This is a genomic window from Pseudoalteromonas pernae (assembly GCF_039831865.1).
GTDB classification, from domain to species: Bacteria; Pseudomonadota; Gammaproteobacteria; order Enterobacterales; family Alteromonadaceae; genus Pseudoalteromonas; species Pseudoalteromonas pernae.
The window spans coordinates 115,343-294,842 of the sequence record NZ_JBDODM010000002.1 but is presented as its reverse complement, the minus strand read 5'-3'; the positions used below and the strand labels follow the sequence as shown (position 1 = coordinate 294,842).

Sequence of the window (179,500 nt, the reverse complement as noted above, 5' to 3'; positions counted from 1 at the left end):
AGTGACACATTTTGTGTCCCCTTCGTCTAGAGGCCTAGGACACCGCCCTTTCACGGCGGTAACAGGGGTTCGAATCCCCTAGGGGACGCCACTTTAACTCGTATGGTAAGAGTCTAAATAACCAGTCCTAGTGACACACTTTGTGTCCCCTTCGTCTAGAGGCCTAGGACACCGCCCTTTCACGGCGGTAACAGGGGTTCGAATCCCCTAGGGGACGCCACTTTAACTCATATGGTAAGAGTCTAAATAACCAGTCCTAGTGACAAAAGCATGTGTTTTTGTAATTAGGCCGTTAAGCCTCGCTGGCTCGGCAGTCGCACTTACAAAAATTACTCGAAGCAGCGCTTCGAAATGCAAAATTTTTGTCCCCTTCGTCTAGAGGCCTAGGACACCGCCCTTTCACGGCGGTAACAGGGGTTCGAATCCCCTAGGGGACGCCACTTTCCATCTACACCCTCTTTAGTGCATCAACTGTTCAAATTAACTCTCTGTTTTTATTTAAAAACCTATTGTCTTTGCTCATCTGATTACTTTGCGTTAACTTAGTCGCTATCCACCTTTTAAGTTGTGCTTAATTAACTGGAATCAGCACTATGCAAGGAGTCTTTTCTGGCGCTTGGCATTATCTGACTTATTCTTAGTTTATAATTGGAAAAAGTTTGGTCTATTGTGATTTTTAAAGCATGTATTAATGCATTCATCCTCTTTATAGTCTCTAGTGTCTCTGCATACACTGATGCGGCTATTACCTTGACCTATTCAATTGAAAACCCCGACTTCACTGAATTACTGACTAAAGCGACCAAACAATCAAACATCGAGCTTGATGCCAAGTGGGTTGATCAGAAGATTTTAAAAGTAAGATTGATTCAAAGTGCAGAGTCGGGGGCAAAATCCGATGCCATAATAGTACCTTCCGACCATCTAGGCATGAATGAGTTTGTCCACTTTAGCGAAATTCCTGATAGCTTTGTGCCCATCCAGTTAACGCCTTTTTTTGCTAGCAGTGGTGAAGTAAACAACAAACGAATTGGTATCCCTATTGTGGGAGGAAATCATCTTGTGTTGTATTACAACAAGGAATTGGTAGATTCCCCGGCCCCAAGTTGGAAAGAAATTGAACGTCAGCAGGCAAAAGGCGATAAACCGATAATCGGTTGGAGCTTTATGGAAATGTTCTGGTTTATACCCTTTATTAATGCCTTTGGTGAATCCCCTGTAGTCGCAGAGCAACCGAATTTAAACACTAGTTCGATGCATCAAGCATTGGAGTTTGTTTGGAATTTAGCGAACAAGGGCATAGTGGATCCTAGCTGCGACTATGCCTGCAATGACCAGCGCTTTTTGTCCCAACAGACTACGTACAGTATCAACGGGATGTGGGCTTACAATCGCTACAAGCAAGGTCTCGGGGAAAAATTAGGGGTAGCACAGTTACCCTCAATCAATGGCAGACCGATGAAGCCTTACTCAACATCTTTTGTTTTAGCTTTTCCTAACAACTCTTTGGATTCAGATAAAAAAGCACAGTTGTATAAGCTTGCCCAATTGTTAATGCAACCAGATGTACAAAACGAGTTTTGGCAACAGCGAGTCGGTGTGCCAGTTCGAAAAGATGTATACGACAACATCTTAGATGATGCCGAACAGGATGCTAAAGTGTTTTTGCAAACTTTGGCTAATACACAAGCTATGCCTAATACGCGCAGTATGATGATCATCTGGGAAGTCATGTTAAAGGGATATACTCGCTTTGGAGCACAAGCTATGAGTGCACAACAAACAGGACAATTTATGCAGCGATTAGCTGAGCGCTCAATCGCTACACAGGAAGAGTAATGCCAACGCCTAAATTTAGTGCAGCGCTATTTAGAACCATCGTTTTTATCAGCATCTTACCCATGCTGATAGTCGTTGCCTTTTTCGCGAACCAGTTTTACAACAGTACACTTGATCAAGCACAACAAACGCTCACCTGGCGCGCTAAAAATGATGCATTGGCAATTCGGCAAATCTTATACAAAGCAACGATAGAAAATGAGCGTTTAGCAACCTCTAAAGCGATTGCACAGCTTCCTGTGCGAATTCTGTATTCCCAATTCGCACTGACTCAGTTACAAACTTACGTAAAAACCAATGCAAACACTGAAGCCGCGATGGTCATTGATAGTGATGGTTTTATCGTTGAAGGTTACCCGCTGTCGGCTTTAAATCTAAATCCAGACATAACGCAGCCTATTGCAGAACATGTAATGGCAAACAAAGCATCAATGTATTTTGCGTTGTCATTGCCAGATGTAAATAGCAATGAAAGCGAGCAGGTCGTTTATATTGGTTTGGCCACCATGTTGAGCTTGGAGCAAGAGTCGCTGAGTACGCCATTTGAAAATACAGGGGTGCTATTAACACTTAAGCCAGCGGCGGGCTTACTTAATGAAATTAAGCGTATAGAGCAAGAAGATACTGACTTCGGTGAGCGAAATTACTTTTTGCAGTATGGGGATCACATGCTCGGGCTTGCTCAACAATCAACGCATCAAGGTACTTTGGAGGTAGCAAGCCCTATCGTAGACATAGTGCATGGTGACACCAAAAAGAGTTTAAACTTGTTGATTAAAGAACGTCAGAGTCCTCACCTTCATGCTCTTAAAAACAGCTTAGCCTTCTCGGCAATATTACTTCTTTCTCTCGCTCTTTGCGCCATCTTGTTAGCTCGTTGGCTAGTGCATAAGTTAAATCAGCCACTCGATGATATTTCTGAGTTGAGCCAAGAGTATGCCAAAGGGAATTATGACTTTAATGTTCGTAAATTTAATTACAGTGAATTTCAGAGTCTCAGTAATAACTTGCAAAGCATGGCTGTGACGATAGAGCAACAAATAGAGTCATTGCAAGAGGAGAAGCATCGCGCGCAAGTATCTGAAAGGGCTAAGAGTTTGTTCTTGGCGAACATGAGTCATGAAATTCGCACGCCAATGAATGGTATTTTTGGCTATTTACAATTATTGCAAAGCTCGAGTCTTGAACCACAGCAGTCTGACTACATCCGACAAATACGTTTATGTACAGAAATGCTGCTTACAGTCATCAATGATGTCCTCGATTTTTCTAAAATCGAAGCCAACAAGATCATAATGGAAAAGCGCCCTTGTGATGTGAAGGTGATGATTCAAGATGTATTATCGCTGTTTCAACCTAGCTGTGAAAGTAAGGGCATTAGTTGCTCATTGAATGTTGACGATGACACGTCAGTGTATGTGCTATGTGACGAAATTCGCGTCAAACAAGTGCTTATTAATTTGGTATCTAATGCGGTTAAGTTTACCAGTAAAGGCGGAATCGAAATCGGACTTCACCACCGCATAGATAACAACACATGCTATTGTCAGTTTTATGTTAAAGACACAGGCGTGGGTATACCAAAGGACAAGCAATCACAATTATTTCAGCCCTTTGTGCAAGCGCAAGAGAGTACGACGCGAGAATTCGGCGGGACGGGGTTAGGTCTGACTATTTGCAAGCGACTTGTCGAGCTAATGGGAGGCTGTATCAATCTTGAAAGCGAGCAAGGCAAGGGCAGTAAATTTATTATTGAGCTCGATTTTGAGTTATCCGATACGGCGCCAGTGGTTGCTGATTTAACTGCCGACACCACACTAGCTGAATATTTTGACGGGACACATGTACTGGTTGCCGAAGACAATCCAATTAATCAGTGCGTGATAGAGCGATTCTTAACCGATCTAGGCATAAAAGTCACGACAGTCGAAAATGGCCAAGAAGCTGTTGACGCACAAGCCAAACAACGTTTTGATTTAATACTGATGGATATCCAAATGCCTGTGATGGATGGCCTTAGTGCAGCGAGACGAATATGTGAGTGCGACCCAAATCATGAACCCATTATTGCTGTAAGCGCCAATGCGATGAGTCAAGATGTGGATGAAGCATTGCGAGCAGGAATGCAAGATCACCTTGCGAAACCAATAGAACATCCAGTGCTGGTAGCTATGTTGTCGAAGTGGCTAGTGAAAAAAGAGGCTAACCAAGCCTAGGTTATCCTCTTTTCAAAGCTCAATAGGGTGAGTTTAAAAAGAGTTGTCACCCTTTTTCTGAATGAGCTCAATTGCGTAACCATCTGGGTCTTTCACAAAGGCAATCTCTGTGGTGCCACCTTTAACAGGGCCCGGCTCACGACTAATAACGCCGCCTGCTGCACGAATTTCATCACAGGCTTTGTAAATGTCATCATATTCGATGGCGATATGACCATAGGCTGTGCCTAAATCATAACTATCTTGGTCCCAGTTGTAGGTTAACTCCAACACAGTGTGGTCTTTCTCTTCACCGTAACCCACAAAAGCCAGCGTGTAACGGTATTGCTCGTTATCAGCTCGACGTAACTCTTTCATACCCAGTACTTGCGTGTAAAACGCGATAGAGCGCTCTAAATTGCCCACGCGCAACATGGTGTGTAATAAACGCATAATGCCCCCTAATTACTAAAACAAGCCGTAAAGCTTTACAACTAATGCTACTCGTAAAGATTAAACAGCCATAAAACGCCATACTCTATCGTTTCTAGTGCATAGCGACAACCTTGAATATAGACATGAAAAAAGCCGCTCATAAAGAGCGGCTTTGGCAGACACTAATAAGTATCGGGTTTATGAAGTTATGACTTTTGTCGGCGTAGCCATGCAAACGGTAGAAGTAGCATTAGCCAAGCGAACGAGCCGCTTGAGCTTTTCTTCTCTTCTTCAACAGCTTGTGCTGTTACATTCACAGTTACGTTCGACGTTACCTGCTCTGTACCATCAGATACGGTTACAGAGAATGTATGAGAGCCTACACCTAGGCCACTAACCGATGTGCTTGCAGCAGTTGCATCTGCGATTGAACCAGGGCCTTCCCAAGAGTAGGTTAGTTCATCACCATCAACATCTGCAGCACCCGCCGAAAGTGTCACACTCGTGCCTTCAACGATTTGTGTGCTGTTAGCGCTTGCCTGTACGGTTGGCGCATCGTTCACAGCTTCAACATTCAGCATGAAGGTTGTGCTCATCGCATCAGTAGGGTAGTTGTTATCACTTACTTTAACAGTCACTTGCGTTTGACCGCTGAAATCAGCATCAGGAGTGATATCAATTGTCGCACCACTGTGATGACCGTTCACTTTTGCAGTAAAACCTTCGCCACTAACAGAAATGGTATTCGACACATTGTCATTATCCATATAATCAACGCGGATACCTGTTACGGTTTGCTCTTCCATTGTCGTTACATCGTCAATCGAGAACATAGTGATGTTTGAAGGGAAACTAATGTTTTGGCTCATTACCATCATCGGTTCGCCTTCAATATCGGCGTTCACTGTTACGTCAAAATCTTGGCCAATTGAGTTAGCATTTGAGCTAGCAACAATATGTACTTTAAACGCAGTTACTTCAGGACCGTCGTAGTCTAGACAAACAACCATGTCGTCCTTTAAGTATTCGTCAAGAAGGCCGTAGTTATCGTCCCAAGGAACGATACTTTGGTTTGTCCAGCCATAGAATGGTGAGCGTTGGTCCATTGGGCCGCGGAAGCCTCGAACACCCGCTGATGCAAACTCCATAACACCCAAACCAGCCTGGATACCAGTACCATTACCGTTCCAGTCTTCAAAGTGTAGGTTGTCATAGGCGTAAACAATTTCATATGCACCAGGAGAGTGGTCGTAACCACGTGCGATGATAGCCTGAGTATCTACACGCATGTCATTACCTTCAAGCGGCTCATACTCGATATCAAGGCCACAACTCCAGTAATCACAGCCATTCTTACCTTGCATATGTTGAAGGTTATCCCATTCAACAACAACGTGCGTGCCAGAACCTGTTGCTGGGTCAATCAGGCGAGACACGGTAATACCCGCCACTTCACTTTCTGGCAACGCATTACCGTCAGCATCGTTCACTTGGTATGGCGCGCCCCAAGCCATTTCTTTTGCCATCACTGGGTGGAAGCGGTTATACCAGAACGCGCCCATTAGTTGTGGTGGACTGCTGAAGTTATCATTAGCAAAGCGATAGTTGTATGTAACAGCACCGTCGAAGTCTATGGCGCCAGTAGGGTGGATGTAGAGACTGTCAGAACCATTTCCGTATTCGTAATTGTGGAACAGCGTAAATTGTTCGCCATCTTCTTTATCATTGAACAGGGATGCAAAAGGAATTTGCCATGCACCATCGAGAGGGATTACCGGTGCGCTTGGTTCAGGTTGCAAACCGTATGACAACAGATCGATATAGCCGCCATTACCCACAGGTGTTTTACATGACTGGTCAGTGATTGAGTCGGTGATGTGATACATCGACTTACGTCCCTGACTGTTGTTTTGTACGCCTGAAACAACAAAGTTATTACCATCTACGGTTACTTCACCAGTAATGTAACCATTGTTTGATAGGTATACATCTTCGAGCGTAAGCCCTTCAGGAAGCGTACCACTGATATCAAATAAGCGGTCGCCACCTGATACGTTCGGCAATACATCTAGTTCAAATGCGATTTTATCTCCGGCGATGGCACGTGCTTTATCGCTGTGGAAGCTGACAACATCATCACCACGGTTAACATTGATAGACACTAGACCAATGTTATCTGGGTTTTGGCTATCGCTACCTAACTCAATAGCACTGTAATGACGCTCACCTGCACTTTGCTCTAGATTATTGAACTTAACAGTAATATCTGACAGCAACTCTGAGTCAGCTGAAGCAGTGACAGAACCATCGACGCTCTGTGCTTTTTCGCCCATAACAACGGCGGTAGCTACTTTATGCGGGAACCACGCATCTTCTTTGCCACGCCAATACATAGTGTTTTGGTTATTTTCTTCCCACACTACCCAGTATTTACCTGCGTCAGGATAAGGGATATTACAAAACTCAGTGACTTCAGTATTCTTCACCGTAGATTTACAAATAACTTCATCGTCATACTGAACTTGGTTATCGCCATTTGCATCAATACCAACATAAATACTGATATTACCTTTGTCGGCGTTGTATTCATCTTCTACTGTTGCAGGACCAGAGCTTACGTGTTCAGCGATGAATCGAACGGCATCTTCTGGCACATCAACCCACGAAACGTGCAGTGTTTCGCTAGTTGTATCTTGCTTAGCAGAAAACATTTCAGAACCATTACCATTAGGTAGCTCTTTGAGGAGTAGCTCTTCAACGTTGGCTTTTACTGGTTTATAGACAGTTACTTGTGGATCAGTCGCCTTGCCAATCGGTTGATTGTCAATTCGGAATGTTGGTGCATCTGTGTGGGATGTAAACTCAACAATCTCAGGTAGTTTTCCGCTGTCCAGCGACATTTCCACATTCATTTGAGACACAGGAACAGAAGGGTCTTGCGCGATAAGCTGAACCTTACCAAATACCGTTGCACCGCGGGCACTGTTGGTAATACTTTGAGCGTTTTGCCAGCTGCCTGTAATTGATAAGCGCTGCGTTTCGCCTTTCTTAAGCGTGAACTGCTTTGGCTCAACATCGACTTTGACACTGTACTCATCAGTCAGTGTTGTTACGTCCCAAGTACCATCTACTGTTGCGGTTACTTCGCGGATCCAGTTACAGCGGTAGAAGCAACGTTCATCTACCATGTTCGGCGTATTCAATGCGCCCAAGTTACCACCAGCATACGGGTTAGTGAGCTGATAGTGCTCAACTGGCACATGCATGACAAGACCAGCGTTAATGGCTTTATCAACTTGCGCGATGCCTGAACCATGCCACCATGGACCTACGTTATCATCACGGCCCATCGCATTTTTTACAGCATCATTTGCAGTCAGCTGAATTGCAGACATCACTTCAGATGGCGACCATTCAGGGTGTGCTTGGCGCACTAATGTCATTACCCCAGCGATGTGTGGACTCGCCATTGAAGTACCACTCTTGACGCCATAATCTGCTGGACCAATGCTACCAACGGCAACTTGAGCGCCATAAGTAAACGGTTGATCTGTGGTGTCTGCAGCAAAGATATCAGATCCCGGTGCTGCAATACCCGGTGCTGTTGCTTCACGATATTCAGGTACAGCTGCGTGGCCGATTGAACTGAATATTGACATAGCATCAACCATGTTTTGATTATGCTTGATTGTGTTGTTTGATTTAGGGATCGTTAAACGATGGTCAGCACCTTCGCTCAGCCAAGCCACAAATTCGTTTGCGTTATTCAGTGGTGTCATACCAAGTGGAATGTCACTTTCCAAGGTGTAATGCATGTTGGTGTTCGATGCTTCAGTATTGTAAACAACGACTGCTGCAGCACCTGCATCTTTAGCATGTTTAACTTTGGTAAGCAGCGCACCATTTTCGCTGCTGCTATCTGAGCGAGCACAGAACACAATTTCACCGTTAGTGAAGGTTGTGTTGAATGGTTCTTCACAGAATTCATTGCCATAATCTGATGCCAGTACCACTGGACCTGTAATATCACTGGTAAATGTTCCGTAGATGTCAGTGCGCCAGCTGCGTGGTGGTGTGACACCGCCCTCTAAGTTAATCGCGCGCGATGATTGAGCCGTTGAGAATGAGCGGCCTGTCTGCGTTGAACCAACAGATAATACCCAAGGGGAGATGTGCTGTACTGATTGGTAGGTACCTGCGTTACCCGCAGAAGCTGATACGTTAATACCTGCTTCATGAGCCGCTAGGAAAGCCAATTCTACATCGTCGTTATGTGGATCCCAACCACCCGAAATTGAGTAGTTGATAACATCAACACCATCGATGATCGCTTGTTCGATAGCGGCCACGAGTGGAATAGATGGACAACCAATATATTTATCGAGAGCGCCAACTTGGCCAGGCGAACAAGCTTGGTAAGAGATGATATTTGCGTGAGGTGCTACACCAGACACTTCATCCAGCATGATGCCTGTTTCAATACCTGTTGATGTAGCAGCAAGCGCAGGAAGTTTGTGCTTTACATTATAAACTATGTTACCTGCTGCCGTACTTGCGGTGTGCGTACCGTGGCCATTGTAGTCTAAACCGATAGCAGGGCGAGTTTCGCCGTATGGACCTGCTTCTGGATCGCTATACGCAGCAGTAATATCAGGGTGCGACCAGATGCCAATAAGCTTGTCATTACACAAGTCTTCGTAGCCTTCGATTTTACAATCATGTAAAAAGTTTCCTGTACCAAGCGGGTTTTCAATGGTGTAACCATCATCACCCGTTGCTTGGAACATAGGGTGGCTAGGGCTAATACCAGTGTCGATAACACCGACCAGCATACCTTCACCTTTTAAGCCGCTCGTTGAGCCATATTGTGTATTTTCCCACGCCATTTTTGTGCCAATGCGCTCATGGCTTGTGTCTGTCAGCAAATCATAAGTTTGCACCGCTCGAACACTGGCAACTTCAGGTAGTTTTGATAGGCGTTCAGCATCGTCTTTGCTTAGGTGTGACGCGATACCATTGATTGCAATTTGAAAGCTGTGTTCAACAGCAAGATCGATTCCTGTTTGGCGTTTTGCACTCGAAACAAAACTCTCTTGCTTTTGCTTTAGATTATCAATGTAGCTCACTACCTCAGGCTGTGAGAGAGGGCTATGCTGGCGTGCACCAAGAGTATTCGCCGATAACAAAGGCATTTGAGTGCCATCTTGTTGCATTGTTTTGTGCAACGCAGCGGGAGTGTCACGCAGACGAATAAGATAAGTGTGAGTGCGCGCATCATCAGGCCCAGCAACAAATTTTTTCGATGGTTTGATTAGCACATTTTGGCCATTGTTCTGAACCAAAGAAGGTTCTTCAAAACTCGCCTTTTGTGCATCCATTCGCGCTGCAATTGCTTGCGAATTGAACTGTATTTTTTCTACTTTGAGTGCTGGGTTATTTACTGTTTGAGATGTTGTAGCGCCAATGCTCGCCACATACATAGCAGTTAAGGTCGCTAATGCTGTTTTAGCAAAAACCTTGTTGTTGCGTTTCATGTTGACATCCTGTTGAGTGGATAATTGTTATTATGATTAGGTGAATAAATATTCACCTATATCTGTTATAACAACTTGACTCTCGCTGCGGTATTGGGGGAAACCCTAGTGTAATTTGTACCCAATCCAACGTCTTGACCGTCCATCCTGTGGCATTGTATTGTTTCGCGGTTGTTTATTTTGTAGAAATAATATTGAAATTTTTTGTATATTTTGTCATTGCTCTGAGCGTTCAATGTGCATTTGCTAACATAAGTTTTCATCACGTCGGCATTGATGTTGATTCAATTATTGATATTGAATTTGATAGCCATGGCGTGATGTGGTTAGCAACGCGTGAAGGTGTCTATCGTTATGATGGTAGCCGGTTGAAGCACATTTCGTCCCAACAAGGCTTGTCTGATGATGATATACGTTCTCTCACTATTGATAAGAATGACAATATTTGGATTGCGACCAATTCAGGTGGATTGAACATATTCGAGCCCCTGTCGGGGAAGGTCACAGCATATCGCCAGACCTCTTCCCTCGACTCTTTATCAAATGATTCTGTGTATGATGTTGCCTTTGTTGACAACAACAGCGCTTGGGTGAGCACCCAAAATGGTTTAAACCTCCTTGATGTTCAAAGTGGTACATTCACGCGATATTTTCATCGAGCCAATGATCCCAAAAGCCTTTCCTCTAATTATGGGTATTCGTTGTACCTAGACGATTCCCAGAGGTTATGGATAGCAACACTCGGTGGGGGGGTCTCAGTGTATAACTCTGAGCGTAACAACTTTGAACAAATTTGGTTGAGCGATTACACCGGGCTTAAAAGCAGCGACGGTGTGTTTGCTATTAGGCAAATAGCTTCAGATTCTTTCTTATTTGCAACGCGCACAGGCTTGTATCGTTATCACCACTCAAGCAAGCAATTGGAGTGGGTGACTCCGACACCCGAAACTAAGCGTGCGGTTGGTACGGTCACTGATTTGGCTTTAAGCAACAGCAAAGTCTTTGTGTCTACGTTGAATAATGGTGTTTTCGTTTACGATATTCCATCGGCTACATTGACCGTGGCAAATTCAAGTGATTTAGGTGCTCGTCTGCAAACGCCCGCAGTGCCCATATACAGTTTGGCTCTGTATCAATCTAAATTGTTTATCGCTACCTTGAGTAAGGGGCTATTCAGTGCGCGAATCAACTATAACGATCTAGAGGCTCGTCTCATGCGCACCGATGTTATGGGCGATTTAACCAACATTACCAGCGCAAACATCCTCGGTAATGGCGAAGCTGTGTTCGGCAGCTTTGGCGCTGGTTTAATGGTCAGTACGGGTGAATCCTCCTTGGTTCGGATTAACAAAGGCAAGCTTGGCGAAATACCACAAGAAAAGTTCCAACGTTTACAAGAACATTATCCAGAAATAGGAAAAGTTGGGATCCTTGCTGTTGACGTTGATCTTGAGCGCAACAAAATTTATCTGGGAACAACGTTTGGCTTATGGGTGATTGACTTAAACACCGAGCAGTTACTCAAACTCACTAGTTATAGACACACAGATATTGGCTACGTAAATGCTTTACACCTAGATGACAATGGGGATGTGTGGTTTGGCAGTGGCGGACAGGGGTTGATGTTGTGGTCAGGCAATTCCCAGTTACTGATCGGTTTTAATGAACATGAAGTGCCTAACTCTGGGCTGTTAGGTGATTATGTGACGACTTTGCTGCGCGATGGTCGTTATTTGTGGGTGGGGACACGCTCAAAAGGCCTGAGTCGATGCGAAATTAAGCCGCTAAAGTGCCAGCATATAGATGCACTGAGTAACAGCGAATCACATTTTAATGTCACTGCAATAACCAAACTTAGCAATGGCAATATCATGTTCGCAACTCGCGGTGGAGGTGTATTTGAAGCCGCTGAGTCGGGCGCTCGTGTAGAGAATTTTACACAGCAACATGGGCTTAATTCGAACATCATTTTAGCGGTTGAACAAGACAGTGATCAGAGTGTTTGGCTGGCCACAGCCAAAGGGTTATCTAGAATAAGTCGCACGCGTGAAGAGATTATAAACTACCCAATTGATGAGTTAGTCGGAACGCCACAATTTAACGCCCACGCCAGTGCACAAAACGACCATGTTTTGCTATTTGGTGGACTAGAGGGGGTGATACGCATAAATAAACACACAAGCATGCCCCGTGACGTTGAACGCTCGCTAATTCTTCATGCAAAAGTTAAGCAGCAGGATCACACTCTGATAGCTAGGACTGACAGCCCTCTGAGTGTGGGGCCTAAAAGTATCATCGAACTTGATTTTGCTTTATTAGATTATGGCGTGGGTACCAAAGACTATGAATATAGATTAAATGCACAAGAGCCTTGGCAGGCTATAGGGGCTACTCAGCAGTTTTTGTTACATCATTTGTCTTCGGGGCACTATCAAGTTCAAGTGCGAAGTCGTGATTACAGTGGGCAATGGCAATACAGTGAGGTTTTATTTATCACCGTAAATCCACATTGGTGGCAAACAGTGTGGTTTGCGTTGTTCATGAGTGTTTTCATAATGAGTCTCTTGAGTTATTGGCATAGATCTAGGACTCGGCGTTTACATCAGCGCAACCAAGATTTATTGCGACTTCAAGAGATTAAACATCAAGCAAAGGAACAAGAGCGACGACATCTCTCCCGCGAATTACACGATGAAATAGGCCAGAATCTTACCGCGTGTAAATTAGGGTTACAGATGCTCAATTTACAAGATGATGGCACCTTGATGTATCGCCAAGTCAGCGGAAGCGTCTCTTTATTAGATAAGATCATCAGCCAAACGCGTGATCTTTCCCAATCTTTGCGTCCTCCTATGCTCGATGAGCTGGGGTTATATGCAGCGCTAAACAAATACTTTAACGATTTACAAAAACGGACTTCGGTAGAGATACGTTTTTATTTACAACCCGATTTAGAACATCGAATCGCCGAGCAATCAGAATTGGCATTTCGCGTTATCCAAGAAGGGTTGAACAATGCCCTGAAACACGCGCAAGCAACTCACATCGATGTCACTGTAAGTGCGGTCAATGAGTATTTAACACTGTGCATTAGCGATAATGGTGTCGGTATAGAACTGCACAGTGTAGAGCAATGTATTCGTAGTGGAAAACACTTGGGTTTACTCGGTATGCGAGAGCGGCTATATCAAGTCAAAGGTGATTTACAGATAGGCGCTGGGCACAACAACGGATGCACAATCACTGCTAGGATCCCTCTGAAATGACAATCATAAACAGTCTTATAATGGCAGATGACCACGAGCTAGTGCGCTCGGGTTTAAAGAGTTTGATACAGCAACAGTTTCCAGACACGCCCATTTGCGAGACAGGGTGTGGAGCACAAGCGCTGGCGTTAATGTTGCAGCAACAACCAACGCTCACATTATTAGATGTGACATTGCCTAATATGAATGGCTTGGATGTAGTTGCAAGTGCTCGTAAATCTGGCTACAAGGGCAAAATCATTATGTTATCTATGCATCATTGGCCCAAGTATGTGGCGCGTGCGTGGCTCAATGGGGCGGATGGTTACGTGCTCAAAGATTCTGCATTCGAAGAGTTGCTGGTGGCTATTAATTCAGTGATGAAACACGAACGGTATTTATCAAAAGGTATTTGTTCTCAGGCAGTGAGTGATGTGCTGGAGCATATGGGTCCAAACCAAGACGATTTACTCACACCTCGGCAACGGCAAGTATTGCAGCTTGTTGCTGAGGGGCATTCTTCAAAATATATCGCAAATCAACTTAACGTGAGTTTGAAAACGGTAGAAGCACACCGGAGTTCGATCATGAATCGTTTGGGAATTCACGACTTTGCGGGATTGATCAAAGCGGCGATCAGTTTAGGTTTAACCCAAGTGAACTGATCGCTGAATAAGGCAACTTAGGACTGAGCCGCTACCGTATCTATCCATATGCATGATATCAGCCTTAGCGCTTAAACCGCCCCCGATACTCCCGGGGTGAAATCGACAGGTATTTTTTAAAGTTGTGCCTCAAGGTAACAGCTGACTCAAAACCGGATTGCTCAGCAATGTGTTCAATCGGGTGTTGTGTACTTTCTAAGAGGGTTTTTGCCACGTCTAACTTGCGCTGCATGAGCCAATGCAGCGGCGTTATCTTGTAGTGTTTTATGAACTGTCTATCAAAGGTACGGCGGGTCATATTTGCCTTGGCGGCGATGTCAGCAATACTAAGCTGGGGCGTTAAATTGAGTACCGCCCAGTCCAAGGTGTTGGATAACACAGATTTGGCAGTTTCTAGCGGCTTTTCGACAAACTGCGCTTGCCCTCCGCTTCTATGCGCCGGTAACACCAACCTGCGGGCGACACTATTAGCAATCTTGTGGCCGTAATCTTGGCGGATAACTTCAATGCCAAGGTCAATCCCTGCCGCGCTCCCCGCCGAGCAGCCAATCACGCCGTCGTAGGTGTATAAAATATCTTCTCGGTAAATAACACCAGGAAAACGCGCACGAAATTCATCGCTGTATCGCCAGTGTGTTGTCGCCTCGCGATTGTCCAATAAGCCCAAAGCGGCTAATAAAAATGAGCCTGAGCAAAAGCTAATAATGCGCCCGCCAGCGTTGAAGTGCTTCAGTATTTCTTGGCGAATTGTGTCATCAATTGTTTGCGCCTCTACAGGGAAGCTTGGAATAACTAACAAATCACATGGTTCTAATTGATTGACGTGCTCGCATGTAAAGTGCGAGCTGCACAAACCCTCAAACGTGCTGTTACTCAGTGACACTATCTTAGTTTGATACCAATCACTGATGTCTTCTCTTGGTAGGGCAAACAACTCAACGGCACAGGCAAGCTCGAACAAAGATAACTTTTCTAAAAGCAAAATGGTGACTTTCATTGCTCAGTACAGCCTATGGTTGATTTGTCTATATATTATCGATACTAGTCTAATTGGACGATTTAAAGAAGATTAGATGACGTCAATAATACAGGTGAGGAATCAAGCTGATGTATTAAACAAAGGAGTTATTATGAAATCGAACGTGATCAGACCTAGACCCGCCCAAAGTGACGAAGCATTAGCGTATTTTCAGTCGCAGCTAAGATTTGAAACGGATTGCTGGGATGTGCATTACGCATTGAATAACAACCTGTTTGATTTTGTGTTGTTGGATGTCAGAGGGTTAGAGGTCGCCAAAAAAGGTTACATCGAAGGCGCGACCTTGATGCCTCATCCCACCATTACCCAAGCGCGTTTAAAACATTACCCCGAAGACACCGTGTTTGTTGTGTACTGTGCGGGGCCACATTGCAACGCCACGGAAAAGGCGGCGATTAAGCTAGCTAGGTTGGGGCGCCCAGTCAAAAAAATGATAGGTGGGGTAACGGGTTGGCTTGATGAAGGATTTGAGCTCACCTGCGATTAAAAGTGAGCTTACAAAGGCTGTATAGAGGCGCGACTTAGCCAGTGTGTAGAACGCTTCTTGGGATATTTAACTGGGCATAACCATAGGTACTTGATAATGCCCAATTCGTGCTACTCGGTCTTTTCTTTAAACTCACACAAATCTTCGATGATGCACGAGCCGCATTTGGGTTTGCGGGCTACACAGGTGTAACGGCCATGGAGGATAAGCCAATGGTGTACATCGACTTTAAATTCTGCGGGTACCACTTTTTCTAGCTTTTGTTCAACCGCGACAACATCTTTACCCATGGCAAATTTAGTGCGGTTAGAAACGCGGAAGATGTGGGTGTCTACCGCAATGGTGGGCCAGCCAAAGGCAGTGTTAAGTACCACGTTTGCGGTTTTACGACCGACCCCAGGTAAGGCTTCTAGTGCCTCACGGTTTTCAGGGACTTCACCGCCGTGTTGCTCCACCAAAATCTGACACATTTTGTAGACATTATTGGCTTTTGAGTTGAATAGGCCAATGGTTTTGATAGCTTCTCGTAGCTCTTCGAGCCCTAAGTCGAGAATCGCTTGTGGGGTATTTGCACGGGGAAACAGTTTTCGAGTGGCTTTGTTAACGCCCACATCGGTTGCTTGAGCAGACAAGGTAACAGCGACCAAAAGTTCAAACGGCGAGCTGTATTCAAGCTCTGTTTCCGGATGCGGATTAGCTTCACGTAAACGTTCTAAAATGACACGTCGTTTTTCTTTGTTCATTACCTTGCCCCTGTTTTTATTCTATTTTTTCCTAGCTGAGTGCTTTAATCCAAGCTGGTGACTCGCGCTCGAGGTCCTTTTACTTGCTCTGCACTCGGTGCCAATTGTTTAGCCTTAATTTGGGCATCGATCACATTTTTAGCGGCAATCAATAACCCCAAACCAAGAAATGCGCCTGGCGGCAAAATAGCGAGTAAAAACTGATTGTCAAAATGAATGAGATCCATGCGTAAGCTTTGTGCCCATGGCCCAAGTAACAAATCAGCGCCGTCAAATAAGGTGCCTTGGCCAATTAGTTCGCGCATGGCGCCTAGGACACACAGAATAATTGCAAAGCCTAGTCCCATCATCAGTCCGTCCCACGCGCTTAAGATTGGATTGTTCTTGGACGCAAAAGCCTCAGCGCGGCCGATAATGGCGCAGTTAGTCACGATTAACGGAATGAAGATCCCTAAAGACTGATAAAGGCCAAAGGTGAAGGCGTTCATCAGCAACTGGATGATGGTTACAAACGCTGCAATGATCATGACAAACACCGGAATACGAATGTCTTTGGGCACCCAGTTACGTACCACGGATACCGTCACGTTAGAGCCCACTAACACAAGCAGTGTCGCAAGGCCTAAGCCTAACGCGTTAGTCACCGTGCTACTCACTGCAAGTAATGGACACAAGCCGAGCAGTTGTACAAGCGCAGGGTTGTTTACCCAGACACCATCTTTGAATAGGGTTTTATAATCACTCATTAGATTGTGCCACCTCACAACTGTTTGCAGCGTTTGCTAACTCAGAGAAATGCGCTTGGGCATAGATAACAGTATTTTTTACCGCACCGACAACAGCACGGGGCGTGATGGTTGCCCCCGTGAATTGGTCGAACATACCGCCGTCTTTTTTCACTGCCCAACGGTTATCGCCTGCGTTTAGGACTTGTTGTTGGCTAAAGCTATTGATCCAATCACTGCGTTTTGGTTCGACTTTATCGCCAAGACCCGGCGTTTCATTGTGTTTGGTCACTCGCACACCGGCAACGGTACCATCAGGGTAAATGGCGCTCAGTAATTCGATGTTGCCGCTGTAACCGTTTGGCGCCGTACTTTGCATAACCAGCGCAATGACCTCGCCTTGGTTACGGGCACGATACACCGTGTGTGGCTCGTTTGAACCCAGTTCCGGGTCGGTGACCACAGTGCAATCTAAGTAAAGTTCGTTGTCATAAGCTGGTTCTGGTAATACTTGATGCAATAAGCCTTGCAGTTGTTTCTTTTCTTGAACTGCAATGGTAGGTGCCGTGAACTGCTGAACTAGTGTAACCGCGCCTGTGGTAACCAGCGCAAATGCCGTTAAGATGGCACCGTTTTTTACCATCGAAGAAACAATCATGACTTCGCTCCATGGCCGTAAGTGCGAGGCTGGGTGTAATGGTCAATCAATGGCACTGCCATATTCATGAGCAGCACCGCGAACGCGACTGCATCAGGGTAACCGCCAAAACTACGAATGAGGTAAACCAACAAGCCAATGGCGGCGCCATAGATTAAGCGGCCGCGATTGGTGGTAGAGGCTGACACCGGATCGGTGGCGATGAAGAATGCTCCTAGCATAGTCGCACCGCTTAGCATATGAAACGCGAGACCCGGCTGGTTTCCTGAATCAAAGATGTAGCCAATACTTGCGCACAACCCGAGTGAAGCGAGCATTGACACTGGAATATGCCAATTAATCACACGTTGCTGCAGTAGCACTAAACCGCCCAACAAGTAAGCGGCATTGACCCATTGCCAACCTAGGCCAGCGCTCTGGCCAAAAATAGGTTTAGCCATGCTTTCAGCGACAGTCATGCCGTGGCTGACATCTGTTTTTAGCGTGTCTAACGGTGTTGCCATGGTGATGCCATCTACGCTCGTACGCAGTTGTTCAACACTGAAACCTGATTGAGTGTAATTGGTAAAGATCACCGATAACCCATCAACAAAACCAACAGGGCTACTAGCAAGTTCTGACACAGGCAGCCAAGCGGTCATTTGCACTGGAAAGGAAACCAGCAACAGCACGTAACCCGCCATCGCAGGGTTGAATAGGTTAAAGCCCAAACCGCCGTATAGCTGCTTTACAAAGACAATGGCAAAAAAACAGCCAATGACCACAATCCACCAAGGTGCCAGTGGTGGGATGCTTATTGCTAACAGCAAACCGGTTAGCCAAGCGCTGCCATCTTGAAGCGTTGGCCATACATTGCGGCCACGAATTAGGAGCATCGCACTTTCAAAAATAGTGACGCACACCAAGGCTAATACCAATTGAATCAGTACACCTGTGCCAAAAAAGTAGCACTGTGCCAAAATCCCAGGAATAGCAGCGATGGCCACCATAAACATAATACGAGTAACGGACTTTTGGCTGTGTTTGTATGGTGAACTCATCATATTGAGTTTCATGATGGATCCTCGTTATCTGAGTTGTCCTGCGCTTCGCGAGCGGCCTTTTTGGCTTTTACGCGGGCAATGGCTGCGGCAACGGCAGCTTTTTTCTTGTCTTGGTCCGATTGCGGCTGCTCAGCAAGGTTGTTTTCGCTGCTGGACTCGCTTTTAGCTTCGGCTTCTTGTTCCTTTGCCTGTTTCTTCGCCTTAGCACGCGCTATGGCTGCAGCGACAGCCGCCTTTTTCTTATCCTCTGCGGAGCTTGGCTGTTCGTCAGAGGTTTTGGCTTGTTCTGAACTAGCACTGGTATCGTCAGCCTGCAGCTGTTCTTGCTCTTTCGCGAGTTTCTTTGCTTTAGCACGGGCAATGGCGGCGGCAACAGCGGCCTTTTTATCGTCTTCTGGCGCTTGTGCAGGTTCTTCAGCACTTGGAGCATCCGCGTCTGGTGTGACTTCACCTTCTTGCTGATCTTGCGCTTTGGCTAGCTTTTTCGCTTTTGCACGAGCAATGGCGGCCGCAACCGCGGCTTTTTTGTCGTCTTGTGCTGGAGCATCTGTGTCACTTGTTTCAGATTGCGCAGCTTTCTTCGCTTTTGCACGAGCTATGGCGGCAGCAACGGCTGCTTTTTTATCGTCTTGTGCTGGAGCCTCAGTGTCTGTTGACTCTGATTGCTCAGCTTTCTTCGCTTTGGCGCGAGCGATGGCAGCGGCAACAGCTGCTTTTTTATCATCTTTCGCTGGCGCTTCTGCATCGTCAGATTGTTGCTTTTGTTCTTTATACAAACGTGCTTTTTCTTTGCGAGCTGCGCGTTCTAACGCGACTTCACTATTATCTGGCTCGAGCGCTTCGCCAGCCTTTTTCGCTTTTGCACGAGCAATAGCGGCGGCAACCTTATCCTTTTCTTCGCCCCCATCGGCTTTCTTCGCTTTGACACGGGCAAGTGCTTCAGCCACTTTTTCTTTGCTTTGGCTATTTTGTGCTGCACTTCTGCTTGGGCGCTTATGGCGATTGCGGCGTTCTTCTTGTTCACGCTCTAATCGCTCTTTGCGTGCTTCAAAACGCTCTTTAGCGCGGTCTGACTTAACCTGTTCGATTTGTTGCTCACGAATTTCCGCTTTGGCAACCCGATAGTATTGCACCAAAGGGATTTCACTTGGGCATACATAGGCGCAGGCGCCGCACTCGATACAATCAAATAACTGATGCTGTTCGAGTTTTTCGTATTCTTTGTTTTTAGCAAACCACTGTAATTGCTGCGGCAATAGTGTTGCTGGGCAGGCATCCGCACACGCACTGCAACGAATACAGGCGCGCTCGGCTCCGCTTTGCGGCATTTCTGCTTCTGTCGGAGCAAGGATACAGTTAGTGGTTTTTACTACTGGAATGCGCACACTCGGCAAAGTGAAGCCCATCATAGGGCCACCCATAATAACGCGTTGCATAGGTTCCGGGGTGAAACCTTGTTGTGTCAACAGGTGCTTCACTTCAGTGCCAAGTAATGCCCACACATTGCGCTTTTGCGCGAGGGTATCACCGGTTACTGTTACAACACGTTCGATCAGCGGTTTACCTAGCTCCACCGCTTGTTGAATGGCGTACATGGTACCCACGTTCTGAACCAGTACCCCGATATCAGCGGGGATACCGCCAGCGGGCACTTCCTTGGAAGTCAGAATTTGAATAAGTTGTTTTTCGCCACCTGATGGGTATTTTGTTGGGATTGCTCTTACCTGCATATCATCAAAGTGTTTACAGGCTTCTTCCATCGCTGTTATGGCTTTTGGCTTATCGTCTTCGATGCCGATAAGCGTAATTTTGGGTTGCAAAAGATGGCGTAGCACATCGATGCCGCGCACTATCTCATCACTATGAGCTTGCATCAATACATCGTCGGCAGTGATGTAGGGCTCACATTCCGCGCCATTGATAATCAGCACGTCAATGTTTTGCTTAGTTGCTGCTTTGATGTAGGTTGGAAACCCTGCGCCACCCATGCCTGATATGCCGGCAAAATGCAGTACATCAATAAGGCGCTCTGGAGTCATATCACGATAATTTGGATGTGGAACCAGCTGGCACCAAGTGTCTTCGCCATCAGGCTCAATCACTATGCTCAATTCCGGTAGCGCAGATGGATGCGCTGAAGGCATAGGCGTGATATCAATAACTCGCCCTGAAGTAGGCGCATGCACAGGCACTGACCAATTAGCCGTCGGCTTAGTCAGTGCTTGGCCTTTTAACACCGTATCCTGAATATTCACCAGCAATTGGCCTTGCGCACCGATGTGCTGTTTCACTGGCAAGACGATTTTATCTGGCAGCGGTAGTGTGTGGATGGGCAGCGAGTTTGACTGGCTTTTGTTCACAGGTGGGTGCACCCCACCTGGAATTTGCCATAATTCTCCGCGACTGATTCGTTCTAATAAAGAGTCCAACTCACACCTCTTAATCAATTTGCGTCACGGGGATAGCGTCTAATTGCCACTTCCACGTTTGTTTGGTTTGTGCCACTGGGACCATGTCGATGCAATCTACAGGGCAGGGGTCAACACATAAATCACAGCCAGTACATTCATCAATCAGTACAGTGTGCATTTGTCTTGTTGCACCAACGATGGCGTCAACTGGGCAAGCCTGAATGCATTTAGTACAGCCGATACATTCGTCTTCGCGAATGTAGGCAACTTTCTTTTCAGGTTCCGCTTGCTCGCCACCGGCAAGTGGTTTAGCTTCCACGCCCATTAAATCAGCAAGTTTTTTCACCGTGGCTTCGCCACCAGGGGGACACTTATTTACGTCATCGCCATTGGCTATGGCTTCGGCATAGGGCTTACACCCCGGGTAGCCGCATTGGCCACATTGGGTTTGCGGTAAAATTGCATCAATTTGTTCAACGATTGGGTCACCTTCGACGCGAAAGCGCACGGCTGCAAAGCCAAGAATGACACCAAATACAAGCGCTAAAATGCCCAGAGCAATGAGGGCGTAAAATAAAGTCATAATTAAAACTTAACCAATCCGCTAAAGCCCATGAATGCCATCGACATTAGGCCAGCTGTAATCATCGCAATGGCAGCGCCTTTAAACGGCGTAGGCACATCGGCGCCGGCCATACGTTCACGCATTGCGGCGAATAGCACCAACACCAAAGAAAAACCAACAGCTGCGCCAAATCCATAGACCGCAGATTCAACAAAGCTGTGCTGTTCTTTGATATTCAATAGGGCAACACCTAATACCGCACAGTTGGTGGTGATTAAAGGTAGAAAAATACCTAACAATCGATATAAGGTCGGTGACGTTTTTTGCACCACCATTTCGGTGAACTGCACCACTACCGCTATCACCAAGATAAAGCTCATGGTACGAAGAAATGTTAGTTCAAGGGGCAATAAAATATATTGATTGACCAAATAACTGGTTACCGATGCCAGCGTTAGTACAAAAGTGGTCGCCAAAGACATGCCCACAGCCGTGTCTAACTTGCTCGACACGCCCATAAACGGACACAGACCTAAGAATTGTACAAGAACGAAATTGTTAACCAACACGGTACTGACAAGCAGTAAGAGATATTCCGTCATAGGCACCCAAGAAACTGAAAAGAACTGCGGTATTATCCTTATTTCTCGTTCATTTCACAACAGTTACGACGGTTTTAAGGCTTGTTCAAAGAAGGGGAGTTGCGGCGAACTGTATCGCCGCGGGAGAACACTTAGGTTAACCTTGTATTTGCGAGCTATCGCGCACCACCAAAGAAGGCGTAAAAATTCGCTGAATGTCTTTATCCTGATTTCTCGCACCACGTGTTTTGCTAAACAACAAACGGGCAGCGTGTTGAGAAATTATATCGTTATCTTGATGCGCGGTAGTGAGCTTTGGCCAAGTTTGTTTTGAGAACGGAGAGTCTTCGAAACCTGTGATTGCTAACTCGTTTGGAATAGAAATATCCATCAAACGCGCTGCGAATAATGCACCAGCTGCAATTTCATCGTTGCCGCCCATCACTGCGGTGATCTGGAGCGCGTTGTTATCTTTAAGTAGCTCTTTGGCACCGCTAACACCAGATTCAAACGAGTACTCGCCACGGTAGACAAGCTCTTCACGGTTTTTAATGCCATTATCAGCAAGAGCTTGCTGATAACCCGCTAAACGCTCAGATGTGGATTTGTGCTCTTCATCGCCACAGATAAAAGCGATGTTTTTGTGGCCTAGGCTCAACAAGTGCTGAGTGATTTCGTAAGCAGCCGCATAGTCGTTCACGTAGATACAAGGGCTATTGTCGCTGTCATCTCCGCGGCCTGAGAGAATCCGCACATAATGCATGTTCATGCTATCGAGCTCGTCGATAAGTGCTTGTTGCTCAGAAAGTGGGGGGGTGAGCACTAATCCGGCGATACGTGAGCGCTGGATCATTGTTTTGAGCTCATTTTCCATTTCGCTATCGGCGTAACTGCAAGGGTGAATCACCAATTCGTAGCCTTCTTTGCGACAGCGTGACAGAACACCATTTTGCATATCGATGACGTAGTAGGCATTGGGGTTGTCGTATACCAAGCCTATGGCGTAAGACGAGGTGCCAGCAAGGTTACGTGCTGCAAGATTGGGTTGATAATTAAGCTCTTTTACAGCTGCCATAACGATGTCATGGGTTTTTTTGCGCACCGATGGCTCATTATTGATTACTCGCGAAACCGTTTTCATTGATACACCGGCGAGTTTCGCAACGTCATTAATAGTTACTTTCATGATCGTTTCTTATTATCTCAGCGCTAGTACACAGGTACGTAGCCCTTTGTTATGTAATCGTTTGAGCCAAATTAGCTCGCTATCATTTTTCAATCTTGATGCCATGAGAGTTTAACCGTCTAAAATTTATAATTAGCGGCCAAAAGCACAGTGAAAAACGCTGTTGAAATTTTAAGCCAACAGAAATGACTGTAAGACAAATTTTCATTGAGTGTATCTAAAGTTATAAAAAATTAGCAGAGAAAATTTCATTTTTTCCACATGATACCGGTGTCAAAGATGAAAATATGCGCTATCATTCCGCAAATAAAATCAAAAATAAGCCATTTGACAGCGTTGTCATTTTAACTTAACGTTTACGTCCCAATGGCAATATGCAGTATTTGATGCAAGTGGATACACACTCATTATTCGCGAATTTACACAAAAGTGTCGCGATAGTGAGGCAAAATGAATTCAAACGTCGCAGTACCCACTTAATCAGTTAGGAATTCGAGGAACAAAAAATGGTAGCAAGTCGTTCACAATTAACGAGTTGGCAAGCACTCGAGCAACAGGCTCAAGAGCTAAAAAGCGCACATCTAAAGCAATTATTTGCACAAGACGCAGACCGTTTTTCTACGTTTTCTTTAGAGATTCCTGGGGTATTGTTTGATTATTCAAAACAGTTAATCACCACAAGTGTTCGTGATTCACTGATTGCGCTTGCGGAGCAATGTGAGTTGGGCCAATGGCGTGACAAAATGTTCAGCGGTGAAAAAATTAATTTCACTGAAGATCGTGCAGTGTTGCATACGGCGCTCCGTAACCGTGCCAAAACAGCAGTAATGGTTGACGGTCAAAACGTGACTGAGCAAGTAGAAACCGAGCTTGCCAAGATTAAAGTGTTTGTCGAAAAAGTACGTTCAGGTGCTTGGCTTGGTTACACTGGCAAAGCAATCAGCGATGTTGTCAGCATTGGTGTCGGTGGTTCAAACCTTGGCCCGCAGATGGCGACCGAAGCTCTGGCAAGTTACGCTGACGACACATTAAACGTGCATTACGTTTCTAACGTAGACGGCGTGCAAATTGCCCACGTACTCAAAGAGTTAAACCCAGAAACAACATTGTTCGTAGTTTCTTCAAAGACTTTCACTACTTCTGAAACCATGACCAATGCTGGCACTGCGGTGCAGTGGCTAACGAACGCTTCGGGCGATGAAGCCGCAATAGCAAAGCATTTCGTAGCAGTAAGCACTAACTTAGAAAAAACAGCTGCGTTCGGTATTGCTGATGAAAACGTATTCACGATGTGGGACTGGGTTGGTGGTCGTTTTTCAATGTGGAGTGCGATAGGCTTACCGATTGCCTTGTACCTAGGCTACGACGCCTTTATCGATATGCTAGAAGGTGCATTTGAAATTGACCAGCATTTCCAGCAAGCGCCTTTGAGCGAAAACATTCCAGTATTGATGGGTTTACTCAGCATCTGGAATACAAGCTTTTTGGACCACCGTGCCCAAGCTATTTTGCCTTACGACCAAGCGCTGCACATGTTGCCTGCCTATCTTCAACAAGGTGAGATGGAAAGTAACGGCAAGTCGGTAAACTTTGCTGGTCAGGCAGTTAATTACACAACAGTACCATTGATTTGGGGAATGACTGGTATTAACGGCCAACATGCGTTCTACCAGTATCTGCACCAAGGCACAACGATAGTGCCAGCGGATTTCATTGGCTCGGTTCAACCGCAGCACGACGTTGACGACCATCATACCATTTTGATGTCGAACTTCTTTGCTCAAAGCGAAGCGATGATGAATGGCGTTGACGCTGATGAAGTGCGTGCAGATTTACAAGCCAAAGGCTTGAGCGAGCAACGAATTGAAGAACTTGTTGAGCATAAAGTTCACCAAGGTAATCGCCCGACAACGTCAATTATCCTAGATAAAGTGGATGCTAAAGCCGTGGGTCGCCTGATTGCGATGTACGAGCACAAAATTTTTGTACAAGGGATCATCCTAGAGATCTGCTCTTTCGATCAATGGGGCGTTGAACTGGGTAAAGGTCTTGCAAAGAATATTGAGTCCGAATTGCGTGACAATCGTGTAGGGGAGCACGATAGCTCGACGCGTGGACTTATGGCGTATTATCAAGCGAAACGCCAGTAACAATTTAGCTGCAACAGCAGCACAGCCGAGTAGCGCTGAGGGGCTTAGTGGAGCTGATGATATCAATCCGCTAAGGCTCTTATCCCAAACGGGACAGCACACAAGAATACCTTTGAACGGGTAGCGCTGGAGTCTTTAGGGCCTGTATGTTTGTGAGAGGATGTACAGACTCCCTAAGACTCATTTATTCCCAAGCTCCGACAGCTAAGCTCTTAGTGTCGGAGCTTTGCCTTTTTCGAATGTGAAAAAGCCACCTCAAGGTGTAACGAAATTATGCACCGCGAGGACAAATTCCAAGGGCGATAATGTAGAATATCAACCAGCCCTATAGTCACTAGTATTATGTTTTCTTGCCGTTTGAAGCAGGAAAACCAAGCAAACAGGTAGAGAGTAAATCATGCTAAATCCTTTTGATATTATCATTTTTGGTGGTGGCGGTGACCTTGCATTACGCAAGCTGTTGCCAGCTATGTATCGCGCTTATCAGGAAGGCAACTTACCTCAGGGAACGCGTATCTTGCCTACTGTACGTGGCGCAGATAAGCGAGACGAATACATCGACACTGCCCATGACGCACTGAAAGAGCACCTATCAAAAGGTGAATACAACGCTAAAGATTGGAAAGCGTTTGCTCAGTATTTAGTCCCCGTGGTTGTGAATGTAACCGAAGCGGATTCATTGTGGGATGAGCTTAAAGCGACGCTTGATGAGCACGAACAAGATAAGTCTCGCGTGTTCTATCTATCGCTTCCACCTGCTGTGTACGGCAAGTGTTGTGAAATTCTATCTACCAAAGGTCTTATCACAGAGACTTCTCGTGTCGTTGTTGAAAAGCCAATCGGTTACTGCGGCAAGTCAGCAGAAGAAATCAACGCAAAAATCGCCGAGTATTTTACCGAAGAGCAAGTGTTCCGTATTGACCATTACCTCGGTAAGGAAACTGTGCAAAACCTTATGGCACTGCGTTTCTCAAACTCGGTATTTGAAAACCTTTGGGATGCGAAGACCATCGATAATATTCAGATCAGTATTTCTGAAACTGTGGGTCTTGAAAGTCGTGCTGGATTTTACGACAAAGCCGGCGCTTTGCGTGACATGATTCAAAACCACTTGCTACAACTGCTGTGCTTAGTGGCAATGGAGTCACCGCACAAGCTGACAGCAAATTCAATCCGTACTGAAAAGCTCAAGGTTCTTGAAGCGCTTCGTCCACTGGTTGGTGAGCAAGTAGACCAAAATATCGTGCGTGGTCAGTATGTACCAGGCGACCTTGCTGGCAAACTCGTACCTGGTTACCTAGAGGAACTAGGCGAAGGTTCGAGTGCGACAGAAACGTTCGTGGCGATTAAAGCACATATTGATAACTGGCGTTGGGCTGGTGTGCCATTCTACCTTCGTACCGGTAAACGCATGAAGAAGCGTTGTGCGGAAATCGTAGTGGAATATAAGCCGGTTTCGCACAATGTGTATGAGCAAAGTGTGGGCCCAATCCAGCCAAACCGTTTGGTTATTCGTTTGCAACCAGAAGAAAGCATCAAGTTGACATTAATGTCAAAACGTCTTGATAACCTTGAAATGCAACTTGAGCCAGTGACGCTAAACATTGAACTGTCTGAGTCTTATTCAAATGGCTTCCATTCAGACGCATACAAGCGATTGATGCTTGATGCCGCGGCAAATAACCCATCACTGTTTATCCACCGTGATGAAGTGCGCCAAGCATGGCAGTGGATTGATCCAATCATCGAACGTTGGCAAGAAAAAGGCGTTCCAGCATTGTACCGCGCTGGTACGTGGGGCCCAGAAGATGCAGACGAGCTATTGGCTGAAACAAATCATCGTTGGTTCAACACAGGTGAGGGCGCATAATGGCGAATATTACGGAACGCTTTTTTGATTCGAAAGAGCAAATGACCGAAGCGTTGGCTGCGTCACTCGAGAGCCGCCTAACAGATGCATTAGCAACATCACAACGTGCTTCATTGATGGTATCTGGCGGTTCATCGCCAGCACCTGCTTATAAATACCTTTCAGGCTTAGATATCGCTTGGAGTAAGGTTGATGTGGCGATGGTCGATGAACGATGGGTTGATGCAGGGCACGAGAAGAGCAACGAACAGTTCATTAAAGGTACTTTGTTGCAAGACAAAGCAGCCGCAGCGAACTTCATCACCATGAAAAACGCAGCCGCAACTGCTCAGGAAGGTGTTGCTGAGTGTGAGCACGCGTATCAACAAATTCAGCGTCCTTTTGATGTAACAATTTTAGGTATGGGACCTGATGGTCACACGGCTTCATTGTTCCCGCATGCGGAGGGTTTAGAGGTAGGTCTTACATCTGAGCAATTGGTGTGCGCTATCAACGCGATTGAGAGCGAAGTGACAGGTTCTATCACTGAACGTATGACCTTAACACTTCATGCTATTGCTCAATCAAAAGTTGTAAAACTATTGATCAGCGGCGAAGAAAAGCTGGCTGTGTACAAGCAAGCCAGCACAGGTGGTGATGTTAATGAAATGCCACTTCGCGCTGTACTTCAGCACCCAGATATTGAACTTGAAGTATATTGGGCGCCATAAGGCGACATTGCTTTAGATTAAAAAACGCAGCCACGGCTGCGTTTTTTGTGCCCAAAATATATTAACTATTACAGTGTGTTAGCGCCGCTACGTAAAATAATGCGGACAGTATGTTGCACCAACAAAGCGCAAAATCCATTTTAACACTCGCCGCAGTCTTTACTTTTTAGTGACGTTTTGTGCTATATTCCTTCGCGTTTCAATCTGGCTAAACCGTTTTACACTTACTTATTATCCATAAATTTCAATTAGTTAAATATCGATTAGTGCTTTTTTTAAACTAAAAAGACAAAAAGATGTAGCGAAATTGTAATTTTGGGTGTATGGTTTGTTAGTAGATGACAGCGTTGTCATCATCACTGGGCAGAAGTGATTTGAAAATCAACAAAATGATTCAAGGGGAATCCTGTGTTAGCTAAAAATTTTAAGAAAAGCTTATTAGCAGTGAATGTTAGCCTTGCAGTAGGCGCTGGTTTTTCCGGCATTGCAGTGGCAGCAGACGCACAAACTCAAGCAAAAGAAGACGTAGAAGTAATCGAAGTACGTGGTATTCGCCGCTCTTTAGCAGCAGCAATGAACACCAAGCGCTTTGCAAATTCAGTAGTTGATGCGGTATCTGCAGAAGATATCGGTAAGTTCCCAGACAGCGATGTAGGTGAAGCACTTGGTCGTATCTCTGGTATCTCAGTAAACCGTCAATTCGGTCAAGGCCAGCAAGTATCAATCCGTGGCGCGTCAGCTCAGCTTACACGCACACTACTTAATGGTCACTCAGTTGCTTCAACAGGTTGGTACGACCAACAAGCAATCGACCGTAGCTTTAACTACACATTGCTTCCACCTGAGCTAGTAGGTGGTATTGAAGTATCTAAGTCTTCACAAGCGAACACAGTTGAAGGCGGTATCGGTGGTACTGTTAACGTTAAAACGCGTAAGCCTCTAGACCTAGATGCAAACACTATCTTCGGTGGTGTAAAAGCGGACTACGGTACAATTTCTGAAGAAACAGACCCAGATGTATCAGGTCTTTACTCTTGGAAAAACGATGACGAAAACTTCGGTTTCCTACTTGCTGGTGCATACTCAGAGACAAACTATCAACGTAACGGTATTGAGTCGTTAGTTGGATGGGGTGACATCGTTCCGACTACTTTCCAACAAGAACGTGAGCGCACAGCAATCAACGCTGCTTTCCAGTACCGTCCTACTGATAACCTTGAGCTTGGCTTAAATATCATGAGCCTTGAGCTTTCAGCTAACAATGCGAACACGTCATTGTTTGCTATCTTCCCAGATGACAAAGCAGCGGCGTGTGAGCAAACAAATGCCTCTGGCACATGTACTTTCTACCGCCGTACAGCGGGTGATGCGAACCCTGGTTGGGCGCAAACATGGGCACGTGCTGGTTCAATGACATCAGACACAGTTGATTTCGACTTCAAATACGTTGGCGATAACTTCGAAGTGTCAGGTCGCTTTGGTAACACGCAATCAGACGGTGGTACAGATCTAACAGCAAACTACGGTTTCTGGCTAGGTACTCCTGCTGATTTCGCGGGTACTTACGACGCAACAGGCGATGTGATCAAAATCGACATCGCAAACAAAGAATTTGACGCAAGTGACTTCACAGGTGAGCTTTCTCCAGCAGGTTGGTCACTTAAGAAACAACCGAACTCAGATGAAGAAACATACGCACAAGTAGATTTCACTTTCCCTGTGGACTTCGGTGCAATCACTGCAGTTAAAACGGGTTTCCGTTGGGCTGACCACGAAGTTACACAAGAAACGTGGGGCGCGAACCTAGTTGACTCACTACCTGTGAATAGTGCTGACAAGTATTTCTCAGGCACTATGTCTTCAGGTGCAGGTTTTACTCTTCCAGAGCCAAACCTAGATGCAATGATTAGCGATGGTTACGCGGCAATTGCAAGCTTCGATGACACATCAGCAGTTTACAAATCAGGTTACGGTACAATTCAAGAAGAAAACTTCGCATTATACGTAATGGCTGATTTCGAAGGTGAAGCGTTCCGCGGTAACGTGGGTCTACGTTATGTTTCTACAGATGCTGAGTCTGATTACTTCGACCTAGACGCAAACGGTAACTACGCAAACGCGCTTAGCACTGATAAAGCAGATTATGATGAAGTGCTTCCTAGCGTGAACATCGCATTTGACCTAGCTGAAGACGTAATCCTACGTGTATCTGCTGCACAAGTAATGTCACGCGCGAACTACGCTGACATGTTCTCAGCATCGACACTGGCTGGTTACAATGATGGTACAACAGGCAACGAAGTCCTGAAAAAAGGTAACATCGGTCTAGAGCCGTTCAAAGCAACGCAAGCCGACTTCGGTATCGAGTACTACTTCGATAACGATGCAATGTTCAGTGCAACTTACTTCATCAAAGATATCTCAAGCTTCACTAAGACTGACCAAGTTCTTAACCAAAGCATCGGTATCGTTGATAACGACTCAGGTGTAGATAGCTGGACTATCGCAACTATGGGTACGGGCAGTGGCGGTGAGATCCAAGGTATCGAACTACAGCTACAAGATGGTTTCGACAATGGTCTTGGTTACCAAGTGAACTACACGCTTGTTGATTCATCAGCACCAGAAGAGAACTTCCCAGATCGCGTATCACAGTTCACTGACTCATCAGATCACACAGTAAACCTTGTTGGTTACTACGAAACTGAAGACTTCAACATCCGTCTTGCGTATAACTGGCGTTCAGAATACATGATTCGTGAATTACCGGGTTTCTACGGTAACCGCGAGCATCAGGACTACGGCACACTTGATTTAAGTGCTAAGTACTCAATCACTGATAGCCTAGACGTAACATTTGAAGCTGTTAACTTAACTGAAGAAGACAGTGTTCAAATCGGTGTAGCTGAAGGTAATGTAGATGTTAAGCCTGAATTGAAAGATGGCTACCCTGCATGGTTCTTCGAAGGTGAAGCACGTTACAAACTCGGCTTACAATTCCGTTTCTAAGCCGTGCGCTGTGAAAAGCCAGAGACTTGTCTCTGGCTTTTTTTTGTCTGTTATTCACACAGTGAGCGCAGCTATTCCACACAAGTAAAAAAGCTCAGCAATGCTGAGCTTTTATAATTACATTTTGGCTAAGCCATTTTGCTTTATTTTTTGTAATAACTCGCGATTGGGTTGCAGTTGGCTGCGAACATGATTGGCCTTGGCGGCAATTGCACGGTGTAAGCCACTAAGGTTGTGACTACTGTGATTAAACACTGAGCCAGATAAGTGAGTTTCAAAGTCCATGCCGTACAGAACATAGAGGTAATTCTCAAGTCGAAACGCGTCAAACCCTTGCGGGAAGTCATAATGTGAGGGCAAGTGTGTGCGCCAGTGTTGGACGTTTTCTTGTAGCTGCTTTGGCCATGATTGTGGGTTGCGGTTATCCAGCCAAAACTGACTGTCATCGCGATTTGAGATGGCATAATGTAGTTTGATAAAGCTAATTACGCTCTCCCACATACCGCTTACATAGCTATTGAAGCGATTGCTTAGTTGTTCTAATTCATTTGTGCAGGTTGGGAATTGATGCGCCAGTAACTTCGCCGTGGCGTCAAACACCAATAAACCTGTTGCTTCGAGGGGCTCCACAAAGCCCTGCGCTAAGCCAATAGCGACACAGTTTTTATGCCAAAACCTCTCGCGATAGCCCACGGGCATATTGATTTCTCGAGCATTAACTTCGGATGCAGGTTTTTGCAGGTAGTTTGCCAATACTTGGTGCGCTTCATCCGTGCTCATGTGCTTGTCACTGAATACATGGCCGACACCGCGGCGGGTCGGCAGCGAAATATCCCAAATCCACCCCGCTTTTTGTGCGGTTGCTTTTGTGTAAGAGGGTATCAGCGTGTCGGGGTCGTCGTAAGGCACTTGAATTGCCAGTGCTTTATTGACGAACAAGACATCGCTTTTATCAATAAAAGGCACGTGTAACGCTTCGCCTAACAAACGGCTGCCAAAGCCAGAACAGTCAATGTATAAATCGCCTTGGTGCGCATGCCCTCTTGCATCTATCAGTTGATGAATTGCGCCATCGTCGCTGAGCGTGACCTCATTAATATGGGCAAATATCCGTTTAACGCCTAGTTTTTCAGTGGCATGTTCAGCCAGTAAGGCACCAAATTTACCCGCGTCAAGGTGATAACCATATGCGGCTAAGCCTTGATATTCTGGGCAGCATATAGTTTTCGGGGCAAGCTCTGCATCGCATAACTGCGCCTGAATACCGACTTGATGGCTAAAGCTTTTTTGTTGTTGTTCTAACCAAGCTGCGGCATTGTTGTCATCTAAAATAGGGTAGTCAAACGGATGATAATAATGATGTGGCTGCTCACCTCGCGGTTTCATCCAATTATCAAAGCGAATACCTTGTTTGAATGACACATCACAACGCGTGATAAAGTCTGTCTCGCTGATGCCAAACTCTCTGAGTGTATGCACCATCAAAGGTACTGTCCCTTCACCAACGCCGATAGTAGGCGTATCGGGAGACTCAATAACGGTGATCTCAACACCACCTTGGTGCGCAGGTTTGAGTTTCGTTGCTAGATGATTTGCGCTGAGCCAGCCAGCGGTGCCACCACCGAGAATTATCACTTTTTGAATCGGCTTATTGTTCATTGTCTGTTACCTGTAAATGACAGCGCTGTTATTGTATCTATTCTGCGCTGTTAATACAGCTTATTAACAAATAAAGTCTTTGCACTGCAGCAAAGATTTTTAACGAGCGGAATTGATCCTCTATCAGCGCTGATGTGTATTAATAAACCGAGCCTCATGATACGATTCTGAACACATATAAAAATATAGTAATATAAAATGGATTTGACACTTAACCCAGCGCTTCATATTCAATCGATAGATATTCCTGATACCCAAGAGCAGGTGTTTATCATAGATGATTTTTTGCTAGACCCGGAGCCGGTATTACATTTCGCCAAAAAGTATGCGTACTTTAACCCAGTGGGGGCGGACGGCACCTTCTACCCTGGTATTCGAGATCACATGCCTGCACCCTATACCCGTGTGTTAGCGCAACTTCTCAACCGAGATTTGTATCCTTTTACATGCGGCTACGGCCCACAGCGCGTTACCAAATCCATGCTGAGTTTAATCACCTTGGGTCAGTCACAATTGCATGATGTACAAAAGATGCCGCACATAGATAGCAGTAATGACAGAGCTTTCGCGAGTGTGCACTACCTTAGCTCGCAGCCAAGAGGCGGCACCGCAATCTACAAGTTTAAACCTACAGGCACGGTGCAGATTAACCAAAGCAATCAAGACATTGTGTTGAGTATGATTGAACAGGTTAAAGCGCATTCGCATGAGCACAGCGGCTACATAAACGGTGACACGTCTTTGTTTGAGAAAGTCGTGGATATCCCAGAGCGCTTTAACAGGTTGGTGATTTACAAAAGCAATTTGTTGCATAGTGCGCGGCTTACTCATGAACAAAGCATTAGTTCTTCTGTTGAGCACGGCAGGCTAACGGTTTCTTCATTTTTTAATGACCTTCAATAGTCGCATGACTAGGACACACGTTGGCTTTCTTGTAGACTAATCCTATTGCGTACAAACAATAAAAGAAATCGCGTGAACAACAAGATAAAAAGAATTGTCATCCTCGGTGGTGGCACAGCAGGTTGGCTTGCAGCCAGTCATTTAGGCGCTCATTACAAAAAGACTATCCAAGCTGGGCAATTAAGCGTGACCGTTGTTGAGTCTCCTGATGTGCCGAATGTGGGAGTGGGTGAGGGTACTGTGCCAATTATCCGCGACAGTATTCGTAGCTTTGGCATCTCTGAAACCGAGCTTATCAGTAAATGTGATACCAGCTTTAAACAAGGGATCAAATTTGTAGAGTGGACGCATAACCCTTCGCAAAAGCCCGGTAACTTCTATCACCATTTATTTGAGACTCCTCATGTTGCTCAAAGTGGTATTAATGCGCATTGGCTTCTAAACAATCAATCTATGAATAAACACTATGCTCAGTGCGTGTCTATTCAACACGATGTCTGTGAGGCTGGATTAGGGCCAAAAGATTTGTCGACGCCTGAATTTCAGGGCATCGTGAATTACGCGTATCACCTCGATGCAGGAAAATTCACCGAATTACTCTCACATAATGCGCAGCGAAACTTAGGTGTGCAGTACATAAGTGGGCATGTAGATACCGTTAATCTCACAGACGATGGAAACATCACATCGTTGCTCCTAACCGATGGCAATACGATTGCCGGCGATCTATTCGTAGATTGCAGTGGCTTCCAAGGTCGATTGATCAATGATGAACTGCAGGGGACATTCGTAGATAAATCAGATGTACTGCTGTGTGATAGCGCATTGGCTGTACAAGTGCCTTACACCGATCCGAATCATGACATCAAATCTTATACTATCGCCCACGCTCAACAGGCAGGATGGGTCTGGGATATAGGTCTCACTTCTAGGAGAGGAGTGGGTTTTGTATACTCAAGCGCTCATTTAAGTGAAGATGAAGCGTATCAAACCTTATTCAACTATCTCGGTACACAACCTGAGATGGTTAGAAAGATACCAATGCGCACAGGGTATCAAAGCCAGCCATGGCTAAAAAATTGTGTCGCTATGGGGTTGGCACAAGGATTCGTTGAACCACTTGAAGCAACAGGGTTGCTGGTGTTTGATATGTCAGCAAAATTGCTCGCGACAAAACTTCCTGTGACGCCAAATGAAGTGGCGATTGTTGCCAGCAAATTTAATAATCAAATGACCGCCATTTGGGAGGACATTGTGGACTTTATAAAGTTGCACTATTGTATTTCCAAGCGAGACGATACGGCATTTTGGCTAGATAACCGCGCACCAGAAACAATTCCGCAAAGTTTACGCGAACGTCTACAACTTTGGCGTACTCACATTCCTACTCATTTCGATTTTGAACGAACATTGGAGTTATTCAAACTCGAAAATTACCTCTATGTCCTCAATGGCATGGATTTCTGTGTTGATAAAGAGGCCATTGCGTCACGCTATATGCAGACCGAAGGTGCGCCGCAACACCTCGCAATGATTGAGCAAGCGGTTCGCCAAGTCACCAGTGCGTTACCCAAGCATCGTGCGCTGCTAGAGAGTATTAAGCAACGAGGACGTCATTAATACCTTTGTGGCGAACTTTGTTAATTGATTGTGCCACCGAATTCACTTTTGGTGGCACTGCTTTGCTACATAAAGCTACACAGCGCTTATTTTGTTTTAAACATTATCAAGGCCTTGGAATCACTCGTATAGCCTTCTATACAATGACTTTAAACTTTCACGTATTTTCTCTTCCTTTTTGTAAGCAAAACCGATAGCCTTAGGCCACAACAAGTAACAAATACGTAAATAGTATGGAGCAGTATTATGGCGGAGCAACAAGTGCAGCCTTTGCATAACGAGAAACATGCCAACACTAAAATCAAAAATGGCATCAATCTAGAATTCTTAAAAACTCAACACCTAGTACCAGTAGTTGCACACGAGTTCGGTCGTGTAGCAAATGAATTCCCAATGGCTTTCGTTAAAAACAACGAAACAGGTAAATTCCAAGCGGTAGCACTTTTCGGTCTTGAGCCAGGTGAAAACCTTTTCGTAGACGGTGACAAATGGAACGCTGGTTTCGCACCTCTTGCAGTTACTCGCTACCCTCTAGGTCTAGTTAAGCACCCAGAAGAAGAGCAGTACGGTGTAGTAATCGACGAAGCAAGCCCGCTAGTTGGTGAAGAAGAAGGCCAAGCCTTGTTCGAGAACGGCGAAGAAACTGATTACCTTAAGCGTCGTAAAGAAGCGCTTATCTCGTTCATCGAGTTCTCAGGTGTGACAGAAGTATTCACTGAATACCTAGCTGAAAAAGAGCTTTTAGCAGCACAAACGCTGACTGTTGATATCAAAGGTGAGAAAAAAGACATCACTGGTATCTACATGATCGATGAGAAGAAGTTGAATGAACTAAGCGACGAGGCTTTCCTAGAACTACGTAAGCGTGGTTACCTAGCGCCTATCTATTCATTCCTAACTGCTAGCCATCAAGTGGCTCGCCTTGCTCGCCTTAAAGCTGAGCGTAGCGCATAAGCGTGAATGAAATACGATAAAAGAACCCAGCTTAGCTGGGTTTTTTTATGTTGTTTGATTACAAAATCGGCTATTGGCCATCTTGGACGAAAGTTTTACCTTTTTATCCTTGAGTAACTTTCGCCCTTGTGAAAAAATTTAAGTTTACTTAATAACCCCAAACGCAGACACGAGGATTCGATTATGCGCATTATTTTATTAGGCGCACCAGGTGCGGGTAAAGGCACGCAAGCTCAGTTTTTAATGGACAAGTACAGCATTCCACAAATTTCTACAGGTGACATGCTACGTGCAGCTATCTCTGAGGGCACACCGCTTGGTCTAGAAGCAAAGAAAGTGATGGATGCGGGTCAACTTGTGTCTGACGATATTATCATTGGCCTAGTAAAAGAACGCGTAGCGAAAGCTGACTGTGAAAACGGTTTTCTACTAGATGGATTCCCACGCACTATCCCACAAGCGGACGCGATGAAAGAAAACGGCATCAGTGTTGATCACGTTATTGAGTTTGATGTTGCTGACGAAATCATTGTTGAGCGTATGGGCGGCCGTCGCGTACACCCAGGTTCAGGTCGTGTATACCACGTTGTTTACAACCCACCAAAAGTTGAAGGCAAAGACGATGTAACGGGCGAAGACCTTATCATCCGTGATGACGACACAGAAGAAACTGTACGCAAGCGTCTAGCTATCTACCACGAGCAAACAAAGCCGCTAGTAGATTACTACCAAGCCGAAGCGCAAGCTGGCAACACGCAGTACCACAAACTAGACGGTACCCAAGCTGTTGAAGCAGTAAGCAAGCAACTAGCAGACCTGCTAGGCTAAGCAATTTGCAAATTAAGAAACCGCCGCGAGGCGGTTTTTTGATCTAAGCACCACTTTTATAGGTATAATCAACGTCATATCAATAAAAGGAAAATGAATTTATGTCGTTAGCCCTGACGCAGCCGCCGAGTCGCTACGGTGTTTTATTGGTCAACTTAGGTACGCCTGATGCGCCAACAGCCAAAGCAGTACGTGCCTATCTGAAAGAGTTTTTATCTGACACTCGTGTGGTAGAGATTCCCCCTTTTCTTTGGTCCATCATTCTCAATGGCATCATCTTGCCCATTCGCTCTCCTAAAGTGGCCAAAGCCTATGCTGAGATTTGGGAAGACGGCGACTCGCCATTGCGTGCCATTACCCAACGTCAAAGTCTGGCATTAAAAGCCTCAATAGAGTCGCAACTTGGCGAAGATATCCACGTTGATTACGCCATGACTTATGGCAAGCCGAGTATTCAAAGCCGTATTGATGACATGATGGCGCGAGGCATAGATAAAATCGCGGTATTGCCGTTGTATCCGCAGTATTCTGCGACCACTACGGCCGCGGTGTTTGACAAACTAAATCGTCATTTAGCCACCATTCGCAATTTGCCAGAGATTCGTTTTTTGAAGCACTACTACGAGCGTGAGGATTATATCGCCGCACTAGCATCCTCAATTGCTAAATATCGTGAAGAGCATGGCACAGCGGACAAACTGATCTTCTCCTTCCACGGCATCCCGAAACGCTGTGTAAACAAGGGTGACCCATACTATGAACATTGTAAGGCGACGGCTCACAATACGGCGAAGAAGCTTGGTTTGAAAGATGAGCAGTGGATGATGACTTTCCAATCGCGTTTTGGCGCCGAGGAATGGCTACAACCTTATACCGACAAAACTCTTGAGAGCCTTGCTAAGTCTGGTGTGAAAACGATACAGGTCGTGTGTCCTGCGTTTGCAGCGGACTGTTTAGAAACCTTGGAAGAAATCTCTCAGGAAAACGCAGACATCTTCAAAGAAGCAGGCGGCGACCACTTGGGTTATATCCCCGCACTAAACGATTCTGCCGAGCATATCGCGGTATTGACTCAATTAGCTAAATCACAGTTGGTTAACTGGTAAATTAATTAACATAAAAGGGCGCATTGGCGCCCTTGTCATTACAATGCCTTTAACGCTGCAATAGCGTTGTCGTAATTAGGCTCTTTGGATAATTCACTTACTAATTCTTTGTACACAATCTTGTGGTTCTTATCTAACACAAACACTGCACGACTTAGAATGCCCATGTCTTGAATAAGTAGTCCGTAATTTTCAGCAAAGTTTCGCCATACTGCATCCGACAATGTTTCTAACTTATCAATGCCTTCCGCGGCGCAGTAACGTTTTTGCGCAAAGGGCAAGTCCGTACTGATGGTTAGCATGGCTACCTGCGGGTAGTTTGCTGCTACTTGTTCATTAAAGTGCTTTGTTTGAATACTGCATACGCCGGTGTCTAAACTTGGTACTACACTTAGTAACACAGGTTTTTGTTGGTAATCAGCTAATCCTTTGGCTTGGAATTTTGCGTCAACAACGCGAAAGTCCGGTGCAGCTTGGCCAACTTCAACGCCTGTGCCAAGCAAAACAACAGGCTTACCTTGCGCAGTCACCTTGCCAGCATCTAGGTTATTAATAGTGGTGCTTTGTTGCGCGACGGCACTTAAGCTAAATGTCATCACTGCAATTGAACTGACCAGAAGTTTTTTAATCATGTTGTAGCCTTATTATTTATTGATGTCCCATTAAAAGGAGTTTAATGAGCCTACTATATTTAAATTGAGTTTATAAAATTATTTCATTAACATTGTGTTTAGTTAGTTTTAAAAAAACATTAAAAATCATTAGCTCAGCTAACTATTCTACGACGTTTGTGCGAGGTGCGGTAAGTCATGAAAACCCCAGTGTTAATCTGTGACGATTCAACAGTTGCGCGCCGCCAACTTGCACGTTCATTTCCCGAGGACTGGGAAGTACAACTGAGCTATGCCACCAATGGCCAAGAGTGCCTCGCTGCGCTTGAAAGCGCAAAGCCCGAAGTCTTGTTTCTTGATTTAAACATGCCTGGTATGGATGGATATCAAGTATTACAAGCAATTCGCGAACGTCACATTCAAGTGATTGTTATCGTTGTTTCTGGCGATATCCAACCCAGTGCCCATGAACGCGTATTGGCACTAGGCGCGGTGGATTTCATCGCCAAACCCTGCGATGCAAACAAACTAGCTCAAATTATAGATCAGCATGGTATCAAAGATAGCGCGATGCGCCAGCGAATTGCGATGCAGCTAGGCGAGCAGTTAGATCCTGATATTCGTGATATTTATCAAGAAATAACCAACGTTGCCATGGGACAAGCAGGGGATTTGTTGGCACGCTTATTAAAAGTATTCGTGAAGTTGCCAATCCCTAACGTGAATGTGCTTGAGGTGAATGAATTGGCCATGGCGCTGCGCTCCATTGACCAAAATGCTGCGACCTCGGGTATTTGCCAAGGCTTCATCGGTGGTGGTATTTCTGGGGAAGCTTTGTTGTTATTGAATGACTCTAGCTTTAAAGAGATTGCATCGCTGATGAATTACGATGGTGATCTCACTGATAATGTTGAACTCGAATTATTAATGGACGTCAGTAATATCCTCATCGGGGCTGTGCTAACGGGGCTCGCAAAGCAATTGGATGTGAGCTTTTCCCAAGGCCATCCTGTGGTGCTAGGGCAGCACCGCGAAGTGGAAGAGCTGGTGGCCACCAATCGCACACGCTGGCAACGAACACTCGCCATCGAGATAAGTTATGGAATAGAAGATCACGATATTAACTGTGATCTGATGTTGTTATTCACGGAAGATTCGCTGCGTACGCTGAAGTACAAAGTCGAATATTTATTGGAAGACTGATTATGCCTGCTGCTGATTTCAATATGCATGAGATCCATTGGTTAATGGATATGTTTAACACCGTTGACGTAGGGCTGGTTGTGCTCGACAGGCAATATTGTGTATGCATTTGGAACGGCTTTATGGAAAACCACTCGGGTTTGTTACCCAGTGCCGTAAAAGATAAAGATATATTTGATTTATTCCCAAGCATTGATGAGCAATGGTTTCGTAAGAAAACAGATTCCGTATTTGTGCTCAAGAACCGGTCATTTACCATTTGGGAGCAAAAACCTTACATATTCCGCTTTAAGAATTACCGCCCCATCACTGGCAAAGCGCATCATATGTACCAAAACGCCACCTTTATTCCATTGACGAGTACGACCGGCGATGTCACTCATGTGTGTATTATCATTTACGATGTTACTGACGAAGCCGTGAACAAAATCGAGCTCGAAGAAGCAAACCGATTACTCGAGCAAGTCAGTAGAACAGACAGCCTGACGCAATTACCTAATCGTGGTTTCTGGGAAGAAACTCTGACTAAAGAGTTTAAGCGTTTGAATCGATCAAACGGGTGTGGTTCGTTATTGATTTTGGATATCGATCACTTCAAAAACATCAATGACACCTATGGACATGCCACAGGGGATGAAGCCTTAAGACACATTGCCGGCCTGCTCAAAACAACACTGCGTGAGAGTGATATGGCAGGGCGCTACGGCGGTGAAGAGTTTGTAGTGACCTTGTGCGACACCGATTTGGAAGGTGCGCAGGTGTTTGCAGAGCGCCTGCGCCAACGCGTTGAAAGTACAGAAGTCGTCGTTGGTGAGTTCAAACTAAAAATGACCATCAGTATCGGTATCGCCCAGTACCAAGACAGCTTCACACAATATGAGCAATGGATAGAAGCCGCAGATAAGGCGCTTTATCGCTCCAAAGAAAATGGCAGAAACCAAATTTCAGTGTCTGATATGAAATAACGCCCCGACTGCACTGCCACGGGTGAGAGATGACTGCGACGCAAACTTAGGTATTAAGAAATAAAAATCACGACAAAGCCTTCACATCCTATTTGATAACTTAGTTGTACTCTCCACAAACAAGTTATTTTATGAAAACCTTAATACTGGTCATTTTATCAATGCTACTGATGGGTGGCTGCAAACAACGCCACTTAGACATTTTTCCTGAACTTTCAGACGATCAATTAATGTTGCAAAAGCTCTCGGTCGTGCAGATGCGAGCTGATATAGATGCCTTACTTGAGGGAGCTATCCAGCGTCATCCCGACATTGAAGAATATGCAGACCTTGCTTTGCTGCGAGCAAAAGCACAAGAGCTTAAAGCGAGCCTGCACGAGCCACTTAATAGGGTAGAGTTTTATCGAGTCGTTGGCAGTTTGACATCATCTTTTCAAGACGGGCATTCATTCCTGATATGGCCATATCAGGAACTAAATAAAGCGCGTGAAGCAGGGCATCAGACGTTTCCACTTGCCGTAAGTGTCAATGATAAGGGCAAGTTACAGCTAAAACACGCTTACATTCTAGGTGATAAAGCAATCCCCATGTTGTCGGAGATAGTTTCGATAAATGATATAGAGGCTGACTTTCTTTTATCGCAGCTTACGCCCTATGCCGGTGGCGAAACTGCGTTACTGCGCGAGCATGCGGTGGTCATGAGGTTTGGTATTGCCTTGTGGGCGCGCTATGGATGGTTAGATAATTTTGACGTTAAAGTTTCTACTCCTGAGGGGGTTCAAGAGTTACAGCTTGGAGCGCATAAAAACTGGCCGATAGTGGATGAAAAAGCACAAGGTTTTGTAGCTAGCTACTCAGAAAAAGCTCATTACTACAAGCAGTTGTCTGATAGTGTTGGTTTTATTTATTTAGGTCATTTCGATATCGACCCAAATGAATTTGAACGCTTTGTCGATCAAACATTTGCCAACATTAAGCAGCAGAACATTAAGCAACTGATTATCGATATTCGCGACAATCCGGGTGGCAATACAGATACAGTGACCTATTTATCTCGGTACCTTGCTGATAAACCCTTTAGGTTAATTTCAAAACTTAAAGAAAAATTAAATGAAGAAAATAGAGGCTGGCTTAACTATAAAGGAGAGGTAGGTGATATTGTTGTAACAGATTGGGATGATTGGGAATCACCGATTCGTAAAGATCAGCGTTTTGACGGCGATACTTTTTTACTCATTGGGCCGGTAACTTATTCAGCATCGATTGTGCTTGCAACTACGTTGAAGGACAATGGAATTGCCACTTTGGTAGGTGAGGCAACGGGAGGGTATGCTAATCAGTCAGCTCAAGGTAATCTGTTCAACTTACCCAACTCTGAGCTACGCGCTTACGTAACAACACGAATGCTAGTGAGACCCAATGGTGAATTAGCGCGCCGTGGCGTTGCGCCGCATTACAATCTAAACGACTACAATTTAAATGCGTGCAAACATGTGCAAGCAAGTAACGCCTATGCATTTGCTAACAACAATCAAAAAGATAAATCGCTTAGATTAATCGGGTTGCTCCTAAGCGATGAGCTTAAACACTGCGAATAAGAAGTTGAGTAAAACAATGACACATCGCACTAGTTCAGTATTAGTCGTAGAAGACACACATGATATCGCAATCCAGCTATGCGATTTTCTTGAGCGCAAAGGCTTTTTGGTTGACTATGCATCGACAGGGAAGCAAGCGATTAGGCTAGCTACAGAGCATAATTATGATGTTATTGTGCTCGATTTAATGTTGCCAGATATAGACGGTACACAGGTATGCAAAGAAATTAAGCAAACGTGCGATACCCTAGTACCTGTTTTGATGTTGACCGCTCGAGACAGCATAGAGCACAAAGTTGAGGGATTTGGCGCCGGAGCTGATGATTACTTAACTAAGCCTTATGTGCTTGAGGAAGTTTATTTACGTTGCATAGCACTGGCTCGCCGCAACAAACTTCATCACACCAAAGTGACGGAAATAGGTGATCTAAAAATAAATATCAGCACTAAAGAAGTTGAGCGCCAAGGGCAGGTTATTAAACTATCAAGCAAAGACTTTGAAATATTATGCTTGATTGCCGAAGCATACCCCAATGCGGTCAGTAAACGTCAGATCGTTGAAAAAATTTGGGGCTCTGATGCACCAGAAACTGATGCGGTACGAAGTCATATGTACACATTGAGAAACGCCGTAGATAAGCCATTTGATGTGCCGATGATTGTGACTGTTCACGGTATTGGCTTCAGACTTATTGCTAAATAATCAGAACGACACGCCATGAAGCACACAGCAAACACTCACATCTCCAATGCGATTACTAAACTGGTGTTTGCGGTCACGCTGACATTGACGCTCCTGTACAGCATCTTTGTACTTGGGTACTCCTGGGTCATTGAAGATAATATCTTCAATCGTCTAGTATCGCAGCAAGCTAGCACCATCAAGCACAACTACCACACGACTGGAAAAATCGATGTATTAGATAAGCAGATATATCAACTCTTCGAAGGTTGGCAGCAAGTACCCACTGAAATAAGACAAGTAGTACAAGATGAGCCAAATCGCGTTGAGTTTCGCCTTGCAGATGGAAAAACTTACCACCTGAAGCGATTCTATTTAGGTAGTGAAGAGTACGTGTTGCTCGCGAATGTTGAAAGGTTTGAAGTAAGTCGAGATTACTTAAAAGGGGTGCTTGTTTGGTTAGTTGGGTTCAGCGTTATTTCGTGTACTTTGATAGCCTTTCTTGGCTGGCGTATGGGGCGTAAAATAGCAAAGCCGCTCGAGTTGTTAGCTTGCTCAGTGAAAAAGTTAGAAAAAGGAGGTGAGGAATCGTTTCAGCAGTCCCTCAAGTTGATGCCAAACAATGAAGTTGGGCAGTTAGCTCATGCTATTGACCATAGCTTCAAACAACTCAATGACGCTCTCACTAGAGAACTGCACTTTACTAAAGATATCAGTCACGAAATTAGAACACCGATCAGTGTGCTACAGAACGCCCTGAGCCTAGACTCTGACAGCATCGCCCCAGCCAATAAACAAACGAATGAAATCTGCTTTTCAGAGCAGGCTGTAAAACAAATGCGCAGTGCAACCCAAAAGCTAACCCAAACAACAGATGTGTTGTTAGCGCTTGCTCGAAATGAATCTTCTTTGGCGCAATCAGTGTCACTCAATCGACTTATCGAAAAATGCGTGTTGAACCATTTTGCATTAAACCACTCGCAAAAGGGCATGTCTCTTGAGCTTGATATTGATATGCCTGATGACGAGGTGATGATTATTGCCAATCGTAATTTGCTTGAGATCTTAGTGAACAACCTGCTATCAAATGTCGTTGCTCATGCAAGTGATAAAGATGTTCAACTGCTCGTAAGCAAATCAAGCATTCGATTCACTAACCAATTTGCTGAACCGCTGCCAGCGAATCTAACGTTAAGTGGCATAAAAGCATCGAGTAGTGAGGGTATTGGTCAAGGTTTAAGTTTGATAGAGCGTATTTGCACTGCATGTGGATGGACTATGCATGTCGAAATAGATGCTGCGCATCAACGTTTCTCGATCCTTATCGACTTCGGGTCGTAAGAAAGGCCCTTTTCTTCACAAAAGCGCGACACATCAGCACATAAAATATATCTCATCAACTAGGAGGTATGTTATGAAAAACGTTCTGACAATTACATTGTGCAGCATTCTCACACTGGCAAATGTGTTATTACCAACTCCGGCAGCAGCCACTGACATAAAGGCGCACCAGCCAAGCAAAAAAGTAGCTATGTTAATTTCTGGGTACGGCAATAGTGACCCTGACCTATCTTATGACCTAGAGGAGTTAGTGCAAAGCTACCTTATCTTTCATCGCAACAACGTTAAGGTAGATATTGTGACACCTAAGGGCGGTGCTGTTTTAGTCAAACCGAATAAGGATGACTTAGCTCATGTCGCTGACTTCAAAACAAAGACAACAGGCCTTGATAAGTTGGCCAACACCTTATCCGCAGAGCAAGCGGGCGAAAATGACTACGATGCGCTGTTTATTGTGGGTGGGGATGGGGCGGTGTTTGATTTGCCCTTCGATGCAAGTACTCAGCAATGGATCACTACCTTTGCCAAGTCAAATACACCGATAGCCGCGGTATGTCATGGCCCTGCCGCTCTGGTAAATATAAAGCTTGATGATGGCACTTACTATGTTGCGAATAAATACGTCAATAGCTTTACCTATGTAGAAGATAGCGCCTTTAAAAAAGAGCATCTAGATAAGTATCCGATGATAGTGCAAACCGAGCTTGAAGCGCGCGGTGCCCATTTTATTGCCAATAACCCAATGCTGCCCTTCGTTGCGCGTGACGGCAATTTGATTACTGCGCAAAACCCCACCTCGGTGGCGAAAGCCGCGGAAGCCCTTTTAATTGCAATGGGAACTACGCCAGCTGCACGTATCGCGTTTAAAGATGAAGCGACCATGGAGTTAATCGCAATGGCACGCTCAATGGGAGTCGCACAACTAGATATAGCGATGACCAAAAATCCAGAGCGCTACGACACCATGTACTTGGCGCTATATGGCTTATACGCATACAAGTTAGCGGATACAGCACCAGACAAAGCAATTACATTGCAGCTGATGGAAAAAATTAGCGAATACTTTAAGCATCCACAGTATGCGACCCATATGATCAATACTTATCTCGAAATGGGTGATCAGCAGCAAGCAAAGCATCATTTTGAAAACGCAAAACAACAATTCACAGACTTTACCTTACCTGTAAGTCTTGCTGAGAAACTAGGTATATAGCGGAAACACTAACTGGGTTTGAACTTAAAAAAATTCGCACGGTGGTTGGCAAACAGCTAGGCGCCCCAATGGTTAATCTATCTCTTCAACCTTGGGGCACTGGCCAATTTTAACGATGCCGCCATCGGCATTTTCTTGTTCCAGCTTCACAGTAAATCCCCATAAACGATGTAAGTGCTTTAACACCTCTTCACGTGAGTCAGCCAGTGGAATCGAGTTTTGCGGCACGTAGCGAAGAGTCAATGAGCGATCGCCGCGAATATCGATGTCATACACTTGGATATTGGGCTCGTGATTACTCAAGTTGTACTGCGCAGAAAGCGCTTGGCGAATTTTCTGATAGCCGAACTCATCGTGAATCGCAGAGACCTCTAGATTAGGAGCGGCACTGTCGTCAACAATCGAAAACAGCTTAAATTCTCGGATCATCCGTGGCGATAAAAACTGGCTGATAAAGCTCTCGTCTTTGAAGTTTTGCATCGCAAAATGCAATGTTTCTAGCCAATCACTGCCAGCATATTCGGGGAACCATCGTTTGTCTTCGTCCGTAGGGTTTTCACAAATACGGCGAATGTCCACCATCATGTTAAATCCCAACGCATAGGGATTAATGCCTGAGTAGTAATTGCTATTGTAGGGGGGCTGATACACCACATTAGTGTGGCTTTGCAGTACTTCAAGCATAAAGCCATCTGTGAGTTTACCTTCATCATAAAGGTGATTAAGTAATGTGTAATGCCAAAACGTCGCCCAGCCTTCGTTCATCACTTGTGTTTGCTTTTGCGGGTAAAAATACTGGGAAATTTTGCGTACGATGCGCACGATTTCACGCTGCCATGACTCTAACAGCGGAGCGTTTTTTTCAATGAAATATAGAATGTTTTCTTGTGGCTCCGATGGAAAACGCACACGCTTTTGTTTGGCTTCTTGTTCGCTATTGGGGATGGTGCGCCACAACTCATTGACTTGAGATTGTAGGTACTCTTCACGCTCCTGTTGGCGCTTTTGTTCCTCAAACATAGAAATTTGTTGTGGCCGTTTATAGCGGTCGACGCCGTAATTCATCAAGGCATGGCAGGAGTCGAGAATATCTTCAACCTCGTCAATGCCATACTTTTGCTCACACTTAGCAATGTAATTTTTGGCAAAGAGCAGGTAATCAATAATAGAACCTGCATCTGTCCAGGTTTTAAATAGATAATTGCCTTTGAAAAATGAGTTGTGGCCATAACAGGCGTGCGCCATCACCAGCGCTTGCATTGCCATGGTGTTTTCTTCCATTAAGTAGGCAATACAGGGGTTAGAGTTGATCACAATTTCATACGCTAAACCCATTTGTCCGCGGCGGTAGTTTTGCTCAGTTTGGATGAATTTCTTACCGTAGGACCAGTGGTTATAGCCAATGGGCATGCCGACGCTCGAATAGGCATCCATCATCTGTTCCGCAGTGATCACTTCAATCTGATTGGGGTAGGTGTCCAATTTATAATGCTCGGCAACGCGTTTGATTTCGTCGCGGTATTCTTCGAGCAATGCAAATGTCCAATCCGGACCGTCACTTAAAGGCTTACGTGTCATACTCGCCCTCCCAAGCTACGCGCTGCGCGCCGTTTTGTTCGCACTTTTTTTGAATAGCTCGCGGAAGATAGGGTAAATGTCTTCAACCGCGGTGATGTGCTCAATAGCAAAATTACCAAAATGGGCAGCCAGTTGTTCGTATTCACGCCATAAGCTTTGATGGGCGCGATTGGTGATCTCAACATAGGCGTAATAACGTACCTGAGGCAGAATTTTGGTGCTCAATAGTTCTGAGCATTGTGGTGAATCGTCTGCCCAATTATCACCATCGGACGCTTGCGCCGCATAGATATTCCATTCACTGGAGGAATATCTGTCAGCAATGATTTGGTGCATCAACTTCAATGCACTGGAAACAATCGTGCCGCCTGTTTCTTGGGAGTAGAAAAATTCCTGCTCATCCACTTCTTTGGCTTGGGTGTGATGACGGATGTACACAACATCAATGTCTTTGTAGGTTCGTGTGAGGAACAAATACAGCAAGATGTAAAAGCGTTTGGCCATGTCTTTGGTGGCTTGGTCCATCGAGCCTGACACATCCATCAAACAAAACATCACCGCTTTTGAGGTGGGGTGAGGGCGCTTTTCATAGTTTCTAAAGCGCAGATCATAGTTGTCGATAAAAGGCACCGCAGAGATCTTACGCTCAAGCGCTTCGATTTCCTCAAGCAGCGCATTTATCTTGGTTTGTTCTGGCACGGGTTGTTGCTCAAGCTCAATCAATTGCTGCTTAAGCGCTGCAAGCTCCTTTTTCTTGCCTGCGGTCATGGCCACGCGGCGAGCAAGAGAGCCTTGCAGTGAGCGCACCACATCGATGTTGCTCGGCATACCGTCATTACAAAATCCGGCTCGGTGCGTTTTCATTTGCACCAGCTTGTCGAGACTATTTTCCTGCAAATTAGGTAGCTCTAAATCTTCAAAGAGTAAATCAAGATATTCATCTTTGGAGATAGAAAATACGAAATCGTCTTGTCCTTCCCCTTGATCACTGGCTTCACCTTCACCGGCACCACCCCCTTGACCACCTTGCGGGCGTTTGATTTTATCGCCTGTGTTGAATTGATCATTACCTGGGTGCACCTGTTCACGGCGACCCCCTCGACCTTGGTGGAAAAAGGGCTCGGTGATGTCTTTTGCAGGTATAGAGATACTCTCGCCACTGGATACATCAGTGACACTGCGTTTGTTTATAGCGTCCGAAACGGCTTCTTTTATCTGCTTTTTGTAGCGACGAATAAAGCGTTGGCGGTTAAGCGTGCTTTTATTCTTGCCGTTTAGGCGCCTATCAATAAAGTGCGCCATATTATTCCCCTCAACCTACATCAAGGCGTTACTGTGACTTACGAACGCGTAAGTACCATTCAGATAACAACCTAACTTGTTTCTGGGTGTAGCCTTTGTCGACCATGCGATTAACAAAGTCTTCGTGCTTTTTCTGATCATCAGCAGATGTTTTGGTATTAAACGAGATGACCGGCAGCAAGTCCTCAGTATTAGAGAACATTTTCTTCTCGATAACGGTGCGCAGTTTCTCGTAACTGGTCCACAGCGGATTCTTACCATTGTTGTGTGCGCGTGCCCGCAGAACAAAGTTAACGATTTCGTTGCGGAAGTCTTTCGGATTTGAAATACCTGCTGGCTTTTCAATTTTCTCGAGTTCAGCATTAAGAGCCGAACGGTCAAAGAGTTGGCCCGTATCTGGATCGCGGTATTCTTGGTCTTGAATCCAGAAATCGGCGTAGGTTACATAACGGTCAAAGATATTTTGTCCGTATTCTGAGTATGACTCCAAGTAAGCGGTTTGTAGCTCTTTACCTATAAACTCAACATATTGTGGGATAAGGTAGCCTTTCAAGTGTGATAAGTAACGCTCTTGCACCTCCGCGCTATACTGTTCGCGTTCTATTTGCTGTTCTAACACATAGAATAGGTGTACTGGGTTAGCGGCCACTTCGCTGTGATCAAAGTTGAACACGCGAGAGAGGATTTTGAAGGAAAAGCGCGTCGATAGACCCGTCATGCCCTCATCAACACCAGCGTAGTCACGGTATTCTTGGTAGGACTTAGCTTTAGGGTCGGTGTCTTTGAGACTTTCGCCATCATAGACTCGCATTTTTGAATAAATACTTGAGTTTTCAGGTTCTTTAATACGTGATAACACCGAGAATTTGGCTAGGGTTTCTAATGTTCCTGGTGCGCACGGAGCGTCGCTGAGCTCACTGTTTTGTAGTAATTTATCGTAGATTTTGACTTCTTCAGAAACGCGTAGGCAATAAGGTACTTTAACTATGTATACACGGTCTAAGAAGGCTTCGTTATTCTTGTTATTCTTAAATGTTTGCCACTCAGATTCATTGGAGTGAGCGAGAATAATGCCACTGAAAGGTAAGGCTGAAATGCCCTCCGTGCCATTGTAGTTACCTTCTTGGGTTGCTGTAAGTAGTGGGTGCAGCACTTTGATAGGCGCTTTAAACATTTCCACAAATTCCATCAAACCTTGGTTCGCTAGACACAACGCGCCGGAGTAGGCATACGCATCTGGGTCATTTTGGGCAAAATGCTCTAGCTTACGAATATCCACTTTCCCGACGAGTGCTGAGATGTCTTGGTTGTTTTCATCTCCGGGTTCTGTTTTGGCAATAGCGATTTGATTCAATATGGAGGGGTAGCGTTTAACGACTTTAAACTGGCTGATGTCACCGTTGTATTCTTTTAGGCGTTTAGCTGCCCAAGGCGACATTATCGTTCTTAAGTAACGTTTTTTAATCCCGTACTCAGTTTCCAGCAACTCACCGTCTTCCACCGCATTAAATAAACTCAGTGGATGGTCATTAACTGGCGACCCTTTCAAACTGTAAATAGGCACTTGCTGCATCAAGTACTTGAGCTTCTCTGCGATGGAGGATTTACCACCACCAACAGGGCCCAGTAAGTAGAGGACTTGTTTACACTCTTCTAGGCCTTGTGCCGCATGTTTGAGGTAGGAAACAATTTGCTCAATGGCATCTTCCATCCCATAAAATTCGCTAAACGCGGGATATCGTGCGATGACACGGTTGGAGAACAACCGGCTCAGTATCGCGTCTTTGGAGGTGTCGACCATTTGCGGCTCACCAATGGCCGTGAGTAACCTCTCTGCTGCGGTTGCATAGGCGGTTTTGTCAGATTTGCACAGTTCTAGGAACTCGCTGACAGTGTATTCTTCTTCTTGGGATGCTTCAAACCGTGATTGATAATGCTCGAAAATTGTCATATCGACCTCCAAGTAACCTAAAGCGAAAATGAAAAGGTAAAGATGCCACTCGGTAATTAAAGCTTAGACAGTGATATGAAATTTTGCGAAATAAATTAGTTATTTACTGCGGTCCCAATATGGGTAATCGGGCATAAAAAAGCCGCAGTAACTCATGCTACTGCGGCTAAATATTTGGCAAATTAAGCGTGAAAAATTTTCACTTCACTTAATGCGTAGGAATTAAGCTGCGAAGTTTTGGTTCGCGAAATCCCAGTTAACTAGAGCCCAGAAACCTTTTAGGTAATCAGGACGCACGTTGCGGTAGTCGATGTAGTAAGCGTGTTCCCACAAGTCCACTGTAAGAAGTGGAGTTACACCCGCTTCAGTCAGAGGTGTAGCAGCATTTGATGTGTTAACGATGTCTAGTGAACCGTCAGCAGTTTTTACTAACCAAGTCCAGCTTGAACCGAAGTTGTTAACTGCTTTGTCGTTGAATGCTTCTTGGAACGCTTCGAAAGAACCCCATTTAGCGTTGATCGCGTCAGCAACCGCACCCGTTGCAACACCACCGCCATTTGGCGATAGGCTGTGCCAGTAGAACGTGTGGTTCCAGATTTGTGCAGCATTGTTAAAAACACCGCCTTCTGATGAACATACGATCTCTTCAAGTGATTTACCTTCGAAATCAGTACCTTCGATTAAGCCGTTAAGTTTAACTACGTAAGTGTTGTGGTGCTTACCGTGGTGGAACTCAAGTGTTTCCTGAGAAATGTGCGGCTCTAGTGCATTGATTTCATACGGTAGTGACGGTAGTTCAAATGCCATGTTTTTCTCCATCTGTCTTTATTTGAAAAAGGGCTGACAGGGTAGCTGCGACAGCAGCGTTTTATATACTGAAAGCCATTATAGTGTTACTATAATTCCTGAGTATTTTACTCAAGTTTAAACAAACAGCAACGCCTAACGACGGTGTCAATCACCCAATATCGCAAGTGAGCGTATAAGCATAGGTGTTTTTTAAGCTAATGCCTGTAGATTGCAACTGCATCATGTGCTTGTAACTTTCCCCTCACTGTGGCTATTAACCTAGTGCTGTTTGCTTTAACATTACACGCATTCATAGACATTGTGGTTACAGTGGTGGTTTTCAACTTAAACCATCGCTTAAAACAGAAATTGAGGTTGTTAATGGAAACCATCGATAAGATCAAACAGCAAATCGCTGAAAACCCTATTCTGCTATATATGAAGGGTTCGCCTAAATTACCAAGCTGCGGCTTTTCTTCGCAGGCTTCTCAAGCCTTGATGTCGTGTGGAGAGCAATTTGCTTATGTAGATATTCTACAAAACCCAGATATTCGTGCTGAGTTACCACAATACGCAAATTGGCCGACGTTCCCTCAGTTATGGGTTGAAGGTGAGTTGATTGGTGGTTGTGACATCATTATTGAAATGTTCCAGCGCGGCGAACTTCAGCCTTTGATTCAAGAAACTGCGGCAAAATACAAAGAAGCTGACGCAGACAGCGCAGAATAATAAAAAGCCGGCTAAGCCGGCTTTTCTTTTTCCTTTTCTTATTGTTAACTTCTATTACACTCAATACATAGTCCTTATGGAGGAGTGTGATGTCATCAGTTCAGCGTTTTTTTGCAGTGCTAACGATAGCGACACTATGTGCTTGCATGACCTTCACCTGTTTTGCTCAGCAGAGCAATCGTCTTATTCTCATTAACTACCAAGTTGATGAGCAGCAACATGATTATGTAGCTCGGTGGCAAGGGAAAACTTTGTCTGTAGCAGCAGGGCAGCCCAAGCGAGTGGTAATAGCAACTCTGGATTGGCCGCCTTATATAGGCTCTCAGCAGTGCCAAGGCGGGTGGTTGTTGCATTACATGAGTGCTGTACTTATTGAGGCAGGATATAACCCCGAATTTCGTTTCCTACCGTGGGCGCGCGCTGTACGCATGGTGGAGTTGGGTCATGCAGATATTCTTGCGCCCGAATATGAGATAGAAGCATCAGCGCCTTCCGATGTGGTAATTGGTGACACTCGATTACAGCATTTAGCGATGTCGGTGCCATTTTCTCACACACCTCTTCATTATTTCAGTGCGGCAAAGAGCCAGATAAAAAAGTCACCCACACCTGATGAGTTACCTAACTACTCCGTTGGCGTAGTGCGTGGGTATCAAAATGCACCGGATGTGGATAAGGTGCTCGACAGCGGGAAGGTGGTGGTACAACAGGCTATTGATGATGCCCAAAATTTGGATTTGCTTGTTAATAATCGAGTAAACCTAATAATCGGTGATCCTTTTGTGATCAACACCGTCGCCAAGCGTAAGGGCATCAGTACGAATCTATATTCACAACTTGAACCAAGCATCATCGAACAGCAACTTTATTTTGCGCTGTCCAAAGCGCGTCCTCAATGGCAAACGCTACAAAGCGATATAAATACAGCCATCGCTACCCTCAACAACGCCCAGGTAGACAAGCAAATCACGGCGAAAATCAAGCAACTATGCCATCAAGACTAGCCATAATTGGCAATGAATAGTTATTCTTGGTGTGAATAATTATTCATTTTGATTGTAGGTTTACGTTAACGTAAACTGCTGCTTTACCTTTGCGTGCATCGTCTATTTTTTGTTTTGACACTGGTGTCATTGTAAAAATAACGAAAATAAAGCAGCTAAATAGTGCAAAGTGTTTACTTTTACCCTGTGTTTACAAACAATGAAAAATATTCAAGAATGTGAATATGTATTCAATATTTCGTTGACACCCTGTGTGCAAAGGGTTAGCGTTGACGGTCCGTTAAGTCACTACTTTGTCTTTATCAGCACAGTGACAAGCGCGCAGTAGCAAGGGGGGAGGAGTCCACAATGTTATATGACTCAACGTTAGTAAAAGATAATTGCGGCTTTGGTTTGATCGCTCAGATAAACGGTCAGGCCAGCCATAAACTAATTCGAACAGCGATCACTGGTTTGGCTCGTATGGAGCACCGTGGCGGTATTTCTGCGGACGGTAAAACCGGTGATGGTTGTGGTTTGTTAATGCAGAAACCGGATAGCTTCTTTCGTGCAATCGCCAAAGAAAATGAGTGGTTATTGGGGAAAAACTATGCGGTCGGGATGATTTTCTTAAGCCAAGATCCCGTTAGAGCGCATGCAGCCAAACAGGTTATAAGTAAAGAACTAGAAAAAGAAACACTGACTTTGGTTGGTTGGCGTGATGTACCTACCGATAACAGCTACCTCGGTGAGATTGCCATTGAGCAACTACCTCAGTTTGTCCAAGTTTTTGTTAGCGCCCCTGAAGGCTGGCGTCCGAAAGACTTAGAGCGCCGATTGTATATAGCGCGTCGCCGCATTGAGCAACAGTTAGTTGACGACCAAGACTTTTATATCGCTAGTCTCTCTGGATTAGTGACGGTCTACAAAGGCTTGATGATGCCGGTAGATTTACCGAACTTTTATCTAGACCTTGCTGATATGCGCATGACGTCAGCGATTTGTGTGTTCCACCAACGTTTCTCAACAAACACGCAGCCGCGATGGCCATTGGCACAACCGTTTAGATATCTAGCGCACAATGGTGAGATTAATACCATCACGGGTAACCGTCAGTGGGCACGGGCTCGTGCATACAAATTCTCATCACCTTTGCTTCCTGATCTGCAAACGGCCGCACCATTTGTCAATGAAAGCGGTTCCGACTCATCGAGCCTAGATAACATGCTCGAACTGTTTCTTGCAGGTGGTATGGACTTATTCCGTGCGATGCGCATGCTTGTGCCGCCTGCGTGGCAGAAAAACAGAGCGATGGATGAGGACTTACGTGCATTCTACGACTTTAACTCTATGCACATGGAACCGTGGGACGGACCTGCGGGCATAGTTATGTCTGATGGCCGCTTTGCCGCGTGTAACCTTGATAGAAATGGTCTGCGTCCAGCACGTTATGTCGTTACCCAAGATGGTTTCATCACGCTTGCCTCTGAGGTCGGTATTTGGGATTACGCCGCGGACGAAGTCATTGAAAAAGGCCGTGTTGGTCCGGGCGAGTTGATGGTTGTTGACACGCTGCATGGTAAAATTTGGCACTCCGATGAGATTGACCAAGACCTTAAAGCGCGTCATCCATACAAACAGTGGCTCGAGCAAAACGTCAAGCGTCTAACGCCGTTCGAGCAACTCAGTGATAAAGAAGCCGGCAATCGCTCTTTTGATGATGACACATTGCTTATCTATCAAAAGATGTTTGCCTACACCAATGAAGAGCTCGACCAAGTTATTCGTGTAATGGGTGAAAATGGCCAAGAAGCCACAGGTTCAATGGGTGATGACACGCCCTTTGCTGTGCTATCCGAAGGACATCGCTCGCTGTACGACTATTTCCGACAGAAATTTGCTCAGGTAACGAACCCACCGATTGACCCCTTGCGTGAAAACCACGTGATGTCGTTGACTACGTGTATCGGCAGTGAGCAAAACGTATTTAATGAAACCACCGGTCATGCGAAACGTCTGCAATTCGACTCGCCTATTTTGATGTATTCAGACATGGTGCAGTTGCGCACAGCAAGTCATGAGTATTACTCGCACAGCCAAATTGATTTGAATTACACCAGTGATGAGACACTTGCTCAAGCGATTGAGCGCATTTGTGATGAAGCACAGCGCAAAGCAGAATCCGGCGTGGTTATGCTGATCCTTAGTGACCGTCAAATCACTCAAGACAGTTTACCAATCCCAGCGGCAATGGCTGTAGGGGCTGTGCAACAACGCTTAGTTAATAACAACTTGCGTTGTGACACAAACATCATTATTGAAACGGGCAGTGCGCGCGATCCACACCAATTTGCTGTGTTATTAGGTTTTGGTGCGACCGCTATCTATCCATATCTTGCTTATGAATCGCTGGTGGCGATGAGTGACAGCAAGATTATTGACAAAACATACCGTGAAGTAACCTTGTCTTATCGCAATGCGATCAACAAAGGGTTATTTAAAATCATGTCCAAGATGGGTATCAGTACTGTTGCTTCTTATCGTTGTTCAATGTTGTTTGAAGCGGTCGGTCTGTCAAATGATGTAGTGGAAATGTGTTTCAAAGGTGTGGCTAACCGAATCAATGGAGCCTGTTTTGAAGACTTTGAAAGTGACCAGTTGAGTTTGCGTAAACTGGCGTTTAGCTCACGTAAGTTATTGAGCCATGGTGGTCTATTGAAGTTTGTGCATGGCGGTGAATATCACGCGTACAATCCAGATGTAGTGCAAACGCTGCAAAAAGCCGTGCGATCAGGTCAGTATAGCGACTACCAAGAGTACGCTGATTTGGTAAACAATCGACCTATTACCACGTTACGGGATTTGCTTGCCCTCAAATCTGATACTCAGTCGATTTCTATTGATGAAGTTGAGCCGGCAACAGATTTATACAAGCGTTTTGACTCCGCAGCGATGAGTATCGGTGCGTTGTCACCAGAAGCACACGAAGCACTGGCGATTGCGATGAACCGCTTGGGTGGGTGTTCCAACTCCGGTGAAGGCGGGGAAGACAAGCTACGTTATGGCACAGAAAAGAACTCGCGTATTAAGCAGGTTGCTTCTGGGCGTTTTGGGGTAACTCCGCATTATTTACGCAGTGCAGATGTCATCCAAATCAAGGTGGCACAGGGCGCAAAACCGGGTGAAGGTGGCCAGCTTCCAGGTGAGAAGGTGACACCCTACATCGCTAAACTGCGCTATTCGGTTCCGGGCGTGACCTTGATTTCGCCTCCACCGCATCATGATATCTATTCTATTGAAGACTTAGCGCAGCTTATTTTTGACCTTAAGCAGGTTAACCCTGACGCCATGATTTCGGTGAAGTTAGTATCAGAGCCTGGGGTGGGCACAATCGCCACTGGTGTGGCTAAAGCCTATGCTGATTTGATCACGATTGCAGGCTATGACGGCGGTACAGGGGCGAGCCCATTATCGTCAGTGAAGTATGCAGGTAGCCCGTGGGAACTCGGACTTGCTGAGACCCAGCAAGCGCTGGTTGAGAATGGTCTGCGTCATCGCATTCGCCTACAAACAGACGGCGGATTAAAAACCGGTCTAGATATTATTAAAGCGGCTATTCTGGGTGCGGAAAGCTTTGGCTTTGGCACCGGACCCATGGTTGCTTTAGGTTGTAAATACCTGCGTATTTGTCACTTGAATAACTGTGCGACCGGTGTAGCAACGCAGGATGAAACCTTGCGTGCTAAGCATTATCACGGCCTGCCAGAAATGGCGATGAACTACTTCAAGTTTATCGCCCAAGAAGCGCGAGAGCTAATGGCAGCGCTGGGTGTTAAACGCTTAGTTGATTTGATCGGTCGAACTGACTTACTTGAGGTCATTGAAGGCAGAACGGCTAAACAGCAAAAACTCGATTTATCGAATCTGCTTGCACAACCAAACAATGTAAGCGGCCAATCGCTCTATTGTTCGACGCCGAACACCTCTCACTACACAGGTAGTTTGAATGAAGAGTTGTTAGACAAAGCCAAAGATGCAATCGACAAAATGTCGGGTACGAACCTTGTCAGCCGTATCTGTAATACAGACCGTTCGGTAGGTGGCATGCTCTCTGGTTATATCGCGTCAAAGTATGGCAATCAGGGCATGGCAGCAGATCCTGTGCGTATTGAGCTACACGGAACTGCAGGCCAATCATTCGGCGTGTTCAACGCTGGTGGTCTGGAAATGACCCTAATTGGTGATGCCAATGACTATGTCGGCAAAGGCATGGCGGGCGGTCGATTGGTAGTGCGTCCACCGTTAGGTTCGTGTTTCCAATCTCATCAAGCGGCCATTGTAGGTAACACCTGTTTGTACGGGGCGACCGGCGGCAAATTGTATGCTGCAGGCTGCGCAGGGGAGCGTTTTGCGGTTCGTAACTCGGGTGTGACAGCTGTGATTGAAGGTTTGGGTGACAACGGTTGTGAGTACATGACTGGTGGTGTTGTGTGTGTACTTGGCAAAGTAGGGATTAACTTCGGTGCTGGTATGACAGGCGGCTTTGCTTACGTGTTGGACGAGGGCAAGGACTTTGAAAAACGCATGAATCCTGAACTTGTGGAAACAGTTGAGCTTGATACCTTGGCGACGCACCAAGAGCACTTGCGTGGTTTGATTGCTGAGCACTTAGACTTGACCGGCTCTCAACGGGCCGAGGCTATTTTGGCTAACTTTGATTTGTATTTACCTTTGTTCAAATTAGTGAAGCCAAAATCCAGTGATGTGAATAGTTTATTGGGCCACCGTGCCCGCAGCAGCGCTGAATTGCGCGTGCAGGCACAGTAGGAGGAAGTATGAGCCAGAATGTTTATCAGTTCATCGATGTGCAACGTGTAGACCCGCGCAAAAAGCCGATTTCTGCACGTAAACAACAGTTTGTTGAGATATATGAACCTTTCTCGCAAAATCAGGTGGACTCACAGGCGGATCGTTGCCTTGATTGTGGTAACCCGTATTGCGAATGGAAATGCCCAGTACATAACTACATTCCGCAGTGGTTAAAGCTGATTCGTACGGGACGTATTCTCGAAGCCGCAGAGCTTTCACATCGCACCAACAGCTTACCGGAGGTGTGTGGCCGTGTTTGTCCACAAGACCGTTTATGCGAGGGTGCATGTACGCTAAATGAGGAGTTTGGTGCCGTAACTATAGGTAATATAGAGAAGTATATTACCGACACTGCATTTGCGATGGGGTGGAAGCCCGATATGAAGCACGTAGTATGGACCGACAAAAAAGTGGCTATCATCGGTGCTGGCCCAGCAGGTCTTGGCTGTGCGGATGTGCTAGTACGCAATGGTGTAAAACCAGTGGTGTTTGACCGCCACCCTGAAATAGGTGGCCTACTGACGTTTGGTATTCCTTCGTTCAAACTTGAAAAAGAAGTGATGCAGCGTCGCCGTGAAATATTCACGGAAATGGGCGTTGAGTTTAGGCTCAATACCGAAGTTGGCAAAGACATTGAACTACAGCAGATCATTGATCAATACGACGCAGTGTTCTTAGGTGTCGGTACCTATCAGAGTATGCGTGGTAACTTGGAAAATGAAGATGCTCAAGGTGTTTATGATGCCTTACCATTCTTGATTGGTAACACCAACAGAGTTATGGGCTATGATGAGAGCAACGATCCGTATCTAGATATGCAAGGTAAACGTGTTGTTGTGCTCGGTGGTGGTGATACTGCGATGGATTGTGTGCGCACCTCTGTACGTCAACAGGCACAGCATGTGATTTGTGCCTACCGTCGTGATGAAGAGAACATGCCGGGCTCAAAGCGTGAAGTTAAGAACGCTAAAGAGGAAGGTGTGGAGTTTGTCTTTAATGTTCAGCCAAAAGGTATTGAAGTGAACGAACAGGGCCAAGTCACAGGTGTTCGCATGGTCAAAACCCAACTCGCAGACCCGGACGCTAATGGTCGTCGTCGCGCTGAAGAGGTAGAAGGCTCAGAGCACGTTATCGCTGCCGATGCGGTGTTAATGGCGTTTGGTTTTCAGCCACATAAAATGCAGTGGTTAGAACCATTTGGCGTTGAAATCAACTCTTGGGGCGGTATCACGGCCCCTGAGCAAGGCGCCTACACGCATCAAACCACTAACCCGAAAATTTTCGCTGGCGGTGATGCAGTTCGCGGTTCAGACCTCGTTGTGACAGCCATTTTCGAGGGGCGTAATGCCGCTGAAGGCATTATGGATTATCTTGAAGTGTAAAACTCATCATGATGATGAAAAAAAGCAGGCTTAAAGCCTGCTTTTTTGTGTTCAGCCGTGTGCAGATATTAATTCTTGGGCATTTGCGAGCGTTGTTTTACTAATGTTATCGCCGCCTAATAAGCGTGCAATTTCATCAATACGGCCTTGCAAATTGAGCGACTTCATTTGTGTATAAGTCTCATCATTGGCGACCTCTTTGGCAACAAAGAATTGGTTCATGGCACTTGATGCAACTTGCGGTAAGTGAGTAACACAAATGACTTGGGTTGATTCGCCCAACCGACGCAGTAATTTACCAACGGCCGCCGCAGTAGGGCCTGAGATACCCACATCCACTTCGTCAAAAATCAATGTTGGGGTCGTAACTCGTTGCGCGATAATGACCTGAATTGCCAAACTAATACGCGACAATTCGCCGCCTGACGCCACTTTTGATAGAGCTTGCATCGGTTGACCTGGGTTGGTTGATACTAAAAACTCGATGCGGTCCTGACCCAGTCGCGATGGTACACGCTCTTTGTCAAAATCGAGCTCAATATTAAAGCGGCCATTCTCCATCGACAATTCATGCATGCTGGCACCAATTAGTGAACTCAACTGTGTCGCCGCCGCTTGGCGACTTTGTGATAGCAACTCACTATGATGTTGGTAATTTGCCAGAGCGTCGGCAATTTCTGCATCCAATTGTGATAGCCGCTCATCATCAACACAAATGGCTTGTAGACTCGCTTTAATCTCAAGGTGGTGATCAACTAGTGCACTTGGCTCCACCATGTGCTTACGCGCAAGACTGATAGCGTTGCCCAAGCGCTCATCTAACTGAGCAAGGCGCTCTGGGTCTAGTTCCGCACTGTCGCAGTAGCTACGTAATTCGCGACTTGCTTCTTCTACCTGCACACATGCATCATTAAGCATAGTAGCAATGCCTTCAAGCGATGAGTCAATAGCAGCGAGTTCGCAGATTGCTATGGCGCTATGTTGCAGGGCGCCATTAATAGTTTGTTCGTCCCCTTCGTACAGGGCGTAAAGTTGCTTTTGGGTGCCTTCTAGAAGGTGCTGAGAGTGACTTAGCTTATTGTGCTCAGCTTCGATTTGTTCGAACTCTCCTTCCTCTAGAGCAAACTCATCAAGTTCAGCAACTTGGTATTCTAGCAATTGCTTCTGAGCTTGCTGCTGTGCGTTTTTTGCTTCAAGCTCTTTGAGTTCTTTAAGTAAGGTTTGGTAGTGGGAATACGCAGCAGCAGTGTTATCGATTAGCGACTTATGACCCGCATATTCATCAACTAAGTGCAGTTGGTGATCGTTCTTTAGCAATAACTGGTGGGCATGTTGGCCATGAATAGAAATAAGGTATTGTCCCAACTCCTTAAGCTGGGCTGCGGTGACTGCAACGCCATTGATATAGCTTTTGCTGCGGCCATTTTTAGCAACGACACGGCGCAATAAACATTCATTTTCATCACCTTCAAGCATATGCTCTTGCAAATACTTTTGTGCTTTAGGCAAATTGCTGATATCAAAACGGGCGCTAATATCAGCTTGTTTCGCACTTGGCCTCACTGCTGCGGCATCTGCACGCTCACCAAGGCACAATGACAAAGCATCAATCGCAATTGACTTACCGGCACCTGTTTCTCCGGTAATCGCAGTCATACCTGCATGCCATTGGGTTTCAAGCTCGCTGACAATAGCAAAATTAGAAATGGTTAATCCCGAAAGCATACTGTTTATCCATCCAGTTATTATTAACTGTTAATTTATACAGTGTACTCGGAATTTGCAAACTAATTTTTAAGCGATGTGTGCTGTTTTTTCATCCTCTGCAGCATTGTCATCTGCACAGAGCGTGAGCTCCGCATGTTGAAGCTCTAGTAACTCTTGGGCGCTTAAATCGCGCGAGACCAATTGAGTGATGAGGCTAGGTAGAATTTCGTGATAAAAGGCGTAGTTAAACTCGATACCTCGACGCGGAATTTCGGCGATTAAAAGCTGCATTCTCTCACGCAGACCTTCAATGTCTTTACGGGCATCAGCTTTGGTTAGCTCTGATTGGAAGGTTTGTAAAATACGGTCACTGAGGTACTCAAGGTATTCGAGGTTCTCGTGATTTTTACTTTGTACCACAAAGAAGTTGCTGCAAATGCTGTTCAATGGGGTGGTGTTCTTTGGACGTAAGATCCGCGCTTCAACATATTCGTTCAACGCACTGCTGAATCGTTGTTGTACTTCTTTAATACGCGTGTTGAACAATCGTCTTTCTAGTTCACGCGCTTTTTGCCTATTACGCTCGATAATAATATACACCGCGAGCAGGGCAATCAGTAAAACAAGGGCAAGAACAACGACTAGGACCATGGTTATTACAGCAATTTTTATTGGTTATTTATGCCGTTATTCTTATTCAATTGGTGCCTGAATGCAATACAAAAAACAGTCAGAATTTAGGCGCCTTTTAGTACAGTCTCGAACCCCAATTTAGCTTTTGCCTCAATACGTTATAGTACGAATAGTCCGTTGGGTGGATAAGTCTTAATGGTCTTTCAGCCTTTTTTATTACCACTTCATCACCGGGTAAGGTTGCAAGCACCACATGACTATCGCAACTTACTTGCAAGCTGTCGGTATTGTCCAAGCTAAGCTGCAACCTCACAACGCTGTCCCCGTCCACAACCAAAGGTCTGCTCGATAAAGTATGCGGGAACATCGGCACAAGGGCCATGGCATTAAGGCCGGGCGTGAGAATTGGACCGCCACCCGATAGCGAATAGGCAGTGGAACCGGTCGGTGTGGAAACAATGAGTCCGTCAGATTTTTGTGAGAATACGAAGTCGTCGTTGATAAAGCATTCAAACTCAATCATGTGAGCGACTTTGTCCGCGTGCAGTACCGCTTCATTCATGGCCGAATTTGCGCTTTTGAGCTCAGCATGGCGGAACACTTCCACTTCAAGTAAGAAACGTTTCTCTTCGATGTACTTACCACTGAGCACTTGTTCGAGTGCAGCTTCGAAGCCATCAGGGTTAAGATCAGTCAAAAAGCCCAAGTTGCCGCGATTCACACCAATAACACCCACATCAAAGCGCGCTAACACACGGGCTGCGCCGAGCATGTTGCCATCGCCACCGACCACTACGGCTAAATCTGCACGCTCTCCGAGTTCGACTAAGTCTACCAAAGTTGCTTCTTGTGGGTTCGCAAGTTGGCCACCGTAGTGGCGTTCAACGAGCACCTCATAACCTAACGCTTGCAAAAAGGCATAAAGGCGTTGTAAGGTCAGCGCCGCGCCTTCGTGATTCGCTTTACCAATTAAGCCGATTGTTTTAAATGAAGCGCTCATATCTGTGCCACAAATGAAAAGTCCTTATAGATTAACGCAAAAGTGGTGGGGTTGAAACTGAGGCAAAGAGCCTAAATTATAACTATATGAAATTATCTCCACGTGATGAGCAGATTTTCTCTGCGGTAATGAGTTTATATTGTGATGGGCAAGGCTTGCCCGTTGCTTCGTCACGCATTGCTAAACAAAAGGGCATGGCAGTATGTAGCGCCACCGTTCGTAATGCTATGGCACGCCTCGAAAAGTTAGGTTTATTGTACTCTCCGCATACTTCTGCAGGGCGCATTCCTACCCAAGAAGGCTTTTCCTTGTGGTTTGACTCTTATTTTCAATTGCAGCAGCTAGGACAGTATTGGCAGCCACCACAGAGTAAGTTGGTTGAGTTTGCGCACCATTTGGCGCAGCGATACAAAGTGTGCTGCTGCGTAGGTTTGCCGCAAGTAACCACGCAAGTGGTGTTTCGCGTGGAAGTACTCGATTTTGATCGTAAGCACTGGCTTATCTTATTGCTTGATAGGCAAGGGCAAGGCCATAACATTTTGATCAGCAAGCCGCTCGAAGCCAATGATGAAATCCGCTACCAGTTCGCAACTTGGTTGAATTCGGTATTTGCCCAACAAAACCTGATGGAAGGTATTCATCGCATGCGAGCAATGAGTCGTACCGCGCCACATTATTGTCATGGTTCTTTGGCTCAGTGGACACGAGAGTTGGCGAATAAGCTAGGCAGTGACAACAGTATTGTTGTGGGTGAGAACAACCTCTATGCGCACGCGCAAACTAACCAAGAATACAATATCGGTGTGCGCTTCTTGCACGCGATTGAGGATAGGTTGGCGTTTAAAAATGGTGTCTCGGTATTGTTCGGTGAAGAATTATCCCAACCTGGTTTTGAGCCCTTCCTTATTTTCAGTTTGGCCTACTTTGCCAACCATGAATATCAGAGTCGATTTTGCGTTATTTTGCCGAAGTCCGCACCGATTGAGGCAATCATTCAAGAATTTGCGCAAATCAAAGACGTTGACTCTTGAAACCTATAAAACCATCCCCATAATGTTTCGCAGTTACGCAGTTTTTGGAGAGTAAATACATGTCTGAGCAACAACAGGCTAACGAACACGAGCAGGAATCAGTAGAAGCACAAGCTGAGCAAGTGCAAGAAGAACAAGCACCTGAGCAAGAGCAAAGTGTGGAAGCAGAATTAGCGGCACTTTATGCTGAGCTAGAAGATGCCAAGCAAACAATCGAAGCCCAAAAAGACAGCGTAGTGCGCGCTGCAGCTGAAGTTGAAAATATCCGTCGTCGTGCTGCACAAGATGTTGAAAAAGCACATAAATTTGCACTGGAAAAATTCGCAAACGAACTATTACCAGTGATCGATAACCTAGAGCGTGCAATTGAGTTCGCTGACAAGGAAAACGAAGCTATCGCACCTGTACTTGAAGGTGTTGAAATGACAGCGAAAAGCTTTGTTGAAGCGGTTGCTAAGTTCAATGTTGAGGTGGTAAACCCTCAAGGTGAGACTTTCAACCCTGACTTGCATCAAGCGATGGCTATGCAGCCAAGCGAGGATGTTGCACCAAACACAGTATTAGCGGTAATGCAAAAAGGTTACACCTTGAATGGCCGTTTACTGCGTCCAGCAATGGTGATGGTGTCTAAAGCACCTTAAGTAATAAATTAAGTTGTAAAAATGCCCGCTTACGAGTGGGCATTTTTTTTGCGATGCCAAACCTGAGTCACCACGATGAGCATTACGGCAGTGAACATCATCGCGGAGAATGCTAAGGCATTTTCTGGGTGCACCAAGGCTAAAATTGGCCCCACTAGTGCACCGCTACCAAAACGTAAGGTACCAATCACAGCCGTTGCTGTACCTGAGTTTCGTTCGAACTCCATTAAAATAAGCGCATCAGCGTTTGAGGCTATAATACCCAAACTCATCATCAGCGGAGCAATGCTCCACACCACGTAATAAAGTGACATCTCCATGGCGCTAACAACCAGCAAGGTGGTACCGCTAATGATGGCAAGTGTCAGCCCGTAATACAGCATCTTTCGTGAGCCGACTTTGGGCACGATGCGGGTATTAATGAAGTTACCTAGCATCAAGGCAATCACGTTCAATGCGAAGAGCACACCAAACAATTGCTCTGACACCGAGAAATAATCTAAGTAGATAAAAGGGACTGAAGTTAAAAAGCAAAAGAATGCAAACGATGCGAGCATGGAGCTCAAAATATCTGCACGTGCTTTTGCTTCGCCTAAAATCACCCCATAGCTCTCAAAAAACAGTTTCAAACCGCGTTTTTCGCTTCGATAGATTGGAATATCAATTAAGTGCATTTGCACCCAAGCTAAAGTCATCAACGCATAGCCGCCAAGTACTAAAAAGATCACTTGCCATTGGGCTAGACCCATAATCATCGAGCCAATGCTGGGGGCCGCTAATGGTGCAACCATCATGATCATCGACACATAACTCATGCCCTTAGCGGTATTCTTTTGATATATATGACGAATAATTCCGGGGACGACTACAGTCGCAGCCGCTCCCGTGAAAGCTTGTAACGCGCGCAGCAGCCAAAATAGATAAATATCGTCACAAAACGCCAGTGCAAATGAGGTGATAGCAAAAAGCCCAAGGCCAATTCGGGCGAGGCGACGTCGCCCCATTTGATCGGCAATAGGGCCGAAGAACAACATGCCCAACGCATAGCCTGCCAGATAAACGCTCAGTGAAATTTGTACCTGTGGCATGGTTGCGCCAAGATCACTGGCAATTTGTACCATAGCTGGTAAGTACATATCGACTGCCAACGGCGTGATGGCGACAATACTCGCCAACAACGGCAACAACAAACGCCGGCTAGGCGTTTTTCTATCTTCAGTGGACATAGATAAACTATCTTCTAAATTTGGTGATGTGGAGAAACTAAGTAGGCACAGAGAACTGTACGTAGAGTGAGCATCTTCTTAGTTTGAACACTATAGCACCAAGTATAAATGTAGAGTAGTGGGGCGATATTAACATTATGTTAATTATCAAGTTTTAACATGCGCTATGCGATACCTCTAGGGTTTGATATCCTAGATTCATCAAAATAATATCGGGACAAATAGAATGAAAAAAATGATGCTTGCGCTAGCAGCTGTAGCGGTAATTGCTGGTTGTAAAACTTCACCCACTGGTCGAACTCAAGTGACTTTGTATTCAGATACGCAAATGAGTCAACTTGGCGGTGCTAGTTTTGCGCAAATGAAAGAGCAGCAAAAGATTAACCGTGATCCTGCTACCAATGCCTACGTGCAATGTATTTCTGATGCGGTTGTTGCCGTGTTACCACAAAAATTTGCGCAACAAAAATGGGAAGTGGTCGTTTTTGAAGAAGATTCTGCAAACGCATTTGCGCTTCCTGGTGGTTACATCGGTGTTCACACCGGCCTATTAAAAGTCGCCAAGAATCAAGATCAGCTTGCAACGGTTATTGGCCATGAAGTAGGGCACGTGATTGCTGAGCACTCAAATGAGCGCGCGTCGCAAAGCCAAGTATTACAAACGGGTATGCAGTTAGGCTCGGTTGCACTTGAGGCAGGTGAGGTAGGCTATCGTAACGAAATCATGGGAGCGCTCGGTTTAGGCGCGCAATACGGCGTCGTTTTACCATTTAGCCGTACCCACGAAAGTGAAGCGGACGAAATTGGTTTAGAACTGATGGCAAAAGCGGGTTTCAAACCTGATCAATCAGTGGCGCTTTGGCAAAACATGGCGCAAAGTGGTGGTGCAACGCCTCCTGAGTTTTTATCGACTCACCCATCACCCGCTAGTCGCATTAACGACTTACAAAAGCGCATGCAAACTGCCAACGTGTTATACCAAGACGCTTATAACAAAGGTAAGCGTCCACAGTGCAAGTAAGGTAGAGCTTGTCTAGGTTGTTCTTATACATAGCGCTGCTAATTGCGGCAGCGCTCACACTAGATAGCCTTATATCTGTGCCCATGTATGGCCTGCAATGGCACAGCCCCGAATGGATGGCTCAGGCAATCACTGTTTTTAATGTTACAAAGCTATTGTTGATGGCAGTGATAACAGGTTATTTATGGTGGGCTATCCCCAAGTGCGAATTTTCTCCGTTAATGACCATGGCATTGCAATTTTTTATGCTGTTGTGCGCAGTTCATACACTTGTTTTGCTAGTAGGACGACAAAATTTGCTCAATGACGAGCAAAGCATCCACTCTGTTGGGCCTATCGCCGTTGTGACGGTTAATGAACAAGACAGTAGAGTTTCGAATCACGTCGTTTATCTTCGTTGTCAGCGCCCATTAGGTTTTTACTCGTTACACGAGTTGTTGTATTTGCCCAATCAAAACGCGGTAAGTGTCAGCAGCAAACAAGGAGGGTGGTATTTGTATGCCGATAGAGAATACAAACTTATAGACGACTCGGCTATCACGACTACCTGTAATTAAAAAAGGTGAGCACTTGCTCACCTTTTTTGTCTTTATATTAGCGCATCTGCTAAGCGCGGCTAATAAACTTGCTTTCAGCCGTGTTGATTTTGATCTTATCGCCCGCTGAAATATGTTCAGGCACTTGCACAACCAAACCTGTTGTTAAGGTTGCTGGTTTTGTGCGTGCACTTGCTGATGCTCCTTTGATAGAAGGAGAAGTATCTTCAATCACCAACTCAACACTGGTAGGTAGGTCAACAGACACAGGACGACCTTCTACAAGCACTGCTTGTACACCCTTGGTTGACTCATCGATGAACAACAGCTGCTCAGCAATGCTGTCTTTGTGCATGTGATACGGTGTGTAGTCTTCTTCATCCATAAAGATGTACTCGTCACCATCAACATACGAGAACATCACAGGACGACGCTGCAGATCAGCGAAGTTCAGCATATCTTCTGCTTTAAATGTTTCGTCTACCTTGCCACCATCAACCACATCGTACATACGCATACGGTAAAGGCTTCCGCCAGCGCGACCTTGTGGTACTGAGCGCTCGATATCGCGTACGATCATCACGCGACCATTGTATTCAATCGCGGCATGTTTTTTAATTTCGCTAGCCTTAGGCATAGTCTTACTTCCTAAATAATTTGACCGGGATAAGTTACCCGATTAGAACGTCCAAGCCAAGTGGATTTGCGGCACAGATTCAGTGGTATTTGTGCCTAGTTTGTTGTGCCAATACTGCCATTCAACACCAAGCATAAGAGTGCGCTCTTGCATTGATAACGCGTGGCCCATGTCCCACTCTACGATTGGCTGTGCCAGTATCCAGCTTTTTACTTTGCCACCAAATTCATTCTCACGCTCGTCGATGTATTCAACGTGCCCTGTGAAATAAAACTTTTGGTTTCCTAGGCTAAATGGTGCACCCCAGGCAAGATCGATCATCCAGCTGTCACTTTCAGTTGGCGCACCGCCTGAGCTGACACCATCGCTGTCATCAATGTAAGCAGTGACTAACGTTGATACGAAATCAAAACCGTCCACTTGCCAATCGAGTTTCACGCCCGGAAGGTACTTCATCACATTTGCATCGCCAGCCGCGTTAAAGCCCATCACAAAGCCTACGTCTTTGATAGGGCCTAGTTTTACTTCGTTACCGCTTATTTTGCCGTAGCTGAAGTTTGAGTACCACTCACCGTAGAAGTCGCTGTCTTGGTAACCATCTTCTACATCGTCGTTGATAATATCAATAAAGAAGAAGTTATCGCCTAGGCTGTAACCCGACGCATGCTGGAATGAAATAATACTGGTATTCGCTTCAGCCTTTGAGAAAGGGTTTTTAAATTCGCCATAGTTAACATGTAGTTGTGTTTGGCTCCAAGTAGCTGCATTAGCGCTACCTACAAACGTGCTTGCAGCTAATGTTGCTACAGCAAAAGCAGTGGGTGTAGTGATTTTCATAACAAGATGTTTAATAAAGGGAATGTCAGAATGGATTATAGCAGATGGCGACTCAGCGCCGCCACTGCCAGAGTATTTGTATCGAAATGAAGATAAAATTAGACCTTATTACGACGCAAAACAATGATGCAAAGAGCGGTGATAGCAAGGATAAAACAGTAAAACGCCGAAGTAGATACTTCCCACGGACTGATGCTAAATGTGGCGCCTAGCAACAGAGCTTGCGCACCATATGGTAATGAACCTTGCAGTACGCAGGCAAATATATCCAGTAGACTCGCAGAGCGCTTTGCAGAGATATTGCCATCTTCAGCTAGTTTCTTCGCCACAGGACCGGCAACGATAATCGACACTGTGTTGTTGGCAATACATAAGTTTGAAGTCATCACTAATAATGCAATACCAATTTGGTCTGCTACTTGGCGATTGAATTTGGCAATGACTTTTGTGAATGCTTGAATTTTTCCTGCCAAATAATCTAAGCCACCGCCACGGCGGATAAATTCGGACAAACCACCAATGAACATAGACAGCAAAAATATCTCCTGCATATCGCTGAAGCCTTTGTACACGTCTTTTACAAAAGCACTGCCTTCGTATGACCCGGTAAAGCCCATAAGCGCCGCAAACAAAATACCGCTAAAGAGCACAACGAATACATTTAAGCCCATCACTGCAAGGACCAAAATAAAGAAATAAGGTAATACTAATAACCAATCAAAATCACCCACTTCGACCGGTTGAGGTTCAGGTGTGAGATACACTAACAAAGCGATTGTAATCATTGCTGCTGGTAGGGCAATTTTTAGGTTTTCACGGAATTTATCTTTCATTTCACACCCTTGGGTGCGCGTAGCGGCAATGGTGGTATCTGAGATAATCGATAGGTTGTCACCAAACATGGCGCCGGACACAATTGTACCGGCCATCAGCGATGGGTCTATACCCGTTTTAGCAGACACGGCAAGAGCGATTGGGCCGATTGCACCTATGGTACCCATGGAGGTGCCCATCGCTGTAGACACGATAGCCGAAATCAGGAATAGCCCGGGTAACAACATGCTTGGCGGAATGAACGAAAGGCCAGCGTTAACAATAGCATCAACACCACCGGTTGCCCCCGCAACCGCTGAAAACGCGCCTGCAAGCAAATAAATCAAACACATGGTAATAATGTTGCTATGGCCTGCGCCACGAATAAAGGTTTCTACCGATTCATTGATGCTTTGTTTTGTGATCAAAAAGGCAATAAATATCGCCGGCAGAATAGCAACCGGTGCTGGCAATTGATAGAACGCGTAGTCAACGTTCTGAGATTGCAAATACAGACCAGTTCCGAGGAAAAGTGCAACAAAGGTTAATAGTGGGAGCAACGACAATTTTGCCGTTGTAGCGTTAAAGTTAGGCTGCATGAATACCTCAATTAAAATCACCAACAGCCAAAACCTTCTTTTAGCTGCATTTATTACGCTAACTAAGCAAAGCTAGAGTTAACACGCGCCCGCAAGCCAAAGACCAAATCGGCGCTAATTCGGGAAGTTTAAACGTGTGGATGGCTAAAGTCTATGGTGATACATTATTTGTTATTGTTTTTTGTCTTTTGTAGCACAAAAAAACAGCAATATCTAACACTCACGTTAACACATACAAAAGATGCAGTGCTAAGTATTAGTGCGTTTCATTACTCGCGCCATAGGTGCATCTGCGTTAGCATATGGGGTATCAGAATTAAAAATAATGTGGGGAATTGAATGAGCGTAGGTATAGGTATTCTCGGTGCAAATGGCCGAATGGGACAAGCACTTCTAGAAGCAAGCAGTGCAGACAAACAAGCCCATCTCGCTGGCGCATTTGTGCGTTCACAATCACCTTTATTAGGGCTACCCGTTAATACCTTAGTGAAAGGGTTAGCTGAGGATACGCAAGCGCTTGCTTTTACAAGCTTAGATGCACAGAGCAAGGTCGATGTGCTCATCGATTTTACTCTTCCAGAAGGTATGCTGGCGCACTTAGATGTTGCCGTAGCAACTAAAACGCCAATGGTTATCGGCACCACAGGTTTAACGGAATCGCAAATGCAGCGTCTGCATGAAGCAGCCAAAGAAATTCCCATTGTTTTTGCACGTAACTACAGTGTAGGTATTAATCTGTTACTTGACCTTGTACAAACCGCAGCAGCGAAATTAGGTGATGATGCGGATATTGAAATCTTTGAGGGGCATCACAGACATAAAATTGATGCGCCATCAGGTACTGCATTAGCCATTGGTGAAGCTATCGCCGAAGCTAAAGGTTGGGATCACGACGAAGTGGCTATTTATGATCGCTCACAAAGTGAACAGGCCAAAAGCCAAAAGGAAATTGGTTATTCGGTGCTCCGAGGTGGAGACATTGTTGGCGAACACACCGCTTATTTCGCATTAATGGGAGAAAGGCTTGAATTAACACATAAAGCGAGTTCGAGAATGACCTTCGCACTTGGTGCTGTTAGGGCTGCGAAGTGGCTGCAAAATAAACAAGCTGGCTTTTATTCTATGCGTGATGTTCTAGAATTAGGGTAGAAAATATATACTTTTAGCGGTTTGAGTATGATTTTTAGATAAAGGTGCTGTTTTACAGGTTTTTTGATTTTTAATTAGATCTTTTGCCAACTCTCGTGTAGAATATCGCCAATTTGCCAAAATTTCATAACGCTTGGAGACAAGCGCTCTAAACGGGTAGTAAATCAGTCGCATTTTTACTCCCGTTTTTTACTGTTAGGAGGTTAACTTGACTAAATCCGCTCTGTTAGTCCTAGAAGACGGCACAGTGTTTCGCGGTACTGCGATCGGCGCTGATGGTATGTCAGTCGGTGAGGTGGTATTCAACACGTCGATGACTGGTTATCAGGAGATTCTTACTGATCCGTCTTACGCGGAACAAATCGTAACCCTGACTTACCCACATATCGGTAACACGGGTACTAACAGCGAAGACGAAGAAGCGAGTCAAATCTGGGCGAAAGGCCTAGTGATCCGTGATTTGCCACTGCTAGCGAGTAATTTCCGTAATGAACAATCACTAAGTGATTACCTTAAGGAACGCAACATTTTAGGTATCGCAGATATCGATACTCGTAAATTAACGCGTATCCTTCGTGATAAAGGTGCACAAAACGGTTGTATCATTGCTGGTGATGATATTGACGAAAGCAAAGCGCTGGAAGCTGCAAAAGCATTCCCAGGCTTGAAAGGCATGGATTTAGCCAAAGTAGTTTGTACAGAGTCATCATATCAATGGTCTGAGACAAGCTGGACTCTGGGCGAAGGTTTTAAAACGCTTGCGCCAGAAGACGAAAAATTCCACGTTGTTGCCTATGACTTTGGTGTTAAACGCAACATCCTTCGTATGTTGGTAGACCGCGGTTGTAAGCTAACAGTGGTTCCTGCGCAAACGAGTGCAGAAGAAGTGCTGGCGCTAAACCCAGACGGCATCTTCCTATCAAACGGCCCTGGGGATCCAGAACCGTGTACATACGCGATTGAAGCAATCAAAACCTTCCTAGAAAAAGATATTCCTATTTTCGGCATCTGCCTTGGCCACCAGTTATTGGCGCTAGCTTCGGGTGCAAAAACAGTAAAAATGAAGTTTGGTCACCACGGTGGTAACCACCCGGTTAAAGACCTTGACCGTGACGTTGTTATGATCACTGCACAGAACCACGGTTTCGCTGCAGACGAGGCAAGCTTGCCTGATAACCTTCGTGCAACACACAAGTCATTATTTGATGGCACTTTGCAAGGTATTCATCGCACAGACAAGCCAGCGTTCAGCTTCCAGGGTCACCCAGAAGCAAGCCCAGGCCCACACGATGCAGCACCGTTGTTCGATCACTTTATCGAACTAATGCAAGCGCAATCTAACTAATTTGAGACCGGAGTAAAAATGCCAAAACGTACTGATATTAAAAGCATTCTTATCTTAGGCGCGGGCCCGATCGTAATCGGCCAGGCCTGTGAGTTTGACTACTCAGGTGCTCAAGCCTGTAAAGCGCTTAAAGAAGAAGGTTACCGAGTTATTCTAGTTAACTCTAACCCTGCGACTATCATGACTGACCCTGAAATGGCTGATGCGACATATATTGAGCCAATCCACTGGGAAGTTGTTGAAAAAATCATCGAAAAAGAAAAGCCAGATGCAGTACTACCAACAATGGGTGGTCAAACTGCATTGAACTGTGCACTTGACTTAGACAAGTACGGTGTACTGGCAAAGCACGGTGTAGAGCTAATCGGTGCAACGGCTGATGCTATCGATAAAGCCGAGAACCGTGAACGTTTCGACGCGGCGATGAAGAACATCGGCCTTGAGTGTCCGCGTGCAGAAATCGCACACTCGATGGAAGAAGCGCTAGACGTGCTTACGCGTATCGGTTTCCCTTGTATTATTCGTCCTTCTTTCACCATGGGTGGTACCGGTGGTGGTGTTGCTTACAACATGGAAGAGTTCGAAGAAATCTGTACTCGTGGTCTAGATTTATCACCAACGAATGAGCTACTAATCGACGAAAGCTTACTTGGTTGGAAAGAATATGAGATGGAAGTTGTCCGCGACAAAAACGACAACTGTATCATCGTGTGTTCGATTGAAAACTTTGACCCAATGGGTGTGCACACGGGTGACTCAATCACAGTAGCACCAGCGCAAACGCTTACAGACAAAGAATACCAAATCATGCGTAATGCCTCGATGGCAGTATTGCGTGAAATCGGTGTTGAAACTGGTGGTTCAAACGTACAGTTTGGTGTGTGTCCTAACACCGGCCGTATGGTTATCATCGAGATGAACCCACGTGTATCTCGTTCATCAGCACTTGCTTCAAAAGCAACGGGTTTCCCAATTGCGAAAATCGCGGCGAAACTTGCTGTAGGCTATACGCTTGACGAGTTGCAAAACGATATCACAGGTGGTGCAACTCCTGCGTCGTTCGAGCCGTCAATTGACTATGTTGTAACTAAGATCCCTCGCTTCAACTTTGAAAAGTTTGCGGGCGCAAATGACCGTCTAACGACGCAAATGAAGTCTGTAGGTGAGGTTATGGCTATTGGCCGTAACCAACAAGAATCACTACACAAAGCACTTCGCGGTCTAGAAGTGGGCGCGACAGGCTTCAACCCAATCTTGCCAGTAGGCGAGAAGGGTGCAATTGAAAAAATCACGCGTGAACTTCGCGAGCCGGGCGCTGAGCGTATCTGGTACATCGCAGATGCAATGCGCCACGGTATGAGCGTTGAAGACGTATTCAATTTAACTAAGGTTGACCGCTGGTACCTAGTTCAAATCGAAGACATCATCAAAGACGAACAGCAAATCGAAGAAGTTGGCTTTGCGGGTTTAACAGAAGAATTCTTGCGTCGCTTGAAGCGCAAAGGTTTTGCTGATGCGCGTATCGCAGAGCTTGCAGGTGTGTCTGAAGCGGAAATCCGCAAGAAGCGCCACCAGCTTGAAATCTTGCCTGTGTACAAGCGCGTAGATACGTGTGCGGCTGAATTCAGCTCAGACACAGCGTATATGTACTCAAGCTACGACGAAGAGTGTGAAGCTGCACCGTCAGACAAAGACAAAATCATGGTAATCGGCGGTGGTCCTAACCGTATCGGTCAAGGCATCGAGTTCGATTATTGCTGTGTTCACGCAGCTCTAGCTATGCGTGAAGACGGTTACGAAACAATCATGGTTAACTGTAACCCAGAAACTGTTTCTACCGACTACGACACATCAGACCGTCTATTCTTTGAACCAATCACGCTTGAAGACGTGCTTGAAATCGTGCGTGTTGAGAAGCCAAAAGGCGTTATCGTGCAGTACGGCGGTCAAACACCTCTTAAACTTGCGCGTGAGCTTGAAGCGAACGGTGTGCCAATCATTGGTACTTCACCAGATGCAATCGACCGCGCAGAAGACCGTGAGCGCTTCCAGCAAATGGTTGAGCGTTTGAACTTACTTCAGCCTGACAATGCGACGGTAACGTCACTTGAAGAAGCGGTAGCTAAGTCTAAAGAAATCGGCTTCCCATTGGTTGTACGCCCTTCGTACGTACTAGGTGGTCGCGCGATGGAAATCGTATACGATGAAGACGACCTACGTCGCTACATGACAGAAGCGGTATCGGCGTCTAACGAAGCGCCAGTATTGCTTGACCGTTTCCTAGATGACGCTATTGAAGTTGATGTTGACGCTATCTGTGACGGCACAGAGGTGATCATCGGCGGTATCATGGAGCACATCGAGCAAGCAGGTGTTCACTCAGGTGACTCAGCATGTTCATTACCTGCGCACAGCCTAAGCCAAGAAATCCAAGACGTAATGCGTGAGCAAGTACGTGCGATGGCACTAGAGCTAGGAGTGGTCGGTCTGATGAATACACAGTTTGCTGTGAAAGATGGCCAAGTTTACCTAATCGAAGTGAACCCACGTGCAGCGCGTACAGTACCGTTTGTTTCAAAAGCAACTGGTGTGGCCCTTGCTAAAGTAGCGGCACGTTGTATGGCTGGTCAGTCACTGGCAAGCCAAGGCGTAACCAAAGAAATCATCCCACCTTATTACAGTGTGAAAGAAGTGGTACTTCCTTTTGCTAAGTTCCAAGGTGTTGACCCAATCCGTGGTCCAGAGATGCGTTCAACGGGTGAAGTTATGGGTGTTGGTGATACTTTCGCCGAAGCATTCGCAAAAGCTCAGCTAGGTGCAGGTAATGCTTTACCACGTGGTGGTCGCGCGTTACTATCGGTTCGCAATGGTGACAAAGCTCGCATCGTTGAGCTTGCTAAGACCATGATCGAATTAGGTTTTGAACTAGACGCAACATCAGGTACCGCAGCGGCACTTGAAGATGCTGGCATGGCAGTTCGTCGCGTAAACAAGGTATTTGAAGGTCGTCCTCATATCCTTGACCGCATTAAAAACGGCGAATACAGCTACATCGTAAATACCACTGAAGGTCGTCAAGCGATTGAAGACTCGAAAGTGTTACGTCGTGGCGCGCTAATGCACAAGACCAACTACACAACTACACTTAATGCAGCATTTGCTAACTGTACAGCAAACGCAGCAGATGACCGTGGTAGTGTGTCGTCAGTTCAAGAGTTACACCAACGAGTTAACTAAGCGATTGAGCCGCAGCTAGCGCTGCGGCTTGCTGCTAATGGGAAAATTATGCAAAAGATTCCAATGACTACACGTGGTGCTGAATTACTACGTGAAGAGTTAAACGAATTAAAAACTGTCACTCGTCCGAAGATCATCGCGGATATTGCTGATGCGCGTGAGCATGGTGACCTAAAAGAAAATGCTGAGTATCATGCCGCCCGTGAGCAGCAAGGTTTCTGTGAGGGACGTATTCAAGAGATCGAAGCTAAGTTGTCTAATGTGCAGATCATTGACGTAACGAAAATGCCAAACAATGGTAAGGTTATTTTTGGCGCGACAGTGACTATTTTGAACGTAGATACAGATGCTGAAGTGACTTACCGTATCGTTGGTGACGACGAAGCGGATATTAAGAACAATTTAATCTCTGTGAATTCACCGATCGCTCGCGGCCTAATCGGTAAAGAAGTCGATGACAGTGTCAACATCGAGACACCTAACGGTGCCGTTGAATACGAAATTGTCGAAGTAGAATACATTTAATCGGTATTTTATACGTATTTAAAAACCCGCTATCAGCGGGTTTTTTTATGGCTGCAGATTAGCTGTTCTTTTGATTCGGGCCTGAGCACGAATTTCAGCTCAAATGAGGAGGCTTACCACCTCGCTTTAAAACCCCGATTATCGATATGGACAAAGCCACCGTGGTGAGATTTGGGGTAGTAGCGGCCAATGCCACCTATGTAGCGACTTTGTTTGTGGAATTTTTCGAATAGGGCATACAGGGTATCAACGTCTCGAGCGTCTTCTTTACCATCACCATTGAGGTCGTCCATACGCTTGTTACCGTTCTCATCAATGTATAAATCAAAGGCATCGCCGTACTGATGGCGGCTATGTCGTCCGTTACCTATGGATCGGTTATAAAATGGCGTACGATAGGCACTGATGAAAGCGAAACGAGTTACGTTGACACCTTCACCTTTTAAAAACTGCAGTAAGTCTTCGAGCATTGTTAAGCCATCATCATTGACGTACAAAAATTTAGGGTAACCACTGGTTTGTTTGCACAGTAGCTGTTTTATTTGTACGTTTTTTGTGATGTAGGTATCAAGGTCGGACTGCATCACACGGATAAAACCATCAGGCGCTTGGTATTGCTCAAGTCCTTTGTATGGCGAAGGGTAGGAACCAATTTCATAACCTTCAATCTTTTTAGAGGTTGCAGTAAAAGGTACTTTTACCGCCACTTGAATGGTGTGCTTTGTTCCTTGGTCATTTTGCAATTCTAACCGATACAAATCAGGTGTCATGGGCGCATTGAAATAAAGATGTTCGTCATCTTGGTTGTTGACGTTGATGTGCTCATGCTCGCCAACGGCATAGCCCTGGGGATACTCCACTTTGATAGTTTGATTTGGGTTCACCACTACCGTGCGTAGCGTATCAGCCACAGCATAATGAGAGAGCACTGCTAACAGCGCAGTGCTCAACAAGAAGATTGTTTTGTTTACTGCCATACAATTGGGCCTTTGTTATTGCGTCAGTTTAGCCAGTAAAGCAGGGTCACGGTTATAAACATCTGAATAGAAATGTAAGCCATCTTCATTGCCTGCAACCGTCCAGTACATCAACAATACATCCAGTGGTTTGTCGAGAGTGACACGGGTTGTTTCTTTACTCGCCAGTGTTTCGTCAATCTTATTTCGCGACCATGAATTGGTATTCGCCAATACGTGCTCTGCAAGATCAAATGGATTCTCTACTCGTACACAGCCATGACTGAAGGCACGTTGGTCTTCAGCAAACAAGGTTTTCGCTGGGGTGTCGTGCAAGTACACAGAGTATTTATTAGGGAACATAAACTTAACCTGACCAAGGGAGTTGTTCTCTGAAGGTCCCTGCACAAACCAATACGGGAATTTATTGCGATTTACTGAGTCCCAATCGATACTTTGTGCGTCAATCGGGTTTCGCTTGGCGTCGACTAGATAGAAGTTTTTCTCTTCAAGGTAGTTCGGGTTGGCTTTTACTTTGTCAACCAAGCCTTTGGTTATGCTTCGTGGCACAGTCCATGTTGGATTGATAACCACATAGCTAAGGCGACCTTTAAAAATCGGCGTTTTAGTGTAGTTACGACCCACAACCACATTACTTTCCCATTTTAACTTACCGTTTTTCATTAGAAACACTTTAAAACCGGCAATATTGACGATCAGGAAATCCTCGGTCAAATTGTTATCAACCCAGCGAGTGCGCTCTAGGTTGACGATGATATCGTTAATTTTCTCTTGGTAAGACTGGTTGAGTAGCTTAAGTGTGTCTTTACCTATCACGCCATCTGTCTTTACTTGATTAAAGTACTGCAGTTTTTCTACGGCTTCTTGCAGCGGTTTGTCATAGGTTAAATTTTCGTCGTTAAGTTCGCCTGTGTAATAGCCGAGGCGCTCGAGACGACGGCGTATCACCGGTATGCTCGGGTCCGTCTCTGTGGGTCTTATGACACCTTTGGCTAAGCTTGCTTGTGGCAAGGGCTTAAGTGTTTGTAGTTTCTTGTAAAACACTAAGCCGTCTTTGAGTCGTTTATAGTGTGGAATTTGTGGTTTGAGGTTCTCAAGACCTTCTGCAAGCGTTTGCGCTTTGACATGTTTTAGTAAAGCGGCAGCGGCCTGATCTGGCGTGACATCATGTTGATCATAATTCCAGGTTTTGGTTAACGACTTAGGGTTTACTTTGCCGCGAATAAGATGCGTTGCATAGGTCATGACTGCGTCCGTCATTAACACATCAAATTGCGCGGAGTCATCTTGTTGTAGCAACTCTTGCAATGCTTGCAAATGATAGTCTTGCGGGTTTAGCCCTTCGAGCTCAGCTTGTTTAAGTAATTCAATTGCTTGGAGTGCATAATCTTGATCTTGCCAGATTGCGTCAAAGTTATTGGCTTGATACGCCGCGATAACAAGATCCGGGGTGATAATGGTGTCACTGCCAATTGTTGGCTGCTCACCTATCATAATCGGGTCGAGGTATTGAGCGAGATTCGAGGTTGCGGCAAAAGCCAAGGTTGGAATACAAAGCGCAGAACACAAAGCAAGTACTGATACAAATCGCATAGTTATTATCCTTAAAGGTATGTCCGTTCACCACTGCAAGCTAGGGTGGTTAAATCCGTTTTAAGCGTAGCAGAGTGTAAAAATTATACGCAGTTGTTTGAAAATTTGTACCTATATTTCATTCGTTTGCATCCGCATTGGACGAGATCATAAAAAAGCCCCGCAGTGCGAGGCTTTTGGTTGGGATAACTTGGATAAAATCTTTGTTAGCTCTGAGGCGCAGTTTCTTGCTGTTTTGTAGTGATGGCACCGTCAACTTTTGGATTTCTGCCTAATAACTTACGTATTAGGCGTTTGAAATCTTCCAATGCCACATATTGGCAAGGAATGAGAATCAAGGTTATAACAGTCGCAAACAGCACACCGAAAGCCAGTGACACAGCCATAGGGATAACGATTTGTGCCTGTAAGCTGGTCTCCATAATAATGGGCACTAAGCCGATAAACGTGGTGATAGAGGTAAGTAGAATCGCTCGAAAACGCTTACAACCTGCTTCAACCACTGCGTCTTTAATTTTTATGCCTTCAGCACGCGCCTTATTCACATAATCAACCATGACTAGCGAGTCATTAACTACTACGCCGGCAACCGCAATGATCCCGAAGAAGGAAAGGCTGCTCATGGTCATGCCCATAATCACATGGCCATATATTGCACCAACGATACCGAACGGGATCACCGACATTATCAATAACGGTTGAGAATAAGAGCGTAAAGGAATTGCTAACAGAGCGAAGATAATCATCAGTGAAAGAGCCAAATCACGGCGCTGCTCTGCAACACTGTTCATTTCTTCTTGCACTCGGCCTGCGACACTACTTTGTACGCCTGGGTAACTTTTCAACAAAGATGGAAGGTATTCGTCACGAATTTCCTTCGCCACTTCAAACGGTTGTGCTTGGTTGGTATCTACGGCAGCCCACACATTGACGGTGCGCTTAGAGTTCTCGCGGCGAATGCGGTTTACCCCATCAACCAGACTAACTGTAGCAATTTCTGCTAATGGCACTTCCGCACCTGCTGGCGTAATGATACGGACGTCGTTGATTTCGCTGATCGAGTTACGTTCATTGATTGGGTATCGGATCATCACTTTAAGTTCTTCACCGTCACGTAAGATTCGCTGTGCTTCAAGACCATAGAAACTGAAGTTTACTTGCGAGGCTACGTCGGCCAATGTCAGGCCCATGCTGTAAGCGATTGGTTTCAAATCCAATTGCACTTCGTCAGTAGCGCTTTGCATTGAGTCATTAACGTCACCAACGCCCTTCATTGAAGCGAGTTTTTCTTTTAACTTACCCGCAACTTCTTTGAGTTGAGAAGCGTCATTACCTTCAAGACGGAAGCTAATATCGCCGTCGTCACGGCCACCACCGTTCATGATGCTGTCGTTAATCGTCATCGACTTCAGACCTGGTAATGGCGGCATGTTGTCGCGCCAAAGGGCACTTAACGCGAACGTATCGATGGGGCGTAGGTGCGGTTCAACTAATACCATCATCAGGCGGGCATTGGTGCGACCTTGCATGTTTAAAGAAATATCTTTAACCATGGGCATGCCATATTGTTGCTCAATGACTTTCTCAACATCCATAACCACCTGTTCAATTTTCTTCGCTGTTTCCAATGTTGCTTGCTCTGAAGAAGCAAGGTTCATTTCTATGCGGATACTAGGAAAATCATGAGGAATTTTTGGGTTGGCAATAAATTTAATTAAACCGCCAGCAAACAGGCCTGCACTGACAATCAAAATACCCAAGAAGCCCACAATAACGGTGTAACGATAATGAATGCAGCGGATCACCGCTGGGCGGTAGATAGACTCAATAAAGTATTTCAATCCAGAGTCGAACTTACTGCGCAATTTATGCAATGGATTACGTGGATTGGGCGGTGTATCTTTCATCGCCGCCAAATGAGCTGGCAGGATAAGCTTTGACTCGACCAACGAAAATAGTAGACACAAGATAATCACGCCACCAATCGCTTTGGAAAACGCAGCCCCCGGACCGGTTGCAAGCATTTGTGGAAGAAACGCAGCAACGGTTGTAAGTACGCCAAATGTGGCGGGTATGGCAACACGTTTCACGCCGCGAACAACGTTATCAAGGCTGTGCCCATGTTTCTCAATTTCTGCGTGCGCTGATTCGCCGACGACGATGGCATCATCAACAACAATCCCCAGTACGAGAATGAAAGCGAACAGTGAAGCGAGGTTAATAGTGATGTCTAAGAAGCCCAGAGGCATCATTAAAAATGCGCCAAGGAAAGAAACAGGCAGACCCATCATGACCCAAAATGCCAAGCGGATTCTCAAGAACATCGCCAGCATTAGCATCACCAAAATACCCCCCCAGAGCATATTCTCGATCATCATATCGAGACGGCCTTCAAGGTAGTAAGTGATGTCTATCATAGGGGCGAGCGTTACGCCCTGAGGTAGCTCAGATTTTTTACGCTCTAGATAGCCATCGATGATGTCTGCAACATGAGTAACATCTTGATCTTTCGATGCGCGAACTTCAAAAATGAGCGAGTTTTTACCGTTATATTTTGAATATTGTAAGCCCTCTTCAAAGCCATCGTTGATGGTAGCAACATCGCCAAGAAATACCTGTGCGCCGTCTTCGAGAGTGAGTAGGGGAAGGCGTTCAAATTCATCACCACGGTAGGCTTGTTTTTCGACACGCATGGAAATATAGCCATTGTCTGAACGAATTTGACCCGCTGACATATTGGCTGAGAAGTTGCGAACGGCGCTGGCAATATCGCGGAAGGTTAAGCCATACTCGCGTAGTTTATCTGGGCTGACTTCGATACTGATTTCGTAATCTAGGCCGGAATTGAACTCAACAAGGTTAACATTAGGTAAGGCACGCATTTCATCGTGAAGCTTGTTACCTAATTCTTTAAGCTCGTAATTGCTCATGTCTCCGTATAGCGCAAGGATCATCACCTCTTGGGTAAATTTCTCGCGGCGGATATTAGGACGCTCCATTTCCGCAGGGAAGCTTGATATTGAGTCGATTTGCATTTTGACTTCATCAAGCACTTCTTGAGCGTCATAGCTTTCTTCTACTTCAATCCAGCTTTGCGAAAAGCTTCTATTTGAATAAGTGATAAGTCGCTTTAGGCCTTCGAGACCTTGAAGAGATTCTTCTATCTTAATCGTTATGCCTTCTTCGACTTCCTGAGGCGCAGCCCCTGGGTAAACTGCTTGGACGCTTATCCAGTTACTTTCAAACTGAGGAAATGCTTGTTTGCGAATAGACATCGCACTGAGAATACCGCCGACGATGATGATAATCATCAGCAAGTTTGCTGCAACGGGGTTGCGAGCAAACCATGCGATAAGTCCTGTTTCTCTTGCCTGAGTCATGTTTAGTCCTCCTTAAGCGCAAGCTGCGTCATAGGAGTCTGTGCTGGCTCATCATCAAGGCGAAGCTGCATGCCTTGGGTCGGATAATCAAGTGCAGACGTGATGATTTGCTGGCCGTCATCAAGACCATGAGTCACATATGACATACCATCTTGCTCACGAATTACCTCCAGTGAGCTAAATGTGAGTTTTATTTCATCATCAATGAGGGCGATGCGATCATCACGAATAAGGTAGCTTGGTACAATAGCAGCATTAGTCACATGCTTACCTGTGATAGACGCATTGGTGTATGCGCCGAAGCGTAATGGCTCGCTTTGCTCGTAAGGCGAATCAACATAGGCAACGAGGTAAGTCATGCGTGAGCGTTTATCAACAACACCTTCATTGCGTACAATTTTGCCGTGCCATGTACGTACTTTGCCCGCAACTTCGCTGGTTAATGCTACGTCTGCACCGATACCGCCATCGACTAAATATTGTAGGTCATGGTTAGCAACGGGTAAGCGCACTTTAGCAATGCTGATGGCATCAATTTGACCAAGCATGTTGCCCGGATTCACCACACTACCCAAGCTGACTTTCTTCGCGGTAACGAGCGCATCATAGGGCGCTTTGATGTAGGTGCGCTCTAAATTGCGATTTGCTCTTTTAACCTGCGCTTGTGCGGCTTTAAATTTGGCGAGCTTTTCTGCGAGCTGTGGTTTGCGTAAGTAAAGTTCTGAAGGAATGACGGCATTGGCGTTATCTTTAATACGCTGCCATTCAGTTTTTGCTACATGTGCTTGGGCTTGTTCGATTTCCAATGCGGATTGCGCTTGGGCGAGTCCAGCTTGCGCTTCAATAAGTGCTGCTTCGTAATCATTTGGGTCGATGCGTACCAGTACGTCTCCCTCTTTGACGAAACCGCCTTTCACGAAGTGTTCTGAAATAGATACCACCTGTCCGGACACTTGAGCAACAAGTTCGGTTTGCTCTTGTGCCATGACTTCACCGTATGAGTTCACCTTCATTGTGACGTCAGTGAGTCTGACTGGCGTTACCTCCACGAGAGGAGCTACCGTTTCTTGTTGTTTTTGCTGTGGTGGTTTTTTCATTGCGCTTAAGGCCACAAATAGACCCCCAGCGATAACCAAAACACCTATTGGTAGAAATATTTGTTTTTTGCTAGCCACAATGTAGCTCCCTGTATATATCGATGACAGGCTAATACTAGCGACTATGATGTTTACAGGTATGTGCAACATGTAACAAAGGATGTAATGTGTTAAAATGCGCCTCTTATTTGATTTTGGGGTGGGTTTATGGATTGTCGTCTCGGTTGCGGCGCATGCTGCATTGCACCTAGTATTTCCAGTGCTATTCCAGGGATGCCAAATGGCAAAAAGGCGGGGGAGCGTTGCATTCAATTAGACACAAATAATTTATGTAAATTATTTGGAATGCCTTCAAGACCGGAGGTGTGTTCTCAATTTAGTGCCACAGAAGATGTGTGTGGCAGCAACGATGCCCAAGCAATGTGGCGCATAACTCAACTAGAGGCTCTTACTTAAGTGTTTCAATAAGAGCCTCAAAGTCGCTTGCTAATTATTGATTAGCTTGTGGCGGATAATGGCTCAGGATTTCAGCTACTGATTCACGAATTACAACTTCACGCTCTGTTGGCGATTGGTTCTTCTTCAAGCGACCTTCTTTAGCTCCACGCCACACAAGTTGGTTCGATTCTTTATCAATTACGTCCAACACCAAAGTACCCACTTCGTATTCGCGAGTCGTTGTTTGAACGTTGTAGCCAATACCCCAATAGTCCCAACGCGCGCTGTAGCCACTAGAAAAAGTATCAACATCGACCTTCGTTTCTACTGATGCATGGTAATTAATAAGTACATCCGCTTGTGCAGCATCAACCAGTTGCATACCTTTGGCTGCCAGTTCATCATTGACGGCTTGCTGTACACGGCGTTCCATCAGTTCACTAATTTGGTAATTTGCAGTGCCCTTCGTTAAGCTGGCATTTGGGAACCAAGCAAAGGTTTTGTATTCAGAGAAATTGACTGATTTGTCATAATCATAATCAGGGGTTGAGCTGCAAGCGCTCAACAGCATTAACATGCCTGCTGCAAGTAACTTTTTCATCGATTGCTCCTTAATGTGTAAGTGATAGCAAGTTTCTTGTACTGTCAATAACATACCATAGTTCCTCTAATTAGACAGACTAGTTCCTTTATACGCACTGAAAAAGTTATTTGGTCTGCTCAGTTGCTTAGAGAAAATAATTTAAAGCTAATTCCTATTTTCTATGTTAGTCTAGGATTGCTTTGAGTTAATGCGTTTAATGTGACGGTTTTGTGCGGCTTACGCTGTATGTGTGACTATTTTGCCGATGTGCCATTAGTCCTGTACCTGACCCTTGCGGCAGCGACACTGGCTCAGGGAGGATAGTGCCTAGTAATAGGCGAATGGTAAAATTGACTTACAGGAACAATTTAGTATGTCAGAACAAGTAAACGGTAAAGTAAAGTTTTTCAATGAATCAAAAGGCTTTGGCTTTATCGAGCAAGAAAATGGCCCAGACGTATTCGTACACTTCAGCGCGATCAATGGTTCAGGCTTCCGCACTCTAAGCGAAGGCCAACAGGTTTCTTTCGGCATCAAGCAAGGCCAGAAAGGACCAGAAGCGGAAAACGTAACTCCGGTTTAATTCCTTATTCATTCTCTTTAAGAGTGAATACGAGTGGAGCTGTTTAGGCTTCACTCTTTCCTTCCCCAAATATCTTCGATTTATTATTCTTTTTGTAAATGATTGTATAAAACAATTATTTTGATATATCTGCCAACATCATTTATTATTTTATCTCCACATTCGATATTATATAAGAGATCACAGTGAGAGAAATCAGAGCATTTGCCAAATCGGCAACTATTAATGAGTTAGAAAAAGCAATTAATATTCTGAACACTGCGCTCGATAATCAGCAACAGCAAGAAAAAGCGAAACAGGAAGTTCTCGATCTGATGAAGGAAAAAGGGCTCAGTGTGGATGATATTGTTGATGTGAAACAAGATAAACGTACGAAGGTTGAGCCTAAGTACCGCAGAGAATTTCAAGGTAAAGTTGTGGAGTGGTCAGGCCGTGGCAAACGCCCTAAAGCCTTCCAAGATGTCGACCTCACAAAGTTCCTTGCTAAGTAATCAAATGGTCCAGCAATGGACCATTATTATTTTGGGTGTCAGAAGTGTATACACTCAGAGACTATCAACAACAAGCCGTAGACAATACCCTCGCGCATTTTCGTAAATGCCAACGCTCAGCCGTGATTGTATTACCCACTGGTGCAGGCAAGAGTTTAGTGATTGCTGAGCTTGCACGGTTAGCAAGATTTCCCATATTAGTATTAACTCATGTTAAAGAGCTGGTGGAGCAAAATGCCGACAAGTTCAAAAATATGGGTCTAACTCCTGGAATATATTCCGCTGGTTTAAATGAAAAGAACCTTTTAGAGCAAGTCACCTTCGCAAGTATTCAATCACTTGCCCGTAATATAGATGGATTAGAGCGGGTTTATTCATTGATTATCATAGATGAGTGTCATCGTGTTAGTAATGAAAAAGACAGTCAATATGCTCAAGTAATCAAACAACTTCAAAAGAATAACCCCACTCTCAAAGTACTGGGGTTAACAGCGACGCCATACAGGTTGAATACGGGGTGGGTTTATCACCGGCATTATCATGGTTATGTGCGCGGCCAAGAAGATGCGCCTTTTAGTGATTGTATTTTTGAATTGCCGTTACGTTACCTAATCAATAAAGGTTTTCTGACGCCGCCAAAGATGGTGGATGCCGCGGTTGAGCACTATGATTTTTCTGCCTTGCTTGGCGGCGGTGGGCGTCCAACCGAAGGTGACTTAAATGCCTTGTTGACGAACTCCACCCGTGCGACAAAAGCCATTATTAACGATGTGGTTAGCCAAGCTCAGACCCGCAAAGGGGTGATGATATTCGCCGCAACGGTAGCGCACGCTCATGAGATTTATTCATATCTTCCAGAGGGCGACGCAGAGGTTATTATCGGCGACACCGCCAGTGCGCAACGCGATAAAATTATCAATGAGTTTAAACAGCGAGCATTTAAGTATTTAGTTAATGTTTCTGTTTTAACTACGGGTTTTGATGCTCCCCATGTTGATTTCATCGCTATATTACGCCCAACGGAATCGGTGAGTCTGTACCAACAGATAGTTGGAAGAGGGCTGCGCCTAGACAAAGGTAAGACAGATTGCTTGGTGGTCGACTACGCGGGTAATGGCTTCGATTTACACCATCCAGAAGTAGGCACTAAACGCCCAGATCCAAACAGCGAGCCTGTACAAGTAGAGTGTCCAGGATGTGGTTTTGCTAATCTGTTTTGGGGCAAAAAGGACGCACAAGGACAGGTCATTGAGCATTACGGCAGACGATGCCAAGGATTATTAGAGGATGATGAACAAAGCCAACAGTGTGATTTTCGTTTTAAATTCAAAGAATGCCCAAGTTGTTTTGAGGAAAATGATATCGCTGCGCGACAATGTCACCATTGCCATGTGCAACTTGTGGACCCCGATGATAAATTGCGCAAGGCACTGAATCTGAAAGAGGCGTTGGTGCTGAGGTGCAGTGGCCTTAGCTGTGATGTGACGGCAACGGGCAAACTTAAAATGACCTACCATGATGAAGATGGCGCGACAGTTGATGAATTTTTTGATTTAACAAACCCTAAAGTCAACGCGGTCTTTAACAAAATATATAGCAAGCGTCATACAGCGGCAGATATCAACCGATGGCACAGCGCTGAGCAAGTCATTGCACATCAGCATTTACTTAATTGGCCAGATTTTGTTATTGCAAAAAAGTCGAAAAAGTATGGTTGGCAAGTCAGTGATAAACTATTCGATTATCAGGGCAGTTATAGAAGGGCTAACACCGAATACTGACCAAAATAGGTGGGCGAGGTGAGACTTTCACATCAGCCTCACCGAGAGATTGTGCCTTGCGCTTAGTCTTGGGCGTTGTCGTCTAAAATGCCCCAGCCGTCACCATAGCCATTGTGTTTGTCGGCTAGGCTTTCTAAATAGGCTTCCATATTTCCTATCAATTCATACTCAGGCACCATGCTTAAGCTTGCCTTAACCTCAAATACGCCTGTGTCTGGACAAACATTTAATTCAGTTTGCGGTGACACTTCTGCACCATCGAGTGCTTTAATGTAGGATTGAGCATGCGCTTCTTGCTCGAAAAGTAAAAAGAAATCAACAGTATGGATAACCGTTAAGTCCACACCTTGGGCGTGCATTTCTTGCAGTATTTGACCTGTTTCGTCATCGGGGAATTGCATGGTTTATCTCTTAAATTCACTTGTAGTTGGATTGTCTAATATCTTGATACAAATAAAAAGTCACACAGTTGAAAAATTTCTCTCAGATTGGTGAATGGGTACGCTCAAGGGTGATAAACTTATTTAAGATGTTGCGTGTTTTGGAAATTTTCAGGGAGAGCCATAGTCAATTATGAGCGCTCATAAGCTAATAAGGAAATTCGTAAGTTGTCTTTAGCTTCTTCGTTAGGCATTGTTCTGGCCTTGTTTATGTATTCTGGCTCTGTTTTTGCGGCGTGGACCAGCACGACTGCAAATAGCCAGCAGCCTCGGGTTATTTCCGGTTATACAATTCAAGGGATTGACGGCGATGTCGAAAAAAATGTTGGTATCTACTTAAGTCAACTAACCGGTGAGCAACCGTCGAGGCAATTAAAGCGCTATGCCACAGAACAAGTTTTGTTGAGTCTCAGAGCACTTGGCTATTATCACGCTGACGTTGATTTATACCTTGAAGACAATACCCAGACTCCTCGGGTGGTGGCAAAAATCATCCCCGGAAAGCCAGTGCGCATTAATTCAATTAGTTACTCCCTTATCGGCGCGGGTGAGCAAGATGAGCAGCTTACTAGTGTGATAGAGCAATTACCTTTGAAGCAGGGCGACGTGCTCAATCATGGCAATTATGAAAAGGCGAAAAGTAAGCTCGACTCGCAACTCCTAGAGATGGGGTATTTTGATAGTAAATGGACTGCTTCAAGTTTGTCTGTCAATCGTGCACGCTATAGTGCCGATATCGTTATGCAAATAGAAACAGGGCAACGATACCACTTCGGGCCTTTGAATATCAGTACAGATACGCCAGCGTCTAATTACATCCATTCCTTGTCTCACTTCAAAACCGGGGAACCTTACAGTGCCACCAAAGTATCCGAGTTTAATCTAGCACTGACGCAAACACCTTACTTCTCCAGCGTCCGAGTTTATGCAGATATCGCACAACGGGGTAATTTGGAAGTCCCGATCCGTGTCGAAGTGCTACACAAGCCGACTAATAGTTATGAAGTTGGCGGTGGCTTTTCCACCGATTTGGGGCCAAAAGTCAGGTTTAAATGGTCTCGGCCATGGCTCGGAACGGATGGGCATTATATAGAAAGTAATTTCAATATCTCTGAACCACAGCAAGACATCAGTTTGTCTTACACAGTCCCTGTTGATGACCCAATTGATGATATTTGGCGATTTAGTGTGGGTTATAAGCTAGAGGACAATGAAGATACGGAAATTTATACAAAAACTTTAACAGGGCTATTAGAGCGCCAGTGGAAGGTTGGTGATGATTGGATCCGCACCGTGTTTCTGCGTCGAGAATTCGAAGAGTTCCGTATCGGTGAAGCCGAACAAAAGACTAAGATGTTGTTACCCGGAGTGAGCTTTGCTCGGCAATATTCAAAGGGCGGCACAACGCCTTATTGGGGCAAGCAGTGGCTGATCAGTGCGGAAGTCGGTGCTGACTCTGTGGCCTCATCGACCAATATTGTGCGCTTGCAAATGCAATACGCTTGGCTCGACACTTTCTTTGATAAGCATATGTTATTTAGCAAAATTAATCTCGGGGCAATGTACGTTGATAACATTAACGAAGTGCCTGTGTCTTTGCGTTTTTATGCAGGTGGGGATCAGAGTGTGCGTGGCTTCAAATATGAGTCTATCTCTCCAGAAGTGCAGGGGTTGAAGATTGGTGGTAAATATTTGGTTGCAGGCACAGTTGAATACAATTACCAATTCGCAACGAAGTGGCGCTCGGCGTTTTTTGTCGATGCTGGTACCGCAACCAATGATTTTTCTGAAGATCTCTCAGTAGGTGTAGGTGTGGGTATTCGTTACTTAACGCCGGTTGGGCCTATACGTTTAGATTGTGCTTGGGCTGTGTCTGAGTCAGATAACCCTGCCCGTTTGAGTATTACAGTGGGACCTGAAATATGAAAAGAGTCTTACTGCTGAGCATTAAAGTCTTGGTTGGCCTTGTTTTTACATTGGCAATCATAGTCAGTTTGCTGTTGTTTACTGCACCCGGAAATAAAGCAATTGCAGCATTAGCCAATAAATTTGTTGATGGATTAGAAATCGCGCTGCCCCAGGGGCGCTTTTTAAGCAACGATCCTTTCGATATTCGCTTTTCAAATCCTGCTATTAGCTTTCAGGCGCAGGCACTCCAGTTAGACTTTACTTACTTTGGCTGCGAAGGTTTTTGCTTTGACAACCTTGCTGCGCAAAAAATTGATATTGTTCTTGGTGCAAAAGAGCCTCAACAACGGCCAGAGCTTGCACAAAAGCAGCCCAAAAAGTCACTTACGTTGCCGGACATCCGTATACAGCAAATTTCAATAGCGCAGATAAACGCTGAAGTGGCAGGTAATAAGATTACAGTCATGCAGTTAGATACGGCCGCAGCGATTGAATCACAAACTATTAATATTGATAAGCTATCGGTGAATAGCGTGACTGCTCAGCTAGCGCAAAAAGTGAAGGAGAATACAAAGCTTGAAGCGCTACCTGTGCTGCCTTCTATTGAAATGGCGCTGGACATCAATGTACGTGCTCCTGACATTCATATTGCACAAATTCATGTGTTACAAGGACAGCAAAAGCAATTTATCGAAGGGCTACAACTGGGATTAACTTTCGCTGATAACGCGTTGGACATAGAGTCTCTCATGCTCGATTATCACCTGCCCAACTCTGATGAAACAGCTAAGCTTGATACCCGAGCCTATTTCGCGTTGTTCGACAATAACGAACTCGCTGTTGATGCAGACTTGCAAGCGTTAGGTGAGCATATGCAACTGCAACTCAGTGGTAGCTTAAGCAAACTTCAGTTTGAACTCGTTAATCAGGGGCAATTTTCAGGTGTACTCAGCGGTAATGTGCAACCGCGAACACAGGATTGGCCATTTACACTTCAGGCACAACAACAGTTGTGGCAATGGCAGGTGAATAATCGCACCATGACCCTGTCCAATATGACTTTAAGTGCATCGGGTAATACACAAGACTATGAGCTTGCATTGCAAGCACAGTCGCAATTAGGTGCGTTCCCGCAAGTTGATAGTTCGGTGCTTGCTAAGGGAGATTTACATCACATCAATATTGTCCCCGCGGCCATTAAAGCCCGAGATAGCAGTGCGCAAGTGAATGCCCAAATCAGTTGGCAAGAAGGCATTCATGCCGATTTTGACGCCAAACTAGCGCAATTACACAGTGAATACTTTACCGATAAGGTGACAAGTAATTTGTCTGGCAATATCACTGGTTCTTTTAGTGTCGATGCGCAAAAGCAATGGAAGGTGCTAATCACCCCATCCCATATTGACGGAACGCTCGATGGTATGGAGTTAGCTTTCGCTGCCGATCTCAAAATTGATAGTACACTTGAGACGCAGATCAACCAGTTGTTAATTAAGCAGGGTCTAAATGTCGTCAGTGTTCAAGGGCAAGTTAATGATAATTGGCAACTTGATGGCCAGGTAAACTTATCGAAAGAAACAGCGCTACTCGGAGCATTCAAAACGCAGGGTGAAGCGAGCTTTTCGGTACGTGGAGACAAGCGCGCGCCGAAATTGGTTCTAGATGCGCAATTAAATGATCTTTCCACTCAAGCAGCCACATTCAGTAGCGCCAATATCTCGTTGCAAGGCCAATACGGCGACACTATTGAGTATGATTTGTCGGCCCAAGTTTCTGGGGTGGAAGCAAAAGGTCAATATATTAAGGAACTTGTGTTTCAGTCTTATGGCTCAAATGAGGTCCAGCAAACTTCGGCCAAAATCGTTTCAGAACTCGGTGCAATCGAAACGGCGATGGTCAGTGAAATTTCACCAAACTCAAAGAACGTTAAATTACGCGTAGAGCAATTTGATGCCAGTATTCAAGAGCAAGAGATAACCTTGACTAACGCGACCACCTTTACGCTAGATCTTGCAAAACAAGTACTTGGCTTTGAACAAACGTGCTTACAAGGTGAGGCGATAGATTTTTGTGTCGCGCCAAGCCAGTTGAGTAAAGAAGCCGGCGAAATTAATGCGCAACTTAATCACCTCTATCTGGATGCCTTTTCGCCTTTGATTAAGGCCCCTTTGAAAGTCAAAGGCATGGCGGATGGCCATGCTAAGTTACATTGGCAAACCGGTACCAAATTGATCATTGATGCGGCTGTCAATACCAATGAACTCGAAGCAAGCCTGACTCAGGGTCAAAAGCAGCTGAGGTATCCTATTGAGAAGTTTTCAATTAAGTTGCTCAGTGATACTCAACTTGCCGATGCCAGCGTAGTGATGCGTTCTTCCACTTTGGGTAACTTAAATGCCAATGTCAAAGTGGACGACGTAATGGACCAGCAAACGATGCAAGGGCAGATCATCTTAGCGGATGTTCAACTAGCCAAGTATGGGAACCTGGCACCACAGTTGAAGGCGCTACAAGGCGAGCTTAAAGCAGACATTAAAATCAGTGGCAAACTACAGCAGCCTGATATTTCTGGGCAAATTTCCGCAACGGGAATAGCCTTAGAGGGGGAGGCGGTCCCTGTTTCACTAGCAAATACAAGTGTTGTGGCCACACTGGACGGTGACAGCGTTAAAGTCGAAGGCAATTTGTTTACCCCAGATGGTGGTGAGCTGTCTATTGACGGTTCTGGCGTTTGGTTGGGCGCTAACCCCACTCTGGAAATTGCATTAAAAGGCAATAAATTTACTGTGGTACCGCAGCAATCTATCACTGTCGCATTCTCCCCGGATATGCGTATTTCTCTTGATGCAAATAAGGTCGTCATTGATGGCGAAGTGGAAGTGCCGTACGCCCGAATTAAAATCAAAGAACTTCCTAAAGGTGCGGTCAAAGTGAGTGCCGATGAAATCATCGTAGATGCGCCCGCACGTGAAACCAAAGTGCCTTTCGCGTATAGCGCCAAAGTAAAAGTGAAAGTAACTGATGACGTCTATATTGACTCGTTTGGTTTACGTTCGCATGTGCAAGGGGATGTAATCATTACCGCCAGTAATGACAGCCACCCACTTGCTGTAGGTGAATTAAAGCTAGTGGATGGTAAATATCGCGCCTTCGGCCAAGATTTAATCATTCGCACAGGTCAAGTTGGCTTTAGCGGTATGCTGAAAAAACCTTATCTGAATGTTCGGGCGATCCGTAATCCGGACAATACTGCGAATGGGGTTATTGCAGGTATCGAATTAACTGGAAGTGTTGAACAGCCAGAATTGCACGTTTTTTCAGAGCCAGCAATGGATAAATCTCAGGCGCTTTCCTATGTGCTCAATGGGCAACCTTTGAGTGACGGTGATGGCAACAGTGATGCGTTACTTACTCAGATATTGCTGGCCCAGGGGATGAACCGCTCCGAGGGAGTGGTCTCTAAAGTCGGTGAGGCATTCGGTTTGAGTGATGTGGCCTTGAACTCAAGTGGTAGTGGAGATGATACAAAAGTGGAAATCTCTGGCTACATAGCACCTGGCATTCAAGTTAAATACAGCGTGGGTGTATTTGAGTCGTTCAGCGAAATTGCCGTGCGTTATCAAGTGTTGCAAAAGCTCTATATCGAGGTGACAAGTGGCCTGCATCAAACATTGGATGTTCTATATCGATTTGATGTTGATTAGTAAATGTTTATGGGCATGTGCCAGCTCCCTGCAAAGAAAAATAACGAGAACAATAATGGAATTAACAACATGATAAAAAAATCTATCGCACTCGCATTGGCCACCATGATCGCCTGTGCCCACGCTACTGACAGCAAGGTTGCAGCGTTATCTCCCACGCAAATAATAGATTCAGCGCCAGCTGAAGATTGGCGCTTTGTTGCGCCCGAGAATATGCTGGTACTGACGTTACCCACAGGGCAGGTATTGATGGAAATGAATACCCGATTGACTCCGGCACATCATCACAGATTGACTGAGCTCGCAGCTAAGCATTTCTACAAAGACCTCAGCATGTATCGCTTTGTTGAAGGCTTTGTTGCCCAAGGCGGCGCGGGTGAGGAGACAACTCAAGTGCCAACGTTACAGCAGGAATTTGTAAAGCATACAGATAAGCGGCTGGCGCTTGATATCGTGGTGAATGAGCAAGATGGTTATGCAGCTAGAAGCGGCTTTTTAGATGGCTTCGCCGTGGCGCAAAATGCGCAAGGCACGCAAACATGGCAAACGCATTGTATCGGCGCACTGGGAATGGCTCGAGGAAATGAAATTGACAGTGGTACTAGCGAGTTTTACGTCGTTATCGGTCACGCTCCTCGATATTTAGACCGTAACATTACTGTTTTTGGCCGAGTGTTAGCAGGGATGGAACATCTCCAACGCTTGCAACGCCCTGGCTCAACTGACAAACCTTTCAATAAGATCACTGACATGGTGCTGGCAAGTCAGTTACCAGTAGAACAACAACCGCAAGTGAAGGTGATGCGCACCGACTCTGATAGTTTTGCTGCACTTGTTGAAGCGCGTAAAAACCGCCCAGAGTCATGGTTTGTAACAACGCCCAATTACATCGACACCTGCGCTATGCAGGTGCCAACAATTACTGGCGGTTAATACGTACGTTAAATGAAATATGGTCGTTATGCGTTGAGCGGTATGGGTTAATGTCTAAGCCGCCTCGGCGCGTATAGCGCGCGTAAACGTCCAGCTCTTGCGGTTTGGCAAGAGCCATAATATCGCTAAAAATGCGCTCGACACACTGTTCATGAAACTCGTTGTGAGAACGAAATGAGATGACATAACGCAACAATGATTCATGGTCAATCTCAGGCCCTTTGTAGCGGATCACCACGCTAGCCCAATCAGGTTGAGAGGTGATCAAACAGTTCGACTTTAGTAAATGGCTGTAAAGCGTCTGTTCAACCACTTGCGCGTCATCAGTCGTTTTTAATAGTTGCGGCTGTAAGTCGTAATCTGACACTTCAATATCCAGCGTGTCGATGCAAGTGCCTGGTAGGGGAGTTGCAGCAAATAAAGCTACATCATCAGGCCCATAAAGTCTGACCACCACATTTGCCTTCACGGCCTCACTTAAATCGCGAGTGAGGATTTCACGCACTGATTCTGAGCTCTCAAAGCGCGACTGGTTAAAACTGTTGAGATAGAGCTTAAATGACTTTGACTCAATAATGCTTGGGCTTTGGCAAGGGAAGAGAAATTCAGCCACCGCAACTTGAGGCTTTCCTTTATTATTGAGCCAAGACAACTCGTAACCAGTCCATAAATCTTCGCCTTTAAAGGGAAGGTGTTGCTCATCAATGCCTAAATCATCGCGATTGAGTTTGCGAGCAATCGGATACAATAAGCTGGCGTCGTAATTGTCTTTGTATTCAGTTGTTTTGCCGAGCAAGCTGGCTTTCAACTCGGGCGCGTTACGGTAGTCTGTCATGATGCATCAAATCTAGTTACAATGGCGACATTATAACTAATTTCCTCAGGGCATGCATGAGTGTAAAGGCACAACTTCAAAGCGCATTACAAGCGCATATTGACCAGCATCGAGCGCAATTCAATACCAATCCAATGGCGTACATCGACCCAGAGTCACCTAGCCCAGCGGCGATTGCGGGCAGTGAAAATGATGAACAAGTGCAATGGCAGATTTATGAGCGCAGCGATGGCGCAACATTAACTGATTTAGCCACGGCGCTAGAGGTAACCTTTCCAGCGCAGTTAGATGAATTATTTTGTTCTTTTTACAGTGGTAATCTGCCAGCGAAAGTGGATGGACACGACATTGAGTTGCTATTGCCATGGAACCAAGACGACTTTGTACGCTTGCAGCAAAATATCACGGGTCATGTGTTGATGAAGCGTCGCCTAAAGCAGCAGGACACCGTGTTTATTGGTCTCACTGACCAAGATGATCTCCTACTCAGTGTTAGATTGAGTGATGGAGCAGTTTGTTTGGAATATGTCGGTAAAGAAACGCATCACGTGCTGGCACCGAGTATTTGTGCGTTATTTGATATCTTAGACGTGCAGTAAATACAAAAACGATAGCCTATTAATTCCGTGATAGGCTATCGACATTGGCTATGGATGGCACCAATGCCTAACTACTTATTGATGATCCCAAGAGATATTTGACACCAACTCACACGCATCACATTTGAAATCGAATAGCCCAAACCAAGGCTCATCGAGTAACCAATCTCCGCCACAGCTCGGACACGGGCGCAGTTTCTCCTGAGCCAAGCTCTCACCGCCAACGCGGTATAAATAATAATAAACAGGCTTTTTGGTAAGAAAGCGAATGCGTTTGCTTAAATCTAAACCCCTTCTCGTCAGTGAGCTATCGAGTAGACACAATTCGTCCAGCGCTGCAAACTCAGCCTTGGTAGCGCCATTAATTTGCAATTGATCGCAGGCTTGCCAATCTTCTTGCCACTTGATGAGCGTTTTATAATCACCATTAGCAATCGCAGGGATTTTATAAAGTGGGACGGGGAGGAAATCATCCCCGCAATACAAGGGACTACAGGTATGCAAATAGGTAGTGTATAGAATGTAGCTACTGGGCTCATGACAATTATCAGCGCTGTTGGCGTGAATATCTTGGCCGACAATTTTGACTTTTGGAGCTAACAACCCAGCCTCATTGAGTTTGTTAATTGCAAATTTAACGAAAGGGCTGTGATTTAGTGGGTGAAGAGAGTCCTCTTCAGGGCACATTATACGTGTAAGGAAGTACCCATCTTTGAGTACAGTAGGAAATTCGTCGCCGATAATCTGACCATTGGCTCGCAAGGCCACAACCATCTGGTTTATGGCCTGCTCAGCGGTATCTAATTGGGTGTCTTGGTAACAGTCAAAGGTTAAATCGGCAACAAACATTCTTAATTCTTGGCTTCGAGTAAAGCCAATAGTTTATCAAGTTTTTCTTCAATGCGGTCTAGTTGTGAAGACTTTTGTTCAACAGCAACTGTAGCAGGCTCCGCAACCATGTGTTTAAAAGCTTCAGGATTGGTTTTGTATTGGCTCACGGCAGCAATAATCATTGGCATAGGTACTGGTTCGCTGAGCATCGCTTTGGTTAGTGCAACTGTAGGGGTTTTGTTTTGAGCTAACAGAGCTTTTATTGCTTCAAACACCACGGAGTTCATTGTGCTAGGTCCTCTTTGAGAAAAATCGACGCATTATAAAGATGAGCTCGCAGCAGTGCGAGCAAAATAACGAACTTGGAGGCTAAGTTCTAATGCGCTCAGTTTAGATTAATCTAGCTGAACCCCAACTGTCCTGTGACGTCTCCGAGGCGTTGTCTTATAAGGGCTAAGGCCAACTTTGATGGACGATACCACTGGCCCCGAAGCAGGCCTAATGCAAGTTACCGCTAACAACTGTTTAAACAACAGAGGGTTAGTGTCTTAGTTGCGCATCGAGAATATCGATTAGCTCACACCAATCAGCATCTTCTGCGAGTGATTCTTGTATAAAATGTTTTTGAGACTCTGTCCAAAAAGGGGCGTCTGCCAGCTGCACCGATGCACTGAGTTTGTGATTACTTACAAACTGTTCAATTTGATTGTCACTGCTTGGTAATCCTAATTGTGCAAACAGGGTGTTTAAAGTGTGCTTTGAGGTATCCATAGTGTTTCTCAATTTTGCTGATAACAACTATGGTTAAATATAGAACAACAATGATAACAAGGAAATACTATGTCTTTAGCTGTTGATTACAGTGTGAAATACCTCTCTCCAGAAGATCTCAATGTAGCTGCTAGTCTAATTTATCAAGCCTATCACGATGACCCTTTGATGCAGGAGTTACTTAAAGCAGATAAAGACTCCCAACAACAATATGAGAAAAAATTAAGGGCTTTGATCCGCGAAGAGTTGCACACCTTCTGGCAAGCGAAGCAACCTTTGATTGGACTCTTTGACGGTGAGTCCTTACAGGCGATTGCCTGCGTTTTTTCTTCTGACGCATCAATGCAGGCGCAGCGCTATTGGCATTGGCGATTAAAACTTATGATGAGCGCAGGTTACCTTACGACTCAGCAACTTATCGATAAAGAACAGACTATACGTAATGCACTGCAAACTATGGGTCATTACCTTTTTGTGGCATTTATCGCTGTATCACCTCATCATCAGCGTAAAGGATTAGGGCACTACCTGCTCAATAGTTTGGATACCCTTGTAAAAGAAGACAATGAAGCATCGGGAATTGCGGTTTTCGTGACGCAAGCGACACATCAAGATTTCTTTGCCAGTCATGGATTTGAGGTTCTGCAAAGCCTGCAATTTAGCAAAGTCAGTGGTGAGCTTCTATTCAAACACAGGCCTGCAGCGAATATTCAAGAAGCAGGGAATGGCTAATAGGGAAATTCCCTTGTGAGATATATCGCACATTGTTGTGGGGTAATGTACCAATTTACTCGCGGTAAATTGATGTGCTTAAAGTCAACCTGATGTATTTAAAGGGTTTATTTTTATTACACCAGTATTACAGCAAAAAAGATTGAATTTTGATGGCTGCAAACACCGCTAATTTCCCTAATATATTAACTGTCAGGAAGACATTGATGCAGGATGCACATCGCCAAGGAAAGGAAGAAGGCGAAAACAGCAAGGCAATGCTGGAATAGGAAAGGAATAGACGGTAAAGGCATACCGTTCAGGGATTGGAGCACAGGAAGTGCAGGGAAGGCTGGAAGCCTAGGAATAGCCAAGGTGGCAAGAGGACACTTCAGGATGAAGCAGGACTTAGTGCAAGGAACGCAGTCGGTTAACTAGGGTAATCGAACCAGGATGGTATAAGGGAAGACGCAAGTCAGCGATTACGGATATCGCACAGGGATGGAATAGATTAGGGCGTGACTTGGTCACGCCTTAGTTTTATTCGTTACATTCTGTACGGTGGAATGTCTTTGCTGTACAAGCGCTCATTGTCCATATGCAGCAAGCCCTTATATAAGCTCTCACCATCACTCGAAAACTCGAACTGGTATGTGCTGCGAACACCAAGCTTACCATTTCGTAAGATACCCAAACGCCATTTCAGGCAGGCAACGCTTACTAATTGAACTCCCAACTGTTCACATTGGTGCTGTGCATGTATCTGCGCTCTCTCCGCAAGTTTACGACGGTACCAAAATAAGCTGATCACACCCGCGACCAGCATCAACATCCACAAAGTAACCACTACGAGAATAAGCTCCCAATTGCACGCGAAAGATGCTCTGAGCGCTCTTCGCTTCGTAACATACCCAAAACATGAGGGCGAAGTGTATCAATTGCAACTAAGTCTGCGAATATACTTGCGAAAATAGGCTGTTCATTGACCACGCGAGCACTATTTTCCATGAATGTGGCTAGGCGCTCAGGAGACTGTAAATGTTGCCACAGTCGCCCAGCAATGACTTGGCAAATATCGGCATCAATAGCCAGTGGTGAGGCAAGGACAGCATCGACTGCTTGAGCACCAATTCCTACAGCAGAAGTGCAGCTAAGAGCGCGAAGGTTATCAATTAATGATATTTTATCAGTCTGCGCGATACTGTTTTTAACTGCCTGCGCTAACTTTTCCGCGACAGCAGTGCTCACAGGAATATTTTCTAATTGAGCAGCAAGTGGCTGGCGAACTTGCGCAGGCAAGTTATCCCAAGCGTTAAGCAAAGCTACTTCATTATCGGCATGTTCAAGACGTGCAGCAAAGTCAGCTAAGCCCTGAACTGCAATGCTTTGCCACTGATGCCAACCTAGTTTGCCGCTCATGTATAGCTGCGTGTGCTCGTAATATTGCGAAGCACCTTGGTGCAATTCGACCTTAATCTGGGCGTTGAAGGCTGCCCTTTTGTTGGCATTAGGTGTAAACACGTAGGGGTTATTATCGAGTTTGCTTTGCTCTTCTTCGCTTCCCAATAATTGAGTTCCGATAGCTTCTAGCACCATGTTGGCAAAGTGATCTCGGCTAGCGGCTACCAATTTACTTTGCTCATCTAGTGGTAGCTTGAGAAACCATACATAGGGTTCGGTCGACGCTTTTGGATCCCAGAACTGGATAGCCAGTAAAGCATGCTGTGCCAATGGATAAGGGTAGGGGCGTGTGGTTGATTCGATGTCTGCGAAAGTGGCCTTATCAATTTTTTGCACGCGACGACCAATGTCGTAGACGCGCCAAGTCGTGCCAGCAGCATCAAGTAGCTCTGCTAATGTTGCAATATTTGCAGTCATGCACTGCTCCTTAAAATAAAATTCCGCAAATTATAGGCATATTGCGCTCTCAACCCAAGGGAAATGGTATTATGCACACAGGAAAATTACATCTATACCGCTATGTACGAGAACATCATTAATTTACTAGACGAACTGGAGTTGCAGTTAAAGGCGCATCAACTTTGGCAACACGAGCCTATTGATGCTGTGCTGTTGCTCTCACAGCAGCCATTTTGTATCGACACATTGCAATTTGAACAGTGGTTGCAATTCGTTTTTATCGTGAAAATGCATGAACTTATTAAGTCTCAACAGTCATTGCCCAGTAGTATAGCACTGACGCCTATGGCTGAAGTGACATGGAAAGATCGCTATCAAGATGTTCAAAGGGTGGTTTACTCGATAGACAAGCTACTTGCAGAGGACTCATGACGCAATTAGATAAAGAAGTCCCTGTACAAAAAGCTGAACTTCCAGAGTTAGAAATCTTATATCGCGATGAGCATTTTATTGCCATTAACAAGCCTTCGGGATTATTAGTGCATCGTTCTTTTTTGGATAAGCACGAAACTCAGTTTGCTGTGCAGATGCTCAGAGACCAAATAGGTCAGCATGTCTTTCCATTACATCGGTTGGACAGACCGACATCTGGTGTGTTGTTATTTGCGCTGAGCAGCGATGCAGCTCGTGATGCTGGGTCTTTATTTAGTGACAATAAAATCAGCAAACGCTATCTTGCATTAACTCGCGGTTTTGCTCCTGAACAGCTATTTATCGACAAGCCATTAAAAGAAAAGCACGATAAAATTGCGGATAAGTTTGCCGATAACAATAAACCGCCGCAAGAAGCACAAACTGACATTCGCTGCCTATTCCAAGCCAGCTTACCTATCGCCGTTGGAAAGTTTCCTAGCGTTCGCTATTCGTTGGTGGAATGTTGGCCAAAAACGGGGAGAAAGCACCAGATTAGGCGTCATCTCAATGGAATTAACCACCCCATACTCAATGATGTTAATCATGGTGACAATACCCAAAATCACTTCTTTGCTGAGCATTTTGCTTGTGCTCGGTTAATGCTGTTTGCATCAGATGTGTACTTTATGCATCCTTATACCAATCAAACTATTCATATCCACGCTTCGTTGGGTGAGCAAGCGTTGTCTATATTTGAGACTCTCGGTTGGCCCAATGAGGAAAGCGATTACTTTGCTAAGGAAGATTAATGCCTACAACGAGTATTTTTTATGGAAGCGTCTATGGCGCAGCAGAACGGCTTGCAGAAACTGTCTGTGAGAAGCTTACTGCTATGGGTCATAGCGCAAAGCTGATTGATAATCCGCAGGTTGAAGATGTCGCGACAGCAGAGCAAATCTTAGTGATCACCTCCACCACAGGGCAAGGTGACCTTCCTGATAATTTGTTACCTTTATTCCTTGGGTTACAAAATCAATTTCCTTTGTTAACAGGGAAGCCGTGTGCGGTGATTGCTATGGGCGACAGCAGTTATGGTGATACCTTCTGCGGTGCAGGCAAACAATTTGAAGAACTGTTAATTGAATTACAAGGGCGCATTGTACAACCGCGTTTAGATATTGATGCTATGGTTGATTTTGATCCCGAGCCGGTGGCTCTTCCTTGGGTAGAAAAGCTGGCCGAACAATTATAAGCAACAAAAAAGCGCTCCTAAGAGCGCTTTTTAATGATTCGATTTGTCACTAACCGCGTTTGACATCGACGATTAGCTTGAGCTTTTGACCCGGCTGCAAGTACTTTTTACTGTCGAGCTTATTCCACTTGCGAATATCACTGACTTTCAGGCCGAATTGTGACGCAATGCGTGATAATGAGTCACCTTTTCTCACTTTATAAGTAATCGTACGATTGACGTTTTGCACCACATTATTGGTGGTTGTTTGGCGAATTTTTAACTTTTGCCCCAAACGTAATACGGCGCTGTCTTTTAAGTTATTCCAGGCTTTAAGTTGCGCGACCGTGACATCGTACTCTCTACTCAAATCCCAAAGAGTATCTCCGGACTTTACCGTGTGGCTTCGCGTTACACTGGTTTTATCATTGAGTACCAAGCGAAGTTTATCTGGCAAATGCGCAGCTGCCTTGTCTGACAATGGCACCATCAAGGTTTGGCCAACACGAATGTTTGTCGAATCAAGCGTATTCAAACGTTTAATCGCGTCAATGCTAGTGTTGTGTTTACTGGCGATAACAGAAAGGCTATCTCCTGATTGCACTTTGTATTCTTTCCAGCGTAGGCGGTCTTTGAGTTGAGCATTTGCTAGCCGTTGCTCAAAGCGCTCAACACTGTCCAGCGGTAACAACAAATGATGCGGGCCATCAGGCGCACTGGCCCAGCGGTTGAATGCTGGGTTGAGGCGGTATAATTCAGCCAAGGAAATCCCAGCCATCTCAGCAGCAAGCTCTAAGTCGATTTGTGACCCTGCGTCGACACGCTCTATTACCTGCGCATTAACAATTTTATTCCACGTCACGCCAAATTCTTCGTGGCGTTTAAGTAAATCAGCTAGTGCCAGAAGCTTAGGCACATAGGCGGTGGTTTCTTTTGGTAAGTCCAAAGACCAAAAGTCGGTGGGCAGGTGCTTAGCTCGGTTTTTCTTGATCGCACGCATCACTCTGCCTTCACCCGAGTTATACGCTGCAATCGCGTTTAACCAATCACCGTCCAGAGTTTTGTGTAAGTATGACAAGTAATCCAGCGCTGCGCGCGTCGATTCACTGATATCTCGGCGACCGTCATACCACCAGTTTTGCTGCAAACCAAAACGCTTTCCTGTTTGCGGCATAAACTGCCAGATACCACTAGCGCTGCGATGTGAATAGCCGTAAGGGTCAAAAGCACTTTCGACGATAGGCAAAAGCGCTATTTCGATTGGGATTTGCCTTTTCTCCACTTCTTCAACGATGAAGTAAAGGTACGGCTCCGCACGCTTCGAAATACGATCCAAGTACGCTTGATGACGCGCATAATAATTGCGCTCAGTCACCACTGGGCGGTTTTGCGGTACTTTTATAGATAATTGATAACGGATGCGATCCCACACGTCGTCAAAGACTGGGATCTCATCGGTTTCTTCTACGACCTGCTCATCGGCTAAAAGGTCTAATGTCAGCGCATCATTTATTTCTTGCGGGCTCGCACTGTTGAGCACTAGCTCATTTGTTTGCTCAGTGGTGTTAGTTGTTGTTTGACAACCACTTAGAAGCACACAAAAAAGCGCAGCTAGGCAACTTAACTTGTTCATGAACCGTTAATCTTAAAAAAAACTGCGCGCATACTAGCAAAAATTTCTTAGCTTCGACAATTTTTGCTCAATTTTGTTGCTAAAAGTCGTCTTTCCACCTTCTTAAGGCTGCGAACTTTGACTCAGCTTCTTCGTCGTTCGGCCGCTGATGAGGAGGGAAGGTTTGCAGTGATATTTCTTGAGGGCGTAAAAATGGGTTTATACGCTTTTCCAGGCCAATCGTACTTGGTAGTGTGATAAGGTCCTGTGCCCTTAATTCATTCACTTTTTCGGTATAGGCTTGAACATCGTCGTTCGTTCGTTGGCAGGCACTGGCGAAGCGCATATTTGCTTGAGTGTATTCATGGGTGCAGTAGACCAAGGTGTTCTCGTCAAGCGAGCTGAGTTTTTGCAACGAGTGCCACATTTGTGTTGGGGTTCCTTCAAATAATCTCCCACAGCCGCCACTGAACAGAGTATCCCCGCAAAAAATGAAACCATCCCCCACGTAGCAAATGTGGTCCAGTGTGTGCCCTGGTGTTTCCAGAACAGTGAAGTCGTAACCTATGATATTGATTGAGTCGCCTTCACTGAGCGCTGATTCAATACCCTCAAACGGACAGTCTTTAGGCCCGAACACGGTGATATCTGGAAACTGCAGTTTTAACTGAGCCACGCCAGTTGTGTGATCCCAATGATGGTGGGTAATTAGAATGCCAGCGAGGGTTTTATTATTTTCTTGCAAATACGCTAGCACTGGCTCTGCTTGGCCCGGGTCGACTACCACAACGCGATTGTCATCTGCGCTGCTAAGTGCCCATATGTAATTATCTGAATATGCTTTGATAGGCTCTACTTGCGCCATAGTGATTTGCTCTATATCGTAATCATATGACTAGTATAACGGGCTAATTGTGTGAAACCAGCACTGAGCTTACAAAGACATCCGCCACCCCATACGTGGTCGCAATTCCCACATGGTGAGTATTTGCAAAGCGATATCGAGCGCAAATTACAGCCTTGGTTGGAACGTATGTTTGGCTATCACATGCTTAAAATAGGCGATTTGAGCGTGCAGCTGGATACCTCGGCAAGCCCCATTAAGCATCAAGTGGGAGTGGCAGCGGATACGCCGCAGGCGGGCGTCATAGCAGAAGTAGATGAACTACCGTTTTACGAGGGGTCTGTCGATGCCTGCATATTGAGTTTGTGCCTTGAGTACAACACTGACCCGCATCATATCTTGCGTGAAGCGCACCGTACATTAATCGCAGGTGGGTATATCGTTATCACGGGGTTCAATCCGTTTAGCTTTTGCGGATTAGCCAGCCTGATCCCTTTTAGTCGACAAAAACTGCCTTGGAGCGGGCGATTCTTTACGCCGTCGCGGGTAAAAGACTGGCTTGATTTGCTTGGATTTGAAGTGATTGCGGATGAGCGTTTCGTCTATGCGTCTTTGGCAAGGGGCGCGAGATTATCTCGGTTTGCTCGCTGGCGCCGCTTTTGTAAACACTATCTCAAGCCAATGGGCAGTGTTTACATGCTGGTGGCGCGTAAACGCGTAACACCATTGACGCCAATTAAGCCAAAGTGGCACGCAAGACCAAGCTTTAAGCCTGCGATAAAGGGAGTTGAAGTCAGTCGACGTCAGCAAAGGCGGCGTTAGTTATATAACTAACGCACCTTGAAGATTAAATGGTACCGCGACATCCATCAGCCTAGGTTTACTTAACATGGCATCGCGTTGTAAACGCTGCTCAACAAAGCCTGAGGGCGTTTGTTGCAGGTGCACGTTTGCTTCTTTTTGTTCAGCGATGGTGCTATGAAAATCAAGTGCTCGGCCATTGGGTTGATAGTCGTGACACACCCATACCTTGGTTTGTTCAGGTAAAGCCAATAGTCGCGTAATTGAATCATACAACTGTTGCGCACTGCCATTGGGGAAATCACAACGTGCACTGCCAGAATCAGGCATAAACAGGGTATCACCAATAAACACGTTGCCTTCACAGTAAAGGCTAATGCCATCTGGAGTGTGCCCCGGTGTGGCAATTACTTTGATTTGGTATTCACCTAACGGCAAATATTCACCGTCCTTTACATGCACATCAAACTGCGAGCCATCCGTTGCTAAATCCAGACCATACATGGGCTTTAGAGTTGTTTGTACCTCTACGATATGTTCACTGACTACCGACTTGGCGTTGGTTTTACTGCGCAGATACGAACAAGCACTTAAATGATCAGCATGCACATGGGTTTCAATGAGCCAGCGTAAATTTAACTGGTGCTTTTCTATATAGGCGAGCAGGATATTGGCACTCGAATAGGTGACTGCAGCGCTGAGAGCATCGTAATCAGCAACGCTGTCGATGATGGCAGCTTCTTTAGTGTGCTCACAAAAAAGAATGTAACTCAGGGTGTTACTGGCGTCATGGTAAAAAGGAATGACCTTGAGTGACATAGCTATTCCATATTTTGTTATATTTTATAGCTAAACGTTATATACCAATCGCGACACTGAGTAAAGCAAGGCTAGGCACACATCCGTAGCCTTTTGTATCGCTAACCTTCATACCCGGTATCAGGGAGAAGGTTGTCGGACATCGCCGCCTCGCGCGCCAAATCGTCAACGATTTCATTTTCGTCGTGGCCACTGTGACCTTTTACCCAGCGCCATTGCATTGTATGTGGCTTGCATGCTGCATCGAGACGTTGCCATAGATCGACGTTCTTAACGGGTTGCTTGTTGGCTGTGCGCCAATTACGCTTTTTCCAGTTTTCAATCCAGCTTTCAATGCCTTGTTTTACGTACTGGCTGTCGGTTGTGATGGTTACTGAGCACGGACGTTTTAGGGACTCAAGAGCAACGATAGCAGCGAGTAACTCCATGCGGTTGTTTGTTGTTTTTTGATACCCCTGACTTAGCGTCTTTTGATGCTCACCATAGCGTAAAAGGATGCCATAGCCACCAGGGCCCGGATTACCTAAACACGAGCCATCGGTATAAATTTCTACGCTTTTTTGCACGCTTTACCTTGTTATTATGTACAATGAACCAAGCAGCAAAGATAGCAAATATGAGCGTAAACTGATATGGCGCAACGACAAATAGTACTGGATACAGAAACCACAGGTATTAATCCCAAAGAAGGGCACCGCATAATCGAAATTGGTTGTGTGGAGTTGGTAAATCGTCGTTTAACGGGCAATAACTTTCATGTTTACATCAACCCGCAGCGTGGTATTGAAGACGAAGCAATCGACGTTCACGGTATCACCACCGAGTTCCTAAAAGATAAGCCGTTATATCATCAAATCGCGGACGAGTTTCTAGAATACATTCGTGGTGCTGAGCTAATCATCCATAACGCACCGTTCGACGTGGGCTTTATGGACCACGAATTTGCCATGCTTAATCGTTCAATGCCTAAGACTGAAGATGTTTGTCAGGTCCTTGACACTCTCGCGATGGCCCGAAATATGCACCCTGGTCAAAAGAACAGCCTAGATGCGTTATGTCGCCGATACGATATAGATAACTCAAAACGTACGCTGCACGGCGCACTGCTGGATTCCGAGATCCTTGCTGATGTGTATTTGGCGATGACTGGGGGACAGAAAAAGCTGAACTTGGCGCAGAATACGGATCAGCAAAATGATGCCAACAAAGGGGGCATCATTCGTTTGGCAGACAACAGACCGCCACTCAATGTCATAAGCGCAAGCAACGATGAACTTGCAGCGCATGAGCAGCGACTCGACTTGGTAGCGAAAGAGGGCGGCAGTTGTTTGTGGCGCGGCGAATAACAAAAACGAACTAATGTAAGCGGAATAGAAAGTATGAGAAGCATCATCGGAATTTGTTTAATTATCTTCTTTTTTGGCTCGCCAGTGATGGCCAGCGAACAGGATAAGCTGACTATATTAGAAGATAATAATGAAATTCCTTTGTTCAATAACCGCTTTCGAATAGATCACGATATCGACAAAATCACCTTGTTGTTTTTCCGTCGTCAAGGTTCTCCCGCTGTCGTTTTAGTTCGTCCCGATGGCAGTAAAGTGTACGCTACTCAAGCCCTAAAAGACGATAAATTACAATGGCATGATGAGTTAAGCTACGACCTAATCGTGATGGAAACACCGATGCCAGGGCCTTGGCAGGTGGTTGGGCAAATCTTACCTGAAAGCAAAATTATGGTTATAGGTGATATCAGCCTTGAGGTTGATACCCTGCCAGCGATGTTATTCAGAGGGGAGATTATCAAGCTCACAGGCCGCGTACTGAATGATGGGCAAGAAGTTAAGATTGGCCATTTTCGCGAAGTCATAAAGATGCAAGTGGACTTTGTGAGCACAAATAATAATGACTACACAAACTTCGGCGCGGGGACAGAGCACGTCGCTGATTTTAAAGATGACGGGCGAGGTTTCGATGAACGCCCCGGTGATGCCATTTTTACTGGTGAGTTTCGCTTGGACTTTGCCTCTGGTGAATGGCGACCCGAAATCTCACTGACGACGCCGCTAATTCAGCGTAAGGTCGTGCAAGAGCCTGTTGTGGTAAAAGACCCGCCGTTGCAGTTTGAAGTCGTAGAGGGCGCTAAAGATGAAAGTCATGAGTTAGTGATCTCGTTTGATACGAGTTTGGTCGACCCAAGCAGTGTGCTGCTTCAGGGGCGTATTTTTTATCCCAATAACGATGAACAGGCCTTTTCACTGCCAGCGCAAGAGGGTGCCCAGCGAATCTTGAAGATAAGCAACTACGACTGGGGTCATTATTCCGTTGAAATGGATGTATTTGGTACTAATACAAACGGTCGAGAGTTTATGGCTACTTTGCCAGCGTACGATTTTTCCATCGCCCGCCCGATAGAAAAAGTGGTTGAGCTACCAGTTGGACCGTCACCCGAGGAGTTAGCACGAATACAAGAAGAAGCGCAAAAGGCAAAAGCGATGAGCTCAGGTTTATTTTATACCTTGGTGGCTCTGGGAAATGTGCTGATTTTGCTCTTAGGATGGGGGTTAATTCGTGTTTTGGTTTTGAAAAAAACGCTGTTTGGGAAGTTTAATTTGCTGTTTTGGCGGAAAAAACAACAATCGAAAAATGAGTCATCTGAAGTTAACTCGGATGGAAATGGGTCAAAAAATGGTAAATCAGGTGAAATTTTAAACCTTTCGATGTCAGATGACTAAAAAAGCCCTAAAATTTCAAAAAAACTGTTGACTCACCAAGGGGTGATTCGTATCATTCACGCCGCTGTCAGGGCACAGGCCTTGAGAGTTTGGATAACGCGGAGTGGTAGTTCAGTTGGTTAGAATACCGGCCTGTCACGCCGGGGGTCGCGGGTTCGAGTCCCGTCCACTCCGCCAATTATCCCAGTTTGCTTACTCTGTGGAGTGGTAGTTCAGTTGGTTAGAATACCGGCCTGTCACGCCGGGGGTCGCGGGTTCGAGTCCCGTCCACTCCGCCAGTCAAGCAAACACAATATTCCGTCGCGGAGTGGTAGTTCAGTTGGTTAGAATACCGGCCTGTCACGCCGGGGGTCGCGGGTTCGAGTCCCGTCCACTCCGCCATTCGGAATAATTAAAGAATATAAATACTGCGGAGTGGTAGTTCAGTTGGTTAGAATACCGGCCTGTCACGCCGGGGGTCGCGGGTTCGAGTCCCGTCCACTCCGCCACATTTATATCCTTTAGTACATGCAATTCAGCGCTTTTGCGGAGTGGTAGTTCAGTTGGTTAGAATACCGGCCTGTCACGCCGGGGGTCGCGGGTTCGAGTCCCGTCCACTCCGCCATTTAGCCTGATACCATGTACACACATCATTACTGCGGAGTGGTAGTTCAGTTGGTTAGAATACCGGCCTGTCACGCCGGGGGTCGCGGGTTCGAGTCCCGTCCACTCCGCCATTTAATGATGTACAATGCATACCACTGCGGAGTGGTAGTTCAGTTGGTTAGAATACCGGCCTGTCACGCCGGGGGTCGCGGGTTCGAGTCCCGTCCACTCCGCCATTTCAAAGCCTTGTCGGCACACCAATCTCAATAAACTTTACATAACGCTCTTATTCAACAGATGTTGATGCGTTCATTTCTTTAGTGTTTGTCTATGCATGAAAGCAGGCAGCTGGCGTATTACACCAGCCACCTAAGGCATTTATTCTGTGCCTTTGAGGTATTTATCTAGGAAAGAAACATAGGCATTTGATGCCGTGATGCGATTGGCGCGTTTTGAGAAACCATGGCCTTCATCGTCAAATAATACGTATTCAACTGGCACACCATTGGCTTTTACCGCTGCTACTAGCTCATCACTTTCTACTTGTAGTACCCGAGGGTCGTTTGCCCCTTGCACGACAAGCAATGGCTTAGTGATATTGTGTGCATGGAATAAGGGCGAGATTCGGCGGTGGCGTTGCTCATCCGTCGCGGGGTCACCCATTTCATCGTACAGCGATTTTTTGAAGCTTTCCCACCAAGGTGGAATCGACGTTAACGTACGAACCCAGTTGGTGACGCCAAAAATATTGATGCCGACTTCAAACTCTTCTGGCTCAAAGGCAAGTGCTGCTGCGGTCATGTAACCACCGTAACTGCCCCCCATAATGCCAATTTTGTCAGCATCGACCCAATCTAGCGTTTGCAGATGTTTTTTACCGAAGACGATATCTTGCAAGTCATCTTCACCGTGCTTTTTGTCATCAAGGTGAAAGAAGGTTTTACCGTAACCTGAACTCCCGCGGTTGTTCACTGCAAAAATAGCGTAGCCGTGATTAACTAAGTGCTGTTGCATGGCGCTGTAACCTGTGCGGCTCTGGCCACCAGGACCACCGTGCACCCAAATAAGGGCAGGCACTTTGTTGGTTGCAGATGCTTGCTTCGGTTTGTATAACACGCCAGGAATGGTTAAACCATCGAAGCTTTTAAAGCGTACGATTTGGCTTTCGACTAAGTCATTTTCATTAATTTCTTTGCTGAGACTACTCGTTAGGCGTTTAGCGTTGTCAGCGCCAATTTCCCACACATAAAGATTACGAGGGCTGGTGTCTGAACTCAGATAAAAAGACATGCTTTTTTCATCTTTACTGAACTCAACACCGCTGAGCGTGCCTTTCGGCACATTACTTGGGAGCGTTAATTGTTTGTTTGTCGCAGTATCAATAATCGATACCTTGGTGCTGGCATCGGCATTAACGCCACTTACCTGATATCGCCCTGATTCGGAAAAGCGCATAAAACTGATGTCCCAGTCGTCGGCTAACGCTAATGAGTGCTCACCGCTATCAAGATCATAGCGCCATAGCTGGCGGAATTCGCCTTTGGCGTTGGTGGCGTAGTAGAGGGACTTACCATCAACACTGAAACTCCACGCATTATACTGGGCGGGTTCTTCATGACGGCTTAAAATAGTAGGTTTGGCGATACGCTTTAAGGTATCAAGCAAATAAAAGTCACTGTCTCGGTTGCTGTGCGTTTTATTCAATGCCACAAATCGTCCATCTGGGCTGATCGCTGCCACGTTGAAACCGAGTTCGTTTTTATAAACTAGCTCTTTGGCAAAGGTCTTACTGTCGTATTTGTAGAGGTCCATGAACTTAGGGTCGCGTTCATTTGTCAGCACGAACAGTGTGTTGCCGTCTTTGCTAAAGCCTGCGAAACTTGCCCGTGTTTTTTCCCCTGGGGTTAGGTCGGTGACTGTGCCGTCAAGATTACGGACGAAAAGGTGATAAAGCTCATTACCGCCATTGTCACGGGTAAATAAGATTCTATCGTCATTAGGGAAATAGCCAACGCTGTATGTGCTGTCTTGGGACTGTGTTAGCTGGGTGCGTTCACCGGTTTTTGGGTTGACTTCGAAAAGATTGTAAATTCCTGTCTCATCAGAGCTAATCAATAGCTTTGATCCGTCTTTGTTGAAACTACTGCCTGTTAAACTCACCGTGTCGAAGAAGGTTTCAGCACTGTATGTTTGTATGGCATTTTGAACTTGTGTGGCAGAAGTCGCTTGTGAATCCGAGCTAGATTGGCAAGCACTGAGTGACAAAGAAACTGCGATGGCGAGGGCTACCGCAGTAAGTGGCTTATGCATTATTCTCATCCTTAAAGTTGTTATTATTGCGAATACAGTGTTTGTCGTAAGTCGGTTAATTGCAAGTATTTAGAGAATGATAGCGAAGCCTAAATTGTTAGCAGATTTATCTGGGGAATAAAAAAGCCGGCATATTTGCCGGCTTTGCTGTTTTTAAAAGTAACGCTCAATTAAGCTGCGTTGGATTTTTTGCTTGGGCGCTTGCGTGCCGCTTTGCCGGCCAACAAATCTGCTGGGTCGAAGTCATCGACGTTAATCACATCTAAACGCTGTTGCTCGACATCACGCAGGCGTTGCGCTTCGTCTTCAGTGAGTACACCCGCTTCAAGACCTTGCTCAGCAATTTTATCGAGCTGCATAAACGCAAGCTTCTTGCCGGTGGCACGACACACTTTGTCAAACAGAGGCTCCACTGCCAAAATGTCGCGTAATGCTTTTTCTTGGTTACCTAGCAGGCTGTATGGGCCTTCTGTAAGATAAATATTTTGCGATAAACGCTCGCGTGTCTCGTTTGGTGTTTGCAACAACTGAGCAATAACATGCTCTTGCTTATCAGTAGGCTTACGCACAGGGCGTCCCCACGGGAACAACACAATCTTTAATAGCCCGCGTAGGAACACAGATGGCATATTATTGATTAAGTCCGCTAGGGCGCGTTGACAGCGATACAGGTATTCCTGACACGCCCAACGAACCAGTGGTAGGTCTTCTTTTTTACGACCATCATCGTTGTAACGTTTTAACGTTGCTGACACCAAGTACAGGTAGCTAAGCATGTCACCTAGACGTGCTGAGATACGCTCTTTGCGTTTAAGTGAACCACCGAACACTGCCATACATATATCTGACATGAGCGCTAAAGAGGCACTAAAACGGGCAGCATCGCGATAGAACTCTGCGGTTTCATCCTTAAATGGTACAGACGTAAAGCGCGCACCAGTTAATGCTAACCACTTAGTGCGAACGAGGTTCGAAATGGTATAACCAATGTGGCCCATTAGTGCGTTATCGAATACATCCAACGCTTCTGCTTTATCTTCAATTGTGCAGGCGTTGAGTTCGGTGAGAACAAATGGGTGACAACGGATCGCACCTTGACCGTAAATGATCATGTTACGGGTTAGAATGTTTGCACCTTCAACCGTGATGGCAATTGGTGCGCCCTGGTAGCCACGACCTAAGTAGTTGTTTGGACCCAAACAGATACCTTTACCACCGTGAACATCCATCGCATGCATCGTTGATTCGCGCATTTGCTCGGTCAGGTGATATTTTAAAATGGCAGACACAACAGATGGCTTCTCGCCCATGTCTACCGCACCTGTTGACATTGAAACCGCAGCATCACTGGCGTAGGCGTAGCCACCGAGTTTTGCCATCGCTTCTTCAACGCCTTCCATTTTACCGATAGGTAGACGGAATTGACGACGAATTCGGCTGTATGAGCCGGTAGCAAGCGCAAGTGATTTAATACCACCCGTTGAATTAGAAGGTAAGGTGATAGCTCGACCTACAGACAAACATTCAACAAGCATGCGCCAACCTTGTCCCGCCATCTTCGGGCCACCGATAATGTAATCAAGGGGCACGAAAACATCTTTACCTTTGGTTGGACCATTTTGGAAAGGTACGTTCAATGGGAAATGGCGACGACCAATTTCCACGCCTTCCATATCGGTTGGGATCAGTGCACAAGTAATGCCTAACTCTTTTTCATCACCCAGTAACCCATCAGGGTCTTGGAGTTTAAAGGCCAGACCCAAAACAGTCGCAACCGGCGCAAGCGTGATGTAACGCTTATTCCAAGTTAAGCGAATACCGGTGATTTCTTCGCCGTTGAATGTGCCTTTGCACACCACGCCATAATCAGGAATCGCACTGGCATCAGAGCCAGCTTCAGGTGAAGTAAGGGCAAAACACGGAATTTCTTCACCGCGTGCAAGGCGAGGAAGGTAATGATCTTTTTGCTCTTGCGTACCATAGTGTTGCAGTAATTCGCCAGGGCCTAAAGAGTTAGGTACCCCCACGATTGAAGACAACAATGTCGACTTACTCGTTAATTTTTGCAACACGCATGACTGCGCGTAAGCAGAGAATTCCAAACCACCGAATTCTTTTTTGATGATCATGGCAAAGAATTTATTATCTTTTAGATATTGCCACACATCTTGCGGTAAATCGGTCAGTTCGTGGGTTGCTTCCCAGTCGTCGAGCATGGCACAAACTTCTTCAACAGGGCCGTCAAGAAAGGCTTGCTCTTCTGCACTGAGTTTTGGTGCAGGAAACTGGTGTAGCTTTTTCCAATTTGGGTTACCACAGAATAAATCTGCTTCCCACCAAGTTGTGCCCGCATCAATAGCTGACTTTTCAGTGTCAGACATTGTTGGGGTTACTTTTTTGAATGCTTTAAATAGCGGTTGAGTGATATATTGTTGGCGCAGTGTCGAAACAGACAAAGGCACAGTAATAATTAAGAACAACACCCAGCTTATAAAGCCAAATGCGCCAGCAAAGGTGCCTATCACCATAGTTGCCACCGCAAGACCTAAACAGGTATTGTAACTAGCTCTGTTGTAGCTGGCGTATGACAGTACAACGATGAGCGCGAGTAAAAACAGAAGTGTCATAATCTTATTCCTTGTTAGAGGTCTGACCACTAGCGTGTAGATTAGCGTTACTCTTTTGGGGTTGCAAGCCCTTAACCTTAATTATAGGGTGCGAATTAAAGGTCTGTTTACCTTTGGAATTTTTTTTATTGTGGTTTAGGAGTCCTCGTGTGTGAACTGCTTGGCATGTCAGCCAATGTCCCCACTGATATTTGTTTTAGTTTTACCGGTTTATTAGAACGCGGCGGCAATACAGGTCCGCACCGAGATGGTTGGGGAATAACCTTCTATGAGGGCAAGGGATGTCGCTCATTTAAAGACCCTTTACCTAGTTGTGAATCGGAAATTGCGAAGCTAGTTAAAGCGTACCCAATAAAAAGTAAGTCGGTAATAAGCCATATTCGACAGGCAAATCGCGGTAAAACGTGTTTGGAGAACACACACCCATTCACGAGAGAATTGTGGGGTCGAGAGATCACGTATGCCCACAATGGTCAGTTGTCGAACTACAAAGATTTAAAGCCGAATTATTATCAGCCGGTAGGTAGCACTGACAGTGAACTGGCTTTTTGTTGGCTATTAGACAAAATTCGCGAGAAATACCCAAGTAAGCCTAGCAGTATGGCAGTTGTGTTTAGGTATGCCGCAAAACTCGCACACCAATTACGAGACAAAGGAGTTTTTAACATGCTCCTGACAGACGGCGTTTATGTCCTTGCCTATTGCACCAACAACTTACACTGGATCACTCGGCGAGCACCATTTGGTAAAGCAACGCTCATTGACGCGGATATGGTGATTAACTTTCAAGAAGAAACCACACCAAACGATGTGGTGACAGTGATTGCCACTCGTCCACTTACCAACGATGAACGTTGGAACAAAATGCTCCCTGGTGAATTTGCGTTATTTAAACTCGGTGAGAAACTGTAAAACTAATTCAGAATGTATCCTTAACAAACAAAAGTGTGAACTTACAAACAGATTCACTATATTTAGCGCTTAATGCTCTATACTTTATAACAACAATAATACAGGGGTGGGCTCATCAGCATGGGTCGTAAATTGCCATTAAACGTAGCGATACTTGCTGCGCTGAGTGTTTCTTCGGCGCATGTTTTTGCCGATCCTAAAAATGATGATTTAGAAGTTATCGAAGTCTACGCACAAAAAAGAGCGCAGCCGGCCGATGATGTGGGTATCGCTATTAGTGTGGTGTCCAGCGAGGATATAGAAAACCGCAATATTAAAGACACCACGGATATAGCGCGCTTTTCTGCTAACGTAAAAATGTCTAAAAACGCAGCCGAAGGGACGCCGCCAGCTATCAACATTCGCGGTGTGGGCTTATTAGATTATAACACCGCTAACACTTCCCCCGTCGCTGTCTATATCGATGGCGTAGCAAGTGGTTCAGCAAACCACCAAGTCGCCAATTTTTATGACATTGAACAAGTTGAAATCCTAAAGGGCCCGCAAGGCACCTTGTTCGGGCGCAATAGCACAGGTGGTGCGATATTAATTCGTAGTAAAAAGCCCCAATTTGAAGATTCAGGGACCCTTAGTGCAAGTTTGGGTTCTGACCAATGGCGTGGCCTTGAGTTTATTGGAAATAAGCAGTTAAGCGACGAACAAGCACTGCGCTTTGCGTTAAAACATCAAAAGTACGATTACACTACACACAACATCAATGACGCTTACCCCGAAGCAGGTATGGAGCAAAATGATCTGCGTGTCAGTTATTTAGGTTATTTTGATTCACTGCAATGGTATGTCAAAGGACAATATTCGCACTGGAATGGCTTGAGCCAGCCAGTGGGCAACATTGGGGTGATAAATCCACTAACGGGTGGCATGTGTACGCCATCTCAAGTCAATGCGGGGGATTGTACAGATGCGTTTGGGTTTAAAGCACAGTCTGACGATTTTTGGGCTGTTGAGGTTAACAATAACAATGAGCACGATACCGAAAGTTTCAACTTTAATAGTACGTTAGAGTGGGAATTAAGCTCCTTTAGCAGCCTCATTTGGGTGTTAGGTGCCGCCGACCTCAAACGCCAGCACGGTTTTAACTGTGATGGTTCTCCGTCACGCTTGTGTGAAGGAAACCTAGGGCTGGATACTCAGTCTTGGAGCAATGAATTTCGCTGGCAATATGAAACACAGAGCATGTTTACTACCTTGGGTGTATATCAGTTCTCTGAGCGAATTGAACAGCTCAATTACAATGACTTGCTGCGAGATTTCCGTGGAATTTTACCCGCTTCTGTTACCGCGCAATTTTTTTATGATAATGAAATCGATACGGATGCCTTAGCACTTTTCGCACATAGCCAATGGCAGATAAATGATCAATGGGCGCTATTAGGGGGGCTTCGCTTTGGTGATGAGGAGTTTGATTACACGACTCGTTCAACATTAAACGTCCCTATCCCTCAAGCGCCTAATGAAAGTGTTAACCTCCCTTACTATGATTTATCTGGGGTAGAATCAGACACCTCTGTATCAACAAGTGTGGGGGTGAATTACACGCCAAACGATGAGACTTTAATTTATTACCGATATGCGGATGGCTACAAAAGCGGTGGTTATAATGGCGGTTTCTTAACCAGTGAAGAGCAGGCCCGCAATGCCAGTTATGGTCCAGAGCAATTAAAAGCCCATGAAATTGGTGCGAAAGTTACCTTGCCAGAATTGAATTTGAACCTTGAAGCCGCTGTATTTCATTATCAGTATGACGACCAGCAAGTATTCATGAATCAACCGGCTGAAGATCCACAACAGCCACCGCTACAATTATTAGAGAATGTAGCGAGCTCTGAAATATCGGGTGCAGAATTCACTTTGGACCTGCGACCATCAGATGCATGGCATGCTCAGCTTGGTGTGGGCTATATTCCCAATGCCGAGTTTGATGAATACACCGACCCTTTGGGTAACACCTTAACCGACAATCGACTACCTTTTACTTCGAAATGGAATGTCAGTGGCTCATTGAGTTACCTAGTAAATATGGAACAATCGCGGTTCCAGGCTGGTATCGCGTTTGATTACCAATCTGACTATTACTTTGACCAAAACCAAAATCCTATTGCGAAACAAAGTGACTATACTTTGTGGGACACGTATGTTGTATATGATCGTGGTCCATGGCAAACCAGAGCCTGGGCAAATAATGTGTTTGACACTCAATACAGCAATTTGAAATTCGATTTGACTCAATTTTTAGGAATGCTCGAAGATTTTAAAGGAGAGGGTCGGCGTTTTGGTGTTGATGTGACTTATTCTTTTTAAACTACTGAGCGGTTTGCATTACAGTGATTTGGAATACTATAAAAACAAAAATACTGAGTCATCTGTTTCTTGTCTTCTTTTATCTAAGCAGCGCCCATTCTTATGCAATGGCGACGCTTACAGACGACTCTGAATCATTTGCCATACAAGAGCATCATGGCTTTTATCAAGCCTTGCAAAGTACGCGTTTCCCAGACAACAGAGACGATTTAGACAATTGGCTAAGAAGTCTAGATAAAAAGGACAAACCGTCTTTATTCGGCGGACGTTTTTTCACGTATTTTGAAGTTGAGAACAACAGTTCCACCCACCAATGGGTTTATTCACCATACAATATTGTTGCTTCGAGCATTGTCACACAAGTATACACCAGTGATGGAGTTGCGCGTTTTGAAGGAGGTGAGCAGCACCCGTCAGAATACCCATTTCACTATGGCCATGCTATTGAAATACCTGCTAACGAAAAAGTGCTGATCGTGAGTTTGTTTGTCAGTGATGCGTTTTACACACCGCCAAAACTTAAATTAGTAAAAGCAGCATCTTTTGATCAACAAGTTATTTGGGACAACCTTATCATCACCCTTTGTTTTGGCGTGGGCTTGGTTCTAGGGCTTTATAACCTACTGATATACATAGGGTCGAAAGACCGGACTCATTTATACTATGCCGTGTTCACTGTATGTTGGTTGTTTGCCTGGAGCCACTTCTTCCACATCCCAAGCCAACTGTTTCACGCTGATTTGTATACTTGGCATTGGATAGGGTTCATTTTAATCCCCTTAACCAATACTTTGTTTTACGTCCATCTTTTGCGCTTGTATGAGACCCATCCGCGCTTTGCTCATTTTGCCATCACTTACTCATGGTTAGCGCTCATTGGTATCCCTTTGAGTATGCTATCTCCCGGAGCTGGCTTTATTTGGGCGACTATTTCGACTGGCATAGCCTTGTGTTTGGGTGTGTATATCGGTGTTACCCGCCTTATTCAGGGGTTTAAACCTGCTCGTTATTTTGTTCTTGCCTATTTGGCTATGGCCTTACCCAATATGGTTGGCAACCTAACTAACTTAGGCTTACTGCCAACAGTTGAAGTGAACCTGTACAAATATGGACTGATTGGTATGGCTCTTGACGCCTTGTTACTTGCGTTTGCATTGGCTGATAAGTTTCGCCTAGTCAACCAAGCGAATGTCGAATTGACCAAGAACCTTGAAGTCAAAGTGCAAGAGCGCACCAAAGAGTTGGAAGTGTTAGCCACTGAGCTCAGAGATGCCAGTGAAGCGAAAAGTCGATTTCTTGCCAATATGAGTCATGAAATTCGCACCCCAATGACATCAATTATTGGTTATGCAGATGGCTTGATGTTGGGCGATATTAAACCAAATGAATACTTACAAGCTAATCGCATCATTGCTCAAAATGCTCGTCATGTATTAGGACTTATCAATGATATTCTTGATATGTCTAAAATTGAAGCAAATAAGCTAGAGGTTGATAAAAGCCCGATTAAGCTGTTTTCAATTATTAGTCAGGTCGAATCCTTGTTAGGGAAGCAAATCCGCGATAAAGGGTTGCAGTTTAACCTCAATTACCATTTTCCCTTGCCTGAAGTCATCATCACCGATGCTAATCGCTTACGACAAATTCTGCTGAATTTAACCGCAAACGCGCTGAAATTTACGACTGTGGGTCGGATCACCATTGATGTGCGTGTTCATAACGAACGCCTAAAAATTGATGTAAAGGACACAGGGATTGGTATGAGCGTGGATGAACAAGAGCAATTGTTTGAAGCTTTTTACCAAGCAGACTCAACCATTTCACGTAAATACGGTGGCACAGGCCTTGGCCTTAATATATCTAAAACGTTAGCGCAAAAGCTTGGTGGCACTATTACCGTAAAAAGCGCGATAGGGCACGGCACCATGTTTACCGTTGATCTGACCCTTGAAGTGCCCGAGCAAACGAAGTGGGTCGACAACTACAAGAACGCATTCGAGCCCGAGCAAGAGCCTCCCGCACCGGTACTTGACAACTCTTTGAATGGCAATGTGTTACTCGCTGAAGACCATCCCGACAATGCGGTATTACTCACTCGCATTCTGGAGCGTATGGGGTTACAGGTTACAGTGGTTGAAAATGGCCAAGAAGCAGTATCACAGGCGTTGAGCCAAGAGTTTGATTTAATCTTGATGGATATTCAAATGCCCATTATGGATGGTGAACAGGCATTGTCGTTTATTCAATCTATCGGCTGTGCTACGCCGGTTATTGCGCTCACTGCGAATACTATGAGCCATGAGGTCGAACGCTACAAGAAACTTGGTTTTTGTGATCACCTGAGCAAGCCCGTTGATAGACAACAATTTTGCTCGAAGATCGCACATTATTTGTCGCTTCCACCACAATTTGACATCGACCTACCTGCGGCCGATATGAAGGCGCTAAAAGAGCAGTACATCCGAGGCTTAGAACCACAGCGAATCAAGATGCAAAACCAGTTAAGTTATGGCGATGCGGATGGCATCCGAAAGTCGATACACGCTATCAAGGGCAGTGCTTCAATGTTTGGTTGTGAAACTTTACAAGAACTGGCGAACCAAGCAGATCAGGCAGTCAAAGAAGGAGATAAGGAGAGAACGAAGCGATTGGGTGAAGAAATGATAGAACACATGCTGTCGCTTTCACAACAATGTGATGCATGTTAATTAAGTCGATTCGATCCGATTCAATAAATCACGCTTCACTATCTCGATAGCGCTTAGAGCGATATGAGGGTCAATGTCATGCTGCTCTAAGAGCATTATGAGATCCACGGCCAACTTCACGTCTTCTGGTGCGCTATCTAGGGGTCTGTCGGTATTCTGCATCGGTTCCTCGTTGTGAAATTAAACTTCTTGCTACCTCGATTGCAGCGGCTGCTCTGTTTTGCATTTGCTCCGCTTCATTGATCGATAAGTAAAATGCCATATCCACATCAGAGCGAATATATCTAGGCGGAAGTTGATTTAATGCTGTGCAACACAAGTCTGCCAATAGGTTGCTATCGTACATCTGATGTAACTGTTGGCGGATGACTTCTTCTGTTACCAGCTTTTCGTAATAGTTATGAACATCATCATAGAATGACATAAGAATCGTCTACCTGAGCTATTGCCTACTTAATTATCATAGTTCACAGGGAGTTACTTTTCACCGTAGCATTGGTGGGCAGCACGTAAAAGTTGCCAATGAGCCTCGATTACACCATTAACGTTGCGTTGATAGCCACCTCCTAACACACAAGCCAACGGAATATGGTGTTGCAATGCGCTGTTCATAACCATTTTGTCACGCGCTAAGACGCCTTCTAAAGTGAGTGAGAGCACCCCTAATTCATCTTCGTGAACTACATCAGCGCCAGCATTGTAGATGATGAGATCTGGCGTATGCAGGCGAATAACCAAGTTCAAAGCTTGCGCTAGCGTTTCTAAGTAGTGTTCGTCCCCACAGCCCTTTTGCAGAGCGAAGTCATAGTCAGAGTGTTGTTTGAGGCGAGGGAAGTTCTGCTCAGCATGCAACGACAGCGTGATGATATCCTCATCGTGCGCCAAAATCGCCGCGCTGCCATCTCCTTGGTGTACGTCTAAATCGACTATCAGCACCTTATCGACACGCTGTTCATTGACTAAGCATCGAGCGGCGATTGCAGCATCATTGAAGATGCAGTAACCACTGCCATAATCGGCAAACGCATGGTGATAGCCACCGCCAAGATTTATGGCAAATCCTGAGCTTAAGGCTTCCTTTGCAGCGCCGATGGTATTGCCCACGGATTGCAAGGTTCGCTTGACCAGTTCTTCACTGTAAGGAAAACCTATGCGCTTTTGTGCTTTGCTCTCTAAACAGCCGTCTAGGAACTGTTGTACATATATTGGTTCATGGACCAAGTTAATCTGCTCTAACGAAGCGGGCGGGGCACAACAGGTTTCTAGGTAAGCACTTAGCTCGTCATTCGCACACACTTTGTCGTACAAACGTTGATATTTGCTAATGGGAAAGCGATGGTGTGCAGGAAGTGCTAATTGGGAATAGATTGGGTGGTAGAAAAGTTTCATCGGCCGTGATGTTTTTGCGCAAACTCAATACGTTCTTCGACTGCACCAATGGCTTTACGGCAGCGACCCAAGCGCGCATGCAACGCCAATATTTCTTTGTTTAGTAATGCTGCTTGTTCGGCATTGGCTTTATCTAGCTGTTGCTTACGCTCGTTTATCATTAATTCCAAGCGGCGCTCGAATTCATGATTTTGTGCTAACTCTTGATAAAGCTCATTGGCGGGTTTGATGATTTGTTGCACCGCTTTTTGATACTTTTTCGCGCGAGCGGTCGGAGTATTTTCTTTTTCCCAAACAGGGGTCGCTTTAAGCACTTTTACTATCGCTTCAATTTGTTCACTTAAATGCGTGACGGCAAACGTAAATTGGTGTCTAGCATCTTGAAATTTGCTGTTTGAGAGGCGAGCAAGTTGCTGTTGAGCTTCATCAACATAATCTACCAGTAGCATGCTCTTAGTGGTAAAAACAGAGCGTTCAAACAGTGAATGCTGAGCTTGCATATAACGGTTTTTCGCAAACCATTTGGCCTTATCAAATTGCTCTGCATCGGCGCGTAAGCGCGTCAACTGTTGCTGCAATTTGGCTAATGCGCGCTCACTGTTCATTAAAAGTATGCCTCATAAATAAGCTTGAGCGCGAGAATGATCACCACGGTATTAAATACTGGGCGTATCACTTTTGAACCAAAGCGAATTGCTGAATGTGCGCCAAGCCATGCACCCAACATCAAAAATACACCCATAGTGATACCCAAGAGAAAATTGACATGCCCTAGGGCTACAAAGGTAATCAGTGAAACGAAATTACTGACGAAGTTCATTGAGCGGGCTAACCCACAATTCAACAGTAAGTTCATTTTGTACAACACGCTGTTGGATGCTGTCCAAAATGTACCAGTCCCTGGGCCTGCAACGCCGTCAAAAAAGCCCAAGCCTAGCCCTTGAAGCCATTGCTTCAAGCGTAACATAGGCGTGAGTTGAGGCAGTGTGTCACTTTGTTCAGGGCTGAGTTTGCCAAACAATGAGTAAATGGCAACTGCGATGATGACGACAGGAATAAGTTTGTTAAGAAACTCGATACTAAGCTTATCAACGATTAATGTACCTATACCTGCACCAATGGCCGTTGCGATAATGGAACCCGCCCAAAATTTTGGGTCAAATAAGCGCTTGCGATAATACGTTACGCTGGCCGTCAGTGAGCCGAAGCTGGCTGCTAATTTGTTAGTACCAAGCGTCAAATGAGGCGGCAATCCCGCTGTGAGCAGGGCCGGAACTGTAAGCATGCCACCACCACCGGCGATTGCGTCAATGAAACCGGCTGCAAGTGCCACTGCACATAAGATTGCCCACGTTGAAGGGTCGATGGCTAATTCAAACATTAGTAGTCAATTTGTCTTTTAAAAGGGGGCAAGGTATCCAGCATCGCTTTACCATAACGCTTGGTGACTAATCGTCTGTCGTATATGGTAATGCGACCACTGTCGCGTTCTTTGCGCAGCAGTCTACCACAGCTTTGTACTAATTTCTTTGCTGCATCTGGCACTGTAATCGACAAAAAAGGATTGCCACCTTTGCTTTGTACAAACTCAGCCTGTGCCTCTTCAATCGGCGACGTGGGCACAGCAAACGGAATTTTTGTGATCACTAAGTTAGTTAAATAATCCCCCGGCAGGTCGAGACCTTCGGAAAGGCTTTGAGTACCAAATAAGATGCTACCTTGACCGTCATCGACGCGGCGTTTGTGTCTGCGGATCAGAGCATCTCGAGAAATTTCTCCTTGGATGAGCAGATCCCACCCCCGTGCTCGTAGGCGCTCCGCGACATGTTGCATTTGCCAATATGAAGCGAACAATACGAGATTAGCTTTGGATTTATCTAAACAGTCGGGCAGTGCCTTTACAAGAAAATCACTGAAGGCTTTGTCGGTCGGTTCACATTCGGTTTTTGGAATGTGTAACACCGCTTGATTAGGGTAATCAAACGGAGAAGGCACTTTAATAAACTTAACCCCTTCTTCACCGCGCAGACCGCTTTCGTGGGCGAAATGCTCAAACGAGCCTAGTGCAGTTAATGTGGCTGAACACAACACCGCTCCTGCACATTCACGCCACAGTTTATCTTTTAGATAAAAGCCCACTTCAATGGGACAATCACTAAGCAGATAATCGTGATGGTTTTTATATTCCATACGCTTTATCCACCGAGCATGGGGAACACTTTCGGTGTTGCGGCTATAGCTCGACCACAGCTTATATAATGTCTCCAGACGTGCGATGTACTGACCACTTTCGGCCAAGATTGGATCCGCTATAAAGGGTTTTACATCGCCATCATTCACATCGCTGCTAAGTGCTTCGTGCATTTTGTTCAACGTTCTCAGTGCTGTCTTAGCCGCTTCGCTGATGTCTTTCGCTTGAACCGTGAGTTGCTCTGGTAACAAACCATGCGAAAAGCGATAAGTCTGATCCTCACTGTATTGATAATCCGCGCCATCGAGCATGGTTAATACTGCTTTATGGCCACGAGCGACATCGTCCAGCGCATCATTGAGCTTGAACTGACTACCAGAGGCACTGGCACTGAAGATAGCTTGCGCCATTTTGCCGCTAAACTTTAACAGTTTTTCCAACCAGTCTTGGGTGCCTTTAATCGTTGCTGCTGCCGACGAAAAATCGCGAGTAATGTGTGCGAGGTGGTGCGCTTCGTCTATGACATAGATGCAGTTGTCAGGCTCTGGCAGGATTACGCCGCCACCGAGTTCTAAATCCGCTAGTAGCAAACTGTGGTTTGCTACTAATACGTCCATCTGCGCTATTTTTTGACGCGCTAGGTGGAACGGACATGTTTGGTGGGCCTTCATCTGGCGTTGGCAAGAATGTTTATCACAGGCGATGAGGTGCCATACTCTATCGGGGATCACATCGGCCCATGAGTCTCTATCACCATGCCACTTTTTCTCACTATAAGCTTGGTGCAATTGTTTCAGGCACTTTTGTTCCATGTCGCTAAGCGGAGAGGTCAGGGTAGGCATTAGCGCCATCTGCTGTTGGTCACCATTGACGGCATTTTCCAGCTTATGGGCGCAGATATAACGGCCTCGGCCTTTTACCAGGTCATAACTAAAGGTTAAACCACTGTGTTCGGCAAAGAAGGGCAACTCTTTATAAAGTAGCTGCTCTTGTAAGGCGACTGTCGCGGTTGAGATAACCAGTTTTTTGTTGGCTTTAAGCGCAACGGGCAGTGCACCTAAACAATAAGCAAGCGACTTACCTGTACCCGTACCCGCTTCAATCACGCAAATATGTTGCTTTTTGTGGTATTCGCCGCTGAGAGTTTTTGCAATCTCAGCCACTAGGTAGTTTTGGCTCGAGCGAGGCGTGTAATCATCTAAGCTTTCAGCGATCCGCTGATGGGCATTACGAATAGTCTTTTTTAACGGATCTGAAAGCATTTAATGACTTATGTATAAATTTACAGTGCCTTCATTTTAGGGGCACAGAGACTTAGACTCAAGCGCTTATGTTCAAGCGTATGCAAACTCAGCTTTAATTATCGCAGGGCTGCGGTAAACTGGCAGCATTAAATCGTATTAAGTGATTGTGTCGTGTCAGTATCCGCCGGATTTATTTTGTCTATGCAAACTCAGCAGCGCCGAGAAGGCATTTGCTTTGTAACTTGGCTGGCGACTGATAACGGGCCTTTAAAAGTGGTATCTGAACCGCAAAAAGGCGTGTTTTTCGTACCACAGTCGCAGAGTAGCCAGGCCAATTCGATACTATCTGGGCATGCCTTGGAGCCCTGCTCCCGATCCCTGCCTTTAAAAACATTCGCCGATGAGAACGTCACCGCACTGTATTTTAATAAGTTACATGACTATTACAGTGCTCGCGACTTGCTTAAAGAAGAAGGTCTTCGTTTATATGAAGACGACATCAGAATGCAAGAGCAGTATTTGATGGAGCGCTTTATTCGTGGTGGCGTATGGGTGAGAGGTACCCCCAGTGCTTTAGAGGCTAGTACGCTATTGGACGGCCAGTTTAAAGCGAATGATCTTTACACTCCTCGTTTATCCGTTTTATCACTTGATATCGAGTGCAGCGGTGACGGTATTCTTTATAGTGTCGCTCTAGCAAATGATGATGTTCACACGGTTATTATGATTGGTGAGCCAACACCAACCGCGGAGCCTTGGCTGGAGTTTGTTGAAGATGAGGTGGCGTTATTACGCAGACTTTGTGAATTAGTGACGCGATACGATCCGGATTTAATCATAGGTTGGAATGTCGTTGACTTTGACTTTCAACTTTTATGTTATCGCGCCCAGCAATTAAATATCCCCCTCATCTTGGGGCGAAATAACGAAGCTGTAAACTGGCGTGGAGGCAAAGTAAATAAGCTGTTGGTGCCTGGTCGAGCGGTGCTTGACGGCATAGATATGCTCAAAAATGCCACGTATCATTTTTCAAGTTACAGTTTGGATAACGTCGCGCAAGAAGTGCTAGGCGAAAAGAAACTCATCGATAATGATGACAAACTCGCCAAAATCGAACAGATGTTTTTGCAGGACAAAGAGCGTCTAGCGCAATACAACCTCAAAGATACGCAATTAGTTTTGGCTATCTTTAAAAAACTAGAGCTGGTTGAGTTCGCAATTGCAAGGACGAAGCTGACGGGATTACCGCTTGAAAGGCTAGGAGGCTCAGTCGCAGCATTTACAAATTTGTACTTACCGCATCTGCATCGTAGCGGATATGTCGCACCGAATATGGCGGAGCATGGATTAAGTTTTGATAGTCCAGGTGGCTACGTTATGGATTCAACCCCCGGCCTATACGAGAACGTAGCGGTGTTGGATTTTAAAAGTCTTTACCCCAGTATCATTCGTACTTTTTGTATCGACCCCCTAGGTCTTATTTTGGGTCTAAAAGACTCTGAAGCGAGCATCGAGGGCTTTAATGGCGGGCATTTTGCCCGCACTGGACACCATTTACCTCAGTTGGTGGGGGACTTAGCCTTGGCACGTCAACAGGCCAAAGATGTTGGCGACCACCATCTGCAACAAGCTATAAAAATTATCATGAATAGCTTGTATGGGGTGCTAGGTTCAAAAGGCTGTCGATTTTACGACCCTCGACTCTCTAGCTCGATCACCTTACGTGGTCACCAAATTATGCAAACCACGAAGCAGTGGCTGGAGGAAATGGGGGCGACAGTGATATACGGAGATACGGACTCAACCTTTGTTGCTCTGCCTAATGATTTAGATGAGCAACAAAGTCATGAAATGGCGTCTCAATTAGTCTCAGCTGTTAATAACAAATGGCAGCAAAAGATACATGACGAATACGGTGTTCAAAGTTACCTAGAACTGGAATATGAGAGTTTATATCGACCTTTTTTAATGCCTAAAGCACGGCACAAAGATATTGGCAGTAAAAAGCGCTATGCGGGTTTGCTAGTGCAAGCTGACCACAAGTTGATATTTAAAGGGATGGAGTCAGTGCGTTCAGACTGGACAGAATTGGCGCGAGAATTCCAGACTAAGCTGTTTTTAGCTTTGTTTACGCAACAGAACCTCAATGAAGTGGTTGAACAATATGTTAATGAATTGCAAGATTTGCATGATGTTAACCGTGTTACTTACCGCAAAAGACTCGGAAAAAACCCAGACCAATATATCAAAACAATTCCTCCGCATGTTAAAGCAGCTCAAAACTCACCAAAAAAGTTTACCAAAGGCGATTGGGTTGATTACGTTATAACTCTCAAAGGCCCAGAGCTCGTCCCACCTAAAACAGCGCTCGATCTTGAGCATTATCTTGAAAAGCAGCTGACTCCTATTGTTGAAGACTTAAGAAGCGTAGGCATCGCAATTGAACTTAGTAAGACTCACGGACAGTTTTCACTGATTTAACAAAAATATTGCGTTATTGATGACAATCGCCTTTTTTTGTACCTAAATATGGTCAAGTTATTGTTTTTAAAGGCTTAAAATTGATAGTAAATATAAACTTTATGTATTTTGTGTGTTTTTTTGTGCTCTCAATGTTAATTTGCTGTTGACCGTTATTTCGCAAATTGTTTAGTATCTTCCATAGAGACGTATTTTGTTACGTTTTTGAAATAGTTGTTCACAACAAAAAAATAATTAGTCACATTCAAAGTGACCCAGGGAGAATCCAATGTTAAACAGCAAAATCGCAAAATCAGTGCGCTTAGCACTTGCTTTTGGCGCTGCTTCTACAGCCGGTATTTCAGCAAATGCTATGGCTGCTGAAGAAGGTGCAGATGAAGTAGAGCGTATCGAAGTTACAGGTTCGCGTATCAAGCGTACAGACCTTGAAACTGCAAGCCCAGTACAAATCACTACTCAAGCTGACATCGAAGTAGCGGGTTTCACTCGCGTAGAAGACATGATGAACAGCTTGCCACAGATTGAAGCATCAAACACTGCGTTCCAGTCAAACGGTGCAACTGGTACAGCTACCCTTGACCTTCGTGGTATGGGTTCACAGCGTACACTTGTTCTTGTAAACGGTCGTCGTGTACAAGCTGGTGGTATCTACACTCAATCTGCTGATATTAACCAAATCCCAGCGGCACTAGTTCAACGTGTTGAAGTACTAACAGGTGGTGGTTCATCTACTTACGGTGCTGACGCAGTAGCTGGTGTTGTTAACTTTGTAATGGACGACAAATTTGAAGGTTTTGAAGTTGACTTCGGCGTGACTGCATTCCAGCACGACAACGACAACGGTTACATGCAAGACCTTATGGATCAGAAAAACTTTGAGTACCCAGATGGTAGCTCAGGTTTCGACGGTTCTTCATTTGACTTCAGCGCAACACTAGGTGGTTCGTTCGACGGCGGTAAAGGTCATGCTGTAGGTTATGTAACTTACAACCGTCAAAACGAACTTCGTCAAGAAGCCCGCGACTATTCATCATGTGCTCTAAACGGTGCGGGTACATCTTGTGGTGGTTCTGCGAACGCTGTAATTCCAAACTTCTTTATCGCGCCAATTGGTGCTGACGGTTACGACTACGACCAAGAGGTGTTCTGGTCACTTCAGCAAGACGGTTCTTTTGCTGATTACGATGGTACTAACATCTATAACTATGCGCCTATCAACCACTTCATGCGTCCTGATGAGCGTCACACATTTGGTTTCTTCGCTGATTATGAAATCAACGATCACTTCCGTCCTTACGCTGAAGCTATGTACATGCGTGACCGTACAACAGGTCAGATTGCTGAATCTGGTACTTTCTTCGACCAAATGTACATCCTTCCGCTAACAAGCGACTTGTTCTCTGATGCTCAGCGCCAACAGTTTATGGACGAGTTTGGCATCACTATGGATGACAGCATTGGTGCGTACGTTGGTAAACGTAACGTTGAAGGTGGTCCACGTGCTGCAAACCTTGAGCACAACTCATTCCGTATGGTTCTTGGTACAGAAGGTGAGCTAACTGACACTTGGACATATGACGCGTGGATGCAGTATGGTTCAACGTCTTCATCTGATGCATACATCAATGACTTCTTTGGTCCTCGTATCACAACTGCGCTTTCTGCAAATGGCGAAAGCTGTGCTGATACAGACGGCTGTATCCCTTACGAAGTGTTCACCCCAGGCGGTGTAACTGCAGAATCTGCTGCACTTCTAACTGGTACTGCGATTCTAACTGGTGTTACTGAACAGTTTATCATCGGTGGTTTCGTGACTGGTGAACTAGGCTTCGGTCTTCCTTCGTCAGACTTCCCACTAGCGGCAGTATTCGGTGCTGAATACCGTGAAGAAACTTTCGGTCGTACAGCGGATGAAGTATATGCTCAAGGTCTACTACTTGGCCAAGGTGGTCCAACTAAGAGCCTTAACGGTGAGTACGACGTAACTGAACTATATACAGAAATCAGCGTTCCACTAGTTGAGGACGTAGCGTTTGCTGAGAGCATGACTCTTGACTTAGGTTACCGTTGGTCTGACTACAGCACTTCAGGTTCAGAGCCTACTTACAAAGCAGCGCTTGACTGGAACGTAACTTCTGATTGGAAACTACGTACAAGCTACAACCGTGCTGTTCGTGCTGCGAACAACGGTGAGCTATTCGCTGCTCAAAGCGAAGGTCTATGGGGTGGTATCGACCCATGTGCTACAGCATCTCCTGAACTTTCAGCTTCAGCGTGTGCTAACACAGGTGTATCAAGCTCTCAGTACGGTAACATCGGCGCGAGCCCAGCTGACCAGTACAATGCGCTATACGGTGGTAACCCAAATCTTAGCCCAGAGATTGCTGATACAATCACTCTAGGTGTGGTTGCTAACCCGTTTGAAGGTTTCAACTTCTCTGTGGATTACTGGGATATCGAACTTGAGCAAGCTATCGGTAACATCGACCCTGAAGTTATCGTTCGCCAGTGTGCGACGACAGGTAAAGCTGAGTTCTGTAACCTAGTTAACCGTACTCCTGGTAATGGTAGCCTTTGGGTTGGTACTGGTCGCGTAACTGCAACTGACATCAACTTAGGTCAACTACACTGGGAAGGTGTGGACGTGAGTGCTAACTACAACGTTGATGTACTTGGCGGTTCACTATCTACTAACTTCATCGGTACTTACATGATGACTAAAGAAACAACTGATATCCCAGGTGTTTCTGACCCGTACGATTGTATCGATACGCTAGAGAATGGCTGTTTCGCACAACCTGAGTGGCGTCATGTTATGACTATGAACTATGACACTGGTAGCTTCTGGCGTGCGACTCTTAAATGGCGTTACTACGGTTCAGTAGGTGAGAAGAATGAAGGCCCAGTTGCTACAACTGGTATCAGCTCGCAAAGCTACTTGGATCTTAAAGGTAAGTTCACAATTAACGACTACACATCAGTGCTAATCGGTGTGAACAACATCCTAGATAAAGAGCCACCACTAGTTGGCGGTGCTATCTCTACTAACGCTAACGCGGTAGCTGGTTTCTACGACACATTAGGTCGTTACTTCCACGCTAACGTTACGTTCAAATTCTAAGATTATTTAGAGTAGAATAAAGCGAGCTTAGGCTCGCTTTTTTTATGGCTTGAATATAAGGGTGGATATGCCAAGTACAGAAGAAATTCAAAGGTTGTTGAAAGAACATGATTGGCAAACAGCTCAACACCTAGCAGATGCACTTGTTGAACAGGGACATGTGCGCATCGTCGCCCCCACTTTCGTTAGGGCCGCTATGACGAATAGGGATGAAACGGCGCTCATTAAATACTTGGACGTGTGGTTAGAGCTGCAACCTGATGCGGTTGATGCTTTAGACCTAAGAGTGAAGATTCACCTGCACAAGGGGGAACCTGAATTAGCTGCAATACTATATGAACATGCGGCGCGGCAGCATCGTAATCCCGCAGATTTGTGGTTTAACGCTGCATATTACAAAAAACAGGCGGGAAAGTATGAAGATGCTCTCGATTTATATCAGTTAGCCTTAGGTGCGAATGTGAGTGATGCCCACCAAGTTTACTTGAACATGGCTGTCATTCACAGCGACTACTTGTTAAATGACGAGCTGGCACAGCGCTATTTAGAAAAGGCAGTCGCACTAAAACCAAATTTTAGTGATGCTTGGTACAATTTAGGTAATCTTGCTGAACAGCAAGCTGATGCTGAAAAAGCGAGAGAAGCATTTTTGAATGCTTATCAAAATGACCCTCAATATTTCTCAGCGCTAGCGCGATTAGCTGATTTAAAAACGTTCACTGATGAGCAGGACACCGATATACAAACAATTCGCCAAGGTATTAACGACCCGCGTGCGTCATCTTCAGACCGTTGTTTTTTACTTTATGGTTTAGGCAAAATGCTTAACGATTGTAAAAATTACAATCAAGCGTGGAGAGCATATATGGACGCAAATAGGTTAAATCGAAGTAATCAAAAGCGCTATCACAGAGACGAGCATGAGAAGTTCGTAGACAGTATTATTGAGTCTTACCCTCAGGCACTTGATCAGCCTATGGCCGATGTAGACGGACCAGAGTTAATCTTCATTTGTGGCATGTTCCGCTCGGGCTCCACGCTCGCAGAGCAAGTTCTGGGTGTGCTACCCGAGATCTCTAATGGTGGGGAAATTGAACATTTACATCGCGTACTAACAAAAAAGCCGAAGTATTTCCCTGAGTATACTAGTGGGCTGAGTTCAGAGGGATTAAAAGAGATTAGGGATGCCTACCTACGAGAAGTGAGAACAGCTTTTCCTGAAGCTTTAAAACTCACTGATAAAAGACCCGAAAATTACCGTTACGTAGGCTTGATAAAACAAGTATTTCCAAAAGCTAAATTTATATGGACACAGCGAGACCCTCTCGACAATGCATTGTCAGCATATTTTCAATACTTGGGGCAGGGTATGTGTTACGCCACTAGCTTGGATGATACGTTGCATTATTATGATCAGATGCAGCGATTGAAACTTCATTGGCAAAGCTTGTACCCCGAATCAATTTTTACGTTAGATTACGACCAGTTCGTCAACGAGCCAAAAGCGGTAGCTAAAGAGTTGCTTTCGTTCTTAGAAATTGACTGGAATGGTGAGATATTAAACTTTCACACTCGCCGTAACTCTGTTAAAACAGCCAGCGTATGGCAGGTAAGAAAGCCTCTATATAAAACTTCTTCAGGGCGAACTCAGAAATACATAGAAGCGATTCGGGCAAGCTCACTGTATCCTGAATTTTGCGAACGGTTTAACCAAGAGGGCTAATATCGCACGGTAAGGTCATTCGTGGACTCTGTGCTGTAAATGGATACGTTCCATGCCACATGTAGCTTGGGAATAGGACGATTTGCCCCGCTTTGGGGCAAACAGCAAGAGCGATCTCTTCACGATCACCAAGCTCTAGACACGTTTCACCAAATTTTACCCAGCCTTGACGATTTGGGTCATCTTTATGGATTGTGGGTGGGACGCTCAAATATGTAGGCCCTGACAGCCAACCCTGAGAATGGATATGATTGGTATGGAACCCCTTGTTTACAAGGTTCACAGACCAACTTCCCGCAATTTTGAAGCGCGTAGTGTTGTGACGACACAAAGGGTGGTTGTCATCCTTTGGTAAGCTGGCTAAGTATTGTGTAATGACCTGCTCCAGAGAAGTTCGATATGCTTGGATAATTGGATTTTGTAAAAACAACAAATGCCCCTCGCTTTGGCTACCACCCTGTACGCTTTGATCCAGTGGTTGCTCTTGTCCGGGCTTGTGATATTGGCCAATAGTTTGTTTCAGCACTTCTACGAAATGTTCTCTGTTATCATAATTTGCCGGAACCGGTAATTCGAAGCTTTGTATGTATTTATTGTAATCATTAAGCCATGTATGTCGTTCATCGCCGCAAAGACGCCAGCAGATGCCTAAGTAGGCCCATATTTCTTGGTTGTCTGGAAAATAGTTTAACAAAGGCAGTAATCGGTTCTGAGCCGATTGGTATTGGTGATGATGAATTTCATGATTAGCAACATCGATTTGGTATCTTGGGTTATTGGGTTCCAAACTTGCGGCTTGTTGCAATAGCGCAATACTTTGCTCAGTTTGTCCTATACGCTTGTTAATAACGCCCGTTAGGTGGATGAATTGAGCGTCTTTAGGGAAATGATGTCGAGCCCAATTCGCAGAATCCAACGCTTGCTCATATTGTCCCGCAACCAGTAGCTGGGCTATTCGTGAGCGCTCTAATACTGGATGAGGGGGGTGGGTACGTCGTGTATGATCAAAACTATTGAGGAACTCTTGTTTGCGACCTTGTTGCCAGCGTAATTTACCTAAGCATTCATGTGCAGGGATATAATAAGGTGCCAGCGCAAGACAGCGTTCAAGGTAATCTTCGGTTTGCTCGTAGTTTCCTAAATCATAATGAGTACAGCCGATGACAAAATTTAATTCTGGTAGCTGTTTGCCTTGAGGGTAAAGCAATAGAAATTCATTTAGGGCTTGTTCTTGTCTACCTAGCTCTCTTAATAAACACGCATGTTGGTACTTAAGGTGAAAATCGTTCTCTTTTAGGGCTAAGGATTTTTCTAGCTCAGGTAGCGCGAGATCTGGGCGCGCTTGTTGTCGGTAGATACTCGTCAATTGCATGTGCAAAGATAGCTGATCAATTCCCTGCGCTTTAGCATCTTTAAGACTTTCCATCGCCTCTGAACAGCGTTTTAAGCCAGTGAGTACTTTTGCTTTCAGTAAACTAGCTTGAGGGTGGCGAATTTCTACCTGGTTTAATGTCTCTAACGCATCGTTGAACATTTCTTTTTGTAACTGTAGTTGGCTAAGTTGCACAGCAAGTTCAGGATGTTTAGGGTGTAGAGCTAGTCCGTGAGATAGTACTTCGATTGCCTTGTCAATTTGTTGTAAAGCTGCATGAGATAAACCTTGGATGAGCCAAACTCCAACAGGCTTTGGGTTTTGCTTATTTAGCGAGATGTAATCCAGACACTTAGCATACTGACGATGCTGAAATAATGTTTGCAGAGTAGATGCCGTCACAACGAAACTAACTATCAGGGGAACAGACGAACATGATAGCATTTTCAACATCAATATTTAAATGACTGCAACAGCTTATTTACTTTTGCTTTAAAGGCTGGTGGTGAGTCACCAGCCTCGGTTAAATGACAATAAACTAGTTGTTAGATTCGTCTGACTTTGTTGGCAGGTCACTAATTTCAACAGAGCCTGAATTTTCTTTTCTTGCCATGTTTAGCTTTTGAACCAGTTCTAATTGTTCAGGTGTAAAACGGCCAAAGTTAACCGTACGACTAGCAATTTGGTCGGACAGTGAGCTTAAATTAGTCGCACCAATACCACTGCCAGAGCCCTCTTCACCAATCGGTTTGCTTGAATTGCTAACCACAGAATCGAGCATGGCCGCACTATTTGTTGCAGCGCCAGCACCATATGTACGTGATGTGCCGTATATATCTGTGATGCTCCAGTTTTCGATATCCGCATTTATCCGTTTAGCTTGTTTTACATCAGAGCGAATATCAGCGTTCGCAAAGATGCTTAAGTGTTTCTTTAAATCATTGTCAAAATCAGGAAATAGCGCTTTCGATTGCTCGTAGAAACGAGACACTTCGAGCGTGTTTTTCTTGGCTGGCACGACCCCGCGATTTGAGTTAACAAACTCCTGCGCACGTTGCTCTAACTGATGATATACCTTTTCACCTGTATAAGGTTCTGGGTTTAGACTCGGGCTACCAATATTGCCTTGATAAAATCCGTACATGACAATGGGTTTGTCTCCGAACTTTTTGTACACGATATTGTGTTGGATATCGTTTAGAGAGAGTGATTGGCCCGCAACAGTTAGGAATTTTCTATCTAAAATTGAATCTTTTCCAGTGAGTTCATCTTCCATATCATGGATGGGATATTCGCTAATAAGCCTCTCTAAAAGCGCAACATTATAAAGATTAAGCCAATAGGCAAGCTGTTCCTGAAGCTTGAGTTCACTCAGCGAAATCTCGGATGGCACTTGCTCTAGGCTTACTCTAATGTCATGGAAGGCGTCTTTCACTGAAGAATTTTTCAATTCTTCAAATATGAAACGGTTTGCTTCGAACGCTGTGTCATTATTTTTACTTGAACGCATCCGAGTACCGATAGTGCTGCTGCTTTTAGCACTGCTTCTATCGGACATGCCTACATCTAATACAGTCGCGTCCAATAAAGCGTCTAAGTCATCATAGGAAATAGTTATTTGAGAGTTCCAAGTGAATCCTTGAAACACGTCAGGTAATTCTTTTTCATCGGCCTGCACAAACGCAGGGCTTAACAACGAACCTACAACTAACAAATGTACGAGTGATTTTTTCATAGGTGATCCCTTCTTACTTATTCTTATATTTACCTGTTGAATGTTTAATATACCAATCCATGGAAAACACCTACTTCGGGTAAGACTTTAGTCAGTGATACCAATGTCTTGGAATAATTTTGCTACCGCAATTTTATTACCTTGGATGATTTTTGTGCATATTGCAACATATATAAGGGCTATCAAAGGAAGTTGTGATGATAGTGGAATATTTTGTACAAATATTGTCCTATTAGAGTTGCGATAAAGTACTAGCAATAACTTATTTTGTGGTCTTAGATTATTGTCACAGCACAAAATAAATAAACATTTTTAATGACTGTTAAATTAACTTTTCATTTCCAAAATTTCTCCAGAGCGAGCTATTTTGGTCTATACAAAGTAGTTTGATGTTAATTTTTTGTTTATATGAAGGAAATAAGACGAATACTAGAAAAATAGCGATGAACATCAAGTTGACAGCACTTGAACCTTTTAGCATTATTGGCAAGTTGGTATCACTAGAAAGATACCTAGATTTAGCTTACTTAGGTGAGTTAATTTAAAATTCAAAAAGTAACATTACTTAATTGGTTGGGAACTATGTCTGTTAAAATCAGAAAGAGTCTTGTAGCTTCTGCGTTGGTTGGCGCAGCTGCACTTGCAAGCAACAATGTGATGGCAGATCCTTTGAACGACTTGCACAAAGCTGGTGCAACAATTCAAACGGCTGCTGTTAAGTCTCAAACTAAAATCGATAACATCTACGGTCAAACTCAAGAGCTAGTCGCTGACTACCGCTCAACTGTAGATGAAACCGAAATCATGAAGGTCTATAACGACCACGTTCAGCGCCTTGTTGACGACCAGAACTCACAAATCGAGTCTCTAGAGCGTCAGATCGCTGGTATCGACAAAACTAAACAAAACGTTGTGCCTTTGATGTATCGCATGATCGATACGCTTGAGCAATTCATCAAAGCGGACGTTCCGTTTGATACTGAAGAGCGTGTTGAGCGCGTAGCTAAGCTACGTGAAATCATGACAAACGCTTCTGTAACGACTTCTGAAAAGTTCCGTCAGGTTCTTGAAGCGTACATGGTAGAGAAAGACTACAGCACGACTATGGTTGCTAACACTGGCACCCTGAACATTGATGGTCGTGATATTTCTGTAGACTTCGCGCGTCTAGGTCGTATTGCGTATGTTGCGCAGTCTTTCGACCAGAAGAGTGCTTGGGTGTGGAATAACAACACTAAGCAGTGGGAAGCTTTAGGCGATGAGTTCTTAAAGCCTATCAAAGAGACAATCCGTATGGCGCGTAAGCAAGCGGCTCCGGATCTTGTTAAACTACCAATCTTCGGCGCGGAGTAATCGATAATGAAGAAACTATTTAAAGGTTTTGCTGTTGCAGCAGTACTATCTGTTTCTGCCGGTGCTGCGCTAAACGCTCATGCAAACACGCAAGTTCTAGATCAAATCCTAGAGCAAGTGAAAAAAGAGCGTATTTCTGAAGGCCAGCTAAACAAAAAACGTGAGCAAGAGTTCCTAGCAGCTCGCGCTGACCAGCAAGCTCTTCTTAACACTGCAAAGCGTGAGCTTGCAGCTGAGAAAGCACGTGGCGACCGTCTTCAAAAAGAATACGCTCAAAACGAAATCACGTTAGCTGAGAAAGAAACTGCGCTTGAAAACGCAAAAGGTACACTTGGTGAGATGTTCGGTGTTGTACGTCGTGCAGCGCAAGAAACGATTGGTTCAATCGAAGCTTCACTAGTAAGTGCTGAAAAGCCAGGACGTGCTGAAATTCTTCGTTCACTAGCGGCAGCGAAAGAGCTTCCTACTACTCGTGAACTAGAAGAGCTTTGGATTGCTCTACAAACTGAAATGACTGAATCTGCAAAGATCTCTTCATTTGAAGCGGAAGTTTCAGAGCTAGACGGTTCAACTTCGACTAAGAACGTTACTCGTGTTGGTAACTTCAACCTTATCACAGACGATGGTTACCTGATTTACTCTGGTGACACTCAATCGATTCAACCACTAGGTCGTCAACCAGACGGTTACGTGCTAGATACTGCTAAGTCACTTATCGGTACTTCATCTGACGCGTACACTGGCTTCTACGTTGACCCTACTCGTGGTTCAATCTTGCGTCTAAACACGCAGAAAGCGACTCCAGAAGAGCGTTTCCACCAAGGTGGTGAAGTAGGTTACATCATTGCTATCCTACTAGTTGTTGGTTTCCTAATCGCGATTGTACGTCTTGTAGACCTAACAATCACTTCAGGTAAGATCAAGAGTCAACTTAAGAATACAAGTGCACCTTCTGAAGGTAACCCACTTGGTCGTATCCTTAAAGTTTACCAAGACAACAAAAACCAAGACGTTGAAAACCTTGAGCTTAAGCTTGATGAAGCGATTCTACGTGAAACGCCTCGCATCGAAATGGGTATCAACATCATCAAGATCTTGGCTGCTATCGCACCATTACTAGGTCTACTTGGTACCGTTGTTGGTATGATCAACACCTTCCAGCAGATCACACTATTCGGTACTGGTGATCCGAAGATCATGGCTGGTTCAATCTCAATGGCTCTTGTAACTACTGCTCTAGGTCTAATTGCGGCACTACCGTTAATCCTAGTACACGCTGTTGTTGCGGGTAAAAGTAAATCAATCATCCACATTCTTGATGAGCAAAGCTCTGGTATCATTGCTGCTCACGCGGAGAAGGAGAAAGCCTAATGCTAGTCCTGATGGAGATTTGGGAATCTATCAGGGATTTTGTTGGCACAGGCGGCCAGGTTTTATACGTGGTCGCGATAGCACTCTTCCTCATGTGGGTTTTAATGATTGAGCGCTATTGGTTCCTACTTGCTGAATTTCCGAAAATGAAAAAGGGAATTGTAGCTAGGTGGGACGCCCGCCAAGACACTACGTCTTGGTACGCACACAGAATCCGCGATGCATGGATTTCTGAAGCGTCTGAAAAATTAGATGAGCGCATGTTGTTGATTAAGACATTGGTAGCGGTATGTCCATTGATTGGTCTACTAGGTACTGTAACGGGTATGATCGCGGTTTTCGAAACCATGGCAACTCAAGGTACTGGTAACCCTCGATTAATGGCGTCAGGTATTTCAATGGCAACAATCCCAACAATGGCTGGAATGGTTGCGGCACTATCAGGTGTATTCTTTAGTACACGTCTTGAAGCACGTGCAAAAATGGCTAAAGAAAAGCTCATTGATAGTTTGCCTCATCACTAGAGAGAGATTTGAATATGGCACGTAAACAGCGTTTTCGTGAACAAGAAGAAGCAGCGGTCGATATGACGCCGATGCTAGACATCGTATTCATCATGCTTATCTTCTTTATCGTAACAACATCGTTCGTTAAAGAAGCTGGTATTGATGTAAATAAACCAGAAGCAGCGCAGGCGACTAAACAGAAGAATGCAAATATCTTCATCGCTATCCGCTCAAATGGTGAAATTTGGATGGATAAGCGTCAGGTAGATGCCGAGCGTGTAGCTGCAAACATCGAACGTCTATTAGCTGAACAACCAACTGAAGTCGTTATTATCCAAGCGGATAAAGAAGCGAAACACGGTGTAGTTGTGAAGGTTATGGACCAAATTAAAGCTGCAGGTATCGATAAGATATCTATCGCTGGAGAAAAGTAATGATTCGTTTTCTGTTTTCACTGATTGCAGGTGGGGCAGTTACTTTCGGCTTATTCTTTTTCATGGCGTATCTAATCTCCGGAGGAGATGGACGCGCCGCTGACGAGAAAGAGAAGATCGTTGTCGAAATTATGACGAATCCACCTGAATCCAAGGTGCAGGAGCGGAAGCGTGTACCGCCGCCGCCTCCACCACCTCCTAAGCAGCCGCCAAAGCCGCAGCCGCCACAGCCTGATAACAGCAATGCTGATCCAGGCGCACTAGGCTTCAACATGCCAAGTGTTAACGTGGGTGGTTCTGCAGGTGGGTTAAGTGGCCCAGGTGCATTTGGTCGAGATGGTGATGCTACACCTCTTGTTCGAATTGAACCTAAATACCCAGTGCAAGCAGCACGTGATGGTAAAGAAGGTTGGGTACAACTTTCATTCACTATCAATGAGCTCGGTGGTGTAGAAGACGTTGAGGTAATCGATGCAGAGCCAAAACGTATCTTCGACCGCGAAGCTAAGCGCGCACTGTTAAAGTGGAAGTACAAGCCTAAAGTTGTTGATGGCAAGCCAATGAAACAGCCTGGCATCACAGTTCAGCTTGACTTTAAACTTAACCAAGACCAGTAAGGAGAGTGTAGGATGAAAAATCTATCGAAAGTAACTGCACTCGCTTTGCTAATCTCTATCTCTGGAGCGGCTGTAAGCACGTCAGCTGTTGCTGCTCCTAACTATGAAGAGATTGAAAAGCGCAAAAACGCCAAAACGAAAGTAATGGGTGAGCGTGTCGGTAAAAAAGTGGTTAAAGCGTTTGAGCTTTATGAAGCTGAAGATATCGACGGCGCAATTGCACTACTGAAGGAACTTGAGCCTTCTGATAAGTTCGACAAAGCGACAGTTGACCGCTATTTGGGTCAGTTGTATGCACAAAAAGACAACTATCAGTTAGCTATCAAGTATATTCAGGATGCTATCAAACCAGATGTACTTAACTTTGGCGACCAAGAGCAAGCTATGAAGCTGATTGGTGACTTATTGGCTAACACCAAAAAGTACAAAGAAGCGAAAAAAGCATACATTGATTGGATGGACTTCACTGGTGAAGAAGATGCAACTGTGTACACGCGTATTGCGCAGGCAAACTACGAGCTTGGTCAGTTTAAAGACGTTATTCAACCGGCGGAGCGCGCAATCGAGTTAAACGCTAAAGGCGAACCTAAAAAGGCTCCTTTCTCGTTACTTATGGGCGCTTACTACGAAACGAAAGATTTCAAAAACGTAGTAAAAGTTGGCGAACGTATGGTTAAGAGTTGGCCTGAAGACAAAAAGTCTTGGACTAACTTAGGTCGTTTCTATATGCAGGTGGAAGATTACCAAAAAGGTCTTACTATCATGGATATCGCATACGACAGTGGCTTCTTAGAGTCTGAAACAGACTTTAAGGTTCTTGCCCAACTGTACTCTTTCGTTGGTATTCCGTACAAAGCTGGTTTCCATATGGAAAAAGCGATGAATGACGGCAAAGTTGAGCGTACAAAGCAAAATGTAACCGCCGTGGCGAGCTACTATCATAATGCGAAAAACATTAAGACAGCGGCTAAGTACTACGAAGAAGCTGCAAGTTTTGATAACGATGCAGAGCTTTTCCGTAAGGCAGGTTCACTACGCTTACAAGAGCAACAATTTGATAAAGCAGTTGCGTTATTGAATAAATCGTTGGACTTGGGTTCGGATAAGAAGGGTGCTATCTACTCTGACTTGGCCGAAGCGTACCTTCAGCAAGAGAAGTATAAGCAAGCTTATGCAGCAATCTCTAAAGCAGCTGAAGATCCAAGCACACGTAAGTTTGCTACTAGCTGGAAAACGTTCATCAAAGATAAAGCGCAGCGCAATGGCGTGAGTCTTTAATCTTTAAGATGAATTGAAAAGGCCCCTATATGGGGCTTTTTTTATAGTTAACGAAATAATTTGTAGGACACGACATGTACTTCCGAGTTCTGAGCCTTCTCTCTTTTTTACTACTGGTGTCTTGTTCAAACGAGCCTCAATTAAATGCCACACAAACACTCACGCAATTACAAAGTTTAAACTCTAAGCTAGTGGGTGATTTTACCAATGAGCAAGCGCCTTGGCCCTATACAGAGGAATACCTAAAGCAGCGTCATCAAATCTACGCAAACGTTAATGCTCAAACGCTAAGTGACGCTCAATTGCGTACCTATGACTACCTGCGCACTGAAGAGCGTTTTGTTAGACGTTATCAGCCTTGGCCGTTACTACTTGATGTAGCAGAGCACTCCGAGCAGTTGCAGACTCCGAAACTGCAAAGCGAATTAGCGAAGTGGCTAACTTATGTAGAGGCTAAACTGCAACAGGGTGAAAGGAGTAAGATTTATATCAATCAAGTTGAGCGCGAACATATGCAAGCGCAACTTGATGCTCTGATTTCTATCAGCTCAACCGATTCTTTATCAAAAGCTATACGCCAGTTACAGGATTATCTAGCCCAATACATACCCCGTAATCAATTGGGGTTATCACAATTGCCTAATGGCAAAGACTGGTTTCAGGTGAAAATTAACTACTACAGTGATCAAGTACACTCACCAATCCAGTGGATGACGGCGGTGCAAAAGCAGCTTAATCAAGCCAATGAACGTTCGTTGGAACCGCTACCAAAACAAGCGTTATCTGTGTTGGGTGATGATTTAGATTGGCGTCAAAATTACAGAGATATCAAGAGCTGGGCAAAATCACAGCAACTTTCTAGTGCTCAAGCACAGTTAGCACTTATTTGGATGGAATTGGACTTAGGTGTTCATTATCAAATGTGGGATAAAGAGTTTGTAATGACCGCTTTGGCGCAACGCGGGGTTACGCCACAAGTGGCTGAGGGGCTATTCAAACAGGTATTACGTCACCCTGGTCAGAGTTTTATGTTTGCATCTATTGTTCACGAGCTTTAACTAGCGACTCACATTTCTTGCAGCGTTGCGTCGTCACATCGTGTTCAAGGAGTTCGTCTTCGATGGGCTCCTCACAATCGCTGCAAAAGCCGAATAGGCCCAAGTCAAATTGGCATTGGGCTGCCTCCAACCTTTCTAGTTTGTCGACTAACTCCTTGTATGAGGGGCCTGCTTTTTCCCTCAAATAAGCGACCCAATCATCTTCTGGGTGTTCGCTCAGTTGGGTGTATAAGTTGTTGTCATGACTGACAGATGAATAACGAAGACGATTTAATAACTCTTCACGCACCTGTGCTAATAACAGTACGACCTGTTCTTCTAAATCGAGCGTTTCTGTACTCATGCCACAATCCAAATCAAACTCAAGGGAATGTAATTGTGGTCAGTTTAAGCACATATTGATATGACCATGATCAACTAAAAGCTAAAAAGCTGGCAACGCGCTCTAGCTATTGGCTCCCTCTGCATGACGTTTCAGCACCGCCAATACCTCATCTTTATCATGGAGTGTACGAATATCATCAAAGAGATTGTGCGCTTGCTCATAGTTTCGCTTCAAATAACCAAGCCACTGCTTTGTACGATTAGCAAAATACCGTTTCGACATGAGCTCGTCATCATGCATTGACGAGTGAACAATGTGATAAAGGATATCGTACCAAGTTAGCTTGGTATGGTGTTCATTGGCATCACTGGCCTTAATCCAAGCAGCAAGATCTGGCATCGCCAGTGCGCCACGCCCAAGCATGATGTTACTACAATGGCTTTGCTGGCGGGCATTATTAGCATCGTCTAAATTCCAGATTTCGCCATTTGCGACAATTTGAATATCTTCGTTTTTGGCAACAAGCGGTGCAATTTTGTCCCAGTAGGCAGGCGGTCGATAGCCGTCGCGTTTAGTGCGCGCATGAATGGCAATGCCATTTGCTTTTGCTTGAACCACTGCATCGAATATTTCTTCGCTGTTGGAGCAATCGTCAAAGCCTAACCTTATTTTTGCGGTGACGATATGTTCATCATCAACGGCATCTCGAACAGCTTTAACAATTCGATAAATTTGCTCTGGCTCTTTGAGCAAAACAGCGCCGCCTTTACTTTTATTTACGGTCTTGGCAGGGCATCCGAAGTTCAAATCGATGCCATGTGAGCCAAGTGAAACTGCTTTAACCGCATTTTCTGCAAGGTATTGGGGATGTTGTCCGAGTAATTGAATTCTTACCGGTGTCCCTGCGCGAGTATAGCCATCATTATGCAACTCAGGGCAGTAACGCATAAATACGCGCCGCGGAAGTTTTTGATCGACGACCCGCACAAACTCAGTGACGCACAGATCGAAGCCACCAATGTCAGTGAGCAGTTGGCGCATTTTAAAGTCAACGACACCTTCCATGGGAGCTAATATTAATTTCATGTTCGACCTATACAAACCTCAGGGCGACGTATTCTACCTTGAACCAAGCTATTGATAAAATAACAATCTCGCGTCATATTAAAGACAATGATCTTTTTACAGAAAAAATTGAATAATCGTGAAAGGATTTAAATACAGGCAAGGTCTATTTGTTTTGTAAGCTACTAACACAGAGAGAGCAAGAAGCATGAATACATTGAAGAAAAGTTCTATCGCCCTTACTTTGGGTGCCGTTGTTGCAACGGGCGCATCACTGACAGCGACAGATGCACAAGCAAACCCATTTGAAATGCAAGCAATGACAGCAGGCTATCAATTAGATGCTGGCGAAGGTAAATGCGGTGAAGGCAAGTGCGGCGAAGGTAAAAAAGCCGAAAAAGAAGGTAAATGCGGCGAAGGCAAATGTGGCGAAGCTAAAAAAGCTGAAAAAGAAGGTAAGTGCGGCGAAGGCAAATGTGGCGAAGCTAAAAAAGCTGCAAAAGAAGGCAAATGCGGCGAAGGTAAATGTGGCGAAGCTAAAAAAGCCGAAAAAGAAGGTAAATGTGGCGAAGGTAAATGCGGCGAAGCCAAAGCCAAAAAAGGCGAAAAAGAAGGCAAATGCGGCGAGTCTAAAACTAAAGAAGGTAAATGTGGTAGCCACGGCGCATAATCGCTCAGCGGGTACAACAAACTGCAAGCCGCTTGATGCGGCTTGTATTATTTTAGGAGGCGCAGTATGAGTATAGGTTTGCCGAGCACGGCTCAAGTTGGCTTAGGCCTGCGCAGAGAGATGCTGAGTGATATGCTACAGCACATACCTGAGCAAGTGGGTTTTATGGAAGTGGCGCCGGAGAACTGGCTTCCATTTGGTGGCAAGCTTGAGAAGCAATTTAAAATGCTCACGGAGCGGCATCCTTTTGTATGTCATGGTTTGTCATTGTCCATTGGTTCACCTGATCCGCTCGATATCGATTTTATCAAGCAGCTAAAAGTGTTTTTCGACGAGCACAATATTCGTATGTACAGCGAGCACCTGAGCTACTGCAGTGCAGACGGACACATGTATGATCTAATGCCTATCCCTTTCACTGAAGAGTCAGTGAAATATGTATCTGAGCGTATTCGCCAAGTGCAGGATATCCTTGAGCGCCCATTGATTGTAGAGAACGTTTCGTATTACGGTGCGCCGGGTCAGCAAATGACTGAGCTGGAATTTACCAAAAGCGTGCTGCAAGAAGCAGATTGCCAGTTATTGCTTGATGTCAACAACATCTATGTGAACTCTGTAAACCACCGCTACGACGCTGATGCTTTCCTAAGAGCGCTCTCTAGTGAACGTATTGCCTATATGCATATTGCTGGTCACTATAATGAAGCTGAAGATTTGATTGTTGATACTCATGGTGCCGATGTCATTGACCCTGTATGGGCATTACTAACTAAAGCATACGAATACCATGGTGTGCAGCCAACTTTATTAGAACGCGACTTTAATATTCCGCCTATGAGCGATTTGGTAAAAGAACTCGATATTATTCACCAAATCCAAAAGCCATTTTTAGCGCATCAAAGAAGAGCGTGAGTATGCATTTTAAAGAAGTTCAGGCGCAATTTAGCGCGCACATTCGAGACCCCGAAAATAACACCTGCCCCAGTGATATCGAAGACAGACGCATGGGGATTTACAGAGACTTATTCTTTAATAATGTGAATGGCTTTTTAGAAAGTGGATTCCCAGTGTTACGCAGTATTTATCAAGACGATATGTGGCTTGCTTTAGTGCGCAGTTTTTTTGCTAGGCACCAAGCCCACTCACCGTATTTCGTCGATATCTCAAAGGAGTTCGTGACATTTTTGGCGCAAGAATATGAGCCACTTGATACGGACCCAGCGTTTTTAATTGAACTGGCTCATTATGAATGGGTGGAATTGGCTGTAGCCACAGCGAAGGAAACGCGAAGATATAGGCCTGTTGTTGATATCGCGCGCGAGCCATTGTATTTCAGTGATTGCGCACAGGTTGTGTGTTATCACTACCCGGTGCAAACTATTTCCGTGCAACACCAACCGCAACAGCCAGACGAAGTCCCTAGTTACATTTGCGTGTATCGAGACACAGACGACGAGGTACAATTTTTGGCACTCAATGCCATGACGGCGTTATTGCTTGACGGTATACAGCAACAAGATGGCGCACTCTTTAGTGACTTGTGCGCAGCTATCTATGAGCAAGCTCCGCATTTTACATTAGTGCAGATAGAGCAGGGTGCTAAACAAATTCTTAGCGAATTAGTGCAAAGGAGAATCGTGCTAACGCTGGATTGATAGCCAATATTAGATTATTATGTGCGCCGTTTTTTGTCGTGTTTTAGAGGTAAGTAGTAATGGCACAAAAAGGTGATTTTAAAGACCCTTTCAACTTCAAGTACTTCGTTGCTTTCGTAGCAGTATTTGCAGGTATCGGTTGTCTAAATGCAATCCTAGGTTGGGCAACTGCAATCGCAGCTTAATCTAAACAGAGATTGAGGCCCCATAAAGGGGCTTTTTTTGTGCCTGATGTTTTATTAGCTAAACACTGATTCGTCGAGGCTTATAGTTCCTGCATCGGCATTGAGTGTGACCTGTGCGCCCACAGGTAAAATAAACTGGCGTTTAATATGGCCAATCATGGCACCGCGGTATGCGGGGATGCCAAGCGGCTTGATGTAGTCAGCAAATATTTCATCTAAAGAGAGTGAGCCGTAACCAGCCCCTGGCTTACAGTCGTTGCAATCACCAAATACAAAGCCGGTGATTTTATCCAAGGCCCCCATGAGCTTTAGCGTGCTCATCATACGGTCAATGCGATATGGCGCTTCATCTATATCTTCTAAAAACAATATCTTATCACTAAAGTCTGGCAAATATTTCGAGCCCGCAAGGGCGGTTAACACCGTGAGATTTCCTCCCACTAGTCGACCTGATGCTGTGCCAGACGTGATGGTTTGGGTGAAATAACGAGTATTGACCAACTCATCATCTTTTTTATCAAGATTCTCGTAGCGCATCGACTGTTGTTGCTCAAAAACGCGTTGAAATTGCTCAACGTGAAATGCATTCCAATCACTGGTTGCATTCGGGCCATGGAAGCTAATCATGCCTGTTTGTGATAGCAAAGCGTTGTGCAACGCTGTGATGTCAGAATATCCAAGTAGCGACTTAGGGTTTTCTTTAATGCTTGGATAGTCGAGTAGCGGCAGGACGCGTGCAGCACCAGAGCCGCCCCTTAAGCAAAATATGGCGTCGACCTGCTTGTCTGTGAACAATGAATTGATGTCATCCGCTCGTTGTTGGTCCGTCCCTGCAAGGTGACCTCTGCGCTCCATCACATGAGGTGCTAGCTTTACTCGGTAGCCGAGTGCCTCAATCACCTTCTGTGCGATTAAAATGTCTTTGTGGTGGGCTGTGGCAGCAGAGGGACTGACTAGGCCTATTGTGCCCCCTTTAGGCAGCGCCTTTGGTTTGATGATATCCTTGCCCATGGCCTTGGGTATGCCGATTGCATGAGCACTTTGGCTGGTCAGTAAACCAGCGCCTAATATTGAACAGGTTTTTAAGAAGGAGCGTTTATTCATTTATTTATCTCACACACGATTTTTACTATCAGTACCGCAGTGAAGTAAATATTTCAAATTTAATAGGTGAGATGGAATAAATTAATCGTGGTGAAGTGTTGGCTAGCCCCCACAGGGCCAGCCAAAGCGTTACTACTCGATACCACGCAGTAAGGCATTTACGCCTACTTTTTCACGTGTTTGTTGGTCAACTTTCTTAACAATAATCGCCGCATAGAGATTGTGGCTACCATCTTTACTTGGCAATGAGCCAGGCACAACAACAGAACCCGCTGGCACTCGACCGTAATGAGTGATCCCCGTTTCTCGGTCATAAATACGTGTACTTTGTGAAATATACACGCCCATGGAAATCACCGCACCTTCTTCAACAATGACGCCCTCAACGATTTCAGAGCGCGCACCGATGAAACAGTTATCTTCGATAATTGTTGGGTTCGCTTGCAGCGGCTCTAAAACGCCACCAATGCCCACACCACCTGATAGGTGAACATTCTTACCAATTTGCGCGCATGAGCCAACTGTGGCCCACGTATCCACCATAGTGCCATCATCGACGTACGCACCAATATTGGTGTATGAAGGCATTAGCACCACATTTTTACCAATGTAGCTGCCTTTACGTGCTACAGCATTTGGTACTACACGCATTCCTTCTTGTTGGAATTGCTCAGGTGTGTAATCTGCAAATTTCAAAGGCACCTTGTCGTAGTATTGATTAGCACCGTCTGAGATAACCTGGTTGTCTCGGATACGAAATGACAGCAACACTGCCTTTTTCAACCACTGATGAACGACCCACTCACCAGAGATTTTCTCCGCAACGCGAGCATCACCCTTATCTAGGCGCTCTAACACGTCGATAATGGCGTTTTTTACTTGGTCGGACACAGTACTTGGACTGATTGAATCGCGTTCTTCCCACGCTTGTTCAATGATAGACTTTAAATCTGTCATGATTTCCTCGTTTTGTTCGCTGATCACGCCATAGTGGTTTCGTTATCAGCATTTAGTTTTTTTCTAAGGGCTTGATGGATTTTAACTTGTTCTTCATCCGTCAACGCCTTGTAATCGTTGTTTGAGACCACGAAAAAGTCTTCTGCGCGCTCTCCGACTGTGGTGATACGCGCGGCATGGATATGGAGTTGATAGCGTTGGAATACCTGCGCAATCTTGGTTAATAAACCAGGAATATCCACCGCTTGAATTTCTATCAAGCTGCGGTCTGAGCGAGCATGAGGGCGTAACACAACTTTAGGTTTGATGTTGAAGTCTTTAAAACGTTGCGAACGGTTTTTCTTGATACGAATTTTCTTCTTCGGATCCTTTAAGATTTGATCCAACGCACGACGTATCCCATTACTGCGACCTTTACTTAGCGGCTCACCATTCACTTCAAGTATGACAAACGTAAAAATCACATAGCCATCTTTGGTAGTCATGACTTGAGCATGTTGAATTTGTGCTTTCTTAGAACCGATTACCGCCACAAGTCTCGCGAATAAGCCAGAGCTATAAGGACTGTACGCAAACACTTGGGTGCCGCCATGCATTGGCTCAGGAGAAACGCCCACACTGGCTTGTGATAAATCTTGTTCTTGCATTAAGTGTTCACAATGCCAAGAGATTTGCTGCTCGCTGAACGCGGTAAAGTAATTAGCTTTTAATCGACTCCACAGTAAATCGATTTGCGGCTCATCATATCCTAAGTTGATTAACCTTTGCTTAGCCTGCTGTTTTTTATCGCGAATTTGGTCACGCATATCCATTGGATTTTCAAGTCCAAGTCGTAAAGCACGCTGAGTATGCAGATACAGTTCACGCAGCAGGGTATTTTTCCAATCGTTCCACAGGTTGTCATTAGTGGCGCGAATGTCTGCAACGGTTAGGCAGTATAAGTAATCGAGCTGACGTTCGTTCTTGACCTTGCCTGCAAATTCGTTGATGACATCGGGGTCATTAATGTCTTTGCGCTGTGCAGTAACTGACATCAATAAGTGATTTTCTACCAGCCATGCTATGAGTTTTCCATCTGATGTTGGTAATCGGTGTAGGCGCGCAAATTCAAGGGCATCCACTGCGCCAAGCTCAGAGTGATCACCACCGCGACCTTTGGCAATATCATGGAAGATGGCTGCGAGATAAAGTAATTCTGGCTTATCCATACGGGTGACAATTTCACTGCATATAGGAAACTCGCTAACTCTTGCTTTATCGCCATATTGGTAGATGTTATTGATAAGCTTATGGGTATGCTCATCCACCGTATACGCATGGAATAAATCGAATTGCATTTGCCCAAAAATATTTCGCCATTGGGGCAGATACGCGGCAAGCATGCCGTGTTTGTGCATCAAGGTAAACGCACGGCCCATACCGTTAGGGTGCTTGATTAGACGCATAAATGCCTCGCGACACCCCGCGTAATCTTGTAAATCACCTAGTAGGCGTCGACGAACCTGACGCATTGTGCGTATGGTGCTTGGGTATATATGCGTGATTTCTGGGTTGTCTGCGATATGTTCGAACAGCACTAACAATTGATCACGGCGGAAAAATACAGACGGATTTTTCACACGGATTTGATGGCCAATTCGTTCAAAATTCCTATCTAATTCAACGGCAGGCAAGTCTTGATGATCCGGAAGGATAGAATGTTCAAAGTTAGTCAGCAGCATCTGGTTGAGTTCGCGTACACGGCTCATGATCCGAAACAGGCGTTTCATCATGCGCTCTACAGAAGCCTTGCCCTCGTTGCCAAAACCAAGAATCTCTGCGGCGTGAGGCTGGTAGTCAAATAACAACCGATTTTCATTTCGACCCGCAGCTAAATGTAGCGCAAAGCGAATATTCCAGAGGTTTTCTAAACACTCGAGTAGTTCTTGATATTCTTCGTGAGTGAGGTAGCCATGATTGATGAGCTCTTCAAGGGCCTCGGCTTGGAAATGCTTCTTGGCCACCCAAATGATGGTTTGCAAATCACGTAACCCCCCCGGGTTTTCCTTGATGTTTGGCTCCAAGTTATACGCTGTACCATGGCATTTACGGTGGCGCACGTCTTGTTCTTGGCGTTTAGCAATAAAGAACTCTGCAGAACCCCAAACTGGCGTTTGCACAATGTGCTCTTTGAGCTTTTCAAACTCGATATGATTGCCGAAAATCAAGCGGCTTTCGAGCAAACTTGTAGCGAAACTCACATCTTCGCGCTTTTGCTCAATCACTTGCTCACGAGTGCGTACGCTGTGACCGATTTCTAAGTTCAGATCCCACAACATAGTGACGAACTGACCTATTTTTTCGCATACTTCTTCTTTGGGATCTTCATTGACCAGCAGCAAAAAGTCGATATCGGAATAGGGGTGTAGTTCGCCGCGCCCATAACCGCCAACCGCGACCAGAGCTAACTCAGCTTCGTGAGCCAAGTTGCAGCTGTGAAAGAGTTTGATCAGTAATCTGTCGATGTACTCAGCGCGAGCGCGGATGAGTGAGCCTACCGGTTGTTTATCAAATTGGTTATTAAGCCATTTGTAGAAATATTGACTACACGCTTTGTATTCATCCAATTTGTCTGCCTGCTCAAGCAGGTCTTTTAATTTATTCGGTAGGGCCACTTAGTTATCCTTAATTGATTAGTTATGCTCGATAATACGCGGTAAATCTTCGTCGCTGCGTAGCGTTAATACTTCAACGCCATTATCGGTCACAAGCAAGGTGTGTTCCCACTGCGCTGATAAACTGCGATCTTTGGTTACTACTGTCCACTCATCTTTGAGCAATTTGCATTGGCGCTTGCCCGCGTTGACCATAGGTTCAATAGTTAAACACATGCCTGCTTGTAGAGTTTCACCTGTGCCAGGACGTCCATAGTGCATGACTTGTGGCTCTTCGTGGAATTCTTTACCTATACCGTGGCCACAGTATTCACGTACGATTGAGTAACTAAAGCCTTCTGCGTATTTCTGAATGGCTGCACCAATATCGCCCAAACGTGCGCCTGGTTTCACCATTTTGATCGCCAGATACAGGCTTTCCTGCGTTACATCAACCAAACGCTTACCTTGAATAGTTGGTTGACCGACATGAAACATCTTTGATGTGTCACCGTGATAACCGTCTTTGATAACCGTCACATCAATATTTATGATGTCGCCATCTTTAAGTTCTTTGTCGTTGGGGATACCGTGACAAATCACGTGGTTTACTGACGTACAAATAGACTTAGGAAAGCCGTGATAGTTAAGCGGAGCTGGAATAGCATTTTGCTCATTGACGATATAATCGTGACAAATAGTGTTGAGCTCGTCAGTGGTCACCCCAGGCTTAACATGTGGACCGATCATTTCCAGTACCTCGGCTGCCAAGCGGCCAGCTACGCGCATTTTTTCGATTTCTTCTGGGGTTTTGATCACTGCAGTCATTGATGCTCCAATTCGATTCTTTTGGTGTATTTTGCGAACAAATAGTGCGCAAAAGATTGAGTCTTAGTCGCTAATATGGTATAAAGCGCGCCGTCTTTTTACAAATAAAATCATTTCACTTTCTCTCATGTAAGCGACTTGGTTTATCTGTAACGAAGACATAACCATTTAATATTAACACACACACATATCGACACATACACTTGGGTGCATGAAAGAAGTTAATTCTAACGTGTTGGTGCTATGGGATATGTGGAGGCTTAACCCAAACCATTTAGAGGAAAATACAATGGCAAACGTTTCAATGCGCGATATGCTTCAGGCGGGTGTACACTTCGGTCACCAGGCTCGTTACTGGAACCCTAAGATGAAGCCGTTCATCTTCGGTGCTCGCAACCGTGTACATATCATCAACCTTGAGCAAACTGTACCAATGTTCAACGATGCACTTGGCTTCATCAAGAACGCTGCATCAAACAAAGGTAAAGTACTTTTCGTTGGTACTAAGCGCGCTGCAAGCGAAGCAGTAAAAGAAGCGGCAGTGAAGTGTGACCAGTACTACGTAAACCACCGTTGGTTAGGTGGTATGCTTACTAACTGGAAAACTGTTCGCCAGTCAATCAAGCGTCTTAAAGATCTTGAAACTCAAAGCCAAGACGGTACGTTTGAGAAACTAACTAAGAAAGAAGCGTTAATGCTTACTCGTGAAATGGCTAAGCTTGAAAAGAGCCTTGGCGGTATCAAAGATATGGGCGGTCTTCCAGACGTTCTATTCGTAATCGATGCTGATCACGAGCACATTGCAATTAAAGAAGCGAACAACCTGGGCATTCCAGTAGTATCTATCGTTGATACTAACTCTAACCCAGACGGCGTTGACTTCATCGTTCCTGGTAACGATGACGCGATCCGTGCTATCCAGCTTTACACTAACGCAGTTGCTGCTGCTGTTACTGAAGGTCGTGAAAGCAACATCGCTGTTCAAGCTGAAAAAGACGATTTCGTTGCAGCTGAGTAATAGCTAATCGCTTTGTCATCAAGTCTTCATCTTAATCTGATGAAGACTTGATATTCTTATTTAAAAGTGACTTTGTGTCACTTGCTCTAAACATTGATTTGAGGAAACTCCCATGGCTGTAACTGCTGCCCTAGTTAAAGAATTACGCGAGCGCACTGGCGCTGGCATGATGGATTGTAAAAAAGCACTAACTGAAACTAACGGTGACATCGATCTAGCGATCGAAAACATGCGTAAGAGTGGTGCTGCTAAAGCTGCTAAAAAAGCGGGTAACATCGCTGCTGAAGGTACAATCCTTATCAAAGAAGGCAACGGCTTCGCTGCGCTTCTTGAAGTTAACTGTCAAACTGACTTCGTTGCAAAAGATGCAAACTTCCTAGGTTTCGCTAACCAGGTTCTTGACGCTGCTGCTGAAACTAAAGCAGACATCGACACGCTTAAAGCGCAATTCGAAGAAACTCGTGTTGCTCTAGTTGCTAAAATCGGTGAAAACATGAACATCCGTCGCGTTGAGTACATCGATGGCGACAAGCTTGCTTCTTACCGTCACGGCGACCGTATCGGTGTTGTAGTAGTTGGTGAAGCTGACGAAGAGACACTTAAGCACGTTGCAATGCACGTTGCTGCGTCTAAGCCTGAGTTCGTAAACCCAGAAGACGTACCAGCTGACGTTGTTGAGAAAGAAAAAGCAGTTCAAGTAGAAATCGCTATGAACGAAGGCAAGCCTGCAGAAATCGCTGAAAAGATGGTTGTTGGCCGCATGAAGAAGTTCACTGGTGAAATCTCACTTACTGGTCAAGCTTTCATCATGGAACCTAAGCAAACTGTTGGCGAAATGCTTAAAGAGCGTGGCGCGTCAGTTTCTGGTTTCATTCGCCTAGAAGTAGGTGAAGGTATCGAGAAGAAAGAAGAAGACTTCGCTGCTGAAGTAGCTGCGCAAATCGCTGCTGCTAAAGGCGAGTAATTACTCGATAGGTTGAAATGCACCCATGCTGTGGCGAAAGATGGAACAGAGTGTCATGCTAAGTCAAATGGCTGAGCAACTCGTTAGCCAAAGTGAGCAAAAGCCATGATTTGCTTTTGCGTCGCCCAGCAAAATTAATTAGAATAACCGCGCTCTTATGTACCCACATAGGCGCGGTTATTTTTTATCTTCAATTCGTTATTGGCCGGGAAAATATGAATATTAGTCGCAAACCTATTTTTAGACGTGTTCTACTTAAACTAAGTGGTGAAGCTTTAATGGGAGACGAGGGCTTCGGCATCGATCCTAAAGTACTCGATCGCATGGCTCAGGAAATCAAAGAGCTGGTAGAACTCGACGTAGAAGTGGGTTTAGTTATCGGTGGCGGTAACTTCTTGCGCGGTGGTTCGCTTGCAGAAGCAGGTATGAACCGCGTAGTAGGCGACCACATGGGTATGCTAGCAACTGTGATGAATGGTCTGGCAATGCGTGATGCATTGCACCGTGCGTTCGTAAATGCTCGTTTGATGTCGGCAATTCCATTAAATGGTGTGTGTGATGCATACAATTGGGCTGAAGCGATCAGTTTGTTGAAGTCGGGCCGTGTAGTGATTTTCGCTGCGGGCACAGGCAACCCATTCTTTACAACAGACTCTGCTGCGTGTTTACGTGGTATCGAGATTGAAGCTGACACTGTTATCAAAGCAACAAAAGTAGACGGCGTGTTTAGCGACGACCCTGTAAAGAACCCAGATGCGACCCTTTTTCGTCATCTTGCCTATAATGAAATAATTGAAAAAGAACTGAAAGTTATGGACCTAGCTGCCTTCACTCTGGCACGCGACCATAAAATGCCAATCAGTGTCTTTAATATGAATAAACCTGGTGCGCTTAAGCGCGTCATCATGGGTGAAGAAGAGGGTACTCTTATTTCTTCAGAACCCTCGAGTGAGACAAAATAAGTAGGATACTAGCGTGATAAACGATATTCAAAAAAGTGCGCAAGAGCGCATGCAAAAAAGTGTAGCAGCACTTGGCAGCCAACTATCTAAAATCCGTACTGGCCGTGCTCACCCAGCATTGCTTGACGGTATTATGGTTTCTTACTACGGTGCGGACACACCGCTTAATCAAGTAGCGAACGTGACGATTGAAGATTCTCGCACGCTTGCTATCAGCGTGTTTGACAAGTCGTTAGCGCAGGCTGTTGAGAAAGCGATCATGACGTCTGACTTAGGTTTGAACCCTGCATCTGCTGGTACTGTCATTCGCGTTCCTCTTCCTCCACTTACAGAAGAGCGTCGTCGTGACCTTATCAAAATCGTGCGTGGCGAAGTTGAAAGCGGCCGTGTTGCGGTACGTAACATTCGTCGTGACGCGAACAGCGATATCAAAGGTCTTTTGAAAGACAAAGAGATCTCTGAAGATGAAGCGCGTCAAAGTGAAGATGCAATTCAAAAGCTTACAGACAAGTACATCAAAGAAATGGATGCTCAATTAAGCGCCAAAGAAGAAGAGTTGATGGAAATCTAATTGGTTAATTTATGGGCGGTTCGCTCATAAATTGGCATTAGGCTTGTAACGCCGTCTAGGGTATACTAGGCGGCGTTTTTTTGTGGATAATTTAAGTTACATGACTTTAGGCGCAGAACAAATTTCTCAACAGTTATTGCCAAAACACGTGGCAATCATCATGGATGGTAATGGTCGATGGGCACAAGCGCAGGGGCACCCGCGCGTGTACGGTCATAAAAAAGGGGTTGAAGCGGTTAAAGATGCAGTTAAGTTTTGTTCCAAGCTTGGCGTACATTCGCTGACCCTATTTGCTTTTAGTAGCGAAAACTGGCGACGTCCGGAAGATGAAGTAACGACGCTCATGGAGTTGTTCTTGATGGTTCTTGGGCGGGAAGTAAAAAAACTGCATAAAAATAACGTCAAACTATCCATCATTGGCGACACAGGTCGCTTTTCACAAAAGCTACAAGAGAAGATTGCTGCAGCTGAAGCGCTAACAAGTGAGAATACCGGTTTACAGCTAAATATTGCTGCAAACTATGGCGGCCGTTGGGATATTGCCCATGCCGCAAAACAGTTAGCCCTTGAGGTATCGGCAGGCGAATTATCAGCGGATGACATTGACGAGCAAACGCTGGCAAAGCATATTAGTCTTAATGGTCAAAGTGAATTAGATTTATTGATCCGTACAGGTGGAGACTTGAGGATCAGTAACTTTTTACTTTGGCAGGCTGCATATGCTGAGCTGTACTTTACGCCTACGCTTTGGCCAGACTTTAACGAGTCGGTTTTTGCAGAGGCTATTGCCTGCTATGTATCGAGAGAACGCCGGTTCGGATGTACTGGTGAACAAATAAAACAATTACTCTCTCCAGCTCAGCCCTAAGTTGAAGGTATAAGACTTGCTAAAACAACGAATTATCACGTCACTCATTTTGGCGCCTTTGGCGTTAGCGTTAGTATTTTTGGCTCCCCTAGATTGGTTTAGCTATTGTGCTGGCGGTATTGTTTTGTTGGGTGCATATGAGTGGTCAGCACTCATGGGGATCAATAACCGTATCAAGCGCCTCGGTTATGTAATTGCTATCGCTGCGTTAGTAGCACTCATGCAATGGCATTGGCCTATTACTGAGTTATGGCAAAGTAACGGCCTGTTGCGCGGTGATATTAATTATGTGTTTACGCTCTCCGTAGCGTGGTGGATAGTAGCGACGATTCTCGTGGTGCGTTATCCGAAGTTCAGTGATGCGTGGTCGCAAGGTCTACTCATGCGTGGTATTTCCGGTGTGTTGACCTTAGCGCCATTGTGGTTGGCCTTGTGTGTGTTACGAAGCGCAAGCTATGAAGAGTCCGCACAGTTTGGTTCTTATCTCATCCTAGCTGTACTGGGTATCGTGTGGTGTGCTGATGTCGGTGCGTATTTCACGGGCAAAAATTTCGGCAAGCACAAACTCATGCCTAAAGTAAGCCCAAATAAAACGATTGAAGGTTTTGTTGGCGGCTTATTGAGTTCTGCCGTTTTTCTTGTGGTTTTTTGCTACTTCAACGGTATCGAAGCATCCATGTGGATATTTTATGCCCTCATGGCGATTGTCGTTGCGGCGTTTTCTGCTGTGGGTGATTTACTTGAAAGTATGTTCAAGCGCCAAGCAGGGATGAAAGACAGTGGTAAATGTTTACCCGGTCATGGCGGTATTTTAGATCGCATTGATAGCTTAACTGCAGCCGCACCTATTTTTGTCGTATTTTATGCGTGGACAATCACCCTATGAGTAAAAAAAGAGTCACTATTTTAGGCTCTACGGGTTCGATAGGTCAGAGCACATTGGATGTGATCGCGCGTAATCATAGTGATTACCAGGTGTTTGCTCTTGTTGCAGGGCGCAACGTTGAGCAAATGGTCAAAGATTGTCAATCCTTCACTCCGATGTTCGCGAGCATGTCATGCCCGCAGGCAAACGCGCAGCTTCAAGACCACCTTAGCGCGCTAAATAGCGCCACACAGGTCATTGATTACAACTCAGAACTAGCACTAGTGTGCCAGCATAAAGACGTTGATGTCGTGATGTCAGCAATTGTCGGCGCCGCTGGATTGTTACCCACTTTGCATGCCATCGAAGCAGGTAAAACCGTATTACTCGCTAACAAAGAATCCTTAGTGATGTCTGGTCAGTTGTTCATGGACAAAGTCCGCGAACATCGCGCTACATTGTTACCTATCGACAGTGAGCACAATGCTATTTTTCAATGCATGCCAGGGGCGATTAAAGAGCAGGGCGAGCAGCAGTTACGCGCTCATGGTGTCTCTAAAATTTTATTAACCGGCTCAGGCGGGCCATTCCGCGAGCGTGCGCTAGACACCTTTGCTGATATAACGGTCGCCGAGGCAGTTGCTCACCCTAATTGGTCAATGGGTCAAAAAATTTCGGTAGACTCAGCGACCATGATGAACAAGGGCTTGGAGTTTATCGAAGCCAAATGGCTCTTTAATGCCGCGGTTGAAGATATTGAAGTAGTTATTCATCCACAGAGCATGATTCACTCCATGGTCCAGTACAGTGATGGTTCGGTATTAGCGCAAATGGGGCAACCGGATATGCGCACGCCGATTGCGCATGCCTTAGCTTACCCCCAGCGCATTGACGCAGGTGTAGCGCCTTTGGATTTTTCGCAAATGAAAGACTTTAGCTTTCATGCTCCTGATTTTAATCGTTATCCCAATTTACGTTTAGCCATTGAGGCCTGTAAACAAGGCCAAGCTGCAACGACGGTTATCAATGCTGCAAATGAAGAGTCTGTAGCCGCGTTTCTAGCAGGGAAAATTCGTTTTACTGATATCTACGCAGTCAACGCACAGGTCCTTGAGAACATGAAATTAGATTATCGCGCAGATTTGGATGGAATTCTTCAGTGCGATGCTGATGCCCGAGTGCAGGCAACAAAGCTAATACAAACAAGGATTAAATGATGTTTGAGTTTTTATGGCACCTTGGTTCGTTTATTCTTGCACTAGGTATTCTTGTCACTATCCATGAATACGGTCACTTTTGGGTTGCACGCAAAGCCGGTGTAAAAGTCCTGCGCTTTTCTATCGGTTTCGGTAAGCCCTTGGTTCGTTGGTACGACAAGCAAGGGACGGAATACGTTCTGGCTATGATCCCGCTGGGCGGTTACGTAAAAATGCTCGATGAGCGCGTAGACGACGTGCCTGAACATGAACGCCATTTATCCTTTAATTCAAAGTCTGTGTATGCACGTATTGCTATCGTCAGTGCAGGCCCTATCGCTAATTTCTTATTTGCTATTTTTGCGCTTACTTTGATGTATGTCATCGGGGTGCAATCGGTGAAGCCTATTATAGGTGAGGTTACCGCTCAGAGCCGTGCTCAGCAATCGGGTCTTCGCAGTGGTGAACAACTCGTGTCTATTGGCTCACAGCAAACTCAAGACTGGCAAGAAGTCACACTGGCATTGATGCAACACCTAGGTGATGATGCCGTTAGCGTTAAAGTAGAAACGCCATCGGGGTCGCAAAATATTAAGTCACTCAATTTGAGTGGTTGGAAACTCGACAAGCGAGATGAATCACCATTGGCTTCTGTCGGCATTGTGCCTTTTAGACCGGACGCAACATTGGCCATTGCTATGGTTGCGCCTGACTCGCCCGCTAAGAAAGCAGGGTTACAAGAAGGCGATGTGATCGTGAGCGTAGATGGTGAGTTGATACAGACATGGTCTTCGCTCGTGCAGGTTATTGAACGTTCCGCACAAAGTACGTTGAACCTGTATGTCATGCGTGGCAAAAGTGGTTTTGATGTACAAGTGACACCTGCGAATAAACCAATTGAAGACGGTTTTTCGCGCGGTTACTTGGGGGTTGTTCCTGTAGTTGAACCTTGGCCCGAAGACAGTATTATTACCCGCAGCTACAACCCTGTTGAAGCTATAGGGTTAGGGGTTACAAAAACATGGCAGATGGTGAGTTTGAGCTTTGAGATGATAGCAAACCTCATCACAGGGCAAGTGTCGATTAAAAACATTAGTGGCCCTGTGGGCATTGCTGTGGGGGCTGGAACTAGTGTAAGTTACGGCTTTGTCGCGTTTTTGAGCTTCTTAGCACTTATTAGTGTGAGCTTGGGTGTGTTCAATCTTTTGCCATTGCCTGTACTCGATGGCGGACATTTAATGTATTACATAATTGAACTTATCCGCAAAAAGCCAGTCTCTGAAAAGACGCAAGAAATTGGTTTTCGTATCGGAGCTACTTTGTTGTTGGCATTAACGGCCTTTGCACTGTTAAACGACATTTCAAGGTTGTAACCAGTTCCAAGTAAACGATTGAGCGTTAAACGAACATAAAATGCGCAGAATGCGCAAATTAACTGCTGTGTAAGCCAAACAGCAATGATAAGATGGCCATCACTCATGTAGTCGGTGGCCCAACTAGAACAGCCGTGCGCAAGTCGAACTCATATAAAGCGGTTGGGTAAAAGACACTGTAGTAAAGGACAAAGATAATAAAATGGCTATAAAAAAACATTTGGCGGTAACTAGTTTATTGGGGGCGAGCTTTGCAGCCCTTGGCCAAGATTCCTTTATCGTAGAAGATTTAAAAGTAGAAGGTCTGCAACGCGTAGCGTTAGGCGCTGCGTTGACGCACATTCCAATTAACGTTGGCGATTCAATTGATACTTACACAGTGTCTAAGACTATCAAGTCGCTGTATAAGTCTGGTCACTTCGATGATATCGAAGCGTATCGCGATGGCGATAAAATCGTTTTCAAGGTAACTGAGCGTCCAACCATCAGCTCTATTGAGTTTGAAGGTAACAAAGACATTAAAGATGAGCAGTTAACCGATAGCCTTAACCAACAAGATATCAGAACGGGTGAGCCACTCGACAGAACGGTACTTGAAAACGTTGAGAAAGGCCTTGTCGAATTCTTCCACAGTATTGGTAAATACAATGCTGACCTCGATATCGAAGTAACGCGTTTGCCTCGTAACCGCGTACGCCTTAAATTTGTATTTGATGAAGGTGATGCTGCTTCGATTCGCCAAATTAACATCGTCGGTAACGAAATTTTCCCAGATGAAGAATTACTAAACCTCGTTGAGTCGCAGCAAGACTTGCCTTGGTGGAAGTTTATGTCCTCTGATCGTTATCAGAAACAAACGATCGAAGGCGATTTAGAGAAAATCACTAGTTACTATCTTGATCGTGGTTACCTTCGATTCAACATTGATTCCACACAAGTATCTGTGAGCCCAGAGCGTGAGTCTGTGTATGTGACAGCTAACGTCACCGAAGGCGAACAGTACATGGTGAAGGGGTTTGACTTCATCGGTGACTTACTCGGTCGAGAAGAGCTGATTAAGAGCGTTGTACCGCTTAAAGCCGGCGAGCTTTACAATGGTTCAGTGGTCACCTCTTCGGAAGAGTTTATTAAAAGCTATCTAGCGCGTTTTGGTTATGCAAACGCCGAAGTGCGAACTATTCCTGAAATCGATGACGAGAGCAAAGAAGTACAATTAACTCTGTCTGTTGATCCAGGCAAGCGTGTTTACGTGCGTCGTATCGATATTTCTGGTAACCAAAACACTGCTGACGAAGTAATTCGTCGTGAAATGACGCAGTTGGAAGGTGCATGGTTATCAAACCAGAACCTTGAGCGTTCAAAGTTGCAGATCCAGCGTCTGCCATACATGGAAAATGTTGAGTTTGAAGTGAACCCAGTTGCCGGTGTTGATGACCAAGTTGATGTTGGCTTCAACGTTAAGGAGCAATCTGCGGGTAGTTTCACAGCCGGTCTTGCCTATGGTTCATACTATGGCTTGCAATTTAATATCGGTGTAAGCGAGCAAAACTTCCTAGGTAGTGGTAACCAAGTGGCGTTCAACATCAATACGTCACGTGGTTCTGAGAGTGTGAGCTTATCTTACACAGACCCTTACTTCACGCCTGATGGTGTGTCACAAGGTTCAAGTATCTTTTACCGTAACTATGACGCTAGTGAATTCAGCCTAATCGACTATAAGTCGAAGAGTTATGGTATCGGTACTAACATTGGTTTTCCTATTAACGCGGTAAACCGACTTAACTTTGGTATCCGCTGGATTGAAGAAGAGCTATCTGATTTAGCTGAGTATGAGCAAACACGTGTATTGCGTGAGACGTTCCTTGACCCAGAAAACCCAGATGCGGGCTTCGACTTCACCAAATATGAGTTGAGCGCTGGGTGGTCACGCGTTACTGTTAACCGTGGTATGTTCCCAACAGCGGGTTCTCGTCAGTCACTTAACTTGCAAGCGACAACGCCAAACTCAGATTTGACTTACTTCAAGTTGAACTATAACTCACGTTTCTACTGGCCAATCAGCAATGACCACCGTTGGGTGTTCTCAACACGTGCTGCATTAGGTTATGGTAATGGTTATGGTGAAACAAACGGGTATGACCAAGTTCTACCTGTACAAGAATTCTTCCGAATTACTGAGCAAGAACTACGTGGCTTCGATAGAAACACCATCTTACCACGTGCTGTAGTACGTTCTCCGCAAAGTATTCCTGGTACAACCTTGCCAGATGGCACGCCAGCGGGCAGTATTGGTGGTGCTGAAGAGTTTGATACGCTGCAATTAGCAGGTCGTATCGGTGGTAATGCGAAAGCTGTGGCTGGTATGGAGTTGATTGTTCCAACACCATTCCTAGATGAAGATAACACCAGCTCGGTTCGTACAAGTTTCTTTGTTGATGCGGCAAACGTTTGGGATACTGAATTCAACGTTGACCGTTATCAAAACTTACAGCCCGATGAGCGCGCGCGCTTGGATGACTACTCAGATCCAAGTCGTTTCAGGGTATCAACTGGTTTATCAATCCAGTGGATCTCGCCTATGGGGCCAATGCTAATTAGTTTCGCGTATCCGTTGAAAGAACAAGAAGAGGACGATACGAAAACAATTAGCTTTAACATTAGTAACACTTTCTAAGGAGTTTTCTGTGAAAAAAGTATTTAAAAACACTGCGATGGTAATGCTTGCTGCATTAACTATGGGTACATCTGTGCAAGCACTTGCTCACAAAGTGGGTATTGTTGATATGCAAACTATCTACTCACAAGTGCCGCAAACAGCAGCGATTGAAAAAACACTTCAAGGTGAATTTGCTGACCGTCGTCAAGAAGTTGAAAAGCTGCAAGGTGATATCCGTTTTGAAATGGAAAAATACCAGCGCGAAGCAACAACGATGAGCGAAGACCAGAAAAAAGCGTTGGGCGAAAAAATCCAAGGCATGCAAAAGCAACTTGCTGAAAAAGGTCGTCCGCTAGAGCAAGAAATCAAGGTTCGTCAAAACCAAGAACTAGCTAAACTACAAGGCACAATCATCGAAGCGATTGAAGCTGTAGCAAAAGAAGGCGACTTTGACGAAGTTAAAATCAAAGATGCAACTATCTACTTTAACCCTAAAAAAGTAACGGACTTGTCTGGTAAAGTGGTAGAGCGCGTAAGTAAGAAGTAAATATGGCGATTAGCTTAGCTGAAATAGCCACACACCTAGGTGCCGAGCTCGTTGGAGACGGCACCTTAGTTGTTTCTGGCATACAAACGTTAGAAAAGGCAAAAAGCGAGCACATTAGCTTTTTGGCTAACAAAAAATATCGTAGTCAGCTTGCAACCACACAAGCGGGTGCGGTGATGCTCAGCGCTGCTGATGCAGAGCATTTCGATGGTAACAAGTTGGTGTGCAAGGACCCATATGTGGCCTATGCAAAGCTAGCGCAATTTATCGATAGCACGCCCGCGTCTGCAAGCGGTATTCATCCAACTGCGGTCATAAGCCCTGATGCGCAAGTAAGTGAATCAGCTAACATTGGTCCTATGGCTGTCATTGAAGCCGGCGCTGTCATTGGTGAGCATGCACAAATTGGTTCGCACTGTTTTATCGGTCAAAATGCGTGCATTGGCGCTTATACCAAGCTTTGGAATAACGTGACTATTTATCACGAAGTAAAGTTAGGTGAACACTGCCTCGTCCAAGCGAGCACAGTCATTGGTGCTGATGGCTTTGGTTATGCAAACGAGCGCGGACAATGGGTGAAGATCCCACAGTTAGGCTCTGTTATAATAGGCGACCACGTGGAAATTGGCGCGAGTACCACTATTGACCGTGGTGCTATCGATGATACGGTTATTCACAGCAACGTGATCATTGATAATCAGTGTCAGATCGCCCACAACGTTGAGATATGTGAAGGTACTGCGATAGCAGGCTGCAGCGTGATAGCTGGCAGCACTAAAATTGGCCGTTATTGCCAAATTGGTGGCCTTAGCGGTATTACCGGACATGTTGAAATTTGTGATCAAGTGGTATTAACAGGCAGAAGTATGGTGACCAGCGGTATTAGCGAGCCGGGCATCTACTCGTCGGGTTTACCCCATGTGACTAATAAGGAATGGCGCCGCACGATTGCGCATTTGCGTAATATTGGCGACATGAATAAGCGTATCAAGGCCCTAGAGGCTGAGCTTAAATCACAAGAATAACTTTGTTTAAGGAAAAGAAGTTGGCTAATCAGTTAAATAGCTTTGATATCCAAGAAATTTTGACGCTACTACCACATCGTTATCCGATGTTGTTAGTGGATAAAGTACTGGACTATACGCCTGGTGAAAGCTTACACGCTATCAAAAATGTGACGATGAATGAACCTGTATTTACGGGTCACTTCCCTGAGCAGCCAATATTTCCTGGTGTGATGATTTTAGAAGCCATGGCTCAAGCAACAGGTTTACTTGGTTTTAAAACGACGGAAAATCGTGGTGAGAACGAACTATACTTGTTTGCAGCGATTGATAATGCGCGCTTTAAGCAACCTGTGATGCCAGGTGATACAATGCATTTGCATGTGAAGTTCTTAAAAGAGCGCCGCAATATGTGGAAGTTTTATGGCGAAGCACGCGTCGATGATAAAGTTGTGTGTAGCGCTGAACTAATGTGTGCAAGAAGAGAGTTTTAAACGTGATCCATCCGACCGCAATTATCGAACCTGGTGCAAAGCTTGCTGATGATGTTCAAGTTGGACCTTACAGCTATATTGGCAACGACGTAGAAATCGGTGCAGGTACAATTATTGAATCTCACGTCGTGGTGAAAGGCCCATCTAAGATTGGCAAAAACAACCACATCTTTCAATTCGCATCGGTTGGCGAGGCTTGCCAAGATAAGAAGTACAAGGATGAACCAACGCAACTGATCATCGGTGACAATAACGTCATCCGTGAATGTGCAACGATCCACCGAGGCACTATTCAAGACGAAGGTATCACTAAAATCGGTAGCAATAACTTGTTCATGGCGTATACCCACGTTGCCCATGATGCCGTAATTGGTGATAACGTTATTTTTGCTAACAACGCGAGTGTTGCAGGCCACGTACATATTGGTGACTGGGTTATCCTTGCCGGTAACTCGGGTGTTCACCAGTTCTGTAAGGTGGGTTCGCATGCATTTATCGGTATGTACTCTGGCGTAAACCAAGACGTACCGCCGTATGTAACTACCATCGGCACCCCAGCGCGTCCAGTGGCAATTAATACTGAAGGCTTAAAGCGTCGCGGCTTTGAAGCGGACGAAATCATGGCGCTACGCCGTGCGTATAAGACGCTATTCCGTAAAGGGTTAAAAGCGGATGAAGCACTTGAGCAGCTGCGTGAAGAAGTTGAACAATTCCCAGCAATACAGCCAATGATTGATTCAGTCATGAATTCAACGCGCGGCATTATCCGCTAGTTGAAATTCATGAAGAAAAAGCGCCTTATCTAGGCGCTTTTTTTATCTTTATAAATTAGTTAATTACTATCGTAAGTGCACGATAGTCCTCATATTTTTCGAGCAGCTCTCGGTGTGTGGCAATAGCAACAATCTCACCTTGTTCTAACCAAATAACACTATCCATTTTTGCCAATATTGCCGTATCGTGGGTACTGGTAACTAGTGTACGGCCTCGGGCGATGTTGAGTATAGACTCAAACACACGAGCCTGGTTGTCGGTATCAAGCCCTCTGGTTGGTTCGTCGAGAATTAACACCTGCGGCTGGCGTAATAACAGCTGTGCTAAATGTAAGCGTCGCGCTTCACCACTAGATAACTGGCGACCACTAAAACCGATATAGGTATCGAGCTGATGTTCCATTGCACTGACTTGCTCGCCTAATTGTGCCTTGTCTAATACTCCCCAGAGTAACTCGTCACTGGCTTTTGGATTGGCTAACAACAAGTTTTCTTTAATAGTGGCATCGAATGTATGTACATATTGGTTAAGTACACCGATACGCTCATATAACCAATGTTTATCGAGATGTGAGAGCTGGCAGCCAAACGCATGGGCGCTACTCGATTCTGTGCTTATCTGTGAGCTCAGCAGGTTTAACAGTGTTGATTTACCCGCGCCACTGCGCCCAACAATAGCCACCTTATCACCGCGGCGAATGGTCAAATTGATGCCATCGAAGAGAGGACTTTGCTGGGGGTAGGCAAATGATAAATTCTGTAACGCAAAAATCTCTTCGCTTGTTTCATCGCCATATTGCTGGTTCGGTTGTTGGTTACTCTGGCGTTCAACTAGGTTGCGAATACGTCCTGCACTGGCAAGGGTAATTTCCAGTTTTAGTAAGGCGTCTGGCAGCTGCGCCACGGTTTCAAAGCTCGCCATGACTAACAGGACAAGCATGGCTAGATTGACATTGATGATATGCCCGCTTTGCACTTGTGGAATAAGAACGATGAGTGCACACACAATGGCCAGTTGACTTACGAAAAGTGTGAGCCCTTGATGCATTGCCCACCATTTATGCGCGATGTGTTGTTGCTTATCCAAGACATGCTGCGAGTGTTCGATACGCTGCCAAAAAGCGTGTGTTGCCCCAGCGAGCTGCAACTCTTTCAAACCTCTTGTTCCTTCGAGCAAACATTCGTTTAATGTTTCTTGTGCAATGAGTGTATTTGTCCCCACTCCCTGTAGGTTTCGCCCTAACCATGCAGGTAGTATGACGCCCACGCAAAGCAAGGCAGTGACGGCTAGCCACATTAGTGACAAGCTGTACGCACTCAATACTAGGGCCAATAACACCACACCAACGATGGCTAGGAGAATTGGGATCAGGACCCCCAAATAGAACTCATCAAGCAGTTCGACATCTTCCTGTAGCTGCGAAATTTGCTTACCTAAACTTGCAAAGCTTTGCATCGGCATATGTGTTAATGCTGTAAAAACCCGCACACGTAGGGTTTTTAACACCAAGAAAGTCGTGTTGTGATTAACTAAACGCTGCGCGTACCCCCCAGCTGTTCTAACTATCGCTAAAAAGCGAATAATACCTGCAGGTGTAAAGTAATTCATGGTCACTCCGGCGATACCTGCGCTCGCCATTGCCGCAAGAAACCATCCCGACACAGCCAACAAAGTGATATTGGCGACTAACGCAACGAATGCCAGAGCGAAGCCCAATAAAGCCCATTTAATATGAGGTCTTAATAATGAAAGTAGAAATCGCCAATTAGCCATGTGCGACTCCCTGGCGATTTATCAGTCCATGAAAGTAGGTGCTTGGGTCTTGTGCTAAGTAATCGTAACCGCCTTGCTCAATTAGTTCGCCGTTTCGTAGTACCAGTAAATGTGTTGCACTGGTAAGCGTATGGAGACGATGTGCTATCACCACGACCAATATATTTTCGCTCAAGCGCTCTAAGCAATGCTGAACAACGGCTTCGCTGTGTTTATCCAAAGCAGAGGTAGGTTCATCTAAAAACAAAATATGCGGCGACTTGTAAAGCGCTCTGGCTATTGCGATGCGTTGTATTTGACCGCCGGAAAGTCCAGCGCCGAGTTCACCGATAGGAGTGTCGTAGCCGTGAGGTAAACTCATAATAAAGCTATCCATGTCTACATCCGCGCACACTTCACGTACCCTTTGTCGGTTAACCTGTGGTTGTCCCAAAGCAATATTTTCGGCAATGCTACCGCTAAATAGGGTAGGTGATTGGGCAACCCAGGCTATTTTCTGCTGATAGTCGATGACGCTTAGGGTTGTCAAAGGTTGTTGATTGATGAGGACGCTATTGTTTGCGCTAGGGTGTATGCCCATCATGCAATCCATTAGGGTTGACTTTCCAGCCCCGCTGGGCCCAACAATAGCCAATAGTCCTCGTTGTGGGCATTGGAAGCGAATGTTTTTTAGGACTCTTTTTTGGCTATTGGCGAAGCGAAAGGTCAAGTCCTGTACTCGAATATCCGTGATGTCAACTAAGTGACTTAGCGATGAATCTTGGGGCGTACAGTCCATATCAGGTTTTAATATGGCCATCATTGAGTCAGCGCTTGCTAACCCTTTAAGCTTGGCGTGATAATGCTGTCCCAATTGCCTTAGCGGCATATAAAACTCAGGCGCTAGTAGCAACACCACAAACCCAGTGGCGAAGTCTAGTGTCCCAAAATAAAGGCGAAAGCCGATAATGACCGCAACCAAGGCGATGCTGATGGTAGCCAAAAACTCAAGAGCTAGGGTGGAGATAAAGGCAATGCGCAATACGGCTAGGGTAGATAAGCGAAACTGGTCGGCCATGGTGTCCACGCGCTCAATTTGCTCTGGTGCGTTATTGAATAATTTAAGCTGCGCCAATCCACTGATTCGGTCATAGAAAAACTGTCCCATACGTTGCAGTTTTTTCCAGTTTTGCTCATTCAAATCCTGTGCTTTGTAGCCGATAAGAATCATAAAGAAAGGGATAAGAGGTGCGGTGACCACAAAAATGAGTCCGGATTTCCAGTCAATGGGAAACACCACCGCGATGATCGCAAAAGGTATAAGTGCAGCGTAAGCTACTGCGGGAATATATTTGGCGAAGTAATCATGCAGCGATTCTACACCTTGGTTTAATGTTAAGGCTAACTCTGCGGGAGCACGATGTTGCTGGCCACTTTGTTGCTGAGCCAGTGCTTGCCATAGCGCAGCGCGCATTTCATGTTTGATGCGTTGAGCACTTCGCTCGCCAAGATATCGGCTGGCATAACTAAGTAGAGCGCGACCGATAAACAGAGCCGCCAATGCCCATAATGTATGTGCTTGCGACGCTAGGTTGGCACCAGTAAACATGACCTCATGGCAAATCTGTGCGAGCAGGTAACAGCTTGCAATCATCAACAGTGCATTGATAAAGCCACAGATTATGCTGAGCGTCAGCGAACGATTTCTGGAGCGCGTAAATTCCTTTAAAAATGCGCGCAACTCGAGTTGTCGCGCGCGATTTGGTTGGGGATTCATTCCTTTAAAAATGCTCCTGCTCGTCATCGGCGATACTGTCACTGTGTTGCTGCATTTCGTACCACATCACATTGATGACACCAAACGCGACTGCAAATAAAACACCGAGTAGCCAAGTGAAATACCACATATTTCCTCCTTAGTAGCTGCCGTGGCTATTGTTTTCGATTTCTTCGTGACTCACACGGCGCCACATCTTCACGTAGCACCAAGTGGTATAAGCGAGCACGATAGGAAGCATCACTACCACCACAATAAACATGATGTTTAAGGTCATGTGGCTCGACACCGCATCCCAGATTGTGAGGCTCATATTGGCGTCGTGACTTGAAGGCATAATGAATGGGAACAAGGCGCTACCAAAGGTCATGATGATGCCAAGCAACATTACACTGGTCAGCACAAAACCAAATCCTGCTTTGTTCCGCCAAGAGCAAAGTAGCGCAAGCACCCCCGCTACATAGGCGAGTACGGGAAATGCCATTGACCATGGACGTTGATTGTAGCTGTCTAACCATAAGCCTTTGCCAACCGTCACGGATTTCGCCAATGGGTCGGCATGGCTATTAGCATCTGCCATCGTGACTATCTGCATGCCATCAATTTGCGTCAGCCAAACACCTGCAAGGGCAAAACTAACCAAAGTGACTAGTGTTGCAACGCGACCCACTTTCGCCGCTCGTTGCGACACAGGGTTAACGGTGCGCAAGTGCAGCCACTGGCCAGCATGAGCGACTAACATGGCGACACTGACAACGCCGCACAGCAATGCAAATGGGTTAAGTAGCGCAAAGAAGGAGCCTTGATAACTAACACGCATTAAATTGTCGATATGCAGTGGCACGCCTTGAATAAGGTTACCAAACGCCACGCCAAATATGAGTGCGGGAATAAAACTCCCAGCGAACAATGCCCAATCCCAGCGATTACGCCATTTAGGGTTGTCTAATTTAGAGCGGTAATCGAACGCCAACGGTCTAAAAAATAGTGCAAATAGCACCAGCATCATGGCGAAGTAAAAACCGGAAAAGGCAGCAGCGTACACCATAGGCCATGCAGCAAATAAAGCACCGCCTGCGGTGATAAGCCACACTTGGTTGCCGTCCCAATGTGCCCCCACGGTATTGATCACAACGCGACGTTCCACGTCTTTTTTAGCAACGAATGGCAATAACATGGCGCTGCCCATATCCATACCGTCAGTGATTGCAAAGCCGATTAGTAGGGCACCGATCAGCACCCACCAGATTAGTTTTAACGTTTCATAATCAAAAATCATGATTGGCTCTCCTGCAATGCCTGACGCTCGAAGAAATATTTACCGGTATGCAATGAGCTCGGCCCTTGCTTGATGAAATGCAGCATCAACCAGACTTCGATAATCGCTAAAATGGTGTAGAACACGATAAAGCCGGTGAGAGAAATTAATACGTCAGTCGTGGTTAGGCTGGACGTGGCCATAAAGGTGGGTAGGACTTCCGAAATGGCCCAAGGCTGGCGACCATACTCGGCTACAAACCAGCCTGTTTCGATGGCAATCCAAGGCAAAGGGATTGAGAATAACGCCGCTTTGAGTAACCAGCGCTTTTGTTCAATAACGCGTTTAGCGTTGTAGTAAAAAGAGGCCGCAAATACGAATAACATGATCATGCCACAGGCCACCATGATGCGGAATGTCCAAAACATTGGGCCGACTTGCGGAATGGAATCTTTAACCGCTTTGGCAATTTCTTCTTCCGTGGCATTGTAGACATCATCGCGATAGCGTTTAAGTAATAAGCCGTAACCTAAATCGTCTTTATATTGCTCAAACTGAGCAATGGTGTGTTCACTTTCATCGCCATTACGTAGCTTCTCAAGATAGCGATAGGCGTGCATACCACTGCGGATACGTTGTTCGTGTCGAGCTTGAAGATCTTTGATACCAATCACTTCTTCATCAAGTGAACGCGTTGCAATTATGCCCATTACATAGGGGATCTTAACAGCTGCATGGGTTTGTTGAGCTTCTGAGTCCGGAATACCAAATAAGGTAAACGCTGCCGGCGCAGGCTCAGTCTCCCATTCCGCCTCGATGGCGGCTAATTTTACTTGTTGTACTTCCCCGACTTCGTAGCCTGACTCGTCACCAAGTAAAATGACACACAATACTGACGCTAGACCAAAACTACATGCTACCGAAAATGAACGTTTGGCAAACGCAACGTCGCGCCCGCGAAGGATATAAAAGGCGCTGATCCCCAGTACAAACATCGAAGCTGCAACATAACCTGCAGATACCGTATGAATAAATTTGACCTGTGCGACCGGGTTGAACACTAATTCCGCAAAGCTCTGCATTTCCATGCGCATGGTTTGATAATTAAATTCTGAACCGACTGGGTTTTGCATCCAGCCGTTTGCGATAAGAATCCACAAGGCTGAGAGGTTAGTGCCGATGGCCATAAGAAAGGTGGCCCCAAGGTGTTGGACTTTGGTGAGGCGGTCCCAGCCGAGGAAAAACATGCCAACAAACGTAGATTCGAGGAAGAAGGCCATAAGCCCTTCGATAGCCAGCGGTGCCCCAAAAATGTCGCCAACGTAATGGGAATAGTATGACCAGTTGGTTCCGAACTCGAATTCCATGGTCAAGCCAGTGGCTACGCCTAAAGCAAAGTTTATTCCGAATAATTTGCCCCAGAATTTCGTCATATCGCGGTATATCTCGCGCCCAGTCATGACGTAAACAGATTCCATTATCACCAAGATCCATGTCATACCCAAGGTAAGCGGCACGAATAAGAAGTGATAGAAGGCGGTGATCGCAAATTGCAGACGGGATAAGTCCACAAAGGTTTCATCTATCATTGTTTGACCCCTAATGTAGTTTGTCTGAACTTTCAGTAATTATTGAAAGTTCGATTAGTATCTAGCCTTTCAACTACTTCGTCAATAAAAAATATTAGCAGTTCCTAAATTAGAAATAGCACGATTTGTGCAAAATATGCGCGCAAAGTCGTATAAATAAAGCACGATTTTTCAACTGCCTAGATTTCATTCTTTGGGTGGTTTTAAGCACCTCGTAAACAGGGTAGACTAGTCTGTTAATAACAATTATGGTTTTCGGGATTACCCCAATTCATGTGCGCGACAGCAAAACCTCTACGAATCGGTATCGTTGCTGGAGAGATGTCAGGAGACATCCTCGGTGAAGGTCTGATCAAAGCGATTCAAAAAACACATCCTGATGCTCAATTTGTTGGCATCGGCGGACCTCGTATGCAAGCGCTTGGTTGCGAAAGTTTATTCGACATGGAAGAGTTGTCGGTGATGGGCTTAGTTGAGGTGTTATCGCGTTTACCCCGATTACTTAAAATCCGCAAACAACTGGTGAATCATTTCATCGATAACCCACCCGATGTGTTTATTGGTATAGACGCGCCTGATTTTAACTTGCGCGTTGAATTACCGCTCAAAGAGGCGGGTATTACCACAGTGCATTATGTTAGCCCCTCAGTGTGGGCTTGGCGTCAAAAACGAATTCATAAAATAGCCAAAGCCACCAACTTAGTGTTGTCCTTGCTGCCATTCGAAAAAGCATTTTATGATGAACATAAGGTGCCGTGTACCTTCGTGGGTCACACGTTGGCTGATGACATTGAAATTGAACAAAACAATACAACAGCCAGAGCACAACTGGGTTTATCCCCAGAAGATAAAGTATTGGCGCTACTACCAGGAAGTCGAGGCTCTGAAGTCGGGTTACTAACGCCAACCTATGCGCAAACCGCTGAGCGTTTGCAACAGCAAAATCCGGGTTTAAAAGTCGTCGTGCCTTTGGTTAATGACGCGCGTAAGGAACAGTTTTTGGCGCTGCAACAAGAACATGCACCAAAACTTGATGCCATGCTACTTGATGGTCAATCAAGCATTGCAATGCAAGCCAGTGACGCCATTTTACTTGCGTCTGGCACAGCTTCTCTTGAGGGCATGCTGTATAAAAAACCGATGGTGGTTGGTTATAAGTTAAAACCAATGACCTATTGGATGGTGCAAAATGTGTTTACTTTTACCATCAAGTATTTTTCCCTTCCGAACTTGTTAGCGGACGAAGAGTTGGTACCAGAGTTTTTACAGCATGAGTGCAATGTTGATGCGCTTTGCGCTGCACTGGAGCCACGTTTGTACGGTGATACCAGCGCGTTGATTCAACGTTTTACGGATATCCATAAAAACATTCGCTGTGATGCTAGCGCTCAAGCCGCTAAAGCAGTACTGGAGCTTATCAATGCAAATTAATCGTCCAGATGTTCAATACATTGCCGGTGTTGATGAAGTAGGGCGTGGCCCCTTGGTTGGCGATGTTGTTACCGCAGCGGTGATCCTTGACCCAACTAAGCCAATCGAAGGTCTTGCCGATTCAAAAAAGCTCAGCGACAAAAAACGCAAACTGTTGAGCGAAGAAATCAAAGAAAAGGCGCTGAGCTATTGCATCGCTCGAGCTTCAGTTGCTGAAATAGACGAGCTGAACATTCTGCACGCGACTATGCTAGCGATGAGTCGCGCAGTAGCTGGTTTGGATATCACTCCAGACTTTGTTTTTGTTGATGGCAATCGCTTACCTGAACTTGATGTTGCCGCACAGCCCGTTGTCAAAGGCGATGCGTTGGTGGCGGAAATCAGCGCGGCCTCTATCTTAGCTAAAGTGGCACGGGATGAAGAAATGATTGCCCTTGATGCGCAATATCCGCAATACGGTTTTGCGGGACACAAAGGGTACCCGACGAAAGCACATTTTGAGGCGCTTGCCGAGCATGGTGCTACTGAGCATCACCGAAAAAGCTTTAAACCCGTGCAACGAGTTTTAGCTGAGCGAGGACAATAATGGCTGCACCGCAATTCGTCCACTTACGCGTTCATAGCGACTTTTCCATGGTTGATGGTTTGGCGAAGACCAAACCGATTGTTGCCGCGGCCCAGAACCTGCAACTGAGCGCCATGGCTATTACCGACCAAATGAACCTCTGTGGCTTGGTGCGCTTTTATGGCGCGGCTCACGGTGCGGGTATCAAGCCCATAGTTGGTGCCGATATGTGGCTTAATGCCCCAGAATTCCCTGATGAAGCGTGTCGAATTGTTCTACTAGCCAAAAATAACGAAGGCTACAAGAATCTTACTTTATTGATTTCAAAGGCTTACTTGCGCGGTCACGTCATGCATCGAGCGATGATCGACCGCCAATGGCTAGCCGAGCATGGCGAAGGTCTCATCATTCTAAGTGGTGCTAAAGACGGAGACCTTGGTAAGGCATTACTCAAAGGTAATGCGGGTGTTATTGAAGAGATAAGTGCTTTTTATCGCACCCATTTCCCCAACGACTACTATCTCGAACTCATTCGCACTTCCCGTGATGATGAAGAAAGCTATCTGCACCTAGCGGTTGAACATGCGTATGCCCACAATTTACCTGTGGTGGCGACGAATGAGGTGGTGTTCTTAAAGCCCGAGGATTTTGAACCTCATGAAATTCGCGTTGCGATTCATGATGGCTATACACTCGAAGACAAGCGCCGCCCTAAGCGTTTCTCGCAAGAGCAATACCTGAAAACGCCAGAGCAAATGGCAGAGCTATTTAGCGATATTCCTGAAGCGCTGCAAAACACCGTGGAAATCGCCAAGCGATGTAATGTCACTGTGCAGTTAGGCACATACTTCTTGCCAGACTACCCGACAGGCTCACTGAAAATTGAGGACTTCCTTGTTAAAGTCTCCCGCGATGGCCTTGAAGAGCGTTTGCAATTCTTATTCCCTGATGAGCAGTTACGGGCCCAGCGCCGTGGCGAATATGACGAGCGTTTGCAAATTGAGCTCGACGTTATCAACCAAATGGGATTCCCCGGCTACTTCTTAATCGTAATGGAGTTCATCCAGTGGTCCAAGGATAACAATATTCCAGTCGGCCCAGGTCGAGGCTCGGGTGCGGGTTCACTGGTTGCTTATGCGCTCAAAATCACGGATTTGGATCCGTTGCAGTTTGACTTACTATTCGAGCGATTTTTGAACCCAGAACGTGTTTCCATGCCCGACTTTGACGTCGACTTCTGTATGGATAGGCGAGATGAGGTAATCGACCACGTAGCGAAACTTTATGGCCGTGACGCGGTATCGCAGATAATCACCTTCGGTACTATGGCGGCTAAAGCCGTTATTCGTGACGTAGGGCGTGTGCTTGGCCACCCTTATGGTTTTGTGGATAGAATTTCGAAGCTTATTCCTGGCGACCCAGGTATGACGCTTACCAAAGCCTTTGAAATTGAACCGCGCTTACCTGAAGCCTACGATGGCGATGAAGAGGTGCGTGACCTCATTGATATGTGTCGCATTCTTGAAGGGTGTACGCGAAACGCCGGTAAACACGCCGGTGGCGTTGTAATCTCACCGACCACAATCACTGACTTTGCGGCTTTGTATTGTGATGAAGAGGGTAAATTCCCGGTTACGCAATTTGACAAAAACGATGTTGAAGAAGCGGGGCTGGTAAAATTCGACTTCCTAGGTCTGCGAACGCTCACCATTTTGCAATGGGCATTGGATATGACCAACGAGCGTCTTGCTCGTGAGGGTAAAGAACCTGTTGATATCAACGCGATCCCACTGGATGACAGACCCAGTATCGAATTGCTATTACGCGCCGAAACCACGGCGGTGTTCCAGCTTGAATCGCGCGGTATGAAAGACCTTATTCGTCGTCTAAAGCCCGACTGCTTTGAAGATATGATCGCACTGGTGGCCTTGTTCCGTCCGGGTCCATTGCAATCAGGCATGGTTGACAATTTTATCGACCGTAAGCATGGTAACGAAGAAATCTCCTACCCAGATGCACAGTATCAACACGACAGTTTGCAGCCTATATTGGAGCCGACTTATGGTGTAATCCTGTATCAAGAACAGGTTATGCAAATTGCACAGGTGCTTGCTGGTTACTCATTGGGTGGCGCTGACTTATTACGTCGAGCCATGGGTAAGAAAAAGCCAGAAGAGATGGCTAAGCAGCGTTCAACGTTTGAAGAGGGAGCGATACAAAACGGCGTTGATGGCGAACTGGCGATGAAAATCTTCGACTTGGTAGAGAAGTTCGCAGGTTACGGCTTTAACAAATCGCACTCCGCAGCGTACGCGTTGGTTTCGTACCAAACCTTGTGGATGAAAACGCATTATCCAGCGGAATTCATGGCTGCGGTAATGTCCGCGGATATGGATAACACCGACAAAATCGTGACGCTGGTGGATGAATGTGAAAACATGAAGTTGGCGTTATTGCCACCTGATGTTAATGCCGGTCTCTACAAGTTTACGGTTAACCGCCAAGGCCAGATTGTGTATGGTATTGGTGCGATTAAAGGGGTCGGTGAGGGCCCTGTTGAGGCTATTTTACAAGCGCGCGAAGCTGAAGGCCCGTTCAAAGACTTGTTTGACTTCTGTGCCCGTGTTGACCTCAAACGTTTAAATAAACGTGTTATTGAAAAGCTGATCATGGCCGGAGCCATGGATAAATTAGGTCCAGATCCGGTGCAAGGCGGCCGTGCTATCTTGATGGCTTCATTGCCCGAAGCAATTAAGTCGGCCGAGCAGCACAATAAAGCGGAACAGTTAGGCCAAGGTGACTTGTTTGGTTTGCTCGCGACCGAGCCAGAGGAGGTCGAACAGGCCTTCAAGCGTGTCCCATATTTTACCGACAATCAATGGCTCGACGGTGAGCGTGAAACGCTCGGGTTGTTCTTAACTGGGCATCCAATTAATCAGTATCGCGGTGAATTAAAGCATTATACGAGTGGAAAACTCGTCGATCTGACGCCAACTGAACGAGATGTGCAAACGACCGCTGCGGGTTTGGTAATTAGTGCTCGCACCCTGATAAATAAAAAGAATAAACGCTGGGGTTTAATCACTTTAGATGACAAGAGTGCGCGTATTGATGTACGCTTATTCCCAGAACAGTTCGAAATGTTCCAAGAATTGCTGCAAATCAACAATATCTTGGTCATAACTGGACAGGTCAGCTTTGATAACTTCTCCGGCGGCATTACAATGACCGCCAGAGACGTCTGTACTCTTGCTGAGGCCCGAGAAAAACGCATTAAAGCGATGAAAATGACGGTCGATATGGCGCAAATTGATGACAACTTCTTCGAAAAGTTGGAAAAAGTGCTAGAACCGTACAAATTTGGTACGTGCCCGGTAAAAATCCTTTACCGCCGACCAGATGCCTTAGCCGAGTTGGAACTAGGAACACAATGGTGTGTGACGCCAGCGGATGACTTAATTCACAAGTTATCCCTCATGGCGGCACAAAATATAGAATTAGAATTTAATTAAATGGGTTAATGAGCGCATGAGTCTCAATTATTTGGATTTCGAACTACCGATTGCAGAATTGGAAGCGAAGATTGAAGAGTTACGCACCGTCAGTCGTGCTGGCGAATTGGATTTAGGTCTGGAAGAGGAAGTCTCTCGCCTAAAAGAGAAAAGTGTTGAACTAACAAATAAAATCTTTTCTGAATTAGGCGCTTGGCAGGTTTCTCAACTAGCTCGCCACCCTTTGCGTCCTTACACACGTGATTACATTGATCGTATTTTTACTGAATTTGACGAATTAGCGGGTGACAGAGCATTTGCAAACGACCCTGCAATCGTCGGTGGTGTAGCGCGCTTAGATGGCGAACCAGTGATGGTTATTGGTCAGCAAAAAGGCCGTGACACAGCAGAAAAAATCAAACGTAACTTTGGTATGCCTAAACCAGAAGGCTACCGTAAAGCATTACGACTAATGGAAATGGCAGAGCGTTTCAAAATGCCTATTTTCACTTTCATCGACACACCTGGTGCATACCCTGGTGTAGGTGCTGAAGAGCGTGGTCAAAGTGAAGCAATCGCGCGTAACCTAAAAGTTATGGCAGCGCTCAAAGTACCAACGATCTGTACGGTTATCGGTGAAGGTGGTTCAGGTGGTGCACTGGCAATTGGTGTTGGCGACCGCGTGAACATGCTGCAATACAGCACCTACTCAGTAATTTCACCTGAGGGTTGTGCATCAATCCTGTGGAAGAGTGCTGAAAAAGCACCTCTTGCTGCCGAAGCAATGGGTGTGACTGCGCAGCGCGTTAAAGAGCTAGATCTTATCAACAACATCATTGAAGAGCCGCTTGGTGGCGCACATCGCAACTACGATGCAATGGCGAAGAGCCTAAAAGCCCAGTTGAAGCGCGATCTTGCTGAGCTGCGTCAAAATAGCGTTGAAGAGATGCTGGATTTACGTTACAAACGCTTAATGAGCTTCGGTTACTGTTAAGCACGAAAAAAGGCCGCTCAGACGGCCTTTTTTAATACCCAACAACATGCAAACACGCTTCGATAATACCCTTAGTCAATTACTACACACAGTGCCCGAGTGCAGCGGTCTTGCTGTGGCGCTTAGTGGTGGCTTGGACTCGATGGCGCTACTGGAACTGGCGCGCAATTACGCAATAAAAGTTAACATGCCTTTGTGCGCTATTCATATCCATCATGGTCTGAGCGCCAATGCTGATGCTTGGTTAGCCTTCACACAACAAGCCTGTGCGGCTCGCGGCATTGCCTTTTATAGTCAAAGGGTGAGGCTTTCAAATGCCACGCGAAAAGGGATTGAAGCGAAGGCGCGAGAGGCTCGTTATCAGGCAATAGATGCACAAGCACCAAAGGGCTATGCCATTTTACTTGGGCAGCATAAGGACGACCAAGTCGAGACTTTCTTTTTACGCTTGAAGCGCGGGGCGGGAGTCAAAGGTTTGGGAGCAATGCAAGCTGTGAGTCATGGGCACAATAGGGTGCTGATTCGGCCTCTGTTGGACTTTTCACGAAATGAGCTTGCGCAATTTGTGGATGCCAATGGATTGACGCATATTCACGATGAGTCCAATGACGACAATAAGTTTGATCGCAATTTCTTGCGCAATGACGTGCTACCTTTGCTCAATGAGCGTTTTCATGGCTTCAACGACAAAGTAGCTCAAGCTGCTAATTTATTGCAGTCACAACAATCACTGTTAGACGAGTTTGCGTTGGCTGACTTGCAAAGCGCCCAACAAGGCGAAGAGCGATTGTGCACTGATACACTGGTAGCGCTTGGGCCGTCTCGGTGTATCAACGCGCTGCGTTATTGGTTAGCGGTGCATCATTACCTGATGCCATCACAAGCAAAGCTAGCTGAGTTTTTGCAGCAACTCACTGTGGCTAGAGACGACTCGCAACCAGAGATAGTTATCAAATCCCAAGACGGTCATAAAGGTTATCTTCGTCGTTACAATGCTCATCTTTATCTTGTCGGCCCTGAACCAAAAATTATTGACCAACTTATTGATATTAAAGAACCTTCAATTGTGCTCAGTGATGGTCGTACTATCTTGCTGTGTGCAGGTGAGGGTATCCGTCTACCCAATGAAACTGAATCTGTTACGGTAAAATTTGGACAATTAAGTGCGAAAATCAGGCCCCAGAGCAAGCCCTACAGTAATAAGCTTAGTCATTGGCTTAAAGAACTTAGAGTGCCTCCTTGGCAGCGCCAGCAGATCCCGTTAATTTTTTATAATGAAACCTTGGTGGCAGTTGTCGGTTACTTTTATAATCACGACTTTTTAGCGTCTCAAGGATTACAATGGCAAATCAAAACTCCCAGCCCCATGTAGGATTATCACTGGTCGCTAAAGCGCCAATCGCTGTCGTTATTACGATTGTATTGATAGTGGTTGTGGCTGCGCTCAGCACGCCGCTGTGGCACGTCTTAGGATACTCAGCACTGGCAGGGTTAGTGTGTGGTGCATTGTTGCTCGCCTATTGGTCCGGCAAGGGTGGGATCTTTTTTATCGTCGGTTTACTGGTACCGCTGATTAATGTGATGGCGATAGACTTATCGAGCTTTACATCCTTGTATCAGCTGATTTTGGCCTTCTTTTGTGGATTCTGGCTGTCTTTATGGGTTTTCAAGCTTGTTACTGGCAATGAATCATCTGGCGCGCCGCGATAAGTATTACGGCCGCTGAATTTTGCTTGGTATAGCGCTTTATCTGCACGCTCAAACAAGCCCACATTGGTGTCTAACGTACGCGCTAAGGTAAAGCCGATACTGCAGGTTACGCCGTAGCGCGTCATGATTGCGCTTTGCTGAACCGCGTTGATAATACGTTTTGCAATGACATCATTGGCTTCATACAAATTATCATCAATCAACACTGCAAACTCATCGCCTCCAAAGCGAAACACTGTGTCAGTGCCGCGAATGGATTGACATAAAATGGCCGCAAATTCTTGCAATGTTTGATCACCCGCTTGGTGGCCAAAGCGATCATTCACTTGCTTAAAGTTGTCTAAGTCCAACAACATCAAACTAAATGGACGATGTTGACGGCGACAGGCCTCAAGCTTTTTATCTACATTCACATTGAAATCGCTACGATTATTCAGGCCCGTAAGTGGATCACGTGTTGCAAGGCGTAACACACGATTGTAGGTCAAGGCGTTGCGAAGCGGATATGCCAAAATTTTGTGCCATTGCTTGAGCTGTGCAGACAACTTATTCGAAAACGCGACCGTGCTGAAATACACAAGT

General features: G+C 45.4%; 144 protein-coding genes and 10 tRNA genes (1 of these 154 only partly in view). 92 read left to right on the top strand and 62 right to left on the bottom strand.

The features are described from left to right. Window positions 1-15 precede the first annotated feature (15 nt). From V1358_RS05385 to V1358_RS05365, 5 genes are all read left to right on the top strand, one after another. Window positions 16-91 (top strand) — tRNA-Glu (locus tag V1358_RS05385). A 53-nt stretch (window positions 92-144) separates the two neighbouring features. Continuing rightward, window positions 145-220 (top strand) — tRNA-Glu (locus tag V1358_RS05380). 144 nt (window positions 221-364) lie between these two features. Further along, window positions 365-440: transfer RNA gene (locus V1358_RS05375), tRNA-Glu, on the top strand. Window positions 441-669: 229 nt separating this feature from the next. Then, a complete protein-coding gene (locus V1358_RS05370; protein ID WP_347392846.1) occupies window positions 670-1,839 on the top strand; it encodes a sugar ABC transporter substrate-binding protein in 1,170 nt (389 codons plus the stop codon). Continuing rightward, window positions 1,839-4,055, top strand: coding sequence for a HAMP domain-containing hybrid sensor histidine kinase/response regulator (locus V1358_RS05365; protein WP_347392845.1), 2,217 nt, complete (start codon window positions 1,839-1,841; stop codon window positions 4,053-4,055). Before V1358_RS05370 ends, V1358_RS05365 begins: the two co-directional genes overlap by 1 nt. Before the next feature lie 33 nt (window positions 4,056-4,088). Here V1358_RS05365 and gloA read toward each other — a convergent pair whose 3' ends face one another. Continuing rightward, complete coding sequence (gene gloA, locus V1358_RS05360; RefSeq protein WP_347390939.1) at window positions 4,089-4,487, bottom strand: lactoylglutathione lyase; 399 nt, start codon at window positions 4,485-4,487, stop codon at window positions 4,089-4,091. Between the two features lie 188 nt (window positions 4,488-4,675). Then, complete coding sequence (locus V1358_RS05355; protein WP_347392844.1) at window positions 4,676-10,003, bottom strand: S8 family serine peptidase; 5,328 nt, start codon at window positions 10,001-10,003, stop codon at window positions 4,676-4,678. A 194-nt stretch (window positions 10,004-10,197) separates the two neighbouring features. On the opposite strand from V1358_RS05355, the gene V1358_RS05350 reads away from it, so the two are divergent. Together V1358_RS05350 and V1358_RS05345 are read left to right on the top strand one after the other, a co-directional pair. Beyond that, on the top strand, window positions 10,198-13,269 hold the full coding sequence (locus V1358_RS05350) for a sensor histidine kinase (RefSeq protein WP_347392843.1): 3,072 nt from the start codon (window positions 10,198-10,200) through the stop codon (window positions 13,267-13,269). Continuing rightward, window positions 13,266-13,913 carry a response regulator gene (locus V1358_RS05345; RefSeq protein ID WP_347392842.1) on the top strand — a complete coding sequence of 216 codons (648 nt, stop codon included), beginning with the start codon at window positions 13,266-13,268 and terminating at the stop codon, window positions 13,911-13,913. The genes V1358_RS05350 and V1358_RS05345 overlap by 4 nt, the downstream gene beginning before the upstream one ends. Before the next feature lie 64 nt (window positions 13,914-13,977). On the opposite strand, the gene V1358_RS05340 is transcribed toward V1358_RS05345, so the two are convergent. Further along, window positions 13,978-14,910, bottom strand: a complete 933-nt coding sequence (locus tag V1358_RS05340) for a GlxA family transcriptional regulator (protein WP_347392841.1) — start codon at window positions 14,908-14,910, stop codon at window positions 13,978-13,980. Window positions 14,911-15,043: 133 nt separating this feature from the next. Here V1358_RS05340 and V1358_RS05335 point away from each other — a divergent pair, with 133 nt between their 5' ends. Further along, entirely contained in the window at window positions 15,044-15,439 is a 396-nt protein-coding gene (locus V1358_RS05335) for a rhodanese-like domain-containing protein (protein ID WP_347392840.1), read from the top strand. Between the two features lie 110 nt (window positions 15,440-15,549). Here the strand turns inward: V1358_RS05335 and nth are convergent, their stop codons facing one another. The 8 genes from nth to V1358_RS05295 form a co-directional block, all read right to left on the bottom strand. Further along, window positions 15,550-16,182, bottom strand: coding sequence for an endonuclease III (nth, locus tag V1358_RS05330; protein ID WP_347390937.1), 633 nt, complete (start codon window positions 16,180-16,182; stop codon window positions 15,550-15,552). A 44-nt stretch (window positions 16,183-16,226) separates the two neighbouring features. After that, a complete protein-coding gene (locus V1358_RS05325) occupies window positions 16,227-16,928 on the bottom strand; it encodes an electron transport complex subunit E (RefSeq protein WP_347390936.1) in 702 nt (233 codons plus the stop codon). After that, window positions 16,921-17,565, bottom strand: coding sequence for an electron transport complex subunit RsxG (rsxG, locus tag V1358_RS05320; protein ID WP_347392839.1), 645 nt, complete (start codon window positions 17,563-17,565; stop codon window positions 16,921-16,923). The genes V1358_RS05325 and rsxG overlap by 8 nt, the downstream gene beginning before the upstream one ends. Next, entirely contained in the window at window positions 17,562-18,620 is a 1,059-nt protein-coding gene (gene rsxD, locus V1358_RS05315) for an electron transport complex subunit RsxD (protein WP_347392838.1), read from the bottom strand. The genes rsxG and rsxD overlap by 4 nt, the downstream gene beginning before the upstream one ends. Then, window positions 18,617-21,037: an electron transport complex subunit RsxC gene (rsxC, locus tag V1358_RS05310; RefSeq protein ID WP_347392837.1), complete on the bottom strand. Its 2,421-nt coding sequence runs from the start codon at window positions 21,035-21,037 to the stop codon at window positions 18,617-18,619. Before rsxC ends, rsxD begins: the two co-directional genes overlap by 4 nt. Window positions 21,038-21,047: 10 nt before the next feature. After that, a complete protein-coding gene (rsxB, locus tag V1358_RS05305; protein WP_347390932.1) occupies window positions 21,048-21,602 on the bottom strand; it encodes an electron transport complex subunit RsxB in 555 nt (184 codons plus the stop codon). Between the two features lie 2 nt (window positions 21,603-21,604). Beyond that, entirely contained in the window at window positions 21,605-22,186 is a 582-nt protein-coding gene (gene rsxA, locus V1358_RS05300; protein ID WP_347390931.1) for an electron transport complex subunit RsxA, read from the bottom strand. Window positions 22,187-22,322: 136 nt separating this feature from the next. Further along, window positions 22,323-23,351: a LacI family DNA-binding transcriptional regulator gene (locus tag V1358_RS05295; RefSeq protein WP_347390930.1), complete on the bottom strand. Its 1,029-nt coding sequence runs from the start codon at window positions 23,349-23,351 to the stop codon at window positions 22,323-22,325. Window positions 23,352-23,857: 506 nt separating this feature from the next. Between V1358_RS05295 and pgi the strand changes: the two genes are divergently transcribed. The 4 genes from pgi to V1358_RS05275 all read left to right on the top strand — a co-directional run bounded on the left by pgi (window position 23,858) and on the right by V1358_RS05275 (window position 31,090). Further along, complete coding sequence (gene pgi, locus V1358_RS05290; protein ID WP_347392836.1) at window positions 23,858-25,501, top strand: glucose-6-phosphate isomerase; 1,644 nt, start codon at window positions 23,858-23,860, stop codon at window positions 25,499-25,501. Between the two features lie 397 nt (window positions 25,502-25,898). Further along, window positions 25,899-27,371, top strand: a complete 1,473-nt coding sequence (gene zwf, locus V1358_RS05285) for a glucose-6-phosphate dehydrogenase (RefSeq protein WP_347390928.1) — start codon at window positions 25,899-25,901, stop codon at window positions 27,369-27,371. Next, window positions 27,371-28,081: a 6-phosphogluconolactonase gene (gene pgl / locus V1358_RS05280; RefSeq protein ID WP_347392835.1), complete on the top strand. Its 711-nt coding sequence runs from the start codon at window positions 27,371-27,373 to the stop codon at window positions 28,079-28,081. Before zwf ends, pgl begins: the two co-directional genes overlap by 1 nt. Window positions 28,082-28,489: 408 nt before the next feature. Then, window positions 28,490-31,090 carry a TonB-dependent receptor gene (locus tag V1358_RS05275; protein ID WP_347392834.1) on the top strand — a complete coding sequence of 867 codons (2,601 nt, stop codon included), beginning with the start codon at window positions 28,490-28,492 and terminating at the stop codon, window positions 31,088-31,090. Window positions 31,091-31,207: 117 nt separating this feature from the next. Here the strand turns inward: V1358_RS05275 and V1358_RS05270 are convergent, their stop codons facing one another. Further along, window positions 31,208-32,749 (bottom strand): tryptophan halogenase family protein, encoded by a 1,542-nt coding sequence (locus tag V1358_RS05270; RefSeq protein ID WP_347392833.1) that lies wholly within the window; start codon window positions 32,747-32,749, stop codon window positions 31,208-31,210. Between the two features lie 198 nt (window positions 32,750-32,947). Here V1358_RS05270 and V1358_RS05265 point away from each other — a divergent pair, with 198 nt between their 5' ends. The 5 genes from V1358_RS05265 to hemH all read left to right on the top strand — a co-directional run bounded on the left by V1358_RS05265 (window position 32,948) and on the right by hemH (window position 38,160). After that, a complete protein-coding gene (locus V1358_RS05265; RefSeq protein WP_347392832.1) occupies window positions 32,948-33,652 on the top strand; it encodes a DUF6445 family protein in 705 nt (234 codons plus the stop codon). A 72-nt stretch (window positions 33,653-33,724) separates the two neighbouring features. After that, on the top strand, window positions 33,725-35,272 hold the full coding sequence (locus V1358_RS05260) for a tryptophan halogenase family protein (protein ID WP_347392831.1): 1,548 nt from the start codon (window positions 33,725-33,727) through the stop codon (window positions 35,270-35,272). Between the two features lie 246 nt (window positions 35,273-35,518). Continuing rightward, window positions 35,519-36,226: a SapC family protein gene (locus V1358_RS05255; RefSeq protein WP_347392830.1), complete on the top strand. Its 708-nt coding sequence runs from the start codon at window positions 35,519-35,521 to the stop codon at window positions 36,224-36,226. A 183-nt stretch (window positions 36,227-36,409) separates the two neighbouring features. Next, window positions 36,410-37,054 carry an adenylate kinase gene (gene adk / locus V1358_RS05250; RefSeq protein WP_347392829.1) on the top strand — a complete coding sequence of 215 codons (645 nt, stop codon included), beginning with the start codon at window positions 36,410-36,412 and terminating at the stop codon, window positions 37,052-37,054. A 101-nt stretch (window positions 37,055-37,155) separates the two neighbouring features. Further along, complete coding sequence (gene hemH / locus V1358_RS05245; RefSeq protein WP_347392828.1) at window positions 37,156-38,160, top strand: ferrochelatase; 1,005 nt, start codon at window positions 37,156-37,158, stop codon at window positions 38,158-38,160. A 38-nt stretch (window positions 38,161-38,198) separates the two neighbouring features. Here the strand turns inward: hemH and tpx are convergent, their stop codons facing one another. After that, window positions 38,199-38,792, bottom strand: a complete 594-nt coding sequence (tpx, locus tag V1358_RS05240) for a thiol peroxidase (RefSeq protein WP_440589869.1) — start codon at window positions 38,790-38,792, stop codon at window positions 38,199-38,201. Between the two features lie 177 nt (window positions 38,793-38,969). Between tpx and V1358_RS05235 the strand changes: the two genes are divergently transcribed. The 6 genes from V1358_RS05235 (at window position 38,970) to V1358_RS05210 (ending at window position 45,773) form a co-directional block, all read left to right on the top strand. Beyond that, entirely contained in the window at window positions 38,970-39,974 is a 1,005-nt protein-coding gene (locus V1358_RS05235) for a response regulator (protein WP_347390920.1), read from the top strand. Between the two features lie 2 nt (window positions 39,975-39,976). Next, window positions 39,977-40,939, top strand: a complete 963-nt coding sequence (locus V1358_RS05230; protein ID WP_347390919.1) for a sensor domain-containing diguanylate cyclase — start codon at window positions 39,977-39,979, stop codon at window positions 40,937-40,939. A gap of 131 nt (window positions 40,940-41,070) precedes the next feature. Next, a complete protein-coding gene (locus V1358_RS05225; protein WP_347392827.1) occupies window positions 41,071-42,537 on the top strand; it encodes a S41 family peptidase in 1,467 nt (488 codons plus the stop codon). Between the two features lie 16 nt (window positions 42,538-42,553). Continuing rightward, window positions 42,554-43,240 carry a response regulator transcription factor gene (locus tag V1358_RS05220; RefSeq protein WP_347392826.1) on the top strand — a complete coding sequence of 229 codons (687 nt, stop codon included), beginning with the start codon at window positions 42,554-42,556 and terminating at the stop codon, window positions 43,238-43,240. A 15-nt stretch (window positions 43,241-43,255) separates the two neighbouring features. After that, a complete protein-coding gene (locus tag V1358_RS05215) occupies window positions 43,256-44,560 on the top strand; it encodes a sensor histidine kinase (protein WP_347392825.1) in 1,305 nt (434 codons plus the stop codon). A gap of 73 nt (window positions 44,561-44,633) precedes the next feature. Beyond that, window positions 44,634-45,773, top strand: coding sequence for a type 1 glutamine amidotransferase domain-containing protein (locus V1358_RS05210; RefSeq protein WP_347392824.1), 1,140 nt, complete (start codon window positions 44,634-44,636; stop codon window positions 45,771-45,773). Between the two features lie 72 nt (window positions 45,774-45,845). Here the strand turns inward: V1358_RS05210 and V1358_RS05205 are convergent, their stop codons facing one another. The 4 genes from V1358_RS05205 to V1358_RS05190 all read right to left on the bottom strand — a co-directional run bounded on the left by V1358_RS05205 (window position 45,846) and on the right by V1358_RS05190 (window position 51,411). After that, window positions 45,846-47,351, bottom strand: coding sequence for a SpoVR family protein (locus V1358_RS05205; RefSeq protein ID WP_347390914.1), 1,506 nt, complete (start codon window positions 47,349-47,351; stop codon window positions 45,846-45,848). A gap of 15 nt (window positions 47,352-47,366) precedes the next feature. After that, a complete protein-coding gene (locus V1358_RS05200) occupies window positions 47,367-48,653 on the bottom strand; it encodes a YeaH/YhbH family protein (RefSeq protein ID WP_347390913.1) in 1,287 nt (428 codons plus the stop codon). Window positions 48,654-48,681: 28 nt separating this feature from the next. Further along, window positions 48,682-50,604, bottom strand: a complete 1,923-nt coding sequence (locus V1358_RS05195) for a PrkA family serine protein kinase (RefSeq protein WP_347390912.1) — start codon at window positions 50,602-50,604, stop codon at window positions 48,682-48,684. A gap of 222 nt (window positions 50,605-50,826) precedes the next feature. After that, a complete protein-coding gene (locus tag V1358_RS05190) occupies window positions 50,827-51,411 on the bottom strand; it encodes a superoxide dismutase (RefSeq protein WP_347390911.1) in 585 nt (194 codons plus the stop codon). Between the two features lie 363 nt (window positions 51,412-51,774). On the opposite strand from V1358_RS05190, the gene V1358_RS05185 reads away from it, so the two are divergent. From V1358_RS05185 to V1358_RS05170, 4 genes are all read left to right on the top strand, one after another. Then, window positions 51,775-52,122, top strand: a complete 348-nt coding sequence (locus V1358_RS05185; protein ID WP_347390910.1) for a Grx4 family monothiol glutaredoxin — start codon at window positions 51,775-51,777, stop codon at window positions 52,120-52,122. Window positions 52,123-52,211: 89 nt separating this feature from the next. Continuing rightward, complete coding sequence (locus V1358_RS05180) at window positions 52,212-53,126, top strand: substrate-binding periplasmic protein (protein WP_347392823.1); 915 nt, start codon at window positions 52,212-52,214, stop codon at window positions 53,124-53,126. 348 nt (window positions 53,127-53,474) lie between these two features. Continuing rightward, window positions 53,475-57,932, top strand: coding sequence for a glutamate synthase large subunit (gene gltB, locus V1358_RS05175; RefSeq protein ID WP_347392822.1), 4,458 nt, complete (start codon window positions 53,475-53,477; stop codon window positions 57,930-57,932). 8 nt (window positions 57,933-57,940) lie between these two features. Continuing rightward, a complete protein-coding gene (locus V1358_RS05170; protein ID WP_347392821.1) occupies window positions 57,941-59,356 on the top strand; it encodes an FAD-dependent oxidoreductase in 1,416 nt (471 codons plus the stop codon). Window positions 59,357-59,407: 51 nt separating this feature from the next. Here V1358_RS05170 and recN read toward each other — a convergent pair whose 3' ends face one another. The 3 genes from recN to nadK form a co-directional block, all read right to left on the bottom strand. Further along, window positions 59,408-61,081 (bottom strand): DNA repair protein RecN, encoded by a 1,674-nt coding sequence (recN, locus tag V1358_RS05165; protein WP_347392820.1) that lies wholly within the window; start codon window positions 61,079-61,081, stop codon window positions 59,408-59,410. Window positions 61,082-61,150: 69 nt separating this feature from the next. Further along, window positions 61,151-61,714, bottom strand: coding sequence for a hypothetical protein (locus V1358_RS05160; RefSeq protein WP_347390906.1), 564 nt, complete (start codon window positions 61,712-61,714; stop codon window positions 61,151-61,153). 97 nt (window positions 61,715-61,811) lie between these two features. Next, window positions 61,812-62,696 carry an NAD(+) kinase gene (gene nadK / locus V1358_RS05155; protein WP_347390905.1) on the bottom strand — a complete coding sequence of 295 codons (885 nt, stop codon included), beginning with the start codon at window positions 62,694-62,696 and terminating at the stop codon, window positions 61,812-61,814. Between the two features lie 86 nt (window positions 62,697-62,782). On the opposite strand from nadK, the gene V1358_RS05150 reads away from it, so the two are divergent. Both V1358_RS05150 and grpE read left to right on the top strand, forming a co-directional pair. Continuing rightward, complete coding sequence (locus V1358_RS05150) at window positions 62,783-63,727, top strand: HrcA family transcriptional regulator (RefSeq protein WP_347390904.1); 945 nt, start codon at window positions 62,783-62,785, stop codon at window positions 63,725-63,727. Between the two features lie 59 nt (window positions 63,728-63,786). Continuing rightward, window positions 63,787-64,368: a nucleotide exchange factor GrpE gene (gene grpE / locus V1358_RS05145; protein ID WP_347392819.1), complete on the top strand. Its 582-nt coding sequence runs from the start codon at window positions 63,787-63,789 to the stop codon at window positions 64,366-64,368. 29 nt (window positions 64,369-64,397) lie between these two features. On the opposite strand, the gene V1358_RS05140 is transcribed toward grpE, so the two are convergent. After that, window positions 64,398-65,594, bottom strand: a complete 1,197-nt coding sequence (locus V1358_RS05140) for a multidrug effflux MFS transporter (protein ID WP_347392818.1) — start codon at window positions 65,592-65,594, stop codon at window positions 64,398-64,400. A 226-nt stretch (window positions 65,595-65,820) separates the two neighbouring features. Here V1358_RS05140 and V1358_RS05135 point away from each other — a divergent pair, with 226 nt between their 5' ends. Then, entirely contained in the window at window positions 65,821-66,615 is a 795-nt protein-coding gene (locus V1358_RS05135; protein WP_347392817.1) for a M48 family metallopeptidase, read from the top strand. A gap of 8 nt (window positions 66,616-66,623) precedes the next feature. Continuing rightward, window positions 66,624-67,172, top strand: coding sequence for a hypothetical protein (locus tag V1358_RS05130; RefSeq protein ID WP_347392816.1), 549 nt, complete (start codon window positions 66,624-66,626; stop codon window positions 67,170-67,172). A gap of 49 nt (window positions 67,173-67,221) precedes the next feature. Here V1358_RS05130 and efpL read toward each other — a convergent pair whose 3' ends face one another. From efpL to V1358_RS05115, 3 genes are all read right to left on the bottom strand, one after another. Continuing rightward, entirely contained in the window at window positions 67,222-67,788 is a 567-nt protein-coding gene (efpL, locus tag V1358_RS05125; protein ID WP_347390899.1) for an elongation factor P-like protein EfpL, read from the bottom strand. Window positions 67,789-67,830: 42 nt separating this feature from the next. Then, complete coding sequence (locus tag V1358_RS05120; RefSeq protein ID WP_347392815.1) at window positions 67,831-68,625, bottom strand: nucleoside-binding protein; 795 nt, start codon at window positions 68,623-68,625, stop codon at window positions 67,831-67,833. 98 nt (window positions 68,626-68,723) lie between these two features. Then, window positions 68,724-70,037 carry a Na+/H+ antiporter NhaC family protein gene (locus V1358_RS05115; protein WP_347392814.1) on the bottom strand — a complete coding sequence of 438 codons (1,314 nt, stop codon included), beginning with the start codon at window positions 70,035-70,037 and terminating at the stop codon, window positions 68,724-68,726. 339 nt (window positions 70,038-70,376) lie between these two features. Here V1358_RS05115 and dapB point away from each other — a divergent pair, with 339 nt between their 5' ends. The 4 genes from dapB to greA all read left to right on the top strand — a co-directional run bounded on the left by dapB (window position 70,377) and on the right by greA (window position 76,293). After that, window positions 70,377-71,186: a 4-hydroxy-tetrahydrodipicolinate reductase gene (dapB, locus tag V1358_RS05110; RefSeq protein ID WP_347392813.1), complete on the top strand. Its 810-nt coding sequence runs from the start codon at window positions 70,377-70,379 to the stop codon at window positions 71,184-71,186. 208 nt (window positions 71,187-71,394) lie between these two features. Continuing rightward, window positions 71,395-72,531 carry a glutamine-hydrolyzing carbamoyl-phosphate synthase small subunit gene (gene carA, locus V1358_RS05105; protein ID WP_347390895.1) on the top strand — a complete coding sequence of 379 codons (1,137 nt, stop codon included), beginning with the start codon at window positions 71,395-71,397 and terminating at the stop codon, window positions 72,529-72,531. A gap of 18 nt (window positions 72,532-72,549) precedes the next feature. Further along, on the top strand, window positions 72,550-75,768 hold the full coding sequence (gene carB / locus V1358_RS05100; protein ID WP_347390894.1) for a carbamoyl-phosphate synthase large subunit: 3,219 nt from the start codon (window positions 72,550-72,552) through the stop codon (window positions 75,766-75,768). 48 nt (window positions 75,769-75,816) lie between these two features. Next, window positions 75,817-76,293 (top strand): transcription elongation factor GreA, encoded by a 477-nt coding sequence (gene greA / locus V1358_RS05095; protein ID WP_347390893.1) that lies wholly within the window; start codon window positions 75,817-75,819, stop codon window positions 76,291-76,293. Window positions 76,294-76,406: 113 nt separating this feature from the next. Here the strand turns inward: greA and V1358_RS05090 are convergent, their stop codons facing one another. The 4 genes from V1358_RS05090 to V1358_RS05075 form a co-directional block, all read right to left on the bottom strand. After that, window positions 76,407-77,270, bottom strand: a complete 864-nt coding sequence (locus V1358_RS05090) for a D-Ala-D-Ala carboxypeptidase family metallohydrolase (protein ID WP_347390892.1) — start codon at window positions 77,268-77,270, stop codon at window positions 76,407-76,409. 15 nt (window positions 77,271-77,285) lie between these two features. After that, window positions 77,286-78,863: a L,D-transpeptidase family protein gene (locus V1358_RS05085; protein ID WP_347392812.1), complete on the bottom strand. Its 1,578-nt coding sequence runs from the start codon at window positions 78,861-78,863 to the stop codon at window positions 77,286-77,288. 206 nt (window positions 78,864-79,069) lie between these two features. Next, entirely contained in the window at window positions 79,070-82,243 is a 3,174-nt protein-coding gene (locus V1358_RS05080) for an efflux RND transporter permease subunit (RefSeq protein WP_347392811.1), read from the bottom strand. 2 nt (window positions 82,244-82,245) lie between these two features. Then, window positions 82,246-83,418, bottom strand: coding sequence for an efflux RND transporter periplasmic adaptor subunit (locus tag V1358_RS05075; protein WP_347390889.1), 1,173 nt, complete (start codon window positions 83,416-83,418; stop codon window positions 82,246-82,248). A 129-nt stretch (window positions 83,419-83,547) separates the two neighbouring features. Here V1358_RS05075 and V1358_RS05070 point away from each other — a divergent pair, with 129 nt between their 5' ends. Beyond that, window positions 83,548-83,796, top strand: coding sequence for a YkgJ family cysteine cluster protein (locus V1358_RS05070; RefSeq protein ID WP_347390888.1), 249 nt, complete (start codon window positions 83,548-83,550; stop codon window positions 83,794-83,796). 34 nt (window positions 83,797-83,830) lie between these two features. Here V1358_RS05070 and V1358_RS05065 read toward each other — a convergent pair whose 3' ends face one another. Beyond that, window positions 83,831-84,379, bottom strand: coding sequence for a DUF4136 domain-containing protein (locus V1358_RS05065; RefSeq protein WP_347392810.1), 549 nt, complete (start codon window positions 84,377-84,379; stop codon window positions 83,831-83,833). Window positions 84,380-84,734: 355 nt separating this feature from the next. Here V1358_RS05065 and V1358_RS05060 point away from each other — a divergent pair, with 355 nt between their 5' ends. From V1358_RS05060 to radD, 3 genes are all read left to right on the top strand, one after another. Further along, window positions 84,735-84,944: a cold-shock protein gene (locus V1358_RS05060; protein ID WP_347390886.1), complete on the top strand. Its 210-nt coding sequence runs from the start codon at window positions 84,735-84,737 to the stop codon at window positions 84,942-84,944. Between the two features lie 185 nt (window positions 84,945-85,129). Beyond that, window positions 85,130-85,435: an H-NS family histone-like protein gene (locus V1358_RS05055; RefSeq protein ID WP_347392809.1), complete on the top strand. Its 306-nt coding sequence runs from the start codon at window positions 85,130-85,132 to the stop codon at window positions 85,433-85,435. A gap of 44 nt (window positions 85,436-85,479) precedes the next feature. After that, window positions 85,480-87,216 (top strand): DNA repair helicase RadD, encoded by a 1,737-nt coding sequence (gene radD / locus V1358_RS05050; RefSeq protein WP_347392808.1) that lies wholly within the window; start codon window positions 85,480-85,482, stop codon window positions 87,214-87,216. 62 nt (window positions 87,217-87,278) lie between these two features. Here the strand turns inward: radD and V1358_RS05045 are convergent, their stop codons facing one another. Further along, on the bottom strand, window positions 87,279-87,617 hold the full coding sequence (locus tag V1358_RS05045) for a ribonuclease E inhibitor RraB (RefSeq protein WP_347392807.1): 339 nt from the start codon (window positions 87,615-87,617) through the stop codon (window positions 87,279-87,281). A 207-nt stretch (window positions 87,618-87,824) separates the two neighbouring features. Here V1358_RS05045 and V1358_RS05040 point away from each other — a divergent pair, with 207 nt between their 5' ends. The 3 genes from V1358_RS05040 to V1358_RS05030 all read left to right on the top strand — a co-directional run bounded on the left by V1358_RS05040 (window position 87,825) and on the right by V1358_RS05030 (window position 94,201). Beyond that, window positions 87,825-89,582 (top strand): autotransporter assembly complex protein TamA, encoded by a 1,758-nt coding sequence (locus tag V1358_RS05040; RefSeq protein WP_347392806.1) that lies wholly within the window; start codon window positions 87,825-87,827, stop codon window positions 89,580-89,582. Further along, a complete protein-coding gene (tamB, locus tag V1358_RS05035; protein ID WP_347392805.1) occupies window positions 89,579-93,268 on the top strand; it encodes an autotransporter assembly complex protein TamB in 3,690 nt (1,229 codons plus the stop codon). The genes V1358_RS05040 and tamB overlap by 4 nt, the downstream gene beginning before the upstream one ends. Before the next feature lie 69 nt (window positions 93,269-93,337). Beyond that, a complete protein-coding gene (locus tag V1358_RS05030; RefSeq protein ID WP_347392804.1) occupies window positions 93,338-94,201 on the top strand; it encodes a peptidylprolyl isomerase in 864 nt (287 codons plus the stop codon). On the opposite strand, the gene queF is transcribed toward V1358_RS05030, so the two are convergent. Then, window positions 94,188-95,036, bottom strand: coding sequence for an NADPH-dependent 7-cyano-7-deazaguanine reductase QueF (gene queF, locus V1358_RS05025; RefSeq protein ID WP_347392803.1), 849 nt, complete (start codon window positions 95,034-95,036; stop codon window positions 94,188-94,190). The two genes, V1358_RS05030 and queF, sit on opposite strands and share 14 nt — an antisense overlap. Before the next feature lie 56 nt (window positions 95,037-95,092). Here queF and syd point away from each other — a divergent pair, with 56 nt between their 5' ends. Further along, a complete protein-coding gene (gene syd / locus V1358_RS05020) occupies window positions 95,093-95,635 on the top strand; it encodes a SecY-interacting protein (protein WP_347390878.1) in 543 nt (180 codons plus the stop codon). Between the two features lie 75 nt (window positions 95,636-95,710). Here syd and V1358_RS05015 read toward each other — a convergent pair whose 3' ends face one another. The 3 genes from V1358_RS05015 to V1358_RS05005 form a co-directional block, all read right to left on the bottom strand. Continuing rightward, complete coding sequence (locus V1358_RS05015) at window positions 95,711-96,484, bottom strand: Zn-ribbon-containing protein (RefSeq protein ID WP_347392802.1); 774 nt, start codon at window positions 96,482-96,484, stop codon at window positions 95,711-95,713. 2 nt (window positions 96,485-96,486) lie between these two features. After that, entirely contained in the window at window positions 96,487-96,753 is a 267-nt protein-coding gene (locus tag V1358_RS05010) for a hypothetical protein (protein ID WP_347390876.1), read from the bottom strand. A 253-nt stretch (window positions 96,754-97,006) separates the two neighbouring features. Next, complete coding sequence (locus V1358_RS05005; protein WP_347390875.1) at window positions 97,007-97,237, bottom strand: DUF2789 domain-containing protein; 231 nt, start codon at window positions 97,235-97,237, stop codon at window positions 97,007-97,009. Window positions 97,238-97,306: 69 nt separating this feature from the next. Here V1358_RS05005 and V1358_RS05000 point away from each other — a divergent pair, with 69 nt between their 5' ends. Next, a complete protein-coding gene (locus V1358_RS05000) occupies window positions 97,307-97,969 on the top strand; it encodes a GNAT family N-acetyltransferase (RefSeq protein ID WP_347392801.1) in 663 nt (220 codons plus the stop codon). Window positions 97,970-98,495: 526 nt separating this feature from the next. Here V1358_RS05000 and V1358_RS04995 read toward each other — a convergent pair. Both V1358_RS04995 and V1358_RS04990 read right to left on the bottom strand, forming a co-directional pair. Then, window positions 98,496-98,795 (bottom strand): DUF3301 domain-containing protein, encoded by a 300-nt coding sequence (locus tag V1358_RS04995; RefSeq protein ID WP_347390873.1) that lies wholly within the window; start codon window positions 98,793-98,795, stop codon window positions 98,496-98,498. Further along, on the bottom strand, window positions 98,795-99,826 hold the full coding sequence (locus V1358_RS04990; protein WP_347392800.1) for a DUF3549 family protein: 1,032 nt from the start codon (window positions 99,824-99,826) through the stop codon (window positions 98,795-98,797). The genes V1358_RS04995 and V1358_RS04990 overlap by 1 nt, the downstream gene beginning before the upstream one ends. A 63-nt stretch (window positions 99,827-99,889) precedes the next feature. On the opposite strand from V1358_RS04990, the gene V1358_RS04985 reads away from it, so the two are divergent. From V1358_RS04985 to V1358_RS04975, 3 genes are read left to right on the top strand one after another with little or no spacing between them, the layout of a single operon-like run. Beyond that, on the top strand, window positions 99,890-100,240 hold the full coding sequence (locus V1358_RS04985; protein ID WP_347392799.1) for a YqcC family protein: 351 nt from the start codon (window positions 99,890-99,892) through the stop codon (window positions 100,238-100,240). Continuing rightward, window positions 100,237-101,031, top strand: coding sequence for a tRNA pseudouridine(65) synthase TruC (truC, locus tag V1358_RS04980; RefSeq protein WP_347392798.1), 795 nt, complete (start codon window positions 100,237-100,239; stop codon window positions 101,029-101,031). The genes V1358_RS04985 and truC overlap by 4 nt, the downstream gene beginning before the upstream one ends. After that, window positions 101,031-101,474, top strand: coding sequence for a flavodoxin domain-containing protein (locus V1358_RS04975; protein WP_347390869.1), 444 nt, complete (start codon window positions 101,031-101,033; stop codon window positions 101,472-101,474). Before truC ends, V1358_RS04975 begins: the two co-directional genes overlap by 1 nt. Before the next feature lie 49 nt (window positions 101,475-101,523). Here V1358_RS04975 and V1358_RS04970 read toward each other — a convergent pair whose 3' ends face one another. Continuing rightward, window positions 101,524-103,086, bottom strand: coding sequence for a LysM peptidoglycan-binding domain-containing protein (locus tag V1358_RS04970; RefSeq protein WP_347392797.1), 1,563 nt, complete (start codon window positions 103,084-103,086; stop codon window positions 101,524-101,526). 79 nt (window positions 103,087-103,165) lie between these two features. Next, window positions 103,166-103,930, bottom strand: a complete 765-nt coding sequence (gene gloB, locus V1358_RS04965; protein ID WP_347390867.1) for a hydroxyacylglutathione hydrolase — start codon at window positions 103,928-103,930, stop codon at window positions 103,166-103,168. Window positions 103,931-103,981: 51 nt separating this feature from the next. Here gloB and V1358_RS04960 point away from each other — a divergent pair, with 51 nt between their 5' ends. Beyond that, the gene (locus tag V1358_RS04960; protein ID WP_347390866.1) at window positions 103,982-104,731 is read left to right on the top strand and encodes a methyltransferase domain-containing protein; all 750 of its coding nucleotides are present in this window, start codon (window positions 103,982-103,984) and stop codon (window positions 104,729-104,731) included. Here the strand turns inward: V1358_RS04960 and V1358_RS04955 are convergent, their stop codons facing one another. Next, window positions 104,732-105,529 (bottom strand): MBL fold metallo-hydrolase, encoded by a 798-nt coding sequence (locus V1358_RS04955; RefSeq protein ID WP_347390865.1) that lies wholly within the window; start codon window positions 105,527-105,529, stop codon window positions 104,732-104,734. A gap of 101 nt (window positions 105,530-105,630) precedes the next feature. Beyond that, window positions 105,631-106,095, bottom strand: a complete 465-nt coding sequence (gene rnhA, locus V1358_RS04950; protein WP_347390864.1) for a ribonuclease HI — start codon at window positions 106,093-106,095, stop codon at window positions 105,631-105,633. A 66-nt stretch (window positions 106,096-106,161) separates the two neighbouring features. On the opposite strand from rnhA, the gene dnaQ reads away from it, so the two are divergent. From dnaQ to V1358_RS04905, 9 genes are all read left to right on the top strand, one after another. Continuing rightward, complete coding sequence (gene dnaQ, locus V1358_RS04945) at window positions 106,162-106,875, top strand: DNA polymerase III subunit epsilon (protein ID WP_347392796.1); 714 nt, start codon at window positions 106,162-106,164, stop codon at window positions 106,873-106,875. A 24-nt stretch (window positions 106,876-106,899) separates the two neighbouring features. Continuing rightward, window positions 106,900-108,261: a TIGR03503 family protein gene (locus tag V1358_RS04940; RefSeq protein WP_440589874.1), complete on the top strand. Its 1,362-nt coding sequence runs from the start codon at window positions 106,900-106,902 to the stop codon at window positions 108,259-108,261. Window positions 108,262-108,361: 100 nt separating this feature from the next. Further along, window positions 108,362-108,438: transfer RNA gene (locus V1358_RS04935), tRNA-Asp, on the top strand. Window positions 108,439-108,462: 24 nt separating this feature from the next. Beyond that, window positions 108,463-108,539: transfer RNA gene (locus tag V1358_RS04930), tRNA-Asp, on the top strand. Window positions 108,540-108,565: 26 nt separating this feature from the next. Further along, window positions 108,566-108,642 (top strand) — tRNA-Asp (locus V1358_RS04925). A 30-nt stretch (window positions 108,643-108,672) separates the two neighbouring features. Further along, a tRNA-Asp gene (locus V1358_RS04920) sits at window positions 108,673-108,749 on the top strand. Window positions 108,750-108,788: 39 nt separating this feature from the next. Continuing rightward, a tRNA-Asp gene (locus V1358_RS04915) sits at window positions 108,789-108,865 on the top strand. Window positions 108,866-108,900: 35 nt separating this feature from the next. Further along, window positions 108,901-108,977 (top strand) — tRNA-Asp (locus V1358_RS04910). 28 nt (window positions 108,978-109,005) lie between these two features. Next, window positions 109,006-109,082, top strand: a tRNA-Asp gene (locus tag V1358_RS04905). A 142-nt stretch (window positions 109,083-109,224) separates the two neighbouring features. On the opposite strand, the gene V1358_RS04900 is transcribed toward V1358_RS04905, so the two are convergent. After that, window positions 109,225-111,156 carry a S9 family peptidase gene (locus V1358_RS04900; RefSeq protein WP_347392794.1) on the bottom strand — a complete coding sequence of 644 codons (1,932 nt, stop codon included), beginning with the start codon at window positions 111,154-111,156 and terminating at the stop codon, window positions 109,225-109,227. 170 nt (window positions 111,157-111,326) lie between these two features. After that, complete coding sequence (fadE, locus tag V1358_RS04895) at window positions 111,327-113,783, bottom strand: acyl-CoA dehydrogenase FadE (protein WP_347392793.1); 2,457 nt, start codon at window positions 113,781-113,783, stop codon at window positions 111,327-111,329. Between the two features lie 147 nt (window positions 113,784-113,930). Between fadE and V1358_RS04890 the strand changes: the two genes are divergently transcribed. From V1358_RS04890 to V1358_RS04880, 3 genes are all read left to right on the top strand, one after another. Further along, window positions 113,931-114,695, top strand: a complete 765-nt coding sequence (locus tag V1358_RS04890; RefSeq protein ID WP_347392792.1) for a class II glutamine amidotransferase — start codon at window positions 113,931-113,933, stop codon at window positions 114,693-114,695. Window positions 114,696-114,815: 120 nt separating this feature from the next. Next, entirely contained in the window at window positions 114,816-117,056 is a 2,241-nt protein-coding gene (locus V1358_RS04885; protein WP_347392791.1) for a TonB-dependent receptor, read from the top strand. Between the two features lie 107 nt (window positions 117,057-117,163). Beyond that, on the top strand, window positions 117,164-119,764 hold the full coding sequence (locus V1358_RS04880; RefSeq protein ID WP_347392790.1) for a 7TM diverse intracellular signaling domain-containing protein: 2,601 nt from the start codon (window positions 117,164-117,166) through the stop codon (window positions 119,762-119,764). Here V1358_RS04880 and rsmS read toward each other — a convergent pair whose 3' ends face one another. From rsmS to dinG, 6 genes are read right to left on the bottom strand one after another with little or no spacing between them, the layout of a single operon-like run. Further along, a complete protein-coding gene (gene rsmS, locus V1358_RS04875) occupies window positions 119,765-119,926 on the bottom strand; it encodes a pleiotropic regulatory protein RsmS (RefSeq protein ID WP_347390855.1) in 162 nt (53 codons plus the stop codon). It abuts the gene before it with no gap. Further along, window positions 119,898-120,188: a late competence development ComFB family protein gene (locus V1358_RS04870; protein ID WP_347390854.1), complete on the bottom strand. Its 291-nt coding sequence runs from the start codon at window positions 120,186-120,188 to the stop codon at window positions 119,898-119,900. The genes rsmS and V1358_RS04870 overlap by 29 nt, the downstream gene beginning before the upstream one ends. Window positions 120,189-120,241: 53 nt before the next feature. Next, window positions 120,242-121,153 (bottom strand): histone deacetylase family protein, encoded by a 912-nt coding sequence (locus V1358_RS04865; protein WP_347392789.1) that lies wholly within the window; start codon window positions 121,151-121,153, stop codon window positions 120,242-120,244. Further along, window positions 121,150-121,758 carry a primosomal replication protein gene (locus V1358_RS04860; RefSeq protein WP_347392788.1) on the bottom strand — a complete coding sequence of 203 codons (609 nt, stop codon included), beginning with the start codon at window positions 121,756-121,758 and terminating at the stop codon, window positions 121,150-121,152. Before V1358_RS04860 ends, V1358_RS04865 begins: the two co-directional genes overlap by 4 nt. Further along, window positions 121,758-122,534 (bottom strand): TSUP family transporter, encoded by a 777-nt coding sequence (locus V1358_RS04855; protein WP_347392787.1) that lies wholly within the window; start codon window positions 122,532-122,534, stop codon window positions 121,758-121,760. The genes V1358_RS04860 and V1358_RS04855 overlap by 1 nt, the downstream gene beginning before the upstream one ends. Next, on the bottom strand, window positions 122,534-124,606 hold the full coding sequence (gene dinG / locus V1358_RS04850) for an ATP-dependent DNA helicase DinG (RefSeq protein ID WP_347392786.1): 2,073 nt from the start codon (window positions 124,604-124,606) through the stop codon (window positions 122,534-122,536). The genes V1358_RS04855 and dinG overlap by 1 nt, the downstream gene beginning before the upstream one ends. A 153-nt stretch (window positions 124,607-124,759) precedes the next feature. Here dinG and V1358_RS04845 point away from each other — a divergent pair, with 153 nt between their 5' ends. The 3 genes from V1358_RS04845 to V1358_RS04835 all read left to right on the top strand — a co-directional run bounded on the left by V1358_RS04845 (window position 124,760) and on the right by V1358_RS04835 (window position 131,913). Beyond that, window positions 124,760-127,069, top strand: a complete 2,310-nt coding sequence (locus tag V1358_RS04845) for a DNA polymerase II (protein WP_347392785.1) — start codon at window positions 124,760-124,762, stop codon at window positions 127,067-127,069. Between the two features lie 268 nt (window positions 127,070-127,337). Continuing rightward, entirely contained in the window at window positions 127,338-130,190 is a 2,853-nt protein-coding gene (locus V1358_RS04840; RefSeq protein WP_347392784.1) for a TonB-dependent receptor domain-containing protein, read from the top strand. Between the two features lie 67 nt (window positions 130,191-130,257). Then, window positions 130,258-131,913, top strand: coding sequence for a tetratricopeptide repeat-containing sulfotransferase family protein (locus V1358_RS04835; protein ID WP_347392783.1), 1,656 nt, complete (start codon window positions 130,258-130,260; stop codon window positions 131,911-131,913). Here V1358_RS04835 and V1358_RS04830 read toward each other — a convergent pair. Together V1358_RS04830 and V1358_RS04825 are read right to left on the bottom strand one after the other, a co-directional pair. Further along, entirely contained in the window at window positions 131,897-133,687 is a 1,791-nt protein-coding gene (locus tag V1358_RS04830) for a putative 2OG-Fe(II) oxygenase (RefSeq protein ID WP_347392782.1), read from the bottom strand. The genes V1358_RS04835 and V1358_RS04830 overlap by 17 nt on opposite strands. A gap of 136 nt (window positions 133,688-133,823) precedes the next feature. Further along, the gene (locus V1358_RS04825) at window positions 133,824-135,020 is read right to left on the bottom strand and encodes a DUF547 domain-containing protein (protein WP_347392781.1); all 1,197 of its coding nucleotides are present in this window, start codon (window positions 135,018-135,020) and stop codon (window positions 133,824-133,826) included. A gap of 582 nt (window positions 135,021-135,602) precedes the next feature. Here V1358_RS04825 and V1358_RS04820 point away from each other — a divergent pair. The 7 genes from V1358_RS04820 (at window position 135,603) to V1358_RS04790 (ending at window position 141,637) form a co-directional block, all read left to right on the top strand. Continuing rightward, window positions 135,603-136,373: a DUF3450 domain-containing protein gene (locus V1358_RS04820; protein ID WP_347390846.1), complete on the top strand. Its 771-nt coding sequence runs from the start codon at window positions 135,603-135,605 to the stop codon at window positions 136,371-136,373. Window positions 136,374-136,379: 6 nt separating this feature from the next. Next, the gene (locus V1358_RS04815) at window positions 136,380-137,744 is read left to right on the top strand and encodes a MotA/TolQ/ExbB proton channel family protein (RefSeq protein ID WP_347390845.1); all 1,365 of its coding nucleotides are present in this window, start codon (window positions 136,380-136,382) and stop codon (window positions 137,742-137,744) included. Then, window positions 137,744-138,268 (top strand): MotA/TolQ/ExbB proton channel family protein, encoded by a 525-nt coding sequence (locus V1358_RS04810; RefSeq protein WP_347390844.1) that lies wholly within the window; start codon window positions 137,744-137,746, stop codon window positions 138,266-138,268. Before V1358_RS04815 ends, V1358_RS04810 begins: the two co-directional genes overlap by 1 nt. A gap of 14 nt (window positions 138,269-138,282) precedes the next feature. Then, complete coding sequence (locus V1358_RS04805) at window positions 138,283-138,684, top strand: ExbD/TolR family protein (protein WP_347390843.1); 402 nt, start codon at window positions 138,283-138,285, stop codon at window positions 138,682-138,684. Next, window positions 138,684-139,301, top strand: coding sequence for an energy transducer TonB (locus V1358_RS04800; RefSeq protein ID WP_347390842.1), 618 nt, complete (start codon window positions 138,684-138,686; stop codon window positions 139,299-139,301). The genes V1358_RS04805 and V1358_RS04800 overlap by 1 nt, the downstream gene beginning before the upstream one ends. A 12-nt stretch (window positions 139,302-139,313) precedes the next feature. After that, window positions 139,314-140,579 (top strand): tetratricopeptide repeat protein, encoded by a 1,266-nt coding sequence (locus V1358_RS04795; protein WP_347392780.1) that lies wholly within the window; start codon window positions 139,314-139,316, stop codon window positions 140,577-140,579. A 74-nt stretch (window positions 140,580-140,653) separates the two neighbouring features. Beyond that, window positions 140,654-141,637: a hypothetical protein gene (locus V1358_RS04790; protein ID WP_347392779.1), complete on the top strand. Its 984-nt coding sequence runs from the start codon at window positions 140,654-140,656 to the stop codon at window positions 141,635-141,637. Here the strand turns inward: V1358_RS04790 and V1358_RS04785 are convergent. Then, window positions 141,618-141,980, bottom strand: a complete 363-nt coding sequence (locus tag V1358_RS04785) for a TraR/DksA C4-type zinc finger protein (RefSeq protein ID WP_347390839.1) — start codon at window positions 141,978-141,980, stop codon at window positions 141,618-141,620. The genes V1358_RS04790 and V1358_RS04785 overlap by 20 nt on opposite strands. Before the next feature lie 102 nt (window positions 141,981-142,082). Beyond that, window positions 142,083-143,048 carry a tRNA-dihydrouridine synthase gene (locus tag V1358_RS04780; RefSeq protein WP_347392778.1) on the bottom strand — a complete coding sequence of 322 codons (966 nt, stop codon included), beginning with the start codon at window positions 143,046-143,048 and terminating at the stop codon, window positions 142,083-142,085. Between the two features lie 187 nt (window positions 143,049-143,235). Here V1358_RS04780 and V1358_RS04775 point away from each other — a divergent pair, with 187 nt between their 5' ends. The 4 genes from V1358_RS04775 (at window position 143,236) to V1358_RS04760 (ending at window position 145,537) form a co-directional block, all read left to right on the top strand. Continuing rightward, window positions 143,236-143,697, top strand: a complete 462-nt coding sequence (locus V1358_RS04775; protein ID WP_347392777.1) for an HvfA family oxazolone/thioamide-modified RiPP metallophore — start codon at window positions 143,236-143,238, stop codon at window positions 143,695-143,697. A 66-nt stretch (window positions 143,698-143,763) separates the two neighbouring features. Next, window positions 143,764-144,609: an HvfB family MNIO-type RiPP peptide maturase gene (locus V1358_RS04770; protein ID WP_347392776.1), complete on the top strand. Its 846-nt coding sequence runs from the start codon at window positions 143,764-143,766 to the stop codon at window positions 144,607-144,609. Between the two features lie 2 nt (window positions 144,610-144,611). Beyond that, the gene (locus V1358_RS04765) at window positions 144,612-145,352 is read left to right on the top strand and encodes an HvfC family RiPP maturation protein (RefSeq protein ID WP_347390835.1); all 741 of its coding nucleotides are present in this window, start codon (window positions 144,612-144,614) and stop codon (window positions 145,350-145,352) included. Between the two features lie 59 nt (window positions 145,353-145,411). Next, on the top strand, window positions 145,412-145,537 hold the full coding sequence (locus tag V1358_RS04760) for a hypothetical protein (protein WP_347390834.1): 126 nt from the start codon (window positions 145,412-145,414) through the stop codon (window positions 145,535-145,537). A 54-nt stretch (window positions 145,538-145,591) separates the two neighbouring features. Here V1358_RS04760 and V1358_RS04755 read toward each other — a convergent pair whose 3' ends face one another. The 4 genes from V1358_RS04755 to map all read right to left on the bottom strand — a co-directional run bounded on the left by V1358_RS04755 (window position 145,592) and on the right by map (window position 151,059). Further along, complete coding sequence (locus V1358_RS04755; RefSeq protein WP_347392775.1) at window positions 145,592-146,641, bottom strand: S66 peptidase family protein; 1,050 nt, start codon at window positions 146,639-146,641, stop codon at window positions 145,592-145,594. A gap of 132 nt (window positions 146,642-146,773) precedes the next feature. Next, window positions 146,774-147,598 (bottom strand): 2,3,4,5-tetrahydropyridine-2,6-dicarboxylate N-succinyltransferase, encoded by an 825-nt coding sequence (gene dapD / locus V1358_RS04750; RefSeq protein WP_347392774.1) that lies wholly within the window; start codon window positions 147,596-147,598, stop codon window positions 146,774-146,776. A gap of 23 nt (window positions 147,599-147,621) precedes the next feature. Next, the gene (gene glnD, locus V1358_RS04745) at window positions 147,622-150,252 is read right to left on the bottom strand and encodes a [protein-PII] uridylyltransferase (protein ID WP_347390831.1); all 2,631 of its coding nucleotides are present in this window, start codon (window positions 150,250-150,252) and stop codon (window positions 147,622-147,624) included. 18 nt (window positions 150,253-150,270) lie between these two features. Beyond that, a complete protein-coding gene (map, locus tag V1358_RS04740) occupies window positions 150,271-151,059 on the bottom strand; it encodes a type I methionyl aminopeptidase (protein ID WP_347390830.1) in 789 nt (262 codons plus the stop codon). Between the two features lie 289 nt (window positions 151,060-151,348). On the opposite strand from map, the gene rpsB reads away from it, so the two are divergent. The 13 genes from rpsB to lpxA all read left to right on the top strand — a co-directional run bounded on the left by rpsB (window position 151,349) and on the right by lpxA (window position 164,350). Then, a complete protein-coding gene (rpsB, locus tag V1358_RS04735) occupies window positions 151,349-152,077 on the top strand; it encodes a 30S ribosomal protein S2 (protein ID WP_347390829.1) in 729 nt (242 codons plus the stop codon). A 112-nt stretch (window positions 152,078-152,189) separates the two neighbouring features. Further along, the gene (tsf, locus tag V1358_RS04730; RefSeq protein WP_347392773.1) at window positions 152,190-153,041 is read left to right on the top strand and encodes a translation elongation factor Ts; all 852 of its coding nucleotides are present in this window, start codon (window positions 152,190-152,192) and stop codon (window positions 153,039-153,041) included. A 215-nt stretch (window positions 153,042-153,256) separates the two neighbouring features. Then, window positions 153,257-154,003 carry a UMP kinase gene (gene pyrH, locus V1358_RS04725; RefSeq protein WP_347392772.1) on the top strand — a complete coding sequence of 249 codons (747 nt, stop codon included), beginning with the start codon at window positions 153,257-153,259 and terminating at the stop codon, window positions 154,001-154,003. Window positions 154,004-154,016: 13 nt separating this feature from the next. After that, window positions 154,017-154,574 (top strand): ribosome recycling factor, encoded by a 558-nt coding sequence (gene frr, locus V1358_RS04720; protein WP_347390826.1) that lies wholly within the window; start codon window positions 154,017-154,019, stop codon window positions 154,572-154,574. Between the two features lie 100 nt (window positions 154,575-154,674). After that, window positions 154,675-155,442, top strand: coding sequence for a polyprenyl diphosphate synthase (uppS, locus tag V1358_RS04715; protein ID WP_440589867.1), 768 nt, complete (start codon window positions 154,675-154,677; stop codon window positions 155,440-155,442). A 16-nt stretch (window positions 155,443-155,458) separates the two neighbouring features. Then, complete coding sequence (locus V1358_RS04710; RefSeq protein WP_347392770.1) at window positions 155,459-156,328, top strand: phosphatidate cytidylyltransferase; 870 nt, start codon at window positions 155,459-155,461, stop codon at window positions 156,326-156,328. After that, a complete protein-coding gene (ispC, locus tag V1358_RS04705) occupies window positions 156,325-157,524 on the top strand; it encodes a 1-deoxy-D-xylulose-5-phosphate reductoisomerase (protein ID WP_347392769.1) in 1,200 nt (399 codons plus the stop codon). The genes V1358_RS04710 and ispC overlap by 4 nt, the downstream gene beginning before the upstream one ends. Then, window positions 157,524-158,876 (top strand): sigma E protease regulator RseP, encoded by a 1,353-nt coding sequence (rseP, locus tag V1358_RS04700; protein WP_347392768.1) that lies wholly within the window; start codon window positions 157,524-157,526, stop codon window positions 158,874-158,876. Before ispC ends, rseP begins: the two co-directional genes overlap by 1 nt. Before the next feature lie 202 nt (window positions 158,877-159,078). Next, window positions 159,079-161,550, top strand: coding sequence for an outer membrane protein assembly factor BamA (gene bamA, locus V1358_RS04695; RefSeq protein ID WP_347392767.1), 2,472 nt, complete (start codon window positions 159,079-159,081; stop codon window positions 161,548-161,550). 10 nt (window positions 161,551-161,560) lie between these two features. Next, complete coding sequence (locus V1358_RS04690; RefSeq protein WP_347390820.1) at window positions 161,561-162,079, top strand: OmpH/Skp family outer membrane protein; 519 nt, start codon at window positions 161,561-161,563, stop codon at window positions 162,077-162,079. Window positions 162,080-162,081: 2 nt separating this feature from the next. After that, window positions 162,082-163,104: a UDP-3-O-(3-hydroxymyristoyl)glucosamine N-acyltransferase gene (gene lpxD / locus V1358_RS04685; protein ID WP_347392766.1), complete on the top strand. Its 1,023-nt coding sequence runs from the start codon at window positions 162,082-162,084 to the stop codon at window positions 163,102-163,104. Window positions 163,105-163,124: 20 nt separating this feature from the next. Then, window positions 163,125-163,577 carry a 3-hydroxyacyl-ACP dehydratase FabZ gene (gene fabZ / locus V1358_RS04680; RefSeq protein WP_347390818.1) on the top strand — a complete coding sequence of 151 codons (453 nt, stop codon included), beginning with the start codon at window positions 163,125-163,127 and terminating at the stop codon, window positions 163,575-163,577. A gap of 2 nt (window positions 163,578-163,579) precedes the next feature. Further along, window positions 163,580-164,350 (top strand): acyl-ACP--UDP-N-acetylglucosamine O-acyltransferase, encoded by a 771-nt coding sequence (gene lpxA, locus V1358_RS04675; RefSeq protein WP_347392765.1) that lies wholly within the window; start codon window positions 163,580-163,582, stop codon window positions 164,348-164,350. A 55-nt stretch (window positions 164,351-164,405) separates the two neighbouring features. Here lpxA and cydC read toward each other — a convergent pair whose 3' ends face one another. The 5 genes from cydC to V1358_RS04650 are packed head-to-tail and all read right to left on the bottom strand — an operon-like array spanning window position 164,406 to window position 170,727. Next, window positions 164,406-166,124: a thiol reductant ABC exporter subunit CydC gene (cydC, locus tag V1358_RS04670; protein WP_347392764.1), complete on the bottom strand. Its 1,719-nt coding sequence runs from the start codon at window positions 166,122-166,124 to the stop codon at window positions 164,406-164,408. Continuing rightward, the gene (gene cydD / locus V1358_RS04665; protein WP_347392763.1) at window positions 166,117-167,880 is read right to left on the bottom strand and encodes a thiol reductant ABC exporter subunit CydD; all 1,764 of its coding nucleotides are present in this window, start codon (window positions 167,878-167,880) and stop codon (window positions 166,117-166,119) included. Before cydD ends, cydC begins: the two co-directional genes overlap by 8 nt. Before the next feature lie 4 nt (window positions 167,881-167,884). After that, on the bottom strand, window positions 167,885-168,010 hold the full coding sequence (gene cydX, locus V1358_RS04660; RefSeq protein ID WP_347390814.1) for a cytochrome bd-I oxidase subunit CydX: 126 nt from the start codon (window positions 168,008-168,010) through the stop codon (window positions 167,885-167,887). A gap of 9 nt (window positions 168,011-168,019) precedes the next feature. Beyond that, on the bottom strand, window positions 168,020-169,159 hold the full coding sequence (gene cydB / locus V1358_RS04655; protein WP_347392762.1) for a cytochrome d ubiquinol oxidase subunit II: 1,140 nt from the start codon (window positions 169,157-169,159) through the stop codon (window positions 168,020-168,022). Beyond that, on the bottom strand, window positions 169,156-170,727 hold the full coding sequence (locus tag V1358_RS04650) for a cytochrome ubiquinol oxidase subunit I (RefSeq protein WP_347390812.1): 1,572 nt from the start codon (window positions 170,725-170,727) through the stop codon (window positions 169,156-169,158). The genes cydB and V1358_RS04650 overlap by 4 nt, the downstream gene beginning before the upstream one ends. A 273-nt stretch (window positions 170,728-171,000) precedes the next feature. Between V1358_RS04650 and lpxB the strand changes: the two genes are divergently transcribed. The 5 genes from lpxB to tilS are packed head-to-tail and all read left to right on the top strand — an operon-like array spanning window position 171,001 to window position 178,580. After that, window positions 171,001-172,158, top strand: a complete 1,158-nt coding sequence (gene lpxB / locus V1358_RS04645; protein WP_347392761.1) for a lipid-A-disaccharide synthase — start codon at window positions 171,001-171,003, stop codon at window positions 172,156-172,158. After that, a complete protein-coding gene (gene rnhB, locus V1358_RS04640) occupies window positions 172,148-172,744 on the top strand; it encodes a ribonuclease HII (RefSeq protein ID WP_347392760.1) in 597 nt (198 codons plus the stop codon). The genes lpxB and rnhB overlap by 11 nt, the downstream gene beginning before the upstream one ends. After that, entirely contained in the window at window positions 172,744-176,235 is a 3,492-nt protein-coding gene (gene dnaE, locus V1358_RS04635) for a DNA polymerase III subunit alpha (RefSeq protein ID WP_347392759.1), read from the top strand. The genes rnhB and dnaE overlap by 1 nt, the downstream gene beginning before the upstream one ends. 16 nt (window positions 176,236-176,251) lie before the next feature. After that, entirely contained in the window at window positions 176,252-177,208 is a 957-nt protein-coding gene (gene accA / locus V1358_RS04630) for an acetyl-CoA carboxylase carboxyl transferase subunit alpha (protein WP_347390808.1), read from the top strand. A gap of 46 nt (window positions 177,209-177,254) precedes the next feature. After that, on the top strand, window positions 177,255-178,580 hold the full coding sequence (gene tilS, locus V1358_RS04625) for a tRNA lysidine(34) synthetase TilS (protein WP_347392758.1): 1,326 nt from the start codon (window positions 177,255-177,257) through the stop codon (window positions 178,578-178,580). 244 nt (window positions 178,581-178,824) lie between these two features. Here tilS and V1358_RS04620 read toward each other — a convergent pair whose 3' ends face one another. After that, window positions 178,825-179,500: the 3' portion of a GGDEF domain-containing protein gene (locus V1358_RS04620; protein ID WP_347390806.1), read on the bottom strand. The gene runs 302 nt beyond the window's last position; only the last 676 of its 978 coding nucleotides appear in the window; its start codon lies beyond the right edge, outside the window — the gene reads right to left on this strand; it ends in the stop codon at window positions 178,825-178,827.

What these genes read in the sequence shown, in the direction of transcription:
- gloA (WP_347390939.1), bottom strand. Translation starts at nt 4,487, where the DNA reads ATGCGTTTATTACACACCATGTTGCGCGTGGGCAATTTAGAGCGCTCT.
- V1358_RS05200 (WP_347390913.1), bottom strand. Translation starts at nt 48,653, where the DNA reads ATGGCGCACTTTATTGATAGGCGCCTAAACGGCAAGAATAAAAGCACG.
- V1358_RS05005 (WP_347390875.1), bottom strand. Translation starts at nt 97,237, where the DNA reads ATGGATACCTCAAAGCACACTTTAAACACCCTGTTTGCACAATTAGGA.
- V1358_RS05000 (WP_347392801.1), top strand. Translation starts at nt 97,307, where the DNA reads ATGTCTTTAGCTGTTGATTACAGTGTGAAATACCTCTCTCCAGAAGAT.
- V1358_RS04840 (WP_347392784.1), top strand. Translation starts at nt 127,338, where the DNA reads ATGTTAAACAGCAAAATCGCAAAATCAGTGCGCTTAGCACTTGCTTTT.
- V1358_RS05115 (WP_347392814.1), bottom strand. Translation starts at nt 70,037, where the DNA reads ATGCAGCCTAACTTTAACGCTACAACGGCAAAATTGTCGTTGCTCCCA.
- map (WP_347390830.1), bottom strand. Translation starts at nt 151,059, where the DNA reads ATGACTGCAGTGATCAAAACCCCAGAAGAAATCGAAAAAATGCGCGTA.
- V1358_RS05160 (WP_347390906.1), bottom strand. Translation starts at nt 61,714, where the DNA reads ATGGTCCTAGTCGTTGTTCTTGCCCTTGTTTTACTGATTGCCCTGCTC.
- rsxG (WP_347392839.1), bottom strand. Translation starts at nt 17,565, where the DNA reads ATGATTGTTTCTTCGATGGTAAAAAACGGTGCCATCTTAACGGCATTT.
- tpx (WP_440589869.1), bottom strand. Translation starts at nt 38,792, where the DNA reads ATGATTAAAAAACTTCTGGTCAGTTCAATTGCAGTGATGACATTTAGC.
- tamB (WP_347392805.1), top strand. Translation starts at nt 89,579, where the DNA reads ATGAAAAGAGTCTTACTGCTGAGCATTAAAGTCTTGGTTGGCCTTGTT.
- V1358_RS05230 (WP_347390919.1), top strand. Translation starts at nt 39,977, where the DNA reads ATGCCTGCTGCTGATTTCAATATGCATGAGATCCATTGGTTAATGGAT.
- V1358_RS05180 (WP_347392823.1), top strand. Translation starts at nt 52,212, where the DNA reads ATGTCATCAGTTCAGCGTTTTTTTGCAGTGCTAACGATAGCGACACTA.
- dnaQ (WP_347392796.1), top strand. Translation starts at nt 106,162, where the DNA reads ATGGCGCAACGACAAATAGTACTGGATACAGAAACCACAGGTATTAAT.
- V1358_RS04770 (WP_347392776.1), top strand. Translation starts at nt 143,764, where the DNA reads ATGAGTATAGGTTTGCCGAGCACGGCTCAAGTTGGCTTAGGCCTGCGC.
- V1358_RS04885 (WP_347392791.1), top strand. Translation starts at nt 114,816, where the DNA reads ATGGGTCGTAAATTGCCATTAAACGTAGCGATACTTGCTGCGCTGAGT.
- dapD (WP_347392774.1), bottom strand. Translation starts at nt 147,598, where the DNA reads ATGACAGATTTAAAGTCTATCATTGAACAAGCGTGGGAAGAACGCGAT.
- cydC (WP_347392764.1), bottom strand. Translation starts at nt 166,124, where the DNA reads ATGGCTAATTGGCGATTTCTACTTTCATTATTAAGACCTCATATTAAA.
- V1358_RS04815 (WP_347390845.1), top strand. Translation starts at nt 136,380, where the DNA reads ATGAAGAAACTATTTAAAGGTTTTGCTGTTGCAGCAGTACTATCTGTT.
- rseP (WP_347392768.1), top strand. Translation starts at nt 157,524, where the DNA reads ATGTTTGAGTTTTTATGGCACCTTGGTTCGTTTATTCTTGCACTAGGT.
- pgl (WP_347392835.1), top strand. Translation starts at nt 27,371, where the DNA reads ATGGCGAATATTACGGAACGCTTTTTTGATTCGAAAGAGCAAATGACC.
- V1358_RS04825 (WP_347392781.1), bottom strand. Translation starts at nt 135,020, where the DNA reads ATGAAAAAATCACTCGTACATTTGTTAGTTGTAGGTTCGTTGTTAAGC.
- V1358_RS05185 (WP_347390910.1), top strand. Translation starts at nt 51,775, where the DNA reads ATGGAAACCATCGATAAGATCAAACAGCAAATCGCTGAAAACCCTATT.
- V1358_RS04795 (WP_347392780.1), top strand. Translation starts at nt 139,314, where the DNA reads ATGAAAAATCTATCGAAAGTAACTGCACTCGCTTTGCTAATCTCTATC.
- V1358_RS04650 (WP_347390812.1), bottom strand. Translation starts at nt 170,727, where the DNA reads ATGATAGATGAAACCTTTGTGGACTTATCCCGTCTGCAATTTGCGATC.
- V1358_RS04810 (WP_347390844.1), top strand. Translation starts at nt 137,744, where the DNA reads ATGCTAGTCCTGATGGAGATTTGGGAATCTATCAGGGATTTTGTTGGC.
- rsxD (WP_347392838.1), bottom strand. Translation starts at nt 18,620, where the DNA reads ATGAAACTCAATATGATGAGTTCACCATACAAACACAGCCAAAAGTCC.
- efpL (WP_347390899.1), bottom strand. Translation starts at nt 67,788, where the DNA reads ATGCCTAAGGCTAGCGAAATTAAAAAACATGCCGCGATTGAATACAAT.
- V1358_RS04760 (WP_347390834.1), top strand. Translation starts at nt 145,412, where the DNA reads ATGGCACAAAAAGGTGATTTTAAAGACCCTTTCAACTTCAAGTACTTC.
- V1358_RS04820 (WP_347390846.1), top strand. Translation starts at nt 135,603, where the DNA reads ATGTCTGTTAAAATCAGAAAGAGTCTTGTAGCTTCTGCGTTGGTTGGC.
- V1358_RS05170 (WP_347392821.1), top strand. Translation starts at nt 57,941, where the DNA reads ATGAGCCAGAATGTTTATCAGTTCATCGATGTGCAACGTGTAGACCCG.
- lpxB (WP_347392761.1), top strand. Translation starts at nt 171,001, where the DNA reads ATGTGCGCGACAGCAAAACCTCTACGAATCGGTATCGTTGCTGGAGAG.
- V1358_RS05085 (WP_347392812.1), bottom strand. Translation starts at nt 78,863, where the DNA reads ATGCGATTTGTATCAGTACTTGCTTTGTGTTCTGCGCTTTGTATTCCA.
- rpsB (WP_347390829.1), top strand. Translation starts at nt 151,349, where the DNA reads ATGGCAAACGTTTCAATGCGCGATATGCTTCAGGCGGGTGTACACTTC.
- tsf (WP_347392773.1), top strand. Translation starts at nt 152,190, where the DNA reads ATGGCTGTAACTGCTGCCCTAGTTAAAGAATTACGCGAGCGCACTGGC.
- V1358_RS05295 (WP_347390930.1), bottom strand. Translation starts at nt 23,351, where the DNA reads ATGAAAGTAACTATTAATGACGTTGCGAAACTCGCCGGTGTATCAATG.
- pgi (WP_347392836.1), top strand. Translation starts at nt 23,858, where the DNA reads ATGGTAGCAAGTCGTTCACAATTAACGAGTTGGCAAGCACTCGAGCAA.
- nadK (WP_347390905.1), bottom strand. Translation starts at nt 62,696, where the DNA reads ATGAGCGCTTCATTTAAAACAATCGGCTTAATTGGTAAAGCGAATCAC.
- adk (WP_347392829.1), top strand. Translation starts at nt 36,410, where the DNA reads ATGCGCATTATTTTATTAGGCGCACCAGGTGCGGGTAAAGGCACGCAA.
- V1358_RS05340 (WP_347392841.1), bottom strand. Translation starts at nt 14,910, where the DNA reads ATGAAAGTCACCATTTTGCTTTTAGAAAAGTTATCTTTGTTCGAGCTT.
- nth (WP_347390937.1), bottom strand. Translation starts at nt 16,182, where the DNA reads ATGAACAAAGAAAAACGACGTGTCATTTTAGAACGTTTACGTGAAGCT.
- V1358_RS05255 (WP_347392830.1), top strand. Translation starts at nt 35,519, where the DNA reads ATGGCGGAGCAACAAGTGCAGCCTTTGCATAACGAGAAACATGCCAAC.
- V1358_RS05135 (WP_347392817.1), top strand. Translation starts at nt 65,821, where the DNA reads ATGAAAAAAATGATGCTTGCGCTAGCAGCTGTAGCGGTAATTGCTGGT.
- V1358_RS05150 (WP_347390904.1), top strand. Translation starts at nt 62,783, where the DNA reads ATGAAATTATCTCCACGTGATGAGCAGATTTTCTCTGCGGTAATGAGT.
- cydX (WP_347390814.1), bottom strand. Translation starts at nt 168,010, where the DNA reads ATGTGGTATTTCACTTGGCTACTCGGTGTTTTATTTGCAGTCGCGTTT.
- V1358_RS04880 (WP_347392790.1), top strand. Translation starts at nt 117,164, where the DNA reads ATGGCGACGCTTACAGACGACTCTGAATCATTTGCCATACAAGAGCAT.
- gltB (WP_347392822.1), top strand. Translation starts at nt 53,475, where the DNA reads ATGTTATATGACTCAACGTTAGTAAAAGATAATTGCGGCTTTGGTTTG.
- ispC (WP_347392769.1), top strand. Translation starts at nt 156,325, where the DNA reads ATGAGTAAAAAAAGAGTCACTATTTTAGGCTCTACGGGTTCGATAGGT.
- V1358_RS05045 (WP_347392807.1), bottom strand. Translation starts at nt 87,617, where the DNA reads ATGCAATTCCCCGATGACGAAACAGGTCAAATACTGCAAGAAATGCAC.
- V1358_RS05090 (WP_347390892.1), bottom strand. Translation starts at nt 77,270, where the DNA reads ATGGCAGTAAACAAAACAATCTTCTTGTTGAGCACTGCGCTGTTAGCA.
- dinG (WP_347392786.1), bottom strand. Translation starts at nt 124,606, where the DNA reads ATGCTTTCAGATCCGTTAAAAAAGACTATTCGTAATGCCCATCAGCGG.
- V1358_RS04855 (WP_347392787.1), bottom strand. Translation starts at nt 122,534, where the DNA reads ATGTTTGAATTAGCCATCGACCCTTCAACGTGGGCAATCTTATGTGCA.
- V1358_RS05015 (WP_347392802.1), bottom strand. Translation starts at nt 96,484, where the DNA reads ATGTTTGTTGCCGATTTAACCTTTGACTGTTACCAAGACACCCAATTA.
- V1358_RS05065 (WP_347392810.1), bottom strand. Translation starts at nt 84,379, where the DNA reads ATGAAAAAGTTACTTGCAGCAGGCATGTTAATGCTGTTGAGCGCTTGC.
- hemH (WP_347392828.1), top strand. Translation starts at nt 37,156, where the DNA reads ATGTCGTTAGCCCTGACGCAGCCGCCGAGTCGCTACGGTGTTTTATTG.
- greA (WP_347390893.1), top strand. Translation starts at nt 75,817, where the DNA reads ATGCAAAAGATTCCAATGACTACACGTGGTGCTGAATTACTACGTGAA.
- V1358_RS04970 (WP_347392797.1), bottom strand. Translation starts at nt 103,086, where the DNA reads ATGAACAAGTTAAGTTGCCTAGCTGCGCTTTTTTGTGTGCTTCTAAGT.
- V1358_RS04765 (WP_347390835.1), top strand. Translation starts at nt 144,612, where the DNA reads ATGCATTTTAAAGAAGTTCAGGCGCAATTTAGCGCGCACATTCGAGAC.
- dapB (WP_347392813.1), top strand. Translation starts at nt 70,377, where the DNA reads ATGAGCGTAGGTATAGGTATTCTCGGTGCAAATGGCCGAATGGGACAA.
- uppS (WP_440589867.1), top strand. Translation starts at nt 154,675, where the DNA reads ATGACTTTAGGCGCAGAACAAATTTCTCAACAGTTATTGCCAAAACAC.
- pyrH (WP_347392772.1), top strand. Translation starts at nt 153,257, where the DNA reads ATGAATATTAGTCGCAAACCTATTTTTAGACGTGTTCTACTTAAACTA.
- lpxD (WP_347392766.1), top strand. Translation starts at nt 162,082, where the DNA reads ATGGCGATTAGCTTAGCTGAAATAGCCACACACCTAGGTGCCGAGCTC.
- V1358_RS05030 (WP_347392804.1), top strand. Translation starts at nt 93,338, where the DNA reads ATGATAAAAAAATCTATCGCACTCGCATTGGCCACCATGATCGCCTGT.
- V1358_RS05215 (WP_347392825.1), top strand. Translation starts at nt 43,256, where the DNA reads ATGAAGCACACAGCAAACACTCACATCTCCAATGCGATTACTAAACTG.
- V1358_RS05220 (WP_347392826.1), top strand. Translation starts at nt 42,554, where the DNA reads ATGACACATCGCACTAGTTCAGTATTAGTCGTAGAAGACACACATGAT.
- V1358_RS05195 (WP_347390912.1), bottom strand. Translation starts at nt 50,604, where the DNA reads ATGACAATTTTCGAGCATTATCAATCACGGTTTGAAGCATCCCAAGAA.
- gloB (WP_347390867.1), bottom strand. Translation starts at nt 103,930, where the DNA reads ATGGCGCAAGTAGAGCCTATCAAAGCATATTCAGATAATTACATATGG.
- V1358_RS05355 (WP_347392844.1), bottom strand. Translation starts at nt 10,003, where the DNA reads ATGAAACGCAACAACAAGGTTTTTGCTAAAACAGCATTAGCGACCTTA.
- syd (WP_347390878.1), top strand. Translation starts at nt 95,093, where the DNA reads ATGAGTGTAAAGGCACAACTTCAAAGCGCATTACAAGCGCATATTGAC.
- V1358_RS04805 (WP_347390843.1), top strand. Translation starts at nt 138,283, where the DNA reads ATGGCACGTAAACAGCGTTTTCGTGAACAAGAAGAAGCAGCGGTCGAT.
- V1358_RS05210 (WP_347392824.1), top strand. Translation starts at nt 44,634, where the DNA reads ATGAAAAACGTTCTGACAATTACATTGTGCAGCATTCTCACACTGGCA.
- V1358_RS04975 (WP_347390869.1), top strand. Translation starts at nt 101,031, where the DNA reads ATGCCTACAACGAGTATTTTTTATGGAAGCGTCTATGGCGCAGCAGAA.
- V1358_RS04990 (WP_347392800.1), bottom strand. Translation starts at nt 99,826, where the DNA reads ATGACTGCAAATATTGCAACATTAGCAGAGCTACTTGATGCTGCTGGC.
- V1358_RS04835 (WP_347392783.1), top strand. Translation starts at nt 130,258, where the DNA reads ATGCCAAGTACAGAAGAAATTCAAAGGTTGTTGAAAGAACATGATTGG.
- rsxA (WP_347390931.1), bottom strand. Translation starts at nt 22,186, where the DNA reads ATGACGGAATATCTCTTACTGCTTGTCAGTACCGTGTTGGTTAACAAT.
- V1358_RS04800 (WP_347390842.1), top strand. Translation starts at nt 138,684, where the DNA reads ATGATTCGTTTTCTGTTTTCACTGATTGCAGGTGGGGCAGTTACTTTC.
- fadE (WP_347392793.1), bottom strand. Translation starts at nt 113,783, where the DNA reads ATGACACTTCTGTTTTTACTCGCGCTCATCGTTGTACTGTCATACGCC.
- carB (WP_347390894.1), top strand. Translation starts at nt 72,550, where the DNA reads ATGCCAAAACGTACTGATATTAAAAGCATTCTTATCTTAGGCGCGGGC.
- rnhB (WP_347392760.1), top strand. Translation starts at nt 172,148, where the DNA reads ATGCAAATTAATCGTCCAGATGTTCAATACATTGCCGGTGTTGATGAA.
- V1358_RS04780 (WP_347392778.1), bottom strand. Translation starts at nt 143,048, where the DNA reads ATGAAATTAATATTAGCTCCCATGGAAGGTGTCGTTGACTTTAAAATG.
- V1358_RS05235 (WP_347390920.1), top strand. Translation starts at nt 38,970, where the DNA reads ATGAAAACCCCAGTGTTAATCTGTGACGATTCAACAGTTGCGCGCCGC.
- V1358_RS05140 (WP_347392818.1), bottom strand. Translation starts at nt 65,594, where the DNA reads ATGTCCACTGAAGATAGAAAAACGCCTAGCCGGCGTTTGTTGTTGCCG.
- tilS (WP_347392758.1), top strand. Translation starts at nt 177,255, where the DNA reads ATGCAAACACGCTTCGATAATACCCTTAGTCAATTACTACACACAGTG.
- V1358_RS05335 (WP_347392840.1), top strand. Translation starts at nt 15,044, where the DNA reads ATGAAATCGAACGTGATCAGACCTAGACCCGCCCAAAGTGACGAAGCA.
- V1358_RS05010 (WP_347390876.1), bottom strand. Translation starts at nt 96,753, where the DNA reads ATGAACTCCGTGGTGTTTGAAGCAATAAAAGCTCTGTTAGCTCAAAAC.
- V1358_RS04900 (WP_347392794.1), bottom strand. Translation starts at nt 111,156, where the DNA reads ATGCATAAGCCACTTACTGCGGTAGCCCTCGCCATCGCAGTTTCTTTG.
- V1358_RS04860 (WP_347392788.1), bottom strand. Translation starts at nt 121,758, where the DNA reads ATGAACAGTGAGCGCGCATTAGCCAAATTGCAGCAACAGTTGACGCGC.
- V1358_RS04790 (WP_347392779.1), top strand. Translation starts at nt 140,654, where the DNA reads ATGTACTTCCGAGTTCTGAGCCTTCTCTCTTTTTTACTACTGGTGTCT.
- V1358_RS04865 (WP_347392789.1), bottom strand. Translation starts at nt 121,153, where the DNA reads ATGAAACTTTTCTACCACCCAATCTATTCCCAATTAGCACTTCCTGCA.
- queF (WP_347392803.1), bottom strand. Translation starts at nt 95,036, where the DNA reads ATGACAGACTACCGTAACGCGCCCGAGTTGAAAGCCAGCTTGCTCGGC.
- V1358_RS04955 (WP_347390865.1), bottom strand. Translation starts at nt 105,529, where the DNA reads ATGTCACTCAAGGTCATTCCTTTTTACCATGACGCCAGTAACACCCTG.
- dnaE (WP_347392759.1), top strand. Translation starts at nt 172,744, where the DNA reads ATGGCTGCACCGCAATTCGTCCACTTACGCGTTCATAGCGACTTTTCC.
- accA (WP_347390808.1), top strand. Translation starts at nt 176,252, where the DNA reads ATGAGTCTCAATTATTTGGATTTCGAACTACCGATTGCAGAATTGGAA.
- V1358_RS04755 (WP_347392775.1), bottom strand. Translation starts at nt 146,641, where the DNA reads ATGAATAAACGCTCCTTCTTAAAAACCTGTTCAATATTAGGCGCTGGT.
- V1358_RS05070 (WP_347390888.1), top strand. Translation starts at nt 83,548, where the DNA reads ATGGATTGTCGTCTCGGTTGCGGCGCATGCTGCATTGCACCTAGTATT.
- V1358_RS05265 (WP_347392832.1), top strand. Translation starts at nt 32,948, where the DNA reads ATGGATTTGACACTTAACCCAGCGCTTCATATTCAATCGATAGATATT.
- V1358_RS05270 (WP_347392833.1), bottom strand. Translation starts at nt 32,749, where the DNA reads ATGAACAATAAGCCGATTCAAAAAGTGATAATTCTCGGTGGTGGCACC.
- V1358_RS05365 (WP_347392845.1), top strand. Translation starts at nt 1,839, where the DNA reads ATGCCAACGCCTAAATTTAGTGCAGCGCTATTTAGAACCATCGTTTTT.
- V1358_RS05190 (WP_347390911.1), bottom strand. Translation starts at nt 51,411, where the DNA reads ATGGCATTTGAACTACCGTCACTACCGTATGAAATCAATGCACTAGAG.
- V1358_RS05225 (WP_347392827.1), top strand. Translation starts at nt 41,071, where the DNA reads ATGAAAACCTTAATACTGGTCATTTTATCAATGCTACTGATGGGTGGC.
- V1358_RS04985 (WP_347392799.1), top strand. Translation starts at nt 99,890, where the DNA reads ATGGTATTATGCACACAGGAAAATTACATCTATACCGCTATGTACGAG.
- V1358_RS05345 (WP_347392842.1), top strand. Translation starts at nt 13,266, where the DNA reads ATGACAATCATAAACAGTCTTATAATGGCAGATGACCACGAGCTAGTG.
- zwf (WP_347390928.1), top strand. Translation starts at nt 25,899, where the DNA reads ATGCTAAATCCTTTTGATATTATCATTTTTGGTGGTGGCGGTGACCTT.
- V1358_RS04775 (WP_347392777.1), top strand. Translation starts at nt 143,236, where the DNA reads ATGAATACATTGAAGAAAAGTTCTATCGCCCTTACTTTGGGTGCCGTT.
- V1358_RS05080 (WP_347392811.1), bottom strand. Translation starts at nt 82,243, where the DNA reads ATGACTCAGGCAAGAGAAACAGGACTTATCGCATGGTTTGCTCGCAAC.
- cydD (WP_347392763.1), bottom strand. Translation starts at nt 167,880, where the DNA reads ATGAATCCCCAACCAAATCGCGCGCGACAACTCGAGTTGCGCGCATTT.
- recN (WP_347392820.1), bottom strand. Translation starts at nt 61,081, where the DNA reads ATGCTTTCGGGATTAACCATTTCTAATTTTGCTATTGTCAGCGAGCTT.
- V1358_RS05060 (WP_347390886.1), top strand. Translation starts at nt 84,735, where the DNA reads ATGTCAGAACAAGTAAACGGTAAAGTAAAGTTTTTCAATGAATCAAAA.
- V1358_RS05205 (WP_347390914.1), bottom strand. Translation starts at nt 47,351, where the DNA reads ATGACACGTAAGCCTTTAAGTGACGGTCCGGATTGGACATTTGCATTG.
- V1358_RS04870 (WP_347390854.1), bottom strand. Translation starts at nt 120,188, where the DNA reads ATGTCATTCTATGATGATGTTCATAACTATTACGAAAAGCTGGTAACA.
- truC (WP_347392798.1), top strand. Translation starts at nt 100,237, where the DNA reads ATGACGCAATTAGATAAAGAAGTCCCTGTACAAAAAGCTGAACTTCCA.
- rsmS (WP_347390855.1), bottom strand. Translation starts at nt 119,926, where the DNA reads ATGCAGAATACCGACAGACCCCTAGATAGCGCACCAGAAGACGTGAAG.
- V1358_RS04785 (WP_347390839.1), bottom strand. Translation starts at nt 141,980, where the DNA reads ATGAGTACAGAAACGCTCGATTTAGAAGAACAGGTCGTACTGTTATTA.
- bamA (WP_347392767.1), top strand. Translation starts at nt 159,079, where the DNA reads ATGGCTATAAAAAAACATTTGGCGGTAACTAGTTTATTGGGGGCGAGC.
- V1358_RS05325 (WP_347390936.1), bottom strand. Translation starts at nt 16,928, where the DNA reads ATGAGTGATTATAAAACCCTATTCAAAGATGGTGTCTGGGTAAACAAC.
- rsxB (WP_347390932.1), bottom strand. Translation starts at nt 21,602, where the DNA reads ATGACTTTATTTTACGCCCTCATTGCTCTGGGCATTTTAGCGCTTGTA.
- V1358_RS05120 (WP_347392815.1), bottom strand. Translation starts at nt 68,625, where the DNA reads ATGAAAATCACTACACCCACTGCTTTTGCTGTAGCAACATTAGCTGCA.
- grpE (WP_347392819.1), top strand. Translation starts at nt 63,787, where the DNA reads ATGTCTGAGCAACAACAGGCTAACGAACACGAGCAGGAATCAGTAGAA.
- cydB (WP_347392762.1), bottom strand. Translation starts at nt 169,159, where the DNA reads ATGATTTTTGATTATGAAACGTTAAAACTAATCTGGTGGGTGCTGATC.